Here is a 230,686-nt window from a genome sequence, read left to right as displayed (position 1 = left end):
GGTGACGGTCGAAGGCCTTGGAGGTACTCCAGAGCTTACCGCGATCCAGTCGGCAATGGTCGACGGACATGGCAGCCAGTGCGGTTTCTGCACACCAGGTTTTGTCATGGCACTACACGGCGTCGCCGAGGAGCATGCCGCCGAAGGAGCTACGGGCTGCTTCCACAGCGAGCAGCTCCGTAGCGGGCTCTCGGGTAATCTGTGCCGTTGCACAGGCTACCAGCAGATTCTCGACGCTGCCCAGTCGATCGCGCCGGAAGCCATCGAGCGGCTTGGCAGTCGGTACGGCAGCAAGGCATTGATTGACGCCTTGAAAGCGTTAGCGAGCGATGCAGTGGAGATTGCCCCGAACCACGTCGCGAATGGTTCGCCCGCACCGGTGGTCGCGATACCGAAGTCGATAGACGACCTGCTCGCCGGGCGAAGCAAGTTTCCCGAGGCACGCTTGGTCGCTGGTGCGACGGACCTGGGCGTCCACTACAACCACGGAAAGTTCACGCCGCAACAAGTGATCTACACCGGCGCGATCGACGAACTACGTGAAGTACGAGTTGAGGACAATCAACTTGTCATCGGAGCCACCGCCCGTTGGAGCGACATCCTACCCGTGGTTCGCGAACACGCGCCGCAGTACGCGGAGGTTCTCGAGCGTTTCGGCAGCCCTCAGATTCGCCACGCGGGGACCCTCGCCGGGAACTTAATGAATGCTTCGCCGATTGCCGATTCGATTCCGTTTCATCTGGTCTGCGAATCTACATTGAAGCTGAGTTCGGCCCGTCGCGAGCGAGTGGTGGCGATCAGCGACTTCTATCTCGGCTACAAAGAGCTCGATCTTAAGTCAGGCGAAGTGCTCGTTTCTATCGACACACCGCTACCGCCCGCCGATGTCGAATTGCGGCTGTACAAGGTCTCAAAACGTCGCGACATGGACATCAGCACGGTGACCGCGGCGTTTTGGGTGCGAGAATCGAACGGCAAAGTCGTCGAGGCTCGGATTGCGGCCGGCGGTGTGGGGCCGGTCGTGGTCCGTTTAGGCGACGCTGAGCAATCGCTAGTCGGCAGGGCGTTAACGCTTGAATCCATGCGAGAAGCGGGTCGTATCGCGCGAACCGAAATCAAGCCAATCTCCGATGTCCGCGGAGCCGCTGACTACCGTTTGCAACTGGTTGAGAACCTGTTTTCGAAGTGCTTCCACGACTTGCAGGTCGAACTCCAGGGATCGGGGGCCTGACATGACGGAAGTTGGGAAACCTCTGCCTCACGATTCGGCCATCGGTCACGTTACCGGCACGGCGGCCTACATCGACGACCTTCCGCGGCGTGAACGCGAGTTGTACGTAACCTTCGTGGGCTCACCAGTCGCCGCGGGCCGACTCAAATCGATTGATCTAACCGAAGCGGCCAAGGTCCCCGGCGTGCGGTGCCTGCTGACGCATAACGACCTCGCCGGACCGAATCACTTCGGTCCCATCATCGTTGACGAGCCCTTCTTAGTTGAAGACGAAATCTCGTACATCGGCCAACCGGTGGTGGCCATCGGTGCCGATTCGAAATCCGCGGCCGATGCCGCGCGTAAGCTCGTGAAGCTCGAAGTCGAAGAGCAATCGCCGATACTCACTATCGACCAAGCCATTGCGTGCAATTCGTACATTGGTCCTCGACGACAGATGGCGAGCCTCGGTGCAGAAGATCCTGAGGTCGTGCGTGACGCGTTCAAGGCGGCGCCGCATGTGATCGAAGGTCGCTTTCATTCCAATGGGCAGGAACAGTTTTACTTTGAGACGCAGGCCGCGCTGGCCGAGCCTGCCGATGGCGGCGGGATCCGCGTTCTGTCGTCCACACAGAATCCCACAGAGACGCAGGCCGTCGTGGCCGAGGCGCTTGGGCTTGGCATGCACCAGGTGGTGTGCGAGTGCCCGCGGATGGGTGGCGGATTCGGCGGCAAGGAAACGCAGTCGGCGCTCACCGCCGTGATGGCGGCGATGGTCGCCCGTACCACGAATCGTCCTGCTCGCATGGTATTGTCGCGGCTCGACGACATGTGCATCACGGGCAAACGCCATCAGTACCAGACCGACTATCGCGTGGCGTTCGACGCCACGGGGCGACTGATCGCGGCGGAGTTCGACTTTCATTCCAATGGCGGGGCCTTCGCCGACCTATCCACAGCCGTGCTCGAACGGACGATGCTGCACGCGGACAACGCGTACCACATTCCACTGATGAGAGTGTCCGGCCAGGTCTGCCGCACCAACCTGCCACCCAATACCGCGTTTCGCGGGTTCGGCGGACCTCAGGGACTTGCGGTGATTGAGCACTGCCTGGACGAGATCGCTCGGAAGCTTGACTTGGACGCGGCGGACGTGCGACTTCGAAACGTCTACCGCGACGGCGACCCCGAGCGGAGCGTCACGCACTACGGGCAGATCGTCCGCGATCATTTACTGGGGGAAACTCTCGAACAACTTATCGACTCGTCGGATTATCGCGCACGGCGTGCGGCTATCGAAGAGTTCAGCACCAAGAGCGCGACGCACCTTAAGGGCATTTCGGTTTCGATGGTGAAATTCGGCATTTCGTTCACCACCAAATTCCTGAACCAAGCGAACGCGCTGGTCAACGTCTACACCGATGGCACCGTGCAGGTGTCGACCGGTGGCACTGAGATGGGGCAAGGGCTCAACACCAAGCTCCGGCAGATGGTCGCCGACGAGTTTGGCTTGCCGGTGTCGATGGTGCGTATGATGACTACCTCGACCGAGAAGAACAACAATACGTCCCCCACCGCCGCGAGCGCCGGCACGGATCTTAATGGTGCAGCGGCCCTCGATGCGTGTCGCCAGATTAAGGAGCGGATGCGGGCGTACGGGGCCGCGCTGCTGGCCAATGCCGAGCGTGGACTCGTCGCCTCGCCGGACAACATTCAGATTGCCGGCGGATACGTCTACGACGATCGCGATCCGGAAACCACTCGACGAATCGAGTTCGCCGATTTCTGCGCCAACGCTCGCCGCGAACGCTTCGACCTGGGGGCCCGCGGTTTCTTTGCCACCCCTGGTGTCGACTACAACCGCGAAACGGGGCGAGGCAATCCGTTCTTCTATTTCACTACGGGTGCCGCGGTGGCTGAGGTGACCATCGACCGGTTCACTGGAGAGCTCGTATTCGACCGAGCCGATCTGTTGATGGACATTGGTCGGATGATCAATCCCGGGATCGATCGGGGGCAAGTCATTGGTGGGTTCATCCAGGGAGTTGGCTGGGTGACGAATGAGGAGCTTTGTTACAACGATCGCGGGGCTTTGCTTTCAACCGGACCCACTACCTACAAGATTCCCAACATCACGGACTTGCCTCGCACTCTGAACGTCGATTTCATCGACAATCCCAAGCACCAGAAGAATGTCCGTTTGAGTAAAGCGGTAGGCGAGCCACCGCTAATGCTGGGGCTAGCCGTGTGGCTCGCGGCGCGGCATGCGTTGTCGTTCGTGGCCCACGGCCAACCACTTCCGCTGTCGATACCCGCGACGAGCGAAGAGCTGCTAATGACGCTCACAAAGCTCACGGCATCGAGCGAAGTCACGCGGTTGCCGGAACCAAGTCGCAATGGTGCCTCGACAGCGGGTTCGCGTTCTCCTAAAGCGAACAAGCCGCAATGAGCGAACCAAGTGTCCTACGGCGAAGTGCGGAATTGGCGGAAACGCAGACGCCATTCGTGATGGTGACGCTCGTTGAGGCCATTGGCTCGACGCCTCAGGATGTGGGGGCGAAGATGCTGGTGAGCGGCGAAGGGCTCGTCGAAGGAACCGTTGGTGGTGGGCGCGTGGAGGCCAAGGCCATCGAGCACGCTCAAGCGATGCTGCTTGTCGCGGAGCGCACCTGCGCGATCGTCGATTGGAGCCTGAAAGCCGATGTGGGAATGACATGCGGCGGACGCGTAAAACTGTTGTTCGAGAGCTTCGGCGTCGTCCCGTGGCGGATCGTCGTGTTTGGCGCGGGACACGTTGCTCAGGCGCTGGTGCGAATTCTAGTCACTTTGCCGTGCCAAGTGACCTGCATCGATTCTCGCCAGGAGTGGCTCGCTCGGCTCCCGGCCGGTGTGGGTTTGGTCGAATCCTCGCATCCGGAAGAGCACGTTGATGCAGTTGATGAGAACACGTTTGTGGTCTGCATGACACAAGGTCACAGGACCGACTTGCCCGTGCTCCAGCGAATCTATTCGAGCGGTCGAGCGTTTCCGTTCGTTGGCGTTATCGGCAGCCGCGCTAAGGCCGCCGTGCTCCGCAAGGAACTGGCTGAAGCGGGAATCGATCCCGCCAAGCTAGACTTTCACTGCCCCGTAGGGCTGGACCTGGGCACCAACCACTCCGCCGAAATCGCGGTGAGCATCGCGGCTCAGTTGCTCGCAGTGCGCGATGCGAAATCGGCGAAGTGATGACGTGATTGTTTCCTTAGCCACGGATGAACACAGATGAAACACGGATAAGGAAACCAGCTGAGGAATATCAGCTATCGCGTCTGAGGACGTAATTCTGGTTTGTCGGGCGGAATTGAAGAGAACGAAGAAGTCGCCAATATCCTACCTTCGTTCTCTACATATCCTTTTATTCGTTCCAGCCACGTTCGCGGCTAGCGTCTCCTTGATGACGGCTATCCGTGTGTGATCGGTGTTTATCCGTGGCTAAGCTTTTGAAGCCTTAACTCACCGGCACCACATCGTCGAGTGCCGCCACGATCTTCTCGACATTCTCTTCGTGAGCGCCGTGGCCCATCAAGCCAATCCGCCAGCACTTTCCAGCGAGTGCACCGAGCCCTCCGCCGATTTCTAGTCCGTGTTCCTTTAGCAGCTTGGCACGCGCACCAGCCTCGTCCGTGACGCGTGCGGGGATGCGAATTAAGTTGAGTTGCGGCAGTGAGTTCTTCGGGTCCGAGGCGTACTCGAATCCGCGCTCGGCGAGTTCGCCTTTGAGCTTCTCGTGCACTCGCCGGTGGCGGCTGATGCGATTCTCCAGTCCTTCTTCGAGCACAAGCCGGAGAGCTTCGTGCAGCGCAAAGTTCATGTTCACGGGGGCCGTGTGGTGGTAGGCTCGATTGCCGCTCCAGTAGTTGCCTACGAGCGTTAGGTCGAGGTACCACGAGTTAACCTTCGACTTGCGGTTCTGCACTTTGTGCATGGCCCTTTCGGACAGCGTCACCGGCGCTAGGCCAGGTGGGCAAGAGAGGCACTTTTGCGTGCCGCTGTACGCCGCGTCGACGCCACGCTCGTCAATCTTCACCGGCAGTCCGCCGAGCGAGGTGACGCAGTCGAGAATTAACAAACCGCCATGCTTATGGACTGCCTCGGCGAGGCGATCCACGGGTTGATGCACGCCGGTCGAAGTCTCGGCGTGGACGATCATCATGATCTTCGGCTTGACCTCGTCGATCCTGGCGATCAGCTCGTCTTGATCGAATGCCTGGCCCCACTCGGCTTCGATGGTCTCGACTTCGCCGCCAGCGCGCCGGCACTTCTCGGCGAAGCGGCCACCGAAGACGCCATTGATCGCCACCAAGCACTTATCGCCCGGTTCGACCAGATTGTCCGCCAGCATCTCGGCGCCCGCGGATCCGGTGCCAGAGCAAGCGAGCGTCATCTCATTCTCGGTTTCAAACACCGCTTGCAGCATCTGGCGCACCTCGTTCATCACCCGCATGAACTCAGGGTCCATGTGGCCGATGCAGGGCTTCGAGAGGGCTTCGAGCACGGAAGGAGCCACCGGTGACGGGCCGGGCCCATGCAGCAAACGGGTGGGGAGATCGAGTGGCTTGGGGATTGTGGTCACGTTTATCGGTCCCAAAATAGGATTGAGTTGTCTGATTATTGGCCCAGTCGGCCATTGTAGATCGCACCGCCACGGGTGGCATAGTCGCGAAGTACTTGGGACGCATCCTCTCGCAAGATGCCCTCGATCACTTCGATGCCCCGCTCCTCGAGTGCTTGCACCCAATTCGCGGGCTTGGGGCCTTCGTCGAAGCCAATGGCCCGAGCGTCCACTTCTGTTGCACCGCATACAAGGCGTTTGATGCCCGCCCAAGGTGTTGCGCCGAAGCACATGCTGCACGGCTCGCAACTCGTTACAAGCTCGTGCCGGGCGAGGCCTTCGCCCCCGAGGTCATGAGACCCAAGGATCCGCTGAGCAATGGCGTAGGCGACCATCTCGCCATGCGCGCCCGACCATCCGGAGCTTACCACCACGTTCACGCCAGGAGCGACCAATCGGCCCGTGTCGAGATCGAACACCGCGGCACCAAACGGCCCGCCAGTCCCTTGCTCAATGTTCTGACGCGACAAGTCGATGGCTAGCCGCATTCGCTCTTGGGCCGTGGCGTAGACGTGGTCCGCGGGAGGAACGAACGACTCAACCCATTCAGGAAGTGCCAACTCAAACGTGGGGAATCGCGCCACGCGCGGCTCGATGCGGGATTCAGATTGCGGCATCCGACTCTCGTTGTCGCCTGACAGGTAGTGCATGCACGATTTTGCACCTGTGAGGATACCCCCGCGGCATGCGTACTGCTAGCGGCAAAACCTGCCGGTCGCTACTGCGCGTGTTCGGCGGAACTCGCCGCTAGCCCCCTTTCTCGCCGATAGCATGCGGCTGTGTGTGCTTGTAGCGGGCGAAGTCGTTTAAGTGCGGCGGCGACGAGACTTACGGGCTGCTGGCAAAAATCTTTGCCGCGTTTGGCACGCGCTCTGCTTAGAAGGTTGCCGTGTCCAATGGGGGGCGTGACGCTAGCAGTGATTGTGCAGTCATGCCATATGGGGTTTACATGTCGGCCGAAGGCGCCCAGGTGCAGCAACAGCGCCTGGAGGTGATCGCCAATAATTTGGCCAACGTTAACACCGTCGGGTTCAAGCCCGATGAAGCCTGCTTCCAGGCTAGGCTGTCCGAAGCGATTCAGCGCGGACAGGCCCTGTTCGGCGACCGCTCGGAGAATAACGTCGGCGGTGGCGTCAGCATGTTCGACACCACCACCGACTACAGCGCCGGGTCGCTTGCAACCACAGGCAATCCACTCGACCTGGCCATCGTCGGCGATGGGTTCTTCACCGTCCAGAACGAAGCCGGAGAAGTGCTGCTTACCCGTGCGGGCAACTTCACGCTGGATAGCGAAGATCGCCTGGTAACGACCGAGGGCATGCCGGTGCTCGACAGCGCCGGTGGCGAAATTACGCTCGACCCCACGCTCCCCTACGAGATTTCTCCCTCGGGGGAACTCTGGCAGGATGGTTCGAGCACCGAGCTTGGACTCGCCACGCCGAACTCGCTGGGCGACCTGGTGAAGATTGGCCAGAACCTATTCCGCCCGCTCGCCCCCATCTCCGAACTGGACCCCGACTACCGCGAAGTTCGCACCGGAGTGCTCGAAATGTCGGGCACCAATTCGACGCGACAGATGATGACCATGATCGAAACCACCCGGGCGTTCGAAGCCAACGTCCGCGTGATCCAGAATCACGACACCATGTCGACCAATTTGATTTCCAGAGTGTTGCAAGGGTAGTTCACACCGTTCTCGTAACCACTGAGTCCCTCAGCCCCCAGCTTCTACCATGAGTGTTCAAACCCTTTACACCGCGGCCACCGGCATGCAGGCGCTCGAGACCAAGCTCGACGTCATCGCCAATAATATGGCCAACATCAACACCACGGCGTTCAAGCGCGATCGGGCGAACTTCGAAGACCTGTTCTACCGCCAAATTCGCTTGCCAGGTGCATTGAACACCGATGGTACTCGCACTCCGACCGGCATTGAAGTTGGTCTCGGTGTTCGGGTGGGTGGTACTCAAAGCGACTTCGAGCAAGGTGCTTTCCAAACCACCGAAAACCCGCTCGATATTGCCATCGAAGGCCAGGGATTTTTCCAGGTACAAGGCCCCAACAGCCAGATTCTGTATAGCCGGGCTGGCAACTTTGGCATCAACGCCGACAACGAGATGGTGATTGGCTCCGCTACCACCGGTTATCGCATCGAGCCCTCGATCAGCATTCCGCAGGAAGCCACGGGCATCGTCATCAGCCCCGATGGCAACGTGCAGTACAGTACCAACGACTCGCCGGACTTGCAGTCCGCGGGCTTCATCCAAATCGCGACGTTCGTGAATCCCGACGGCTTGGTCAAGCTCGGCGACAATCTCTACCGGCAGACCGAAGCCTCGGGCCAGCCGCAGCAGGGCAATCCAGGCGACCCTGGTTTTGGTCAGCTTCGCCAGGGCTTCCTCGAAGCGTCGAACGTCGAGCCGGTGAACGAGCTGATTGACCTGATCACTACTCAGCGGGCCTTCGAACTCAACAGCCAAGTGGTCCAAGCCGGCGACCAGATCATGCAGATCGTCGCCAACATTCGGCGGTAGCCACGAGTAAGCTTCTAAGTCTGTTACTTTTCTTCTACTGATTCACGCATGACCAAGCACTTCCCCATCCTCGCGACGCTCTCCTTAGCAGTGCTGCTCTGCAGCACCGCTGTGGCTGCCGACATCGTGCTTCGCGAGAAGGTAACGCCGGTCAAGTCGGTGATCGTCCTGGGCGACATCGCCGACGTTCAAGGTGTGTCCGAAGCCGAGGCCCAGCGCCTGTCGCTAACGCCGCTATGGGTAGCACCGCCGGTTGGTGAGAAGCGTTTCGTCTCGCGGCAGCAGGTTCGCGACGTACTGGTGAGCCGCGGCTATTCGGCGAGCGATTTGAGCGTCCAGGGTTCCCCACGCGTGACCATTGGCTGGGATCCGACGCCGAAGACAGCTATCCAATCTGTCGAGGCTACCGAGGCGCCGAGCGCTATCGCCAGCAACTCGATGGGCTTTCGCGTCCCGAGCACTGCCATGACGACGGGAACCAAGAGCACGGGGGTTCGTAAGGCCGGCCTGACCGAGGCCGAGCGGCAGCGGCAAACCGAAGCGGCTCGCGACGCCATCCTGCGCCATCTCGAAAACGAATCGCGTAAGTTCGGCCTGATCGAAATCGACTTCACCCTGATCGGCCGATTTGCCGACTTGGTGGCCGAACGCACCAGCGATATCACGGCATTTGGTGGCAAGTCACCGTGGACTGGCCGCCAGACCGTTACGCTTGCCTTCGAGACCGAGAAGGGCCCCGTCGAAGTGCCGCTGAGCGTTGAGGTCTTCGACCGCACGCCGGTGCTCGTGGCCAAGCGTTCGCTCATCCGCGGTCAACTGATCACGGCCGCCGACGTGGCCATCGAAACCCCTTCGCGTGACGCCCGCCCGTCGACCAATCAAGTTCGCATTCACTCGCTCGAAGACGCCCTAGGACGCGAAGCGGCTCGCAATGTACGTGAGGGCGAGATTGTCACCAACGACATGTGCGTCGCGCCGCAGGTGATCTCGCGGAACGAAATCGTCGAGGTCGTCTCGGCCAGCGGCGGCATCGTGATTCGCCGCCAGTGCAAGTCGACTGGCGACGCCCGGCTGGGTGATGTGGTGGAGGTCGAGCTTCTCGATTCGAAACAACGCCTGGTGGCTCGTGTGATGGGCCCCGGCAAACTCGCTACGCTCGGAAGTTCGCTGCAAAACGCCACCGCGCCCAATCCTGCTCCGGCCGGTTATCGCTAATCGCTTCAACTTTTCACGCCATCCGAATCGCATGAATCTTTACTCTTCAATCTGGTCCCTCGCTCTCCTGGCTGGGCTCGCCACGCTGGCGGCTGAGGTTCGCGCGCAGAGTGGCAGCCTACTTAACCAATCGATGGTGGATCAGAATGGCCAAGTGGTAGCGGGAACGCCGCTGACGCTCGAGCGAACTTCGTTCCTCTATCAGCCTGTCCCTCCCGAGGCGCAGCGTGAGGTTCGTCCTAATGACATTATCACCGTGCTAGTTGACTATCGCACCGTGATGAACAGCGATGGCATGGCGCAAGTTCGCAAGACCGGCAACTTCAATGCGGCGCTCGTCGAGTGGCTCGGCTTCGATGGCAAGGACATCTTCGCTGCCCCGCAGACACGTGGCGATCCCACCATTGGTGGCCAGCTCAACAGCAACATGCGGGCACAGACGCAGCTCGATACGGCCGACGCCTTGATCTTCCGTATCGCCGCCACGGTGGTCGACATTCGCCCCAACGGCAACCTAGTGATCGAAGCCCATCGTCGCGTTACGAACAACGAAGAAGTGTGGCTCCAGTCGCTCACGGGCGTTGTGGCCCGCCAGTTTGTGATGCCCGACCGCACGGTTCGGAGCGATCACATCGCCGAGCTGACCATCGACAAACGGGAGATGGGCCAGGTCCGCGACTCGATGAGCCGTGGCTGGATCGGCAAGTGGTACGGCAAGTACAAGCCGTTCTGATTCCTGCCGACGACACCGCCCACGCAAACTAACCCACGCTACTGGATCGAATCGATGCTTTTTCAATCTTCCACTCTCCGAATCTTCGCCACGCTGCTAATCGGCGTGGTCGTGGCATCGCTGGCTAGCAACGGTGTGGCTGAAACTCGGCTGCGGAACATCTGCCGCCTCAAGGGCCAGGAAGAGAACACGCTGCAAGGCCTTGGGCTGGTGGTCGGCCTCAACGGCACGGGCGAAGCCAACGACCGTACCACCATGGACGCCATTGCTCGCGTGCTCGAGCTGCTTGGTAGCCCCGTCGGTGCTCGTGCTCATATGGATCCGGCAGCCATCGACGAACTGAAGAAGATCAAGAACGCCGCCCTGGTGATCGTGACGGCGAGGGTTCCCGGCACCGGCGCTCGGAGCGGCGAGCAGCTCGACTGCATGGTTTCCGCCCTCAACGGCAAGAGCATCTACGGTGGCCAGCTGGTGTTCGCCGCGCTCCGTGGACCCAACCCACAGGACCTCCAGATCTACGCATTGGCTTCGGGTTCGATCAACGTCGAAGACTCGGATGTCCCCACGGTCGGCCGAGTTCACAATGGCTGCCAGATGCAGGCCGATGTTCGCACGCCTTTCTACCTGGAACGCGACGGGGCCAAGTACATCACTCTGGTGCTCGATCGCAACCACGCAAGCTTCCACACCGCGGCCAACGTCGCCTCGAGCATTCGCGAAGATTACAGCGGCTACTACGGCGATGGCATGCGGCTGACTCAGAACGGCCAAACGATGGAGAATCAGTTCGTTCGCGCCGTCGACGCGACCAACATCGAAGTTCGCATCCCAGCCGCCTACTCCGACGAGCCCGTTCAGTTCGCTTACGAAGTCCTCGAAAAGGTGATCAGCGAAGAAGATGCCGAAGCTCGCGTGGTGATCAACAAGCGGACTGGCACCGTGGTAATTAGTGGCGATGCACGCATCGGCGACGTGGTTGTGGTTCACAACAATATCGTGGTCGAGGCCGGCATCGCGGTGGAGTTCACCGCCCTGGCCGACAGCGAATCGGCGAACCCCAGCCTCGAACGCCTGGTGCAGCAACTCTCGGCCCTCAAAGTGACCGACGCCGAAATCATCGAGATCATCCAGCGAATTAACGTGGCGGGCAAACTGCACGCCAAGCTGATCGTCGAGTAAGCCAACCACTTCGTTCCCCCCAACGAAAACCAACACCATGAACATCGCCTCGACGCTTGCCTCGAACACCGCTACGCAAGATCACAACTTCCCCAAGGTCAAATCCTCGGCGGATCGCTTTCGCGATGCCTCGAAAGAGACCCCTAAGTCCGTGGCCGATGCGCAAAAGGTCCACGATAAGTTCTCGGAGTTCGTCGGCGAGGCGTTCTATGGCCAGATGATGAAGTCGATGCGATCGACGGTTGGTAAGCCGGCTTACTTCAACGGTGGTCGCGGCGAGGAAGTGTTTCAGGGTCAGCTCGACCAGCAGATGGCTCAAGAGTTTGCTCGCCAGTCGGGCGATCGATTTGCCGAGCCGATGTTCGAACAACAGTTCCCCCACCACGCCAAGATCCTTCGCGAAGCCAAGCAGCAGACCGGTGCAAACTCGCTCGACAACCTGAACAGCCTCCGCCGCTTCTAATTCGCCAACACGACACCATCGCCGACACCGCGACCTCCTTAACAGCGAATCCGACATGACGACGCAACTCGAACACGAACCCACCGCCACCGAAGACTGGGAACCCCGCATCAGCGGGCTGCTATCCACCCTGTCGGCGGTGCAGGGCGACCTGCTCGCGCTGCTTGGCGAGAAACGCCAGGCACTGGCGGCGGGGGAGTTTCAACTGATGCCGTCGTTCACGGCCCGCGAGGCCGAACTCGTCGCACGGCTCGAAGCATGTCATGCACAGCGGCAGGATCTACTCGTTGCCGCGGCTCGCGAAGGGTTGCCTTCCACTAGCGTGGCGTCGCTTGCCGAGTCGCTGCCATCGGAGCAACGCGGAACGCTGAGCACGAGTGTCGAACAGGCTCGCCGCCAAAGTCGACTGCTGCAGCATCACAGCCTTACGAACTGGGTGGTAGTGCAACGCACGCTCATTCACCTGTCGCAAATGATTGAAATCATCGCCACCGGCGGCCGCATGCGAAACACTTACGGCCGCGGTGCCCAAGCCACGAGCAGCGGTGCCCTGGTCGACCAGCGTGCCTAATCCGCTCCAGCCCCCAGCCCCGAACCCTAGCCCCTTCTTTTAACCATGTCTCTCTTCAGCTCCATCCAACTGGCGAGCAACACGCTGCAGGCGATGCAAATCGGCTTGCACGTGGTGGGCAATAACATTGCCAACGCCAACACGCCGGGGTACGTCCGCGAGGACGTGATCTACTCCCCCGCGCCGGTGCAGAAGAAAGGCGACTTGGTGCTCGGCCTAGGCGTAACGGTCGACGGCATCGTCCAGAAGGTCGATCGGTTCCTGCAAGAGCGCTTGCGAAACGCCAGCAGCGATCGCGCCAACGCCACCGTGCAGGAGCAAGCGTACGTCGATCTCGAGCAAATCCTTGGCGAGCTCTCCGATACCGACCTCAGCACGTCGTTCACCAATTTCTTCGGAGCCGTCGAGCAGGTGCTCAACGTCCCTGATGATCTTTCGAACCGCAATCTAGCCGTGCTCGCGGGGCAGACGCTGGCTCGCGATTTCAATCGGATGTCGACGCGCACGGCCGACCTGCACGATCGGCTCGATATCCGTGTCAATCAGATCAGTGGCGAAATCAACAGCCTTTCGGAAGAGATCCGCAAGTTGAATTTGCAGATCACTGCCATCGAGGGGGGCGGGCTGTCGAAAAGCGATGCGGGTGGTCTTCGCGTGCAGCGCGACACGGCAGTGGCTAAGCTAGCCAACTTGGCGGACGTCAAGGTGGTAGAGCAGACTACCGGCGCGCTCACCGTCACCATCGGCGGCGAATTCGTCGTCACCGATGGCATCCGCCGCGAAGTCGAAGCGGTGAACAACAAAGACAACGGCCGTAACGCGACTACCATCCATTTTGTGGACACGGGCGTGAAGCTCGCGGTTACCGGTGGTGAGTTGCGTGGTTTGTTTGCGGCCCGCGATGAGATCGTCGGCGGAGCCTTGAAGCAGTACGACGACATCGCCAGGACGCTGGCTTTTGAGTTCAACAAGCTGTACTCACAGGGACAGGGCCTGGTCGGGTTCAATCAAGTCACTAGCGCCGACACGGTGCTTGACATCAGTGTGCCGCTCGACGAAGCGGGCCTAGCGTACACGCCGGTGAACGGCTCGTTCAACATCGTGGTCCGCAACACGGCGACCAACAACGAAGTCACCCACACCATACAAATCGATCTCAACGGCCTCGACGACGATACGTCGCTCGAAGACCTCGCCGCGCAGATTTCCGCGATCACCGGCATCACAGCGACAGTTACGCCAGCCCGCGGGCTCTCGATTGCCAGCAGTGCTGCCAATACCGAGTTCGCGTTCGCCGGTGATACCAGCGGGGTGCTCGCGGCGCTCGGCATCAACTCGTTCTTCACGGGCTCGACCGCAGCGACACTCAGCGTCAATCAGAACCTGCACGGCATCGACAACGCTAGGCGTTTCGCTGCAAGCCTTGGTGGCGTCTCAGCCGACGCGCGAAATGCCGAGCGGCTCGTGGAGTTCTATACCCGGCCGCTTGAGGCGATCGGCGGGGCATCGATCTCCGATAAGTACAATCAGCTCGCCAACGGCATCGCGCAAGGCTCCGCCGCCGCGAAAGCCGTTGCCGGAGGGTTCCGCACCTTTGAAGCAACGCTCGATGGCGAAGTGCAAGCACTCAGCGCCGTGAACATCGATGAGGAAGCGGTGAAGATGATCCAACTCCAACGCACCTATCAAGCCTCGGCCCGATACATACAGACGATCTCCGAGATGCTCGACATGCTGGTGAACTTGTAGAGGCGATTAGCGGGCAGTGGGTAATGGGCAGTGGGCAGTGGGTAGTGTGAACTTCGGTGTTTGGAGTTGACTCCGTACTTCTTGATTCGTCATTCGTCATTCTGATTTTTAGCCATGGCCATTCTTCCGATACCAACGACGCGGGTAAGCGACCTGCTGGCGAGCAATCGCCTAACGCAGCAGCTCCAGTCGGATCAATTGGCGTTGCTGCGCGTGCAGACGCAAATCAGTACCGGCCGGCGAGTGATCTCGCCCAGCGACGACGCCCCCGCCTCGCTCAGGGCGATGAATCTTCAACGCATCCTTGAGCGCAAGCTTCAAACCCAGACGAGCCTTCGCGACAGCGTCCTCTTCCTGGGGCAAGCGGAGAAGTCGGTCAACGAAGTGACCAACATTCTCAACAGCATCAAGTCCGAAGCCCTCGGCGTCGACTCGACGCTCGCCACAAGCCAGCAACGCCAAGCCGTGGTCGACCAGATCGACCGGGCGATCGAGCAACTCGTCAACATCGGCAATAGCAAGTTCCGCGAACGCTATCTGTTCGCCGGGTCGAAGTCGGAGTCGCAGCCCTACGACTACGCCGGTGGCATGGTCGCCTACAACGGCAACGAGAGCCACCTGCGAAGCTACGTCGACATCGGCTTCCTGTACGAGACCAATATCCCTGGTGGCGAAGTCTTTGGTGGCATCAGCCAACAAGTGCTCGGTACCGCTGATCTCAATCCGCACCTCACGCGGGGGACGTCCGTCGATCAGATCAACGGCGGCGCGGGCATGGCACGCGGGGCGGTCGAGATCACCTACGTCAATTCGCTCAACCAAACCACTTCGAAAGTGGTCGACCTTTCGAATGCCGCGACGATGGACGATGTCGCCCGGTACCTGCAGGCCGGCGTGCCGGAAGGGTCGGGAATTACAGTCGAACTCACCGGCACAGGGCTAACGCTGTCGACCGCGTCGCCGGGCGATCGCGTGTGGGTCCGCGAAGTGGGCGAAGGCCGCGTGGCCCGCGACTTGGGCATCTATACCACCGCGCCGCAAACCACGCTCGTCGGCACCGACATTACGCCGACCCTGCAAAAAACCACCAAACTCGCCGATCTTCTAGGCACCAAGGCTCAAGCAACCTTCACCAATGGCGGAGCGAACAACGACTTCTTCGTTACCGCTACGCAGAATGGTACTCGCGTCGATCCCAGCGATCCGCTTTCCGATCCGCTTAACGGCGTGACCGTCCAATTCGCAAGCGGCGGAACGGCGGGAAGCGAGACCGCGGTGTACGACGGGTCGGCGGGAACGCTTACCGTGACCATCCAGCCCGGCGAAACCACCGCCGCGCAAGTTGTAGCAGCGATCAACAACGAAGCCTCGGGGTTGTTCAAGGCCCAGGTCGACTTCCGCGACTCCACTGCCGCTGACGCGGCAGGGCAGGGGCTCGTGGGACTCACCAACACGGCCGTGACGGCGGGCGGCAGCGGCGAGTCGCTGGACCAAACCTCGGGGCTGCTCGTAAGCAACGGTGGCCAAACCGTAGCGGTCGACATCAGCCAAGCCCAGACGGTCGAGGAGCTGCTGAACATCCTGAACCAAGAAGAGCTCGGCCTTCAGGTCGAAATCAATGAAGCAGGTACCGGCATCAACATCCGCTCACGATTGAGCGGCGCCGACCTGACGATCGGCGAGGTCTCCGGTGGACGCACCGCAAGCCAACTCGGCGTCCGAACGCTGAACGCCGAGACGTCGCTGTCGGGCTTCAACCGCGGACTCGGTGTGATGCCCGATGGAGTGACGAAGTTCACCATCGAACTCACCACGGCCAGTGTGCCGACGGCGTACGAGATCGATATTGAAGGTGCGACGACGGTCCAGGACGTAATCGACGCGATCGCCACGCAGACGGGCGGAGCGGTTACCGCCGGCATGGTAGCGAGCGGCAATGGCCTACAGCTTACCGACACGACGACCGCCGACTCGATGCGCGTGACCGGACAGGTCGCCGAGCTCTTGGGCTTTTTCGAAACTGGCGAGGGCGAAGCCACCAGCACCACCGGCTCGCTCAGTTCGGGCGACCGCCACACGCTCGAAACGAGCAGTGTGTTCAACACGTTGATCCGGCTGCGCGAGGCCTTGCTCTCGGAGGATTACCCCGCGATCGGCCGCGAAATCGAGGCCATCGACGCCGACCTCGACCGAGTGAACTTTGCCCGATCCGAACTGGGCGCCCGGCTGCAAAGCTTGCAGACGGTCGAGTACCGGCACCAGGACGACGAAGTCGCCATTCGTAGTGCGCTGTCGAACGAGATCGAGGTCGACCTTACCGCGGCGATCACTGAGTTCACCCAGCGGCAGTACGCAATGCAAGCATCGCTCAAGGTAGCCGGCAACATGCTACAGATGACGCTGCTGGACTTCATTTAGTGAGGGGAAGTGGGCGGTGGGCAGTCAGCAGTGGGCGGTAAGCGGTAGGTGCTGTGAATTCGGCATAACGTACAGGGCACGTAGTAGTGAGCAGAACTTCGGCTATTAGAAGCGACCGCCCACTGCTGACTGCCCACCGCCTACAACTTCCCACTGCTCACCGCGTACTTTACCCAGGTCCACCTGGGCCGGTTTTTGTGATTTGTCTTGCTGTGCCGGCCGATGGAGTTATGCAAGCGCCGTACGTGGCGCGGTGTTCTTGATTGCTGCTATCCGCAACTCGTTGGGAGTAGGCGATGTACGTGATGACTACCCGCTTTGGAAATGTACCCATCGAGCCGACCGACGTGTTGCGTTTCGACCAAGGCCTGATTGGCATGGAGATGTGCCGCGAGTGGGTGCTGCTGGCCGACAACACCAACGGCGCGCTCGCTTGGCTACAGTCGCTCGATCGGGCGGAGGTGGCGCTCGCGGTGGTGAGCCCCCGCCGTTTCGTGAAGGACTACCAGGTCCGAATCAGCACTCGCGACGTTGCCCCCTTGGGCGTGTCGACTACCCGCGACCTACAAGTGCTGGCGATCCTCAATCGCCACGAGGACACGCTGACGCTGAATCTCAAGGCACCGATTGTCATCAATCTGGCAACGAGCCGCGGACGCCAAGTCGTCGCGAAGAACGACCACGAGGTGCAGTACGTCCTCGGCGCGACCATCCCCATGCGGCGTTCGGCATAATCGAGGCCTTCCGCCTTGCGTCGGTTTGCCGTGCGCCAGTGGTAGGAAAGTCACAATCCGTACCTCTACGGGGTGATTGCAGATCTCAGTGCGTGGCATCCGAAGAAGCAGGACAGGCAAATAGTCGCGCCAGCACTCGGACGTGCTGCTAGGGAGCAGTCACGGCGGAGGTTGGTTGTTGGCCCTGCCAACTCGTATTCTTCAACCACTGCCCGCCACCCTTTAGAGAATGCCTGCACGCCAGGCGGCGCGGACCCACCCGCGAAGGAGCTCCCCATGTTGGTCCTATCACGACAGCGCGACGAAAGCATCATCATCGGCGACAATGTCGTTGTGACCATCGTCGACGTGCGGGGCGATAAGGTTCGGCTGGGCATCGAAGCCCCGATCGAGATCTCGGTGCATCGCCAGGAGGTCTACGAGGCCATTCAGCGCGAAAATCGCAAGGCCGCCGAGATCAAGACCGAAGACGCCCAGCGTCTGCCCAAGCAATCGTAACGATTGCCTTAGGGAGTAGTTTTCGATTCCGCGGCGGATATTCCATTCGTGGGATGTTTTGAAGCTTACGCCTGCGGTTTAGGCTCTTCTGTCAGCTATTCAGCACTCGCTCGGTTCGCGGCGACATCTTCGCTGCATGAACGGCTTCACCGGGTTGCGGATCGAGGGGTTGCGGTTCAAGTCCGCAAGCCAGCACTGCAAGCCCCTCGCTACAAGTTTTAGCGTTTGTAGCGGTTAGGAGATGCCTGGTTCGCGAGTTGGCTCAATTTCGACCAACTCCCATAAAGCACCCAAATTGTCAGGTCGATAGCTGTGGGTAGATCGTACGGACACTTCCGTGCCATCGCTGGCCGTCGCACCCACCGTAGCGCGAGGCAGCCCACCAAGCCAAGTGGCAGAAAAGTCAAATTTCTCCACACGCGCACAAAACGCAACCTAGTGTTGCTCAGCATGTAGGCACCGCGCCTAGGTGCGAAGTGACCAATACAAGAGACAGGCCGGGGTCGTTCGCTCCCCATCCATCCAACCGTCCAAGTCCGGTCCAACGTCAAAACAATTTTTGTTTGTTTAAGGGGTGTCTGCAATGACTCGTATTAACACCAATGTGAGCTCGCTCGTCGGCCGCAACAACCTGAATCGGGCCAATGCCAGCTTGCAGCAGTCCCTAACGCGGTTGAGCACCGGTCTTCGCATCAACACGGGTAAGGACGACCCGGCTGGTTTGATCGCCAGCGAAAACCTGCGTAGCGACATCACCTCGATTAGCCGCGCCATCAGCAATACCGACCGTGCCAACCAGGTGATTGCCACCTCGGACAGCGCCCTTGGTCAGGTGTCCTCGCTGCTCAACGATATTCGCGGTCTGGTGACCGAGTCGGCGAACGCCGGTGCCCTGTCGGACGAGCAGATTGCTGCTAACCAGCTTCAGCTCGACTCGTCGCTCGAAGCCCTGAACCGCATTTCCCAAACCACCACGTTCCAGGGACGCCGTCTGCTTGATGGCAGCCTCGACTTCCTGACCTCAGCCGGTTCGAACTTCGGTAGCATCTCGGACCTGAAGATCGATCAGGCTAACCTCGGTGCAACAGGCTCCGTGTCGGTCAATGTCAATGTCACCGCTGCCGCGACTCAGGCTCAGGTCGATGTCACGTCGATTCCCGCCGCCGTGACTGGCGTCGCCGCCAGCACGACGGCCACGTTCACGAACGCAGCCACGGAGGCCTCTGGTGCCGTTGCCCTCGACACTGCTGGTCCGTCCGGCTTCACTCTGACTGCCGCCGCAGCTGGTCCTGCCGCCGGCGCTGAGGGCAATGGCGCGGTGAACATCGTCATCGCCGATGGCGCGGTTGAAGGCACTGTCTACGACGACACCACGAACACGCTGACAGCCACCGTCGACATCACCGGTGGTAACAACACCACGGCCGACTTGTATGCGGTGATCAACGCCGGCACCGATTTCGTAGCCTCGGCCATCACCGGCGGTACGGAAACGATTTCCACCTCGGAGACCGGCACGGGTACGCTCGCTGGCGGTCGCGACGCCGGCACTCGAGTGATCACCATCACCGCCGCCGAGACTGGCGCCTCATTCAACGGCAAGACAGTAACGATTGCCGAATCGGCTTCCGTGACTGCCGGTGCCCCCACGGCTACTGTCGATGGTTCGGGCAACATCACGGTGACGGTCAACGACACCGCGGACACCGATCTCGATGATATTTCGACGGCTATCAATGCCCTTGAAGACTACAACGCGTCGATCGACGTTGGCACGGGCGACGGTCTGTATAACCCGACGACGCAGACGCCTCCCGTTGTCGCCAACACGGCAAGCGGCGTTACCGCCTCGGGTGGTATCTCGGCCGACGTGGTTCTTGAACTCTCCGGTTCCGGCGGTGCAGAAATCCTCACCTTCGGTGCTGGCACCACTATCCAAGGCTTGGCCGACGGTATCAATCTAGTAAAAGATGCCACCGGCGTGGAAGCTGTTGTCAACGGCACGACCCTCGAATTGGTCTCTACAACCTACGGCACCGATTCGGTCGTCGACCTCCGCGTCATTAGCGAAGGTTCGGGTGCGACCCCAGCTGGCACGTTCACCACGGCCATCGCCGACGGTGAACGGCAGAACGGTTCCGATGTTGCCGCCACCGTCAATGGTGTCGTCGTCACGGGAAAGGGCAATGCCTTCTCAATCAACACAGCTAGCCTCGACATCAGCGGTTCGCTCACCGCGGGTTTCACGGGCACGGCTTCGTTCACGATTGACGGTGGCGGTGCCCTGTTCCAACTCGGTCCCGACGTCGTTTCCAATCAACAGGCCCGTCTGGGTATCAGCAGCGTCAACACGGCCGCCCTCGGTGGCGTAAGTGGAAAGATGTACCAGCTCGGAACTGGCAACGATGCTTCGCTGTTGGAAGACGCGACCAAGGCTGCCTCGATCGTTCGCGAAGCCATCGATCAGGTGACGTTGCTTCGCGGTCGATTGGGTGCTTTCCAGCGGACCACTCTGGAAACCAACAAGAACGCCCTGAACGACACGCTGACCAACCTAACCGAAGCTGAAAGCGCGATCCGCGACGCCGACTTCGCCGCTGAAACGGCCGAACTCACTCGCTCGCAGATTCTGGTTCAGTCCGGTACACGAGTTCTCGCGATCTCGAACCAGAACCCGCAGAACGCCTTGGCTCTCTTGGGTTAAGCGACTAGCGGAAATTGAAAACAATATGACCGATCCGGTTCGCAAGAACCGGATCGGTTTTTTTGTAGCTACGCATTTCCAGGGTGAGCCGGGGCGTCCCCGCCCCCGGAAACTTCGCCCCTCGACGGCCTCTCAAAACTCAAACCAATCCGGGGCCGGGGTCGGCCCGGTTCACACAGCGGTAGCCGGCATCTCACCAACTGCCACTCACGAGCTACACCTTGCCTGGTCGATACATTCGATAGGGGTTTTCTCTGCAATGTGCTAGCACTACGCGCACGCCGCGTGAGGTAACCTTCCAAAGCCACGGCGGTCGTGGGGCAGCGTTTGCAATTCGAGCGTGTGGTCGATGTCGCAGATTCAATCCAACGTTGGTCTGATTACCGGTATCCCGATTCAGGAGACCGTCGATCAACTTATGGCGCTGGCCGCCAGGCCACGCGACACGCTGTCCAATCGCACCAAGGCCCTCGGCGCCGAGCGAACCGCCCTCGATCAACTCGGCGGGCTGCTGCTCGGCTTTCGGTTCTCGGCCACCAGCATGAGCTCGGCGTCGCTCTACTCGGCGACCAAGGCCACGTCGAACAACACCAGCCTGCTGACCGTTACGGCGAAGACCTCGCCGCCGCCGCAGGCAGGCACCTACTCGTTCACGCCGCTGCAAAAGGCGACGACGCACCAAGCCGTAAGCAGCAGCTTCAGCGATGTGGCGAGCCAACTGAGTACCGGCACCTTCCGCATCGGTGTTGGCGGTCAGGTCGATCGCGGTGTGAAGCTCACTGAACTCAACTCCGGCCAAGGCGTACCTCCGGGTAAGATTCGCATCACGGATCGCAGCGGGGCATCGGCCGAGATCGACTTGCGGACGGCGCTTTCCATCGACGATGTGCTCGACGCCATCAACTCCAGCGTCGACGTCGATGTCACCGCGACCGTCGAGGGGGATTCGATCAAGCTGACCGACAATTCGGGCGGCACTGGAAATTTGCGCGTTAAAGAGGTCGGACTTGGCACCACCGCGGCCGCGCTTGGACTTGCCAGCGTCAACGTCGCTGGCAACGTAGCCACCGGCACCGATATCTACTCGCTGCACTCGGGGACGCTGCTAAAGTCGCTCAACGATGGCGCTGGCGTGCAGATTCACAGCGTGGGCGACGTGCTTTCCATCACCACGGCCGATGCAACCGAACTCACCGTCAACGTCAGCGGCAAGAAGACGTTAGGTGAGGTAGTCGCTCTGATCAACGCGGCGGACAACACCCGCCTCACGGCGGCGATCTCCGCAGACGGTCGACGGTTGGAACTCAGAGACCTGACCACCGGTAGCGGGACCTTCGAAGTCACGAGCACCGGCACGATCGCCGACGACCTCGGCATCAGCGGTGACGCTGTCGGGGGCGTCATCACCGGTCGTCGGCTTGCCTCAGGCCTTCGCGACACGCTATTGAGCTCGCTGAACGGCGGTGCGGGCGTCGGCGAGCTCACCTCGCTCAACATCACCGACCGCGCGGGTGGTGCGCCCGTGAACGTCGACCTGTCCTCTGCCGAGACGCTGAGCGACGTGGTCGACCTGATCAACGACTCGGCGGCGAACGTCACCGCGGCGATCAATAGCTCGCGCAACGGCATTGTGATCGAGGATACCTCCGGAGGCACCGGCAACCTGATTATTGCCAGCAGCGACAACACGGCCGCGAGCCTCGGCATCGAAATCGACGACCAAGTGGCTTCCATCAACTCAGGCAGCCTCAACCGCCAGGTGATCAGCCACTCGACCCTGCTTGCCGACTTCAATGGCGGCAAAGGGGTGAAGCTGGGCGACTTCCGCATCACCGACTCCAGCGGTGCCCAAAGCGCCGTGAGCCTCAACGACGTCGGCAGCGAAGCCGAGACCATCGGCGACGTGCTCGATAAGATCAACTCGCTGTCCATCGGCGTCGAAGCCCGAATCAACGACTCGGGCGACGGCATCCTGATCACCGACACCGCCGGTGGCACCGGCAAGCTCACCATCGCCGAAATCGGCGGCGGCCGTGCGGCCAAGGACCTCCGGATCCTTGCTGAATCGTCTGCCACGAACGAAGGTGGCCAGCAAGTCATCGATGGCCGCACCAGTTTCGAAGTCGATCTGAGCACGCTCGAACTACCTGACAGTGTCGCCCTGAGCACGCTGAACAACGGCAACGGCATCTCACTCGGCACGTTCAGGGTCACCGCCGCGAATGGCGAGTCGTTTGCGGTCGTGCTCAACAAGCCCGGCCAGGAAGCGTTTAGCGTCGACGATGTGATCGACAAGATCAACGCCGCTGCCACCGAGAAGGGCATTAACGTCACCGCCAGCCTCAACACGGCGGGAACCGGCATTCGCATTCTCGACACCACGGTCGGCAATGGCACGCTGAAGGTCGAAGACCTAGGCAGTGGCACCGCCGCTGCGCAGTTGCTGCTGACCACCGCCTCGACCAAATCCCTCGTCGGCACCCAGTCCATCGACGGCCGAGGGCTGTTCGCCGCCCAGGATCAAAACCAAGATGCCCTAGGCGTCCTGGTGCAAGCGATCAACGACTTCGGCGGCGGATTCACCGCCAGCACGTTCTTCGATGGCAGCGGCTACCGCCTGTCGATCACGTCGAAGGAAACCGGCGCGGCGCAGGAACTCACCATCGACACGTCGGACGCTAACTTCAGCATCGCCGAAGCCACCCGGCCTCGCGATGCGGTGCTGCAATTCGGCAACTCATCGGCCGGCGGCATTGTCGTCAGCGCGGCGAAGAACCAGTTCGACAACGTGGTGCCGGGCTTGACGATCAACGTCGCCAAGGCCTCGAACGACTCCGTGACGGTGGACGTGACGCAGGACACCTCGAAGCTCACCACCGCGGCTACCAGTTTTGTCGACTCGTTCAACTCGCTGCGAACGACCATTCAACAGCTGACGTCGTTCGACGCCGAGGCGCAAACGACCGGTCTGTTGTTCGGTCGCAATGAAGTGCTCCGCATCGAAACAGACCTAGCCCGCATACTGTCGGGTCGGTTCACGAGCAGCCCCAGCGTTCGGTCGCTGGAAGGGCTCGGCATCAGCCTGAACGACGAAGGCAAGCTCGAGCTCGACACGGCGCAGTTCAACGAAGCAATCACCAACAGCCCTGGCGAGGTCGAGCGATTCTTCAACGTCGATGGCGTTGGCGTTGTCGATCAATTGACGAAGGCCATCGACCAACTCGCCGGCGAAGAGACGTCGCTCATCGCCCGTCGTTACGATGCGCTGACCTCGACCATCGACGCTAACAACGCCCGCATCGAGACGATGAATAAGTCCCTCGAACGCGAACGCGAGCGGACGCTGCTCGAGTTCTACCGCCTAGAAGAGACGATCGCCAAACTCCAAGGCAACACCGGTTCGCTAGAAGCCATCCAGTACATCCCACCTATCGGCCGTAGCAACTAACCTGACTGCGGACCTCGCCACCATCATCCACGGAAGGATTCATCATGGCCACGACCAATCCGAGCAAGCACCTCGAAGCCAAGATCAAGACCGCGTCGAGCGCTCAGTTGCACCTGATGCTCATCGAAGGCGCCCTGCGGTTCACGATGAAGGCGCAGCAGGACCTCGAAAAGAACAACGAGGGTCACGCCAACGAGGCGATGGTCCGTGCGATCGACATCGTCGGCGAGCTGCTAGCCGGCGTGAAGGGTGGCCAGACCGAAATCAACGCCAAGCTCGCCGATCTCTACCTCTACCTGTTCCACACGCTGACCTCGGCCTACGTCAATACCGACGCCACGAAGCTGGCCGATGTGGTGCGGGTGCTTGAATTCGAACGCGAAACCTGGCGCCTCGCCTGCGAGCGCGTCCACGCCCCGCAGTCGACCGCCGTCCCCTCGCCGGTCATTGCCCAGCACGTGGCGATGCCCGCGCCGGCCCAGGGGTTCTCGTTCGAGGCTTGAGCCCGTAAGGAATAGAGCGTGATTTGAGGCTATGTGAGCCGGGCCGTCCCCGGCCCCGGACCTGCTGCGCTAACGGCACGCTTTCTACCGCCACTCGAAAAATCCCGCTCCGCCGGGTAGGCTGGACGCTTTCCAACCTCCCGCACGCGGTCACCGAGAGAACGAGAGAGCGATGCCGGCCACCAAGCAGCAAATTCGCGTGGGCCACAGCCCCGATCCCGACGACGCCTTCATGTTCTATGCCCTGGCAAAGGACAAAATCGATACTGGCGACCTCGAGTTCACCCACGAACTGGTCGACATCGAGACCCTCAACCAGCGGGCTTTCAGCGGTGAGCTCGAACTCACTGCGGTGAGCATTCACGCCTACGCGTTCCTGATGGACAAGTACATGCTCTGCACCTGCGGCGCGAGCATGGGCGATGGCTACGGGCCGATGGTGGTGGCCAAGACCGAGATGCCGCTCAGCGAAGTCGCCAACAAGACCATTGCGGTCCCCGGCAAGCTCACCAGCGCGTTTCTCGCCCTGCGGCTTTGCCTGGGGCAGGATTTTGATTTCGTGCTGGTGCCGTTCGACGAGATCATCCCCGCCGTCGTGGCCGGCGAGTACCAGGGCCAGCCGATCGACGCGGGGCTGATCATTCACGAAGGCCAGCTCACCTACGGCGACCAGGACCTCAAGCTGATTGTCGACCTTGGCGTCTGGTGGCAGGAAGAAACCGGCCTGCCGCTCCCGCTCGGCGCGAATGCGGTCCGTAAGGACCTGGGCGACCAGACCATCCGCGAAGTGCAGCGGCTGCTCAAGGCCAGCATCGAGTACGGCCTCGATCATCGCCAGCCCGCGCTCGAATACGCGCTGCAATACGGGCGGGATCTCGACAACGCCAAGGCCGACAAATTCGTCGGCATGTACGTCAACGACTGGACGCGTGACTTCGGAGATCGCGGTCGCGCTGCAGTCGCCGAGTTCCTTCGCCGCGGATACGAGGCGGGAGTGCTCCCCCAAGCGGTAGAACCGGAATTTGTGGACGGTTAGGTCCAGAATTCCCTCGCTAGGGGGATTCCCGTATTTGCCAGCCGTTGGACGCGCTATCAAAACCGACCTAAGTTTTGGGTAGGAGAGATTCACTTCTCTTCTACCCCTTTTCGTTTCGGTCCCACTTCTTTTCCACCGCGTTGGGGCACCTAGGTCGTGCCCTCCGAAAAAGGCAAACCTGTCGCGAGGCAGGGACGCAAAGCCGTGGGTCTCTCTATGCACCAGAGAGACTGCCTGGTTACCGGACAAAAATGCAGAACCGTCCGAGTCCGGACAGCAGGCATGCCATGCATACGCTTCCAGGCAGAGTACGTCGCTACGCGACCAACTCCGACGTCCCGTTCCGCCTTTTGCCTTGCGGAGACACGACAGCCGTTATGGCTACCGATGTCCGTTCGCACTGGCAGCACCTGGTTCAGGTGCTCGAAGATCCGCAGGACGAGCTGCCGGAGTACCAACCCGCCATTCCTCCCACCCACGGCGGGTGATCGCACCGGCGGTTCGTCCAACCAAGTGAGAGATAGACCCGGCCGACGAAGGCAAGCAGTCCCCCCCAATACGCTTGCACACTCGCCGGGTCTATCTCCTATTTCATCTGGCTTGTGAGCCGGGTCGTCCTCGACCCCGGACCGCGCTGCGAGCGGGTGACTATCTCAAAATCCGTTTGCCCCTTTCCGGCAAACTATGTTAGGCTCCCAGGGTCGACGCCGACCCCGACGCACCAGGAGCCTAGCGAAATGCCCCGCCAGCGAACCCTAGCCGCCATGTTGGTCTGCGCCTTCGCTTGCATTTCCGCCGCGAGCGCCCAAGCCGACACCTGCGCCGGCCACCGCAGTTTCTACATGGGGTACAGCTACGGAATGCCCCACAGGGCGTCGATTCCGTTCGCCGGCCAGATGAACCCCCGCTACGCGAATAGCGCGCACGCCACCGGACCGGTCTTCCGTTCGGGGCCCACGGATTACTTAGCGCGACAGAACGCGATGGCGGCACAGCAAGCATTAATCGCTCAGGCGTCGGCACGCACCGAGCGAGTCACGTACGCCTCGGACATCGAATTGCTCGACGAGCCCCCGACCGACGATGTCGACGGAGTCGATAGCCAGAACCAAGCCGAGCAGCCAGAGGGCGTCTCGCCCGACTACCCCGGCCAGTTCGCCGCCGCAGAGACCGACACCGCACCCGCTCGCCGGCCGCAGCCCCTGCGTACGGCGTCGCGACCCCGCCCTGCACGCCCAGTGGGCCAGGGTGCCTTCCACGCCGCGGCGTCGCCCGAACTCGCTCGGGCCCTTGGCCACGCGTTCTAGCGCAACGGCGCGAGCCGTCCGGCAACTCTGGGCGCAAGCCGTCCAGCCGAGCTCTCGGTGCGCCTCAAATCGCTAGCGCCAACTCGCCGATACTTGCTCTTCCGCCCCAAATATCACCCCTAGCCCACTTCGCCGGGGGCCAGTATACTGCCGGGCTAGCAAAATTTTTGCAGATCGTAATCAAGGATCGTGGCCATGGCCAAAAAGAGCGGCAAGCGTAAAAAGAAAGTTGAAGTCGTATTCCTCGTGTGCGAGGAAACGGGTGATTACAACTACACCATTCGTCGTAAGACGGGAGGCGAGAAGCTGAAACTCAAGAAGTTCTGCCCTCGCTTGCAGCGCCACACCATCCACAACGAAAAGAAGAAGTAAACCGGTGCGACGGCTTCCGCCCCGCCGCGCAACGTGCGCCGCGGGGAATTGGTTCCTCCCCCGCGTTTACTCCTTCTCTCATGCCCAAAGAATGGCGCATCGCGACGTACGACCTGGCGGTGGTCGATCGGCTTGCGCGGGCTGCCCAGGTGCCTGAGATCGTCGCGCAATTGCTCATCGGCCGCGGCATCGACTGCCCGGACGCGGCGCGAAAATTCATCGACGCCAAGCTCAACGATCTTCGCGATCCCCACCTGCTCCCCGGCGTGACCGGGGCGGCCGAGCTGCTGTTCAAGGCGGCCAAGGATGGCCGGCGAATTATCGTCTACGGCGACTACGACGCCGACGGCATGACCGCTACCGCCATTCTGCTTCGTTGCTTCCGGCTGCTGCACGCCAACGTCGACTACTACGTCCCGCACCGACTCGAAGAAGGCTACGGGCTGAGCAACGAATCGCTCGACGAACTCGCCGCCCAAGGTGCCGAGTTCGTGGTGACCGTCGACAATGGCATCGCCAGCCTCGCCGAGGCCGACCACGCCCGCGAGCTTGGCATCCAGCTGGTCGTTACCGATCACCATCAAATGGCCGAACGGCTACCGGCTGCCGCGGCGATCGTTCATCCAGGGCTCCCGGGTAGCGACTATCCGTTCCTCGGTCTCTGCGGCGCGGCGGTCGCGTTCAAGCTCGCATGGGCCATTTGCCAACTCGCGTCGGGTGGTAACCGCGTCCAGCCCGCCATGCGGCAGTTCCTGCTCGAAGCCACCGGCCTCGCCGCGATTGGAACCGTCGCCGACGTGGTGCCACTGATCGACGAGAATCGCGCGATTGTCTGCAACGGCCTCCGCAGCCTCTCGGCAACGACTCTGCCTGGCATCATCGCACTCAAGCAAATCGCCTCGCTCGACAAGAAGCCGTACCTGGCCAGCGACGACATTGGGTTCGCGATCGGACCACGACTCAACGCGGCCGGGAGATTGGGCCAAGCGAATCTCGCCGTCGAACTGCTCTCGACCGACAGCGCCGAACGCGCCGTCGAACTCGCCAACTTCATCGAAGAGCTGAATCTCGAGCGTCAATCGGTTGAACGCAGCGTGCTGCTCGCCGCGCGCAAGCAAGCCAAAAAGTTCGACCCCCACAATTCACCGGCACTCGTCCTCGCCGATCACGGTTGGCACGCGGGCGTGATTGGCATCGTTGCCGGCAAGCTCGCCGAGCAGTACCATCGCCCGGTGGTGCTGATCTCGCAGGACAAACTTGGCGTGAAGCACGCGATGGGTTCGGGACGTAGCGTGCCGGGCTTCGACCTGCACCGCGCGTTCATCGACTGCGACGAGCACCTCGTCACGCATGGTGGCCACGCCGCGGCGGCTGGGCTTCGAATCGAAGATCGCTCGATCGCCGCGTTCCGCCAAAAGTTCTGCGAGGTGGCCGCCCAGCAACTCGCCGCCGCCGAGCAAAAGCCTCAGATCGACATCGATGCCGAAGCCCCGTTCGCCGTTCTCACTCGGCAAATCGTCGAAGGCATTGATCGCCTCGCCCCGTTTGGTTGTGGCAACCGCCGACCAATGATGTGCGCGTCCGACGTCCGCATCGCTGCCGAACCTCGCGTCATCGGCGCCACGGGGCGTCACCTTTCGCTCGAACTCGAGCAGCACGGCGTTCGTTTGCGTGCCGTAGCCTTCGGCGGCGGCGACTGGCTCGACGATTTTAAGCGAGTGAAAGGCGCCCCTATCTCCATCGCCTTCCACCCGGTCATCAACCAATTCCGCGGCCGAGTCAGCGTCGAGATGCACTTGGCGGATTGGCGAGAGGATTGACCAGCTGCATTGCCTCTGGACTTGGATTCCATTAGGCCTGGGATTTATCCCGGGTATGGGTGGTTCCCCGCGATGCGCTCCCGTTACTCCGCCCGGCGGCCACGCCGGGCGGAGTAACGGGGCCGAACCATCGCTGTGCCAGCCTTAACCCGGGATAAATCCCGGGTCTAACATGCCAGGCTGGGTGAAATCTACTAATTTGCAGCGGTTGCCCTATTAGGCCCGGCGTTTACGCCGGGTTACCCGGTGCGCAGTATAAAGCCAAGTAGGCCCGTTTACGGGCCTTAATCTCCTGCTGCACTTACGGGGGCAACCATTGTGTCGCGCAACTACTACAGTGAGATCAACCTCCACATCACTTGGCATAGCAAGGCAAGTGTTCCCCTGATAACTCCACGGCTCGAAGCTCGCGCTCATCATGTCCTCGTCGAGCGCGTCCGCGCGACGCCTGGTGTTTTTCTCCACGCCATCGGAGGCATCGAAACGCACGTGCATCTGGCAGTAACCGTCCCCCCAACGCTCGCTCCGAGCGAATGGATTGGTCAGCTCAAGGGCGGCTCGGCGCACGATGTGAATCAGCAATCTGAGACTCGTGATAAGGAGTTGGAGTGGCAAACTGGTTACGGCGTGGTGAGTTTCGGGACGAAGGATCTCCCGTGGGTGATTGAGTACATCCGTAAGCAGCGTGAGCATCACACGCGGGGAACGACGACGAAACGATTGGAATCGATCGAACACTTCGATGCGTGAGCACATGCCCCTAAAGGGGCAGCAGAGGCTTTTTATGGATCGCCAACCCGGCGTAAACGCCGGGCCTAAGAAAACGCCGCCAATTGTTACACCAACACTTGGTTTGCGTGTGATCACCGGGATTTATTTCGCGGAATACCACCTGCTACAATCCCCAACTCTCCCTCCCCCCAGGTGCAATCAAGGTCTCGATCATGTCCAGCCGTCCCACCCCGTTCATTCCCACCATCGGCGGCGACACCAGCTTTCATAACAACGTCCCCGATCCGCTACTCGCGGGCAAGGAACTCCCCACGTTCAAGTTCGCGCTCGAGAAGTCCGCGGGCAAAGTCAGTGGCAATAGCTACGGGAAAGAGGCCACGGTCGAAGAGCTTCCCATATCCAAGGGCATCGCTGGAGTTTCGATGCAGCTTGAGCCCGGCGTGATGCGCGAGATGCACTGGCACGCCACCGCCGCTGAATGGGCGTTCGTGCTCAAGGGTCGCGTCCGCACTACGGTAATCGATCCCTTGGGTAACAGCGAGATCAACGACTTCGAGCCGGGCGACATCTGGTACTTCCCTCGCGGGCATGGCCACATGCTTCAATGCCTCGGCAACGAGCCATGCCATTTCATCTTGATCTTCGACAACGGCTACTTCTCCGAGTTCGGCACCTTCAGCGTCTCGGACTGGATGAGCCGCGTGCCGAAGGAGTTGCTCGCTAAGAACTTGGGCGTCGATGTTGCGCAGCTCGCGACGTACCCGACTAGCGAAGTCTACTTCGGCCGCGGCGCGGTCCCGCCCGAACCCGCGGCGCTACCGCTGCACGGCGCAACGACGCCCCCGCTCACGCACAAGTACCGCATGCTCTCCGACCCTCCGCACCGCGTGTTCGATGGGGGGCAGGAATGGCGCGTCGACTCGACGAAGTTCCCCATCTCGCGAACCGTCACCGGCGTGGTGCTCGATCTCGACCCCGGTGCGCTCCGCGAACTCCACTGGCACCCCACCGCCGACGAATGGCATTACGTCATCGACGGCAACGTCAGCGTCACGATGTTCGGTTCGCACGGACGTTACCGCGCCGAGACCCTCGAAGCGGGCGACGTCGGCTACATTCCCCAAGGCTACGGTCACTCGATTGAGAACATCGGCGACAAAACCGCCCGGCTGCTGATCGCCTTCAACACGGGCGTCTACGCCTCGATCGGACTCACGCAATGGCTCGCCGGCCAGCCCAAAGACGTCCTGGCAACGAACCTCAGCCAACCCGCCGTGTCGTTCGACGATTTTCCGAAGGGCGAAGTCTTCATCGCACCGGCGAAGAAGTCGTAGCAAGTCGTACATCGCAATTCATTCCGTTGCCGTGGTGAGCCGGGCCGTCCCCGGCCCCGGAAACGCCGCCCCTACGTGGTGCTCTCGACCTTCCAACTCTCCGGGTTCGAGGACGACCCGGCTCACCCGGAAGGATTGCCGACCCTTTCCGCGGCATTCATCCCGGGTCTAATGCCGCTCCCGGCGAGCGAGCTATGACCCAGTTTTTTCGACTTTCTTTGAGAAACCCACTAGAAAGCGCGCTTCGGGTGTGCTCTCATGTACACGTTCCACCTGCGTGGGTGGAGCGGGTGGCGATTTGCCGCCGGAGCACTTCTCCGGTTCGCCACTCCAGACGAGCGGCAGATGGAGTAAAGTCGCACCTGCGGTTTACCCCTGCGACTTTACTCGCTGACAAGTTCTGGGAGGCTGTAACACAAACCATTTCAAGTTAATGGTTTACGCCAAAACACCCAGTGGGAGGAAAACGAGTTTTGTCGCACCCATTGAGATATCGCAAGAATCGCGACACAACTCGGCGCTTAACGAGACAGTGATTCGGCAAGCAATCCCGTTGGCGGGGGGCGTCAAACAATCGCTCCAGACAGCCGGGGGAGCCCAATTTGCCAGTGCCAAAGGAGGCTGCCAGCAAAATTCCCTCGTAGGACACCTTGAACTGTGCGCGAAAAATCGCAGAATGAGGGATTCTGCCAATTCATTTCGGGCGGACACTCTAGGCCGTAGGGGCTACTGGGGGTGGTTCGCTCGCTCGAAGAGATTTACGAACATGTCCGAAAAGCTGACCGTTAAGAAACGTGACGAAGTGGGTTCGCTGGCAGCACGCCGTTTGCGACGCGAGGGCCGTCTGCCTGCCGTGCTCTACGGACACAAGCAACCCTCGATTGGCTTTTCCGTCTGTGCGGACGAGCTCGCCGCCACCCTGCGACATGGTGCAAAGGTCGTGCAACTCGCTGGTGACGAGAACGGTCAGGCCCTGCTGCAAGCTCTGCAGTGGGACACGTTCGGCCGCGAAGTGCTGCACGTCGACCTGCTTCGCGTCGACGCCAGCGAGCGAGTCGACGTCGAGCTAGTCGTCGAAGGCAAGGGCGAAGCCCCTGGCGAGAACGAAGGTGGCGTGATGACTTGGGTGAACCACATGGTTCACATCGAGTGCACCCCCGATTCGATCCCCGAAAAGCTGCACATCGACCTGGCGAAGGTCCACCTGGGCGACACCGTGACCGCCGAAGCGATCATCGACCTCCCGAAGGGTGGCAAGCTGCTGAGCGATCCGCATTTGGTGCTGCTGAACTGCGTCCGTCCGCTGGGCGATGACGACGAAGCCGCCGATGCCGCTGCTCGCACGGGCGCAGAACCGGAACTCGTTGGCCGCAAGAAGGCCGGTGACGAAGAATCGGACGATTAGAAATAGAAACAGAGTTTGCCGCTGTTGCTCCTCGTGAGCATCGGCGGGGTCGAGGTGCCAGGCAACCATGAAGATGATCGTGGGGCTCGGTAACCCCGGCAAGAAATACGACGACACAAGGCATAATGTGGGTTTCGAGCTCATCGGCGAGCTAGCCAGACGCTGGCACGCCGACGGATTTCGGGACAAACACCAGGCTCAAGTGGCCGAGGTAGTGCGAGCAGGCGAAAAAGTGCTGCTCGTGGCTCCTCAGACTTACATGAACCTGTCGGGTGTCTCGGTGCGACTGGCCGCCGACTTTTACAAGTTGACGGCCGCGGACCTGCTGGTGGTGTGCGACGACTTCAACCTTCCGTTGGGGACGAACCGCATGCGACCCAAGGGTTCGGCTGGTGGCCAAAACGGCCTGGATAATATTATCCAGCAGATGGGCACCAGCGAGTTCGCCCGGTTGCGGATCGGGATTGGTCCTGTTCCGCCGCAGTGGAGCACGGTGGATTTCGTGTTGGGTAAGTTTTCCCGCGACGAGCAGGAAAACGCCGACCAGGCCATCCGCCGAGCGGCCGATGCGGTAGAATGCTGGATTGCCGAAGGCACGACCGCCGCGATGAACGAATACAACTGAAACAATTCACGACCAAACAACCTCACACCCTCCCCACACGGAGACGCGACATTGCAAACGCAAGTTTACGAAGGCCTGTTCATTTTTGACTCGAACAAGTTCGCCCGCGAACAGGATGCGCTGCCGGCGGAAGTCGAGCAGATGATCGTCGCCGGCGGTGGCGAAGTGCTCGTTAGCCGTTTGTGGGAAGAGCGTCGTCTGGCGTATCCCATTCAGGGTCACCGCAAGGGTACCTACTGGCTGATCTACTTCCGTTCGCCGACGGGTGAGATCACCGCGCTCAATCGCAAGTGCGAGATCCACGACAGCGTGCTGCGTCAGTTGATCCTGAAGATCCACCCCAGCCTGGTCGAGCCGATTCTCGCCCATGCCTCGGGCACGCACGTTGCCGAAGGCGACGAAGCTGGCGAAGCGGCCGAAGAGCCGGTTGCTGCAGCTGCCGAATAGTTTCGTCCGTTTCCGATTTCGCTCCTTGCGGGGCGGATCGGGATCGAATAGATTGCGGTGGAAGATACAGGCGTACACTTTTACCGCTCCCCCCAGCGAGGCCCTGCCATGGCAAGCTTCAACCGAGTCATCCTAATCGGCAACCTGACCCGCGATCCCGAGCTCCGCTACATTCCTAGCGGCACGGCGGTCTCGGAGTTGGGCTTGGCGGTGAACGAGCGGGTGAAGAAGGGCGACCAATGGGTCGACGAAGCCAACTTTTTCGACGTCACGCTCTGGGGTCGCACCGCCGAGATCGCCAACGAGTACCTGAGCAAGGGCTCGTCCGTGCTGATCGAAGGTCGCCTGAAGTACGAGACTTGGGAAAAAGACGGCCAGAAGCGGAACAAGGTCAAGATCATCGGCGAGAAGATGCAGATGCTCGGCGGCGGCGGAGGCGGGGGCGGCGGTGGTCGCGCCAGTGCGCCGCAGCGACAGCACGCCTCGAGCAGCAGTTCAAGCGGTTACGACGACGATTACTCGTCAGGCCCGAGCATGCCGCCAGACGACGAAATCCCGTTCTGATCTGGCTTGTACCGATCGGGCTCGACTGACATAAGCGAGTGCGATCGAGTAGACTAGCTGCTCGGACACCACGGCCCTGACAGGCCCCGCTCGCAAACCATACATCAACCAACAGCATAACTAACCCTCGATCCTGCTATGCAAACCAAAGTCAAGCGAAACACCAAGGGCTTCAAGCGTCTTCCTCTGGGCCCGCACGGAGGGGTGCAGTTGCTGCTGATCCAGTCGGTTGCCGACTTGGGCAAGCAGGGCCAAGTGGTTGAGGTGAAGCGTGGTTACGCGCTCAACTACCTGATCCCTCAGGGCCTGGCGACCATCGCCACCGAGCATCACCAGCGGATGGTCGAGAAGCACAAGGCCAAGCTGCAGCAGATCGAAATGGCTCGCCAAGCCGAACTGCGTACCTACGCCACCGAGATCGCCAAGCAGAGCATCACCATCGAGGCCAACGCCACTGAAGATGGTCACCTCTACGGCAGCGTGGGGGCCACGGAGATTGTCGCCGCTCTGAAGAAGAACGACATCCATCTCCACGCCGATCAGATTCGCCTCGAAGGCGTGCTCAAGGAACTGGGCCTCTACACCGTCAAGATTCGCCTGTCGTCGGAAGTCGATGGCGAGGTGAAGGTGTGGGTGGTTCCGACCGTCGCCGCCGATTGATCGGCTAAGCTGATTGATCGGATGAAAGATCAAGAGTTATGCTGACAAGCTCCACTTCCATCGCCCCACGGCGATCGACGTGCGAGCTTGTTGCATGTTGCCAGTTGGACGGACGCAAGAAAGGGAGTGTGCGCTGTGGCCGACGAACGCGCTTTCAAGAAGAAGGAAGGTCGAGCCGGCGGCGGCAAGGGCAAGTTCAAGGAGGGGGGCGGGTTTGAACGTCCGCAGGAAGAAGGTGTTCAGCGACTGCTCGAACGCCAGATGCCTCAGTCCATCGAGGCCGAGCGGGGCGTGCTCGGAAGCCTGCTGCTCCTGCCCGAGAAGTTCGACGAAGTCGCGCTGATCCTCAGGCCCGACGACTTCTACGACGACGCACACGCTCGCATCTATGGTCAGCTCATTCGGATGCACGACGAGGGTCGGCAGATCGACCCGATGTTGCTCGTCCAGCAACTTCGCGACGGGGGTGAGTACGACCTCGTGGGCGGAGCAGCTTACATCGCCGAGCTAGGCGAGGCGGTGCCGACCGCGGCTCACGCCGAGCACTACGCGAAGATCGTGCAGCAGAAGGCCACGCTGCGGTCGCTGATCCACGCGAGCACGGACATCATTCGCGATTCGTACGATCCCACGATCGACTCGCGCGAAATGCTGAGCCGGGCTGAAGAGAAGGTGTTCGGCATTCTCGAAGAGAAGGGCAACACGCAGGTCGCGTCGATTCGCGAAGTGCTGCACGAAGCGCTCGCTCGTATCGACGCCCGGATGAAGAACGACCACGCCTCGGGTGGCGTGGAGACAGGCTTTGACGATTTCGACGAGATGACCGGTGGGCTTCATCCGAACGAGCTTTTGATTCTCGCCGCTCGTCCTAGTATGGGAAAGACAGCGCTCGCGCTGAACATGGTGGAGCACGTCGCCGTGAACACCAAAAAGCCAACGCTGTTCGTGAGTCTCGAAATGTCGAAGCTCGAACTGGGAGATCGCTTGCTCTGCTCGCGGGCGAAGGTGAATGGTCACCGCTTGCGTAACGGACATATCAGCAAAGAAGAGAGCCAACTGCTGATTCGCACGGCGAACGAAGTGAGCACCGCGCCGCTGTTCATCGACGACACCCCCGGCCGAACGATGACGGAAATTTCCGCTGCGGCACGGCGACTCAAGCGGCGGCATGGGTTGTCGCTGATTGTGATCGACTACTTGCAGCTCATTGAGCCGGATAACTCGAAGGACCCGCGTCAGGAACAAGTGTCGAAGATCGCCCGGCGACTCAAGGGCTTGGCTCGCGAGATCGCGGTGCCGGTGCTCTGCCTGGCGCAGCTCAATCGTCAGGTCGAGTCAACTCGCGACAACAAACCCGCGCTAAGTCACTTGCGTGAGTCGGGAGCCATCGAGCAGGACGCTGACGTGGTGATGTTCGTGCATCGCGAGGAGTACTACCAGACCAATGAAGAAGACCGCGAGCGATGCCGTGGCGAAGCGGACCTGTTGATTCGCAAGCAGCGTAATGGTCCAACGGGGGACGTGAAGCTGACATGGCTGCACGACTTCACGCGGTTCACCAACGCCGCTCCAGCTCCGCACGAGGAGTTTGCAAGCTACGGATCGGGCGACAGCGAGTACTAACAAACGCTCGGAGCCAGTCCTTTATCGCAGGTGGGCGACCTTGGCGAGCGCTTCGTCGGTACCAGCGACCAGCAGCGTGTCGGAGTCGTTAAGCTTGTGGTCGGGATTCGGCGAGGCCTGGGTGGTGCCGGTGAGGCAGTCGTGCAGGGCAACGATCGTGAGCCCCATGTTCTGCCGCAAGTCAAGCTCGCGGATGGTCTTGCCGTACCATTTATCGGGGACGCCCATCTCTTGGATGCTGAAGTCGGGGCCGAGCTTCACGTAGTTCAGCAATCCCGAGCCGCCAAGTTGCGTGGCGAGTTCCACCGCAGTGTCGTGCTCAGGAAAGATCGTCTCTCGCACGCCAAGACGCTGCATGACACGGGCATGCTCTTTAGAGACGACTTTGACGTAGATATCGGGCACCTTGAGGTCGAGAATCGCCATGGAGGCGAGCACGCTAGAAGTCACGTTGTCGCCGGTGGAGACCACCGCGGCGTCGGCTTGATGAGCGCCGAGACGTCTAAGCGTGTCGATGTCCGTAGCGTCGCCGACCACTGCGCGAGCCACGACTTCGCCAACGCGATCAACGAGCGTTCCATCCTGGTCGATGGCGATCACTTCGTGCCCGTCGTTAGCGAGTGCTAGGGCGACGGAGCTTCCGAAGTTTCCAAGGCCGACGACAAGAAACCGTTTCATCTATATTCTCCAGTCAGTTGGTCGGTCGTGTGTTGAGTGCGAGGGGGACGCGTCAAGCAAAGGTTAGCCGACCACGACATCTTCGTGAGCATATCGAAAATCGCCGCGCTGTGCGAACTGCGTCCGCAGCACCGCGGCGAACGACAACGGGCCGACGCGACCAATAAACATTAGCAAAATGAGCACCCAGCATGCTTGTTGCGAAAGGTGCGGGGTGACGTTCATCGAAAGTCCGACGGTGTTGAAGGCACTTGTCACTTCAAAGAGTTCGGAGAGGAAGGGGTCGTCCTGGCTGAAGAAGTCACCAAATCCAGCCAGTAAAAAGATGCCGACGATGATGATGGCACCGCAGCCGACGAGTAGGCCCACCGCCCGCTGGACGGTTTCTTCCGGGATCGAGCGATTAGCAAAGGTCACGGCGCGGCGGCCGCGAAGACGCGACCATGCCAAGAGTCCGAGGATGGCGAAGGAGGTGGTTTTGATGCCGCCAGCTGTCGAGCCAGGGGACCCTCCGATCATCATCAGTAAGATCGTCAAGAAGTTCGTGCTATCGGTCATTGTGGTGTAGTCGACGGTATTAAACCCTGCCGTGCGCGGAGTGATGCTCAGAAACAGTGCGTTGGTAACGCGATCGACGTACGACAGCCCGTAGAGCCCCTCGTTCCATTCGAAAACAAGAAAGAGCGCAGTGCTACCAACGGTTATGACGAGCGTCGTGGCTACAACTAGCTTCGTGTGCAGCGAAACGGCTTGGCGTTTCTTCTTTGGTCGGCGGGCATAGAGCATTAGCTCTTCGACGACGATGAAGCCAAGACCTCCGATAATGACCAGGCCGCTAATGATTAAGAGTGTGGCCGGAGAGTCAGCAAACTGGACCAGCGAATCCGAGTTGGTGGAGAACCCTGCGTTGCAGAATGCGCAAACGGAGTGAAAGATCGCCGGCCAGACGGCTTCCTGCCAGCCGAGCCGAGGTCCCCAAACCAGGTACAATGCCAAGGCACCGACGGTCTCAAAAAAAAGGGTCAGCTTCACGACCGATCCCACGAGTTGTCGGGGCGTGATTTCGCCGAGCGAGGGGTGGACCACTACGGCCGCTGCTTCGGATCTTAGCGAAGGCCGGCCGCCGAGCGCCGCGATCAGCATCGTTGCTAGCGACAGCATACCGATCCCACCGACCTGCACTAGCACCAACAGGAAGAGTTGTCCTTCGAAGGTGAAGTAAGTTGCCGTATCGACGACTCCGAGGCCGGTGACGCATACCGCACTCGTTGCGGTGAAGATGGCGTCGGTCCAAGTGAGGGGCTCACCGGTGCAGAGTCCTGGGATGGCTTTAAAGCCAATGGCTCCCAGGAGAATCATCAACGCGAACGAGCCGACGAAGATCTCGGTGGTCCGCGCCGTTTGCCATCGTCGGCGTATTGCTTGGAGGAGCCGGAGATAGGGCGGCTGGTTGCGACGATCGAAGCTGGACGGCACGAAGCTTGGCCCTGGCGGGAATGGACGTGACGTGCGATTCGGCGCTAGCTGGCCGTCTGCAAGCACTGACTAAGTTATGACTTTCGCATGCCAAGGCGATCTGGGCAAGGTAGAGTGCCGCTCGGCGCGGTCGAAATCGCCCCAAGTGGCGGTGTGCTAGCAGCTTACGGCGTGGTTGCAATCCGTCAAATACGGCGTTTGCCGGGCCCGAGTGGCGGAGCGGCCTTGCCGGCCGTCGGCGATTCAGGTATCCCTTCCCGGCCCTGTAGGGCGGCAGCGATTGCCTGGCTGTGCCTAGCCGACGATTTCTGCCCCGCACAGAAGCGTAACTCCTCCGGACGAGTCTTTTCGAATGCTAGATCACCACCAACCAAATCTCCTGCCTGGGCGCTCGCGAATGAATCGCATTGCGAAGAAGTTTGCGCTGGTGGCGATGACCTTGCTCGGTTTGCAGTCCGCCGCGAATGCCCAGAGCATGAGTGCCCGCGATCTCGCAGGCAGTCTGTTTGGCAAAGACAACAAGCCCAGCAACCCTACGACCGGCCCCTCGAACTCTGCCACGGAAGACATCGTCGCAGATATTCGTGTCGAGGGAGCACGGACGGTGCCCCAAAGCAAGGTGCTATCGCAGTTGCAGACTCGCATCGGTCGGCCGTACGACCCGCAGCTTGTGCAGCGCGATGTGAAGAAGCTTTTTGCGTTGCCGTGGTTTGTGAACGTCGAAACGTACACCGATCGCACTGACCAAGGGTTGGTGGTGATCTTCAAAGTGGTCGAACGGCCCACGATTCGTTACATCGAATACCTTGGCAACAAGTCGATCAAGGACAAGAAGCTTGCTAAAGAAACGGGCCTAGTCGAGGGTGCCGCGCTGAGTCCCTACCAGGTGGAAGAGGGTCGTAGTCGTGTCGTGCAGTTGTACAAGGACAACGGTTTCGGCCGCGTCCAGGTGCAAGTAGTGGAAGGTTCGAAGGCCGACGATCGTGGCGTGGTGTTTGCGATCAATGAAGGGCCGCAGCAGAAAGTGTGGGCTGTGGAGTTCGAAGGCAACTCGTTCGCAACCGATGGCCAGCTCAAGACCAAGATCAAAACGAAGCCGGGTTTTGCGTATGTTTTTAAAGGTTATCACGACGAGCAGGGTATCGAGGGGGACAAGATGGCCCTCACCGATTACTACCGCCGTTTCGGATTCTTTCAAGCCAGTGTGAGCCCCATCGTCGAGTGGAATGATGACGACAGTTGGGCGACGATTCGCTGGATTGTCAGCGAAGGCCCGCAGTCGAGCGTTCGCAACATCTCGCTGATGGGCAACGAACTGTTTGCAACCGAGGACCTGCAAGCTGGTCTCAAGCTGCAAGCGGCTCAGACGTTCGAACGCGACAAACTGAGTGGCGATGTCGAATGGCTCAAGGAACTTTACGGTAGCCGCGGGTACGTGTTTGCCGACATCAAGGCCGACGTTCGCTATCTCGACGAGCCGGGTAAAGTCGACTTGGTTTACACCGTCGATGAAGGAAAGCAGTTTCGCGTCGGTCGCATTTTCGTGAACATTGGCGGCGAGAGTCCGCACACAAAGATCACTACCGCGCTCAATCGCTTGTCGATCAAGCCGGGCCAGATCATGGACATTCGCGAAGTTCGGGCCAGCGAGCGTCGGCTCCAAGCAAGTAGCTTGTTCCACGCCGATGCAACACGGAACGTCTATCCCAAGATCACGTTCAAGATTCCCGAAGTGGAAGAGGACATCCTCACCGCCAGCACGCAGCCAGTGTCGCGCGGACAAAGTCCCGAAGAGCCGGCCAATCTGGTGCCAGTCGCCGGCCAGCCGGGCATCTACGAGGTGGAACGTCCGAACGCGCCCGCAGTGAGCGACTCGGACATGGACGTGATGTTGGAGTTCGATCCGAACATGCAGCCTGTGGCACCACCAGTGCAACCTGCGCCGGTAACGACTCAAGCAGCACCCCCGATGCCCACGACTCCGTCGGCGTACTCGGTTCGCAAGCCTCCGATTGATGACTACGTCGCGGAGGAGCCCGCAAACAATTCGGCTTATCAGAACCTTCGAATCAATTCAACGAATCCCTATCAGCCGAAGCCCGAGCTCCAGTTCAATGGCGGCGGCGAGAACGAGTCGGTAGTTCGTGGTCAGGATCCTTCCATAGGTTGGACTTCTGGTAGTACGCCGACCCCCCGCGATGCGGTGGCAGTGGCGCCAAACATGTCGGGCCAAGTGGCGAAGGCCGCTTCCGCGCCCTACGGGCAGCCGGCACCGATCAACGATCCGAACGTTCGCCCCGCGCAGTTCGGGGCGTACACCAACGAAATTCCTCCGCCTCCCATGCCCACCACCACGCTACCTCCCGGCACGCAGTTGCCGCCGGGGACGCAGGTAGCGCCGGGTGCGCAACTGGCACCCTCGCCGGCGATCTTACCCTATCCCGTGCAAGAACAAATCGTCCCCGGCGTGAATGGTATGCCCGGTGGTGTGCAGCCAGCCGTGGACGTGTTCGTCGATCTTGAGGAAACCCAAACGGGCCGCTTCCTGGTGGGCGTCGGCGTGAACTCCAACGCCGGTGTGGTCGGTCAGATCTTGCTCGACGAGCGAAACTTCGACTGGCGCCGCCTGCCGACGAGTTGGCAAGACGTGGTTGATGGCACCGCCTGGCGTGGTGCAGGCCAGCGTATGCGACTTGAAGCCGCGCCTGGTTCGGAAGTCCAGCGCTACTTGGCCAGCTTCCAGGAACCGTTCTTGATGGGAACACCGATCAGCTTGACGCTGTCAGGTTCGTACTTTGATCGCCGTTACATCGACTGGGACGAACAACGCGTTGGTGGGCGTATCGGTCTGGGTTATCAGTGGGTGCAGAGCGACGTATCGACCAACCTCACCTACCGCGGTGAGAACGTGAAGGTCACCAACCCCTCGAATCCCTCGGAACCGCAGCTTGCCGAAGTGCTCGGCAACAACGTGCTCCATGGTTTCCGCCTGGCGGTGATCAACGACACGCGTGACAATGCGTTCCTCGCGACTCAGGGTCACTACTTCGAAGTGTACGGCGAGCAGGTCATTGGCACGTTCGATTATCCCCGCGTTGGTGTCGACTTCAAGAAGTACTTCCTGGTTCGCGAGCGTGCCGACCACTCGGGTCGCCACGTCGTGAGCATGACCACAGCCGTCGACTACACCGGCAGCAATACGCCTATCTACGACCACTTCTTTGCCGGTGGTTTCTCTAGCTTGCGTGGCTTCGACTTCCGCGGTGCGTCGCCCGTGTCGCAAGGCGTGCAGGTCGGTGGTGAGTTCAGCTGGATTAACTCCGTGGAGTACATGTTCCCGCTCACGGCGGACGACATGCTACACGGCGTCGCGTTCTGCGACTTTGGTACCGTCGAGCCCGGCGTGCAGATCGACACGTTCCGCGTGTCGCCCGGTATGGGTCTGCGAATCACCGTGCCCGCGATGGGCCCGGCGCCAATCGCGCTCGACTTTGCTTACCCAGTGGTCAAGGCCGACACCGACGACACGCAGGTCTTCAGCTTCAGCATCGGCTTCCTGCGATAAACGAGAAGGGGGAATGCTTGGTAGCGAGCCGGGTCGTCCTCGACCCCGGATGTGCAAAGTGTTCGCTAGTGGAATGCGTCTACGACGGTTGAGTTTCCGGGGTCGGGGACGACCCGGCTCACACACAGTCTTCCGGCGTATTGGTACGCCCGAACTCTTGCGAGTCCGGCTACGAGTTGCATAAACGCTTAGCGGCGGTACTGGAATTCGCGGTGGCCGTAGGCGAAGTCGCGGTACATCACAGCGGCTGGTGGTTGGTACTCGGCGCCGAAGTAGCCCCAGCGGAAGGGACTCGGACCGTGATAGACGGGATACGTCGGGCTATCGGCGTATGAGAACGGCTCGGTGCACACAACCTGCCGAACGGGCGCGGGTCTCTTAGGTTCTGGCTTTCTGGGCTGCGCTGCGTCGGTGCTCGCGCAAGTTACCGCGATGATCGCGGCGGTGAGAAGTAGATGTTTCATTCGAAGCTTCCTTGCTTGATGAGTTGTTCGCTTTAGGGAACCGGTTCGACCATGGGAACTTCGACCGGCGCGGGTCCGATGCCCATCGGACTTTCCCATGGCGGTCCCCACTGTTGATTGCCCCATTGATTGACCCAGCCTGGTCCGCCATAAACGCCCGGCCAGCCGAGTACCACGTTGGGTGGTCCGTATAGGTTTCCGAAGTAGGGCTCGTAACTGCCGCCCCACTTCATGCGGTAGTAGTCCAGGTGATAAGGATAAGGTCGTTGGAATTGTCCGCCCGACATTTGAGCGGAGTATTCCGGTTGCTTGTAACGTCCGTGCTGTTGGTACGGCGGATACTGTGGCCGGCCGTGTCCGTTCGACCAACCGCCCCCACCACCTCCTCCATTCCAACCACCACCGCTACCAGGTCCGCCGCCACCGTGCATGGGCGCGGTGCTGCCGCGATAACGCTGGTAGCCTTGGGCAAGTGCGTCGGTCGATGCACCCAGCGATAGCAGTGCGAGCGTAACGATGGCGATAAGTCGAGGCATGGTTGCCTATCTCTCAGGTCGGACTCGGAAGTTCTCTTCCTCCATGCTAGGCAGCAAAATTCTTGACCGTCAAGGAAAATAGGCTAATTGGCGGCCTTAGTGAGCTATGCAATTGAGCTGTAGGTCGCACCCAAGGCCGATGTCGAAGTACCGCTGCGAGCTCCAGACGCAAAAAGACGCGTTTTTGGTCAACGATTGCATCCCAGGGGTTTCGGTGGTCGGCTAGAGTCGAACCCATCGTGTGGGGGAGTTTTACCCTTAATTTCCCCCGTTTTGCGTGCCCGGGCGCACTTGCTTAGGAATCGATTGGCAGTTCTTGCGCGGGGGGGAGATCACGCCCACTTGCATACAGATGTTTCGTTTGGAGTCGATTTAATGAATATGCGGATTGTGTCTATCTGTCTGGTACCACTGGCGCTGGCTGCGGGAGTGTTGGCCGACACCGGCAAGCGGCATGCCCCGGCAAAGGACGAACTTGTCCTCGAGCTCCCAGATGAAGTCGCGGACCTGCCCAAGCTTCCCTCGACACGCCACGTCATACATCGCCCCGTCGGCGATGGAGATAATACGTATCATCACAATGCGTTGATTGAATTCTGGAAAGGCCGCTTCTACGTCGCGTGGAATACGTCGCCGCAAAGTGAGGCCACGTCACCGCAGGGAGGCTTGCTGTCGACTTCCGTCGACGGAGAAAATTGGACGCCGGCCGTGCAGCCCGCCGGCTGGGAAGACATGATTCCCCGCGCTTGGAATAAGACAGAGGACGCTCTCTACTTGTGGGGAGGGGGCCTCGTATTCAAGACCGTGGACGGCGATAAGTGGGAACGAATTCCTGCCGAGTCGCTCGAAAGTATTGACGAGTCGATCCTGGTGACGTCCAGCAATAAGCGATTTGATCGCCTAACCGATGGTCGGCGGATGGCGTGGGGCATTGGGCAGGGACAACCACAATTTCCCATCACCTCCGACCCCACCGGTCTGTCAGGGTGGTCACTCAATCGTGTGGACGCGGGAGGGTGCCCTGACGTCGGTGAACCTGGCGGTTATGAAGGTCCGGATGGAGTGCTGCACGGCACCATTCGATGCGGCCCCCGCATCTGGCACACCTACAGCCTCGACGACGGTAAATCCTGGGACGCGCTTCGCCAACAGCCTCAGTTTCCCGATAGCCCAGGCAATAAGGAATTTGGTCGATTCCCCGATGGCTCCGTGTGGTGCGTGCTAAACCCAGTGCCCGGTAGCCGCATGGAACTCGTCTTGGCTCGAAGCCGCGATGGCTGGGCCTTCAACGACAACTACCTCGTGAGGTGGGAGCATATTGAACCGGTCTGGTGGTCCGAGTTCAAAAGCGAGGACCGGCCAGGGTGGGAATACCCGGGAGCTCTCTTTCGCGACGGAGTCTTGTATGTCGTCTATAGTCGAACGCGCGACTGGATCGAAGTGTCGAAGGTCGATGTGTCCGGGGTTCTCAACGCCAGTACGACGCCACAGTAAACCCACATGCCCCGGAGTGCACCGGGCTTCGAACTGCTTGCGTCGATTGTACGCGCCTTATCGGATACTACGTGGGGAGTTACCTAGGCGAGCGGCGAACCCAAGCGATTACTCATTATCATCGGGCGAGATGACACCGAATAGGATTCGTCGCTCGTGGGAATCTTCGAGACCGGCGGCCATTTTCTTCAGGGCTTCGGTTTCGATCTGCCGCACGCGCTCGCGGGTGAGGTTCAGCAGCTCGCCGATTTCCTTGAGGGTCTTCGGCTCATGACCCTCGAGGCCGAACCGCATTTTGAGTACGGTCGCTTCGCGGGGGTCCATGGTCTTGAGCATCTGCATCACGTGAAACAGGCTGTCTGTTTCAATGAGCGTGTCGTCCGGTGTCCGCTGACGCTCGTCCATCACCAAGTCGCCCAGGCTCCAACCGGCTTCTGCCTGGTCGGTCTGCGGCGTGGCGTTGTAGATCTTGATCGCCTTCTTGATGATCGGCAGCTTCTTCTTTGGCAGGCCAAGGACTCGGGCAATCTCTTCAGGAGTGGGAGTGCGGTCGAGTTCCTCGGTGAGCCGCGCGGTGGCGCGACGCCATTTGCTTAACAGCTCGACCATGTACGCCGGGATGCGGATGGTCTTGCCGGTGTTGATCAAGGCACGCTTGATCGATTGCTTGATCCAGTAGCTGGCGTAGGTGCTGAAGCGGGTGCCCATCGCGGGGTCGAACCCTTCTACAGCACGCAGCAAGCCGAGGTTGCCCTCTTCGATCAAGTCTTGCAAGCTCAGGCCTTTGCCCGAGTAGCCGCGGGCGATATTCACCACGAGGCGGAGGTTAGCACGCACCATGCGATCGCGGGCGGAGACGTCGCCCTCGCCAATGCGTACGGCCAGTTCCTTCTCCTCCTTGGCGCTCAGGAGGGCGGTTTCGTTGATTTCGCGCAGGTAGGTTTCCAGCGGTGTCTGAACCGACGAGCTGGCTTTGCGCTTCTTGGTCGTTGGCATGGCGGTACGGATCGATAGGTGTCTAAATGCACGCGCTGCCGCTCAGGTTGGGGAGGGCGGCGGCAGGCGTGCACATGTACGGGAGGGCGAGGATAGAAAGAGTATCGACCCCTCCTGCTTGCGATCTGCAAAGCGATACCAACCACGTAGGGTGCGCGGGATGTTCCAGTTGTAACATCGAGCCAGTTTGCTAATCACGCTGCCCAAAAAGAAAGCAGCGGTGCGAATCGATGATTCGCACCGCTGCTTGAGGTTGCAGTTGTAGTAGCTGTGACTACTCTTCGGTCTTTGCCGCAGGTTCGGCTTCGGCGTCGGCTTCAGCCGCTTCGTCGCTGGCGGACTTGAACAGCGGACCGGAGCCACCTCCGATACCACCCTTCAGTTCCTTGCCATCCGACGAACGGTTCTCGGCGGCCTCGGCTTCGATCTCGTCCTGCTCGGCCCATTCGACACGCTTGCGCGAGAGGCCGATCTTGCGATCGTCGATGTCGACACGCAGAACCTTGACTTCGATCTCGTCGCCAACGTTGACCAGGTCCGAGGGGTTCTCGACCTTGTGGTCCGCGAGTTCCGAGATGTGCAGCAAGCCCTCGAGGCCATCTTCCAATCCGACGAACACGCCGAAGTTGGTGATCTTGGTGACCTTGCCGGTGACGAGCTGACCAGGTTGGTAGCGGTCCGGAATGTCGGTGGCCCAAGGATCTTCGTCCAGTTGCTTGAGGCCCAGGGCGATGCGGCGACGCTCTTGGTCGACCGACAGCACCTTGCACTCGACCTCTTGGCCCTTCTCGACCACTTCGCTCGGATGACCAATCTTACGGGTCCACGACATGTCGCTGACGTGCAGCAGGCCGTCGATGCCCTCTTCGATTTCGATGAAGGCACCGTAGTTGGTGAGGTTGCGAACCTTGCCCTTGACCATCGCACCGGTCGGGTAGCGTTCGATGACCTTGTCCCAGGGGTTGGACTGGGTTTGCTTCATGCCGAGGGAGATTTCTTGCTTTTCCTCGTTGATGCCCAGCACCACCACTTCGACTTCGTCGTCGATCTGTACCAGCTCGCTGGGGTGGTTGATACGCTTGGTCCACGACATCTCGCTGATGTGCACCAAACCTTCGATACCATCTTCGAGCTTGACGAACGCACCGTAGCTCATGACGTTGACCACGTGACCCTTGACCTTCGAGCCAACAGGGTACTTGGTGGCGACGTTGTCCCACGGGCTGGCCTGCTTTTGCTTGAGGCCCAGGGCGATCTTCTCTTTCTCGTAATCGATATTGAGAATCATCACCTCGATTTCGTCGTCGATCTTCACCATCTCCGACGGGTGGTTGATACGACCCCAGCTCATGTCGGTGATGTGCAGCAGACCGTCGATGCCGCCCAGGTCGACGAAAGCGCCGAAGTCGGCCAGGTTCTTGACGATACCCTTGCGGACTTGCTTGACTTCCAGCTCCTTGAGCAGTTCGGTCTTCTTCTTGGCACGCTCGGCCTCGATCAGGCTGCGGCGGCTCACCACGATGTTGCGGCGGGTTTCGTCGATCTTCAGCACCATGCAGTCGATGGTCTGACCGATGTACTCGCCAATGTCGTGCGGACGGCGAATGTCGACTTGGCTGGCTGGCAGGAACACGTTGACGCCGATGTTCACCAGCAAACCACCCTTGATCTTCCGCTCCACAAGGCCCGACACGACGTCGCCCTCGTGGACCTTCTCCATCACGGCGATCCACTTTTCGATCTTCTCGGCCTTGCGCTTGGACAGCACAATCATGCCGCGATCGTCCTGGCGACCGACGACATCCTCGATGTCTTCGACCAGCACGCGGACGGTCTGACCGATCTCTGGGGGGGGATCAGCTGCGTCGCCTGTTTCTTCGTCCTCTTCCCACTCGCTGCGGGGAACCATGCCCTCGCTCTTGTAACCGACGTCGACGATCACGTACTCGTCGTCGACGCGGACAATCCTGCCCTCGACGATTTGTTCGGGCGAGATGTCGACATCATCTTCGAGCATCTCTGGCGGCAACTCTTCCATCAGCCCAATGCCGATGTCTTCGTTCCACTCTTCTTCCGAAACATCAAACTCACGAATTAAATTACGGTTGACCATGAATTACCCACTTGGCGGAACTGGCGAGGGGGAGCGGGGCAGAGGGCCCACGCTAGGGGCAAGGAAACAGTTGCCGCCAACTTAAGAAAAAGGGGTTCCATCCAAACGCCGGGCCAGTGACACTCACGGACCAAGTCTGCGGCATTTCGATAAGCCCGCAATCCTACCAAAATCGGCGGGGCTGAGCAACTTGGGCTCGGGGGGATTTCGGCAAGCTAGGGGGGCGAATCCCTCCGCAGCGTGACATGCCACCCCCGGCCAGTTACAATCCACTTTCTGCCCGCGGATACCCCATTTTCTCAGATTTAGGAGTCGATTGCGATGCGTAACGTCAACTGGAAACCTTGGGCTGGCGCGGCTGTGGCGCTGGTGGCTGCCGTCCTGCTGGGCGGCCAGTTGCTGGCTGAGGATGCCCCCGAAGGCGAAGAAGAAGGCTGGATCAGCCTTTTCAATGGCAAGGACCTCGAAGGTTGGAAGGTGGGCGAGAACGCCGACACGTTCAGCGTTAAGGACGGCGCCATCGTGGTGAAGGGCCCCGTGGCTCACCTGTTCTACGTGGGCGATGTCGAAGACCACGACTTTAAGAACTTCCAATGGAAGTGCGACGTCATGACCAAGCCCAAGGCCAACTCGGGCATGTACTTCCACACCAAGTACCAAGAGGGCGGCTGGCCCGAGAAGGGTTACGAAGTCCAGGTGAACGCCACCCAGAGCGATAACAAGAAGACCGGCGGTCTGTACGCCGTGGACGACGTGTTGGACACCGCTCCTCACAAGGACAACGAGTGGTTCACCCAAGAAGTGATCGTCAAGGGCAAGCACGTCATCATCAAGGTCAACGGCGAAGTCACCACCGACTACACCGAGCCGGACGACGTCGAGCGTCCCGATGGCTTCAAGGGTCGCCTGATCAGCTCGGGCACGTTCGCCCTGCAGGGCCACGATCCTGGTAGCGAAGTTCACTACAAGAACATCATGGTCAAGCCGCTTGAGGACTGATTGTTCTTAGGTTGTTAACAACACGCCTCAGAGCCGGAGCCTTGATGTGCTTCCGGCTCTGAGGTTTTTTTACGATCCATTCTTTCAGGCCACCGTTTCGGCCCATTGCTTCAGGGGTACTCTCCATGAAACTCGCTCGACTGGCGGTAGTTGGTTGTCTGTTCGTTGCCCTCGCGGGTGTCGCTTCGGCGGAGAGCGATTGGCAGGTGCTGTTCGATGGCACTTCGCTCGACGCATGGAAGGGTTACGGAGCGAAAGACAGCTCGGTGCCCGATGGCTGGGCGATCGAAGACGGCACACTCGCCCGGACCAAGAAGACAACCGACCTGGCGACCAAAGAGCAGTTCGACGACTTTGAGCTGGAGTTCGAATGGAAGATCGCCGACGGTGGCAATAGCGGCGTAATCTACCGCGTCCAGGAAACCGCCGAGCCCCCGTACACAACCGGCCCCGAGTACCAAGTGCTCGATAATCCGGGCTGGAATCTCAAACCCACCGATCAAACGGCCGCGGGTTCGCTGTATGCCCTTTATCCCGCTACGAAAGACGCGACCAAGCCCGCCGGCGAGTGGAACAAGGGCCGCATCATTCTCAATGGCGGACACCTTGAGCATTGGCTCAACGGCGAGAAGGTGGTCGAGGCCGAAATTGGTAGCGACGACTGGAACAAACGCGTTGCTGGTTCGAAGTTCAACGCCTGGAAAGGTTTCGCCAAGAGCCCCAAAGGTCACATTGTCCTACAGGAACACGATCACCCCGTCTGGTATCGCAACATTCGCATTCGACCCATCGCCAGCGATGCATCAGCCAAGGCCGATCGTCCGCTGCGGATTCTGCTAGTGACGCAGAGCGGGGGTTTTCAGCATTCAACCATTCAGCGCAAGACGAGCGATCTGTCGCATACCGAAAAGATCATGACCGAACTGGGCATCAAGAGCGGGTTGTTCCGCGTCGATTGCACCAAGGACGTCGAGAAGGAGTTCAAGCCCGAGCTGATTAAGAACTACGACATCGTCATGTTCTTCACCACCGGCAAGATGTACGACAAGAACCAGAAGCTGCCGATCTCGGAAGAAACGATGGACTGGTTCCTCAACACCTGGCTCAAGGAAGAAGGTCACGCGTTCCTTGGCGTCCACTCGGCCACCGACACCTTCATGGACTACGAGCCGTACTGGGACATGATCGGCGGCAGCTTCGATGGGCATCCGTGGGGCGCCGACTCGACGGTCACCGTGAAGGTCCAGGATTCCAACCACCCGGCATCCGCGCCGTTTGGCGAAGAGATCACGCTAAAGGACGAGATTTACCAGTTCAATCATTGGCAGCCCGAGAAAGTCCGCGTGCTGATGAGCCTCGACATGGAAAAGACCGACCTCAAGAAGCCGTACCACGTGCCGGTGCTGTGGGTCAAAGAGTACGGCAACGCCCGCGTGATGCACATGAGCATGGGCCACCGCGAAGACGTGTGGGAAAACCCGCTTTACCAAGAGTCGCTGCTCGGCGGCATCCGCTGGCTCAGCAAGCAAGTCGACGCCGACGCCACGCCGAATCCGGAGCTGGATGCGAAGGAGAATGAAATCGCGAAGCGAGCGGCGAGGTGAGGAATTAATGCCCGGTCATTTTGCGATGGTCTCAGCCCAATGATGCGAGGTGCCGGAATACCTCGTCCGTTGTGCGCCAAGGGCCGGCGGATTGACTTCGCTGCAGAGCGAGGGTGATTATTTCCGGAGATGGCGGCTTCAAAACGCTGGCAAGTTCGTTTCCCGCCGCGTCAACGATTTGGATATAGCCATTGGCGTCATGCCATTGTTGGAGCTGCTCGTTGCTTAACACAATTCGTGATGACATAGGTATATTCCGAGCGGGCGTTCGGCTGGCTTAGCGTCGTGCGACAAAACGAACTACCGGCTGCTCACTACCTTCGCCATATCGATCCGGTCAAACCTCGCCCCCAGATAATCCGCGAACTCGAAAGCAGTGTTCACGATTTGCCCCTTCGGGCCGATCGAGCCAAAGTACACAAGCCGTCCGTCGCGCATGACGAATAGCGTTTCGTAGTGACCATTGTCATCGCGGTCGACCTTCGCCCACACACCGTTGGACCAGAACGACTTGGCACGCGTCATTGGACGTGGGTCGGTGTAGAAGCCATCGGCAAACTTGCCTGCGAAGTCCTTACCCACGAACATTCGCTCGCCATCGAGCGCCACTTCGGCGACTGCCATCGTCAGTTCGTAGTCGTCGCGAACATCGGCAGCCCTCGCGATACAGGGGACGATCGTCGAGAGAGTCACAAGGGCAATCCAACGAATAGCGAAGCGTTGCATGATCGAATCTCCGTTTGCAGGACAGTTGCCGATAGCTGGTCGCCCGACACCTCTTACAAGTTAGCGATCGCCGAGGTCGGCGTCACGCGAGATTTGCGGTAATCGCGAGGCGCATAGCCTGTCTTTTTGCGAAACTGGCGATTGAAATGCGACAAGTTGCCAAACCCCACGGCGAGCGCGATCGTGCCGATTGGCTCCTCAGATTCCAGCAGCATGCGGCGGGCTTGGTCGATGCGTACTTCGTTGAGGAATTCGATGAGGCTTCGCCCCGTGTACCGGCGAAAGTAGCGGCTGAGCGTGACCGACGGCAATTCCACGGCGTCCGCAATGTCGTCAACGGACAGTTCGTGGGCAAAGTCGGCGAGCAGGATCTCGATGGCGTGCGATACTTTCTCCTGGTGCCGGCCGCGGGGGCTCAAAGCGTAAACTTGATCGCACAACAGCGTGGCGTCGCCGCTCTCATTGACAAGTTCGCCGAAGATATCCAGCAGTATTGCAAGCCGCTTCAGCGGCGGTGCGTGAAGCATCGCGTCGAGTTGTTCGCCAGCACGCAAAGCCGTGCTTCGCGGAAACAATAGCCCGCGGCAACTTTGTTCCCACAACGTTGCGAGTTCCTTCGCTTCGCTCAGTTGCGTAAGCGTGCTACTTGGAGACAAGCTCAACTGCACGGCGATGCCGGACGAGGGCCGGAGCCCACTCCAGTAGTGGGGCAAGTTCGCGCCGAGCAACACCAGTTCCGGAGGCGAGATGCTGCCAATGTGATCGCCGATGAAGCGTGTGCCACTCCCCGATCGAATGAACGTCAGCTCCACGGGCCCATGGGCGTGCCAGTGATCGCCCCGGCCAACCATGGGCACCTCGGTGTTGGCTCCCTCGCACAGTAGCACTTCGGCGAGCGATTCTCGCCAGTGCAGCAGCCGGAACGACTGATCGCCGGGTGTTTCGATGACTTCTCGGTAGACGGCCATTATCGCGATTCTACCAGATCCTGCGGTTTGCGGCTCCCGAAAGTGATCGAAAAGTATCGGTTGTTGACCGCTTTGGCGGAGAGGCGACTTCTAGACCAGGATATCTTGAGGAGGCACAGGCGGGGGCGTCCCGCTGTTTTGACTTAGGAAGCGAGGAGTTTCGAAGTGGCTTTGCAAACCGCAGCAGGCGTGGGCCGTCAGGGCGATCAGTACATTCTTACTCCCGATCAGATCGAGGCCTTCCACACCGATGGCTACGTCGTGCTCGACGACGTCATTACCGAGGAAGAACTCGCGCCGATCGAAGTGATCTACGACCAGTTCATGCGAGGGGAAGTGCTCGGCATGAATCGCGACTTCTGCGACATGAGTGGTCCCTACACGCGGGCGTTCGAAGATTTTCAGATCGTCAATGCTGTGGTGCCGCGCGTGTACCGGCCAGAGTTGGTTGACAATATCTACGAACGCCGTGCCCGGTCGATCTCACAGCAGTTGCTCGGCGAAGCGATTGAGCTCGACTACGATCAGTTCCTCGCCAAACGTCCGCGAAAGGGCGGGGCACAATTCGCCTGGCATCAAGACCTGGGCTACTGGCCGTCGACGCCACAGTTCGACACGCTGACCGCCACGTGCAGCTTGGCGCTCGACGATGCACGTGACGATAACGGCTGCCTGCAAGTCGTGCCAGGCTCGCATTTGGAGCCGCAACTTCGCCCGCACCGACCAATGCTGCGTAGCAGCAGCGTCACGGGCGAACGTGAAGAGTCGCACACGCTCGCGATTCAGCTAGACCCGGAAGACGTGCGCGTGTCGATTCCCGTGCCTCGCGGCAGCGTGAGTGTGCACAACGAGCGGATCGTCCACGGTTCGCCCGGCAACGATTCGGACCGCTGGCGTCGGACGTATATTGTTGCTTTTCGCGGCCGTGATCTGGTGGAGTACGAGCGAAGCATTGGCTTCACGCACTCGCACAACGACAAGATTCAATGGACCACGCACCTCGAGGCGCTGAAGGTGCAGTAGCTTATCGCAGCTTGTGAGATTGAGTGTCTTCTCATTAATCAGGTGGAGCTTTCATGTCACAGATTCGTAATTCGACAGCGGCCATCGATCGCCGCGAGTTTGCTCGGCGGAGTTCGCTGGCGGCTGGTGGTTGGTTGCTGCTTTCCAGCACCGGCCGAGCCCAAGGCAACGCGGCGAATGACAAGCTGAACCTCGGCTTTGTCGGCACAGGAGGCATGGGCTCGATGCATCTCGACTGGTTCCGCCAGCGGCCCGACGTGGCCGTGGTCGCGGTCTGTGACGTCGACAGTTCGCACCTGGAGAAGGCCAAGCAGATGGTCCCTAGCGCCGCGGCGACGGGGGACTTCCGCGAAGTGATTGGCCGTGACGATATCGACGCGGTAGTGGTCGCTACGCCCGACCACTGGCACGCGCTGGTGTCTGTAGCAGCGGCAAACGCGGGCAAACATGTTTACTGCGAGAAGCCTCTAGCGAACTCCATCGGCGAGAGCCGCGCGATCGCCGATGCCGTGGCCAAGGCCGGTGTGGTATTGCAAACGGGCAGCCACGAGCGGTCGAACCGCGGCGCGAGCATCGCCCGGCAGGCGTTTCTTGAAGGCCGACTGGGTGAAGTGAAAACGGTGGTGATTCGCTTACCGAATTCCGACCCTCATTTACAGCAGGTCGAGAACTTCACGAGCCCCCCTCCCAACAGCGAGCCACCGAAGTCGCTCGACTACGACTTCTGGCTCGGCCACACGCCGGTGGTGCCGTACAACACGGCCCGTTCGCACTTCTGGTGGCGGTTCGATAGCCACTACGGCGGCGGCGAAATCACCGACCGCGGTGCCCACGTGATCGACATGGCCCACTACGTTCTGGGACTCGATGATACCGGCCCCACGAAGGTGAAGGCAAACGGCAAGCCACCCGCCGGCAATTTTTACGACGCCTTCATCACGTTCGAATTCGAGAACGAGTACCCCAACGGGATGATCATGCGGGGCAACAACGAAGGCCCACGCGGCGTCGTGCTGCAAGGAACCGAGGGGCAACTGGAGATCGCCATCCATGGCTGTGCCCTCACGCCCAATCGACCAGAGTTGCTGGCTGGCCTCGACGCACCGCAAGTCGATCCCAACGCCACGCATCGCGAGACGTGGCTCCGGGCGATCCGAGGCGACGGAAAAGTGGTCGCCCCCGCCAATGCGGGCCATCACACGGCCACCGCTTGCCAGTTGACCAACATCGCAATGCGACTTGGCAAGCCATTCGAGTGGGACCCAGCGACCGAAACCTCCCCCGATGCCGACGTAATGGCGCAACTCGTGCCGGAGATGCGGAGTCCGTGGACGCTTTCATAACGGGGGCGTGAGGCGAACTACGGTTTCTCCTCGACCCACTTTAGCTTGGCAATTCGCAGACCCTTGAGGTCGAGATTCGTGGCGACGATGTAGTCTTCCCCGTCATGAGTCACGATCTCCGGTGCCCCCACCGGTAGAGAGGTCACCAGATGCCGATGGTCTTGGTTGATACCAAACATCTGTGGATCGTCGGATACATAAACGCGGGTGATGCTTTCAGGGCCGTACTTCTGCGTGCGAAACAAATAGTAGCGACCATCTCGCTCTGCGACGACAGGGCACTCAGCCGTGTACGGCCCCGTGCCGGCTTCGCCACCAAAGGCGATGTTCGTTGAATCGCTCCAGTCCTTGAAATCCCTGGTAGTGCGGACGTAGACGCTGCCTTGCTCGTTCGGATGCGCCGTGTAGTAACCGTGCCAAACGCCATCGACATCTAACATCATGATGTCGCGGGTGTTGGATTCGCGGGTTTGTTCGCTGAACATCCCCGTCTTGCCGTTGGGCTGAACTACTCGTTCGAAGGTCACTCCGTCGTCGCTCACGGCATGGCAGATATTGTTCCAGTCGCCGTAGAACATGTGGTACTTGCCGTTGTGCTTCACAACATGCGGCGCCTGAAGTCCGCCCTGCTTCTCACCGAGCTTGGGGTCGGCTTCCATCGCGATGCCCATCGGCTTCCAGTCGGGGGCAGTCAGCTCATCCGACTCCCAGCGATAGAACAAACGTGTCCGGCCACCGCAATTGGTTCTACGAATGCACGACCACAGTTGCCACTTGCCATTCGCAGCTTGCCATACCGCGAAATCAACGGGCTGCTGTTCCTCGGTGGTGTACTTGCCTAGGTCCGGATCGCCGGTGATTTGAGTCCATTCGCCATCGATCACCGGCATCAACACCCTCCCGGCAGGCGCTGCCCCGGCATCTACGGCCATAGCAGTTGAAATAAGCAGGGCCGTTCTCAATAGTTTACGGAACGACTGATTCATCGGTGGGAATTTCACGGCAGGACCTCTCAAGCAGTCGGGGCGGGTGAGAGGCAGGGGTGGACTGTCGCCGACGTGGAAGTCGAGTAACCCCTGCACCCACGTATTAGGGGGGATTTGTCAGCCAACGTGGAGCCAAAAGCGGCCAGAAAGCCGGAAAACGCGCAAAAGTTCCGTGTGAGCGGTATTTTGCTGTGCGTTTTTCAGAACTGACCCGCGCCCAGGCGCTACCGCTCGCGCCGGGGCAGCCAAGGCCTCAGTGCGGTATGTACGCGAAGTAGAGGACGAACGAGCTTAGAAGTTGTCCGCGGCGCGATAGGCGTCGATCACCGCCTGATCGCCCTCTTTGCCACCGCGGCTGTTGCCGTGCTCCATGCCCATGACGCCTTCGAAGCCTTTGTCGTGAATATGCTTGAAGACGTTGCGATAGTTGATTTCGCCCGTGCCGGGTTCGTTGCGGCCTGGATTGTCGCCGCACTGGAAGTAACCGATTTCGCTCCAGGCCATGTCGATGTTGGGAATGAGATTCCCTTCCTGGATCTGCTGATGGTAGATGTCGAACAGGATCTTGCAACTTGGGCTGTCGACAGCTCGGCAGATTTCGTACGCCTGGGGGATCTTGTGCAAGAACAACCCTGGATGATCGCGCCACCAGTTTAGGGGTTCGAGTACCATCACCATGTTATGCGGCTCGAGCACTTCGGCGCATTCGCGGAGCAGGTCGATGCAATTGGCCGTCTGGTAGCCCCACTCCATGTCGTTAACGTAGGCGTCGGGGACCACGGTCATCCATTTGGCGTTCACTCGTTTGGCTACTTCGACACTGTCCTTGATGTCCTGCACCACCTTCGCGCGGGCGTCCTTATCTTGAGTCACAAACGCCTTGGAGCCGAATTCGCCGTGCGCGACGAACACGCCCATGGTCATGCCGCGATCCTCCATGGTCTTGGCAATCTTGTTTTGCGTGTCGACCGACTCGCCCTTCATGCCGTTGTGTTCCCAGGCCGTGAAGCCCTGGTCGGCTGCGAAGTTCAGTTGGTCGATCTTGTCGCCACCGGCAAGGTTACGGAACATGCCGAAGTGCGGGGCGTACTTCAGATGGAACTTCTTCACCTCGTCGCTCGAGGGGGCAGCATCTTGAGCGAGTGCGGGTTGGCCGGCGATGGCTCCGACAGTGAGGGTGGCTGCCGTGGTGGTGAGAAAATCGCGTCGTTTCATCGCCTGCGTCCTGGGTGTGAGTTCGTGGAGGCCGAACGCACATTCTAACCAAAATCCGCGCGATTTGCGATGTAATGTCTTGTAAAAGTGGAGTCGACGTGTCCGTTATACCGACCGCGGCCACGGACCGGTGATCGCCAGTGTCATTCCCTTGTGCATCAGATTGACGAACAACGTCGAACCGTCGGGCGAGAAGGTTGCCCCGGAGAATTCCGTGTGGGCGTGGTTGTACGCAAACACGTGGCACTCGCCGGCGGGGGTCACCGACACCAGTCGCACCTCCTGGCCATCGCGATCCTCGCACACCATCAAGTCGCCCCATGGCGCGGCAGTAAGGTTGTCGGCGTTCGTGAGCAGCGTTGAGTTGCTCGACTCGACGAACAGTTCTAGCTTACCGGCGTCATTCGACTCCTCTGCCTTACCTTCCACAGGACTAGGCGTGTACTTCCACAACTGACCAAGTTCGGCTGGTCCACCGTTGGTGCAAGCAAAGTAGATATCGCCACCCGAGTACCACATTCCCTCGCCTCGAGCGAACCTTGCAGCACCCGCAGCGAACCCGCGAAAGCGAAGATCGTTCTCGGGCGATTCGACGTTGTCGAGATCGATCCAGCGGACGTTATAAGGACGGCCCGCCTCGAACTTGACATTGCCGGCCCAGTTGCGGGTATCGGCGCTCTCGATATCCACCACTGCCAGCGCCTGGAGCTTGCCACCCTTTGCAAGTTCGCCCGGCACGTTCGGTAGAAAGCGGTAGATCAACCCGTCGTCGACATCCTCAGTCTGGTAGACGATGCCCGTTCGTGGGTCTTCGGCTACCGCTTCGTGGCGGAAACGTCCCATCGCCGTAAGCGGAACGGCTGGCGTCAATCGGATGTCGGCGGTTGCCGGCACCTCGAAGTTGTAGCCGTGCATTTTTTGGCAGACGACGCGGGGTCCATCGTCAACCACGTTCTCGCCAACCACGTCGGTCGCTTCTTCGCAGGTGATCCAAGTGCCACGCGGCGTAGGTCCGCCGGCGCAGTTGCGGATGGTGCCCACTAGGCTCAAGTACTGCCTCACGACTTGCTGCTTCTGCGTGTCGTACACCAGCGTCGTGGTGCCACCGATGCAAGGCTTCCCCGGCTCGCCCAGGTCGTAGAGTGAGCGGGTGTCGATCTTCGACAGCAACTCGGCGTCTTTTCCGAAAGGGCCTTGTTGGCGAGGTTCGACTTCATGGTTCCGCACCAGAATGGTCAAGCCATCGGGGCCGGCAAACGTGGCCATGCCATCGGGCTTGTCTGGCACGAATAGCCCATCGTCCATCAAATCGCCGGCGTGGGAAATCACGCGATACGTGAATCCTTCCGGCAAACTTAAAATGTTGTGAGGATCACGCACCATCTCGCCAAAGCTTTGCGCAGAGCTGGTCGTGCTCGACTGCTCGCTCGCTGACACGAAGCGCTGCAGTCCGGCGGCACCTAGTGCGAAAGCTGTAGAGGCCTTAAAGAAGCTGCGACGATTAGATGGCATAGCGGTGTGTTGTAGAGAGTGGCGGATAGATTGGAGAGTCGATTTCGGTGGTAAAGCTCAAAGTTACTCTCACACACCGCCCTCGCAATGGTTGTTCGCGGAAAATTCACATGAGTGTGATTGCGCCAAGTCAGGCGTCCAATCTTCGCAGTTTATCTATTTTGTAGCGGTGATACGCACGCAAAACATTTTCTAACACTTTTTTTCCACGCCGCGTGGTGGCGATAGTTGCGGCGAGGCGAATATCGACAACTCGTTGTGTGGTAGGGACTTTTGCTCTTGCCTCGACATCGAAGTGCCCTCTGCGAAGTGGTGCAACAACGTGCAAAAACGTGACGATTCGGTAAACCCTGCGGGGTTAACCCCTTGAACCATGCTGCACAAGCGGCCATAGTTTTTGCACCGATGCGAAGTGCATCGAGCGACGGTTCGCTCGACAGAAACGTACTTCGCCAGATCCCGCCTCACTTTCCCCTGCCGGAACAGCCTCGCCGAGAAGGACCTCCTAACCGCTCACCTCCGAGCCGAACGGAATCTCGCGCCAGGCATCAGTCTTACGAATCGTTGTAGACGTTTTTCCCTCTCGCGACTCGCATTGCCGCTTCAGGATCTCGTGGAACCTGCGCACCATGCCCTGCGGGCCGCTCGATGGACCGGTACAGCCAAGGAGTAACTTTGATGCTGCACTATTTCGCTCTGTTTGCCGCAACTGTCGCAGTGACCACCGCCAGCGCCGCCGCCCCCCAGTGGGAATCGGATTACGCGACCGCGCTCGCCGAGACTCGCGCCAATGACCGTCCTCTGTTGATGGTGATTGACGAGCCCCAGGTCGCCGACAAGGCCGTGTCGGCCGACGTGCTCGCGAATGAAGCCGATGGAGCCCTAGCCGATTACGACCTGTGCCACGTCGATGCTTCGACCAGCTACGGTGCGAAGGTCGCCAAGGCCTTTGGTGCCAAGTCGTTCCCGTTCGTTGCTTTCGTTGACAAGGACGGCAAGGTCATCCTGCACCAGCAAGCGGGCAAGATCAGCGCCGATACTTGGACCAACCTGGTGACCAAGTACCGCACTGGCGAGCGTCCCGTTCGTCACATCGTGTCGAAGCCCGTCATCAAGGCCACGCCCGTTAGCTCGGCCTCGCCTTACATGCCGCAGGCCAAGCCCTACTGTGCCAAGTGCCAACGTGGTTATTGAGCCCAGCGCGGCTACTAAGTTTGATTTGAAGAGTTGAAACGCGAAACGGCTCGGGCAGCAATGTCCGAGCCGTTTTCGTTGTTTAGCGAAGCCACGTTGCCACGAGTGCGATAAGGAACCCGGTGCTTACGAGGATAAACGCGCCTCCAAAGACTTTGTAGAAGATGCCCGCACTGCGGATCGCTTCTTCGTCGGAGTAGCCAGCCTGTAATCGGTTACGATATATCCAGTGGCCCGTGCGACGATCAAATCGCAGCAGTGTCTTGGCTGGCGTAAATGCAATGAGCAGTCCACACACCAGGAAGCAAAGAAAAACAAACAGAGCGATATACTCTTCCATCTGGATTCCCCAACAAAGTTAGGAACGTATCCGCTCTAAGCCCGGGTAAATATCTAAACTCAGGTCTTCGAACTTGCCGGCTTTCCAGCGTTCGATGGCGATCGCCCCCATTACGGCGTTGTCGGTGCAGAGGCTCATCGGTGGGATGTGCAGTTCGTACCCACGCTTGGCGGCCGACTCTTCGAGCCGTTCGCGAAGCCGTCCGTTCGCCGCCACCCCGCCACCGACGCACAGAGTGTTATAGCCCGTCTTACCAAGCGCTAGCTCGGCCTTAGCGACCAGGCAGTCGACCACGGCGTCTTGGAACGACGCCGCGACGTCGGCGATGGTTTGCGGGTCGAGGTTCACTTCGCCGGTGAGCTTCCCCGTGCCATGCACTTCGTACCGCACGGCTGTCTTCAGACCACTGAAACTGAAGTCGAGCCGCGCTTTGTCGTCGACCATAGGCCTTGGGAAGCGATACCGTTTCGGATCGCCATCTAACGCAGCCTTGCTAATCGAAGGGCCGCCTGGATAGGGAAGGCCGAGCAGGCTGGCGACTTTATCGAACGCTTCACCCGCCGCGTCGTCGATCGTTCCGCCGAGTAGCGTAAAGTCGGTGGGGCCTTCGCAGCGGTAGAGGTTCGAATGCCCGCCGCTGACGATCAGCCCGATGCACGGGAATACGTCCTTGCCGCTCGCCATGCGGCACGCATAGACGTGCGCCTGCAAGTGATTGATAGCGAGCAGCGGGATGTCGAGCGCCAGCGCAAGCGCCTTGGCGGCCGTGAGACCTACGAGCAGCGAGCCAGCGAGCCCGGGTGTGTTCGCCACCGCCACGGCGTCGAGGTCGGCGAGCGTTAGATTCGCTAGGCGAACCGTCTGATCGATCACCGGAAGGATGCTCTCGACGTGCGCCCGCGACGCAATCTCCGGCACCACGCCACCGAACTGCTGGTGCAGATCTTCTTGCGAAGCGACTACCGATGCTAGTACCTCTAGCTCCTCGGTAAGAATGGCCGCGGCCGTCTCGTCGCAAGTAGATTCGATGGTCAGCAAGTACATGGCAAACAACGTGGAAGCAGGGCGAGGCGACGCGCGAACGTGGCGAGAATCCTCCATGCTACCATCGAAACGCCCCCGATCACACCTTCCGCCGCTCGATGACTCGGGCCACCCAGTCGGCGAGGTCGGCGAAGAAGGGCAGGGGGTCGGGCTCGAACTCCAGCGTATGCGCCGCCGAGTGGTATTCGAGCAGCGTCTTGTCTTCCGCCGCGATTCGTGACAGGTAACGCAGGGTGCGTCGATTGCGGACCATTCGATCACGGCCAGCGAGCATCAACAGCGACGGCGTGTAGATGTAGGGCGGCGACTGGCGCGCGTAGCGCGTGAGCTTGTGGTCTTCACGGGCAAATCGCATCGTCACTTGGCGAAGTGTCAGTGGGTCGTGGCGAATGTACTCCTGCCACTTGGGCGACTCCGTGAAGAGCGCGGGATTCTGAAGTGGCACGGTGACACGTCGTTCGTGAATGCCCAGGCGGCCACTGGCGACCAACGCCAATCGCTTGGCGAGCCCTGGCTGTTGTCGCGCGTAGATGCCGGGGCAGATCATCCCAAACCCCGCGAGCAAGTCGGGCCGGTAACGTGCCACGGCCGGCGCGAGCTTCCCACCCCAGCTAATGCCGAGCAATACTACCGGCCCGCGCTGGCGATGCGTTTCGCACACGGCGACCACGTCGTCGATCCAAGTCTGCCAGCGATCAACATCGCCGCGTCCCTCCATGTTGAGTCCCGAGCCACGCCGATCGAGCGCGTAAACATCGTAGCCACGTTCTGCTAAGTACTCGCCGCTCACGTGGTACCAGCCCGAGTGACTGACGATGCCGTGCAGCAGAACGACCGTTGCGCGTGGCGTCTCTTGCGGGGCGAAATAGCGCAGCGCCAGTCGCCGACCATCGGGGGCCGTGCAGGTCGTGATTTGCGGGGGGAGTGTCGACATCGTGGGCAAGTTCGTCTGCAATGGGAAGGACTACTCGTCCACGGTAATCACGCGCTCGTCGCGAAGCGAGCCACGAGCAACGTCGAGATCGAGCTCTACACCAAGCCCAGGCTGCGTAAGCGCGGGGGCACGACCACCGTAACCGAATGTCAAGTCGGGCATGGTCGGCACGGTGGCGAGCACGTGATGGTCGTACGAGCCTTCGAGGTAACGAATGTCACGCACGACGCTCGCGAAGTGACGCCCCGCGGCCGACAGGATGCCGGTCTCGCCAGGGTGGCAACCAAGCTGGTAGCCGAGGCCATGCTCTTTCGCAAGCATCGCAAGACGCAAGGAGTTCAGGACTCCGCCGCACTTCGAAATGCGAATGTTGAATAGGTCGCACGCGCTAAGCCGAATCGCTTCGTGGGCATCGTGGAGACTGGTGAGGGACTCATCAAGCATGACCGGCACATCGAGCTCTCGGCGAAGCTCGGTGAGCGAGGCGAGTTCTTCGTGCGCAACAGGCTGCTCGATGCAAGTGATATCGAACGGCGCAAGGGCCTTGGCGTGTTGCAAGACCTTCTCGGGAAGCCAAGCTTCGTTGGCGTCGACGCGGAGGTCCATGCGCGGACCGATCCAACGCCGAATCACCCCCATCCGCGCCGCGTCTGCATCGCAGTCGGCACCGACTTTCACCTTACACTGGCGAAACCCGTACGCCCGCATCTTCAGCGACGACCGCCAGAGCTTGCGCTTCGACTCGGCATCGATGGTGGTGCTGTAGCGAACCGAGTCGCTGCGCGCGAGCAGCGATTCGGCGACTCCCGGATACGCTTCGATCGCCTTGCTCACCGGTTCGCCGAACAGCTTGCCATAGGCGTCGAGTAAGCTGAGTTCGACCGCCGCGCGAAGGGAGTTGCCATAACTTCCGCGGGGATCATCGACGAGTGCTGCCGGCTGGAATCGGTCACAGATCGCAATGACTTCCAGCCAGCTCGCTGGCTCGCCCGCGAGTTGTTCGGAGACCGGCGTCGCGAGCAGTTGCTCAATGGCCCCTTCAGCGGTTTCGCCAGTGACGTAATCGCGCGGCACGCCCTCGCCCCAACCTGTGGTGCCGTCGGCGAGTTCGGCGCGGATGAGGATGTTGTCGCTGTAGTTCCGCACCGCCGAGGCGTGGCGGAACGGTTTGCGGAGCTGCACGCGAAGGACGTACGCGGTGAGTTGGCGAACTCGCATCGCTCAGGCCACCTGACGTTTGCCGGTCAGGTCGTCGAGGGCCTCGATAATGCCCTGACGAAAATCGACTTGCGGGGCGTAACCTAGCACTCGCTTTGCCTTGGCAATGGAGTAGTCAAGGTTGAGCGTCATGAACTTGATGCGAGCCCCGGTGAGCAACGGCGCTTCGGTAGCACCGCGGCGCTTCGCCATCCGTTCGATAGGTCCCACCAAAAGTCGCGCAAGCCACTCGGGTACGCGTTTCGGATGGGGCTTCCCCAGGTAGTCGGCAATTGTGTTGATGTACTCTTCGCGAGTTACCAAACGCTCGTCGCGGATGTTGAATGTCTCGCCAATCGCCGCTTCGTTCTCGATGGCGAGAAGCACCGCGTCGGCGAAGTTACCCACGTACGTGTTGTTAAGCAGCTTGTCGCCCCGGCCGATGAACTTCATCGAACCATCGTTCAGCTTTTCAATCACTCGCGGGATGGCATGCCGCTCGCCGGGACCGTAGATAAACCCTGGTCGTAGAATCACGGCTCGTAGCCCGTGCTCGTCGATGTGCTGCTGAACCAGCACCTCGGCCTCGGCCTTGGTTCGCGTGTAGCCATCGAGACCCGTGAGGCTCGGGGGCACCGTCTCGTCGGTGCCGTAATGGTGGCGAGCCGGATAAACGCCGAGCGAGCTGACCTGGATCCATCGTTCCAGCTTACCGGTCCGCATTGCGGCGTTGAGCAGGTGCTCGAGCGCGACAACGTTGATAGCCCGGTACTTCTCGGCGGGTCCCCAGTCGCCTATGTGAGCGGCAGAATGAACCACCACCTCGGCGTCCTTCACGGCGTTGGGCAACGAGTCGACATCGGCGAGGTCGCCTTCGACGAACTCGATATCAAGCGCGTCGAGGTTGCCGCGATTTGAGTTAGCACGCACCATCGCCTGCACGCGATAACCCGCGGCGTGCAGTTTGTGGACCACGCAATTACCAACGAGGCCCGTGGCTCCGGTGACCAAGACAGTTTTGCCCGACACGCATCCACTCCTTCGCACGACGAATCGCGCGATGTGCTAGAGAAGGTTAGGAGGCCGCGCGACCAGGCATAGCGCCCGCGAGCGGCGTGGGGAGTTTGTCGACGAACTCCATGTCGCTCACCAAGCAGGGTTGCTTAAACTCTTCGAAGTTGCCCCGTGCACGGCTGCGATTCGCCCGCAGCGCTGCCCAGGTACCTGCCGGGATTTCGTGAACCGCAATCGGCTCAATCCGTTTGCTCAAGCATTTGTCAGCGTACTCTTCGTTGATGGCCGACAAATGCTGCTGCACACGCTGCGCGAGCTGCGACGCGTGACGCGTGGCCTCACCGGGCTCCAGCAGTAGTTCGTACTGGGGCTTCTCGCCCATCGTTGGTGCAAGCGTGAACGTGACGGGCGCGAGACCTAGTTCGTTGAAGCTCTTGCTTACCGCCAGCACCACTTGGTGCTCGCTGAGCTTCTCGCCCGTGATGCTTGAGAAGTGCCGGCCCTTGTTCAGGAACCGCAGCGTCGGCATTTCGCCAACAAAGCCCGTGCAACGCACCATGTCGAAGATGTCGTAGCGATAGAGCCCCGCCGAGGTGGTCAGCAGAATGAAGTAGTCCAGGCCCTCTTCGAGCTCGTGCGCTTCGAGGACCGTTGGATCAGGATCGCCATGCTCGTCGGCCGGAATGAACTCGAAGTAATGGTGAGCGTAGTCCAACAGGCCATCGGGCGTGTTGTCGGCCAATGGAATGGTCATTCGGCCTTCGCTCGCCGAGATGCCATGATCGCGGATCGCCACGTTGCCGTAGTACTCTTCGAGCTGCGGCAAGTAAACGCCTACCGAACCCCCGGTCCAGTTGGCGATCATCCCGAGGTGAGGCCAAAAATGCTTGGGCAACAGCTCGCCATGTTCGTCGAGTAGCGCCTCGAGCTGCGCGGCACGTTTGCGATTGGGCCGCAGTTTACTTCGCAGCGCGTGACGCACCTCGGCGGGGACGTTCCATTGCTCGTTGATGCCGCCGTTGTGGATGTCGCGGATCAGCGACTCGGCCTCGTCATTGGCTCGACGGGCGAACTCCACCAGCGTACTGGGATTCGCCGTGATGAGCATCCCAACGTTGTCGCTCGCCATGCTCAGCCGCAGCGACGTGTAGTGCTTGGCGGCGAAGTCGCGAATCTTGATCACGCACGCCGGCAGCGCGAACACGCGCTTCATGTAGAACGGCCGGCTCGTGGCGGCGAGGCCACTGATGTTGCCGCACGGCGCACCGCTGGGCGTCGATTCAATTTGCCAATCGCTGGTGAGTTGCAGCGTTTGCCGCTTGAGTAGCTCTTGGTGGTCGCGATAAACGCCGGTGCCCCACAGTTGCCAGCTCTCGCGATACTCCTTGTAGAACAGCTCGGTGACGGGCAACCGCTTGGGCTCGTTCGTCGTGCCCGAGGTCATGGCGAACATCAGCAGCTTGGTCCGCGGCGCGAACATCGCCTCGACGTTGCCTTGCATCACTTGCTGAATGAAGGGACGAAAATCTTCGTAGGTCGTCACCGGCATCTGCCGGCGGAAGCTCGCCACGTCGTGAACGCTATCGAAACCATACCGGCGACCGAAGTCGCTATTGGCCGCGCGGCCCACCTTCTCCAGCAACAACCTCCGCTGCGTCGCGCGGCCTTGCGACGCTCCGGCAACGAAGCGGTTGAGTTGACTGCACTTATAGCGCAGGATTACCTCGCGGAGGGGGTATTGCATCGCCAACAGGCTCATGGTGAATGGTGGCGGACGTTAGCGCCATGATCGCGGGGTGTCAGGAAGATGTCAATTTCGTAATGTTTATGATGCGATCGATAACGTCCTCGCGGGTCGTTAGCCTCTCGCCAGAGCGATGCTCGAGCTCGTGAGTAATCTTCACGATCTCGGCATTCACTGGTGCCTCGGTGCCCGCCATCGCCGCCACGCGAACAATCTGGCCATTGATGTGATCGACTTCGGTAGGTTTGCCTCTTCGTAAGTCTTGCAGCAGGGAGAAAACGATGGGCGACCGTTCAAACTTTCCCCGAATCGCCATCTGTACTAGCTTGCCTAGTATCGGCGTTCCGAGCACGCGCATCAAGTTTTCAACCTTGGTAAGGTCCGATCTTCCCTGAATTCGCGGGATCTCGACACCCCCGGCCGCGAGCACCCTTCGGCATTCCGCGACAATCGGTCGGCCAACCCCCTCCCGCCAGGGGGTATAGCACAGCGCCTCGGTGATGAAATTCGACCCGGAAAGGCACGAGGCGTACCCCAGGGCGTTGATCACCAGCTTGTTGTAGCGAACCCCCAGGATGTTGGGATGGACGCTAAAGTCCAGCCCAGGGACCTGGATTCGGCCCATCAGGTCGACCACTTTCTGGGCCGCGACGGTCGAAGTAGAGCCAATCGGCGGTCCGAACATCGTATGCCCGTCGAGCTGCATGCTCACTTGCCCCGGTTCGAGCACCGCCATGTTCGTTGCGGTCATCCCCATCACCAACCGCTCCAGCGGCACGAAGCCGGTGTACTGGCCGTCGTTGATGCCGTTCTGGATCGAGACCACCACCGCATCGCCGAGCGCACTGCCGGCCTGCTGGAGCGCTTCGCGAGTCGCTTGTGACTTGACCGTCACAAACACAAAGTCCGAGCCCGCGACGTCCGCGGGGTCGAAGGACCACGCAATGGGAACCGGGCGATTGCCCCAGGGGCCAACGATCTCTATCTCGCCCGAGTGCGAAATGGCTTCGCCGTGTGCGCCGCGAACGACCACCAACACATCAAGATCCGGCGCATGCTGCTTGAGCAGCGCGGCGAACATCGAGCCGATGGCACCGGCACCCAGGAAGCTGACTTTCATGGCGGACTGTTCCTGTGGAGTACATCATCGGGGGACACGTCCCACGAATCGACCGAATCAGGACTCGCCCGCCAGTAATTTGCCAATGCTGTCCTGAGTGGTACCAATCTCCGTAGCGGTCGAGCGGCGAATGTCGGCCGAGGTTTCCTTCTCTCCTTGGTGGCGGAGGTAGGCGTGCGAGGGATGCGTCAGGATGTCGAGCACCGTCGGGTACTCGGGTCCCATCGAACCTTTGAACATAAACCCGTCGCAGATCACCACGTTATCACGATAGGGCGGGTAACGCAGCATCAGATTGTGGGCCTGCCGCATTTTGTGCCACGGAATGGTGGGAAACATGTGGTGCAGCACGTGGTTCCACTCGCCGAACGGGAAGAAAATTTCCCGCTCCAGCCAACGCCCTTCGTACACCCGGCTGTTGGTGAAGTCGCCATTGTCAGGGAAGTTACCGTGATGGGCGATCTCGCGAAGGAACAGCGATGCCGGATAAACCGTCACCAGGGGCAGCACCCAGTAGAGCAAGTAATACGGCCACCAACCCATCGTAGCCATGGTACCGATCATCACGACGTAATAACCCAGCCGTAGTGCCATTAGCGCTCGCGGGCTTAGCGGGCTTTGGTCTTTGATGTTGTCTTCTTCTTTCATGAAGGCCACGTACTCGGCGCGTCCCTTCAAATAGCTAAACGCCTTGTGCGGCGAGAACTGCAGCAGCACGTACTCCCAGAAGAATCGCCACTTGGTGAGCGGGAACTCGCGCGAGTGGTGTTTCTTGAGCCGCAACAGATCGGGGTCGAGCTCGTGATCGTTCACGTTACGATGATGTCCCCAATGCCCGATACGGTAGTTGCCCACCTTGCCGTAGAACGGGAACACCACGAACAGATTGGCCGCCACGTCGTTCAAGAGTCGATTCTTGAACAACAGGTAGTGGCTCGACTCGTGAACCAGCGTTGCCAAACGGGTTTGCGACCAGAAGCCAATGACGAAGATCGTCACCGCATAGATGGGCAGTTGCCACCAAATGGACACACCGCGGGCGGTGAGCTCGCTGGTGCTCCACATGCAGCCCGCGACAATCGCGGCGTACACGGCGTATTCGCGGATCAGCACGAACCAATTAGTATAGTTGTCGGGCGCACAGAGCTTTCGAATCTCGGCGTACATCTCGCGACGCGTCAATTCGGGAGCGGAAGTGGTCATGGGTGGGGCTCGCAGGACCAAGGAAGGATCACGATAAAATAAAGAACCTAGAATCCCTGGGCAAGCCTTAATACCAGCGAGGGGGGTCGCCCTATCACGTCCCCGTAGGTCCATTTTCGGGGCTTTACGACCTTTCGGCCGTGGTTTGCGGCTATCCAGTATGTATCGGTAAGCGCCTCGGCGATTCCAAGATTTCCTCCTATTACACGTTTGTAACCATGCCGTCGGAACCCGTGCCCCGCCGAAAACCCCTGAAAATACTGATGACCGAAGGGACCAGCCTTTCGGCTCGGCAGTCGCTGTACGCCCTTGGCGGGCAACACGTGATCGATGTCATCGACCCCAATCCGCTCTGCCAGTGCCGGTTTTCGAAGTTCGTCCGGCGTTGGCAGAAGTCGCCTCACTTCGCCAAACAGCCCACCGAGTTCCTCCACTTTCTCGCGGGTCGGCTCCGCGAAGAGCAGTACGACGTCGTCCTCCCCACGCATGAGCAGGTGTACCTACTGAGTAAGTTTCGCGACGTGGTGGGGCAGGTGTCGGGCATCGCGCTCCCTTCGTTCGACGCCATGCAGATGATGCAGAACAAGGCCGACTTCACGCGAACGCTGGAGTCGCTCGAACTGCCGTACCCAGAAACAATCTTTGCCCGCACGGAGGGCGACTTGCGGGGCGACTGGAAGTATCCGTTGTATCTGAAGCTTTCGCACAGCACGGCGGGGCTTGGGGTTTTTCATATTACGAGTGAGCAGGAACTCGCCAAACGCATCGACCTACTCAAGTCCGAAGGGAAGCTCGACGGCGATACCGAAATGCTCGTGCAGCAACCCGCCCGCGGCATTCAGGCAACCGTGCAAGCGGTGTTCGACCGGGGCCAAGTGATTGGCATTCATATGTTCGATGCACGGCAGCTTGGCGTCGGCGGTATGTCGGCCGCTCGCACCGGGGCCGATCATCCGGTGGTTCGCGAACACATCGCGAAGCTCGGAGCCCATCTCGACTGGCACGGAGCGATGTTCGTTGACTATTTCTACGACTACGAAACCGCACGGCCGGAGTACATTGAGTGCAACCCACGCGTCGGCGAGACCGTCAACGCGTGGCTCTCGGGCACCAATGTGTGCGAGCAACTGGTGCGACTCTCGGCCGGCGAACCGGTGAGCGTCCTGCCGCTCGCCGCGCCAGGCGTGCGGACGCAGAGCTTCTACATGATCCTGCTGACGATGGCGTACGATGGCGCGTCTCGCAGCCAGTTACTTCGCGAGATCGTGAAGTTCCGCCTCCGCCGCGGCATGTACGCCGATAGCCAGGACGAGCTGACCCGTGTCCGCGACGACTATTTGAGCGGCATTCCGCTCTGGTTCATCGCCGCACAATTACTGGTGTCGCCACGCATCTCGCACAAGATCGTTGCGAGCACGGTCGACAACTACTCGATGCCCAAGAGCTCCCTCGAAGCGATGGATAATCTCGACATCGAAGCATTTCGCGAGGCGTTCACGAAGTAAAGCTTACACCTCGAATTCGCGTTTCCACTTTTCCGAGCGGTAGGCACGCCGAACGAGCTGCTGGGCTTGCTCGGACTCGACTTGCTTCACTTGCCCTGTCTTCGGATCGACTTCAATCGAACCGGCCGGCGCAGGTGGATTGTAAACGCCGACGCCGGTTACTTGTTCTTCATAACCATCCTGCAGCCGCTGCCACGCTTCGTTGCTCGTCGGCGTGTGGGTCTTGCCGACCACTTCGCCTTCGAGAGCCGCGATGCTTGCCAGGTGGCACCAGGCGGTCGAGATGTGACCCGTCTCAACTTCGGCGTTGAGCGTCGAGCGATCGCGGCTGAGCACGGCGTCGAGGAAGTTGCGCTGGTGGATGCCATCGCCCGCCGAGCCTCCCTTTTCCGCAATCACTTTGCCGTCGTTGTCGATGGCACGCCAACGGCCTCGGCTGCCACAGAACTTGCCACCCTCGCCAAACACGGTGTAGCCCGTGTCGAAGCCAATGAAGTCAGTAGCCTGCTTGAGGGCGCCGGCGGGGACGACGTTGCTCATGATCATCTGCACGGGCAGCGTGTTGTTCTCGTACCACGCGACTTGGATGTTTGGCGTGTTGCCGGCGTCTCGCCAGCCAGCACGGACCGCTGCCGAGTGAACCGCAGACGGGTAGCCGGCCTTGTCGGCGAGTGCGACGTTCAGCACGTCGTCGAGCACATGGACGCCCCAGTTGCCCATTTCGCCATTGCCGGTGTTCCAATCCCAATGCCAGTCGTAGTGAAACTCGTTGCGGTACAACGGTTGGTCGAGCGCGGGGCCGACCCACAAGTCGTAGTCGACCGTCGAAGGTGCCACGAGCGGGCGATTGCGCTGTCCGATGGGCTTGCGTTCGCCAATGCGACTCACCACGACGTGCGACAGCTTTCCGATCGCTTGGTCGTCATGCAGCAACTTGCGTGCTTGGGCTTGCAGCGGGCTCGAGCGTTGCTGCGTGCCGACCTGCACGATGCGCTCGCCAGCGCGGGCGGCCTTGATCAGTTGCTCTTGTTCCCACAGGTTATGGCCAAGCGGCTTCTCGCAGTAGACATCTTTGCCCGCCTGGCACGCGCGAATCGCGGCGAGGCAGTGCCAGTGGTTTGGCGTAGCGACGATCACGGCATCGACATCAGGACGATCGATCACCTTCCGCATGTCGACTTCGCGGATCGCCTTGGGAAACTTCTCGCCCACCTTGCCGAGTCGCTCTTCGTCGGCGTCGCTAAGTGCAACCACCTCGACGTCTTTGAACTTCGAAAACGCATCGAGTAACTGCCCGCCGCGCCAACCGAGACCCACGAACGCGAGGCCCATCTTGTCGTTGGGTTTGGTGGCCTTGTCGGCAGCCCAGGCGGGAGTGAGCAACATGCCAGCAGCGGCACCGGACGCGGCGAGGAATTGACGACGACTTTGCATGCCTGAAACTCTACAAGGACGGGGAGGGTTGCGGGAGAAGGGAGCAGCGCGGTCGTTCGCCTGCCACCCGAAGTCTTTATCATAACCGCCTGCGGGCTCGGGATCACGGAGTTTGGGAGACTCGCGAAGATTTTGGAGATGTTCTGGTCAAAATCGGTAGTCGCGTTTGTGAGAGTCGGTAAGTTGCAGGCGATTTTCGAAACCCACGAATCGCCAAGGCACGCGGCTTGCTTGTCCCCATCGCACCGCGATTGACGTTAGAATTAGAACCCAAACGACTACAGCCCCGTGCCCACAAAGGATTCCAATGCACGACGAAATGCCGCACGAACTTGCCCCGCCCCCCGCGGAAATGCCGATCAAGACACCCGACTGGGTGAAGCACGCGGTGTTTTATCAGGTATTCCCCGACCGCTTCGCCCGCAGTTCGCGGACATCGCATTTGCCCGGTCTGCGGTTCCAGCAGTGGGGCACGCCGCCGGTGAACGATGGCTACATGGGAGGCGATCTTCGCGGCATCGTCGATAAGCTGCCGTACCTCGAAGAACTCGGCGTCAACGCGCTGTACCTCACGCCGATCTTCACGTCGGCCTCGAACCATCGCTATCACACGTACGACTACTTCTCGGTCGATCCGCTGCTCGGCGGCGACGAGGCGCTTCGCGAGTTGCTTGACGCGGCGCACGAACGCGAAATGCGCGTGGTGCTCGATGGCGTGTTCAATCACACGGGGCGAGGGTTCTGGCCATTCCATCACATTCTGGAGAACGGTGGCAACTCGCCTTACATCGATTGGTTCACGATTCAGGACTGGCCCCTGAACCCGTATCCCACCAAACCGAACCAGAAGACGAACTACTCGGCGTGGTGGGGACTCGCCGCGCTGCCGAAGCTGAACACCGACAACCCGGCGGTTCGGGAGTACTTGTACGACGTGGCTCGGCATTGGATTCAGTTTGGTATCGACGGGTGGCGACTCGACGTACCGCATGAGATCGACGACGACGATTTCTGGCGAACGTTCCGGCAAGTAGTGAAGGGAGAGAATCCTGAGGCCTACATCTGCGGCGAAATCTGGCACGAAGCGCGGCGGTGGCTGCAGGGCGATCAGTTCGATGCCGTGATGAATTACTTGTTCACGGGGCCGGCGATCAGCTTCTTCGCTGCCGAGACGTTTCGAAACGACTACAAGCATCATCACCTTCCGTTCAAGTCCATCCCGGCCGAGGAGCTCGCTCGGCTGATCGATCGGATGTACGGCTATTACGACTGGGAAATCAACTTCGCCCAGCTCAACATGCTCGACAGCCACGATATGGCCCGAGCAGCGTGGATTGTGCAGGACGAATCGGCATTGCGTTTGTGCGTGTTGTTTCAAATGACCATGCCCGGGGCGCCATGCATCTACTATGGCGACGAAGTGGGAGTGACTGGTGGGCCGGATCCGGAATGTCGCCGAGCGTTTCCTTGGCACGACGAAGCATCCTGGAACTACGATCTGTTGAAGTTCTATCGGCGTGCCGTGGCGTTGCGGACGACGCACGTGGCCCTTCGCGTCGGCGAACTGAAGACGTTACACGCCGAAGGCTCGATCTACGCCTTCCGCCGCCAGCACGAATCGGAAGAAGCCGTCGTGGCGTTCAATGTGTCGAAGAAGGCCGTCGACGTCGAATTGCCTCTGCCCGCTGGATCTTCGAACGCCCGCTACCGCCAAGTCTGGCCGCTCGAGTCCCATCAGAGTCACGAACGCACCGACCGCGGCATCCAATGCAAAGTGCCACCTCGTGATGCATTGGTGTTAGTGCGCGAGCTGGAGTGATCCAAGTAGGCCGTATCAAGCCTGCGCCGCGTGCGGCGCTTCGTGTGTTGATTATTTGCGACCTCCCCAAGGTGTGATGGGTTGGCAAAGCGGTTTTCATTTCTCACGCCAAGGCGCAAAGACGCGAAGCGGTTAGCTCCGAAGTAGCGCGCTTGGATAGGCCAGGGCGCAGCCCTGGTTAGGAGTGAGTAGTTTCAGCCGTTAGCTCTGAAAGAGCGCGCTAACTCACCTGTGTGCGGACGCGTAGCGCGTCCCTTCGGGACTAAGGTCGTTATTGGCCACGAGTTCCCAGGACTTCGGCCTGGGCTGTCGAAGCGCGCCACTTCGTGGCTAGGGGCTAAGAGGTGCGAGTGGTTGGGTATTCGCGATTGGGCCGAGCGTGAAGCGCCGTATCGGCGCAGGCTTGATACGGCCTACGGCCGAATAAAAAAGTGACGGGATCCCGTCGGGCGGGGTGGAACTTGGATGGGGTAACCGGTGTGCGTGTTTGCCGGCAGGCATCTTCTATTTCACCTCGCCCTACGGGCGCGCAGTTCGAGACAGCCTGTCGTAAACCTACAACGCAGGTCCAAGGTGCTGATCGGCCAAACCACCCGTCTCGATACGTATCGCGTCCGGTTGGGTCCCCTCGACTAAGGTGGTCCGCTATCTCGAAGCACAACTGTCACTCACCGCACGCTTTCGCGTACGACGAACGGGGTGCATTGTATCATATGTACACGTGTTTGTCAAGTGCGAATGTGTACGCGTGGACATTTTATCGAAAATAGTTGGGGCCGCTGTAAATGCCGATAAAGAAGGCGAGCCGGTGAGCGTCAGCGACCGGAGACTTTAAAGCGAGCGCCCACTCGGAAACAATGTCTCTCGCAAAGGCGCAAAGACGCGGAGGGAAGAATTAGGAACCGCTGATGGACGCTGATGTTCGCTGATCTTCATTAGTGTTGATCAGCGTTAATCAGCGGTTCAACAATTCCTTGGCGCCTTCGCGGCTTTGCGCGAGATGAATAGAACCACCTTGCTATTCGTCCTAGCTGGGGGCTCGTGGAACTCGTCCCCAGGCACCCTCGGGCGATAGAACACGCCGAGACCTCTTGTGCTGCGCACACGGACAATCGGCCGTGGTGAATCTGCGAAATGGCGGGGCGTGAATCGGCCGGAAGTCCGTGCCGCACAGTTTGGTGCCTACACCGCGGCCAAATGTTGGACCACTGAATCGACCACGGCTTTGAGCTTCGCCGGTTCAATGGGTTTCATCAGGGTGCCGTTCATGCCGGCTTCGGTGCATTCGCGGAAGAACTCTTCTTCGACATGGGCCGATAGGGCGTAGATGGGGACCGCATGGCGCGCGGTGGCATCTTCGAGTTCGCGGATCGAGCGTGTGGCGGCGAGGCCGTCGAGTTCGGGCATCTCGATGTCCATGAGCACGAGGTCGTAGTCGCCCGCTTCGTACTTCGCCACGGCATCGGCACCATCGTCCGCGGTGGTGACCAAGTGGCCGAGGAAGCCCAACAGGCCCGCGGCCACTTCTTGATTCACGGGACTATCGTCGGCCACCAGAATGCGGAGCGCGGGGCCCACCGCGACTGGTTCCGCCGTTTTATCGGGGGTGATGATCTCTGGTTCGGTTCCGGTCGCCGCGGCGATGGCTGCAGCCAGTTCGTTCGTTTTCACCGGCTTAATGACCGTGTGGGTGATGCCAAGGTCGCGGCAGAGTTCGGCCACTTCGACGTTGCCGGCGGGCAGCGTGGCAACGAGCGGCGTCTGGGTGTCGAGGTAACGCTTAAGTCGCTCAGCTAGATTGTCGAGACGGTCGAGATCGCCCGCCGGTACGTCGACTAGCATTACGTCGGCGTCGCAGTCTGCGGTGGCTTCGCGGGCGCCGCATTCCAGCAGCAACGCACGGTACGACTGCTTGGCGATTTCATTGGCGACGGCGAGGCGAACTGTGGTATCGGCGAGTTCGTTGGGGACCGATCGCGATTCCGCAGCGACTTCGAACGGCATCAGTAGATGGAAATCGCTTCCCACGCCGACTTCGCTTTCGAGCCAGATTTCGCCCCCCATTAGCTGCGTAAGTTGCAACGAGATGGAGAGGCCGAGACCTGTGCCGCCGTATTTACGCGTGGTGGAGCTGTCTTCCTGCTTGAACGCCTGGAAGATGTCGAGGATCTTGTCTTTCGCGATACCCACGCCGGTGTCTTTCACCAGGCACTTGAGCGTCACGCGGTCCCCTTCAACTGAGTTTACGTCGCGCGAGTCGACCCCGATGTCCACCAGGACGTGGCCGGACGGCGTAAACTTGATCGCATTGCTGATCAGGTTGACGAACACCTGCCGCACGCGGTTGGGGTCGCCGACGAGTTCTCGCGGCACTTCGGGGGCTATGCGGCAGAGCAGCTCCAGGCCCTTTCCAAATGCGGGGACGGCGAGCAACCTCGCGGCATCGACAATTACCTCGCGGACATCGAACGGAATGTGCTCGAGCTCCATGCGGCCCGCTTCGATCTTCGACAGATCGAGAATGTCGTTGAGCAGCGATAGCAGCGCGCCACCTGACTGTTTGATGGTGGTCAAGTAGTTGCGTTGCTGCGGATCGAGCGGCGTGGTGAGAACAAGTTCGGTCATGCCGAGCACGCCATTCATCGGAGTGCGAATCTCGTGGCTCATGGTGGCCAGGAAGCGGCTTTTGGCTTCGTTCGCCTGATCGGCCGCGTGCTTGGCGGCGCGAAGTTGCTCTTCGGTGGCGCGAAGTTCTGCGGCGGTCCGCTCCAGCTCGGCGTTCGAGACGGCGAGTTCCGTGGCACGCGATTCGGCTGCGGCGGTGCGTTCGGCGACGCGCTCTTCCAGCGTGATGTTCAGTTCTTGCAGCTCGGTGAAGCCCTCGGAGTTTTCGAGCGCGGCACCGGTGATCGTCGCGATGAAGTCGGCGAGGCGGGCCTCGTCGTCGGCGAACAGACCTTGGATGCCCGAGTGCATGACAAACAGCAAGCTGGCGACCCGGCCGCGTACGAACACCGGAACGCAGAGTGCCGAGGCGATCGATTCGCCGGTGCTGGACCGGAGGGACGACGTGGGGTCGGAGGCGTCGCTCACCACTGCCTTCCCGGCGTCGAGCGCGCGGCGAGCGAGGTCGACGACATCCGCGGTGTACGAGTTATCGGGCCATGCCGACCAATCAATGGAGCCATTCTCCGCGACGGGGAGCACGAAGCTCTGCTCGCCACGAAGAAGTCGGCGGGCGGCGACTTTAGCCTGCTCGTGGATGACGTGTGGCTCCAGTGCCGACGCGATCGAACGCCCCGCATCGAGTACGGTGTCGAAGCGGTCGATGAGCGAAAGGTTCAGTTCCGGTTCGTTGTCGGCCACGAGGCTCGGCACTTCGTTGGCAAGTTCGAGCGACAGCCGTATCGCCGCGGCTTGCTTCTTCTGCATCTCCGCATCACGCCAACCGAGCTCGTGACCGATGCGGGAGGCTTCACTGAGCGTTTCGGCCTTTTGAAGTTGCTGCCCGAGTCGCTCGGCATGACGGAGGCTTTGGGCGAACAACTTGCGGGCCTTGGTGGTCCGACCTTGCATAGCCGATACGATGGCTAACTCGCGATACGCGTGGGGCAAGTCGTTGCGACAAAGGATGGAGATCTGAATGCCCAACTTCGCGAGCCGTTTGGCTTTGCGAAGGCATCGCTCGCGTTCGAACGGAGTTGACGCGGTGCCGTGCTCGGCCATCAGACGGTAGGCGGTTGCGCCCCATGCGAGGGGGGGGAGTGTGTACGCATTGCGGACCCCGACCTTCGCAGCGACGTTGAGCGCTTGCTCGAACACCTGCGCTGCTTCGGCGAAGTCATTGTCGGCTAGGAGGCAGATGCCCTTGGCCAGCGTCACCTGACAGGCACCTTGGGCGTCGCTCCGAGGGCGATCGGATTCGAGATCCATGATGTCTTTGGGTATGCGCCCGAGCGATGCGCGGGCCCAGACGTCGAGGATGATGCCCGAGGCTTGCTCGTCGCCGGTATCGATGCCGGACCGGCGGTTGGCTTTGGACTCTTCGATCGCCCCGCGAATGTCGCCCAGGTAGTAGAGCGAACCGGCGATTTGATAGCGGGCCATATGAATCTGCCAGTAATCGCCCATGCGCTCGAGAATGCGGATCGCCTTGCGGCAACTGTCGATGCACTCGTCGTAACGCGAAGCGGCGAATAGCGTGATGCCGAGGAACACCATCGACTGGCCTGTGCCCCAGGTGTCGCCGAGTTGTTCGCGCATCTTGATCCCTCGCTGGGCGTAGCGAACGCCGCGACTGAAGTAGCCGACGACGGTCATCGCGGGACCATGTTCGGAGTAGGCCTGGGCGAGTTCGGAGCTGGGCTGAAAGCGTTCGCCCATGTTGATGTTGCGGAAGTGGGCCCACAGCATCTGCATCTGCCGCCGCGAGTACCAACAGCCATGAGCCATGTAGCTCAACAGCCGCATGGTGAGTCGCTCGGCAGTGTTCGGTTGCCGATGAATGCGATGTAGCAGCAGTTTCGGGAGGGCCGTATGCAACAACTGCACCCAACCTTCCCACATCGTCGCTATCAGGAACATGGCGAGCGATCGCGGTACGAACTGCCCTTGAAGGCGCAGAGCTTCTTCAAAGTTATGAATGGCGGTCGCCATGTCGCCGCGCTTAAAGTACAGCTCGCCAATCTTGCTACGAATCTCGGCCTGAGGATAACCCGCTTCGGCGAGCGGCGCCGCGGCTTCGAGCCACTGGTCGGCCTCTTCGTACCGGCCACGGAGCATGAGCACGTCGCCCAGACCCTCCATGATCTGCAGTCGCTCGAGGTCGGACGTCGCTCCACGCAGGGCGATTTGGTACTGCTGCTCCGCCACTTCGAGGGCATGCTGTGCCCGAGCAGCCTCGGCCGCGCGGTGCGCGAACGGGAAGGCCGCTACGGGATCGTTGCCGGCGTCGAAGTGGTAGGCGATGTCCGAAACGCGGTCGGGCGACTGGTCGAGGAAGTACCGCGCGGCGAGCAGGTGGTGGCGGTAACGTTGTTCACGGGGAATGCCTTCGAGCAATGTCGCGCGAATCTTGTCGTGGAAGAACACGCAGTCGGAGCCGTTGGGCCGGACCCAAATCAGCTGGCGGTTCTTCGCCTCTTCGAGCGACTCCATCACCTGGGCCGGAGATAAGTGCGCGAGTAGTTGAGCGGTGTGCAAATCGAACTGCTTGCCGAGGATCGCACCCACCGACAGAAGGTCGATGGTTTGTTGCGGCAACAGTTGCAAACGGCGGGCGAGGAAGGAGGCAGCTTGGTCCGACGAGCCTGCGTCGGCCAAGGCGTCGCGGTCAACTTTCCACCCACTGTCGGTAGCGCGAAGCGCGCCACACTCCACGAGGCCACGCAGCACAGCCGAGGCCATGAAAGGACTGCCAAGTGCGAGCCGAACGACCGTACGAACCACATCGTCGGGGAGACCACCCGCCATCGATACCACGAGCTGGCGGACTTCGTCGTCGCCAAGCGGTTCGAGCCGTACGGACGACGTGACTTCGACTTCGCGGAGCAGATGGTTGGCGGGAATCTCTTCGGAGCGAAACGACAGCACAAGCACGAGCGCACACGAGCCGGCTCCATGGAGGTTGTCGCTAGCGGCGAAACGCTTGAGGAACTTAATTGTTAGCTCATCTGCCCACTGGCAGTCGTCCAGCAGGATCATCGTCGGACGATCGAGTCGGCCGAGCGCCTCGAAGAACGCGATCAGGGCCTCTACGGTACGAGCCTCGCCCGTCTCGTCGGGAGCGGCATCGCCCGCCGCCGTGGCGGCGAGCACACCGGCGAGCGCGGGGAGTGCCGCGACCACGGTGCTCACGCGATCGCCGAGCTGGTCGGTGATTTGGTCACGAAGATCGGGGCTTGCGCCGATCTCGGCGACGAGGCCTTCGACCACGCCGTCGAGTAGTCGGAACGGTCGGGAAGACACGTCGTTGGCACCAAGGCCGCGAAACACGCGGAACTGTTTCTTGCACGCAACCCGAAGCACTTCGGCGAGCAACCGCGACTTACCTGAACCCGAGGCACCTTCGACGCGCGTTACCACGCGCTGGCCGTCGCGGGCTTGGAGCATGGCCTCTTCGAACAGGGCCATTTGATTCTCGCGACCGACGAACGCCGGATCGATAAGCGTCGCGCGGCGGTCCTGGGTGCCGAGCGCCACGTTGGCGTGCAGATCTCCTGAGAGCACACGCCAAGCGATTTCGGCTAGGTCGGCGAGTGCGGCTTCGACGGTCTGGTAGCGATCGCGCGGGTCTTTGCGAAGCAGTCGTTGGACGAAGTTGTCGAGCGCGAGTGGAACGACCGCTTCCTGCGTGGTCAGATCCGGCACCGGCTCGGTGAGATGCTTGAACAGCACGGTGCCGACCGTGTTGCCCTCGAACGGGGGCCGCCCGGCGAGGCTGGTAAACAGCAGTACGCCGAGGCTATAGAGGTCCGACGAGGCGGTCATGCCGTAGTCGATCGAACCCGCTTGCTCGGGGGAAGCGTACGTAGCAATTTCGAGGGGCTGCAGCGCGAGTGGCGTGTCCGGCTCGATGGCGAGCGAGAGGCCGTAGTCAACCAGCACGACGGGGGGCAAATCCTTGTCGTCGGGGAGGATGACGCTGGAGGGACACAGGTTGCGGTGCAAGATGCGGGCTTCGTGCAGATCGCGAAGGCCCACCAAGATACCTCGGGCGACTTCGATCGCCTCTTCGAGTTCAAGCGGGCCCTGCTCTAGCCGCGTGGCGAGTGAAGTGCCTGGGACATGGACGCTGGCGATGTAGAACTGCTCACCCTCGTGCCCGCAGGCGATGCGGGGCGCGACCGAGGGGCTGGTGATCTTCGCCGCGGCATTGGTTTCGTACTCCAGCCGCATCTCGATGGAAGTCGAGAGCAGCTTTTGGGACAGCAGTTTCACCATTACGCGCCCGCCCGTCTGCGAGTCGGTCGCCAGATGGTAGGTAGCGCCTTGCCTCGTGTCGACGCACGCGCCCATGGCGAATCGCTCGCCGACGAAGCGCGGCGTAGTGGTGTCGCTCGTTAGCGAAGGGATGACCGTATTGGATGAATTGGTGGGCATGGCGATCGCGGTAGTCGGCGTAGGGCTGGCGAGCCGAAGGGTGGAAGTCGCGAGCGGTCTTAACAATTTCTCCGAAAATCTACGTCACGGGACTGAGGAGACGTGGTGTTTCTTCATGAGAAGCCCGTGGACTCCATTCATGAAGAATGGCGGTAAAACGTAGATGGGGAAGTAACGATTGTGCGTTTAGAATCACCTGCATCGCGATTGCGGCGCGAAGGGCTGGGAATTTATATCGCCTTTATGGATATTGACTCTGCGGGTAAGTGAATTACCTTAGGAAGCTGCTCTTAGTTGCTTGGAACCAGGGCACAAATCGTTACGATAGACGCCACGAGTTTGCCACTGGGAAATGTGCGACGGGGGGGACCGACGCATCGCCGGGGCAACGGCAATATTCCAGGCAAATCTTCATCCCCTTGTATCGTGCTGGAGCGTTTCTCATGAAGGAAACCGTCCATGGCGCCGACTTGAAGTCGCCTCTGTTCGAAATCTCATGGCAGGAAGATCTTGCCATGCGAACCAACCCACCCATGTTCACCGAGTTCCTGCGCGAGCAGGTGCCGGTGCTCGATTTTGTGAACTGGCAAATAACGGATATCGCTCCTGGCGAAGTCACCACGGTACTGCCACTCAATCCCCCCTCCACCAACCAACACTTCACGCACCAAGCTGCCTTGATCGTGCTCACCGCGGATTACTCGGGCGGTGCGGCGCTCGCCTCATTGCTCTGGGGCTGGCCCGTGATCGGGGTGCATCCGGTCGATTCGCCCAAGTCGGTGTCGATGTGGCTGCTAAAAGTCGAGATGAAGTACGTCCGCCCGAGCACGGCCGATCTGACCGTCCGCGCGTCGGTCGATCCCGAGCGTCGCGAGCGCATTCAGCGTCGTTTTCTGGATGGAAAGCCGGTGATTGAAGCGATCACCATGCAGTTCATGAATGGCAACGAGCTTGTGGCCGAGGGCACGTGCACTTACTTCGCCCGGCAGTCGACTGCGCTGCGTTCCAATGGCATCGATTCGGGGAAGGTCAACACGCTGTACGCCCTCAAGCTCACCTCGTCCGCCGAAATGATCGCCGGCGTGCGGGCTCGTGAGACTGGTAAGTTGTTTGTCGATCCGTACGCCGAAGCAATGGCTGGGCAGCACGGTATGGCCGTCGCCACGCGGTTCTGTCAGCGGACGCCGCAACTCGGCCCCATGGTCGCCGCGCGGACCAAGCACTTGGACGACGTGGTAATGGCGTTCACCGCCGCTGGCGGCCGCGACATCATCAACGTGGGCGTCGGCTGGGACATGCGTCCGTTCCGACTTGATCTGCCCGAGGGAGTGACGTTCTACGAACTCGATTTCCCGACGACGCTCGCCGAACGCCAGTTGCGTCTCGACACGCATGGAATAACAGATCAGCCTGGCATCGCCCGGCAACAGTTCCCGATTGACCTGCGGTCGATGACACTTCAGCAGGCGCTCGGCGATAAGGTGCCTACGGATCGCCCCGTGCTCATTATCTGGGAAGGGATGAGCATGTACTTCCAAGAAGAAGACGTGACCGCCATCCTGAAGCAAATCGAATCGCTGATGGTCCACCCCGACAGCCTGCTGTGGGTCGACATGGTCGACCGCGAGCCGGTGGTCAACACCGCGGCATTCCCCGAGTCGATTCAAAATTTCATGCGTGGCATGCAGGTGCTGGGCGAGCCGTTCACCTTCGGCAGCGACACCCCGGGCGAGTTCATCGACCAGAGCGGTCTGCGTACGCTCGACGTCGTGACTTCAGACGTGTTCTTCCCTGAGGAGACCGACCCGGTGTACTCGATCTACCAGTTCTGTGTCGTGACGGGCGGAGCGGCGGGTGCCGACTACGTGCCAACGACGTTCGCCAAGCCGGCCCATCGCGTGCCGCGAGTGCCGGTTCCGATGCCGCACTTCAATGGTGCCGTTTCGGAAATGAAACCGGTTCGCTAAATCGCCAGCGGCCAATACGACGACGCCGGGTGACACCGCACTTCGGTAGCCGGACCGATCGTACCCACTAGCGGTACGGTTTGAGTCCGGCGCCGAAGGTCCTCGTGAAGCCGAGGGCCACGCAGTGCGACCGATTGCGGTGCGTGCTGTCGTCGAAGTCGCCACCAACGAACTCGCTGGTGTCGACATCCACCGTCGGGCCGAACGAGTACATGTACGCTAGATTGATGTCCCAGCATCGCCAGTTGACTCCGTAGCCAACGGACACCGCGTGCTCAAGTGCTCCCGGAATCCATGGTGTGATGGTGTCCGACGGAATGGGGCTCTTGTGGTGGACGTAGCCCGTGCGGACGATGTGGCCCGGACGCCATTCGTGCTCAAGACCAATGCGCGTCGAAACGGTGTCACGCCAATTGAGCGGGAAGCGTTCGACGGCATTCGGGGGATAGCCGCCGTTCGAAGGTTCGCTCAGGTAGATATCGAGGTGATCGAACGCGTCCGACCAATTGGTCCAAATCACGTCCACCGCGACAACCGTACGGCACGAAACTTCGTGACGCGCACCGATGCCAACGGTGCGGGGCCATTTGATCTCAGTCTCCGCTTCGTACAGGGTGCGACCTAGTGGCGAGTTCAAGCCAACTTCGCCGTCGGCTTGCACCTTCACGTCTGCCAAGTACGACATGCCAATCGAGGTGCTCTCGGTAACTTGCAGGTAAGCACCGGCCGACCAAGTAAGGGCTGCACCTTGAACGCCTAGATCTAGCAAACCGGGTAGCCCCGGTGCGGTTGGCCCTTGCAGCGTGTAAGGTCCTTCGAGATTCACGAACGAAATGCCCGGCCCGATGGTACCACCCACCGAGAAGTACTCGTGTCCCACCGGTGTGTAGGAGGCACCGAACAGCACTTTGCTCAGCGAGCCGAACGACTCGTAGCGCTGGGGGCCGGTGGCGAAGGGAGCGGGGCCATCGAGGTTGTAAATGGAGCCGAATCCTGTCGGCGTATAAATACCAAAGCCGGCGGTCCACTCCTGGTTCATGCGGCGGATGAACGACACTTCGGGGAGCGAGTACATCTGGTTCTGCGAACGCTGCTGGGTATTGTCCGCGTCGCCGTAGTCGAACTGCGTGAACAACGTGTTGACCCCCAGCTGCAGCATCACGTCGCCATCCATCTGCGACATGGCACCCGGGTTGTCGTGGATCATCGAACCGTTGTCGGCGAAGCCGAGGTTCGTGCCACCACGGCCTATGCTCATGGCCGTGACGCCATCGAGCGTGATGCCATCCGCCAGCGCGGATGATGTGGCGATGAAACTGACAGCAAGGTAGGCAAACGGAAGTGCCCGATGGAAAGTTGCTCGCATGGCGGGTGGGTTCGACGAAGAGCGTGAAGGTGGGATTGCCAGCGGGCGCGGGGGCGTCCGGTCGCTTCACCCATCGACTACGTCGAAGCTACTGCTTTACCATCATTCGCCTGCCGATCGTCCGAATTGAGGCGGTTGGTCGCGTGGTGCGGGTCGGGCAAACTAGAGAATTCGCCATCGATCGCATTGCATGCAATCGACGCAGCGTTGTGCTAGCATTGCGATCGCCTAAACGGGAGCCGTTTCCATCGGCGGGGGTGCCAGCGCCGCGTCGAGGCTGCGCGAGACTTCGAGGAAGCGATCTTCGTTGGCCAGGAACGCCTCGACGATCCGCGGATCGAAGTGCTTCCCCGAACCCTCGAGGATGATTTCTTTCGCTTTGTCGTTGCTAAAGCGGTCTTTGTAAACGCGCTTCGATGTCAATGCATCGTACACATCAGCGAGTGCGGCGATCCTTCCGCAGAGGGGGATATCGTTGCCCTTAAGCCCGAAGGGATAGCCGCTGCCGTCCCACTTTTCGTGATGGAAGTAGGCGATATCGCGAGCCATCTGCAAGTACTTGGCGTTGGGGTTCACGTCGACCGCCGCGGCGAGCGTGTCGCCCCCGATGGCCGAGTGACGCTTCATGATTTCGAACTCTTCCGGCGTCAGCTTACCGGGTTTCAGCAGCACGGCATCGGGGATACCGACCTTGCCAATGTCGTGCAGCGGGAGTGTCAGATACATCATCTGCACGAAGTCGCCATCGACTTCGTTCTTAAACTCATCCCACGTCGAGAGCTCTTCGGCCAGGATGCGACCGTATTCACGCATGCGTTCGAGGTGCAGTCCCGTCTCGTTGTCGCGAGATTCAGTGAGCTTGGCGAGCGTGAACAGCAGCACGTCGCGGCTTTCAAGCGCCAGCACTCGCTCGCCGGTACGCAAGCGAACGCGAAGCTCCTCGGGGTGGAATGGCTTTACCAGGAAGTCGTCGGCACCCGCTCGAAGGCCTTCGACCAAATGCGTCATGTCGCCATGCGAGGTGAGCAGGATAAAAAAGATGTAGCCGCTCCACGACCGCTCGCGAACCATCCGGCAGAGCTGGTCGCCGCGAAGACCAGGCATGTCCCAGTCGGAGATGACAATGCTGAACTCGCCGGTTCGAATTTGATTGAATCCAGCGAGCCCGTCGTGTTCGCAATGCACGTCGTAGCCAAAGTACTGCAGGGTGCCACGCAGCATCTCGGCCGAAACGGCGTCGTCGTCAACTACTAGAACTTTCATGATGCCCGGCTCGTGTACGCGTTTAAAGGAAGCTAATAAGGCCGGCGCTGCGCCCTTCGTCGGCGTGTGGTGAACACTCAGTGAGTCTTAGAAGTGGGGAAAGTCCTTGGTATGCACCATCGTGACGAACGATTCCCATTCCTCACGTAGTGCCTGGGTCTTTTCCAGCGACTCGTAACCATTTCGCGACTGCGACGCTGCACACACCTCGTCCGCAAGCTGACTCATGTGTTTAGCGGAGGCGTTGGCAAAAGCACCCTTGAGGCGATGCGAGATGTGATAAATCTGATCGAAATTGCTACTCGCCGCGGCTTGCTCGAGTCCGTCAATGTCTGCGGCGCAGCGTTCGCTGAGGATCTGCAGCACTCGGCATGCAAAGTCGATGTTACCCATGCAGCGATTCATCAGGTCGTCGACATCCAGCACGTCGCTATAGCGTTCCAAGGATGAAGTGGACATGAAAACCTCGATACAAACAGGTCAGTTGCAGATCGTTTAACTTGCAGACTGGTCGCTCCCAGTCCTACAAAAGCATAGTTCCAGAGCGGTCACTACCCTCCCAATTCATTAAATCTGTGGAAGGTACGGTCCTGATGGATCGATTGCACGACCTTCGCGGCCGCGCAGAACGACCATTCGATAGGACGACTACAACTGACGTGTCGCCTGCGGATAACACTACTAGCGCATTCCCCACTACGGGGGGATCGCGTTGCGCGTTTTACTCGTGCCGTAGCGCTTCGATGGGGTCGAGCCGCGCCGCTTTCATGGCCGGATAGACGCCGAACACCACCCCCACGACCACGGCGATGATCAGCGACAAAGGAATCGACCACGTTACCAGTAGTGGTTCGACGTTGCGAATCTCGTCGGGCAGCGCGGCCATCTGCGTGGGGAAGAAGTACATCAGCCCGCTACGGAGCGGACCGGCAAGCAGTGGGCAGGTAAGTCCCGCCGCGATGCCGAGCAGGCCACCGATGGTCGAAAGGACGATGGCCTCGATCAAGAATTGCCGCGTGATGTCGCGGCGTTTGGCACCGAGGGCACGGCGGATGCCGATCTCGCGGGTCCGCTCGGTCACCGTGGCGAGCATGATGTTCATGATGCCGATACCACCGACGACCAGCGAAATGGCCGCGATCATGCCGAGAAACACGATGAACAACAGCCGCGTGGTGCGTGCTTGCTCCAGTAGTTCGAACGGTACCGTCATCGAGTAATCGGGGAACGTATGGTTGGCCGTCAGCGTGGCGTCAACCACGCGGGCCATTTCGAGCACTTGCTCCTGCTCGCGGACTTCGAGCACCACTTGCGTGATCTCGACGATGTCGCGCTGGAAAAGGCCGCTACCCGTAGTGATGATCACATCGCCAATTCGTCGCCAGAAGGTTTCGATGGGAATGTAAATGTCCTTGGAAAAATCGTCGGCCTTCAGCGCTTTGTCGTCCGAATCGTTCGACCGCTTCTCCTTCATCACGCCGATCACTTCGTAGAACTCGTCACCAATCCGCACCGTGGCTCCCACGGCGTTGCCGAAAGGCACCAGCTTTTCTTTCGCCTCGGGGCCTAGCACGCAATAGTTGCGTTCGTCGGCGCCATCGGTATCCGTGAAGAAACGCCCGCCCGGTTCGAGCTCCATCCGCATTACTTCGAGAAACCCGTCGGTGGTACCAACGAGCCGCCCTTCCATCTCGCGAGCACCGCGGCCAAACCCTTTGGGGAGCGCGCGAATGGGCACCGCACGTTCGAGGTTTGCCCCCAGCGTATTCTGTAGTCGCGTGAAGTCGTCGCGAGTAATGCCGTACAAACCATCGCCCGCTTGTTCGCCCGCCGGCTTCACGGTTCGAAGGATGATATTGCGTGCCCCCAGGTCGACGATCTGTTCCTCGGCCTTCCGACCGATACCTTCGCCGATGGCCAGCAGCCAGATGACGCTCGCCACGCCAATGAAGATACCGAGCACCGTCAGCGACGATCGGAGCGGATGGAGCAGCAGCTCCTTGATGCTCAACCGAATTGTCCGCCACCAGGCTAGCACGGGCGGAGCCTTTCGTCGATTTGCACTTCGCCGTCGCGGAGGACGATGTTGCGCTTCGTCCGCTCGGCGACTTCGGGCTCGTGCGTCACCAGCAAAATGGTGCGGCCCTCGTTGTTCAGCCCCTCCAGCAGGTCGAGAATCTCGGCCGTCGTGTGGCTGTCGAGATTACCGGTGGGTTCGTCCGCCAGCAGGAACCGCGGGTCGTTCACCAGGCTGCGGGCAATCGCGACACGTTGTTGCTGACCGCCGGAAAGCTGCGTGGGGCGGTGACTTAGCCGTTTGCCGAGGCCCACTTGCTCAGCAAGAGCAATCGCCCGCTGACGTGACTCGCGGTTGAGCCGCCCGCTGTAAAGCAGCGGGACTTCGATGTTCTCGACCACCGTAAGGGCGGGGAGCAAGTAGAACGACTGGAACACAAAACCGATGAGCGTCGAACGGACTTCGGCACGCTCGTCGTCGTCCATCTTCGCGACATCGAGCTCGCCGAGAAAAAAGTTGCCACTGGTTGGCGTGTCGAGGCACCCCAGCAGGTTGAGCAGCGTACTCTTCCCCGAACCCGAAGGGCCCATGATCGAAATGTAGTCCCCTCGCGGCACGTCGAACGACACGCCGCGTAGGGCGTGGACTGTTTCACCACCCAGCACGTACTGCTTGTGCAGATTGTGAATGCTGGCGGCCAACTGGCCTGTGGCGGTGGTGGCGGAAGACATTCACGAACTCGCTGCGGAGCAGCGTTATACCGAGGAGAAGGAACGAAGAGCGACCCGACATCACGCTTGTCCGCTTAACTCGCCGTGCGGCCCTTCGCGGCGGCGGTCGCGGTCGGCTTTACGGGTTCCGTCGTCTCGGCCACGGCTTCTTCAGTGGCTTCGATTTCGGGTACCATCCGCTGGCGCTGCTTCGCCGGAGGCAATTCGGGCAGCTCGACCGAGGCCACGTACTGCCGAGGATTCATGGCGACCATATCGCCCTCGTTGACACCCTCTTCAATCACGAAGAACTCGGTGTTCGTTGGGCCAACCTTCAGCTTGCGAGGCTCCCAGTCGTTGCCGTTACGCACCAGGCAGTAGAAGTCCTCGCCGTGTGGATGAACCGCTTGGACGGGCAGTTGCAGCGTGTTGGGGATGAAGTCGCACTTCACCGTCACCGAAACGGTCATGCCCGTGCGCAAGCCGGGCACTTCCTCATCGATCAGCACGTAAGCCCGATACTCCTTCACGTCAGCCTTGCGCCAGTTGCCAGGCTCGGCGTAGCGATTGATCGAGGTGACTTGCCCATGCAGGTCGGCGCTCTCCATACCAATGGGATGAACCGTCGCCGGAAGACCCTTCTTGACGTATTGCACCAGGGCTTCGTTGACCAGCAGTTTGACTCGCATTGCCGCCGATTCGGGCAGGCGAATGATCACCTGCCGCTCGCGGACCACGGCACCCTCTTCCACCACCCAGTCTTCCTGGCCGTGACGGCCCAGGTCGTTGGCGTAGATCACCAACCCATCCTTGGGGGCGTAGATCGTGCACTTCGCGATGCGGTCTTCGATCTCCTGAAGCTTGGTCATCTCCAGATCGTAGGTCTTCTTGGCCGAGCCCCACTTCGCCTCGGTAATGACAATGTCGCTCTCGAGCGTCTTAATCATCTTCGGCTTCGTGTAGTTGTCGAGCACCCGAAGCTTCGTATTCGCGGCTTCCAGTTGCTTCTCTGCATTTTCCACCGCGAACTTGTCCGCTTCGAGCTGCAGTTCGTTGATGTGCCCCTTAGCTGCCAGCTTCTGGCTGAACTGATAGTACTCTTGCGCGCGATTCAGGTTCTCTTCGGCAACGAAGATCTCCCCTTCGATGATGGTCCGCTCTTGGACGTACGTGCCATCGGCGTATTCTTCACGCGCGATCAGGGCGGTCTCGTACAGATTGCGGGTCTCGACGACGGTCGCTTCGGCCAAGTTCACCACGCCTTGCTGGGTGGTTCGTTCGGCTTCCAGCGCCGACGCGTCGAGCTGCACCAGGAAGTCGCCCGACTTGACTTGAGTTCCTTCGTCCACCACTCGGAGGATGGCGAGGCCTGGTTGGTTCTCGGTCTTCACTTCCGAGCGAATTTCCGTCACGCCCGCGGCTTCCAGTTCACCACGCTCGGTGATGGACAGCTCGAAGTCGCTACGGCCGATCTTGTGCAGCACCAGGTGAGCCTGGCTGTCGATGCTCGTATACGAACGGTACCAGTACGCACCACCCGCGATGGCTGCGATCGCTAGCACGGCTATCAAAAGGATCTGCACGACTCCACGCCGAGGACGCGGGCGAGTGAGGGACAGCATAGCAGCACGCCTGACTGGAAGGAGGGATCGAAGGGGGGAATTTTATTATAGAGATTCGCCCGCGTATCGCCACTCACGATTTCGCGGACTTTCTCTATCCATGGAACCCCGAAAGCACCTGATCGGGCCGGGTCTCGGCATCGTTTTCTGCCGGTTCCTTGAGTTGTTCGTCCGCGGGTGGGGATGGCACCTCTTCCACTGGCATCGGTGCGGCATCCAGCAGCGGGCCGAGTTCTTTCAGCACTTCCTTAGCGTCCAGAGTGTCGGCCGAAGGATTGCAGCCCTGGCCCGGGAACAAGTCGCTCGGATACACCGGCAAATTGGTCAGGTAGTCGGTATACGGCACCTGCGATTCGATGCGGATGCCTCGATTATCGATCTCCATGATGCCCAGGTCGAACTCCAGGGCCATCTGCTGTACCGCGTAGTCTACCCACACGCTCAGGAAGTCGTTTTGGACATTCAAAAGGTCCGACAGCGACTGCACCAAGTCGCGGGCGGCCGTATCGCCGAACTCCAGCACGGCTCCCGGCTGCGGAGGTTCGCTCAGGCGAAGCTGCGTAAGGTCGACCTGCGAAATGGCCAACTGCACGGCTGCGCGGCGGAGCTCGATGTTGATTTCATCGAGACGAAGTTGCCTTAATGTGTTTCGCAGCCCCAAGTAAACTTGGTCGCGATACTCGTAGTAGCTGCGGCGAGCTTGCTGGTATTCGATGAGCGACTGCCGATACACGTTCCGCTCGGCGAGCCGCGTCAGCGGCGCGTCGAATCGCAGACCCAATCGAATGGCGCTGTTCTTCATGTTCAGGTCGAACGGATTCTGACCAATGTTGCCTACGTCGCCATTGATCACCATGTCGACGCCACTTTGCAGCTCGTTGGCGTTGAAGTAAATCAGACGCCACGAGTCGACCAGGTTGGAGCGGGCATTCTTCCAGTCCTGGCGGTACGCGCTAGCAATGGCCAGGGCTTGCGGTGGTTGCAGTTCCACGGGCTTGATAGTCACGGTCTCCAGGCGAACACTCGCTTGCAGCAAAGATAGCTCTAGTAGCTCGCCCGACGTTCTTGCCAATAGATCGGTCGTCCCGCGTAAATCGGCTTCGAGCGTCCCTTGCGCATTACTCCCCAGCGCGGCGAGGTCGGCCTTGGTTTTCTCGAACACCTGCGTCAGACGGACAAACTCTTGCTTCCGGCCCGCGATGTACTCATCGAGCCGCTGGGTGCTGAGTAGGCGCGTGTCAATGTCGGCCTCCACCACTTCGGGCCGGCTAACAAGCTGTTCGAGCGATGCCCGCCGTTGGGGCAGGGCGGCATCGAGCAGTACAAAGTCTTGCTCGACTCCAGCTACCCGCTGACTGATGGCGGCAACCAGTTCCTCAATGGCGGTGTGCGTGGCACGAAGCTCCATGGCAATTTGAGCGCGGAGCGCTTCGTTATTGTCGCCGGCTTCGATAAGCTGCTGTCGACGATCGCGCAAGGCATCGAGCACCGTTGCGACGTCGAACTTCAAACCTTCGAGATCAGGATCCAATAGGTTGAACCGGTCGAGGTAAGGGTCCTTAACCACCATCTCGAGTTCAGGTGGTAAACCGATTCGTGTCTGGAAGGCCTCGCGCGTGGCGCGGTAGGAGTTCTCTTGTTGGAGCAACAAGCTCTGTGCGTTGAACAACGCTTGGCGAGCAAGGTCAACTTGGAATCGGTCGATTCGGCCCGCTTCGAACGTGGCTTCGAGCTGCGAGACACTGGTCTTCAGTGCCGCGACGTTGGCCCGCTGATTGCGAATTTGCTGCTGTACTTGCAACAGGCCAATGAAGCCGCCCGCCTGTGCAGCACCAGCGCCGCCGGTGAAGCCGTTGCCGCCGTTGCCGAAGAATCCACCAAAACCACCGACGCGGCCGAAGCCGCCGCCACCCACGCCGGTAAAGCCTTCGAGGCCTGCGCCACCGAAGAAGCCACCACGCCGCGAAGGTCCTGCACCAGCATCGCGGCCGGTCATCACCTGGACGTAAAACCCTCGGCGATAGCGATCCATTTGCCGAACGTTGGCGAGCAACGACCGCTCCGCGATTGTTAGACGTTCGAGCACCACCGTTCGCCCACCCGCGCGAAGCAGCGGTTGTATCATGCTAAAGTCGAGCAGCGAGGTGCCCGTGTAGTTGTCGGTGCCGGAGAATTGCCACACCAGCGAGTTCGCAAAGCCGACGACGAACTCGCCACCGGTTGCTGTGAGAGTTTCCGCACGATAGCGATTGTTGTCGATGCTCGGGCCGGCCGCGGCACTCGAAGGGGCCACGTGCAGCGTGCTTTCGCCGCCGCGGAAGGAGCCCTCGTTCTGGTAGACAATCTGCGATCCGCCAAAGAACTGCGTATCGAACCGGAATCGCTCGAACGACACGTCGAGCGCCGACAGGTATAGCTCTTCGAGTTGCTCTTGATAGTTGGGCGAATGCAGCAGCGCGAGTTCCATCGCCGACTGCTGATCAAGTTTGACCTCGCCCTCCGGATCGACGGGCAGGTATTGGTGCCAAGAGGGATTGTCCACAAAGCTGGTCTTCGGCAACTTCTGCCACTCGGCCGAGCCACGTTTCCCATCAATGCATTCAAGGTACTTTGCCGCCGCGGGATCGTCCGGGGGCATTGGTTCGAGATCGGGATCGAAAGGGTCGAACATGCGCGACCGCGGATCGATGTTGATGCCGTAACTTCCGGGGATACCTTCCGCGGGGATCGCCTTCTGGTTTACCAAGCACTCCGCCTGCCGGTCCGCCTGCCGACGGTAAAACGTTGGGCTGCAACCCAGCGTTGCTAGCAGCAGGCTGCCGAGGCAAACGATCGTGGCGAGTCGGAACGACATGCGGCGAATTCGTCGAGTGAAAAGCGAAACGGGAGGAAACGACCTCGGCGCGCACTGATGCGCATGCTTCGTTCTTCGTCGCGTACGTTTGGTAGACTTTAACGGTTGTGCCGATTGTGCGGTCTGACGTTGCGGAGTGCTTGCCGTTGTGTTACAAGCTCGCCCGCGAACTTTTCTTCACTCTTTTCACAACTTTTCTCAAGAAGTCATTGGCTACCTGCCGAGCGGCGGGGCCAGTGATAGCTGGGAGTCACTTCATGGTGAACCTGCCCGTGCGCATGGCGCTTGGTCGGCAATGGCAGTCGCTGCCCTCATTTTCCGTTGCGCTGTTCGTTGGCTTGTCGCTGACGTTAGTCTCCACAGCAAATGGACAAGGGATGGCGTGGTCGCCCCAACGTGGCGGACAACCCCGTTCGCTGGCGCAGCTAGCGGCCGACCCCAATGCCGCAGGGCCTGCGATCGCTGCGCAGCCACAGATGCAGCAAGCACTCCTGATTCGCAATCCCGACCCGAGTGATGGCACCAGCGAATACGCGCTCGCCGATCAGTTCGGCCGCGTGCAGCGCTACGTCGAGGAGTCGCCGGGCATCGATCTGGCATCCCACGTTGGTGAGCGCGTCACCGTGCGGAGCGATACGGGGACGACCCTGCTGGCCTCGCAGCTTAACTTGGTCGGCACTACAAGCCCATCGCAACAGTTCCCCGTGATGCAAGCCGCGCACCATTACCCCACAATGCAGGCGGCGCATCAGCAGCCTATTGCGCAGCGTATGCAAGCCGGCGCCCCCGCGCATCGCGTCGCACAAGTCGCCCCAGTTGTGGTCGACGACTTCGGAATGGTCCAGGGTGGCATGGCGGGTGGCGGTTCGATGTGCAACTGCCCTAACTGCATGGCGAGCCAGCAGATGATGCCCTCGGCCACAGGATTCGTGAATGCTTATGATCCGTGCAGCAGTTGCTCCAGCTGCCAGAACTACTCGCCCTACTACATGAGCCAGGACAACGGCTTCAACCCAAGCTGCAACCGTGGATCGCGAGGTCGGTTCTACGGCAGTGCCGAGTACCTGCTCTGGTGGATCGATGGCATGCACACGCCGCCACTTGTCACTGGCAGTCCGCAAGGCACGCCGCAAGCACAAGCGGGTGTGCTGGGCCAACCGAACACCACCGTGCTATTCGGCGACTCGTATATTCTCGATGGCAGCCGCGACGGGCTTCGCTTCCAGGCCGGCAGTTGGTTCAACGACTATCAGGACTTGGCCATCGAAGGCGATGTGTTTTTCTTTGAGACTTCGTCCACCGCTTTCAGTGCTACCGGCGACAATGGCTTTCCGATTCTCGCGCGGCCATTCTTCAACATGGTACCCGTCGACGCGTTCGGCGATTTCCTTCCGCCGGCCGAAGATGCGGAGTTGGTGTCGTACCCAAATGTGGTCGAAGGCAACGTAACCGTAAACGCCCGCAGTGAGTTCGGCGGTGCCGGCTTGCGACTCCGCGCCGCGATCTGCTGCAAAGAAATTGGCGCTACGTGCACGCCATGCGGTCCCCCCACGCCACCCAGCGCCGTCTCCCGCATCGACGTGCTTGGCGGATATCGTTACCTGAGCCTACAGGAACGCCTGATGATCACCGAGGATCTGACGTCACTCTCGACCATCAATCCCGGCAGCTTCGACATCAACGATCGCTTCGAAACCTCCAACGAGTTCCACGGCGGCGACGTCGGTTTCATCTGGGAATGGGAGTCGACGCGTTTCACCCTCGAGTTCCTCAGCAAGCTGGCCATTGGTAGCACGCGTCAGAAGGTGACCATCGATGGTTCGACCACCGTTAGCGATGGCAACAACAGCTTCACCGAGCAAGGCGGTCTGTTGGCGCTCCGCAGCAACATCGGCGACTACGATCGCAACCAATTCAGCGTCATCCCCGAGATTGGTCTCAAGGCGGGATATAAAGTCACGCCACGTCTGCGAGCCACTATTGGCTACACGCTGATCTACTGGACCAACGTCGCGCGGCCGGGCGACCAGATTGACCTCGACATCAATCCCAACCTCCTACCACCGATCGTCGAGCCCGTCGATGGCCCCGAGCGCCCCCGATTTATCTGGGACGACTCCAATTTGCTGGCGCACGGATTCAACGCAGGACTCGATTTCCGTTTCTAGGAACGAGCGTAGCCTAAGCCGGCCGGATTACGCCGTACCGCTGACATTTGTTGCGGAAATAGTAGCGGAAGATCGCAAGCCCCTCCGGCCAAGCGCATTGAGAAGTTACACCGCGATGCTATCACTGCAATCATCGACTTTACCGATTCTGTAAAGTTTAAGGGTTCCCCTCCATAGTCGGGGGCTCATCCAGTCGATAGAAGTAACGCTGTGCGCGCGAGTCCGTGCTTGCAGCCTTGCTTATCCAGTGCAAAGCCGCCGCGATGGTACGCGGGCTTTGTTCTCCTCCGACACCATGAGCACTCTGATGAATTGCCGCTTCGAGCGTTTGGAAGACCGTCGCGTGATGGCGACCGACTTGGGACAGATCTCGGGCGTCGTGCTCAACGACCTTCAGAACGATGGTAACACCGCGAACGACATCGCCGTCGTCGGTCTTCCCGTCACGCTCTACCGCGATGGCAACGCCAACGGAACGTTCGACGGGGCCGGCACCGATACCATCTACGGATCTGCGACCGTCACCGACAGTGCCGGCGAATACACTTTTACGGGTATCGAAGCGGGCACGTACTTCGTGCGCATCACCCCCACCTCGGGCCAGCAAACGCTCGCGGGTGGCGACATCGCCACCATCACGTTCGACGCGACCGAAGCCATGGGCGTGACCGCGATTGTGGTCGACGACTTCAGCACACCGCAAACCGTAACCGCCAGCCGCTCGGTCTCGGACACGGGGATCACCGATGCTTCGGACGCCGATGGGGCCAACAGCAATGCCGGCGGTGTCCGCGATCTCTACGTCAACGCGACGACCGATGGCAACGTCACACTCACGTCGTTCTTCAGCGGTAGCAATCGACTGAGCCTCGAATCGAGTACTGGCACCGAGGGTGTCGCGCGAGTGACTTGGGACGGCGTCGATGGCAACGGCGACACCGTCGACCCGGACAACCTGAGCCTCGACTTCTCGAACAATGGCAGCAACACCGGCGTGCTGGTTCGCATGTCCGCGGACCGCGTCGGCGCGGAAGTCGTGCTGCGACTTACAAGTGGCTCTGGCAACTCAGCCCAGGCAACTGTTCCGATCACCGACCTCGACGGCCTCGATGGCGACGCCGACGAGGAACTAGTCATCCCCTTTAGCGCTTTCACCGAGAGCGTAACAGGGACCGGCGTCGACTTCAGCAACATTACCGCGATCGAGATGATCATCGATTTCCAAGACCCGTCGCTTGCGGGTCTTGATGCGCTCGTCGAAGTGGTCGGTGTAGTCGGTGCCACGGTGAAAACCGCCGATTTTTCAGTGCTGAATCGCATGAGCATTGGCGATCGCGTCTTCGCCGACATCGATAACGACGGAGTCCTCGACGCCGGCGAGTCGGGTATCGCTGGGGTCGTTGTCTCCCTTTACGAAGACACCAACGCCGACGGAACCTACACCGATGGCGTCGATGCCTTCCTCGCTGACGACACGACCGACTCTTCGGGCTTCTATCTGTTCGAAGACCTGCTGCCCGGCGACTACGTGCTTCGTATCGCCGCCTCCGAGTTCGGTGCAAGCGAACCGCTCAATGGCCTTGCCTCATCCACCGGCAACGAAACCGCCGGCCTCGCACCCGATCCCGACAACAACGTCAACAACGACGACAATGGTTACGCCCTCGCTAGTTTCGGCGTGGTCACGCAGGCGATCGCGCTCACTGGCAACGCCGAGCCTACGAACGACGGTGACTCCGACAACAACACCAACCTCACCGTCGATTTCGGCTTCTACGGTTTTGACCTCGTGATCGACAAGAGCGCGAACCTGTCCGCAGTGCCTGCCGGTGGTTCGCTCGTTTACACGATCGACGTGACGAACAACGGCCCTTCGACCGCTTCGGGGGTCACGTTCAGCGATACCCTGCCGACGGGCGTTACGTTCGACTCGGGAAGCACCAGCGTGGGTGGCTTGTCCCACGCAAGCGGTGTCGTCACCGCGAACCTCGGCAACATTGCCCCGGGTGCGACCGTCACGGTCACCATCAACGTCGACGTGAATGGCAACGCGACGGGGACGCTCACCAATACCGCGACGGTTGCCGCGCCCAACGAATCGAATACCAGCAACAATACTTCCTCCGTTGGCACCAGCGTGCAGCAGGTAATCGATCTGGCGGTCACCAAGGTCGACAACGACGGCGGCGCAAACGTCACGCCGGGCGAGACGATCGTCTACACAGTGACCGTCGTCAACAACGGCCCGTCGACCGCCACGAACGTAGTCCTCACGGACATACTGCCGAGCAACGTGACGTTCAACGCGGGAAGCTCTTCGGTACCAACTTCGAATGTTGGGGGTGTGCTGACTTACAACATAGGGTCGCTTGCTCCCTCGGTGAGCAGCATCATCACCATTGCAGTGGTAGTCGACGACGACTTCGTCGGCACCGTCACCAACACCGCGAGCGCCACCGCCAACGAGTTCGAAACCAACCCGGCAAACAACTCGGCGAGTTCTTCGTCGGTCGTGGCGGTCGAACCAGGCTCGATCTCGGGTACCGTGTTCGTCGACCGCAACAACAATGGCGTCCAGGAGTCCAACGACCCTGGCATCGCAGGGGTAGTCATCACGCTCACGGGCATCGACTTCACTTCGGCGAACGTCAGCCGCACCACGGTGACCGGCACCAACGGCACCTACACCTTCGCGAACCTCTTGCCCGGCACCTACCAAGTAGTCGAGTCGCACCCCACGTTCTACCCGGACGGCCAGGACAGCCTCGGATCCATCGGAGGCTCACTCGCCAACGATCAGATTTCGAATATCGAGCTCGAAGGCGGCGTCGACGCCGTGGCGTACAACTTCGCCGAACTCCCCCCCACCCTCAGCAAACGCCGCTTCCTGGCGTCGAGCGTATAATGGCGATTTCACGAAGAGCTCCTACAATCCACCAAACAGAAAAAGCCCTCGCAAGTCTTGCGAGGGCTTTTTCTATGTCGGAGCGGAGAGGACAGGATTCGAACCTGCGGACCGGTTCCCCGGTCACCGATTTAGCAAACCGGCGCTTTCGGCCACTCAGCCACCTCTCCAGGTGGGCACAGGAAACGACGTTCGTTCCTGCCCGAAGTTGTCTATTCTACGTCGCCCAGGGGGGGATGAAAAGTCCAGCCTATTTCCAGCGATTTTCTGCCGACTCGGCGTGCTTGCGAGATCTCGCAATTAGCATCGGCACTTTCCGAAGACACGCGGGCAGCTTTACGGGTTCGCACTTCTTCAGCTCCTCGCCAAGTCGTCCGCCCACGATTGAATGACCGTCTGCAGGTGGACGTTGCGGTCGACTTGGTACTCGGCGTCCAGGCAACGATCGATGCGGGCGAGGATGCGGGGAATTTCGGGCGATGCGGGGTCGGCTCGCAGGCTTCGGCGGTAATGCCGAGCGACCAAGCTCAGCACGGCGATCAGGGCGTCGCGCTTCGCCGATGCTTCCTTGCCGGCGGACTCGGCGAACTGGTGGACGATCTTACCGAGGTGCACGCTATCGATCACCGGTTTGTTCAGCACGCTTACGGCTTCGGTGTGAACTTCCCACAACTCGTCGGTCGCCATCGCCTGCGCCTGGTCGAGACTTCCATCAGCGAGCTCCGCCACGCGAGTGGCAATGGACGAGTTGCCCACCATGCCTTTCTCCACCAGCAGACTCGCCATTTCGCTCGCGCCAAGTGGTGCGAATCGCATGATCTGCGCCCGACTGCGGATCGTCGGCAACTGTCGCGACTCGCTCGTACCGATCAAAATAATCAGCGAGCGAGGCGGTGGCTCTTCGAGCGTCTTCAAGAGCGCGTTGGCCGTGTTTACGTTGAACGTGTCGGCGTGGTCGATCACCGCGACGCGGCGGTTCGAGAGTGCCGGACGCATCGAAATGTCGTGGCACAGTCCTTCGCGATTGCGGTGCTCGCCATCGCCGACGAACTGGTCGATCTGTAGCGCTCGCTTGTCCTTCTTCAGCGTCACCTCCAACAGGTCGGGGTGGTTGCCTGCCGCCATCAGTTGACATGACGCACACTGCCCGCAGGCGGCGAGCTCCTCGTCCGCCGTGTTCGGGCAGAACAAGCACTCCGCCAGACGCCGGGCGAATTGCCGCTTCCCCACGCCCCCGGGCCCGACGAACAGGTACGTGCTCGCCAGCCGCCCTTCGGCGAGGATATGCCGGAATCGATCGGCCACGGCGTCGTGGCCCACCAGGTCCATCCACATGGTCGTTTTCTGCGGGCGAAAGGAATTGAAGGAGCGATTTCTAACGCACCTCGTTATACTCCATGCTGCGGCGAAGTTCTTTCCCCCTCCCTCCGCGGACGGCGCGAGATGACCACCGAATCGACCATCACCACCCAGTGCCCGCACTGCCGCGCGAAGTTCCACGTCGAGATCGACTACATAGGTCGCCGGACGCGGTGTCCACGCTGCAAAGACCCGTTCGAGATTCGGCCCTCGAAGGATTCGCCCGAGCCACCCGAACCACCCGACCCCGAACCTGTCACGCTCGTCGGCGTGAACTGCCGGTTGTGTGGAACTCGCATGTATGGCCACATCGATCAAGTGGGCCAGCCGATGCGTTGTCCCGATTGCAACACCGAGACAAAGCTCCCTCCGCCGAAGGTCGAGCAAGGACCAATGATCCCTGCCGCGATGCTTGGCGACCAGTACGAACTCTACGAGGAAGAGGAGCAACCTTGGGGCGCGACGCTCGCCGCCGCGCAGGCCGAGATGGTTCCTGTGCACTGCCAAGTCTGCGATACCCTTCAGTACGTGGCGCCGGTGCTCGTGGGGACGATGGTCGAGTGCCCCGACTGTGGACATTCGACACGGGTTCGTCCTTCGCAAGCGAAGCCACGTGCTCGTGCCCCGCGCGAGCGAGAACTCGAAGTCGAACCCCCTTCGGAGTCGGTCGTTCATTCGACGGCCTCCGTCCACACCAAGCTGCACGACTTCGAACGACTGAGCGAAGCGGATAAGGAAGCCGCCATCGCGCGGGTTGCTACGAATCGCAAGGCTCGCCCGCAGATGACTCGATTCCCACTCCTGTCGGGGTGGGCGGCGTTTCTCGGATCGCCGGGCGTGGTGCCTCGCTGGATCGTGCTTTCCGCGATCATGAGCTGTTTTGCGGCCCTCGCCGTGTTTGCGTTTTCGATGATCTTCCAAGGCTACGGAGCGATCGCCGGCCTGTTTCTCTTGTGCGGAGCAGCGTTCATTGGCGGATTGTGGTTCGCCAATCTTTCGGCGGCCTTTGTTTCCATCGTCACCGAGAGTTCCGAGGGCAACAACCAAGTCATGGCGTGGCCTTCGGTCAATCCGGTTGACTGGATGGGCGAAACCGTCTTCGTGGTGATTGCTGGACTCGTGGCGGGCGCTCCTGGGTACGTAGCGGTGCAACTCGCGGGAGCCGATCTTCCGCTGCAACTTCTTGCCATCGCCGTTAGCACCTGGTTGTTCTTCCCGCTCATGCACCTCTCGACGCTCGAAGGCTCGTCGCCGTTCGCGCTGTTGATGCCGGGCGTTGCAGGGAGTATTCGCGAGTGGTTTGGCACGTGGGTTGTGTTCTACTTCCTTTCTGGGATGTTGCTCGGGGCGACCATTGCGAGTCTCTTGCTGCTCGATTGGGCGAGCGACTTAGGCTGGCTCCTCGGAAGCGTACCCATCGTGGGCGGTCTCCTTGCTTACGCTCGGCTCGTTGGTCGGCTCGCCTGGCGGATTCGGTACGAAGCGTGAGCACCAGCTAGCGTGCGACCCCTTGCTAGCAGACGAACAGCACGATCTTGTTGGATCAGCACCCGCCCGTTGGTCGATCTAACTTGAAGTTGATCTCTTCTCTCGCAAGTGTGAAACGCCATGGCCCTGTTTTTCGGATCGAGTCGTCAGGACAACGAACTGGGCAAGTTCCCTGCGCGTCGTCGTACCATGGCGTCGGGCGGGGTTCATCATCAGTGCGGCGAGTATCGCTTGGAGTTACTCACCACCGAGACCACCACCCCCACACGCCGCGTTCGCTACCACGTCCGCATCCTCGGCAAGCGAAACGTCCGCGTTGCCTATCTTCGCGATTACCTTTCTGCGAACACCGCCCTCGCTGCCGCCCGCAAATGGGTGGAAGATCGGGAGCAAACCATCCGGCAGAATCGCGAAGCTCTGTAAGTTGGGCGAGCTTCGAATGGCGTGGATGGAGTCGCAGTTCGTGAATATTTCACTCACTGCGACTTTACTCGTTTTTGGCCCGCCCGCGGTTTTGTCGCAAGTCCCTGCCCATCAACACTTTGCGGAGCGAGCCTCAAGTCCACTCCGTGGAGTAATGTCGCAGGGGTAAACCGCAGGTGCGACTTTACGAATTCGGAAGGGGGAATTCGGAACGGGAAAGACCCTTTAGGGTGCCTGGGGTCGAGTTCCACGAGCCCCCAGCATTTCACCCCAGGGGGGGCTCGCAGGACTCGTCCCCAGCCACCCAGCGCGTGAGCCAGGGCTCGCACCATTTGTCCATTCTTTCCGTGTTGTCAAAGAACGCATGTTCACTTTCTAGGTGAACGTGGTCATTTGAGCATACCCGAAGCGCGCTTTCTAGTCGCTTTCTCCAAAAAAGTGGAAAAAGTTGGGCGAGAAGTCGGGGGACAAAAGAGAGCCCTCGTCCCGATTTGACCGACTCATTTGTCCTGCAGGACCTCGGCCGCGCTCTTGGTGGACTTCTCCACTTCGACATCGAAGTGCTGCTTGATCGCGAAGGGGACCTTGCTCCCGTCGGGCTTGGTGAAGTGACCCTCCATCTCTAGTGTGAATGGCTGATCGCGTGTAATGACGCCAGGGATCTTGCTCGAGAGGATCGAGACGGTTCCCTTCACCACACGACCACCGCTGACGCTGTTGACTGTCTCGTACAGCCTGGCCGCGATACGCAGGGGGAGTTTCAGCTTGGAGGTGGCTGGCTCGATGGTGCCATCGTCGTAGGTGATCATTACGCTGGTGAACTCGATGTTCTGAAAACTGCCTTCGTTGTCCGTGTAGTCGAACGCCAACTGATAAGGGAGCTCGCTCTTCACCGTCCCGCCGGTCAAGGAGCTCACCTCTAAATTCGTATCGATCCAGACCCCCGGCGCCGGACCCGCGGCAGCCTGCGGGTTGGTGGGCTTGAAGGTTACCGTGTCGATCTTGTAGCTACCCGTCGGCGGGCCCACTGGACCATTGCAAGACTTTACCGCCGCAAGAAGTGCGACAAGCGACAACCCGGCGATCCCCAGAACCGAAACCTTGGCGACGCTCATCGGAAGCTCCTTATGGAAAGCAGGCGAAGTCCTCGGATGGATATCGCCTTACTGCGTAAGCCGCCCCGAGATTGTAGGCGGCCGGTTCCAAATTGCCAAAAAAGGGATCGGGGATCGAAAACAGGGAAGGAAGTAGGTGAGAAGTGCCCTACAGATCCGGACACTCTACTTTTGCGACGTGGGCTCAGAAAAACAAGTAGAATGTCCGCTTTGCGACTGTTGGAACTACCGGTGATGTTTAAGCTTCGCTGCTCTACGGAATCCGATACCGATCGCGTCCTGGAGATATGGCGTAGTGCCGTCGACGCCACGCACGACTTTCTTGCACCGCTCGATCGAGTTGCGATTGATGCCGAGGTTTCCGCTTTCTTGCCACAGGTAAGCCTGATTCTCGCCGTCGATGCCTCGGACACCCCGCAGGGATTCATGCTTCTCGGCGGTGGTCATATGGAAGCTCTGTTTGTCGACCCCGATCAATTCGGGCGCGGCATCGGAAAGGCGCTCGTCGAAGCAGCACTTGCTGATCACCCCCGGTTAACTACGGATGTGAACGAGCAGAACCCCCAGGCGCTCGGGTTCTACGAACACATGGGGTTTGAGATCGTCGGTCGCTCGACGCATGACGGGCAGGGTAGGGCTTACCCGCTGATTCACCTTCGGTATGCGAGGTGAATCGAGAAAGGAGAACGACGTCTCCGAATGGGGCTTGCCTGTTAGACCCGGGATTTATCCCGGGGGCTAGAGTGCTTACCTAACCCGGCGTAAACGCCGGGCGTAAGTTGCCTGAGTCGTGCGGGGTGAAGAGAAGGAGGCACGCTACTATTACGACGCCCATACAAATTGGTAGAATTTCCCTTTATCCTCGCTGTCCGCCGCAGCGTCGAGCGCGGCACACCGTACGGCGATGGAGATTGGCAGCAGAAGACCGCGAAGCGGTTAGGATTGGAGTCGTCGCTGAGGCCGCCGGGGCGACTGCGGAAGGTGGAAAAGTAAAATGTCCCCTTTGTCTCTCCGCCCCGCACGCACTCAGCGCAGCCGTGTTCGCCAGTACAGTCCGCGGCCAATTAGGAAAAGTCCGGCGGATAGGGCGACGTACGTGAAGATAGAACTACTATGGCGCGCCCATAGCAAACCAATTACGGAAATGGTCACCCCACCGGCAATGCTGATCAAAGTACTATCATCTTCGTGTGGTCGCATGATAGGTAGTTCTCCGAACATCAGCTTTCATTGCGCATAGTAGCTATTGTCGTATTACAGCATACGAAGCCTCTCTAGCAGATCTTCAGTGCCATCGCGCCATCTTCCATATGTGTTTAGAAGATAAAAGGGGGGCAATCTACTTTTCTGCTCCCTCCTCAGCTCCACTAGTCCTTACGCCCCAGCCCGGCGATGCGTCCGATCGCGTAGACCACCGCCCCGACTACCGTGATGGCCGAGCCGGCGAACAGCGACACCCACGCCATGCGGCCCGAGGCGGTTAGAATCTTGTCCTCGTACATGACGGTCGCGGTCGACAGCAGGCCGAAGAGCCCAATGAGTCCGCAGCCGACGCACGTGAGCACCAGACCTACCAACCGAACATTGGCCCACAGCGCTTGTGGCGAGGGGCTCACGGGGTTGGGTGGAATATTGGTGCTGTCGAAGGGGTTCATCGATTCGGCCTTTCGGAGGGAAGCTGCGTAGCGATCTGGCTGATTTTACGTAGGGTAGGTGGTTCCGCTGGCAACGAGTAGGGCGGGAGAACGCGGGAGGCTGTGACGCCAGCGGGTTCACCTACCTTAACCTCAGCCATGGTCAAAGGTGGGTGAACCTGTCGGCGGCAAGGTGGCTATGGACCCACAGTTCGATTCGCCGGCAGAACCACCCACCCTACGAAACTGCAATGGCGATCTTGCCTTGAACTCCGTTATTGGGACTCTCCAGCCGGGCGTGGGCGAGGGGGATTTCGGCCAGCGAGTAGACGGCTCCAACGTGTGGCCGCAGTTGCCCTCGCTCGACTAATGAGCTCAACTCATCCAGCTTGCCGCGGTTTTGTCGGGTGAAGACGAAGTGATAACTCGCGTTCTTGCCCCAAGCCTGAATCAGGTTCTGTGGCTGTGCAATGTCCACGATCGAAACCACCCGGCCGAGTTGCGCGAGTGCGTCGGGGCTACGCGACAAGGTGTCGCCGCCGATGGTGTCGAACACGACATCAACCCCACGCCCACTCGTTTCTCGCAGGATGGCGTCGACGTAATCCTCCTGTTGGTAGTCAATCACCACGTCGGCCCCCACGCTCCGTGCGAACTCAAAGTTCGGTTCTCGCGCGGTGGTAAATACTTGGGCGCCCGTGGCTTTTGCGAGCTGGATCGCCACATGACCGACTCCTCCCGCGCCGCCGTGCACCAGGATGCTTTCGCCGACTCTCAGCGACGCACGCACGATCAATGCTTCCCACGCCGTCCCGCCAACCAAGGTCAGGCTTGCCGCTTCAAGATGGCTCAACGCGGCAGGCTTCTTGCCGACAATGCTCTCGGCAGCCACGTGGTACTCGGCATAACTTCCGGGCCCGTCAAAGATTTGCGGGGTGTACCAGACTTCGTCTCCTGGAGAGAAGCTCGTCACGCCCGGCCCGACTTCTTCGACAACACCCGATACGTCGTGTCCGGTAATGGCCGGCAGCGGCACCAAGTCGGCGTAGTCGCCACGTCGGACCTGAAAGTCCAACGGATTGATGGAGGTTGCATGTACCCGGACCAGGACTTGCCCCGCGTGCGGCACGGGCTTGGGAAGGTCACAAAGTTGGAACGACTCGGGGCCGCCGAATGATTTAAGAACCATCGCTTTCATTGGAAGCCTCACCTATTGTCTCAATGCGTCAGCTGACAGGCTCCGTAGAATGTCTCCTATTGTCAGCCCTTTGTGTCAGCCGCTAGTCAGACTAGTTGTCTATAGATCAACTGTATCAAATAGTTGTACATCCCATCCTGATGAAGTTAATTCACAGTGGAGATCCTTGGCATACGCAAGGCATTCCTCAGGCGAGTCAAACTGACCGACAAGTTTTCCGTCCAGTTCCCTGGCAGTCGCTAAGAAAAGGGAAAAATCAATTGCTGCAATTGCGTACTGTGGATTCTGTACGTATACGCCATTCGATTCCATTTCCTGAATTGGACGGAATTTTCTTGACTCATCACATCCTGATTCTTCCGGAATTTCATGATCAAGACGCCACAGTTCATATCTAGCTTTGCCGCCTCTCGCTGCAGCAGCGACCTTTGCCGCGAACACCAAGCTAACAACCGACATTTGGACACCGTTTCATACAACCTAAATAAAACTAGAAGTAGAAAGGGGATACTCGGTTTTACTGTGTCTTTGCCCACAAGTAGAGTGTCCGCTTTTGTCAGCCTCCTTTGGCCAGCCCTTCCGTCACTTCGCCTCCGCCAGCACACCAATCGCATCGAAGTCCTGCAAACTCTCTCGCGTGAACGGAAAATATCGCGGGTCGGCGGTTCGGGTGGGGAGCGATTCGATCTGTTCGCTCGGCACGCGGGTGCCGGCGTGGGTAGGGACGAAGCGCGAATTGCCATCGCCGGCGAGCAGGGCTTCGAGGGTGCCGGGTTCGGGCGCGGCGAGTCCATACGCGGCGAGGGTGCCGGCGCCGATGCCGACGACTTGGTACGCCGTGCCCATAATAGCGCGGACGTGATGGCCGGCGGGGAGCCAGGCGAGGCTCTGATCGCCCCAACGCCACTCGGCTTCACGGAGTTTGAGGTGGCTGTTGTGGGCGAACGCGAACACCTTGCCGCCGCGGCGCTTCTCGCTTCGCGCGATATACAGCAAGTTGTCCGCCATCATCCGATCACGCTGGCCCAGGAGTTCGGCGAGGCGATTGTCCGATGGCGTGGCGACCGCGGCGTGGTAGGTGAGCAACTGGCCGGCGAGATGCAGGTCGTGGGTCGCGGCTTCGTAAAGCTCCTCTGTAGTCTTCGAGATGAGAAGCTCGGATTGTTCTCGTAATGCTTCGCTCAAGTTGCGGACTTCGACGGCGAGTTGCTGGGCCTGGGGCGAAAGGCCAATCGATTTGGTGGGGTCGAAGTTCGCCTGCTGGTTCTCCCACGCCGAGTCGTCGCCTAGGAGTTCGTTGTACCGAGATCGAAGCTCTGCGGCGCTTGGATACGAAGCGTGGTCGAGATAGTCGAGCACCGCTTCGACAAGTTGCCGGGGACTGTCGGAGTACGTCATCTCGGTGGGGGCGTCGAAGCCTTCGAACCGCAAAGGCCGCTCGCGATGGTCGGCCGTGTAAGCTCGCATCCACTCGACGAGTTCGCGATTCGCTTGGCGCTCGCCGAAGCCGTGGCTGACTCCGCTGGTCATGGCCTCTTCGAGCGTGATGTCGCCGCGGCCTTGCACGTAGTCGTTCGCCAGTCGTCCGCGCGGGTAGCTACTTTCGATGGCGATGGCCGTGTAGCCATGATGCTCGACCAGATGCTGGAACACGCGATTGCGGAGTTGCAAAAACCCTTCGACCTGATGCGTCGGCTCACCCCAGCCGAGCACCTGGACTGAGTCGCCAAGCGTTGCGAGGAGCGCGTCGACCGCACGGCCAATCGAAGCGGAATCGTCGAGGGACCACTCGAAAGACTCAGCGGCGATCCAGGTTTCGATGGTCGGATAGGTATTGGATTGGCTGCTCATGTAGTTATGGTAGCGACGGGAACGGGCTATGCAGAGGGGTGCGCAGGAGAGGGGACAAGAAGAGATTGTTTCAATTTTTGAATAGAATCTTGCGAACCAATCGAACCAGTTTACGTAAGTCTCCTCATCGCACTTCTCGTGCTAGCGGTCCATCGACACCGGGGGCATTTCCATGCAGCGGCTGCTCGCGTATTGGCTAGAGCGTTTCCGGGAACTCGATCGGCTGCTGCGGGGCGATAGTACGCGGCCCGACGCCATCGAGGGACAGACGCTCGACCTGTCGGCCCGTGGACTGGCGATTCTGTGCGTCGTACTCGCCATGTTCTACGGGGCGTGCATGGGGTCGTTCTCGCTATTGAAACCGGTGCCGGACACGCTTGCCGATCCCTACGGCCCCGTAATGCAGTTCTTCGCGTCGATGGTGAAGACGCCGGCGCTGTTTTTTCTGACGCTCCTCGTCACGTTACCCTCGCTCTACGTTGCCAACGCGCTGATTGGTTCGCGGCTCACGCTGCTGGGCATCACGCGACTGCTCGTGGGGGCGCTGGGCGTGAACATCGCGGTGCTCGCCTCGCTGGGGACGATCGTGCTGTTCTTCTCGCTCACCACGGCAAGCTATCCGTTCATTGTGCTCCTCAACGTGGTGGTGTTCGGCGTGGCGGGGGTGTTGGGTCTCATGTTTCTGCTCCAGACGCTGCACCGCGTGACTTACGACCCAGCGGAACGTGTGGTGCAGCCCACGAAGCGCCCGGTAGTGACGGAACCGTTGCCGGTGGAAGCGGTAGAAAGCCAGCCCGAGCCACTCGAGCAAACGCTCGAAGCCGTACCTGCTTATCGATCGACGCCCGAAGTCGAAGACTTGCCGTTTCGCACCCCTAGCCCGCTCGACATGCCGGCTGGGCAGTCGCTTGCGCGGCACACGCGAGTGGTGTTTCGCGTATGGATTGTGTTGTTCTCGCTCGTCGGAGCGCAGATGGGCTGGGTGCTAAGGCCCTTCATTGGCAACCCCGAGGCGGCGTTCACGTTCTTCCGCGATCGGCAATCGAACTTCTTCTCGTCGGTGTTTGGTACGCTGTTCGAAATCCTGTTCGGGGCGAGCTAACCACCTTGCCAGCGATCTTCGCCACTGCCGACGATGTACTCCGCCGTGCGGCGTGGACCGTGCGTCCCGATCGGCCGTGGCAGTCGCTCGTAAGGTTGACTCTGTGCCTGGCAGTGTTCGCTTTGCTATACGGCGCGGCGATGGGGCTGTTTCGCGGTGTGAACGGGCAGAGCGAGTGGCTCCTGCAAATGACGTACTCGGCCATCAAGGCCCCGCTGCTGTTGCTCGGATCATTCGTGGTGAGCCTGCCGAGTTTCTTTGTGATTAGCACGCTGTTCGGATTGCGGCAGGACTTCGAGCGAGCACTCCGGGCGCTGGTTGCCGCACAGGCGGGGCTCGCCGTGGCGCTGGCGTCGCTCGCGCCGCTGACGGTGCTATTTTATCTGTCCAACGACGACTACCAGCAGGCGCTGTTATTCAACGCGGCGATGTTCGCTATCGCCAGCGGGGCAGGGCAGTACTTGCTGCGGATTCATTACCGCCCCCTGATCGCGGCGAACGCAAGGCACAAGACGATGCTGATCGTGTGGGGCGTGGTCTACGCGTTCGTCGCCGTGCAACTCGCGTGGTTACTGCGACCCTTCATCGGGTCGTACGCCGAAGACGTCACCTTCCTGCGCCCCGACGCTTGGGATAATGCGTACGTGGTGGTGCTGAGGCTCGTGTGGCGAGCGATGGTGGGGAGCTGATTGCGGCGCTCTAAGTAAGCCATTGACTAACGGTCCACACTGCGATGGCAATCGCACCCGTCGCAAGACTTCCTTTAAATATCCACTTGAGCTGTGGATCGGCCGTGGGCCAACCCTCGCGGAAGCGGGCTAGGAGTGTCAGGATGCCGCCGGTGGTGTAGCCATCGATCAGTCGGTCGCGTTCGGAGACTTTTGTTTTGTGTCCGAGCGCAATGCCGAGTCCAGTGGCGAGCAGCATCGAGCCCGCGAGGGCGAAGGTGATTAGGGCGAGGATGTCGATGAGGGGCATGGAGTATTTGCGCGACTCATTTCAGTTCACCGCGACATGAACGAGAAACAGCACAACGATATGGCGATGGTTCCCATCAGTACAATGAACACAAGAAGGATTAAAACTATCTCATAAGTCATCGTGTGATTCAGAGAGCTTCGCCGAATCGAGTAGCGCAACGACAGTAGCCGAATGGCGAAGGTCGCGCCGAGGAAAAACCAAGGGACTGCCATCCATCGGAAGTCGAACGTCAGGAGGGGTAGAAGGATGGAGCCAAACGACAGTGCGAGGCTGATTGCGAACCATCGTTCCCAGGGATTTGTGTAGTTCGCCATTGCGTCTCGACGCGATACCTCTGGGGACGGAGTGGCAGTTCTAGTCTAACCGCCATGCGCCGGATCGGCGCTCCGCTTGATCCGGCCTACGGGAGCTACTTCACTGCTTGGCGGCTTAGCACCGACTGGATCGCTTGGCGGACTTCGCGTTGTTTCACGGGCATCGTGAGCACGGCGCGGTGTTCGGCGGTGTGGGCTTCGGGGGCCCACGCGGCGTGGGCTTCGTCCAAGAGCAAGACGGCGGGGATTTCGCGCGTGGCGGTTTCCTGGCCGAAGCGGTTGAAGCCTTCGAGAGCCGCGCGGCCAATGTCGCCGGAGCTGAACAGCAGCACTTCGGCGGCCTGGGCGTCGGTGTAGAAGCGGTCGATCGCGCGGTCGGGATCGCTCGCCACCAAAACGCGGTAGCCATTCTGCTTGAACAGTTCGCGAAGCAGGTCCTGCATCTTCACGTTCGACTCGACCACCATCAGCCGGCGTGGTTCGCCCTGGTCGTCGTGGCCCTCGCTGCTGGCGAGTTCGTTCCGCGTTTGCTGACCACTGCCGCGCTCGTTGAGTCGTTTGGCGGCAATCTTCAGCTCAGCCAGCATCTCGGCGGGCGTTTGGTAACGCTTCGAGGCTTCGAACTCGATGGCGCGGTTGATTACCTTGGCGAACGTCGGTGGCACGTTGGGCGCAACGCTCGCGATCGGCGGGATGTTTTGGAACGTCGCCTTGCTGAGCTGCTTGCCGCGGTCCCGGCCTTCGGGCATTGGCGACCGGCCGCTGAGCATGTGGTAGAAGATGCAGCCGGCGAAAAAGATATCGCTACGGGTATCGTCCTTGCGGACACCGGTCGCGCGTTCGAGTGCGGCGTACTCGACGGTGCGTTTGACGCCCGCCTCGCCCGCGGCTTCGTTCTCGAGGGCCGCGAGGCCGAAATCGAGCAGCTTCGCTTCGCCATCGCTCGACACCAGGACATTCGACATCTTGAGGTCGCGGTGCGTGACGCCCTGTTGGAAAGCGTAGTTCAGACCAGAGAGCATGCCTTCGAGGATGCGCGCGGCCTCCATCGGCTCGAACACACGCCGGACGCGCGTGAACTCGCGAAGGTTACGACCCTCGATGAAGTCCATAACGATGTAATGGACATCACGCTTAGAGAACACCTCGTGAATCGCCACGATGTTGGGGTGCTTAAGCGACGCGCCGAGTTCGCCTTCGCGCCGGAACGCCTCGGCAAACTCGTTGATGAAGCGGTTGCGGAGCACCTTGACCGCGAACACCTCGCCCGTGGTGGTGTGCACGGCGCGGAACACGCGGGCGAACGTACCAGCGCCAACGCAGTACAGCACCTTGTAATCGCCATAGAAGTAGCCCCCTTTGAGGCCCTTCATGACGCGTTCGAGCTGGTACTGAGTCAGCAGGTTGCGGCGGAGCAGTTCCTGCGACAGCGTGTGCAGGTCGACGGTGCGGGTGCCTAGCTCGCCGCGCACGGTTTGTAGGTCGCGATGGTCGAGTACTCCGACCTCCATCGCGCTTTGCGCTAGTTCGTCCGCGGTGGTAATAGTCGACATCGGGGGTGGGCTCATCCCTGGCCGCGGCGGACGAATCGTTTCCTACCGCTGGCGCTTAAGCTTTATTCGCACAAGTCCGTGCCTGGGGCGCGAATAGGGCGCTGCTTGCCGTCCTACCTTCTAGAAGGTCATGTCACCTTTGGAAGGGGATGACCTCTTTAGCAGGGTAGTCGCGTGGGCAGACGCGAACTATTCGCCAAACGTTGACGGTTCTTGGCGAAAATGGGTTCCGGTGGCTTACTCGTTTTCGAACTTCGCCTTGTACTCGTCGCGCTCGCGGCGGGTCGCCTCGAGGTCGAACATCAAGTACTTCATGTCGAGCCGCAGTTGACCGAGGGCGTCTTGAACCAAGGTGAGAATCCGCCGGCGACGCTTGGTGCTCTCTAGCACGCGGTCCAGCACGGGCAGGATTTGCTCGGAATAGTTCTCGGGCAGGCTGTGGATGAACTCGGCAAGTTGACGAACGTCGGCGGGCACTTCTTCGCTAGCAGTGACGGACTGTGGCTGCAATTCGGGCATCGACAAACTCCTGGGTGGGTGGATGCTTGATACCAATGCACGCCGCGCGCCACACCGCGCACCACGGCCGCTAGAACCGCCCGCAACCGATTATACACAAACAACTTACGAACAATCAACCACTTGGCATCACGATTCGCCGGCCCCGTAAGGCCGTTGCCGAAACACCACAAACCGATCTGGGAATGTGGCGGAAACCTTGCTAGAAGCTCAACTTACGTCTCCCTGCGCTTCTAGCGGGGCGTGGGGACTTTTCGCCACCCCGAGGGGTGGTTTGGCCACGACCAGCCGCCGTAAGTCACTTGATCCATGACCCCGAAGACCGCCATCCACTGGCCCGCGACCCGCTGGCCCGTCATGCGCGGGGTAGTGGGGCTGGTGTGGGTATGGGCGCTCTTGGCTACGCGAGTCGTGGCCGCGGACGTGGTAATCGACGAAGGGTTTGATGACCCCGAACCCTCTTGGTACGTGCGACCGGCAACCGGTGTTCGTGCGATTGCCCAACTGAGGACTCGTTCGCCCGATCCCACCAACCCCACGACCACCGAGCGAATCGTTTTGGCGTGCCCGGCTGGGTACGCGGCGCACGTAGCCCACGAAGTTGGCCAGCTCCCGGTGATCGACGAGCAAGTGATCGAAGTCGTCGTGCGTGGCAACCGACAGGCCATCCAGCTCGCCGCCGAAGTGGTCTACCCCCGCAGCATCGACCCCAAGACCGGCAAGCCCGTCCGGACGCTGGTCGAGGGGCATCGCTACTCGAATCCTGGGGGGTGGCAGAAGCTGAGCCTCGAGAAGCTGCCGCTGCTCGCCGGGCGTCACGCGCGGCTCATGAGCACCGACCCCAAAGAGAAGATCGACCCCCATGAGGCGTATGTCGAAAACGTGGTGCTGGTGGTGCCGGGCGGTACCGACCAGTCGATGATCGAGATCGACCAAATGACCATTACAGGAGTCGCAACGGCAAAGCCTGCTTTCGAAGGTCCTGCGCTCTCCTTTGGCGGCGATTCCGAGGGACCGCTGCTGCAGGCGCCTGGATCGACCGCCGTGAAAAAGGGAGAGTCGTTCCAGCCGATCACCGTCCGCCGACATGGCAACACGCTGACCGTCGAGAACCAGCCACTGGTGCCGCGGATGATCGAGTACCGCGGCGAGCCGATGGAGCTACTCGCTGACTTGGGATTCAACGCCATTTGGTTTACCGAGCCCGTCACCGAGGCCCAACTGCAAGCGGCCCGCGCGGCGAAGCTGTGGGTGGTCTGCCCACCGCCGCCGATGGACGCGCTGGCGAAACTCGAAGTCGACTCGGTGTGGCAGACGGTGCTCGCCTGGTCGTTGGGCTCGGAGCGAGACGGCCTGTCGCTCGACAGCATCGCCTCGCAAACCGAGCAGCTTCGCCGGATCGATCCGCTGAATCGGCCGCTACTCGTAGGTGCCCGTGATCAGCATCGGCGTTACGGGCAGCTTGCGGACCTACTGGTGCGCAGCGCGGCCCTCGATCTCGATGCCCAGCAAGCCCGCATGCCGCTGCCGGTGATGGGGTGTTCGCCGTGGACCCAGTTGTCGCTCGGCTGGACGCCCGAAGCTCGCAAGCAAGCACAGCTCATCGCGCCGCGTGCGAGCCACTTGGGTTGGTACGAGCCGTTGGAAATCCGCCGCGCGGTGCTCAACGCCCTCGCCACGGGGACGCGAGGACTCGCGATCCGCACCCCCGAGCGATTAGGCTCGGCGGCGCCCGAAGCGCGGCAGCTTGCCGATCAGTTGCGACTTCTCAATGACGAACTGCGACTCGTGGAACCTTGGCTGGTCTCTGGAAAGCGAACCGCGTCGACGCCAGTCGAGGGGACGGGCGTCGAGACCATGGCTTGGCAACTCGGGCGGTCGCGGCTGGTCTACATTCCCGAGCAACCCGTTTCCGTCGCGACGCTGCCACCCACGTCGAGCATCGTCGTCACTGGCTTGCCGGAAACGACGCGGGCTCATTTGCTGACGCCCGCCGGACTGCTTCCCCTCGCAGGGCAACGTGCGGCGGGAGGATACTTGGTGCAATTGCCTAGCATCGCGGCGGGTGGTTGGCTATTGCTGACCGACGACACCCGGACGCTCGCCCAGGTGCAGCAGCGCATCGGCCGTAACGCGATGCGAGCCGCGCAGTCCGAGCGAGGTCTGGCGCTCGCCGAAGTGCTGGAGCTTGAAACCGTCGAGAATCAGCTGGCCAGCCCGCGAGACAACATCGGGGCATCGCGAGTCGCGCCGCTCAAACAAGCGATTCAGCAGTGCGATCAGATGCTCGCCTCGCAGCAGGCGACGCGTACGCTCCAGTACGCGGCAGAAATCCGTCACGCCGCGGCGATCGAACGCCGCCGGGTCGAGACGCAGCAGATGTTCTCGGGCTTTGTGAGTTTGCCAACCGATCGCGAGTTACGTCTGCTCCCCACGCAGCGGGCGCTGGAGCAGTCGCTCGCCGTGCTGCCGCGAGGCGACAACATGTTGCAAGGGGGCGATTTCGAGGATCTCGCGAGTACGAAGAACGCCGGTTGGCTGCACGCCAACTACGCCCAGGCCCGACTCGACACGGGCGTGCAGTTCACCAATACCCAACCTTACCATGGCGGAGCGTCGCTGCGATTGGTGGCGCGTGACCTAGGCGACGCCGTGGAACTCGACGAGGACCCCAAACCGGTGGTGTGGATTACGTCGCCGCCAGTTGAAGTGCGCGAAGGAGGCGTGATCGAAGTCACCGGTTGGGTTCGCGTGGCCACCACCGACGCCGCATTGGGTCAGTTGATGGTCGTCGATAGCCTTGGAGGCGAGCAGTTCGCGCTACGAATCCCAACGACCACCGGCTGGCAGCCGTTCCGCATGGTTCGAACGGTGGACGAGACGAGGTCGCTGCAGATCAACTTCGCACTCACCGGCCCCGCCGTGGCGGAAGTCGACGCCGTGATGATCCGCGAAGTGCTCGGCCCTAACCGCACGGCGCGGCAAGCAGGCGAACCGCCGAAGTAACCACGCTACTTAAAGTACGCCACGGCGTTCTCGAACAGTTTCGCCCCCGCACCGGCACCCGTTAAACCGCGGCGAGTCCACTGCGGATGCTGATGGGCGAACAGGAATCGCTCGGGATGCGGCATCAACCCCAGCACGCGCCCCGTGGTGTCGCAGATGCCGGCGATGTCGGCCGAGGCACCATTGGGATTGGCAGGGAAGGGGACCTGCGGTTCGAGTGTCAAAGGCCGGTTGGTCTTCACGCCTTCGTCGGACAGCGAGTTGTATCGCAGCACCAGACGATTCGCCGCCGCGAGTGAGTCGAGTGTCGCCTGATCGCGCACCGTGAACTTGCCCTCGGCGTGGGCGATGGGGACTTCGAGATCGTCCATTCCTTGGAGGAAAACGCAATTGCCCGGCTCGACCTGAAGCCTCACCCAACGTGCCTCGTAGCGGCCGTGATCATTCCACGCGAGTGTGGCCTGGGGACCTTCGGCGTCGTCGATATCGAGCAGGCCAGTCTTCATCAGCACCTGAAAGCCGTTGCAGATTCCCAGTACCAGCTTGTCGGCTTGGCGGAATTCCTGCAGGACGTCGGCGAGTTGCTCGCGGAGCTGGTTGCCCAGGATGCGGCCCGAGGCGATGTCGTCGCCGTAGCTGAAACCGCCCGCAATCGACAACACTTGATGCTCGGCAAGCAACTGAGGATTCGCCAGTAGCTCGCGAACATGCACCGGCCGCGCGGTCGCACCGGCCTGCTCGAAGGCGAACGCGGTTTCCTTATCGCAGTTGGTGCCAGGGGCTCGAAGAACCAAAACGCGGGGGGAAGGCATGACGGTATGTAAGTGGTGTGAAGTTGATTTGTGTGTTTCGGTGCGGAGCGTGACGTTACCAGGCGAGTGGTTTCTGCCACGCGGCTTTGAGCTCAAGGATGTCGGCGTCGACCACCACGCTGCCGGCGGACTGAATGGTAAGCCGGGGACCGAACTCAACGGTACCGAGCTTCGCGACCTTAACCCCCGACATGGCTTTCTCAAACGCGACGGACTGCTCTTTCTTCACTTCCACTAGGAAGCGGGTGTTCGACTCGCTGAACAGCTTGGCGGCGACGCCACCTTCCGACACTTCGACGCCATCGAGCGACAACTGCATCCCCATCCCGCCGGCGAAAGCCATCTCAGCTGCCGCGACCGCAAGGCCACCTTCGCTCAGGTCGTGACACGCGGCCACTGCACCCGAATGGATCGCCGTGTGCATCGCAGCGAACGTTTTATTGCTGATCGCGGTATCGACCGTGGGAACTTGACCGCCGCTAAGTTCGTTGACCAGCCCGAAGTGCGAACCGCCGAGCTCGTTCTTCGTCTCGCCGACAAGGTAAATCAGGTTGCCCGGAGTTTTCACGTCCATCGTCACCGCGCGGCTGCAATCGTCCATTTGGCCCATCGCGCTAATGAGCAGCGATGGCGGGATCGCAATCGTTTGCTTTACGCCGTCGGAGCCAATGTAGCTGAACTCGTTGTTCAAACTGTCCTTGCCACTGATGAAGGGCGTGCCCATCGCCACTGACATGTCGTGACAGGCGAGTGCCGCGCGGACCAGCGAGCCAAGCGTCTCGGGCTTTTCGCAATCGCCCCAGCAGAAGTTATCGAGGATCGCGATCTTCTTCGGATCGGCACCCACGGCGACGCAGTTGCGAATCGCTTCGTCGATGGCGCTGGCGGCCATGTGGTAGGTGTCGAAGTCGCCGTAGTGCGGATTCATGCCGCACGCGATGACAATCGCGCGGTCGTGCGCGAGCACGGGGCGAACCACCGCGGCGTCGCTCGGGCCGTCGGAGTGCTGGCCGACAAGGGGTTTCACCACGCTCCCCGACTTCACCTCGTGATCGTACTGGCGGATGATCCATTCCTTGCTCGCCACGTTCAGCGAACCAAGGATCTTGGTGAGATCGCCGGTGTAGTTGTCACGCTCGGGCGGAGTAAGTGGCTGCAGGGCAGGGGGCGTGTAGCTCGCTTCGCGAATCACCGGCGGGCGGCCGTCGTGCAGCACGCTCATCGCCAGGTCGCATACTGTGTTGCCGTGGTACTTGAGCACCAGTCGCTCGGTCGGCTCGAATCGGCCGATGATCGTTGCTTCGACTCCTTCGGAGGCACAAAGGGCGTGGAGTTCGTCCCACGAAGCCTCAGGCACCGAGACGACCATCCGCTCCTGGGCTTCGGAAATCCAAATCTCGACGTACGATAAACCTTCGTACTTCAGCGGGGCCTTCTCGAGCCACACCTCGGCACCAATCTTCTCGCCCATTTCTCCGACGGCGCTACTAAAGCCACCAGCACCGCAGTCGGTCACCGCGGTGAACAGCTCGCGGTCGCGGGCTTGGAGCAGGACGTCCTGGACCTTCTTCTCTTCGATCGCATTGCCAATCTGCACCGCACCGCCGGAGAGGTCTTCGCTCTCGCTAGTGAGTTCGGCACTGGAGAACGTCGCGCCGTGAATGCCATCGCGACCCGTGCGGCCACCAATCGCGACGATGTAGTCGCCGGCTTGTGGTTTGCCAAACGCTTTGTCGTGCGGAATGATGCCGACGTTGCCGCAGTACACCAGCGGATTGCCTAGGTACCGGCGATCGAAGTACACCGCGCCGTTGACGGTCGGAATGCCCATGCGGTTGCCATAATCGCGAACGCCCGACACCACCCCCTTCATCACCCGGCGGGGATGCAGCACGCCCGGCGGAAGCGAATCGGCCGGCGTGTCGGGCGGGGCGAAGCAGAACACGTCGGTGCTGCACACCGGCTCGGCACCAAGACCCGTGCCAAGGATGTCGCGAATCACGCCACCTAGCCCTGTGTTGGCTCCACCGTACGGTTCGAGCGCCGAGGGATGGTTGTGCGTCTCGACTTTGAAGGCGATGTGGAACTCGTCGTCGAACGTGACGATGCCCGCGTTGTCGGCGAACACGCTGACGCACCAATCGTCGTCGCCCCACTGCTTGCGCAGTTGCTGCGTCGCGGCGAAGATGGTTTCCTTCAGCATGTTGTCGAACTGCCGCTCGCCATCGGGGCCCGTGTACTTGATGCGGCCGGCGAGCGTCTTGTGGCTACAGTGTTCGCTCCAAGTCTGGGCGAGCGTCTCGAGTTCGATATCGGTCGGCGCGCGGCCCAGGTCGCGGAAGTACTTCTGAATGGTCTGCATCTCGGCGAGTTGCAGATAAAGCTGCCCCTCGCGGCTAAGACGCATCAGCCCCGCATCGTCCAGCGAGTCGAGCTCGACGTGCTCCAGCTTGAAGGTGTAGGGGCGGCCAACGTCCAGGTGATCGACCGCGAGCGGGCCCACTACCACTTGCTCGATGGCATCGTTCGCCAAGAGGCGACTGCCGAGCTCCTCGACTTGCTGGTCGTTGAGTCCTGCGATCCAGTATTTATGGCACGTGCGGACCAGCGGTGGCTCGATTCCCAGGTCGGCGATCGCCGACTGGGCGCTCAGGGCCACGGGGTCCATCACGCCGGGCTTCGGCAGCACATGAACCACGCGAACGTCGCCCGACATCCACGCCGGCGGCGTGGCAAGCACGGCGTCGCCCACCTTCGCGACCACGGCCTGTTCGACCACGCGATCCGTCAGCAGTTCGTCGGCAACGCGCTGGGCGTCGGCAGCCGACAGGTGGGCTCCCTCGACCAGGAACGCGCGGGCGCTGGCGGCCGTGAAGTTGCGAGCCACGCCATAGTCGGCGGCTTCCTGCACCAAACGCTGGGCGGGGCGGTCGAGGTCGGCAGAACGAGCAAGTACGTCAATTTCCCACAGCATCGCGGATTCGCTTCCCTTCGGCGAGCAATTGTTCGAGCTTCGCTCCGTCGCCGGCTTCAATCGCCGCGCGGAGCAATGCCAAGTGTTGGTTAAACTGGTCGAGTGCCGCAAGTACCTGCGGGCGATTGGCGAGGAAGATCTGACGCCACAGTGCCGCGTCGCCTGCGGCTACGCGGGTTGTATCGCTCCAGCCGGTGGCGACGAGTTGGCGAACTTCTGCGGGGGTCGCGGAGGCCAGAGCCGACGCCACGGCGTGCGGCAGGTGGCTAGTAAGGGCAACCGCTTGATCGTGCTCGGCGGGCGACATTTCGACCACTCGTGCCCCAAGAGCCTTCCAGAACTCGCAAATCTGGGAGACAGCTTCGGCGTCCGACGACGCATCAGGGGTCACCACCACGGTGCGACCCACGAATAGGTTCGCTCGCGAAAACTCGGCCCCCGAACGATGATCGCCGGCCAGAGGGTGACTGCCTACGAACTGCCCGTGGCTGCCCATGGAGCTCGCCACCACTTGAGCCACGATGTCGTGTTTCGTGCTGCCGACGTCGGTAATCAGACAACTGGCGGGTGCGCTCTTTCGCACGTCGGCCACGGTTTCCGCCACCAAGTCGACTGGCGTTGCGACGATCACTAGGTCCGCCGTTGCCACGCCGTCGGCCAGGCTGGTCGCCACGCGGTCGAGCATTCCCTGGCTTACGAGGTTTGCCAGCTTTGCCGGCGATCGGCCAATGCCGACAATCGTTCCGGCCACCCGCCGCTCGCGTGCGGCGAGGGCAATGGAGCCCCCCAATAGGCCCACGCCGACGATCGAAAGCTGTTCGAATTGCGGCATGGGAGGGGAAAACTCGGCAGGCGAGGGGGCGTTTGGCAAACGATTTGCTATCCGTCTGCTATCACTCCCGCCGATGATACCAAACTTGCCGCCCGCTGCCCGGGGGTGGTCCCCGCGGGAGTGCCGTGCGACGCGAAGAATCGTTGCGTGGAGGCGTAAGCTCCGTGCGTGCGTTAGGGTCGGGTCATTCCGCCTACTTCGCCCAGAACGGTTTTATGAACCATAACGTAGACCAGGTGGAAGAATTCGAGGAAAAATAGGCTTCGCCGTCCTGCTCCGGTTACTCCACTGAGCTATATAATGCCGGACGTGGAACTGGTGCAGCTTGGGTCCCCCAAAGCCCGCCTCACATTTCTGCCCTAGGCCGTCCCCCCGCCCACTAGACAGATTTGCAGTGACCGCCACCATAGGTGTTGCTAACGCTGCCCGCAAAACCTCTCCGAAGAGTCGAGTTACTATGAACCGCCGCATTTGTGTTTCGTTGCTCAGCAGTGCCCTGTGTGCCTGTCTGGTGTCGATGTCGGCTTCGGCCCAAGAATGGCCCAAGAAGATGTTCGAGACGCTCGACCACGACTTTGGCACCGTCGCCCGCGGCTCGGACACCGTCTATAAGTTCGAAGTGACCAACAAGTTCATCGAGGACATTCACATCTCGGGCGTCCGCTCGAGCTGTGGTTGCACCACGCCATCGATTGAGAACGACACGATCAAGACCTACGAGAAGGCCTACATCGTGGCGAAGTTCAACACTCGCACCTTCACTGGCCAGCATGGTGCCACGCTTACCGTGACCATCGACAAGCCGTACCCCGCCCAGATTCAACTTCGCGTTCATGGCTACATCCGTGGCGACGTGGTATTCGAGCCAGGTGGAATCAACTTCGGCACCGTCGACCAAGGTGGAACGAAAGAGCAGAAGGTCTCGGTTCGCTACGCCGGCCACAGCGGTTGGGAAATCAAGGACGTTGTCACGTCGAACGAGAGCAGCGACAACTACGAGGTGGAGCTTCAAGAATCGTTCCGCCAAGGCGGCACCGCTCGTTACGACCTGACGGTTCGCCTGAAAGACACCGCTCCGGCTGGTTACCTGAAGGACCAACTCACTCTGGTGACCAACGACGGCAGCAACCCCCGCATCCCCATCGATATCGAAGGCCGCGTCACGCCTGAGATTTCTGTGACCCCTGAGAACTGGGTGCTGGGCGATGTCCCCTCGGGTAGCGAAGAGTCGAAGAAGCTGATTGTCCGCGGCAAGACTGCTTTCAGCATCACTGGCATCGACTGCGATGAGGAGTGCTTCACGTGCGACTATAAAGAAGGCCCCGGCACCACGCACGTCGTGACCGTGAAGTTCAAGGCGGCCAATGGCGATGGCCGGCTCAAGAAGCCGATCACCATCCACACCGACCGCGGCGACACGTTTAGCGCCATCTGCACGGCGTACGCCAACATCCTGCCCCCGGCCGCGGCCGAGGAGCCCGCCGGCACCGTGTCCGAGCCCTCGGAAGAGGCTTCGTCCACCGCCGCCCGCGAGAACGAAACCAACTTGGCCGAGAACCGCTAGCATCGCTAGTTGGTCTGCCCATCAAAAACTGTGGGAGGGGTGTCCGACCCCGATTACGGGTGGTAAACAACCCCGCCCACGACGAGCTCATCGAAGCCGCTAGCCAACGCTAGCGGCTTCGTTCGTTTTCCGTTGACGCGCGGCGGGCGTCGCGTCATACTCCCGCCGCTTTCTCTGGCGGCGCGTGGTGCCGCGCGGGAATACCTTTTCGCGTCGACTTTTCCAATCGAACTTCATGCAGTCCTGGGCTCACAAAGCGCTCGTGCTATTGGTGTGTGGTCTCGGCTGCGCGCTCGAGCCGCGATTTGCGCAGGCTCAAGAAGAGATGACGTTCGAATACTCTGAGGAGGTTTATGCCGAAGAGTCGACTTCGCAAGAGTCGGAGCACGCCCCGCAAGAGAGCTATGAGTCCGATACCTACGATCCCGACGACTGTGGCTCCGAAGTTACCTATGGCGATGCTCTTCGAAGTGGCATAGGTCGTCACGGCGAGTTCTGGGACCGCATGTACGAGAAATACCGCTTCCGCCATTCGTCCATCGATGGCCGGGCGACGGGACGTGGCTTCCCGCTTCGCGGTACCAGTTGGCTCAACCGGCCCTACTCGATTGGTTTCGACGTCGGTGCGTTCGTGATGACCAGCGAAGTGAGTTCGAACGGCAATCGCAACAACGACGTGCTCGGCGCGATGACGGTGGGGTACGACTGGGACCACTTCTGGGGCGCCCAGGCGCGCTTCGTCTGGACCTCGCCCGAATTGTCCACTGACATTGTCAGCACCGACGATCCGAGCAACGACCTATTCATCTACGACCTATCGCTCATGTATTACCCATGGGGCGATTCGCGCGTGAGGCCCTACTACCGTATGGGTCTGGGCCTGTCGGACGTGGAATTCATCAACCCGCTGGGTAACATCGAAGACGACATGCTCTTCACCATGCCGATTGGTTTCGGCGTGAAGTACCAGACCAAACGCTGGTTCGCCCTGCGTGCCGAGGCCGTGGACAACATCACGATTGGGCAGAACTCGGCCAACTCGATGCACAATTTCACGCTCTCGTTCGGCATGGAGTGGCGGCTGGGTGGCCGGCCTACCACTTCGGAGAACGGCTGGTCGTCCCCGTCGCGAGTCGGGACCTGGTAGGCTTGAGTTGCCGAGCGGTTGTGACGATAACCGAGGCATGTCGCCCGCTTCGCTAATCGCCGGATCCAAACCCCCCATCGCCATCGTCGGCGGCGGAATCAGCGGCTTGGCCGCCGCACATCGGCTCACTGAGCTTCTGCCCGACTGGCCGATCAAGCTTTTCGAGGCATCGTCACGCCTTGGCGGTGTCCTCCACACCGAGCACGCGGAGGGCTACTTAATAGAACACAGCGCCGACAATTTTTTGACGCGATTGCCATGGGCGAAGGAGTTGTGCGAGCGTGTCGGTATTGCGAAAGAGCTGTTGCCCACCGAGCCCTCGCTCCGTCGAGCCTTGGTGGTGAATCGCGGCCAAGTCGTCCCTGTGCCCGAGGCGTTCGTGCTGATGTCGGCGCGAAAGCTTTGGCCCGTGCTGACATCGCCCGTGCTGAGCGCGGCCGGCAAGCTTCGGCTCGCCATGGAGGCGTTCGTTGCCAAGCGAACGGACTCAACCGACGAGAGCGTCGCCAGCTTCGCCCGCCGGCGATTGGGCCGCGAAGCCTTCGAGCAACTTGTGCAGCCGCTGGTCGCCGGCATCTACACGGCCGACCCCGAGCTGTTGAGCATGCAGGCGACCTTGCCGCAGTTCGTCGAAATGGAACAAAAGTTTGGCAGCTTGTGGCGGGGCACTCGCGGCCAAGCTTCTGGCACCGACAGCGGCGCGCAGTACAGCGCGTTCGTCGCTCCGCGCGGTGGCATGGGGCAACTGGTCGACGCCATCGCCGAGAGATTGCCTCCGGGATCTGTGGAGCTCAACACAGCGATCGAGCGCGTCCAGCAGACTGACTCCGGTGCGTGGCAGCTGCAAACCACGAGCGGCCAACGGATCGAAGCCGCGGCAGTTGTCATCGCCACGCCGGCTCCGCGTGCCGCTAAACTGCTTTCGCTAGTCGACGAGCCACTTTCGAAGTTGCTCGGAAGTATCAGACTCGCCAGCACGGCGATCGTCGTGCTGGGGGTCGAGCGAGCGCAAGTCGCAAAACCAATTCCCGGCTTTGGCTTCGTCGTGCCTCAGGTGGAAGGCCGGCAGATCATTGCGGCGAGCTTCAGCAGCGTGAAGTTCCCCGACCGCGCCCCTGATGGGCGACTGCTGATTCGCGTGTTCATCGGCGGCGCGCTACAGCCCGAATTGCTCGAGCGAAGCGATGCCGAGCTGGTATCCCTCGCACGGCAAGAGCTACGTGAGCTCGTTGGTCTCACCGGCGAACCCGATCTCACAAACGTCGTCCGCTGGCCCGCGAGCATGCCCCAGTACCACGTGGGGCACCTCGATCGCGTCATGCAGATCGAACAACTCACCGCCCAACACCCGGGCCTCGCAATCGCGGGCAACGCCTATCGCGGGGTGGGTATACCCCAATGCATCCGCAGCGGCGAACAAGCGGCACAGCAGATTGCCGATCATCTGCTCGGCGCATAAAAAAGCTGAGCCACCGGCCGCGAGGGGCCAATGGCTCAGCTGGGTTCTTAGTGGCTACTCTGGTTTCCGATTACCGCTGGGCGGTACGTGAAATGTCCTGAGCTGCACGGGCCGAGGCTTGGGCGTTAACGAATTCCAAGTCCTCGTTGCTCAAGCGAGTGAACGGCACGGTGGTTGTACGACCGTTGGCCTTCAGCAACTTCACGCTGCCATCGGTCACGGCGACAAGGCGGGCGTCGACGGTGTAGGTGCCGGTGCTGTCGACCCAGTGACGAAGCGCCAGGCTGTCGAAACCACCTGGCTGTTCGAGCACCGAGCTGGGACCGAATAAGTCGTCCGCGTCGTCGGTCTCGGGCGTGCCCGTATCTTCGGTCGGACTGAACAGACCTTCTTCGGCTTCTTCGGTCACGGGCGCCTCGGCAGCCGGAGCTTCCGCAGCCGGCTCACCCCCGAACAGGTCGTCGGGATTGGGTGCCCCCTCCTCGGCGTCGGCCGCGGGGCCGAACAGGTCGTTGACGTTTTCTTCTTCCTCGGCGAGGCTCTCGTCGAGATTGCCGGCCGCGGCGTCTTCCATCGGTGCTTCTTCTACCGATTCGCCACCGAACAGGTCATCGGCTGCCGGGGCTTCGCTGTCCACGGCGTTTTCCATCGGCGCGTCCTCAGCCGGCTCGCCGCCGAACAGGTCGTCAGCGGGCTCTTCGGTGGCCGGAGTCTCCGTTGCTGGAGTATCGGTCGCGGGAGCTTCGGTGCCAGGACCGAAAAGATCGTCTTCAGTAGCGGGCGCATCGGTTGCCGGAGTTTCGGTTGCCGGGGCGGTTTCAGCGGGCTCGCCTCCGAACAAGTCATCGGCGGCGGGCTCTTCGGTCGGCGGTGCTTCTTCCATCGGAGCTTCGGTAGCGGGCTCACCGCCGAACAGGTCATCCGCAGCAGGCTCTTCAGTAGCAGGTGCGTCTTCCATCGGGGCTTCGGTCGCTGGCTCACCGCCGAACAAATCGTCTGCAGCGGGCTCTTCCGTCGCGGGAACATCCGTTGCGGGAGCTTCGGTGCCGGGGCCAAACAAATCGTCGCTCGCCGGGGTCTCGGTCGCGGGAGCTTCTTCCATAGGTGCTTCGGTCGCTGGCTCGCCACCGAACAGATCGTCCGACGCCGGCTCTTCCGTCACCGGAGCTTCGGTCGCGGGGACTTCTTCGGCGGGGGCAAACAAATCGTCCGTTGTCGGATCCGTTGCCGGCTGCTCCATCGGAGGCTCCACCACGGCGGGGGCTTCTTCCACAGGAGTAACCACTGCCGGCTCTTCGACTGGAGGGGCGACTACAGCGGGTTCTTCAACGGGCGGCGCGACAACTGCCGGCTCTTCCATCGGCGGGGCAACCACCGCCGGCTCTTCAACGACCGGCGGGGTGACTGGTTCTTCTTCGGCCAGTGCGGGAGCTTCTTCCACCGGCGTGATATCTTCCGCCGGCTTATTCACTTCGCGATCGGTGGCTGGCGAACTCGACGACCAAGTCGACTCGGGAGCCGCTTCGCTCGGTGCGGCTTCGGTGACGGTCCCTTCCGACTCCACCACTTCGCCCGACACGCAATCGCAGGGGTCTACATCGCAGGGGCTTTCGATCACCACGCTGCTGCCACAAGGATTGCAGGGCTGATACACCGGCTGGTACATCGGCACGCAAACCGGGGCAGGGCGGTAGTACTGGTAGCTCGGCCCCCCCCAGCAACGCGACACCCAGTGGCAGGCTTGAGCCGGGTCGACGGTCAGGCATAAGCACAAGGCGAACACCAGCGACACGCGGAATAGACGACGCAGCGAACGCGAACGCATGAGTAGTTCTCTCTAACAATTGGTTGTTCGATGGAGGGGCCCAACTTCCTGTCGGGCGAATACCATGCAACTTCCGTGCGCCAAGGATCCATCGTACCTACGCCCAAACGGCGATGCAATCAACCAATTCCCAACCGCCGGCGACGTTTCTAGCCGTTTCCGCGGGGATTTCGCCGATTGGCAGTCGAACGGCCCGGTCCGCTGGGCACGGCAAAATCGTCAGAAACCAACCTTTCCAAGGTTCCAAGTTCTCTAATTTGCGGGCTCGCGCCTGCCGACTAGTTCGCCCCTGACCCAGGCTCGTTGATTACGGGAAACGCGACCTGGTAGCGTCGGAACAACACCTCGCACAGCCGGCCGCTCTTTTGGAACAGCAACAAGGCCTCGTTGTCGTGTTGCTTTTGAATCCGGTCCAGCAGTTGATCGCTCGACAAACCCTCGGACGGAACGTGCTGCGCCTGCCACACGTTGAGCGCCTCGCCATACAAGTCGGCACCGTGCTGGTACCAGCCGCGTAGCTGCTCGGCAAAGTGGAGGGCCTGCGGGTCAACCTTGTCGCTCATCGCCACCTTCACGGCCTTCGCCCCATAAAGATAAGCCCGACGACGAATCTCGAGCACCTTGTAAACGTTGTTTTGATTCAGCGCTTCGTCGGCCGAGAGCTGCAGGCGATCGACCTCCTCGCGAATGCCACCGAGCTGCGACCAGAACGCCAGCGTGTGCTGACGACGAGCGATCAAGTCGGGATGCAGCTTGCCCGCGGGGTCGACAGTAAACGCCGCTTGCTCCGCCGCACTTTCACTATTCAACTGCGCCACTTCGTGACGAATCTCTTCCAACTCTGCCGTAAGCGCCACGGCTTGCTGCTGCGGCGTCTGAGGCTCCATGCCCACAGGTGGTGCGAGCCGCCATCCCTCGGGCAATCGCTCGTTGATCTCCGTGTCATTCAGCGCGGTGTACGCGGCCGCGTGCAAGTCGAGACCCAAATACCGAGCACCCAGCCACACCCCCGCCACCACGGCCACAATGGCACCGGTGATCTCCCACAGGCTAACACCCCGGCGACTAGTCACGATGGCGATGCGTTGGCGGTCCATGGCTCGTTGCCTTCTCGAAAGCCGAGAAGTCCCAGTTGAGTAGTTCTTAAGATGCAGTGGCTGTCTTGCGACCTTGCGCACGAGCGCAACGTCCTTGGCACACGGAGTACCACTGAAAGCCTAGCTCACACCCGCCCGGGACTACGGCGAGCGATTCCTGAACGGGCGCTCCGAAAGATGGCGTGAGAAGGGTTGTAGCGATTGTGACGATGGCGAGCCGGAAGCGTCAGCGCCCGGAGCAAGACTTCCTCCTAGCGCGTGTCGGTTCCCGTCGCATCAAGGACCAAACAAGTCGTCTGCCTGCTCTTGATCCAGCTTTTCGGCAGGATGGCCCCGCAGCGATTCCAGCTTCTTCCGCCGCTCTTCGATCTGCGTTTCCTGCTGATCGAGTTTCTCGATGTATCGATTGTAGAGAGCGCTTCCACGTTCAAGCTGCTGTAGGGCCTTGCCGATTCGATTCTGATCGTCCACCAGCGTGCGAAGCTCGGCTTCGAGCAGGTTGATCGTCATGCGGGCTTCGAGGGCCTGCTGCCGCCGCGCAAGTTCTTTTTCCAGGGATTGCTTCGTGGCCTCGTCGGTCATGGGCGACTGGATATATAGCGTCAAGTCGTCATCCGCCAACAGTTCCAGGGCAGTAACCGCCTCGCGCTCCTGCTGCTCGACCACCATCGCCGTGAGCGTTTCACCTGCCGGCACTTCCAACTCGAAGCGGGCGGCATTGTCTTTGGTTTCGGTCACGTCGGGGTGCGTCACCTTCCATTCCTGTTGCAATACACGCTGGATGACCACCTTCCGCGGCTCGTCGCTTTCATTGCGAAGCCGATACTCGATCGTACGTTCGGTGCGGTACGTGGTGACTACCGAGCCATTCTCTAGTCCAACGTTGACAAGTTTCTCTTCGCCCGGCTTGGTGGTCATCGTCACATCGACTTCCGAGTCCATCGCATAGGTAACAAGCCGCTCGGCGTCCGGCGGCGTGTCGGCAAGCCGCGCGTCGCCAGCGTAACCGCCGTCGGCGAGCACGGTAATAGGGCCCCGCATCAAGTGCAAGTCGGTGGTATTCGTCAACCGCACCGCGTGCATCGAATGCGACTCGTTCACCAGCGGATCGAACAGCGAAAGTTTCTCACCCTTCACGTTCGCATTGACGATGGGCAGCATCGCGGAAGTATCGCTAGCGAGCGACACGGGGCGATCGATCGTGTAGTGAAACAGTTCGCCAACGTCCGCCGTCTGCGCTACGGTTGCCTGGCTGTTCGCCAATTGCCGCGATAGATCCTGCGACTGCCTCTCGCCCTGCCCTCCGAATTCGCCCCCAAAGTATCCGCCACCCAATCCTCCGCCCCCACCCATCGCGCCACCCATGCCTCCCCCAAGCATACCGCCACCAATGCCACCCGGTTGTGGCCGAGGGGCCTGGATGGGGCCTGCGTACACTCGAGGCATCACGCCCGCAGCGACGCTCACGGGTGCTTCTGGACGCGCGACGTACAGCGGCTCGTAGAGATTCATCCGAAACGCAAACGGCTGTCCACTTACCAGACTCAGCTCGACAGCGTCCCAGTCGTCCCGCGTAGTGTTCTCGATAAGTCCCCAACCTTGCAGCAGCATCTTGTCGCCGTCTTCGTTATCGTTGTCATCGTCCATCACCAATCGATAGCTCACCTTCCACATCGGAAACTCTTGCAGATAGCCAATCCGCACCCGGCGCTTACCCTCGCCACGAAACTGAAGCTTCACTTGCTTCGTGGGTACAGCGCTCGAGGTCGCGAGCTGGGCAACTGCCTTGTCAAACTGCGCTTGCACCTTCGAGTCTTCCAGCTTGATCGGTGGCAACGTCGACAAGGGCAGCCGCATCAGGCCCTCTTCGCTTTGCACCACGATGTACTGCTCGATGGTCGAGCTAGTGCTGTCGCTGAATCGCTGTTCGTTTTCGATGCTGACGATCCGCCCCTGCCATTCGCCAATCATCACCCGCTGCCCACTCAACTGTTGCAGAATATCCGCCAGGGTGTTGTAAGACAGCTCGAGCGGCAACGCTCCTTCGGCTCGCGTAAGCTTGCGACGATTCTCGTAGGTCACCGTGGCCGTCTTGCCCCCATCGAGGTCGAGCAGCACCAGGCTCTTCAGCAGGTCGTTCATCGAGTCGTCGGGAAATCGCAGCACGAGATCTACATCCCCTTCGACTTCCCCGGCCCGCTCGAAGAACGCCACGCCCGAGGTGTAGGCAACCACCTGTTTGAGCCGCACGTTCGAGTCGTCAATCTCTTCGCCCGCAACTGGACGGCACGCCCCGAACGACGCAATAATCAGCATCGCCAAAGCGAATTGCACAGAAGCGAAAGACACCAAAGCGAATGGGCGTATCATCGAGCGTATCCTGTGATTTATCGAGAGAAGTGGACCCATCGTCCCGACCATTCTAGCGAACGGGCGACAATTATTCCCCCGGACGAGCCGGAACCGCTCCTACGAAAGCAGCAGTGCCCAGGGCAACAGCATTCCCCCCACGGACCACCACCATGCATTCCTACCGGTTTCCTGGCATTGTCCTAGTGGTGCTGCTGCTCCAGTCGCCGGTTCGCGCCGACGAGATTGCCGCTGATTCGTTCCAACAAATCGAACACCAACTCGCGGTTGTCACGTCACTCCACCTGACCGACGTGCCACTCAACGAGGCTCTAGAAACACTTGGCGAGCAGGTGGGCATGAAGTTTGTGATCGAGTCAAAAGCCCTGGGCGATCTCGGCCTCAAGCCCGACGAGCTCGTCTCCATTTCGGTCGACAACGTCGCGCTCGAATTGCTTCTCGAATTGCTGCTCGGCCAACTGGACCTGACCTACTTACCGCGGGGCGAGGTAGTCATGGTCACTTCCGACGAAGAAGCGCTGACGCAGTTATGCATCCGCGTTTACCCCGTCCCCGATCTGCTCGGCACCGCGAAAGAGGTGGCGCAGCAAGGTCATGACTACGACACCGTGATCGACACCATCATCAGCGTCGTCGACTCCGACACCTGGGTCGAAAATGGCGGCCCCGAAGCCGAGATCCGCCCGTTCCCCGCCGCCAATGCGATTGTCATATCGCAAACGTTCCAGTCGCATAGAAAGATCGAGCGACTCCTGGCCGACCTCAGGCGACTGCGCGTTCAGCAGGGGCTACCGGTGGCAACGGAGCGTAGTTTCAACAGTCGCAGGACCAACACACTCGCACTACCGAAGACCTACGTCCCGGGTGCCAATGCGACGACTCTGCCCCGAGTGTATGCAGAATAGATTTCGCGATAAGCGCTAACGTCGTTATTAGCCCCGACCAAGCTTGGTCGGGATCCCAAGTCCGCGGACCGAAGTTCATTCCGGTTTTACGCGGAGCACTACGTCAGGACCTGACGGCGCAAGGGCTCCGTCTGGATTTGCTTCGATCACTTCCTCTCCCCCGTCGTCGGCCAAGTTCTTGCCGACGCTGTAGACCCTCAGTTCATCCGCTCGCACCAGCATCTTTAGCGGCTTGCCCGTGAATGGATCGGCGGGGACTTCGGCCAGATAGCCGGGGATGAGCTCTTCAAGTGTGGGACCACCATCCAGCGGCGCCGCTAGCACCAGATAGCCGCGAATATCTTTTTTCACGGCATTTAGTGCGTTCATGCACGGGGATAGGCCAGCCCTTGCGGCCCAACGCAAAATCCCTCCTGACGCAATTCAACTTGCAGGCAATAATAATTGCGTGCCACCAAAATTGCCATTTAGCTAAGGAATTGATGCGATGTCCAAACACGGCGAACTTCCCCATGAATCCGACCCCGACAACTCAGCATTCGCCCGTCTAGTGGAGCAGCTAGCCGGTTACGGTGTAACACAACAAGATATCGCCCAACACCTAGGCATCACGCCGGGCCACCTAGCAAGGGTCAAAAAAGGCGAGAGGCACGCAAAAGCAAGTCACGTTGAAGCTCTCCGGGAGTTCCTGGGCCAGCGTGCTAGCGAGACGAGGGCAAGAGCCAAGGCTGCCCGTTCTGGTACGTTGACTTCCCCCGTTCTCTCCATGAATCACTCGACGCTAGGCCGTTTGTCGAGCGTTGAGGCCGTTGAAGCATTTCGAGATCTACTATGGTCCCGCGCAGCAATGCGAGGGATTCCGAATACGCTCGTCAGAATCTCCAGCAATGTGACCGAAGCTGACGGTGGCGTTGACGCCTCGATCCGTGCATCCGGCAATCTTGAATTTGATAGGGATGACCTACTCACAAGCGGTACGCGATTTCAAATCAAGACGGGAGAGGCAACCCCGTGGCAGAAGTCATACATCAAGACCGAGCTATTTGGAACCAAGGATATTGGGTTCGAGAACCTGGGCTCGGAGGTACAGAAGGCTCTCCGCGAGAAGAGCAGATATGTACTTGTATGTTTCGGCACTGACGCAGCCGGTGGTAAGTTGGAAACAGCCGCGGATCACCTTCGGTGGGCATTCGCCCAGTGCGGATATAAAGGCGTTGACGTAGAGGTATGGGGGCAGACGGACTTGGTTGGATTATTCTCTGACTACCCGTCGCTGTGCCTACGACTCAGAGGCTTCAGTTTTGATGGATTTTGTTCCCATGCATCATGGTCTGGTCTCGCTGACATGCAGCCGCCCGTCCGCTACTCGCCCGAGACATTTCAACTGATCAAAGAACTGCGATCAGATTTAATTAGCGGAACTTTTCCGCATCTTCGGCTGCTTGGGGAACCGGGCATTGGCAAGACTCGATTAGCTCTCGAAATAACATCAGACGAACAGCTTGCACCCGTAACTCTATACATACCGGATGGGCGTCACTTCCTCAAAGGCTCATTCATAAACGAACTAGTAAGCGCCGACAACACTCGGCAAGCCATCCTTGTGATAGATGATTGCGGCGAACGTGACCGCGCAAGCATTTGGAATGCGCTCAAAGGACATCGCGATAAAATTCGACTCATCTCGATCGACCATGCACCCGATGCGGGCACAGATGAGCAGATGAAAAAATTAATAGTGCCCCCCACACAAAAGACTCAGATTGTCCAAATCCTCCGAGGCTACGGGATTGGCGAAAACGATGCCCAGAGGTGGGCTGACTACTGTGAAGGCTGCCCCCGGGTAGCTCATATGCTTGGTGAAAACCTACGGGAGAACCGGACGGACCTATTGCAGCCACCAGCGATTAACGATGTCTGGGATAGATTCATCGTAGGAAATGATAACCGAGACACCGAGGATGTAACCCTAAGACGTATCATCCTCATGTTCGCTTCTCTCTTCGAGCGTTTCGGATTCGAGGCACCGGTGGATAGCGAAGCCAAGTTTATTGCATCTTTGGCCCAGCAGATGGACCCAAGAATAACCTGGGGGCGATTTCAAGCCATCGTAGAACAACTGCGGAAACGCCGTATTCTGCAAGGTGCTAAAACGCTCTACATCACTCCCAGAATACTGCATGTCTATCTGTTCCGTGAATTTTGGAACAGTTACGGGAACGGATTCGACGTATCGTCGGCGATGACACAAATGCCGCCTCAGTTGTGGAACTGGTTCGTCAAGATGTTGAAGTATGCACACGACACACGCTACGGAGAGGAGGCGGCTGAACGAGTTCTCGATAGCACTGGCATGTTTTCATCAGGGAGATTTCCCAATGACCCTCAATTCGGAACGATCATAGATGTAATCGCCGAGACGAACCCAAAGGCAACACTGCGGTTCCTTGAACGTACACTTGGAGCGATGGATAAAGATGCCTTGGTCGCACTTGATGCTCCCCGCCAACGCATAGTCTGGGCTCTGGAGAAAATTGCTGTATACGAGGAATTCTTTGAGGAAGCTGCCTTATTGCTTCTCGCACTGGCGGAAGCAGAGAACGCGAAGAACTCCAACAATGCGACGGGCACATTTCTTCAGTTATTCAGCTTGATACCTCAGCTTGCAGTTACACAAGCCAAACCTTCGGTGCGATTGCGTACCCTGGAGACGCTGCTGTCGTCGGCAGAGCCCACTCGGCGACGCCTCGGATTGCAAGGGTGTGCAAGGGCATTAGATACTTCGCCCACTTCCAGGGTCGTTGGACCGGAACATCAAGGATTGCGGCGAACGATTGAGTTCTGGATGCCTAAGACTTATGGAGACTTGTGGGCCGCTCACGAAGATGTGTGGAACCTGTTACTTAGCAAGCTAGACGAGTGGCAAGGCGGCCAACGCCTTCAAGTTATCGATACTTTGATACAAGCCGCGTGGTCAAGTATCTATATACCACCTCTTACCACTAAAGTACTTGACCTACTTGATCGAGTGGCAAAGGAGGATGGCGTAAATGTCGGTGCTATAGTCTCATTCTGCAAACGGCAACTTAATAATAAAGACAGCAAGCTTCCAGCAGAAGTACAGGAGCGACTGCGAACACTCTGCGAGTCATTGGCAGAGGGCGATTTGAGGTCCAGGTTACTTCGATGGGTGAAGTTTGTAACGCACGAAGACACATGGAGTCGCGGTGCCTCATCCACCAAGTATTCTCAGATCATTGAAGAGTTAGCAAATGAGGCTTCTAATGACCTGGGCGTGCTAGTCAAAGAACTGCCGTGGCTGGTTGAGGTAAATTCTGGTGCGGCATACGGATTTGCCTACCAAATCGGACAACGCGACCTCGACCTTAACCTGTATGACGCGATTCTTACGGCCCAGTCGGAGAGTGCAACCCCCGACGCGATAATGTTTCTAAGTGGCTATCTTGGCGCGATTTTCCACCGCGATTCGAAGCAGTGGGAAGAGCTTATTATCCCACTAACGTCCAATCCCGCGGTCGCATCTCGTTTTTCGGACATTGTCATTTCCTCTGGAATTTCAAATAAGGTTGCGAGACAAGTAATTGAACACTGCCGAGCCGGGCATCAAGACATTGCCCTATTAGAAAGATGGTGGTTTGCCGATCAGCTCAAAGCCCTTGATGAACGAGTGATTGAAGAGTTTGTAGCGATCCTAACTGAACCTCAGACGAATTCCTCTTACTGGGGCATCGCGGTCCAGATGCTACACACCTACTATCTACAGAATGAGGCGGCACCTGAGTTTTCAGTTGACATGCTGTGGCAAGTTCTTATTCATCCTGCATTGTCGCAGCGTGGCCATATGCACCGAATCGGATACCATTGGGGAAAGCTTGCTAACGCTTTACTTGCCAAGGCGCCGGACCGGAAATGGGAGTTCTTTCGGGAAGTGCTCAACGTAGGCGTACAAGAATGGTCCGCTATCTCAGATATAAATGAGCATGCTGACGATATTCTCACGGATATTCTCAGGAGTGCCCCAGAGACTGCTTTTGATCTGATAGCCGAAGTGCTGAGTGAAGCTGACCACAACGGCAGCTATGCAATACGGAACTGGCTCGGAGGTAGTCCTCACTTCTTCGGGGATTTACACTCTGGTCCCATCCAGTACATCCCTTCCGTTAAGCTGTTTGGCTGGGTAGACCGTAATGTTGACACGAACAGTGACATGCTTATCTCGATGCTACCGAAAACGCTGGATGAATCGGTCGCTGGTAGGCTCACCCGGGACTTCATTTCCAAGTTTGGAAGCGACGCGAGGACCAGAGGGCGCGTGACCTCACATTTCTGGGAGGGCGGGCATTTCGGCGAGGCTAGCGTTCATTATCGCAACAAGAGTGACGAAGCACGAAGTTGGTTAATCAGTGAGAAAGACCCAGTGGTAGTAAAATGGGTCCGTGAGTACATTGACGTACTGAATAAGGAAATTGAGCGTGCTGAGTTGGAGGAAGAACGCGAGGGGTAAAGGGGAGAGCTTAATTTGCATGCACGGGAACTGCTCATCACCCCGATTCTCACCTGGAACAACAGTGAAGAAGAAGGGGGACATTCTACTTTAGCAATCACGGGATCTAATCAGCGTTTCCTTCTCACCAGAGTGCTCAGAAAAATCGACTGCCGCGACCCTTAACAATCCACACACACTCCCCTAAAACGACAACAGGCCTTGCTACCCGTAAGTAGCAAGGCCTGTTGCATTTATATCGAGCCACCCTTGAGCAAGCGCGGGTGGATAGTACGCGTCAGCAAATTCCCTCGCAGATCTCTCGCGGTCGGACCCAGTCGCTTGCGCGATCGTGAGTTTAGACCAACTCTTTCTTGCTGCCGATCAAGGTCCGCAGACGTTCGGCCAAGAGCGCCGAGTCAAACGGCTTCTTGAACGTCTCGTTGATGCTCGAGCGATCGAAGCTCATCGAGCTGCCGTCGTCCGGCAGAAGGGCAATCAAGATCGTCTCGGCGAAGTCGGGGTTGCGGCGCAGGTTTTGGCAAATCTGCAGCGCTTCGACCTGACCAATCGAGAAGTCGACGATAATGCAGTCGGGGTGGAAGCTCTCGGACTGAATGCCGGCTTCGAAACCGCTGGCTGCGGTGGAAGTTTTGAACGACCGTTCGACGGGTAGTTCGCGCTTGAGGTTTTCGATTAGCACCTGGTCCTGTGCAACAATCAGAACCTTGGCCATCGCTTCGTCTTCGAGATCTCCAAGGGGCATACCATGCTCCTTGAGGAACCGAATCAAGTATTCACGCGGGATACGGCGGTCTTGGGAACCGGGAATACGGTATCCCTTCAGACGTCCCGAGTCGAACCACTTGCTGACCGTCCGCGGGGCCACTTTACAGATCTTTGCGACCTGACCAGTAGTAAAGACCTTCATCGGGCTCTCCAATTTCAACATGCTGTTTACTGCGAAGCTCGCGGCAGGTTGCGGCCTGCATCGAGCGGCATTGGCGCCTAACGAAAACTCTCACTCCGGCTTGTGCTCCCTGGTGCCGGAATGCTGGGTCGAGCTCTCGTTTCTGGGTCGGTGCCGTTGCGCTTGGGAATTATGGTTTGGGTTGGGTCAGGTCCTTCTGAACCACTCCTGCGTTATGTTCGCATCGGTTCGGCGAGTGCGGGAAGATTGGTGAAAGTGCTTGCGGAAGCTGTTCCGGTTCGAGGCCCGGCGTTACAACCGCTACATTCCAATCCACCCGCACTCGTCCAATCCCTGGGCGAGTGCATGCACGCTCAACTCTGCGAATGGTTTCGCAGGCAAATGGGGCGTACCTCGGCGTGGCTCGGTAGGAGATGCGTGGCGCACCGTGAGCCAGTTTTCAATCGGTAAATACCGACGGTCTAGGCAGGGCCCCCCCTGCTGGCACCCTCTCCCGTTCTTTGATCCCGCGTGGTGCGGGAGGCAGCTCGGGACAGAGCAAACCATCCGGTCTTTTATTTCGCCCTTTCCTGGGGCATGACTTGAGGAACTTTCGTCAGTCGCACCGCAAGATCCGGGTTTGGCGGTCAAAAGCTCCCTGCCAGTCGCACGCGATCGTCTGCCAACTCCGACTGGGCAAACTCTACGTTCCTCATAGAAACAGCATGGAATCTTCATCTCCCTCGAACCACCGTCGAGCACGCGGGGCTCGGCGCGGCGGGAGGGTTCCGCGATACTTGGGGGTTCGATGGCGGTGCAATCCACAGGCGCGACAAATCCACCGCCGTCCTCCGTCCACCCACTCTCCCTTGCCTGCCCTATTCTCTTCTCTATGAGTGCCACGCGACAACCCGAACTGCGCCGCGAAGTCGACCAACTCGGTCGCCTGTTCGGCGAAGTTATTAAGCACCACGCCGGCCAGCAGGGTTTCGACCTGGTGGAAGAAGTCCGCACGATGGCCCGCAAGCTGAGTGATGGCGACGATAGCATCGCTGAAGCGCTGCGGAAACGACTCGCCGAGCTGTCGACTTCGGAACTGAGTGTCATCATTCGGAGTTTCACGATCTTCTTGGAACTCGCGAACCTGGCCGAAGACCGCCAGCGGATTCGCGTGATCCGCCAGCGCGACCACGACGCCTACCCCGAACCCCGCAGCGAGTCGATTGGTGCGGCGTTTGCCTCTCTCCACGAGGCGGGGCTATCGACCGACGAGATCAAGAAGCTGCTCGCCCGCGTGAAGGTCGAGCTGGTCTTCACCGCTCACCCGACCGAAGCCAAACGCCGTAGCGTCCGCCGCATCCTCATTCGCATCCGCCAGCTGCTGAAGGCGGGCGACGATCCCGATCAGGTGCCGCGCGAACGCGACAAGAACCATGCACTCATCCGCGGCGAGCTGCATAAGCTTTGGCAGACCGACTTCGTAAGGCCCTGGCGGCCCACGGTGCTGCAAGAAGTCGAACGCGGCCTGGCGATCATGCCGGGACTGTGGAGCGAAGCGCCGGTGCTGCTGGACGACGTGGAGAACGCCCTGGCACGCTACTACCCCAAAGTCCCTGCGCCGCAAACTCCCATCGTCAGTTTTGGTTCGTGGATCGGTGGAGATCGCGATGGCAATCCGTTCGTCACGCCAACCGTCACCGCGCAAACTCTGACACTCTTGCGCCAGCACGCCGTGCAAGAGCATCGCGGCAAGGCCCGCCAGCTTGGCCGGTCGCTGAGCATGTCGGACCGCCTGAGCGAACGCCCCGCGAAGCTCGAAGCTGCAATTGAAGCCGCTAGCAAGCGTTGGCCCTCGCTCGCCAAGCAACTCGCCGACTTGCCGCCGCTCGAAACCTATCGCCGATGGATGCACGTGGTTCGCTGGCGTTTGTCGAAGACGCTCGACACGCCGATCGATCAGGCTCCCGATCCCAAAGCGGGCGGCTATTTTTCGCGAGGCGATCTAGCGACCGACGTCGAACTGGTCGCCGAGTGCCTGAAAGCCGCCGGCGATGAACTGATCGTCGAGAACGAAATCAAACCGTGGCTCGCGCAAATTCGAGTGTTCGGCCTGCACACCGCGCGGCTCGACCTGCGCCAGCACTCGGCCGTGTATCGCGAATCGATCGACGAGCTGTGGAAGCTCGCCGGCCTGTGCGACGACGGTGCGAAGCTCGACGAACCCGCACGCGTCGAACTGCTCGTAAAAACGCTCGCCTCGCCCAAACTCCCCACGCTCGACGTCGAAGTGAGCGACACGACTCGCGAAACGCTGGAGCTGTTCGCGTTGGTGCGCCGTATGGCTCGCCAGCGAGGCATGGGGCCATTTGGCGCGCACATCCTGAGCATGACGCAGTACGCGAGCGATATCCTGGCCATGCTCTGGCTGTGGCGTTGGAGCGAGTGCGTCGACGGCGGCCACGAGCGCGACGCGACGCTCACCCTACCAGTCAGCCCGCTGTTCGAGACGATCGACGACCTGGAGCGCGCCCCCGAAACGCTTCGCGCCGTGTTCGGCGTGAAAACGTATCGCGACTACGTTGCCGCGCAGGGCAACGATCAGATGGTGATGGTGGGTTATTCCGACAGCACCAAGGACGGCGGCTACCTTTCGGCGCAGTGGGCACTGCAGCAGTCGCAGAGCGCTATGCAGCGAGTCGCGACGGACTTCGGAATCGAACTCACGTTTTTCCATGGGCGTGGTGGTTCGCTGGGACGCGGTGGTGGGCCGGCGGCGCGGAGTATTCTGTCGCTGCCGAGCGATGCGTTCAACGGATCGCTGCGACTCACGGAGCAAGGCGAGGTGCTTGCCGAGCGGTATGGCACTCCGGAAATTGCGTATCGGCATTTGGAACAAGTTTGCTGGTCGTCCATCACCGCGGCGGCACGGGATCCGGAGTCTCCCCCGAAAGAGTGGGTGGAAATGATGGACCGGCTTGCCGCAACGTCGCTCAAGTCGTACCGCAAGCTCGTCGACTCGCCGACGTTCGCCGACTTCTATCGCGAAGTCACCCCGATCGACGAAATCGAACGCCTGCCAATTGGCTCGCGTCCTTCAAAACGCAAGGCGGGGAACCGCATCGAGGATTTGCGTGCCATCCCGTGGGTGTTCAGTTGGACCCAGTGCCGCGCGATCCTGCCGGCGTGGTACGGAATTGGTTCGGCGGTCGAGTCGATCATCGACGACGCGGAAGGAATGGAGATGCTGCGGACGATGCTCCGCGAGTGGCCGTTCTTCGAAGCAACGATCAGCAACGCCGAGCTTGCGCTCGCCAAAGCGAACATGCCGGTGTTCGAGCTCTACGGCAAGCTGGGCAATTCGATTGAGGGGGGCACCGAACTCGCGCAGATGATTGTCGACGAGTACCAGCGCTCGCGTCGCGCGGTGTGTGCGATCAACGGCACTGAGAATCTGCTCGATCAAATTGCGTGGCTGCAGCGGAGCATTCAGGTCCGCAACGGTTACGTCGATCCGCTGAACGTCGTGCAGGTCGTGCTGCTCGAACGACTGGCGAATGACCCCAACGCTTACAAGGACGCCACACCCGACGACCTCGAGCACCTGATGAACCTCGACATCAATGGCGTATCGGCCGGCATGCGAACGACGGGCTAGCAAACTTGAAAAATTGTTTCACGTGAAACAATTTGCGAAGAGTGGGCGGTGGGCAGTCAGCGGTGGGCGGGGCAAAGGCGAGCGGGGCCCGTCAGGGCCGTGGTTAGACAAGTGCTCAAAATGTTTCACGTGAAACATTTCGCGCACGGCGGAGGGGCAAACTTGAGAAATTGTTTCACGTGAAACAATTTCGTCACGCAGTGCAGCTTTCGGCGGTGTGAACAGACGTTCCCGCACCCCGATTAGAGCGTGGTTGTGAGTACTTTCAAGTGGAATTTTTTCGAGATTTCGCGGCGTGCGGAAAGTTTTCGCCGATTGCCTTTTCCGAGCCGTAGCGCCGTGCGACAATAGAAGTGAGGTCATTTTCACTACGGTTCTTCCAGTCGGCCCACTCTCATGACGAACTTAGACTTCGCCTCCCTTCAGTCGTTGCCAATTGGAGAAAAGCTCCATCTGGTAACGCGCCTTTGGGACGATATTGCGGCGTCCAGCCCCTCTATTGCGTTGCCGCCGGAAGTGATCTCCGAAGCGATGCGGCGCTCGGCGGAAATTCATGCCGATCCGTCGATGGCCCTTAGTGACGAGGAACTTTGGCGACGCGTCGATGGCTAGAAGTCGTCGGTACCACCCGCTCGTGGTAGAAGACCTGTCCAAGGCAACCGTCTACTACGACGCAATCTCGTCGGACTTGGGGAATCGTTTTCGTAGTTGCGTTCGAGCTTGCTTACTGGAAGTCACCTCCCGGCCCGCAAGTTTTGGAGTTGTGGACGGTCCGGTGCGAGCTGCCTTAATCGAGCATTTTCCGTACGTGGTTCTCTTTGAGGATTGGGGATCGAACGTCCTGATCTTGGGTATTCACCACGCGGCGTCAGACCCAACGTCCTGGCGGCGCTAGCCCGACACGTTCGCTGGCGGCGATTTTGACCGGCAATTATACTAGCGGGGCATTGGCCTCCGGCCAGAATCCGCCCTCAAATCCCGCCTTATTGGAGATGCTCTCGTGATTAGACCTCTGCGGCGTCCGGTGTCGTCGTTGTGTTTTGGGGTATTGGCAGTGGCTGTTGTCACTCTGACGGTGGCGGGGGGGATTTCGCCCGCGCGTGGAGCGCTGCTCAATCCGCTGGCCCACACCTCGCTGGGGGACTTCGAAGTCGGTATTGGCAACGCGGTGACGATCGACACCAACACCGCTGAGCTTCGCGTGAATGGCATTCTGGCCTTCACCGGCGTGATCAATAACCAAGCGGGTGCCGCCGATCCGCTCAGCGGCGCTCCGGAACTAGCGGTATTCAGTTTCGACAACATTCTCATCGGTCCCGGCGTGGCGGTGACGGTCACCGGCGATCGTGGTCTGTCGCTCTTGTCGCGGGGAGACGTGACGATTCGCAGTCCGCTGTCGGTGAGTGGTGGCAACTACGCGGCACCCGGCCAGGCGGGTGGTTACGCGGGCGCAGCGATCGGAAATGGCACGGGGCCAGGTGCCGGCAAGGCGACGACGATCGGCAACTACGCCGGTGCGGGTGGCGGCGGCTATGGCGGAGCGGGTGGTAATGGCGAAGGCTACAACCCAACCGATAGCGCCGGCGGCGCGGCGTACCCGGTGACGAATACGCTTTCGGGCACACTCTTCGGCGGAAGTGGTGGTGCTGCCGGCATCAATGGCGGCACGTACGGCGCTGGTGGTTCGGGTGGCGGTGTGCTGGAGATTAGCGCGCTGGGCAATGTCGACTTGAGATCCGCAATCTCGTCCAATGGCGGACTGGCTGGCGTCGGGGCGAACAACTTCGGTGGTGGCGGTGGCGGTAGCGGTGGTTCGATTCGCATCGCCGGAGCTACCGTGAACCTGGGCCCCTCGGGCGCTGTGGCCGCCAACGGTGGGGCGGGTGGCGGAACAGGTTCGCTCGCGGGTGGTGGCGGTAGTGGTGGCCGCATTTTAGTCCAACAGAGCGGCGGCCCGCTTGCCAGCGGTGTAACGGCTAACGGCGGTGTGGCGTATGGCGTGGCTGCCGCGGGCAGCAGTGGAACCGTCGAACAACTCGGCACGCAACTGGACGCGACTGCGGTCGAACTCAACGTGCGACTCGGTACCGGTTCGGCAAGCGGACAAGCAGCGTTATCGCGAGATGGAGATATGAATGGCAGCCTCTTCGGCTACTTCGACCACGTCGGCACTGGTTTCACTGGCGCGAGCGAAGGGCAGACGTTCGCTTTCACGGGCCCGCTGGGTGGTGGCTTGGTAGAACTCTTGCCGTTGACCTACAGCACTTCGACGCGTGGAACGGAAAACATCACCGTTCGCAGCAACGGTGGCGATGCGGTGCTGGCCGTTGGGCGTGGCGTCGGGCCGACGTTTGCGACGAACATGGGAACGCACCCTAACACGACCATCAACCTTGGCACGACCGACGTGGGGCATAGCGCGGCGTTTCATTTGATCGTGAATAACGCGAGCACCGATCTGGGCTACGACTCGTCGCTCACGGCGCTCGGTGTGCTCGACATCAGCATCTCGGGCCCCGGCGCGGATGCGTTTGCGGTCGACAATTTGATCCCCAGCGTGCTGTTCGAACAGCAGTACGCGAACCTGCCGATTCACTTTAATCCCACCGAAGCCCGCGAGTACTCGGCGCTGCTGACGATCACCACAGATCAGGGTGCTGGAAATGGGATGTTTGGGCAGACGTTCTCTTACCAGCTTTACGGCGGAGGATTGAGCACGAGCACGGTGCCGGAGCCATCGTCGATGGTAGTACTGACCATTGCTTGTATCGTCGGGATGCTTGCTGTTAGCAATCGCAAGTCGAGGATCGGTTAGCGCGCTAATTTCCTCGGAACTTGGTCGGGGACTGCTCGCCGTTTTCTCAGATGCTCGAAAAACGGCATCCGATTCCTGTTTTTCGGTTTGTGGGCAGGGGGACTCGCAGGCCTAATGGGGCGGACAGATTTGCGCTCTCAGAAGGAGAGTTCGAGTAGCGGATTGGCTCGGTAGGCTTTCTGGTAGTCCAGACGGTTCTATTTCGCGCGCTCCGCAGTAGAGTCCCCCCGTTCTGCCAGTCCTCACCTAGCGTCCCGCCCCGAGGCAGAGCAATCGACTAAAGTTTCGCACGGTTCCCTTGCGCCTCCATCACTGCCTCGGCAGGGGGTTGGGGGAGCCAGCCCGTAGGCCGTGTTTTTTCCATGATGGATAAAGGCGATCGAATGCATGCCAGTACGGACTCAACGGGTGCCCAAAAGGGCAAATGGATGGCCCTGCTGGCCGCGCTGTTGGGGTGGATGTTCGACGGGTTCGAGATCGGCATGTTCCCCTTGGTGGGACCCACGGCACTCGACGAGCTATTGGCCGACCAGCTGCTGGTCGACCCCACGCTCAAAGACAGCTGGTTTGGCGTCATCATGTCGGTGTTCCTGATTGGTGCGGCGACCGGTGGTGTGCTGTTTGGTTGGCTGGGCGATCGCATCGGACGGGTGCGGGCCATGGCGCTGTCAATTGCGACCTACGCCGTGTTTACAGGCCTGTGTGGCTTCGCAAGCGAAGCATGGCACATTGCCGTGCTTCGGTTCATCGCGTCGCTCGGCATGGGTGGCGAGTGGGCGCTGGGCGTGGCACTGGTAAACGAAATTTGGTCGGACAAATCGCGGGCATTCTTGGCGGGCCTGATCGGCGCGGCCGCGAACGTCGGAATGCTGCTCGTCGGGCTTCTCAGCTTGGTGCTCGTGAGCTTTGTCGATGGCGTGGAACAAATCTTCGATGCTATTGGAGTGTCCGAAGCGACGCAAAACTACTTGGTCGCCGGCGAAGGTTGGCGACTGCTGATGATCGCCGGCGCACTACCAGCGGTACTGGTGTTCTTCATCCGCATGTTCGTTCCCGAGTCGGAGAAGTGGGAAGCGGAGCGCGAAAAAGGGAGCACCAACCTGTGGGCGACGCGCGATTTGCTCGGGGTACTCCTCGGTGGAGCGGCGGCGGCTTGCGTGATCTTCTTGTGGTCACCGGCATTCATGACCGTGGCTTCGCCCGATGTGAAGGATCCCACCGCCACCATTACCACGATTCGCATCCTCGGCACCGTCATCGGCCTCGGTATTGCCCTGGTCGGTTACATGTTCCCTGTCGTTCGCTACCTCCATCGGGCCGAGGCCGCGGGGACGCTGCCGGCGGTGGAACGTAAGCGTTACTTGGGTCGCATGTTGCTGGGTGCGGGGCTCGCGGGTGTGGCGCTGCTGGGTACATGGGGTTCGCTCCAATGGGCACCGAAGTGGGCGATCGCGTTGGCCGCCGAACTTCCTGCCGACGGGGGGCCGTACTTCGCCAAGGAATACACGCAGATCACGCTAGCCGCAGGGGCGATTGTCGGCACCATCCTCGCGGCGCTGGTTGCGGGGCGAATCGGTCGGCGAATCACCTACGCGCTACTTTGTGTGGCGTCGTTCGTATCGCTGGTCTACATGTACCAAGGCAACACGACGTACAACGCCATGATGTTGGTGTCGGTGTTCGTGGCGGGCGGGGCTACCGCGGCGTTTTATGGCTGGTTCCCGCTTTACCTGCCCGAACTGTTCCCCACGAGCATTCGTGCGACCTGCCAGGGATTCTCGTTCAACTTTGGCCGCGTGCTATCCGCGATCGGATCGCTCCAAACGGCGACTCTCACGGCGTGGTTTGCCAGCGGCGTGGAACCGGGACGCATCGGTGTCGAGGCCTTCCCCAATGCTGGTGCAACGCTCGCGGGTATCTATATCGTTGGAATCTTCCTGGTGTGGCTGGGTCCGGAGACCAAGGGGAAGCCGCTGCCGAGTTAGGTTGGCGCTAACGCGCGAGTTGGACCCCGACCAGGCTTGGTCGGGGCTCTTTGAGGTCGCGGATTTCGCGCGGGCATCGTTGGTGCGCCGTGGGTAGGCTTGCGACTCGTACCTCGCCGCAGCGACTCTTCGCTCTATTGCAGATCTACTTCGTGGAACGATCTACACGCGGCGTTCTCTCGTATTGCGTGTGCATGCGAGCATCTGGTTACGCTTAAATACTCGCGAAACCGGCGAGTTCGTCATCGACCTGCGGTTCACCATCTCGCCCGCATGCGCTACAATCGCACGGACGGCGAGACAGGCTACCACTTCGAGACGGACATCGTGCTGCGCGTATGGAAGATCATCCCTCACTGATTGCAACGATCGCAGCCGGTTTCACCGCGGCGTGGGTTTTGGGTTTACTGACGCAAAAGATGCGGCTGTCGCCGATTGTGGGGTACTTGCTAGCTGGTGTGGTAATCGGGCCGTATTCACCGGGTTTCGTCGGCGATCCAGAGATTGCCCATCAACTCGCCGAGCTCGGCGTGATCTTGATGATGTTCGGCGTCGGCATGCACTTTCATGTCGATGATCTGTTACGGGTTAGAGGGGTGGCCATTCCAGGGGCCATTGGCCAAAGCCTGGTAGCGACCATCGCGGGCATTGTCATCTTTACGGCGCTCGGGATGCCGCTGAAAACCGGTGCGGTGCTCGGTATGGCGATGGCCGTCGCCAGCACGGTGGTGCTGATGCGGGTGTTGATGGACGCCAACGTGCTGAACTCGCCGCAGGGGCATATCGCGGTGGGATGGCTGATTGTCGAGGACATTCTGACCGTCGTGCTGTTGGTGCTGATTCCGGCGCTCGGGACCGATCCGAACGTCGACCCGGAGCATGCCGTAGCCGCCACGCCGCTGTGGATTGCGCTCGGGATGGCGTTCATCAAACTCGGGGCGCTGGTGGCGGTGGTGATGATCGGCGGCGCGCGGTTTGTGCCGTGGGTGCTGGTGCGCGTCGCTCGACTAAGGTCGAGCGAATTGTTCACGCTCACCGTGCTGGTGCTGTCGATCGCGATCGCGGCGGGTTCGTACTATATCTTTGGCGTGTCGATGGCTTTAGGGGCGTTTCTTGCCGGCATGGTCGTAGCGCAGTCGCCGGTGGCTCATCAAGCGGGTGCCGACGTGCTGCCACTTCGCGATGCGTTCTCGGTGTTGTTCTTCGTCGCGGTAGGCATGCTGTTCAATCCGCACTTTGTGCTGGAGCAGCCCCTGCTGATTGTGGCGGCGCTTGGCATCATTTTGATCGCGAAACCGCTCGCGGCGCTAGCCATCGTGGCATTTCTCGGGCATCCCTCGCGGACGGCCATCACCGTGGCATTGGGCCTCGCGCAGATCGGCGAATTCTCGTTCATTCTGGCGGACTTGGGCAAGAAATATGGCATGGTGACCGCCGATGGTTACAACGTGCTAGTGGCGTCGGCCATTTTTTCGATCACGGTGAATCCGCTCATCTTCCGGTACATTCCGCAGATTGAGCACTGGTTGATTCGCCATCCGCGGTTGTGGAATCTGCTGAACGCTCGCGCGGAGCGGAAGGGACTGCTCGCTAACTTCGAGTCGGTCACACGCCTCAAGGCCTACTCAGACGACAAGCCGAACATGGCGGTGGTGATTGGTTACGGACCGGTGGGCCGGACCGTGGACCGGACGCTGCAAGAGTCGGGCATTATGACGGTGGTGGTCGACCTGAACATGGAGACGATTCAAACGCTTGTCGGCTCGGGCCGTGTCGCCGTGTTTGGCAACGCCTCGAACAAGGCAATCCTCGAGCAAGCCGGTGCCAAGCGGGCGACGCATATCATCGTCACGCTCCCCGAAGCGGGCGCACGAGCGGCCGTGGTCACAGCGGCTCGCGATCTGAATCCCGACGCGCGGATTCTCGTTCGTGCGCGCTACTTGCAGGAGCGAACCATCTTGGAGCAAAGCGGCGCGAGCGCCGCGGTGTTCGAAGAGGGGGAAGCGGCGCTCGCGCTCGCGAGGTTGGTGCTCGCCGACACGGGCGTGCATCGTCAGGCGGCCGAGCACAAGCTGAACGATTTGCGGATGCAACTGATCATGGAGAACGTAGCTAGCATCCACACGCAGAAGGTGCGAAGCGTGATGGTGCCGTGGTCGAATGTCCGCTGGCTGTCGCGGTCAATGTCGCACACGGCGGTTATGAAGCAAGTGGCCGAGGAGCGTTTCTCGCGTTGGCCCGTGATCGACCCTCGCACTGGCCAAGCCATTGGGTACCTGTTGACGCGCGACCTGATCTCGCGGGCGGAAGAAGCCGACTGGTTGTCGTTGGTTCGCCCGCTGACGGCGGTTTCGGCCGACGAGACGGTGAACGACGTGTTGTCGCGGATGCAGGCCGATGGCGTGTCCATCTACGCGGTCGAGAGCAACGGGCAACTCGTGGGGCTAATCACGCGTGAGGACATTCTCGAGCAAGTGGTGGGACAGATCGAAGACGAGTACCCGCGCGAAGCCGAGATCCGCGTGGCCGACGCGCTGGAGCGAGGTGGCGTGCAACTGGAACTTGCCGCACACACGGTTGACGTGGCGATTCAAGAACTGGTGAGCACGGTGCCCGCCTACTCGCTGCCTTCGGGCACGAGCGCCGAGGACGTTGTGCAGTTGGTCCTGGAACGCGAGTCGGAGCACTCGACCAACTTGGGCGATGGCGTGGGGGTGCCTCACGCGCGGGTGTCGGGACTTCAGCACCCGATCGTGGTGTTCGGTAGATCGCATGAAGGGGTGTTGTTCGGCGACGATACGGACGTCGAAGTGCATTTGATCTTCTTGCTGCTGACGCCATTGGATAAACCCGAGCTGCAGCTCGCCCTCTTAAGCCAAATCTCCCGGGCGTGCGGCACGCCGACGCAACGGGACACCCTGATGCGGGCAAACTCGGCGATGGAAGTCCTCGAGAACTTGGACTTGCACGTCACCACCCTGTAGAACGCCGTGCAAGATGTCGTCGCGGGGGTAGCGGGTAGTCGCACTACCGGTTTTCTAGTAGTCGCGAATTCTCCGTATGTCACGCGGGTTTCCGAAGCCGTTCGGGGATTTCTGCCGCATTTTCGGGAGCCGGCATTTTTGCACGTGACGAAATGCGATCCTGCGGAGTAATACCGGTGCAGGCGAAAAGTTTATTGTTGCGTGTCGCGCGGAGGGTGCGTCACGTCCCGCCTTTCTTCTTTCCTCGAAGTCTGCACCATTCGATTCTTGCAGCAGGAGATGTTTGCCTCATGAGAGCTATGAGTGTTCTAGTTGTATGCGCCTGCGCGCTCTTCGCAGGAAACCAAGCCCGCGCGGTATTCACCGACGTCACGAACGCGGGCGACGATGTCGCCGCCACGCAGTTGAATCTGGCGGATGGCTCGCTCGACCCCTTCACCAACTTCCCCGGTGCCGAAGGCCCGGACAAAGCGATCGACGACAGCGCGAGCTCGGGTAGCAAGTACCTGAGCTTCACGGGTGCTGGCCTCAACGACAATGGCGAGCAGGCCTTCAACCCGACTGGTTTTGTTGTCGTTCTTGACGCGCCGGCCGCGATTGGTGGTGTGCAGTTCATGACGGCGAACGACTTCGCGAGCCGTGACCCGGGCGTTGTGCAGATCTTCGGCACGAACCTGGCCGGCACCGCAAGCGATATTGCCTCGCTGGCCACCGCGGGTGATCTTACGGAAGTGTACAACGGCGCGACCGGTGTTCCGTCCTTCGCGACGGTGAATGATGGTCGCGGTGTGGTGACTCCGGCGCAGTTGTTTCCCGAGAGCGATCCGTTCGCCGCGTACGTGGTGATCATTCGCGATCTGGTTCGCTACGATGGCAACGCACCGACGAACTTCCAGTTTGCCGAGATCTCGCTGCTGCAAGTTCCGGAGCCGAGCACCGTGGTAATGGTGGGTCTCGCCGGACTCGCGATGGTTGGCATGGTCCGCCGCCGCGGCCGCTAGCGGCGAGTGAGAATTCGAACAAGAGGCACGCCCCATCACCGGCCCCGCGCGGCTGGTGGTGGGGTTTTTTGGTAGATTTGCGGTGCGACTGGCGACCCGCGACGGTTTCGCCTACCATGAACGGTTTTTGCGGGCCAGTGGATCGCGTGCCGTATGAATGCCAAGCAGCCGATCGTGGTTCGGGGAGCGCGAACGCATAACCTGCGCGAGGTGGACCTCGACCTTGCGCGGGGCGAGCTCACCGTTTTCTGCGGCGTGTCGGGCAGCGGCAAGACCAGCATGGCCATCGATACGCTGCACGCCGAAGGGCAGCGGCGGTACATCGAAAGCTTTTCGGCCTACACTCGGCAGTTTCTGGAGCAGCTCGACAAACCCGACGCCGATCGCATCGATGGCGTACCGCCGACCATCGCGGTGACGCAGCAAAACGGCAGTCGGTCGAACCGCACCACCGTCGCCACGTCGACCGAGGTCGCCGACTACCTACGGCTGCTCTACGCCCGCGCGGGGACTGTCTATTGCGTGAACTGCGGCAGCGTGGTCGACGAGCATTCGGCCGAGTCGATCGCCGGCGAGATTGCCACGCTCGAAGCCGGTACGCGCGTGATGGTGTGCTACACCCGCGAAGACCTAGTCGGAGACGAGTCGGGGGCAGCGCTCGCCGACTTGCGCGAGGCGGGCTTTCTACGGCTCGTCGCCGGCGATCGGACGACGAGTGTTGACGAAGTCGGCCCTGAGGAACTAGGCGGTGACAAGATGGTGCTCGTCGTGGTGGATCGCATCGCCGCCGGCACGACCGAATCGAGCCGCGTGCAGGAAGCAGTCGAGACCGCGCTCGGCGAAGGGCGCGGCGAGTGCGTGGTGTTGCTGGCCGATGATAAAGGACCGCTGAGCATCGATGGTCGACCTTGGACCCGCCGCGACTATCGCACGGATCTGCACTGCGCCAAATGCGACCTCGCCGCGGTGAGACCCGAGCCGCGCCTGCTCGACTTCAACAGTCCGCTAGGTGCGTGCTCGCTTTGCGAGGGATTTGGCAGCGTGTCGGAGATCGACATGGCCAAGGTGGTGCCCGACACGACCAAGTGCTTGAAGGAAGGTGCCGTTGCGCCATGGAACACGCCGGCCTACGCTCACGAGCTCGACGAACTGTTGGCACTCGCCGATGCTTGTAACCTTCGCGTGGACGTGCCTTGGAAAGAACTGACCGACACGGAGCGGGCGATTGTCGAGCACGGCGTTCGCGAGCACAACTTCGGCGGGCTCGACGGGTTCTTTCAGTGGCTCGAAAAACGCAAGTACAAGATGCACCTGCGGGTGTTTCTCAGCAGGTGGCGATCTTACAGCGACTGCCCGGCGTGCGGCGGGGCGAGGCTTCGTCCCGAGGCCCTTGCCGTGAAGCTCGCGGGCAAAAGCCTGGCCGATGTTTACGCGATGGAGATTCGCGACGCGCTGGCGTGGCTCAACGGGCTGTCGCTCGATGAAGCGAAAAATAAGATTGCCGGGCGAATGCTCGCCGACGTGCTGCCGCGGTTGGGCTATCTGGCGGAAGTGGGCGTTGATTACCTGACGCTCGGCCGACCACTGCGGACGCTCAGCACGGGCGAAGCGCAGCGCGTGGCAATGACCACCACGCTCGGCTCGGCGCTCGTCGACATGCTGTACGTGCTCGACGAACCAACCAGCGGACTTCATCGCACCGACTCGCTACGGCTGCTCGACTCGATTCGCAAACTTCGAGATCGAGGCAACACCGTGCTGGTGGTCGAGCACGACGAAACGCTGATCACGGGTGCCGACCAAGTGGTGGAGTTTGGCCCGCTCGCGGGGACCGAAGGGGGAACCATCGTTTTTCAGGGCCCTCCATCGGCGCTCACCACGACCGAGGGGACGCTCACCGGCGATTGGCTCGCGGGACGGCGACTGCTGGGCGATGCATCGAACCGCCGGCCCGCGACGAGTGGCATGCTGAAGCTGGTCGGCGCGCGGGGCAATAACCTCAAGAAAATCAACGTCGAGTTTCCACTCGGCATCTTCGTGGCGGTCACCGGCGTCAGTGGCGCGGGGAAGAGCACGCTGGTTGAACAAACGCTGTACCCAGCCCTCGCCGAACGACTTTACAAAGCGAACGGAAAAGTCGACCAACCACCCGCCGCGTACGATGATTTGTTGGGTGCGGGGCAGCTCGAAGACGTTGTGCTGGTCGATCAATCGCCGGTGGCGCGATCACCTCGGTCGAACCCGGTGACCTACGTTAAAGCGTTCGATCCCATCCGCGCCGTGTTCGCCGAACAGCCCGAGGCCTCGCTCAAGGGTCTCACAGCGAGCCACTTCAGCTTCAACGTCGAAGGTGGACGGTGCGAGCGATGTGGCGGCGCGGGGCAGATTGAAGTCGACATGCAGTTCCTCGCCGATGTTTACATGACGTGTGGCGACTGTCAGGGTCGGCGTTATCGGCCCGAGGTGCTCGACGTGCTGTACCGTGGCGTGCCGATCGACGAAGTGCTCGACATGACGGTGTACGACGCGTTTCGTTTCTTCCGCGGCCATCCCAAACTGCAGGCGAAGCTCAAGTGCCTGCTCGACGTGGGGCTGCATTACGTCACGCTCGGCCAACCTGCCAACACGCTGTCGGGTGGCGAAGCCCAGCGGCTGAAACTCGCTGGCTACTTGTCGACGAAACGGCAAGGCCGGACGCTGTTCATCCTCGACGAGCCTTCCACCGGTTTGCACTTTTCGGACGTGGTGCAACTGGTCGATTGCTTCGACGCGCTGATCGACGTGGGGCACTCAGTGCTGGTGATTGAGCACAATGTTCCGCTGCTGCAGGCCGCCGACTATATCATTGATATTGGTCCCGGTGCCGCGGGCGATGGTGGCCGCGTGGTGGCTACGGGGACTCCCGAGCAAGTGGCCAAAGTCGCGGCGTCGGCAACGGGTCGAGTGCTGAAAATAGCGCTCGACCGCCAAGCCCGAGCGGTGGCCGAGGCCCGCCGGCAGGAGAGCGAACTTGATTAGCGGCGCTACCATAGTATGCACGTCGGCCGACGAAACCCTGGCGGTGCTGGTTGTCACGCCGGAGCTGAATGGACCACTCGGCGAAGAGGCAAGCATTGGGGGAGTTATGCGAGGTCCCTATTGCGAACGAGCGCGGACGCTGCCGGCGGAGTTTGTGCTCAAGCTTCACGACAACGGGACGCTGGTCGCCATGGTTGTTGACCCGTGCTACTCGACGGCTGAGTTGAAGATGGATTATGAGCTGGAGTTGTGGTCCGAACAGCAAGGCCTACGCTCAATAGACTTTGAAACTAGAGTAGAGCTGAAGAAGAAGTGAAGAAGGAGAGAACTCCAATCCACTTAGCTTCACGAATCTCGCAGGACTGAAAACCCAAGCCAACCACTATAGCCACGAAAAGGCACGAGAACTCACAAAAAGAATTCAGTCAGGTTGATAGTCGCTCTCACAGCTTGGCAGCGTGTCCATAGTTGTCTCTTTGTGTGTTGTTGTGCATTCTTGTGGCAATTGATCAATACTCTTGAGATAGGGATGATCCCTAGAATCGCAGTCTAGCGACGACTAGTTAACTCCAAAGAAATTGACCTGCCATGTCCCACGACCCCATGCCCGACGACGCTCTCGACCGCTACTCGCGGCAGGTGCGGTACGCGCCGCTGGGGGTCGAAGGGCAGCGGCGTTTGGTCGGCGGGCGGGCGCTCGTGTGTGGGTGCGGGGCGCTCGGGTCGGCGATTGCTGGCACGCTCGTTCGCGCTGGCGTTGGGCACGTGCGGGTGGTCGATCGCGATTTCTTGGAACTCTCGAATCTCCAGCGGCAGGCGCTGTTTGACGAAGCGGACGTGAAGGCCGGACTCCCCAAAGCGATCGCGGCGGCGAACAAACTTCGGGCGATCAACTCCCAGGTTGAAGTCGAGCCGGTCGTGGCCGATGTGACGTTCAAGAACATCGCCGACCTGGCCGACGACTGCGACGTGCTGGTCGATGGTACCGACAACTTCGAGATTCGGTTCCTGCTCAACGACTTCGCACTCGCGAGTGGCAAGCCGTGGGTGTATGGCGGTGTGATTGGTGCCGAGGGGCAGTCGATGACCATCCTGCCGGGCGAGACGGCGTGCCTGGCGTGCCTGCTCGCCGAACCCCCACCGCCGGGGACGACGCCCACCTGCGATACGGCCGGCGTGCTTGGCCCCGCGGTGAACGTTGTCGCCGCGATTCAGGCCGCCGAAGCGATGAAAATCCTCAGCGGCAATACGAGTGATTGCAGTCGCAAGCTGTCGATCTTCGACCTTTGGCGGAACACATTCCGGCAAGTCGACTTAGCAAAGCTCAAGGAAGCCGGAACCTGCCGAGCATGCGCCAAGCTCGACTTCGAGTGGCTCGAAGGCCGGCGCGGCAGCCAAGCCGCGGTGCTCTGCGGCCGCAACGCCGTGCAGCTCCGCCCCGATTCGCCGCGAACGCTCGACCTTGCGGCGATGGCCAGGACGCTTGAACCCGTGGCCGACGTGTTCGCGAACGAGTACCTGCTTCGTGCCGAGACCGACAAGTACACGGTCACGCTCTTCCCCGATGGTCGAGCGATTGTGGCGGGGACGGATGATATTGGGGTGGCTCGGAGCGTGCTATCGGCGCTCGTGGGGCAGTAAACTCTCGCCCTCTTACCCACCTTCTGCTAGCACGCGGTCGATTCGCCGCAAGGGTTAACGTCCGCAGGCGATACAACCGATTTTGTCGTAAGACCCAGACTCATTTGGCGGCGCGAATCCCGTCTCTTCCTGCGCGCCGCGATGCCTTGATGGACTCGACATGACGACTTCGGTTTCGGAAACGACCCGCCTCGTGAAGATCGCCGCTGCGCCCGAAGCTCCACTCCGACGAAAACTCGTCGGACGTGCGGGGCCGTGGCAGTTGGTGCGGCAGGTGGCGGAGACTACCTTTGCGCGGCTTTACACCGCTCGGCCTGCCGATGCGTGCGAATCGCAGCCGGTCGCCTACATGGTGAAGATGCTTCGCAAGGAGTGGTGGCGCGACACGTCGGCCATCGAGATGTTCCGCCGCGAAGTGATGGTGGGGACCAAAGTTTCGCACCCGCACGTGGTGCCCATCCTGTCGGCGAACGTCCGCCAGCCGCCGTTCTATGCCGCGATGCCGCTACTCGAAGGAATGACGCTGCGTGATCGTCTCGACTCGGGCTGGGTGCCGGGACTCAGCGAGGTGCTGTGGATCGTTCGCCAGATTGCCGAGGGGCTCGCCGCCATTGATGACTCGGTTCGCATGGTGCATGGGGACGTAAAGCCCGAGAACGTGATGATCTCGTCCACCGGGCACGTGACGCTTATCGACCTTGGATTCGCGCGGGGTGAAGGGGACGATCACGGCGCGATGATTCGTCCCGTAGTTGGCAGCCTGACCTACATCGCCCCCGAAGTGGTGACCAGCGCCTACGCCGCTGGTCCCGCGAGCGATCAATACAGTCTGGGCGTCGTGATGTACGAGATGCTCTCGGGCCGGCCACCGTTTACGAGCCAAGACCCGGCGGAACTCGTCGCCCAGCATCGTGGACAAAAGCCTCCTTGCATTCGCAGCCTCTGCCCACACATGCCGAAAGCCGTGGCGTCGCTCGTTCACACGCTGCTGGGCAAAGACCCAATGCGGCGCGGGATGAGTTATCGCGAACTGGTTGAGCAGCTCGTAAGGCTCGAGATCGACACGTTCGTGTTGCCAAAGAGTGCGTAAACATCCTCTGTAAACACACTAACCCTCGACTTTCGTCGAGGGCTAGCGCTGAGGGAGGATGAATGCACGGGGTGGGACAATTTACTCCACAGTTTACTCCACTACGGGTTCTTCGACGCCGTCGAGGAAGCTGTGGAGCGAGCGGGCGCGGAAGGGTTGCTGCAGCTTGCGGACGGCCTTCGACTCGATCTGACGGACGCGTTCGCGGGTGACGCTGAAGATCTTGCCGACTTCTTCGAGCGTGTAGCTGTAGCCATCGGCCAGGCCATAGCGAAGGCGGATGATTTCGCGTTCGCGGTACGATAGCTCGCTCATCACGTCGTGCAGGCGATTCTTCAAGGCTTCGAGGTGAGTGTCGTACAGTGGATCGTCGTCGCGGCCTTCTTCCAGGAACTCGCCGAAGTAGTTGTCTTCATGATCGCCCACGGGTTGATCGAGCGACAATGGCTGACGGGTCATCTTCAGAATGCAGCGGGCATCGTCGACCGACATGCTGAGCTTCTCGGCTACTTCCTCAGGGTTGGGCTCGCGGCCGTGGATTTGGAAGAAGTCGAGCGATGCCGCACGAATCTTGCTCATCGTGTCGATCATGTGAACCGGCAGGCGAATCGTCCGGCTTTGATCGGCGATAGCCCGGGTGATCGCTTGGCGAATCCACCACGTGGCGTAGGTCGAGAACTTGTAGCCGCGGGCGTACTCAAACTTATCGACCGCACGCATCAGACCGGTGTTGCCTTCCTGAATCAGGTCGAGGAAGCTCAGCCCACGGTTGCGATAACGCTTGGCAATCGAAACCACCAGACGCAGGTTGGCGGCGGATAGCTTACGCTTGGCCGCGTCGTAGGTGGCGCGGCGTTCGACGGTGCGGGCCACTAGGTGAGCGAGCGTTGCGGGGCTCTCGTGGGTGATCCGCATCAGGTAGCGGAGTTCGTGTAGCAGCTCGACGTGGTAGCTCTGGCCATGAACGCCATCGGGCTCGGTGAGCTGCTGCTTGATGGTCGCCATGCGGTGACCAATCTGATGCAGCTCGTCCATCGCGGGGAGCAGCTTCTGTAGGCGAAGGTTCATCTCCTCCACCAGGCGAATCACCTTGTTGCGACGGACGATCAGGCTCCGCCACGCCAGACGGCGTTCGCTGATGGGTCGTTGACGATCGATGGCAATCACGTAGTCTTCGCTATTCTTGGCGAGCAACTGGCGGATGGTCGCCAAGTTCGGACCGATTCGCTTGAGGATTCGCTTCTTCTCCGTGGTGTTGGTCACCGAGATCTCGATGGTGCGGTCCAGTCGCAGCTCGCCCCGCTCGACCTTCTCCAACAACGCCGCCGCGGCGTGCAACACGTAGTCGTTGCACAGCATCGTGCGGCGGAACTTGAGGCGTGCCCCTTCGATGTTCTTGGCGGCGGTGATTTCCTGCTGACGATTGAGCATCGGGATCTCGCCCATCTGCATCAGGTACATCCGCACCGGATCGTCGATGTGCGAGCCGTCATCGACGTCGGTTTCTTCCGAGTAGGTGACCTCGTCTTCGAAGTCTACTTCGTCGTCCAGCTGCGGGCGGCTCGGCTTCGCGGGACGGCCGGGCTTACGCGAGCCAGGTTGGGGGCGTCCGGTGCGGGGGGCGGCTGTCTTAGCGGCAGTGCGTGAGCGTGGCACGGCGAAATCCTTGGGCTCGGGGCGACGAGAGAGAAGAAAAGCTCTGCTGCCCACCTAATGCACGCCCCGCGCCAGTGCCCTGCCACGAAGTTCAGCACTTGACCCAAGTGCTTGTGGCTGCGAGACTTACAGCACGAGGCGAAACCGCATCCGCGTCCATTCGCTGCGACCGGCGTCGTCCTTTCACCACAATGGGTGCCGACTGGCGTTGCCAAAACACGACATCGGCTTGTTGACCGCGTCCACGAATCTCCAGCCCAGCCCAGCCATGCACATCGCCTGCCTGCCGCACGGTTCCCCGAGCTCATCGCTCCGCCAAGTGCTGGCGGGGGCGTCCGACACGCGGGCGATTGTCCTCCCCAGTTCTCCCCGCCATCGCGACGGCGGTGAGTGGCTGCTCGACGCGATGCGCGAGCTCCGGCGCGAGCTGTTCCTCGAGCCAGAACTTCAAGTGATTGCGTCGGTCGACCCCGCGGCCGTGCGAAAAGTCACCCGCGAAGTCGCCCGCTTGCTCGCCGAGTCGCGGCTCGACGAAGTGACCATCGGCCGTGTCCAGTCGACCGCCACGGCGACGACGATCGTCGAGTGGCTCGCGGGTGGCGAGACGTTCGCCCACGCCGAGACAGGTGACGAGCTCGACGACGATGTGCTGCTGGAAACGGCGTACATCGAACTCGGTGCCGCGCCACTGGTGGACGCGAGCGAATCGTCAGCCCGTATTGTTATTTCCACCGAGATGGCACCGGGCTCTCTGGCCTTGGCTGCGGCTTACGAGCGACTCGAACTCGATGCCCACGACTGGAACCGCCTCGCAACGCTGGTCACGCTCGCCCGCGTGGTGGAAGAACCCCGGCAAGCCGCGCCGCTGTGGATGGAAGTAAGTGAGGGTGGCGAAGTAGTAGTGGCTGCGCTTCCCACGATTGGCATCGAGCAACTGAACGATGCCCTAGCGCATCAACGCAGTGAACTCGGTTGTGGCAAAGTGAACCCTGATGTGGGGGTCGATCTCGACGGCGCGCGATGGGAAATGGTCGCAGCGAACAAGTACACGCTCCTTGGCGTCTTAGGTCATCCACCGACGGGTCGTTATGCCGTGGAGCTTCGCTATTGCGAGACCGACTCCGACACGCTCCACGACTGGCCCACCACCATCAGCAAGACCTTGGTAGACTGGGACGCTTCGGTCCGGCCGGCGCGACGGTGGCTTGGCAGAAAACGGTAGAAGATTTGATGAGGGTGCGGGGATAGCCACGAAGAGGTGGGAAAAGGCACGAAAATGAAATGCGACTGCGTTGAGCCGAGAGCGAGTGATAGGATCAACTTGGCGAACGTAAGGTCTGTTTCGCTGTGATTCCCAACCAATACCTTTTTGTGTCTTTTCGTTCCTTTTCGTGGCCAACTTTTGTTTGAGAAGCAACATGTCCGGTTTTGTCGAAGTCAAAGTCACGCCTCCCGTTGGCACGATCATTCTGAATCGCCCCGAAGCGGGCAACGCGATCAGCCGCGCGATGCTGGAGGAGCTGCAGCAGGCGATTGGCGATCTGTACCAGGAGAAACGCGTGCGAGCCGCGATTCTCACCGGTGCCGGCGATGTGTTCTCGGTGGGGCAAGACCTCGCGGAACTCGCGAGAGCTCACGTCGACAGCGGGTTGAGCGATGCGGAGCGGCACGAGCAGTTTGGCGACGAGGCCGACGCCATTGCCGACTTGGTGGCCGAACTGCTTCGATTCCCCAAGCCGGTGATCGCCACGGTGAACGGCCCCGCCGCAGGGCTTGGCGTAGCGCTCGTGATGGCCGCCGATGTGGTCTTGGCCTGCGACACGGCGGAGCTGAGCGTGCCTGACGCACGCCACGGTTTGGTAGCCGGGCTTGTGGCTCCGCTGGTCGCGTATCGCGTCGGTGCCGCGGCGGCGACCAGGCTTGCAGTCGCCGGTCAATCGTTCGATGCGGCCGAGGCCCATCGCCTCGGCATTTACCATGAGCTGGTGAAACACGACCTGCTATGGGCCCGCGGCATGGAGATCGGCCAACACTGCGCCACCTCCGCCCCGCAAGCGGTGAGCCTGACCAAGCGGCTTCTGTTGGAGACGGTCGGCGAAAAACTCTTTACCGACCTCGCCAGCGGTGCCATCGCCACAGCCACGGCACGCACGACAGATGCGGCGAGGGAAGGAATGGCGGCGCATCGCGAGGGGCGCGAGGCGCGGTGGGAATAGGAGGCGGAAGAACAATTCTACTTGATTAGCCAAGTGGGTCAGGTATTCTTAGCCACACTAGGTGCTTCCTATGGTTAGAGATTGGTCGTGCGACCGCTGGGCACTTGAGAAGTCCTACTAGCAAGGAGAGTCCAACGTGGACATGACGGAACATGGCGCCAGACTCGCCTTGCTCGTTTGCCTATCAAGTACAGGCTTTTGCATCTGGGGAATCATTCGCGTCTGGCAGGGTCAGGTGAATATTCCTTACCGCCAGAGGGAGCAGGCTCCGTGGGGTTTTCTCATGGGATTGCTACCGTCCATTGCAATTGCCACACTTCCGTGGGGTTTCAAGTGGTTCATTCAGGAGTACTTTCTGCAGAAGCCGGTCGCGTCAAGGCATCTTAGTATGGGTGCACCAAGAAAGCCTTCAGCGATGGCGACGAACGACTTGATGGCATTATTATCGGCTGAAGCGACCATTATGTTGCTGATTGCGGTCATCATGGTCCTTCTCATTCGCTTTAGGGTGCGTTCATTGCCGACCGCTCTAGGCCTGCCTCGTTCGATTAGTGCCTTGATGGATGACCTAAAGCTCGGAGGCTTTACCGCCCTAGCCGCGGTCGCCCCCGCGATTGGTGCCCAGTTACTGATCTACGTGGTTAGCGATGGCAAACAGCAGCCCGTCATGGAGGCGATCAAGGAGTTTTTGAATAACAGATCGATGCTGCTGCTTATATTTGCTTCGATTATGGCCGCCGCTGTTGTGGAGGAGATCAGCTTTCGGGTCCTTCTGCAGGGCTGGTTGGAGCGAATGGCCAGCTTGTGGCAGAGGCAAACGCGACTGCTCCTTGTCACACCTGGAGGCAACTCCAATCGGCGGAAGATCGTTGACGTGGCTCCATGGGTTCGCGGTGCCGTAGCGGTATTTCTAACCAGCATCGCCTTCGCTGCGGCACACCTGAGCCAAAGTTTCATCCCTGCCGGAATATTTGTATTCTCGCTGTTCTTGGGTTATCTCTACTGCCGAACCCACAGCCTCGTCGCCGCCATCTTTGCACACGCCTTATTCAACGCAATCAATTTTGGCTTCGCCATCGCGGCGTTCTCGTAGCTGCGAGCATGGCAAGTGAAGCAATAATTCGTCTTATTCGGGGCGAATGAACGAATGAGATAACACGCGAGCACGACCATGACCGAAAACCCCTACGAAAGCACCGATCAGCCTCATGGACCTCTACCAGTCAGCGGTCCGCTGGCGCTGTTGGGTAAAGTCGCTCTCGTGCTGGTGATACTGGGCGGGCTGTCGCTACTCGTGATACCAGCGCGACGGGGCGCCCGCGAAGCGGCGCGTCATAATTCGTGCCTAAACAACGTCAAGCAGATCCTGCTGGCTCTGCACAACTACCAGGAGGTACACGGTGAGTTGCCGCCGGCTTATAGTGTCGACGCAAAGGGCAATCAATTACATAGTTGGCGGGCACTGATTCTGCCGTTTATAGAGGGAAACACCGTCCACAAGCTGATCGACTACTCGAAACCCTGGGATGCCCCCGAAAACGAGGCGGCACGCAACATACCCTCGCCTTTCCCCATCTGCCCTAGCTCGTGGCAGGAGGACGAGCAGCTGACGACGTACCTCGCTGTCGTCGGGCCAGAGTTTCTGTTCGATGGTCGCACTCCTCGCAAATTATCGGATGTGAAAGACGGACTTTCGAATACCCTGGCGATTGTCGAAGTATCTCCCGACAAGGCGGTTCACTGGATGTCGCCTGAAGACGTGGATGAGAACTTTGTGTTTGAGAACACCGACGAGAATCTGCGCACGGGACATCCGGAAGTGTTCATCGCCGGTTTCTTGGACGGCCGTGTCGAAGGGATTCAAATGGATGTTGACCCCGAGGACCTCCGCGCGATGCTCACCATTGCGGGACGCGAAGTGATTGAATAGCAAAGCAGGACCACCATGACCGAGCATTCCTACGAACACACCGACCATCCTTCTGGCGCGATGGTAAGCGTCTGGGCAAAAATATTCTGGCGTGTGGCGATCTACGGAGGGATCATCGCCCTTGTCGTTGCACTTCTGCTCCCCAATGTCAGATCTGCTCGCGGAGCGGCGGAGCGAAATCAGTGCCACAACTACGTGCAGCAAACGCTGCTCGCCTTGCAAAACTATCACGACACGCGGGGGGAGTTGCCACCGGCGTATACCGTTGACGAGCATGGTAATCGGCTGCATAGCTGGCGGGCCCTGATTCTGCCATTCACGGAAGGTACCGACGGAGTATACAAGCTGATTGACTTCTCAAAGCCTTGGGATGCACCGGAGAATGAAGCGGCACGTAACTCGCCCTCGCCTTTTCATGTCTGCCCGAGCGCCCGACTGGACGATGAGCAGCTAACCACGTACCTCGCGGTTGTCGGTCCGAAGTTTGTGTTCAATGGCCCCTCACCTCGCAAGTTCTCGGACGTGAAAGACGGACTTTCGAATACCATCGCGATTGTCGAAGTCTCACCCGATAAGGCGGTTCACTGGATGTCGCCTCACGACGCCGATGAAACTTTCCTCTTTGAGAATCCCGAAGAGAGTCTTAAGACGAACCATCCTGGCTTGTTCATTGCTGGCTACTTGGATGGCCATGCCACGGGGATTCCACTCGACATCGACCCCAAAGACCTCCGCGCGATGCTCACCATTGCGGGAGGCGAGAAGCTAGGCGAGTAGTGCGATAGAGTTCTACGCCCACCAGCGGCACGATCCAGCTAACCCACGCCGCGACCGGATAGGTCCAGTACGCTCCGGTGATTTCTGATAGGCCGCCGATTAAACGCAATACGACTGCCGAGCAGAGGAGTGCGTAGCAGCGGAGCATCCACCAGCGGTGCAGCTGAAACTGGCGAGCGACGGCGGTACGCCAGCCCATGGCGGCGCAAAGAGCGGTTGCTAGCGATAGCATCGCGAAACCGGCTCCGGCAGTGGCGCTCGGTGCGTAGAACGCCATCCAAAGTCCGCTCGGTGTTAGCACGGCGAGGATCAATAGCACTTGCATTCTGCCAAGCCAGCGGTGCCACTGTGGGTAGCGGCTTCGCAGTCCGTCACTCAGCAGGAATAGACCCGCGATGAGCGTCACGGGTCCCGAAAAGATGTGAGCGTAGAACGCCCATTGATAGGTGCCGAAGAAGTAGCCGCTGCGGCCCAGCAAGAAATCGGCATCGAAGTTCGGGGGCAGGTAGTCGCGGTAGGCCAGCACGATGGTCACCGTCGTTTGACACACCAAATAAATGGCGAGCCACTGGATGAGACGGACGGCGGTGAAGGGGCGGGGCATGCGTGGTGTCGTCGAGTGGGGTGAAGTGATCACCCTAAACGATTCGCGAGTGCGGGGCCACCTATTGCTTGTAGTGAGCCGGGTCGTCCCCGACCCCGGAAAGTTAATCAACGAGCACGTTATCCACGCGACAAAGTTTGCATGTCCGGGGCCGGGGACGGCCCGGCTCACTCGGACGTTTCGCGGTGGAGTCCGGTACTACGCTCGTCGCAGTGTGATCAGATTCAGCTCCGGGGGGCAGCCCCAGCGGATGGGGGAGTAGCTGCTGGTGCCGGGGCTGACGTGCATGACGGTTCCGCCGTGCGAGAAGACGCCTTGCGTGTAACGCGTGCCGTAGATGCTGGGGGTAAGCAGCGCGCCGAGGATCGGGAATCGCACCTGCCCGCCATGATTGTGACCGGCGAGGGCGACGTGGAAACCATGCCGCTGCGTCCACGCGAAGTGATCGGGCGTGTGGAGGAGGGCGAGGCGGAGTTCGTCAGGTTTCGCCGTGCGCGGTCCGAGCAGCGAGACGTTGGGCTCCGGTAAAAACCAGGGGGCTTCGTTCCCCGCGACGATGCACATGCCGCCGGCGAGAGAGAGTTCGACGACATGCCCACCAACATCAATGAACCCGGCCTCGACCAATCGCCACCGCGTTTCGCCCGAGTCGCAGCGAACATCGTGGTTGCCAAGAACGAACAGCTTGGCGGAACGAGCTTCGAGCCTTGCGAGCGTGGTGTCGACCCAGTCGTGGCACGCATCGCACTCGACGATGTCGCCCGTGATCGCCACCAAGTCCGGAAGCCAGGCGTTGGCGAGGTCGACCATCTGGTCGTAATAGTCACGCGTGATGCGGCCCGACATGTGGAGGTCGGTGAGGTGGGCGATTTTCAGGCCTTCGAATCGTGCGGGGAGATCAGGCACGCGCAAGTCGAGTTCGACGCGTATTGGCGAGACGACTTGATTGCCGGGAAGTCCGCCGAGCCAGCGCGGAAGACCTGGCGCGAGCAACGCACCTGGCTCGCTGCTTACTAATTTGATCGGCGAGACGACGCGCTTCGCGATGCCGCCGCGGCGTTCGGGGTGGTAGTAGCAATAGGCGCTATGGAGTAGCGCTAAAACGGCTAACGCGAGCGAAGCGTAACCCCAGGTGTTGGCGAGTAGCTCGGGCAGACGCGGCCAAGTGCTGGGGTAGTGCGCGCCCGCGGCGAACTGCGCGAGTGGCCATACGCCGAATCCACATAGCAGCATGCACGCAAGCATCAGCACATCGACGAGCTTGCGATTCCAGCCATAGGCGTGGGTGCGATTGACGATGGCCACCCAGAACACGGTATGCCCCGCCGCGGCTACGAGAAACAACAGCACGCGGGCGAGCAACATGGTAGGCAACGTCCACCGAGGAACTGGGACCCAAAATTAGGCGACCGGTGCAACGGTTTGTTCGACGGCTTCGAGCAACTGATCCAGCCGAAACGGCTTGTAGAGCACGTGCTTGAGCCCCGCTTGGCGGGCTTTGACGATCGAGTGGCCCGGGTCGTAACCGAAGCCGGTCATCAAGATCAGTGGTACGCGCTCGCTCAGTTCCCGCAGCCGTAGCATCAACTGATGTCCCGACATGTCGGGTAGGCGGATGTCGGAAATGATGGCGTCGTAGTGGTGGCCTTGGCCCAGGTTGCGAACCATTAGAACGGCCTCGTTGCCATCGTGGGCGGTCTCGACCACGCAGCTATAGCGGTCGAGCAGGGCGTGGGCGGCGCTGCGGACACTCTCGTCCTCGTCCACCACCAGCACGCGTTTGCCGACCAGGCCAGGACGCTGGTCGACACGTGACGAAGCAGGGCGGGCTTCGACGGGGGCCATCGCCTGGCCCACTTTCTGAATCACCTGCTTGATGTCGCGGGCATTCATCAGGATGTGCTGCAACCGCTGGACGACTTCGGGTTCGTGGCCGATGTAACGCTCCATCACGTTCACGGCGTCGTTCAGGATGTCGTCCACCGGGCGGGCTACCGCGCTGTGAATCGCCTCGACGCTCGCGGCGGCGGTGGTGGCTTGCTCGGCGGCGAGCAGGTCGAGCGTGTTCAGCGCGACGGCCAGGTCGCGGCAGAAGATCTCGACGAACTGCAAGTCGCCCTTGCTGAACGCGTTGACCTCGGGGCTCTCGACGTTGAACGTGCCAATAACTTCGTCGTGCAGCATTAGTGGCACGGTCATCGAGCTCTTGGCGTCTTGGCTTCCTTCGAGGTAGAGGCTGTCTTTGCTGGTGTCCTCGCACAGATAACTCTTGCCAGTGGCGGCGACCCAACCGGTGACGCCATTGCCTTCGGTTTGAGCCCAGAGCACGCGTTCTTCGGCCTCGGGCTTCATGCCCACGGCGAGCAGCGGCTTGAGTTCGCCGGTGGCTTGGTCGAGCATGCGGATTTCGACCACGTCGTAGTGCAGCACGTCCTCGGTGCAGTGGAGGATGTTGTCCTTCAGCAGCTCGATGCGGCCCTGGAAGTCCATGTCGGCGACGTCGTCGGTCGTCAGGTCCGCCAGCTCGACGCCCGCTTGATGAATGTTGGCGAGCTTCTGTTGTTCGTGGTACTCGTCGGTCACGTCGCGGAGCGTCACGATCAGGTGGCGCTGTGCGTCGGGGCCGTCGAAAACAGGGGCGGCGTGGATGCGGAAGCAACGCGTCTCGCCCGCGCGAAGCGTGCTAACGCTGGGGCGATTGGTCGAGAAGGCGCGGCCGAAGGGACAAAAGTCGGAGCCGAGCACCTCGGGATCGCCGAGCACCTGGTAAATGTTTTGCCCTACGGTATCCTGCACGCCGACCCACTCGCCGAGTCGCCCATTGCTCCAGACGATGGTGTTGTCGCCGTTCAGCAGCACCACGCCATCGGGCATGCTTTGCAGGATGTGCTGGTTCTGCATGATCCGGCCGGCGTCGAACGCGGCCGAGAAGTGCTCGGCGTCGGCATAGACGCCGATGTACTCGCCCCGAGCCAGCTCGGCCATGGCACGGACGGGGGAGCCTACGCGGACCACGGTTACCTGGTCGCCGAACCGTTCCTGGATGGCGACAACTTGGTCGTTGCTCCCCCCCAAACAGAGTACCTGCGGTTTCTCTACGGCAACGGCCATATCCTGGTCGCCGGGCGTGTCGTCGGTGTCGTGCGCAGTATCGGGCACAATCGCTTCCCGCTGGGGTGGGCGTGACGGGGAAACGGCACAGGGACCGGAGTCGCCCAGAGCGACCGACGGCCAAAGTGTCAAAGGCAAGCTGTAGCAGCCCCCTCCGCCGTGAATTATACGGAGTTCTTCACTAACCAACAACCTTTAACGTGGTTGAGGCTCAAGAGTTGGTATCGGCCACCTCACAGGTAACCTAATCGCCAAGTCTCCACATTTTCACCGTTTTCCGTGTAACCCAGATGGGCGCATTCCGTTTGGGCTATACAACCCGTTCCTCCGGCGAGTACAACAGTCGATTCGCCTACAGTCGCTGGCGACCGCTGGGTACAGGCGGACCGGCGGCAGACGCCCCCCGCGCCCTTCCCACCCATTGGCCCACCCTTGGGCTCCGCCACCATGACGCCCAGTTCATTTCACCTGCGTAACGTCGCCATCATCGCCCACGTCGACCACGGCAAAACCAGCCTCGTCGATAAGTTGCTCTACCAGTCGGGCCAGTACCGATCGGAGGATCTCGACAAACGTGCCGGCGGCCAGCATGGACTCGTGATGGACGTCGGCGATCTGGAGCGCGAGCGTGGCATCACCATTCTCAGCAAGAACTGCGCGGTGACCTACGAAGCGGCGGATGGCGAAACGTACCGCATCAACCTGATCGACACCCCGGGCCACGCCGACTTCGGTGGCGAGGTCGAGCGCGTGCTCACCATGGCCGACGGCGCGCTGCTGGTGGTCGACGCGTTCGAAGGTCCGATGCCCCAGACCCGGTTCGTGCTGCAAAAGGCCCTGGCATGTGGACTGCGGCCGCTGGTGGTCGTGAACAAAGTCGACCGCCCCGACTCGCGCCCCGACGAAGTGGTGAGCGAGGTGTTCGACCTGCTTTCAGACCTCGGTGCCGACGACGAAGCTCTCGACTTCCAAACCGTTTACGCGTCCGCCAAACAAGGTTGGGCGGCGACGGACCTCGATGGCGAGCGGACGGATATGCGGGCACTATTCGAAGCGATCGTCGAATGGGTTCCGCCCCCACGGTTCGCGGACGCCGAAGCGCCATCTCAGCTGCTGGTGACTAGCATCGACTACTCCGACTACGTGGGCCGTATCGCCATTGGCCGCGTGTTTGGCGGTGTGCTCGAGGCGAAGCAGCGCGTCGCGGTCATCGATCGTCACGGCGCCAAGACCCAACAACAGATTGCCCAGTTGCTGACGTTCGAGGGTCTGGAGCGCAAAGAGACCAAGCGCGTCGAGGCGGGCGACCTGTGTGCCGTGGTGGGACTCGACCCGATCAACATTGGCGACACCATCGCCGACGCCATGCGTCCCGAGGCCCTACCCACGGTGACCATCGACGAGCCCACGCTGCACATGACGTTCCGCGTCAACGACGGACCCTTCAGCGGTCGCGATGGCAAGTTCCTCACCAGCCGGCAGATCGGTGATCGTCTGGAGCGCGAACTCCGGTCGAACGTGGCCCTCCGCGTGGAGCCCGGCGACACCATGGAACAATACCGGGTCAGCGGACGTGGTTTGATGCACCTTGGCATTTTGATTGAGAACATGCGCCGGGAAGGTTTCGAGCTGTGCGTCGGCAAGCCCCACGTGGTAATTCGCCACGTCGATGGGGTAAAGGAAGAGCCAATCGAGCTCTTGGTGATCGACGTGCCCGAAGACCATCAAAGCGCCGCGATGGCGCTGCTGGGCGACCGCCGCGCCGAGCTCCTAAAAATGGGCTACAAGACCGGCAACAGCGGCTTCGTCCACATGGAGTTCTCGATCCCCGCGCGAGCCATGATCGGTCTGCGTAGTCGATTGCTGACCGCTACACAGGGTCACGCGGTGATTCACCACACGTTGCTGGGCTACGAGCCGATGCGTGGCGCGGTGCCCCATCGCAATGCCGGCGTGCTGATTGCCAACGAACCGGGCTCGGTGACGGCCTACGCCCTCGACGCCTTGTACGATCGCGGTTCGTTCTTCGTTAAACCAGGCGACGACGTTTACGAAGGCCAGGTGGTTGGCGAAAACTGCAAGGCGGGCGACCTTGTAGTGAATGTCGTGAAGGGCAAGAAGCTCACCAACATGCGAGCCGCCGGCAAGGACGACAACAGCCAAGTCCGGCCCGCACGCGAGATGTCGCTCGAAGGTTGCCTGGAATACATCGACGACGACGAACTGGTCGAAATCACCCCCAAGACCATCCGCCTGCGAAAGACGATGCTCAAGGAAACCGACCGCAAGCGCGAATCCCGGCGCACAGCGAGCGTGTAGGAAGAGAGTAAAGAACTTTCGCCCACACTCCACCAGTAGCCTCGACCAAGCCGGGTAGGGTGCTGAAGAGGCCTCTACGCAGCTTCCGCCTGCGTCAAATTGCCACGCCTACTACGGCGGGCCACACCAGATTGCTACAATTCGGTGTCTAGGTCTGGGTACGGGAAGGTGGATTTGGCGTGGCAGAATTGACGCATTTCGACGAGTCGGGCGCTAGCCGCATGGTGGACGTGGGGCACAAACCCACCACCCGCCGGCGGGCCGTGGCGTCGGCTCTGGTGCGGATGCAACCAGCGACGCTCGCCCTTATCCAGTCTCGCGGGCACGCGAAGGGGGACGTGCTCGAAGTGGCCCGGCTCGCTGGAATTATGGGCGCGAAGCGGACGGGCGAGCTGATTCCGCTGTGCCACCCGCTGCCGATCGATAGCGTGTCGATCCTGTTCGAAGCGGTAAGCGACACTACACTTTCCCTAGTGGCGGAAGTCGCCACCACCGGAAAAACGGGGGTGGAAATGGAGGCACTCACGGCCGCGACCACCGCTGCCCTCACCGTGTACGACATGGTAAAATCGGTCGACCGCGGTGTGGTGATTGAGCGTGTGCAGCTTGAGCACAAGTCGGGCGGTAAGAGCGGCGATTGGAATCGCTCGGCGGCGGGAGTCGCGACGTAGCAGCATTAACGAGCACGAAGGATCACGCATGACACGGGTCGAATCTTCCAACCCGGCCGGCCGGTTGGCGATCGGCGACTTGTTTGCTGAGGTGCGCGCTGGCCTCGAAGGGGTCGAAGCACGTCTGCAAGCGGAGCTCCGCAGTCGGTACGACAACGTCGATCGCGTCGTGCGACATGGATATCGGCTCGGCGGAAAGCGGTTGCGGCCCGCGCTTTTGCTTCTCGCTGGCCAGGCAACTGGTGAGCTTTCGGGTTCGCACGAGACGCTGGCCGTGGTGGTGGAGATGATCCACACTGCCACGTTGGTCCACGACGACGTGCTGGACGAAGCCGATCTGCGTCGCCACGTCGATACGATCAACGCTCGCTGGGGGAACGAGACCAGCGTGCTGCTGGGCGATTTTCTGTTCTCGCACGCTTTCTACCTGGCGAGCACGGTGGGCACGGCCGAGGCTTGCATGCTGATCGGCCGCAGTACCAATCGTGTGTGCGAAGGCGAAATGCGGCAGACACTCTCGGGTGGGAATCTAACGCTCAGCGAAGACGATTACTACGCCATCATCGATGCGAAGACCGCCGAGCTGTGTGCTTGCTGCTGTGAGTTGGGAGCGATGTTCTCGGGAGCCGATGCCGACACCGTGGCAGCGCTCGCGAGCTATGGCCGGCACTTGGGCATGGCGTTTCAGATCGTCGACGACCTCTTGGACCTTGAAGGGGACGAGTCGACCACCGGCAAATCGCTAGGCCGCGATCTCGCGAAGCGAAAGATGACGCTGCCTTTGATTCACGCTCGCGACACGCTGGTCGACGGTCCGCAGACGATGTTCAAGTCCCAACTTGAAGCGGCCGCGAACCCTGCAGCAATTCTCGCCACGCTGCGAGAGCTGGGCTCGCTCGACTACGCCCGCGGCGTGGCGGAACGGTACGCCGAGAAGGCGGCCGCCGACCTCTCGTGCGTTGCCGATTCGCCGGCGAAGGGAACGCTGGAAATGCTGGCGGAGTTCGTGGTGAGCCGGCGTGGGTAGAGGATAGAATTCTTGCAGGGAGTCCGCTAACTCCCCATCTCCACCACTCGGCGCGCCAACTCCTCCGCGGATTCGTCCCCCACTTCCACCCACCGGCACTCACCTAAACTGCGAAACCACGTCCCTTGCCGCTTCGCGAACCGGCGGGTGCGGGTTTTGATCTTTTCGGTCATCGTGTGTTCGTCCGATTCGCCGGCGAGGTACTCGAGCACTTCCTGATAACCCACGGCTTGGCTGGCGGTGCGGCCGAGTTGTTTGCCATCCTCGGTGAGCGCGCGGACTTCCTCGACCAGTCCGTCGGCGAGCATCTTGTCGACGCGCTCTTCGATTCGCTGATGCTGTACCTCGCGCGGTCGATTCAACACGAACACGCGACAGTCCTCGGCGGCACGCGACTCGTCGAACTCCAGTTGCTGGTGACTGATTGGTTCGCCCGTGGAGCGAAACACTTCGAGCGCGCGAATCAGTCGGCGAGTGTCGTTCGGGTGAATCTGCGTCGCGGCGAGCGGATCGACCATCTCGAGCCGTTTGTGCAACTCACCCGGCGCAAGGATGGCGGCTTCGCGTTCGATCTCACCGCGAAGTTCCCAATTGGCGGCGGGGCCGTCGAACAAACCTCGCAGCAGGCACTTCAGCCACATCGGCGTTCCGCCGACGAACAGCACCTGGCGATCGCGCGCTCGAATGTCTCGCACCACACGCTCGGCATCGGCGAGGTACTGGGCAACGCTGTATTCTTCGTCGGGATCGCGAATGTCGATCAGGTGGTGCGGCACGGCGGCCTGCTGCTCGGCGGTTGGCTTGGCAGTGCCGATGTCCATGCCGCGATAGATGGCCATGGAGTCGAGTGAAATGATCTCGGCCCCCAGCTGTTGGGCGAGGGCGACGCCCACGGCCGACTTGCCCACGGCGGTGGCCCCGGTGAGGAACCAGCATTCGTCGAGAAAAAGAGAGGGATTCACGCGGTTCCGCCGGTTCATTGTCAGGGGTGGGTGGGCTGAGTAGACTGGTTCTTTATAGGTTTTTTCGAGCCGAACCGCCACGCGGCCCCCAATACGAGCAATGGCTCGAAGTTCTCGGACGGCGTGGCGGTCCGGCTATTGGTGTTTGATAACTCCATCGATCCACACATGTCCCGTCCTCTCGACCAACTCGAAGCCACGATCGCCGCCCGCAAGTCGGCGGGCGATGCCGATTCGTCGTACACGGCGAAGCTGCTAGCGGGCGGCGTCGAGAAGATCGGCAAGAAGATTGTCGAGGAAGCCGCCGAGGTGGTCGAGGCCGCCGGCGAGCCGGGCGAAGCCGGTCGCGAGCATACCATCGCAGAAGCGGGGGACGTGCTCTACCACCTCATGGTGCTGCTCGCCCACCGCGATATCCAGCTCGAAGAAGTCGAGCGCGAACTCGCCCGCCGCTTCGGGATGTCAGGGATAGAAGAGAAAGCGTCGCGCGGGGAGTAGCCCGCGAATTACGCGGATAGACGCGAATGGCTGGTTTAGGGCGAGGAGTTACATGAGCTTCATCATGGTAGACGTCGAGGCGGACGGTCCGATACCGGGCGACTATTCGCTAGTGTCGTTTGGTGCGGTGCTAGTTGACGAGACGCTCGACAAGACATTTTACGGACGGTGCAAACCGATCTCTGATCGCTTCATCCCAGAGGCCCTCGCTGTTAGTGGGCATACGCGTGAAGACATGATGACTTTCGATGATCCTGAGGCCGTGTTTCAGCAATTTGGTGATTGGCTGGCAGAGGTCAGTTCCGGGCAACCGATGTTTGTGTCGGACAACAACGGCTTCGATTGGCAGTTTATCAATTGGTACTTTCATCATTTCCTTGGCAAGAATCCATTCGGACATAGCTCGACGAACCTGGGCTCGCTCTACAAGGGTTTAGTGAAAGACTTTTTCGTCAACTTCAAGCATCTTCGAAAAACCAAACATACGCATCATCCCGTGGAGGATGCAAAAGGGAATGCGGAAGCACTACTACATTTAAAGAAAGAAATGGGACTGAAGATTAGCCTCAAATAAGCGAATGCATTTGCGACTATTCGCGTGATTCGCGGGCTTCAATTCACTCCCAACAGATCGTCATGTCCAATCTACGTATCGGAATTCCCAGCAAAGGTCGACTCGCGGACGCGGCGGCCGAGCTTTTGAAAGAAGCGGGGCTGAACTTTCGTCGGCAGGAGCGAAGTTTGTTCGCCAAGGTCAAGGAGATGGACATCGACATCTGCTTCCTGCGAACCGACGACATCCCCGTGATGTGTGCCGAGGGAGCGATTGGTCTTGGCATCACTGGCGGCGACTTGATCGAAGAAGCCGGAGTCGAACTCAAGCAGCGATTGTCGCTCGGGCTGGGCGGTTGCCGGCTTGCGATCTGCGTTCCCGAGGACTCGACCTACAAGACGGCGGCCGATTTGAAGGATGTCCGCATCGCAACCAGCTTTCCGAACATCACCGAGAAGTATCTCGCCGCGCACGGTGCGACGGGCCGAGCGGTGAAGCTTTCGGGTTCGGTCGAAGCCACGATTACGCTCGGCGTGGCCGATGCGATTGTTGACCTAGTTGAGACCGGCAGCACGCTCGCCGCCAATCGACTTCGCATCCTCGACACCATCGGCTACTACGAAACGGTGCTGGTCGAAAGCGACAAGGTCGTGAATCCCGAGCTAGCAACACGCGTCGTGCGTCGACTCGAGGGCGTGGTGATCGCGCGCAGCTACTCGCTGCTTGAGTACAACGTGGCCGAGGAAAACCTGGCCGCGGTCGAGAAGATCACGCCGGGGTACAGCTCGCCGACCATCAACAAACTCGAACGCGCAGGCTGGTACGCCGTCCGTGCGATGGTGCCTCGCAAGGAAGTCATCTCGATTATGGAGCAGCTCGAAGTCGCCGGTGCCGAAGCGGTGCTAGAGACGACTATCCAAAACTGCCGGCTGTAGCGGAGTTGTTCCCTCTCCCCGACGCGGGTGAGGGTCGGGGAGAGGGAGCAAAGTTCTCCAATACCCCACGACGCTAGCAGCTAGCAACCCAGCGCACCGCTGCCATTGCCCCCGTGCTGGCAACGCCGTATTCTCCCTGTCGATTTTCTCCGAGGGGGTCTCGTCCGCGCACTCATCGCCATCGTCATGTTCGTGCCGCAGCATCCATCTGCCACACGCATTATGCCAAGGTTGGTGCGCGCGCTGACTCTTCTATTGCTTACCACCTGTGTCGGTTGTCAGACGGCGCAGAAGATGATTGCCCCGTCGCAGGATCGCGATTGGGAACCCCTGTACTCGGTGCTTCCCACTGCCGAGTTTCGCGGCACAGAAACAACCATTCGTAACGTCCGCTACTGCAAGTACATGGACGCCGACACCTACGTCACCGACTGGTACGACAAATCGTTCGACGTGCGGAACATCCGAGCGGTCGACTTTGTGGTGATGCCCTTCCCCGGAAATCCCGCGCTCGCGCACACGCAGCTCAGCTTCGAAATCGACCCACCGGGCGAGAAGCCCGACTACGTGGTGGTGAGTGCCGAGGTCCGCCGCGAGAAGGGCGAGACGTATGGGCCCATCAAGGGGCAGACGCGGCAGTTCGAGATCACCTACGTCGTGGCCGACGAACGGGACAGCATTGCCTCGCAAACCAACTTCAAGAACCGCGACGTGTATCTGTATCGCTCGACCGCGACGCCCGAGCAAGCGCAGCGGTTGTTCATGGACGTGATGTCGCGGGTGAATGGACTCGCTGAAAAGCCCGAGTTCTACGACACGCTCACTAACAATTGCACGACCAACATCATCGATCACATCAACCGCATTCAGCCCCGCCGGGTGACGTACGACTACCGCGTGCTGCTGCCCGGCCTGTCCGACAAGCTGGCGTACGACCAAGGACTGATCCTACACCGCGGCAACTTCGAACAAACCAAAACGCAGGCCTACCTGAATCCCAAGGTGGCCGCCGCGACGAGTAGCGAGAACTTCTCGGAGCTGATTCGGCGGTAATCCGTCATTGTCCAACGACGCCTCAATAGCCCCGACGAAGCGTGGCCGGGGTTCGTTGGCGGCTCTCCAGCTCACTTCGCAACATTGCAATTCCTCCCGCGATTTGGGACACTCGTTGTTTCACCACCCACGCACTCTGCCCCGTGATCTGCCATGTCTGCCACCGATCTTCAAGCTCCCCTGGGCCGCGTCCCTAGTGGCATTTTCATCCTCACCATCGGCACCGGCGAGCGGGCGACGGGCATGCTGGCGAGCTGGGTGATGCAGGCCGGGTTCGAGCCGCCCATGGTGAGCGTCGCGGTGAAGCAAGGCCGGTACGTCAGCGAGTGGCTCACCGAAGGCGAGCCGTTTGTGCTCAATATGGTTGGCGAGGGCCAGAAGCAATTCCTCAAGCACTTCGCAAAAGGCTTTGAGCCCAACACGCCGGCGTTCGAGGGCATGGCGACCAAGACCTGCCGCACAGGCGTGCCGATGCTCACCGAGGCACTCGGCTATTTAGAGTGCGAACCGGCCGGACACGTTGACTCAGGCGATCATCGCGTGTTCCTCGCTCGTGTTGTCCGAGGCAATCTCGTGGGCGACATGCAGCCGATGGTACACGTCCGCAAAAGCGGCGCTAACTACTAGGCCACGCATGACCCAAACCAGCGTTGTGATTGTCGGCGGAGGCATCGTCGGCCTCGCCACCGCGTATCGTCTGATGGAGCGCTACCCGGACGTCCGCGTGACGGTGCTCGAAAAAGAGACCCAAATCGCCCAGCATCAGACCGGCCACAACTCGGGCGTGCTGCACTCCGGCATTTACTATAAGCCTGGCTCGCTGAAGGCGATTAACTGCCGCGCGGGAAAGCTGGCGATGGAGGAGTTCTGCCAGCGCGAAGGGGTCCCCTTCGATGTCTGTGGCAAAGTGATCGTTGCCACCAGCGAAGCGGAACTGCCGGCGCTCGATACCATCTTTGAGCGAGGCAAAGCGAATGGCGTAGCGTGCGAGATGATCGACCGCGACCGCCTCGCCGAACTCGAACCCCACACGCGTGGCGTCCGCGCGCTGCATGTCCCCGAGACCGGCATCGTCAACTACGTCGATGTCTGTCATCGCATGGCGGAGCGCGTGATCGCGGCGGGAGGACGCGTGGTGACGGGCGCGAAGGTCTACGCCGTGCGCCGCGTCGGGGGCGATTTAGTGTTCACCACCACGATTGGCGAATACACCGCGAACCTGGCCGTCAACTGCGCGGGACTCTACTGCGACCGCGTGGCGGCGATCGCCGGTGCGGTGCCCGAGGTCAAAATCGTCCCGTTCCGCGGCGAGTACTTCGAGCTCAAGGCCGATGCCGAGCACTTGGTGAAGAACCTGATTTACCCCGTGCCCGATCCCGCGTTCCCGTTCCTCGGCGTGCACTTCACGCGCATGATCGGCGGCGGCGTCGAATGCGGCCCCAACGCCGTGCTCGCCTTCGGCCGCGAAGCGTACACCCGCTGGCAACTGAGCCCCCGCGAGCTGAGCGAAACGCTCGCCTTCCCCGGCTTTCGCACGATGGCCAGCAAGTACTGGCGAACCGGCATGGGCGAGATGTGGCGCAGCTTCTCCAAAGGAGCCTTCGTCCGCGCGCTGCAGAAACTCATCCCTGAAATCCGAGCAAGCCACTTAGTCGCCGCCCCCGCCGGCATCCGCGCCCAAGCCATCCGCAAAGATGGTCAGCTGGTAGATGATTTTCTGGTCGAAGAAACCGAGCACTTCATTCACGTGCTCAACGCCCCATCTCCCGCCGCCACCGCATCGCTGAACATCGGAAACCTGGTGGTCGATCGCTTGGCGGGGAAGCTGTAGACGTACCGGGATTGGCGACCGAATTCCGCTCTGACCGCGTGATTGCCGTGGGCATCATCGAGTAGCTACAATCATCGCATGATGCTTGTCATAGGTGAGCTGTGGGTAGGAAAGCTAGATGTCTGCAAAACCGATACGTCCGCCGATCGAGACCAGCACCAAGTTCATCGTAGGCTCCTTGATTTTTATCGCCATCGTCCTGCTTTGGTTGTTCTTTGGGGTGCTATTGCACGCGTTCTTCCCAACTTACACGGCTGCAGGGACATACGGCGACTCATTTGGAATGGTCAATTCACTGTTCTCTGGGTTAGCACTGTTCGCTGTGATAATGACGCTGTGGATTCAGAGTGATGAGCTTCGGCACGCCATCAAGGAATTTTCGGCAGTGGTTGACGCGCAGGAGCAAACGGCCCAGCAGCAGTATGTCGCGGCTCTAGTTTCAGCAGTGCAAGGCGTCCATCAGCTAGAGGAGAGTCGAAACAACAAGAATCTCGGTCGCTATCGAAAAGATCCACGGCAGCTATACGCTCTGATTAATGAGTTTAAGTGCCGCAGAACTCTTATGATGGTGGTTGACGGGATGCTGTTGCGTCCGGAAAGTCGCAATACCCAGGAGCTGTTCGGCGAAAAGTGGCTTGAGACAACTCGAACTAAGATGGATATTGCAGCTAGGATGGCGGAAATTGCCATTCTGACGGAAAAGGCAGCGATCGCACTTCGCTCGATTGCTAGTAAGGATACAGGCGAAATCCTTGTATCTAAATTTACCACGGAGGCCTACCCTCACCTGGATAAGCTATTTGATTACACGGATGCGTTTGTAGAAGACTTTCGTGATGTCGACCACTTATTCGTGCTCAACTGCGAGCAGTTGCGGTGCCGTGTTCCGCAAGCGACCGAGTTATTCGAGCGAGGTAGGACTGAAGCCTCTTGGAATCGGTATGCTCCCTTCACGGAATTGATAGCCACGCTCGACGGTTTTCGTGAAGAACTCTTGCAGGTTCTTCTACAAGATCTCGGATTCACCAGGCCAAGTGAAGAATAATCACGGTTCCCGCTGAATTCTTAACCCATGAAAACTCTCACGCGTGAACTCTGGTTGAACATCCCCGAACGGCGCGGGATTGTGTCGCTGCACCGCGAGGTCGAACGACTGGTGGCGGAGAGCGGAGTGCAAGAGGGATTAGTGCTTGTCAACGCAATGCACATCACGGCGAGCGTGTTCATCAACGATAACGAATCAGGCCTGCACGCCGACTACGAGCGGTGGCTCGAAGAGCTCGCGCCGTTCGACGCGGGGAGCGATCCGGCGAAGGGCGGGTACCTTCACAACCGTACGGGCGAAGACAATGCCGACGCCCACCACAAACGCCAGATCATGGGCCGCGAGGTGGTGGTCGCCATCACCGAGGGCAAGTTGCACCTCGGCCCGTGGGAGCACATTTTCTACTACGAGTTCGACGGGCGGCGGAAGAAGCGGGTGTTGGTGAAGATTCTTGGGGAGTGAAGATCTCCCGCAGTTCGACATTCCAGGTAGCCGGATTCGCAAGAATTCGGGCCGCTACAGATGGCACCCGAACTCTTGCGAGTCCGGCTACGATGACGGTTCACCCAGCCGCGGCGATTGGTTCGAGCGCATGCCACTCCGGCAGATCGCAGAAATCCTTCGCTATCCAACTTGGCTCCAACTCCACGAGCGTCTCGCGCGGGAATGTGGTCGCTAGTGCCAGCACTTGCGCGCCAGAGGCTTTGCCGGCTCGGATGCCCATCAGCGAGTCTTCGATCACCAGGCAGTTCTCTGGCTTTACGTTGAGTCGTTTGGCCGCTTCGAGGTAGCAGTCGGGGTGGGGTTTGCCTCGCTGGACGTCCATCGCCGTGACGACCACTTCGAACATGTCAGCCAGGCCGATTCGCTCGAGCGAGAGCCTTGCGTTTTCGGGGACCGCGCTCGTGGCGACGGCGATGGGGTGGCCTGCATGTTGGAGCGACCGCACGAATTCGCGTGCGCCTCGCACTGCCGAAAATGCTTCGGTCTCCAGGGCGCGGCTGGCGTGCCATTCGCGTTCGATGATGAGTTCTTCCACCACTTCGGCCGGCAGATCGTGGCCCAGCCAGTTGCGAATCGTCTCCTCCGCCCGGCAGCCATTCGTGGCAACAAGCTCTTTCGCGCTTGGCGTGTAACCGTGGCGTGTGGCGAACTCACTCCACAGCCGATAGTGGAGGTCGGTCGTGTCAATGAGTACGCCGTCGAGATCGAACAGCACAGCCTCAAAGGGCGGGGGGAACGGAAGCATGTGGTAGGTCGTTGGTTTAAGAAGCGGGGGAGGGGGCGACGGTCGCGGCGAACGAAGGATCCTCTTCGGCCAGAAGTTCTTGCTCTTCGCTCGGTGCAGCAACGTTGCGCGACAAGCCAAAGATCGTGAGCGCGGCCAGCAGCACCAGCAGCATCGCCCAGCGAAGTGACGTGAGGTCCGCGGCGAAGCCAATGATGGGCGGGCCGCAGAGGAAACCAAAGTAGCCAATGGTCGAAACGGTAGCGATGGCCACGGGCGGAGCAACACCAGGTATCCTCGCGGCGGCACTGAACACCATGGGAACGACGCACGAGAGACCAGCCCCGACGAATGCGAAACCGATCGTCGCGGGCAGGGTGCTGGGAAACGCCACCGAAAGCAGCACACCGAGCATCACCAGCACGCCACCCAGTCGCACCGCGCGATCGGCACCAATGCGCATCGTGATTCGATCTCCCAGTAGCCGGCCCACCGTCATCATCAACGAGAACGCGGCAAAGCCCAGCGCCGCGCTGGCCGGCGTCGCCAGCGCGATCTGGCGGAGGTAGGCGGCGCTCCAGTCGGCCATCGCCCCTTCGCCCAGCATGGAACAGAACGCAATGATGCCGAGCAGCAGGCATTGGCGGAGTCGCACTCCTTCGCCAGTGGTTTCTGCGAGTACGGGCGAGTCGGCCACGAGAAATCTTGGTACCACTAATGCCAGAACCCCTGCGACAACACTGGCAATCGCAAAGTGAACTAGTGGCGTTACTTCAGTTGCGGCGGCAAGGCCTCCCAAAACGGCGCCGAGGATTCCGCCGAGACTGAACATCGCATGAAACGACGACATAATCGGCCGGCCGTAAAATCGTTCGACCGACACCGCCTGAGCGTTGGCCGCGACGTTCATCGCGCCGAAGCCTGCACCAAAAACCAGGAGACCCAGTGACAGCGATGTCACTCCCTGGGTAAGTGCGAGCAAAGGTAGCGTCCCCGCGAAGAGCAGCATTGCCACTAAGCTCCCGAGTCGGCTGCCAAAGCGGGCGACCCACCAGCCCATCACGGGCATGGTGATCAGCCCTCCCAAGCTCATCAGCAACAGCGCGAGCCCGAGCGAAGCGTTCGACAGTTCAAGTCGCTCTTGAATCTCAGGGATTCGCGTCACCCAGGTGGCGAAGACGAAGCCATCGACGAGAAAGACCAGCTGTGTAGCCAATCGGGAAATTTGAAGGGATCGGGGTGGCGAATTCGTCATCATGCTGTGTATAGTATGCATGATTCGGCATCTTGGGAAGACGGAAAGCGGGCGAACTCATGACCATCGACGAGCGGAAATCCGAAATACTCCGGGTTCTGAACGAGGACAGCACGGTCCGAGCCGGCGAATTGGCTGCACGATTCGGCGTCTCGGAGGACACCGTTCGCCGCGATCTACGTTCGCTGGCCGACGCCGGGTTGATCCGCCGGGTGTATGGCGGCGCGGTGGCACCGGCTCAAACGTCGCAGATTTTCGCCGATCGCCTGCAGGAATCCGTGGCGGCGAAATCAGGGATCGCCAAGGCAGCGGCATCGCTCATTCGCCCGGGGCAGACGATTTCGCTCGACTCCGGAACCACGGTGGCCAGCCTCGCGGCTTGCTTGCCGTCGGACGTTCCGCTCACCGTGTTTACGCACAGTTTGCCAGCGGCGATGGCCCTGGTGGAGAAACCGCTGATCGATGTCGTGGTGCTTGGGGGAAAGTTGCTCGCGAAGTCGGCCGCGATGGTCGGCCCCGAAGTGGTGGCGGGTTATGCTCGTTGCCGCGCGGACTTGTGCTTCTTGGGCGTGACAAGCGTCGACCCCGAGGCGGGCATCACCGTGTACGACTATGAGAACGCCGAAGTGAAACGGGCGATGATGGCGTCGGCGCAGAAACTCGTCGTGCTAGCAGCTGCCGACAAATTGGGAACCAGTGCCCCGTTCGTCGTCGGACCGACCACGTCGATCGATTGGTTGGTGACCGATGCGGGGCGGGACTCGCTGCACGTCGAAGAGCTAGAGGCCCGCGGCGTCGAAGTGATTACTGTTTGAGTAGCTCAGCTCACACGCCCGGCTTTCTTGCCAAGCTTCTCCTCGACGCTGGCGACCTTCGATCTTAACCGGCCGCTAGCGCCTTCGCGGTAGTCGAGCTTCGCGGTGCAGGTCACGCGATCGCTCGCCTTGGCGACGGTCTCGATGCATTGCTGCATGAGCGCCAGCACTTGGTCGAGTTCGCCTTCGACGATGGTCCCCATCGAGTGCAGTTCGTAGTCGAGGCCGCTTTGATCGATCAATTCCACGCACTGGGCGACGTACGCACTAACGCTTTCCCCTTTTCCCATGGGGACGATGCTCATTTCCAATAGGACCATTGTCGCCTCGTCTGATAGCACTGGTGGCAATCGCGGGCTTCGCCAGTTTGCCCGCTTGCTAAAGTTCATGCAGCTTAAATCAGCCGGACCTTCCTGTCGAGCATGTAAGGAAATCGCAAGTCGTTGCGAAACAACACGTTGCGTTTGCGGTGAATCTCTATTCTGCAACTTTTCGCCATCAAGTACTCTCCCACGTCCATGCTATGGCCCGGAATAGTCGATACATACCTTGTGATGCGATTTACCCGCGCCATCGTACCCCCGTCGAGTCCTCCACCGTGTTGACGCTTCGCCCCCTTCGCACTCAGTTCGCAAGCTTCCGAATGTTCGGTTGGCTGGTGGGTTGCTGCGCTTGGTTAGTAGCTGGGACGCTCGCCGCGCAAACGATGGTGCCCGCGGAACAGTTCGCTCCCGTCCAGCAGTTCGAAGGCGAGATGATCGCCCCGCCGGCCGGCGATTGGATTTCGTCTGAGCCCATGGCAACGGGTTTCAGCGAGCCGGAACTAGTGCTTTCGGAATACTACGACGATCCCTGCTACACGCCAAGCGGTCCGTGGGTGAACCAGTTGCTGCCCGATGGTTTGATCTATCGCAGCTACATGGCCGGCCCGCGTGAGCCGAAGATGCAGCTCGTGCATTTGGAAGAGCAACAGAATGGCGAGACCCTGTGGGACGTGATCCTCGGTGGTCGCCGTGCACTGTGGCGTTATGGCACCGTCGATCCGATGCATCCCGAGGGTTGGGAAATCGACATCGAAGGTGCCGCGATCATTCGCCTCAACCTCGACAACGAACGGGACGTCGACGCCAGCGACTTCCGCTTTGGCATCCCGGTGACCTATGGCTTTGGGAAGTGGCAGTACAAAACCGGCTACTACCACTTGAGCTCGCACCTGGGCGACGAGTGGATCGTTCGCACGCCGGGTTGGGAGCGTAAGAACTATGTTCGCGATGCGATCCTGTTTGGCATCTCGTTCAACCCGACGCCCGCTTGGCGACTCTACGGCGAGACGGCCTACGCCTTTTTCACCGCCGGTGGTGCCGAGCCGTGGGAGTTCCAGTTTGGTCTTGAGTACTCCGAGCCAGGCGTGACCGGTTGGCATGGGACGCCGTTCCTCGCGACCAATGGCCATCTGCGTGAAGAGCTCGACTTCGGCGGCGACTACGCCCTGCAGTTCGGTTGGCTCTGGCGTGGCGACTCGGGCAGCCAGTTCCGTGCCGGCTTCCAATTCCTCGCAGGTCACAGCAACTACTACCAGTGGTACAACGAGTCCGAAAAGCAATACGGCCTCGGCATTTGGTACGACTTCTAAGCGGCTCTGCGCCTCAGCGGGCCCGTTTCTCAGAATCCGCGAACTTTTCGCGCCCGGCGTTTCCTTCTACCGGCACTAGTGGGGCAGATGGTCCCACAAACCGCTAGAATGGCCGCATGGCAGAAACTCCCCAAGTTGAGTTGGCGTCGCTGTCCGATCGGGCGCTCGTGCGAAAGTTCGCCCAAGCGTCCGACGCCGAGGCGTTTCGCGAGCTCGTCACCCGGCACGGTCCGCTGGTGCTCTCGACCTGCCGGCGAGGGCTGAACTCGCACGCCGACGCCGACGATGCTTTTCAGGCCACGTTCCTGGTGCTCGCGCGATCGGCAAGCAAGATCCGCCAGCGCGAGTCGATCGCCGCTTGGCTGTACGGAGTCGCCACTCGCATCACCGCCCGCATGCGTCGCGACGGCGCACGAAGGTCGACCCAAATGCTAATCGACACACCCGCCCATGACATCGACCCGCTCGACGAACTACTCGCCCGGCACGATGGCACCGTCGCGGACGAAGAACTGAACACCCTGCCCGACAAGCTGCGGCTACCGCTCGTGCTCCGTTACCTGGCCGGCAAGTCGAACACCGAGACCGCCGAGGAACTGGGCATCTCGGTCGCGACGCTCGAAGGGCGACTGAAGCGTGGCAAGCAGCGGCTACGTGTGCAGTTGTTGCGGCGCGGGGTGTCGCTGGTCGCGATCGTCGCCGTGCTCAAGTCGTCTCGCGTCGTGGCGGGCGAAGTGCCCGGCGAACTGCTCTCGTCCACGGTCGAGCTCGCCCTCACCGGAGGCAGTGCAACAACTCTCGCCCTCGCCAGCGAACCAACCTCATCCACCCACATTGCTCTTCAGGAGTTAACTACCATGAACGCCATCGTCGTCTCCAAACCGCTGATTGCCACGTTCGCGCTGGCGGGTGTGCTTGCGACCATTGTCACTACGCAGGTTGCGTTCTCCCAAGCCGGCGGCAGTGATACGGTAGGCAATCCGTTCCAGCTCGAAGCGGTAGCTACAACGGCGTTGGAGGAAGCGGCAGGCGAGGCGACTATCGAACGCGCGCCGGCAAGTACCGCTGAAAACAGCGCCGCAACCACCACGGTAGCCGCTGAAGAATCACAATCGAATCCGTTTGCAGGCGGACTAGGCGGTGGCATTCCTACGGGCGGGGGCGGGGCGATCGGTGGCAGCGGCGGATTCGGCGTCGCATCCGCCACTCAAGAGAACCTTCCGGCTGAAGAACGGAACACTTCCGAGAAGATTCCCGGCATCGTCGACTTGAAGCCGCGGACGGAGTCTGAGATCGCCATCGAACGCGCGCTCACGCAGCCGCTAAATAGCGCTGGTCTGGAGTTTCAAGACACCCCACTGGCGGAAGTCGTCGAATTCCTGAAGAGTGATTACAACATCGAGATGCAGATTGACCTAACCTCGCTCCAAGATGCAGGCGTCTCGCCCGATGACCCAGTGAGCACTAACCTTCACAATATTCACTTTGAGTCGGCTCTCAATCTACTGCTCGCCCCCCTGCACTTGACGTACGTCGTCCAAGACGAGGTGCTCTTAATCGTCAGCGAAGAAGAGCAAGCAGAACGGATGGAGGTGCGCGTCTACCCACGAGTCGCTGGCTCGGACGCGAGTTTAGAGCTCATAACCAAGGTAGTGTCGCCCAACTCCTGGGAGGAGCACGGTGGTGCGGGGCTTATCGTCTCCACGCCCGATCGACTCATCGTTCGAAACACCTACCGGGTTCATCGTGAGATCAACGAACTGCTTTCGCAGTTAATGCTTGAGGCATCGGCCACCGGCGCTTCGGGCGGCGCGACGAATTTGCGAACCCATTAGACTCCACGCCGCGCGATCACCTCGCGCACGTCCGTGTAGCTCATCCCTGCCGCCTTCGCCGCGACGATACCCGGCTCGCCATCTTCGAACACGTGGCACTTCGTCGGTTCGACTCCCAGGCGACGCGCGGCTTCGACGAACACGTCGGGCGAGGGTTTGGGTTTAACGGGGTCGCTCGCCGTGACGAGCACTGGGAACAGCTCGAAGGCTTCGATCGCCACGAGCGTCGCCGACACCACGTCGTACGGACCGCCCGAAACCACGGCCATCGGCAGCTTGCCGTAGTAGGCGTGGGCGGTGGCGAGGACCTCTTCGATTGGCTCGGTGCGGTGCATCCGCTCGCGGAAACGATTCTCCTTTTCTTCGGACACGGTCACCGGATCGAGCGCCACGCCCCACCGCACGTTCAGGTCCTCGACAATCAAATCGGTCGGCACGCCGGCGTGCTCGTCGATGAACGAACGCGGAAGGTCGATGCCGTACGTCAGCAGCGTCTCGTGCCACGCCTCGTAGTGCAGCGTCATCGTGTCGGCGAGCGTGCCATCGCAGTCGAACAACAGGGCGACGGTGTCAGCGGGGATGGGGAGCATTCGTTCTCTTTCGCGTTGTGCGCTTGTGTCAGTCGGCTAATTGTCGTTTACCAGCGCCTCGAACTCGTCTTCCGAAATCACCGGCACTCCGAGCGCCTGTGCTTTGTCGAGTTTGCTGCCGGCTTTCTCGCCCGCCACGAGGTAGTCGGTCGACTTCGACACGCTGCCCGACGCTTTGCCGCCGTGTTTGACGATCAGCTCTTCGATTTCACTTCGCGAGTACTTCGTCAGCGTGCCGGTGACCACTAATGTTTTACCAGCGAGGGAGGTTCCTGCCGAGCCGCTAGTTTCCGCGGCTGGCATGTCGAGCACCACACCCGCCTCGCGGAGTTCCGCGATTACACTGCGCCCCGTGTCGGAATGCAGAAAGGTGTACAGCGATTTTGCAATCTCCGGCCCAATGCCCGACTCCTTACCGTTGATCTGAAACGTCTCGATGTCGTCTTCCGTCGCCTCGAACATGGCGTCGATCGTGCGATAGTGCTCGGCGAGAATTCGGGAGGCCGTAGAACCGACGTGGCGGATGCCGAGTGCCGTGAGCGCGCGAGCGAGTCCCCGCTCTTTCGCCGCTTCGATGCCGGCGAACAAGTTGTCGGCCTTCTTCGCTCCCATCCGTTCGAGCTCGAGCACCGCATCGCGCCGCTCGTGCAGCCGAAACACATCGCCAATGGTTTTCACCAGTCCCGCTTCGGTGAGCTGCTCGATGACCTTCTCCCCCATGCCATCAATGTCCATCTGACCCCGGCCGGCGAAGTGTTGCAGCCGCTCGCGAAATTGGGCGGGGCACTCGGGGTTCATGCAGTACCGGCCCGTCTCGTCCTCGGGACCGAGCGGCGGAGGCTCGGGAATCTCGCGCGGCTCTTCGCCATTTTTATCGGCCCGTGCTTTTTCACGCTCGACGCGTTTCTCCCACGACTCGATGTCGTGCAAACGCTTCTGATCGTATTCGATCTCGACGTCACCTTGGCACTCGGGGCAGTGCAGGGGAGCTTTCGGGTGTTTGGCACCCGCGGGGCGTTCGCTGGCCACCGCGTGAACCACCTGCGGAATGATCTCACCGGCCTTCTCGATCACCACGGTGTCGCCAACGCGAAGATCCTTGCGGAGCACTTCGCCCATGTTGTGCAGCGTGGCGTGCTGGACTGTTGTGCCGGCAACGAACACCGGTTCGAGCCGCGCTCGCGGCGTGAGCTTTCCGGTCTTGCCCACTTGCCACTGGATTTCGAGTAGCTTGGTCGTAGCTTGCTCGGCGGCGTACTTGTAGGCGATGCACCACCGCGGGAACCGGCTCGTAAATCCAAGCTCGTCCTGCAGGTCGAAGCGATCGACTTTCACCACCATGCCGTCGACAGCGTAAGGAAGTTCGTGCCGCGAGGTTTCAAACGCCGCAATGATCTGCCATATGCCGTCGAAATCGGTGGCCGTCTTCGTGTGCGGACTCGTAGTCACACCCCACCGGCCGATCTGTTCGTAGAACTCCGTAACTGACTCGGCCGCGACCCCTTCGAATTCACCTCGCCCGTGCGCGACAAACTCCAATCGCCGCTTGGCGACGAGTCGCGAGTCGTGCCGCTTTAATAGTCCCGCGGTTGCGTTACGTGGATTGGCGAGCAACGGCTGCCCGGCCGCTTCGAGTTCCTCGTTCCACTTGGTGAAGACCTTCCAGGGGCAGTAGACTTCGCCACGCACCTCAAGCACCGCGGGTGGAGCTTCCCCTTGGGTGTCGAGCGACAGCGGAATCGAGCGAATGGTGCGGACGTTCTGCGTGACGTCGTCCCCCTGCAATCCATCGCCGCGAGTAAGGGCCTGGACGAGCTGCCCTTGTTCGTAACGCAGGCTAATCGCCACGCCATCCACCTTCGGGTCAATGACGAATCGCTCGACGCTCGACGGCAACCGCTCGACCCACTTCCGCAGATCGTCGGGATCGTAGCTATTGTCGATCGAGTACATCGGCCGGGCATGGGCGATGGTCTCGAACCCCTCGATTGGCTCTCCACCCACGCGCTGCGTCGGACTGTCGGGCGTAACAAGCTCCGGGTTCGCAGCTTCGAGTGCCTTGAGCTCGTCCATTAAACGATCGTAATCGCGGTCGCTAATCGTCGGCGCCGCGTCGACGTAATACCGCCGATCGTGCTCCCGAATTTCCTGGCGAAGCTGTTCGATACGCTGCATAAGGTAAGTGATTAAATGACTAAGTGAATAGAACCCGGCGAGCGGGGTCCGTCAGGGCCGTGGTGATTCCGACGTCCACTATGTGCTCAGTAAGAATCGCACTGAGTTCCGCGCGGCACGCAGTAGAGGTTAGTGGCGTAAGAGCCAACTAGCATGAAGGAATGGCCATGCTTATTGAGCGACGCTAGCACCCGTTTGACGATCAGTTCCGACTTGAGCACTTCGAGACTCCCACTGGTGAATGCGCTGTAACCGCTCCCGTCGCATGGCCGAGAGTTCCGTCTCTGTCAGGTTGGGATTCTGCATCCTCAATCCTTGAGTCATCAAATAAATCGACCGTTCGAAGAGCTCGTGGCCGATACGAACCCGCTCCTGCGAAGTCATCCGCCGCGCTCGCTCTACGTCGCGCCAGAAATCGGCGTCCATCTGGGTGTTTTCGGGTATCTTCATGGCACCCCAATTGTACCACGAAACGCTAAGGCATCGACAGACGTACCGAAGGCCCTGGTACGTCGGGAATCGGCTACCAGCGCGCGAAAAAACCGCTGCCGAACGGATGTCCGACAGCGGTTGAGAAGGCTAGTTTATTGCTGCGTGGCGTAGGGCCTAGCGACGCAAGCGGGCAACACCAAGCAGGGCGACGGCGGACAGGCACAGCAGCACGCTGCCGGGCTCCGGAATCGCCACGCTTTCGGTGACGAACTGGGTGATGAGTCCGGTCTGGCCGGCGGCACCTACGGCGGTTCCGCCGGTGCCACGCACCGAGGCCACGCCATCGCCACTCGCGACGCTGGCGTCAAAGCTCTCCACGGCTCCAAAACCTGCACCGAAGCTCAACGTGGCCCCCGCCGGCACGACAACATCCAGCAGCAGGTTGCCCATCGATGGATCGTAGACGAACGGCGTCTCGAGGGCGAATCCATACACGAAGGGTTGAGCGCCCGTAGCGTTTGAACCACCACGATCGAGCGTGAGAGCACCGCTATGGACCACCTGGACATCACTGCCGATGTTGTCGGCGAAGCTCGCCGAGAAGGCACCCGCGGAAGTGGCTCCGGGATCCGACGTTACGCTGGTGGTCGAAAGCGAAATGGTGGAGTCGGTGGTAGAGATGGAGTTCGGCCGGAACTGGTTCTCGGGGCTCGCAGCGCGGAACTGTATTTCTGTGATCAGCCGCGGACCTCCGAAGCTAGCGAACAAACTGGCTTCGAAGATCTGCTGAAGTCGCCGGCCGCCACTATTGGCGGTGCTGGACCCAAACGGACTATCGGCGAGGAAACCGCCATTCGCCGATTCGAAACCGGCGGGGGCGACCGTGGTTAGCGTGGCGGCAGACGCAGGGGGAGTGAATAGGCAGGCAAGCGATAGGGCAAGACAAACAGAAGCTGTGCGAATCATGAGGCTCTTTCTTGGACTTTCAGCGGCGGGAGGGAGGCAAGGGGCGGCGTAAGGATGACCACCTTTGGTTTACGAGTCGCACCGCGAGATGTACGAGCCTGGGCGTCCCGCGGATGTGGGATTCGAGAGGAATGGGCCGAATACTCCGCCAGTGATCGTCGAGCCGCACCCGGGCCTTGTTCGTATCGCCCATGCTGGTAAGACTTTACATGACATCTTCTACCCGCCTTGCTGGCATCATTTGCGACGATTGCGTTTATGGCACTTGCTGAACTTCGTGGTGTTTCGATTGGTTTCCGTGGCCCCGTGCTGCTGGACGATGTTTCGTGCCAAATCGAAGCGGGCCAGCGGATTGGCCTTCTGGGTCGCAACGGGGCGGGGAAGACAACCCTGATGCGGCTGCTGGCTGGCCAGGTCCGACCCGACCACGGGGACGTGGTGTTTGCGTCGGGAGCGCGAGTCGCCCTGCTGCAGCAGGACGTACCGCACCATTTGCAGGGCACCATCAGCGACGTAGTCGCGGCAAGCCTCACGCAGCATTCGCCAGAACTGGACGACTGGGAAATCCCACCGCGGGTCGAAATCCTGCTCGGGCGGATGGGCCTCGATGGCGACGTATTGGTGGAGAACCAATCGTCGGGCATGAAACGCAGGGTGCTGCTCGCACAGACGCTCATCACGGAGCCCGACCTGCTGCTGCTCGACGAACCGACCAACCATTTGGACATCGACGCGATCACTTGGATTGAAGAGCTGCTGCTCGGCTGGCCGACGACATTGCTGTTCGTGACCCACGACCGGGCGTTCTTGCGGCGTCTGGCGACGCGAATCTTGGAAATCGACCGGGGGCGAATCTTCGACTGGTCGTGCGACTACGACACTTTCCTGGTTCGCAAGGAGCAAGCCCTCGCCGCCGAAGAGAAGCAAAACGCCCTGTTCGACAAGAAGCTGGCCGAAGAGGAACGCTGGATCCGCCAAGGCATCAAGGCCCGCCGCACCCGCAACGAGGGCCGCGTCCGGGCGCTCAAGGCAATGCGCGAAGAGCGATCGCAACGCCGCGAGCGACTGGGCAAGTCGAACCTCGAAATCCAATCGACGCAAAAGAGCGGTGCCCTTGTCGCCAAGGTCGAGGGCGTCTCGTTCGCCTACGACGAGCGTCCCATTGTTCGCGACTTCACCACCAACATCATGCGGGGCGATAAGATCGGCATCGTCGGCCCCAACGGTGCCGGCAAGACGACGCTGCTCAAGCTGCTGCTGGGCCAACTCGCACCGCAGTCCGGCAGCGTCCGGCTGGGAACCAACGTCGACGTGGCCTACTTCGATCAGCTCCGAAACACGCTCGACGCCGATAAAACCGTGCAGGAAAACGTCGGCGAGGGCTCCGACACCGTCGAAATCAACGGCCGAGCCCGCCACGTACTCGGCTACTTGCAAGAGTTCCTGTTCACTCCCGAGCGAGCGCGGACGCAGGTCCGCTTCCTCTCGGGTGGCGAACAAAACCGTATTCTACTGGCCAAATTATTCTCCAAGCCCGCGAACGTCGTGGTGATGGACGAACCGACCAACGACCTCGACGCCGAGACGCTCGAGATGCTCGAAGAGCGGCTCATCGAGTTCGAGGGAACGCTCTTGGTGGTGAGCCACGACCGGGCGTTTCTCAACAACGTGGTGACCAGCGTTATCGCCTTCGAGCCCGACGGCGCGCGTGAGTACGTCGGCGGGTACGACGACTGGGTGCGCCAGCGGAAGTTCGAGACGTCCGTGAGGGCGGGAGAAACCAAGATAGAACCCGCGAAAGCAACAGTACCTTCGGCGGCTAAGCCACAAGAGCCAGCCAAGCCGCCCGCGAAAAAGATGTCGTACAAGGACCAGCGCGAGCTGGAACTACTTCCCGCGCGCATTGAGAAGCTCGACGCCGAAATCGTCGAAATGACCGCGGCGATGAGCGACCCCGAATACTTCAAGCAACCTGCCGACAAGATTGCGGCCGCTGGCGAGCGTCTGAAGCAGCTCAACGACGAGCTAGCCGCGGCGTACGCGAAGTGGGAATCGCTTGAAGCGTGATCCGACGGATGCAGTCTATGTCATCCTGATGGAGCCCCGGCGACAGAAGGATCTCGCGTATTAGTAACCAGGGCCACTTCGCTCCGCTTGCGTCGCTCACTCCTCCGCGAGATTCTTCGGGTCGCATTACTCCCCTCAGAATGACAAGTGCGCGGAGCTTCCTCTGGAGGTCCGCTACGCTCCAAAAAAAAACGAGCCCGGTGATTGCTCACCGGGCTCGTTTTGTTTTTTACAATCGCTGCGAACGTTAGGCAGGTTGCAGTTCGCGCTTCCGCTCTTCGACGATTTCCATCTGGATGTTCGACGGGACCGGGGCGTACTTGTGCAGTTCCATGCTGAAGGTGCCTTGGCCCTGCGTCAGGCTGCGGAGGTCGGTCGAGTAACCAAACGTCTCGGCGAGCGGCAACTCGGCGATGATCTTCGTCATACCGCCGTTGGTGTCGGTCGACACGATCATGCCACGCTTGCTCGAAACCTGTCCGACCACCGAACCTTGGAACGGCTCGGGGCATTCGATTTCGGTCAGCATGATGGGCTCCAGCAATACCGGCTTCATGCGATTGAAGTGCTCGCGGAAGCACTCCTGCGCGGTCAGCATGAACGCCATGTCGCTCGAGTCGACGTCGTGGTAGGTGCCGTCCAGCAGCGTGATCTTCACGCCTACCACCGGGTAACCAGCAACCGGGCCCTTGGCCAGCATGTTGCGGAAACCCTTTTCGATGGCTGGAATGAAGTTCTTCGGAATGCGACCACCGGTCACCTTGTCCACGAACAACAGCTCGTCGGCCTTTTCCATCGCGGCACGGTCTTCGTCGGTCATCGGAGCCATGGTGCCCACGATGTGACCGTACTGACCCGAACCACCGGTCTGCTTCTTGCGCTTGTGATCGAAGTCGAACGACGTAGTGCCACTCTCGCGGTACGAAACCTTGGGAGCACCCACCTCGACCTCGACGCCGTACTCGCGCTTGATGCGTTCGACGTAGATTTCGAGGTGCAACTCGCCCATACCGGCGATGACGGTTTCACCCGTCTCGTCGTCGGTGAAGACGTGGAACGTGGGGTCTTCCTTACGGAATCGCTGCAGAGCCTTGCTCAGCTTGTCGCTGTTATCTCGTGACAACGGCGTGACCGACATCTTGATCACCGGTTCGGCGACGTAGATGTTTTCGAGCGTGCAGTAGTTCGGCTCCGAGCAGTAGGTATCGCCCGACGCACAGTCGATGCCCATGATCGCGACGATATCGCCGGCGCTGGCCGAGTCGATTTCCTCACGCTTGTTGGAGTGCATCCGAACAATGCGGCTGAAACGTTCCTTGCGGCCCGTACGCTGGTTGTAGTACTGCTCGCCCTTGGACACGGTGCCTTGGTAGACACGGGTATAAGTGAGCTGCCCGTACTCGTCGTCGACGATCTTGAACGCCATGCCAACGAACGGCTTCTTGGGATCCGGGTCGAGCTTCATCTTCTCGCCCGGCTCCTTGGGATTGTTGCCGGTGTTGGTGACTTCGGTCGGCGAAGGCAGGTAGCGAGTAATCGCATCCAGCAGCAACTGCACGCCCTTGTTCTTAAAGGCCGAGCCCAAGAACACGGGGCAGAACTCTTGCTCGATCACCGCGTGGCGGGTGACTTCGTGGATTGTTTGCTCGCTGATTTCTTCCTCGCCCAGCAGCGCTTCCATCAGCTCGTCGCTGTACATCGACAGTGCTTCGAGCATCTCCTGGCGTGCTTCAGCCGCTTCTTCTTTCAGGGCAGCTGGGATCTCCTCGGCACGGACGTTCTCGCCGTTCGAGCCATCGAAGTAGTAGGCCTTCATCGTCACGAGGTCGATCACGCCCTCGAACTTGTCTTCCTTGCCAATCGGCAATTGCATCAGTACCGCGTTCGGTACCAGCTTCTCGCGAACCTGCTTCACCACCGAGTCCGGATTGGCACCGGTGCGGTCCATCTTGTTAATGAACGCCAGGCGGGGAACGTGGTAACGCTTCATCTGGCGGTCGACGGTCATCGACTGCGACTGCACGCCACCCACCGAGCAAAGCACCAAAATAGCACCGTCGAGCACGCGGAGGCTGCGCTCCACCTCGACGGTGAAGTCGACGTGGCCGGGGGTGTCGATCAGGTTGATCTTGTACTTGTTCCACTCCAGCGAGGTTGCCGCGCTGGTGATGGTAATACCACGCTCTTTTTCGAGCTCCATGTGGTCCATGGTCGCGCCGTCGCCACCACCACGAACGTCTTCGATCTTGTGGATACGACCGGCGTAGAACAGAATCCGCTCGCTCAAGGTCGTCTTACCCGAGTCGATGTGGGCGGAAATACCAATGTTACGAACTTTGCGAAGGTCCATTTTTCTCTCTAACCTTTGACCAATCGTGCTTGCCGACGCCGGGTTCGCGAAGCGAAAATGGTTTGGTGGCCGGAACGTGGGGGGTGACTTGCTTTCCCCTGGCCATCGAGGCCACGCTGGTGGAAAGCGACAATAACAGTAGGTGGTGCTTTTATGCCCGACGGTTCGCGTCGGACGCCCAGGAATCCCATCGGCGGGCACACTTCGCACGTCGGTGCAAAGCGATAGGGGACCCCAGGGTGGGCAATCGAAGCCTGTATCTTATCCGAAAACGCGGCTCTCGCTAGCCCAACTCGCAAGCAATGCCGTTAAAATCGCATGAACTACGCACGCAGCCACCGACTGCCCAAACGGACACTTGGGCGAAACTCGCTCGACCTTCGCGGCAGGCGTAAAGCTTGAGCCGATAACAGCTTAAACCGAAATCATCCTTTCCAAAGAATCGTATCGAGACCCGTAATGCCGGACAATGCGAATCCAAACGCCAATACCCCCAGTTCCGGCCCTTCCGATAACGCCCAGCGGAGCGACAAACAGCGGGCTCTGCTGGCGTTCGCTCTGCCGCTGGTCGTTTACATGCTCGTGGGCAGTTTCGAGCCCGAACCGCTTCGTGGCCCCGCGGCAACCCCGCCCGCGGGTATCGCCCAGCCCGAGGAAGCTCTCGACGGGAGCCTAGTGGTCGACGACATCCTGCCCGATGCGGGGGCGGAGGACCTGACCACGACCACCAAGCGGATGGGAATCGAGATCCCCCGACGGCTTTACCCGACGATTTACACCGTGAAGATCGTCGGCACCCTTGCCGTACTCGCGTGGGCGTTTCCCGTCTACCTCCAGTGGCCCCTGCGCGTCTCGCCGCTGGCGATTGGCGTGGGCGTGGTCGGCGTGGTGCTGTGGATCCTCTGCGCCAAGATCGACCCCACCAGCGCGTGGCTGCAATCGCTGGGACCCGATCATTGGCTTACCGGTGTGCTGGGTAGTGGCGAACGCCCTTCGTACGATCCACTCTCGGTGCTCGGCCCCACCGCCGCCGGTTATGGCTTCCTGGCGATTCGCTTCTTCGGACTCGCTCTCCTCGTGCCGGTGATCGAAGAAGCTTTCCTGCGAGCGTTCCTCATGCGTTTTGTCATGCACGACAACTGGACCGAGATTCCCTTCGGCGTGGTGAATCGCACCGCGGTCGCCGTCGGCATCCTGGTCCCCGTCGTCTATCACCCCGAACATCTAGCCGCCCTGGTGTGGTTTAGCTTGGTCACTTGGTTGATGGTCCGCACCAAGAACTTCTGGGACTGCGTCGCCGCCCACGCGGTGACGAACCTGCTGCTGGGGATCTACGTTGTCACGCAAGGCGAATGGTGGTTGTGGTAGCACCTGCGCCATCCGTTGGCCCCTTAGCCGGAGGCACACCTGCCACTGCGAACCGAAGCTCTTAGAGGTGTTGCGTTTTCGCGGAACTTGTGAAGGTCCGGCTATGGAGGAGTCGAGCTGCCTTGTTAATCGAAGGTGGAAGCGGAGATGCCTGACCTCAAATCCCCCCGTCTGATGTACTTAAAAGCCGCGCTCTTTGTGGCGATTGGCGTGGTGAGCAGCGTGCTCCTGTTGCTCCTTGCCCCCGACTGGCGGGTGGCGGTCTTGTTGGCCTTGGCGATTTGGGGATTCTGCCGAACCTACTACTTTGTGTTCTACGTCATCGAGCACTACATCGACGGCGAGTATAAGTTTGCCGGCATTACCGACTTCGTTCGTTGGTGGTCGAGGCGGCGATAAAGCCAGGCGCCCGGTCGTGCCTGGGGGCACTATTGGAGGTTAGGTGTTTTACGGGAGTAGGGCGATCGACTCGGCCAACTATTTCCCGCTTTCTACTTCGCTCGCTAAAGATTTTGTGTTACCTGCCCTTGGGTGGTGGTATGCCGCCACAAATTCGTGGCCGCTCGAACTTTTCGCTGCGACGAATCGCTTCAACTTTAGTATCATCGGTCTGACGCCGCGGGATGCGCGCGGCAATGCTTTGTGTGGGCAAGAATGGCAACCGATGAAGAAGCGACTTCTCTTTGAGCGGCTGGAATCGCGCGAACTCCTGGCGGCCGATCTCCGGATCACCGAGTTCATGGCTTCGAACGATGGCGTGTTCCGCGACGGGAACGGCGACGCTTCGGATTGGATCGAGCTCCACAACGCGGGGGACGAGAGCGTCGACCTGCTTGGCTACCGCCTGACCGACAATGCCAACCAGCTTGCCAAGTGGACCTTCACCACCTCCACGATCGTTGCACCTGGCGAGTACCTCGTGGTATTCGCGAGTGGCAACGACGAGGTCGACCCCGCGGGTTACGTGCACACCAGCTTCTCCCTCGCGGCCGAAGGCGAGTACATCGCCCTGGTCGATCCAAGCGGCGTGGTGCTCTCGGAGTTCGGCGCTGGAGGCACCGACTATCCGCCGCAAGTCACCGATGTCTCTTATGGCATTGGTTCCGAGCGAACACCGGTTTCGTTGGTCACGCCCCAATCGAGCGTGCGATACAATAACTCGAGGAACATTACCCACAATCTGTGGATCGATCCGAGCTATAACGACAGCGGGTGGTCGGCAGGGGTTGCCAGTCTCGGCTACGAGCAGAATTCCACGGTGCTTGCCGATGCGGGCCTTCTTGGAACGACACTGCCCACCAATAGTAACTCGGCCTTTGTTCGAATTCCGTTCGAAGTAGACGACCCTAGCACGCTTCTCGAAGCACTTCGGCTGAAATACGACAACGGATTTGTCGCCTACATCAATGGTACTCGGGTGGCGAGCGACAATGCTCCGGCGAATCTTACCGCCTCGTCGGAAGCCGCGATCGCCCAGGAATATCCTATCGAACGCGTTTTGTCGTACGTCGATTTCGACCTTCGCCATTACTCGCATCTGCTGCACGAAGGAACCAACGTTCTCGCCATCCACATGCTGAATGGTTACCGGACTCCGAAGTTCCTGACGTCTGTCAACTTGGTGGCAACGGTCCCCAGCGCATCTCCCACCACGGGCACGGGACTGCTGCAAGCTCCCACACCGGGGCATCAGAATCACGGCCTGCGGGCCGGCGATGTCAATTTCTCGCGTAACGGTGGTGCGTTTGCTGGCACGCTTAACGTCTCGCTCTCCACCGCCAACAGTTCGGAGCAAATCCGGTACACGCTCGATGGCGCACTCCCGACGGCCAGCTCGCCGCTCTACACGGGACCGATTTCCGTTGGCGGCACCACCAAGATTCGGGCCCGCGCCTTCGGATCCGCGGGGCAGGTCGGTAGCGTGCGAACCGAAGTGTATACGCTCGCCAGCGGCACCATCGGTACCTTCACGTCCGACCTCCCCATCATCGTGCTGGAGAATTTCAATCGCGGCACGCCCGGCACTGGCGACTTCGAAGACGCTTTTATGTCTCTGTACGAAGTCGACGAATCCACCGGGCAGGCGTCTCTCGCGAACAATGCCGAATTGAGTACCAACATCGGTCAGCATCGTCGGGGCCGAAGCACGGCGAACAATCCGAAGACCAACCTCCGCATCGAGATCCGCGACGAGACCGGCGAGGATAAAAACGTCGAGCCGCTCGGCATGCCTTCGGAGTCCGATTGGATCTTGTACGCGCCGTACGATTACGACCGCTCGCTGATCCGCGATGCGATGTTCTACGATCTGAGTCGCCAGATGGGGAATTGGGCCCCGCGAACTCGTTTCGTCGAAGTGTACGCCAACTACGATGGCAACCCGCTCGACCCCAACGACTACATGGGCGTCTACGTATTGATGGAGAACATCAAAGTCGATTCCAATCGTGTCGACATCGACGGACTTCACACCAGCGACAACGCCGCCCCCGACATCACGGGGGGGTACATCGTTTCGTTCGATGGTATCGACAGCTCGACACCCTCTGGATCGTACTGGGAGACCGAACGCGACATTCCGACGCTCGGCGACTCGTGGTTGGTGCACGAGGATCCTGAGTTCGCGGACATGACACCCGAGCAGATCGCCTACATCCGCGGGTACATTCAAGACTTTGAAAACGCGTTGTATGGTCCGGACTCCACGTCTCCGCTGCTCGGTTACCAAGCCTACTTCGACGTCGACGCGTCGATCGACCATCATCTGATTCGCGTCCTGTCGAAGGAACCCGACTCGCTGCGACTCAGCACTTTCCTGACCAAGGATCGTGATGGCAAGCTGGCGTTTGGGCCGGTGTGGGACTTCGATCGTTCCGCGGGTGGCGATTCCGACACGCGCTCGGCGAATCCCGAAGGCTGGCACATGCCAGACGTCGACTTCTTCGAGTCCGACTGGTGGGGGCCACTGTTCGACGATCCCAATTTCGCCCAGCAGTGGGCCGATCGCTGGCAAGAGCTTCGCCTCGGAGTGCTGAGCGACGACAACCTGCTGGCTACGGTAGATGGTCTCGCCTCGCAGCTCACGGAGGCTCACGTCCGCAACCAAAATCGTTGGTTCGAAGTCGCCCCCAACGGTGGCGAGTACGCCGATGCTGGACTCACCGGCTGGGCTGCCGAGATTAGCCACTTGGCCAACTGGCTTCTGCATCGTCTTCACTGGATGGACGACCAACTGATCCACATGCCCTCGCTTTCCCCACAACCTGGCAACACCGAGTCGGGGCAACTCGTCGAACTCACCGCCGATCCCAACACCACCATCTACTACACGGTGGACGGCTCCGACCCCCGTGCACCGGGCGGTGGAATCTCCCCTTCGGCCATCGAGTACACCGGGCCCATTACGATCACGGCAACCACGCAGATCAACGCCCGAGCCTTCGGCGATCCTCCCACTGGCCCCTTCTCCAACAGCACCAGTCCTTCGGGCGAAGGGACCAGGAACGCCGTCGATGGAAACGCCAACACAAAGTACTTGAATCGTGGTGGAGCCAACTCGGGCATCATCATCACGCCGACGTTCGGCTCGTCGGTGGTGCAGAGCTTCATGCTCACCACCGCCAATGACTTCGAAGACCGTGATCCGGGCTCGTGGGTGCTCTATGGCACCAACGATCCGATCGAAAGCCTCAACAACAGTACGGGCCTTGCCGAGAACTGGACACTCATCGATTCCGGCGAGCTGTCGCTCCCCTCGGATCGACGCACGAATGGCCCCGTTGTCGAGGTCGACAACGTCGCGGCCTACACTTCGTACAAACTGATGTTCCCGACGCTCAAGGGAAACACCGATCGCGTGCAAGTGGCGGACATTCGATTCTTCGAGTCGACCGATGGGACCGGGACGCAGATCCTGTCGTGGACCGATGCCACCCTCGCTGTTCACGTCGACCTCAACAGCGATTTCGAAGGCATCTCGCCCTGGAGCAGCATGGTAGGGGGGCTGTACTCGATCGACGTGCCAGCGACAGCGTCGAATCTTCGCATCACCGAGTTCAGTTATCATCCCGCCAATCCCACGTCGCAGGAACTCGCCCTCGCGCCCGGTAGCGTCGACAACGACTACGAGTTTATCGAACTCACGAACACGAGCAATCAATCGATCAGTCTCGTTGGAGTGGAGATTGGTGGTGGCGTGCAGTTTGACTTCAGCACGGGGGCTATCACGAGTCTCGCGCCCGGCGCGAGCGTTGTGGTGGTCAATAACCTGCAGGCGTTCACCGCTCGCTACGGGTCCAACGTCCCCGTCGCTGGGGAGTTCGATGGAAACCTCAGCAACAGTGGCGAGAGCTTCTCGATCGCCGATGCCAGTGGCAACTCGATTGCCGATATCGCTTACCAAGAGGATTCTCCGTGGCCCGCGAGTGCGGATGGGGATGGACCTACGCTTCAAATCATCAATCCTTTCGGCAACTACAGTTCTGGCAGCAACTGGCAGGCGAGCTTCCACAGCGGCGGTTCGCCAGGCCTGCATCTCATGCAGCCGGGCGACTACGACTTTAGCGGCGTCGTCGACTCCGCGGATTACGCGGTGTGGAAATCGGCTTATGGATCGACCACGCAGTTCGCCGCCGATGGCAACCGCGATGGTCGCGTGAATCTCGCCGACTACACGGTTTGGCGTGATCATCTTGGTGCAGTCCTCGCCCCGCCCGCAGCATTCGCCACGCTTGAAACTTCCGGATCGGTACCCGACGCACCTGCGAGTGTTCTGTCAACTCCTTCGGTGGGTAGTTCCCAAGACGAGACGCCTGCTTCGAAAACGAAAGCACTCTCTGCGATGGTCGATTCCTCAGCATCTGCGTCGGGCACTGGTTCCTCCTTCGTCAGTAGTTCTAACAATTCAATCACGGGCACTGACGCTCTCACGCATCAGCAACACCTACTGCTGCTCGACTTCGCCCTCAGCGAGTTGAATGACGAAGAGTGGTTTCATCTTTCGTCGTTCCTAGATAGCGACGATGCTGAAGAAGCAGAGTCGCTTGGCCTCGAACTTGCTTTCGATCAACTCGCTAACTTGCTCTAGCCCCAATTCCTTCTAACGGTTGATTTCAATCACGACACCGAGGTCCACTTGGCCTTGGCGACGTGCGTGGTTTGCCATTGGTGGCTGGGCGGCGAGGGACTTACAATGGCCCTTTTCGCTGAGCCTTCCCCAACGACCCGCAAACCACCATGGATCGCCCCGCCAACTGGCTGCCCAAAAGCATTCTCTGTCTCCACGGCTACAACTGGCAGCAGTTCTCGGGCGATTTGGTCGCGGGCATCACCGTGGGGCTCGTTGCTTTGCCGCTGGCGATGGCGTTCGCCATTTCGTCGGGCGTGGCGCCCGAGGCTGGAATCTACACGGCGGTGGTCGCTGGTTTTCTGATCTCGGCCCTCGGCGGATCGAAGACGCAGATCGGCGGGCCGACGGGGGCGTTTGTCGTCATCGTGTTTGGCATCGTGGCTGAGCATGGGGTGGATGGTTTGGCGGTTTGTACGGTGATGGCAGGGGGAATGCTCTTGCTGCTGGGCCTTACAGGCCTGGGCTCAACGGTTCGTTACATGCCAAGGCCCGTGATCGTGGGCTTTACGAACGGCATCGCGGTACTGATTGCGAGCACCCAGCTCAAGGACTTTTTCGGCCTTACGATCGACCAGGTTCCGGGCGAGTTCGTCGGTCGAATGGAAGCTGTCTTCACGCATCTCTCCACGATCTCCTGGCCGGCGACGCTGCTCGCGATCGCGGCTATCGTCACCATTCTCTTGATTAGGCGATTTGCTCCGCGGATTCCGTCGTACATCGTCGCGATGGTGGGCGGGACGCTGGTCGTGGCGTTCGCGGGTTTATCAGTCGAGACGATTGGCTCTCGCTTCGGCGGAATTCCTACGGGGCTCCCGCCGCTTACCGTTCCTCGCTTCGACCCACAGTTGATGTCCGCCCTGCTCCCTGCGGCGATGACGGTCGCGATGCTGGGGGCGATCGAGTCGCTGCTCTCCGCCGTGGTGTCGGACCGGATGAGTCGTGACAAGCACAATTCGAACGTCGAGCTTGTGGCTCAGGGCATCGCCAATGTCGTAGTTCCTTTCTTCGGTGGAATACCTGCTACGGGGGCGATTGCTCGGACGGCGACCAATGTTCGTGCGGGGGCGAAGTCTCCCATCGCCGGGATGATTCATGCGATCACCTTACTCGGCATTCTGCTGTTCGCCGCGCCGCTGGCGAAGTTCATTCCTCTCTCGGTGCTCGCGGCGATCCTGCTGGTGGTCTCTTATTACATGGGGGAGTGGCACGAGATTCCCAAGCTGCTGAAGCTCACCTGGGCGGACATCAGCGTATGGGCGATCACGTTCGCACTCACGGTCTTCACCGATCTTACGGTGGCCGTGGGGACTGGCGTGGTGCTCGCGGCGCTGTTGTTCATTCGCAAGGTCACCAGCACGACCTCCGTCTCCCAAGTGACTTCGCAGTACATCGAGGAAGGCTGGCTCCACATTTTGCAGGGGAAGCCGATTCCCGAGTACGCCGCGGTGTTTCGTATTCATGGACCGCTCCTCTTTGGTGGTAATGAAAAGGTCTCGCTCATCGCCGACCTGCTCGGCGACTTGCCTCCGATCGTCATCGTGCGACTTCGCAACATGACAGCGATCGACGCCACGGGTCTTCAAGCTCTCGAAGACCTCGCCGAAAAGTGCCGTGCCGCGGGTCGCACACTGATCCTATGCGGCGCGCCCGCTCAACCTGCCAAGCTCATGCACCAAGCGGAGTTCGAGCAGCACGTGGGGAAGGAAAACATTTGCCCCAACTTCCACGCTGCACTGGAACGCGCCATCGTCGTCCAGTTCAACCGAGGCCACGGCGACCGCGTGGCATAAGAGTGTTCGGCTTGAACGTGGGTTGGTAGGTGAGGCACTTCTTGCCATCGGCGGATAAAGTCGCAAATCGCGACTATTTCATTGGGTGCGACTTTACTCGTTTTCAGCCCTCCGGGAGTATTGGTGTAAGTCTCATCGTTTAAACACCTTAGAGCGACTGCGGAGTGATTGGCCCGAAGAGTAAAGTCGCAGGGGTAAACCGCAGGTGCGACATTACTTGGTTGTAGGTGTCCAAGGGCTTGTCATGCTGACGGGAGTGGAGCTCCCGGAAGAATCTCGCCTTGGTGCGACCTGCATAGCTGGCAAACGAGATCCTTCGGTCGCCGAGGCTCCCTCAGGATGACTCAGTGTCGGTTTCACTCTCCTCCTTAGTTGCGTAAGAACGCATGTCCACCACCGCGGTGGGACGTGTGCATTGGATCACATGTCACGCGCGCTTTCTAGTCACTTTCTGGAAAAAAGTGGAAATAGTTTCGGGGCTCGAGAGCGTCGACAATTTAGCTAAATTGCCGTGCCCGTAGCGCGAAGGCCAAATCCGTTCGATAGCCATTCTCGGAACCATCAATGCTGGTGCTCGTGCTGGTGGCCATGATGCATTGACTTGTCTTCGGTAGTCACGTGCTCGTGATGAGGGCTTGGTTCCGCGTGGTCGCCATCGAGGTCACCATCTACGTGGAGAGTGTGTGGGTGTTTCTCCACCAAGCCGTTGACGTCTTCGGCGCTTGCGGTGAGCACCAGGGCTTCGTTCGGGTATCGCGGGAGCACGATCGCCCATTGGGCAAAGCTTCCTTGAACCGATTGGGCGGGCTGGCCGTTGACGAGCACCTGCCGAATGTCGCTGGCATCTGCCACCGAGCCTTCGACGCGGACCAAGTTGTCCTCGCAAACGGCGCGGGTGATCAGCGTGGTGGGAGGTAGGTCGTCGCGGAAGCTTGAGACGCCGCCGTACGTTCGGCGGTCCGTGGGCTCCTCGCCGTCGTAGTTGGGGGGGCCCATGCTCATAGGGTTGTGGATGTCGTTCACCCGCATCTGGGCGGTAGTAAGCCCACGGTAGCCCGAGCCGTCCATGATCGAACGCCAGATGGCCACGTCGGAGTCGTACACATCCAGGCCATCGACGAACACGCCGGTTGTACCGAGATGAACAGCCCAGTTGGCTTCCCAGCAGCGAAAATTGCGAATCCAGAACGGCTTCCCCTGTTCGGGGCGAGCTTGAGATGCTTCGTCGGCCAGGGTGAGATTCTGGTTGTAGAAGTCGAAACCGGGGCCATCGCCGCGCGTGATACCACGCAGGTTGAGACAGAAGAACGGCATCGTGTGGGCTTCGTTATCTTGGAAGCGGATGAAGGGCATCGTCCGCGTGTCCTGCTTGGCCACCGAACCATCGCCGGCGCGAATCGGACGCATGGCGTCGTAATTGTCGGTCGTTTTACAATCAAAGCGGTACCCGTACTCGGCGCATTCCACCGCACAGTTGCGGGTGAAGACGTTCGCGCAGTTAGCGAACCAAAAACCGGCGCCGCGGTTGGGGTCGAACGGAATGACTTGCTCCGGCAGAGGGCGGCCTGGCCCCACGGTGCACGCAAGGTTGTGATCGAGAATGTTGTTGGTCTCGGTACCGTCTTCGAGGAAGAATCCGTGGCCGATGGACTTGTAGCCCACGCAATCGCGGACCACGATTCCATCGGTGCCATGGATGGTCAGAAAGCGGTTGTGGCTATCCCAGATCGAAGCACCGATGACCGAGCTGCCACGCATGGTTCCTTCGCATAGGTGGAAATGGAGACTGTAGCGACCAAGTAAGCCCTCTTTGCCCAGATGTCGGAACTCGGCGTAGCTGATCGAGCCTTTGGAGTGCATGTGGATCATCGTGTGGCCCCGGGCGATGTCGGGGTTGGCGGACTCGATCACCACGTTGCGTGTGAGGTTCGCAACCTCTGCACAGAAGTTGCCTTCGGCGAAGTGGTCGAACGTCAGGGGCTTATCGAGCGTCACCGAGTAGCCGCCAGTGAAGTCCTTGCTGCCAATCTTTTCGATGCGGCGAACTTCCGTCTGAGCATTGTCGAGGAACTCGCCACTTCGGCCGTGGCGGTTGCCTCGATTGCGCTCGCGCTGCGTACTGGTCACGATCACGCGATCGCCGACCTGCCAGTCGGCCACCGGTTCCTGAAGCGCGACCTGCGTGTCGCCGACTTCGCTGCTGCGGTGCATCTTGACCCACGTGTTCTGCATGGGGCGTCCATGAATCTCCATTCGTCCGCCGCAGTTGAGTAGCGCGGGACACGACTCCTTATCCATGCCCTCGACGTAGTGCAGGCGGATCGTCGCGGTGTGCTCTTGGGGGATGGGGTGGCCTGGAGTGCCAATGAGCAGGGCAGCTTGATGGCCCCCGGGATGGACGTGCTCGGGAACCTCGTGGCAATCGAAACCTTGCTCGGAGGGTTCTTCGCTCGCCGTGAGTTGCACGAGTCCCGCTTCGAGCAGCGTGTTGCGATCGGTGGCAAACTCGAGCGTGCCAACGATCTGCACCAGTCGAAGTACCTCCTGCGACTCCACGTCGTAAGCGACGTGGTGCGGGCGGCGGATGACGACGCGGTCGCCTGTCACCGGAACGCGATTCCCCTCCCAAGTGTCGGGCGATGACCAAGGGCCCGACTGTTTCGATAGCACTAGGGGAGCGGTCGAGGCATCGTGAGCCCGCGCTCCTTCGAGCGTGAAAACGAGGGCACAGGTAGCAGCGAGAACCGTACGAAGGCAGGAATTAAGCACTTGGGAGCACTCCATTCGAAAAAGGCAGAATCTGCCGAGGGCTATTTGAGTTTCAAGGGTTCGAGGACGTTGTCACCTTCAACGATGTCGATGGTGGTGACAGGCTTTTCGCGGTTGCGATAGCGACCGGCAAACTGATCGGGACCTTCCACTACCGCACCTTCATCCAACTCCGTGGCCGGGTAAAACGCGGTCACGGAGTACGTACCAGTACGCGGCACTTTGATCGAGTAAGTTCCGTCACCGCTCGTGCGAGCGGAGCCGGCGCTCATCGATGTATCACCGTCAGCGGGAAACAACACGATGTAAACCCCTTCGGTGGGTTTGCCTTTCACGTGTACCTCGCCGGTGACAGTGCAAGGTGCAGAGGGTTGTTCGCAGCCGGCGATGGTCAGCGATGCAACGATGACCATTGGTAGGCGAAGCGGGGACAGCCAGCTACTCATTCGGCAGTACCTCTTCTCCATCGCGAGTAACGAGGTACATCAGCAGTTGGGCGCTGGTATCCTCGGCGAGGAATCGAACGCTGCCGTCCCCCATTCCGACGTGCGCGCCAGCCGGATGGAATCCAAAGACGCCCTGCGAGTTGTTGCAGTTGACGGCGCAATCGGTACCTGCGGGAATGTTGGAAAGCGTGGTGGGGTAGGTTTCGGGGGTGTAGTTGGGGTAGGTCTGAATCATGAAGGCACACCAGCCAAGCCAAGTGCCCCACGCGCCGGGCTGGTCGAGCGTGACATCTGTTTCCGGCATGGGCATGCCCACGCCACGTACGTAGTGCTGGTCGTAACCGGCGTGCTCGATCAGCATGGTGGTGTTCGACAAGCCATCGGTGGCCTTCGGCATCTTGGGTTCGTTGCCCGCGAAAATGGGAACGGGAGGCTTGCCGGACGAATTCACCAGGGCGTAAGCCGACTTGTTGATGCCGTGGTTGACCCAGTAGTCGAGTGCCATGCCGGTGAGCGGTCCGCCGGTATCGGGATTGGTGAGCACCGCTCCGTAGCTGCTGCCTGTTTTGCTGGAGGCCCGCATCTTGATCGGTTCGCTCACCGGATTCGAGGGGCAACGATTCATCGGCAATTGCATGTTTGCCAATGGCTGGTGCTTTGGTTCGGCGAATCCGCCAGGTGCCTCGCGGTCGAACATTGCTTCGACGTTGCCTTGCTCTAAGAAAGGTAACAAGCCGACCATGTGCCCGAAGTTGGGGTTCTTGGAAAGGCGAGCGGCAGGAAACGCACCGTACGTGTCGTGGTAGTTGTGCAGCGACAGTGCCATTTGCTTCAAATTGTTTTGACACTGCGTCCGCCGCGCGGCCTCGCGAGCGGCCTGCACCGCGGGCAGCAATAGCGCCACGAGAATGCCGATGATGGCGATCACTACCAGAAGTTCGACTAGCGTAAAAGCGGTTCGGTGCCGCATGAATGCGCTCCCTCGTTGCGGTGCAAGACAGGCCGGATGTATCCGGCGGCAAAGCATTTCACGTGCCAGGATAGAAACGTGAGCTCGCCCTCGCGTGAGATCGCACGGCCGCGCTTTAGAATGTAGAGCGATCCTACAGAAGAAGTGCTCGGCACCAACTGGCTAGGCACTCTTCGAAAACTCTAAGATTGCTGGCGGCTCAAGTACAATTGCGAGCAGCGATGTGTCGAACCTGACAGCGCTGGTGTCGATGGCTTCGACACGCAGTGGCTCAAACCTGTGTCCATTGATCCCGCGAGTATCGCTACCGGATGGTCTGCAATGGACGCTGCGACGTGCTATCCCCGGTCGAAGCCAACTACTTCGCCGGATTCTTGATGAGCGTTAGGAGCATCGTCACCGGGGTCACCGCTTGGATGCTGTGCGGCAGGTGCGGGGGCATGTGGATCCAGGTGCCCGCCACCGCTTTTACTTTGTCGGGGCCCAGCGTGACGTTGGCTTCGCCGGAGAGGAAGTGCAAGATCGCCGGGGTCGCGGCGGTGTGCTCCGAGAGTTCTTGTCCCTCGCTGAATCCGAACAGGACGACCTTCGTGCGATCGTCGACGTGCACCGTCTGGCTGAGCGTGCCATCGGCTGGCGGTTCGATGCGTCCTGCGATGTCTTCGACGAGTGTGTATTTGGCGTCCATGAATTGGTTTCCGCTGAGAGATCGCTAGGGAGTTATTCATCCTCGCCGCAAGGCCACGCGTCGAGCGCCACACCGACTAGCGCTCGTAACTGCGCGGCGGTCGCGCCGCTGCGGGCGTGGACCGTCATGCCGTAGGAGATGGCAGTCAGGTACTCGGCGAGGGGGCGGGTTTTGCTGCCTTTGGGGAGGTCGCCTTCCTTGACCGCGCGGTCGAAGCGGTCTTTCCAGCACTGGATGTGGCGCTGGCGGGCGGCGTTCAATAGTTCCTGCGGGCCTTTGGTTTCTTCGCCTCCGGCGAGGCAGGCGGTGACCAGCATGCAGCCCTGATGGTTGGGGTCGGTCGACAGGTTGGCGATGCGCGTCAGGTAGGCCTCGACCGCCTCGCGAGCGGTGGGTTTGTCCCACGCGGCGCGCAGGTGCTCGTCGCACGAGGTGTAACGCTCGACGACGCGCTGGAACAGTTGCTGCTTGTCGCCGAACGTGGCGTAGCAGCTCGAGCGATTGATGCCCATCGCTTCGAGCAGCATCGCGAGCGACGAACCCTCGTAGCCGTGCCGCCAGAAGACATGCATCGCGGCGTCGAGCGCGGCACCGGTATCGAAACCGCGGGGGCGGCCAAGGCTCGCCTCGTGCGCAGCACGGCATGTCTCGCTGGTTTTCGCCTTCGAGCCACTCGGTTTCGGGTTCTTGTTGGTGGGTGCCGCCATAGTTCTTAAGGTATCGCGACTTGACCCTCAAGTCACGCCTACGTATATTTTGAACCGGTCGTTCCAGAAGTCAACTTTCAAGGAGTTGGAGATGAGTGCTGCACTAGAGGGTAAAGTGGCGGTGGTCACGGGGGCTTCGAAGGGCATTGGCGCCGGCATCGCCAAATCGCTCGCCCGCGAGGGGGCGACGGTCGTGGTGAACTACGCCAGCGACCGTGCGGGGGCCGAGTCCGCCGTGGCGGAAATCGAGAAGGCCGGCGGCAAAGCGGTCGCCATCGGTGCCAGCCTCGCGACCGAAGAGGGAGTGGACAGTTTGTTCGCCGAGGTGGCGGAAAAGTTCGACCGCGTCGACGTGCTGGTGAACAACGCGGGAATCTACGCGTTCTACCCGCTCGCCGAAATCACGGCTGAGAACATTCGCCATCAGTTCGATCTGAACGTGACGGGGCTACTGCTCGCCTCGAAGCACGCCGCGCGGCTGATGGGCGCCGCCGGCGGCAGCATCGTTAACATCAGCTCCGGCATCGTTTACGCGCCGTCGGCGGGGGCGTCGATCTACGGCGGCACCAAAGGTGCGGTGGACGCGATCACACGCAGCCTCGCCGCGGAGCTTGGTCCGCAGGGCATTCGCGTGAACACAGTAAGCCCCGGTCCCGTGGACACCGAAGGCTTCCGCACGCTCGGTGTCGGCGACTCGCCCCAAGGCCAAGCGATGCTTGGGGCCACACCGCTCGGCCGCTTCGGCAAGCCCGACGACATCGGCGACGTGGTGGCGTTCCTCGCCTCGGACGATTCGCGCTGGATCACGGGGCAGATTATCCAGGCATCGGGCGGGTTGGTGAATGCTTGAGGGAGGTGAATAGACTCTGACGTTCCGCGGCTTGGTGGTTGGCTAAGCCGCGGAGCGGGGGGGGGAATAATCGCTTTAACGATAACAAACGCGCCGAATCGCGGCTGGCGAATAAGGGCTAAGTCCGTCTTGGGCTGAAGCCAACTGGGTTCGTCGTGCTACACTGGTTGGCGCATCAAGACCATCCGTTGTTCGCTCAATAGTAAAGTCTCCTCCTCACGGACTGTATGTCGAAGTTACGTTCTATCGTGCTTTTCGTAATATTGGCGGCTCTCGTTGGCTGCGGCGTGAAGTTCGGTTTATGGTGGTGGACGAGACGGGAGTGGTTGGACCTTCAATCGCGGCAAATGGCCGCCATCTCCAGCCTCGCGGATGTGCCACCAGAAGGTTGGTTCCGCTTTGATTGGAAGGAAGAGGTGATAACCCCCTACAATGTGTGGGGCAATATAACCTACACGCCGGAGTACTCTGGACTTAGCAACGACGAGATGCGTTTGCTTGCGATAGAGCTCGATGGGATCGTATCGAAGGCTACGTCCGCTAACTGTTTCGAGAAGGTGGACCAGATTTTTATGCTGATGTTGCGGTTTAGTAAGAATCCTGAGTTCGTATCCAGACACCGTGAGGAATTTCAAGACATGGAACGTAGGACTTTGGAAAGAATTCGGGCCGAAGGTCCTTGAGGTCAGAAACCTAGCTCCGAGGAAGTATCACACTTCATGGGTCGTCGACAATGCAGTTGCTGCTAGTTCTGACTGCGACCGGATTAGGCTGCATATTGGCGGCTGCGCTCGGGTTGCCGGCCTCGATCCTGTTGGACTCCGCGATACCAGCGGGACTCGCAATTACATTCTTGCCGGCGCTGGGAACGTACGTCGGAGGAATTCGGGTCCCGCAGCAACTGGCGAAGATCGCTCTGTATGCACTCACGGTTTGGGTTCTCTGCTCCCTGCTTGAGCCCGTAGTTGCTCGCGCGACCACGGATGGCGAGCGTGTCCCTGACTTCACGTGGTGGTATGGAGCCATGGCCTTCGTGCCTGCATCGCTGCTAGCGCTGATTGGCGCGGGATTCGCGAGTCGGCAAGGAATGGCGAAAGAGGAGCAGGTCGCAGATTAGCGGAGACCTAGGCATTCGTCGCTTAAGCAACGGTCACGCACCAACACAAAGAGCCCAGCAACCCCCCAGTTGCTGAGCTCTTCGGTTCCCCCCGGAATTTTTGGTCGCCCGCTGGGCGATGGCTTCGCTATTCGGCGTAGCTCGCTTGCTGGATGTCGCTGGCGGGTTCGGTGATGTAGGCCTGGCCCTTCGAGTAGAGCTCTTTCCGCCATTGGTAGTTGGCTTGGTCTTTTTCCTTCGCCAGTTCCAGGCACTTGTCCATCGACGCTTGGGCCGAGGTGAAGTCGCCTGAGGCGGCTTGGGCGGCGGCGAGCGTGTCGTACTCAAGGTCGCACGGTTCGCTGCACAGGGCCATCGCACGGTTGGCGGAGGCTAGAGCGGCTTCGCCACTGCGGATGTCGCGGTCGGGGCAAGTGGCTAGCAGCCATGCCATGCTGCGGTGAGCGACGGCCAGGCTGCCATCGATTTGGATGGCTTGCTGGTAGTCGGCCAGGGCGTTGCGATAGCGTCCCATGTCGAGCAGCAGGTCGCCACGGCTGCAGATGATGCGAGCGTCACCCTCGGACAAGCGAGCGGCGGCGTCGAGGTGTTGCAGGGCGAGATCGAACTGACCCAGCATATGACACACACGTCCGCGTCCTTTGTGAGCAACGGCGAGATCGGGATCGAGGGCAATCGCTTGGCGATAGTCGCTCGAAGCTTTCTCCATCTCACCGGCTTGGACCCACAGGGCGGCACGGTTCGAGTAGGCCTTCGCGAAGTCGGGGCTCAGCTCGATGGTGCGATTGAAGTCGTCGAACGCATCGGCAAAGCGACCCGCTTGGGCGGCGAGCACACCACGGTTGTGGATAGCGCGGTAACGGTTAGGATCGAGACGCAGGGCGTCGTTGAAGTCGAGCAGGGCCTCTTCGACGCGACCGTCGTCGGTGCGAATCTCGCCACGACGGTTGAGGGCCCAGCTTGCGAGGTTGTTGCTGTAGTCGATCGCGACCTTCGAGTTGTCGATGGCCAGCACGTGACGGCAGAGCTGCACAACGTCGGTCAGCTCGGCTTCGCTTTGAGCAGCGGACGACATGCGATTGGCTTCGGTCAAGAGCTCGACCGCACGGGGCGAGGGCTCGGCAGCTTCGGACTGCGGCGGCGCGACCGGGTTGGCGGGTTGCGTCGGAGCTGTGAATTTCACTGGAGCATTGGCGGCCACTTGTGGCTTAGCCGCAGGAGCGGCTGCAACGGCGAGCGGCTTCGGTAGTGGCTTGGGCTGCGAGACGGGAGCGGCGTCCATGCGGCGATCGACCATCGCGGCGGCATGGGGATTGATGATTTCTTGCGAGCCATCATTCGACGGTTGGCTGGCGGTGGGACGCATCGCAGCGCCACGGTTGGCCATCGCGGCGGCACCGGCTTGGAACATTGGGTTGGTGTCTGCTTGCCGCATCGGCATGGGCAGCTGGCGATTGGGCATCTGCGACTGTGATGCCGGCGTCGTGGCCACGCTCATGGGGCGGGGCAGGGGACGCTGTGGCATGTCGGTGCTGGCTGCCGGCGAAGTGACCTCAGGCAGGTCCGACGCGAACACGGCAGGGCTCGAGGGCATATCGCTGGCGAAGGCCGCAGGGCTCGATGGAAGCGCGGGCAGTTGCTGGCCACGAGGGGCAGGGCGGCCCTCTTCGCGATCGGTCACCATGGCGACCATGCCGGCTTCCGAATCATTGGACTCGGGCATTTCAGGGCGAGCCATTGGGGCGGCGTTCCATTTGGGAGCCGGCGCCAGAGGCTGCTGACCCGCGACTTGGGCGATGTTGCCTTGGCGGGGCTGCGTCGTTGGCTGCTGTCCGCGTTGTGGTTGTTCGTCGTCGCCGCTCCAGAAGGCGAGCAAGCCAGCGGGCTTGTTCGCAGGACGCGAGGCGGCACCTTCAATACCACCTTGGCGCTGCCCGCGCTCTTGCTGCTGCTGAGCCGCGGCGTACTTGGCGGCCGAACCGCTACGCGACATGGTTTGCGAGCGAGCTTGTTGCTGCTGCGGTTGTGCTTGCTGAGATTGTTGCGCTTCGCCGCCCATGCTGCCAAACAGCGTGGGGCGTGGAGCCTGCGCTACCGAACCCTGGCGACCCATCGGGCCACCGGTGGTCGGCATGTTGATGGTCCGCTCGGGCTGCTGCTGTTCGCGATTGCCGCCGAACAGACCGCCGATCGATTTGGTGAGCGACCAACCTTGCTTCTCGGGCTGTTGCTGTGGGCGCTGGCCTTGGATGCCACCGGAGACCGTCGCTTGTGGGAAGCGTGATTGCTGCGAGGGCGCCGGCACCTGCTGCTGCATCCGCTGCGCGGCTTGCGAACGCATGGCCTGACGCTCGATGTCGTCGACGAACACCACGCCCTGGGCACTGGCCGTCGATGCGGCGAGGGCGACCACCAGGCCGGTGGTGCGAGCCAAGCGGGCGGTCAGCACAGGGAATTGGTAAACCAGTTTAAGCATGGTGCTTCACCATTCTGAGAAGGTCGACGAGCGGTGTTTTGCGGGGTTTCCGACGGGTGTGCGAGGTAGCACGCACCATCGAGAACGTTCCCTTGCCTTCTGATATCGGCAAACAGTAGAGGCAACCTGACCCAAACAACCCGGAAATTCGGAATAATCCTCCCAGGCCGCAAAGTCTGCCAAGCTCCGCTGTCAGTAGGGGACTTTCCCGCGTATGCTCTGGGGCTGTGGATATCTGAAGGGCGCTGAACCTGCCAAGCTGCTTGGCGGTCCTGGCGGCGTTGGTTTCCACCTGTTTTGCCCAGCGTTTTTCTATGTCTTCCCTCGCGTCTCGAATGACCACGACCCGACCGCCATCGCCCACTGCGGACAGCTATCGCCTGGGCGTGGTGTATGCAGTGCTGGCATTTGGCTGGTGGGCGGTGCTGTTCCCCGTGATGTTCGTGGTGCTCAACCACGTGGTGTTTCGCTCGGGATACATGGAAGCCAGCGGGGCGTCGCGGATTGACTGGAGCCTCGAGATCACAGCCCACCGAGGCATTTGGGCGTTCGTGACCTGCGTGGTCCTGGTGTGGTGGGTGGGGCAGAAGGACGAAGCGGCGGCGCTCCTGCGTTCGCCTCGAGCGCGATTCTTGCTGGCACTGACGGCACTGCTGAGCATCACCAATTGGGCCGGCTTTGTTTACGGCACGGCGACCGATCAGCTTCGCTACGCCAGCCTGGGCTACTACATCAATCCGCTGGTGAGCGTCGCGCTGGGCGTTGCCGTTCTCGGCGAACGCTTGCGGCGAGCGCAAACCATCGCACTCGTGCTAGCGGGAGTGGGCGTGGTGTGGGAGACGGTCCGCATGGGGCAGCTTCCGTGGCTGTCGCTGCTGGTGGCATTTTCGTTCGGCTTCTATGGATTGTTTCGCAAACAAATAAAGGCCTCGGCCATTTCGGGGCTGATGATCGAGTGCGGCATGCTGCTACCGATCACCGTGGGTTACGTGGTGTGCCGCGAGCTGTGGGGACCCACGCCGGCGTTCGGCCGCGAGCTGCTCGTGTCGTCGATGCTGGTGGTTACCGGCATCGCGACGGCCATGCCCCTGATCTGGTTTGCCCATGCGACGAACCGCCTGCCGCTGAGCAGCATGGCGTTCTTGCAGTTCATCGTGCCAACGGGGCAGTTGCTGGTCGCCGTGACCATGAATGGCGAGAGCGTGGGGTGGGAAGGCCTGGTATCGTTCGCCTTCATCTGGCTCGGCGTCGGGGCGTTCCTGCTCGACATCCGCGCGGCAACGCGTGCGATGCCCGTGGAGCCATCCGGTGGAACGATCGTCGAACTACCGTAGAGGGGGCCAACGGCGTTTAGCGTTCGACCCAACCTAGCCGCTCGACGGCGCGGCGGGTGTTGGGGTGCTGGTGGAATAAGTTCCAGATAAGCCCCGTGCGAGCGTTCTCGATCAATAGCAGCATCGGGCCGACGTCGATGCCGACGTACTCGTCAGGGGCGTGCATGTGCTCGAGGTTGAAGCTGTCGAGAAAGCCATAGCCACCCTCGGAGGGCGAACGCCACACCAGCGGATAGCCGGTCGCGTTCTTCAGTTCCTTCATCTCACGGAGCGCGGCAAGCGTCTCGGCGGGCATGAAGGGCAGGGCACTTGCGGTGACGTAGGGAGCCACGGTGCCACCTTGCCACTGATCCATGCCACTATGGTTGGGGAGCAATTCCTGAACGAGATAGCCAACTTGCTGCAATTCGTTGAGCCCGATACAAGGACCCACGCCCCAGCGATTCTGGCCAAGCGAAATGAGCTCGGGCGACTTTTCGATGCACCGCTGGCGATGCGCGGCGAACGCGCGGCGGGTATTCTCGAACCAATTCACGCGGGGACCTTCGCCGCCGAACTCCGCGGGGTCGTCGGCCTCGAACCGGCGATAGTCGATCCAGCACTGGTCGAAGAAGTAAGTGAACATCGCGCCGTTCCAGGTCACGATGTAAGGCAACATGTTGCTGTGCTGGCCCAGCTTGCGCTTCATCTTGTACGCCACGGTCGGATCGAGCTTGTGATCGTCCTTGGGCGACGCGACCGCGTGCATGTAGCAAAGCGTTTCCTCGGCACCGGTCACGTGCCACACCCAGGGGCGGAGTTCGCCCTCGGCATCGAGGGTGTCGAGTTTCGACGATCGCCAGCCGAAGGACAAAAGTTGGTCGTCGGGGCGGGCGTAGGCTTTCCAGTTGGCGTCGGCGATCAGCTTGTCGACCAGCTCGCGGACTTCGCCACCGAAGTAGATTCCCGCCGGAATGGCACCCGACTGGAGGATGGCATGATCGACGGTGCTGGTTTGCACCTCGGGGGCATCGGTGATCAGCTTGGCGTTGTGGCGGTCGACGAAGTGCAGGTAGATGCCAAACTTCTTGTTGTCCTTCTCTTTGACTAGGGCCCGCAGGATGGCGAGGGCCCGCTGCTCGGCTTCTTCGCGCGACACCCAACCTCGCTCGACGCCGATCGGCAGCGCGGACAGTTGGAAGCCAACCGCCGCGACGCTGGACACCTCGGTGTTCGTACGGTCTCGCACCAGCTTCGCCGGGTCGCCCGCTTCATTCCAAAGGTAGTTGAAACAACCCCGCTGGATCTCGTCCAGAAGCAGGTTGTCCTCCTCCGTGAACGGATAGCGGCGCGCCGCGTCCGCTTCGGGCGAAAGCAGAATGTCCTGGCCGTGGGCCAGCAACGAGCAGCCGGCGACGAGTAGCGCCGCCAGCGCGCATAGGTTCGAGCGATAGGCCATGCTTAATTTCCCGCCTAAGCAATGGATGTGTACAAGCTGTCCATCTCGCACTTGCCTCCCTAGTTGCAAGTGGGCGTATAAATCTACGCAATCGAGGTGACAGCAGCAATAAAGAAAAGTGCGCACGCTTCGCCCAGTGGGCTGCGTTTTGAACACGCAGTGCGAGTTGCACGAACCCGCTGATTGGTTCGACGCGCGAACTACTTGGGTCGATAGACCGTGCAGCCACAGTGCGTTTGCGGCGTAAATTCAGGGCCCAAATCGCTGAGTCGTTCGGCCGAGCCGACGAATAGCCAGCTGCCCTGGGTCATCGTATCGACCATGCGACGGAACATGTCGGCCCGCTCTTTGGCCTTGAAATAAATTGCCACGTTGCGGCAAAACACCACGTCAAACTGGTCGCGCTCAGGGAATGGCTTGAGTAGGTTGCGGACTTCGAACTTGGTGAGTCGCTGCAGTTCGGGGGCTACCTGCCAGCCAGCTCCCTCTTGGCTGAAGTGTTGCGACTTGCTCATCGCGTCGAGGCCCCGACCGACTTCGAGGTTCGAGTACCAGCCCCGCTTGGCCGCCACGATGGACGAAGGCGATACGTCGGTGCCAAGGATTTGAAGATCCCAACCTGGTAGATCTTTCGACAGTTCGTTGAGCACCATTGCAATGCTGTAGGTCTCCTGTCCCGTGCTTGAGGCAGCCGACCAGATGCGAATACGTCGCATCATCCGCGTCGATTCGATGTGCTGAATCAGGTCGGGAAGGACCTTGTAGCGAAGCGCGTTGAAGGGCGATTCGTCGCGGAAGAACAGCGTCTCGTGCGTGGTGATCGCGTCGACGATCTCGCCTCGAAGCGGAGCACCAGTCAGGCTCTTCGCTCGTTGAACCAAGTCGCCATAGTCTCGACACTCGAGCCGTTTGGCAATCGGCGCGAGGCGTGACTCGATTAGGTAACCCTTCGAGTTGTCGAGGTACACGCCGCACAGCTCATCGACGAGGTCGATCAGCGCGGTCATTCCGTTGTCGCTGGGCGTGGTGGTCGTGTTCGGTACACGACTCGCTGCCAGCGTGTTCTCCACTTGAGTGGCTAGTGACATACCCCGATTTCCTGCCCTGTGAGTCGAACCATCTGCTCGGCCAGCTTTTCAAGCGGCAGGATGCAGTCGGCCAAGTTGTTTTCGACGATCTGTCGTGGCATGCCGTAAACCACGCAGCTCGCTTCGTTCTGTGCCATGATGGTGGCGCCGCGCCGCTTGAGCAGCTTGCAGCCCAACAGACCGTCGTCACCCATCCCCGTTAGAATCGCCGCCAACACGTCGCCGCCGTAGATTTCGGCGACCGAGCGGAATAGGTAATCGACCGAAGGTTTGCAGTTGCGCTCGGGCGCGTCGTCGTTGATCACCACGTTGGTCGTTAGGCCATGCCGCAGCAACTTCATCTGCTTGCCACCCGGCGCGATGTAAACCGAACCTGGACGGAGCGTATCGCCGTGCGTGGCTTCGACCACGTTGAGTTTCGAGTGGCGATTGAGTTCTTCGGCCAGCGTCTTGGTAAACACCGGCGGCATGTGCTGTACGAGCACGATCGGCACCGGGAAGTTCGCCGGCAAGCTGGGAATCAACTGCATCAGCGCCTTGGGCCCACCGGTCGAGATGCCAATCGCCATGATGCGGGGCAGACGGTGAGGTTTATCAAAATCGGTCGGCGTGACTTCGTGGTCCGCCGGCACCGTGTGAACGTGTGTGGAGTTGCGCAGTCGCGAGGCGCGACGCGTTTTGGTGTCAGCGAATGCGTGCACTTTGGGAATCAAGTGCCGTCGAAGCTCGTCCAGGCTTTCCTCGGGCGACGCTCCCGTCGGCTTGAGGTTGAAGTCGAAAGCACCCGCTTCGAGCGCCTTGGTCGTGGCCGTGGCACCTTCAGTGGACAGAGCGCTGAGCACGATAGCACCTACCGGGGAATGGCGTTGCTGCAATTGACGAAGGACTCCCAGTCCGTCCAGCTCGGGCATCTCCAGGTCCAACGTAATGAGGTCGGGCCGAAGCTGGTCAATTTTCTCGAGCGCCACTCGCCCATTACAGGCGGTGCCAACAACTTCGACGTTGTCCGCTTCGGCGAGTACTTGCGATACCAGCTTGCGATACAAAGCCGAGTCGTCCACCACCAGGAGGCGAAGCGGATCGGAGATGGGGGAAGGACTGTTCACAGGAGGGGCGATCCGACAAAGGTGTGCTTCAAAGGTGCGGGGGACAGCCGCAAAACTCGTTACTTCTCATCTTGGCGTACGTACCGCCCCGCGAACTCTTTGGTCCGCGGGGCGGCAGCGTCGCCTCTTCTCTTTACTACTAAGGGGCCGACTTCGACTTACGAAGCCAGCACGGGCTCGCCGTAGGCGGTCGAACGCTCGCTGGTGCGGCCATTGCTAACCGAATCCACCTTGAACTGGCCGACAATCGACTGGAGTTCGTGAGCGAGCTCCGAAAGCTGAGCACCCACGGTCTGGGTCTGCGAAGCACCTTGCGAGGTTTGCTTGGCGGCTTCGTCGACACCCACGATGTTTCGCGAGATCTCACTGCAAGCCGAGGCACACTCTGCAACACCGGTCGAAACCATGGTGGTTGCCGAAGCTGTCTGGTTGACGTTCGCGGCAATTTCCTTGGTGGTGATGCTTTGCTCTTCCACGGCCGAGGCAATGGTGGCCGAGGTGCTATTCACTTGCTGAATCGCTTCGCCGACGTTGGCGATCGAGCGAACGGCTTCCTTCGTCGAGCTTTGAATGCCTTCGATACGGACGCGGATGTCCTGCGTGGCATCGGCCGTTTGCCGGGCTAGTTCCTTCACTTCGGTCGCCACCACCGCGAAGCCCTTGCCCGCCTCACCGGCACGTGCGGCTTCGATCGTGGCATTGAGGGCCAGCAGGTTGGTCTGTTCGGCAATGTCCTGAATCACTTCAATCACCTTACCAATCTCTTCGGCAGCCTGGCCGAGTTGGCCAATCGTCTGGTTGCTGCTCTCGGTGAGTTCGGTGGCGGAACGGGCTATCGTCGAAGCTTGCTCGGCGGTCCGGGCAATCTCGGTGATGCTGGCGGTCAGTTCGTCAACGGCCTTGGCGACCGACTGCACGTTTGCCGTCATCTCTTCGGTCGAAGCCGCCATGTTGGTCATGTTGGTCGACATTTCCTCGGCAGCCGCGGCGACCGTGGCACTCTGGCCAGTGGTCTCTTCGGCACCGCTGGCAAGGTCGTTCGCGGTGCTCGAAAGCTGCGTCGAAGTGCTCGACAACTGACTGGCGTTCGAGGTTAGGTTGCGAATCAAACCGCGGAGCTTGTCGCCCATCGAGTTGACGGCCGTGGCAATGTTGCTGAACACAGCACGCACGTCCGTGGTGTCCTCGTCGCCGGGGGCAACTTGGTAATCCTGGGTCAAATCGCCGTTAGCGATCGACTGCAGGACACCGGACAGCTCCGAAACTTCGCGTTGCTGGTACTCGGCGTTCTTGCGGTCAACGATTTCACGCTTGCGAACGTCGGTCACGTCTTTCCACTCAAGGTTCGTGCCAACGTAGTTGCCTTCGAGGTCCAACTGAGCGGTGACAGTGAGGGCCATGGTCAGCGGACCAACCTTGATGTCGGTCTTGATTGGCAAGTTCTTCGGGTCGGCCAGCAGTTCGCGCTGGTGCTTGGGATTCACATGGAACTGATCGATGTTGGCACCCATCAGTTTATCAACGTCCAGCTTGGGCCACACCGTACGGAATGTCGTGAGGTGGGTGTTCAGAAGCTGGCGAGTGGCATCGTTGAAGTAAGTGATGTTGAAGTCGCGGTCGATCATCATGTAGGCCGACTCGCTGTTGTCCACCACGCCACGCAGGGTGAAGGCCTCTTGGCGAGCCTTGACCTGGGCCGTAATGTCGCTGGCGAACTTAACGACCTTATAGACCGTGCCCTCCTTATTGAACATTGGGTTGTAGGACGCCTGAATCCACAAGTCACTGCCATCCTTGCGAATACGCTTGTACTCGGCCGCGTCGAACTCCCCGCCCTTCAATTTATCCCAAAGCGCTGAGTACGCTGAGCTGTTGACGTACTCCGGATCGCAGAAGATGCGATGGTGCTTGCCCCGGATCTCGTCCAGCGTATAGCCTGTCGCCGCCAAGAAATTCTCGTTCGCGTCGAGGATCGTTCCATCGGGTGTAAACTCGATGATTGCAAGTGAGCGGCCCGCTGCAGTTACTTTGGCTGTGAAGTCGAACGCATTTTGCTCGGCCACGGTTAGCGCTTCGAGCATGGTGTTCGTCGCGGCACCCATTGCTCCGATTTCATCCGCGCGACTGGCGTCCAAGCGTGAGGTGTAATCGCCCGAGGCGGCCAACTCCAATGCCGAGACGGTGGCTGTAATCGGCCGAACAAATGCGGCCGCAAAATACCAAGCAAATGCAAGGATACCAGCGCCGCAGACAGCAGAGATGCCGAGGGACCACCAGAACACACGAGACGCGGCCGCATTGGCGGCATCGCTCATATCACTGACGGCGCGGAAGGCTTCATCCGTGTCCATCTTCGCAAGTAGCGCCCAGCGGTGCCCAAGGAGGTCGACGGGGCCATAGGTCTGGATTACCTCATTGCCGAGGTAATCCGTGGTGATTGCTTCACCGCTTTCGCCTTGGAGAGCTTGGGTGACGAACTCGTTATCGATCTTGCCCTCCTCCGGATTGCGGAAGGAGGTGACGAGGCCATGGGTCGCGGGCTTGCGGAAAGAATTACTCCGCATCAACTTGTCAGGGCCAACCAGCACGGTTTCGCCGGACTCGCCCAAGCCATCGCGTTGGGCCATCACTTCACAGATCCGATCGACGGGCATCTGGAATATGACAACGCCCAGCTTCCTAGCACCATCGAAAATGGGCGTGGCGATAAAGCTTGCGGGGGCTTCGTAAGAGGGGAGATACGGATCGAAATCGACTAGCACAAATTCGCCGGCGTTATTCATCGCATTTGCTTTGCGGAATGCCTCACCAAAATTCGTGCTTGCGTACGACCCATCCTTAAGCGAGGTCGTGAAATCCAACTCCTTAAACACCGAGTAGACAATGTCACCCGTCTCGCTGTCCACGAGGAAGATGTCATAGTAGCCGAACTTGTCGAGGTAGTTTCGAATAACCGGATGTACCTCGGCATGAATCTTGCCATAATCCGTATTTAGATCCGCGGTGTCCAACAAGTGCTTTGAACCAAGTGGATTTCTATTCTCGCGAATATAGGCGTACTGCAAGGCTATTGAGTCGTCGTCCAATTGATTCAGCAATGCTTGCGAGTCAATTCCCTTGCCCGCATTCTGAGTTCGATACTGTTCCGCGAATTCGCCGCTGTAGTAAGAGCCCAACTTGTTTCGAAGGGTGGCGATGCTTTCGTCATCGATGTCTAATTGCTTGCGGTAGTCGGCAAAGGCGTTTTTGAAGTCCTCCATTGCATGGACCGTCATCCGGTCTTCTGAGAACGTGAGCACTTGGTCGCGGATGCTTTCGAAGTACTTCTCAACCTGGCTCCGCTTCAGCGCGTGCTGTGCCCTCAGCGAGGCGGTAACCTTTTCTTCCATGTCGTGGGCCGCTTGGTCTTGCAGCCCAGTCATTCCGCTCCGAAGGGATGCGAAACTCAGTAAGCTTGCCACCGCCAACGGCACCAAGCCGCACACCAAGAACCCGACAATTAGCTTTGTACGAATCTTCATTTTAGCCCTTTTGAATCAAAGGTAGTTGAGGAAACTGCGGTTTAGTTGAGGCCGATGGTTAGCTTGCCGGCTCTAGCGATTCTTGCAAATCGAGCACTGCTACGATGGCGTCTTCGCCCGTAATCACACCACTGAAGAAGTGCTGGTCCAACTCACCCAAGTTGGGTGGCGGAGGAGTCACCTCGTCGCGCGACACATTGATGATGTCGGCGATGCGATCCACGCACAGTCCGACCAACTCGCCCGACAGATTGACGATCAGATTGCGGCTGTCCTTCGTCACGGTACCCCGTTCGAGGCCCAGAACGCTCCGCAAGTCGATGACGGTTACCACGTCACCACGTAGGTTGATGACGCCCCGCACCCAATCGGGGGCGTGAGGCACCGTGGTAACATCTAAACAGCGATTGATCTCCTGCACCTGGTCGATTTCCAAGCCCAGCAGCATTTCGCCAACGTAGAACGTGGCGAGCTGCAGGTCGTCGGAGCCAATCTGGTTGCGATCTAGCGTAGCAGTGGACATGTTTAGCTCCGTACCGTGGCGAGTTTGCGACGCGGCTTCGAACGCTTGGTTCCCGAAGCCTCGGCGAGTAGTTTGCGAACCGAACGAATCAGGTTCTCGCGGTGCATCTTCACTTGATAGTCGTTAAAGCCCACTTCCTTGCCGTGCGCCACATCGGCGTCGCTTGACAAAGATGTCAGCGCGATGCAAGGGAGGCTTTCGAGGGCTGGGTTGCTGCGAATCTGCTGGCACAGCTGGAAGCCATTCATGTTCGGCATTTCGATGTCGGACACGACGATGTCGACTTCAACGCCTTCGACGGACAGTGCGTTCCAAGCCTCGGCCCCATCTTCGTATTCGTAAACTTCGAACCCTTCGTTATGGAAGAAGCCCGCGACCTGTCGGCGGAAGAACGACGAGTCTTCAGCGAGCAGGATCCGCTTGGCGGGCTCGTTTTCGTCAAGGGTATGCTCGTCTCGTGACTCGGCGAACCACTGCGGGTGCGTGATTTCGGCGAGCTCGAACACATCGAGCAAGCGAGTGGTCTTTTCGTTGATCACCAGGCTTCCTGCCACGCCCGGCTCGCGGAACGTCTCGGAGTCGATAATGCACGGTACTTCGCGAATGTCGTCGAGATGCGGAGCGATCAATCCAACTTCACGGTCGCCAATGGTGAACACGATGACAAACGCACGATCGACTGGTGGACGCGGCTTGACCTTCAGTTGATCCTCGACCGCAATCAGCGGCAGCGAGACATCGCGGTACTGGAGCAGTTGCTGGCCACCCACGGTGTCGATCTGGTCGATGCGTACCCGCTCGATGCGAGCCACGACACCCATCGGCACCGCAAACAGGTCGGTGGGGTCGGACGAGAACAGCAGCAGCGACTGTGTGCTGGAATTGTCGTGTGCTCCGCGTTCGCGTTGCTCCTGTTCATTGGCTTCGTGCATCAGCTGCACGCCGGCCTTCGCGGCTATGCCCGCGGCGTCGAGAATCAGCGCGACGCGTCCGTTGCCAAGAATCGTGGCACCAGCCAGGCAGTTGGCACTCTTCAGGTGCATGCCCAACGGCTTGACGACGATTTCTTCGGAGTCGTGAATGCCGTCGACGATCAGGCCATATCGGACCTGTCCAGTCTCGACAACGATGATATTCATCGGGGCGTTGGCGTGCTCGGCCTTGCTCGAAGGCATACCGAGCGACAGGTCGAGGCGAATCAGCGGGAGCAAGGCCCCACGCAGGCGAAGTACCTCGGCGGTCTTCACTCGGTCGATCCGCGATCCGACTTCACCAGGACGGAGCCGAACGAGTTCGGCGATGTTGGCCTGCGGCAGCGCAAAGCGATCGTCGCCACATTGAACAATCATCGAAGGGATGATCGCCAGCGTCAGCGGCAGCGTAATGCGAATGTTGGAGCCGACACCGACTTCGGAGTCGACATCCACCGTGCCGCCCAGCTTTTCAATATTGGTGCGAACCACGTCCATGCCGACGCCACGGCCGCTCACGTCCGACACCTTCTCGGCAGTCGAGAAGCCCGGGTGGAAGATCAGCCGCACCGCTTCGCGGTCGCTCATCTGCTCGGCACGCTCGGCGGTGAGGAGGCCCTTCTCAATCGCCTTGGCACGTAGCTTGACGGGATTGATACCGGCACCGTCGTCTTGGATCTCGATGCAGACCTTGCCCGCTTTGTGGAACGCCCGCAGCCACACGGTGCCTTCGGGGTTCTTCTTGTTAGCCGTGCGGACCGAGGGGGACTCGACGCCATGGTCCACCGAGTTGCGAATCAAGTGCGTCAGCGGGTCGCCGATGGCTTCGACAATCGTCTTGTCGACTTCGACTTCTTTGCCTTCGATCTCGATTTTGCACTGCTTGCCGAGCTGCGAGCTCAGGTCGCGGACAATGCGGGGGAACTTGCCGAACACGCTGCCAATGGGCTGCATGCGGGTTTGCATGATGGCTTCTTGCAGGGCGCTGGTGACCTGGTCGAGGTCGCTGGCGGCCGTCTCGAGCCCGGTGCGTTCCTGCGAGGTGACCGCCTGCATCAGTTGGTTGCGGCTTAGCACCAACTCGCCGGCCAGGTTCATCAGTTGGTCGAGCACGCTGACCGCCACGCGAATGCTCGTTTCGACGGGGGCGGTGGTCTTGTTGGTATTGCCTTCTGTCGGTCCCTGCGTGGCGACAATCGGAGCGAGGGTCGGCTCGATCACGACTCGCGGCTCGCTCGAGCCATTCATTTCGTGCACCGTAGTGATCGTCTCGACCACGGTGATTTCTTCGGTGACGCTGATGGTTTCAGTGACCGTCTCGACAGCGAGCTCACCCTCGTCCGCGATTCGGTTGAGGTCGGCGATCTGGTCGGCGACGTCAACGCCGTTGGAGTTCGTTGAGTCGTTGATCAGCACACGCAGCGTGTCGGCCGCGCGGAGCATGACGTTCATGTTGTGGGCGTTGGGTACCAGCTCGGCGCTACGCACCTTGTTGAGCAGGTTTTCGAGGCTGTGGGCCAGTTCTTTGATGGTCGTCAGGCCCAAGAAGCCCGCGGCTCCTTTGATCGAGTGAACGCCGCGGAAGACTTTGTTCACCAGATCGACATCGATATTCGCGCCGCCCTCTTCGATGGCGAGCAGTTCGTTCTCGATGTCGGCGAGATGCTCGTTCGACTCGACAATGAACTCACCCAGCAGTTCTTCGTCTTCAATGGCCATACGTTTGCCTGGGATAGGAGAGCCGTCACACCGTGGTGTGGACGCTGTGTTTTGTAGAGCTGTCTAGCCGCCTGCCTCGGAGACACAACACCTCAGATCGTGGATGTGCAAACATAGACCGTTTTTTAAGATGCAAATTCCGTTGGCGGAAAATTTTCCGTAAAGGCAAACCCTAAGCCGGCACAATCCCTCCGTGCGAACGATTTGTAACATCCAGCTACGGGCCGGCATTTTTTCTAAAGTCGTGTGTTTGCTTGCGTCGCCTCGGTTTGCAACCTATTTGATTAGCAAGGAACCACGGGGTGGACCGCCAGGAAGGCACGTTCTAGGGTCTGGTTTAACAAAGGTGATCTCGATGGGCATCAAGGCCTTAATTGCGGACGACTCGGGTGTCATGCGGAAGATTATTGTGCGCGCTGCAAACGCCGCGGGCATTCAGGAGATCACAGAAGCGGTGGATGGTGCCGACGCCATCAAAAAGTTCGGTGCCGAGCACTTCGATTTGGTGCTGACCGACTGGAACATGCCAAACAAGACTGGTCTCGAGGTCATTCAAGAGATTCGCGCTACGGGAAGCACCGTACCGATCATCATGGTGACGACCGAAGGCGAGAAGGCGAGCGTGCTGCAAGCCATTCAAGCCGGCGTGTCCGATTACCTCACTAAACCGTTCGAAGCCGACGCGCTGCTCGCAAAAATCGAGAAGCTGGCGATTGCCTAAGCACCCATAACCGGCATCCAATTCTGGAGCACAGCGATGCGCGCGGAGTACATCAATCCCTTTATCGAATCGACCGTCGACGTCTTTCGCACCATGCTGGGTTGCGACGTCGAGCGGACCGGTCTGTCGGTGCACGACAAGTTCTGCCCCGAGTACGATATCACCGGCATCATCGGCTTGTCCGGCAAAGCCCACGGCGACGTCGTGATCAGCTTTGAAGAGAAAGTCGCTTTGTCGGCTACGCATGCCTTGATTGGCATGAAGTACAACGAGATTAACGACGACGTGATCGACACCGTCGGCGAGCTCACCAACATGATCGCCGGCAACGCCAAGACCCAGCTCGAGAGCCTGGCAATGAGCCTCGCCCTACCGACCGTGATCGTTGGCAAGAACCACTCGATCCGCTTCCCGTCGAAGGTCAAGCCACTTTCGCTTCCCTTCCAGTCGAAGTGGGGCCGGTTCAATATCGAAGTCGGCTTGGTCGAGTCGCCGGAAGGCGCGCACTGCGTCATGGCGTAAGAACTGTAGCCGGACTCGCAAGAGTTCGGGCCGCCTGCGAACGGACTCGGCAATTCCGCAAGACACCGGTTGGCAAACCGGTTAGAATTTCACTAGGGCCCCAGCGGCGCTCGCATTGGCGAGCGATGCCTGGGGCCGCTTGTGTTTTTCTATCCTTAAGCCTTCTACCCGAGGTGTCGAGCATCATGTCGATCCACTCAGGCGTGATTCTGTTTGCGTGTGTCGCCGTCGTCACCTGGTCGAGCTCTTCGCGGGCTATGGCCGGCGAGCCCCTGAAGGTGATGACGTACAACATTCGCTATGACGGTGGTAGCCGGCAGTTGCCCGAGAACGAAAAGCCTTGGTCTGCCGAGTCGGGTCCGAGTCGCCGTGACATGGTGCTATCGGTGATTGATAGCATGAAGCCGGATTTACTTGGTTTGCAAGAAGCGTTGCCCCAACAGGTGGACGACGTGGCCGCAGACCTCGAAGGCTATGAGTCTTACTCGGTTGGTCGCGATGATGGCAAAAGGCGCGGCGAGCACTGCTCCATCTATTACCGGAAGGACCGCTTCGAGCGACTCGGCGAAGGAACTTTCTGGCTCTGCGACACGCCCGACAAACCCGGCAGCAAGCACCCCGACGCCGCGTGCCCGCGGATCGCGTCGTGGATTCTCCTGGCAGACCGTGAGAACGATGGCAAGCAATTGGTGTTCCTCAACATGCACTGGGACCACGTCGGCCGCGAGGCCCGCGAATTCGCTGCCAAGACGGTGATTGACCAGCTCGCAATCATCGAGAGCGCCGACCACGCCATCGTCGTTGGCGACTTGAATTCCAACGAAGGCTCTCAAGAAATCGAGCGACTACTCGGCGACAAGCGAGTCCCGCTGGTCGACGCCTTCCGCCAAGTCCACCCCGACCAGCAAGTCGACGAGCTAACCTTCAACGGCTTTCGCGACCGCTCGCGTGGCAAGCGTATCGACTTCGTGATGACATCTCCCGCCTGGAAACCCATCGGTGCTGAGATCATCCGCACGCAGTTCGATGGCATTCTTCCTTCGGACCACTATCCTGTGGTGGTGGAGTTGGATCTGCAAAAGTAGCGGAATTCGCCACAATTCAGGAGTACTAGGAACAGGAGGAAACGGAGGGCACAGAGAGAGGTGGGGAAGGATTTGAACAGAAGGCAACGAAGAGAACGAAGAGAAAAAGTGACAGACCTTGGACCCAAGTTTTCTCTCTGTTTCCTCCTGTTCAATGATTTTGCCATGCGTCTTCACATTGCCTGAAGCGCACTACCTTCTTAGTTCTCTTCGTTACCTTCTGTTCATCCACTTCTGTACCAGAGCCTTCATCCCATCCAAGTGCAGCCCGAGCTCTTGCGAGCTCGGCTACCGACATCCCTACGCTTCGTAGCGTTGCGCGCCGGCTAGCATCACCGCTGCGAAGTCTTGCTGCACGAACTGGTTCACCCAACTCGATGTTGCCGTGCGGTCGGCGAAGTGGGCGAATAGCGCGCGGAAGAAGCGATCGGGGACGTGCGACCGCCTCTGAAAATCGAGCAGCTCCCGCCTCCACATGCGGTCGTAGCACTTGCGGGCGAATTCCTCATTAAGTGGGAACCATAGCTTTTTGTCCAGCCAAGGCTTGGCAAACCATGCGGCGACACCACTGAGAATCAAAATGATCAGCCCACCAAATCCGAAATAGACGTCCCAGGGTTGGCGGGACTCAATCGCCTCAAGTCCAGCGATGAATAACCACGAGAGCACCACAAAAGTGATGATCGCCGAAAGGCAAATTGTTACGACTCTCCCCGCCAGCGCGGTCGACCACATCACCCCCACCAACGAATTGTTACACTCCTTCTCCATCCGCGCTAGCAGTGCCAGGGCGCGCGTCGCCCAGACGTTCTCGTTGACCTCTTCGTCTTGCTTGAACGCTTGCCGCTCGGCGACGTCGTGGGAGGCCCATGCCCAGATGGGGTAGAACGCGTGGAACACCTCGTTCATGTCGAGAGGGAATTCGTGCATCAGCGTATCGCCCGCGGCGAGCACTTCCATCTGCGCGGCGACCACCGCGCGGTCGCCCAGTTCCTGCGATTCGCTGAAGTACTCCTTCAGGGCGGCGTCGATCTTGGTTCGCAGCGGCGAGCCACTGACGAACTTGTCGCGAATCGCCAGATACTCGCGTGCCAATCCGAGCACTTCGACGTCCCACTCTAACCAGGGTGGGATATTGCTGAAGTTCTCTTCGACGAACCGAAACTGCCGAGCCGACCAGCCGTCGGTCTCGGGGTCGCGCCACATGGCGCTCTTTAGCATATGGATCAGGAATGCCATACGGCCCACGATGTGCGAATCGCGAAGCTCTGCCTCGCAGGCGTCGTACGCCGCGGCGAACTTCCGGAAGTCACACTCCCGTAGCACGACGCGCCACGCCGGCTCGGTCAGCGGGTAGAACTCGTCGGTTCGCACCGCCTTGGCGACGGCGGGAAGCAGCTTCACCAGCAGTTCGCCCGTCTGCGGACCCCGGAAATAATCGTGCAGCAACTGTTTGAGCGCCCCATCGCGGCGATGCGCCGCGATGCCCTCGATCAACCACTTCGCAAACCCGGTAGGCGATCTCTCGACAATATCCGACAATAGCGCGAGGGCGTAGTAATCGTACGGCTGCTTGTTTTGACGAGCTTTCAGCTCTTCGAAAATCGCCGCCGGCGACTCGGTTTTCAGTCGTTCGACGAGCGTTGGCTCGCTCGGCTTCGGCGCGGCGGTCGTCGGCGTGGCGGGTTGCGGAGCCTCGGCGTCCGTCTGCCAGTCTTCCGGCACAGCGACACGCCGGCTGGTCGCGGAACCATGATAGCGAAGCTGCTCGTCGAGCTCTTCGTACGCTTGGCGAATTTGCTGGAACTCTGACGGGTACTTCTCGGGTTTATAGATCCGCAGCAGCCGGTTGTACGCCCGCTTCAGGTCCTTGCGATCGAACCCCTCGGAGAGTTCAAAGAAGCCCACCGGGTCGCGCGGCAACAGCTCCCAACGTGGTGTATCCGCCGATTCGGCCATAGCGAGTCTGCAGCGGAAGTGGTTAGGGCCGAGGGGCCGATGGCATGGTGGGCATAGGCACCACACGCGGAGTGGCGAACGGTGCTCCCCGGAAATCGGGTGTTGGAGTTTGTGCACCGTGGCGCTCGAGCGGATCTGGCCGATCATTGATGGACGGCGTTTCCATATTCCGTCGATTTCGCTCGATCGCCTCCTTTGCTTCACGGCGAGATCTCTCGATCTCGCGTTTGGTCTCCTCAAAGAAGTTCTGCACCCTCTGGTTCCGAGCGTCAGGCCGTTGCTCCACGTCCTGGCGACGCTGCTCCCGCTCTATCGTAGGGCGTCTACTGCGATCCTGAGCCGACTCGTTGGGCAGTGACTCGGACTCCTGCAATTCCCTAGAAAGGTTGGGGAGGCCTTTTTGTAAGTCGATGGACTGCTGAGTGGTGGGCGGAGTGTAGGGCGTGTACTTGTTCTTCGAGGCGTCGCGACTATCGCTATTCGAAATGCCACGCAGCACACCGAGCACTACCATCGCACCAAGCCATAGCCACCAGCCGTAGTGCGTGCCTCCCGACGACTTTGCTACGTAGGTGTCGGCGGGGTGTTCTGCCGTACCAAAGAGTGCGTTACCCCCACGATATCGTGCGAGCGAATCGAGCCAGTCCGCTTCTAAGGCGTAGAGTTCTGGTGTCTCCGACTTGAGTAGGCGGATCATTCCCTGCCCGCGTTTGCGGTTGCGCTTGTGGCGGAAGCTTGCCAGAACCTGCTCGCGAAGCACCGCCACGTCGCGCGCGGGCGAGACCAGCACTTGCTTCAAGACGCTGAAGAAATCGCCATCGAACTGTGGGTTCTGGGAGAGTGTCGGCAGTTTAATACGACTTCCTAAGATCACTCGCAAGCGTTTAGCGAGGACCGCCAAGTCGGGATAGTCAGCCAGCGGCAAGGCGACTAGCGACTGCAATAACGGTTCGACGGGACCACTGAAGCACTGCTCGCGGATCTTCTCCAATTCGTCGCGAACCTTCTGCCGCTGGCCCGAGGGCGAGGCTGACTTGGCAGGCGTTGCGGTCTTCTGTTCGAGCTTGAACGCCTTGGCCCGCGCACGGACGATCTCGCCACTCTCGTGGATCGGATTACGGCCGAGCTGCCGAGTGAGGTAATCGATCACTTGGGGGGATGCACTACTCAAAGCTTGCCCCTCCCGAAGCTTGGTCGGGATCGATGCCGAGCATCGCCAGAATCTGTTCCAGAGTGCTGCGGGCATTCTCGACGGTCTCGCGATCGCCGGTCCCCATGGCCTGTTCGAACATGTCGATGGCGTCTTCGAACTGCTCGCGCTGATAGGGACTCACTTCGCCCACCATCCGCTCGGCGAATCGCAGGAGCTTTTGATTCGCTTGGTCCTCGCGCGGGTAGTATTTGAGCGTCTGCAAATTGGCCACGGCCGCTTCGAGTTCGGCGTCGGTCAGATCAGCAGCGTGCTGCGTCAGCACCGCGCGGAACTTCTTCTCCGACTTGGCTACGTACGCCTCGACCTCGAGAATCCCGTTGAGATCGTAAGTGAAGCGAATGTAGATCTCCTGCCCAGCAGGTCCGGGCGGTACACCGGTCACGCGAAGCTCGCCAATCTTCAGGTTGTTTTCGACCTTGCGATTCTCCCCCTGGTAGACGTCGACCAGCACTTCCTGTTGGTTGGGAACCATGGTGCTGAAAACATGTTCTTTGGAGACGGGAATAGTCGTGTTGCGGTGGATGATGGGGACGAAGTAGCCCGTCTTCACCTGCCCGCCCATCTCTTTCGCCGTGTTGACGCCCAGCGTGAAGGGGCAGACATCGGTCATCACCATGTCGTCCACCGCTCGGTTGTCGGCGATCAGCGCGGCCTGCACCGCCGCGCCCAGACAGACCACTTCGTCCGGGTTGAACGTCGCTTCCGGTTCGCGGCCGAAATAGTCGCGGACGAAATCCACGAGCGGCAACATCCGCGTGGCTCCCCCCACCAAAATGACGTCGTCGACCTCCTGGGCCTCGCTCCGTCCATCGCGTAGCGCCTTGCCAATCGGACCAGCAATGCGGTCGAGCAGCGGTTTTACCGCGGCCGCGAACGTCTCGCGGTTGATCTTCACCGTTCGAGCTTTTTCGGGAAGCGTCCCATCTTTTTCGGGCACTTTGACTTCGACATCGGTTTGCTCGCTCAGCCTGCGCTTCGCGTCTTCGCACTGCTGACGCAGCCGAGCGACGCGCAGGGGCTCCTGCAATTCGGCGAGCTCGAGCTGCATGCCGAGCTGCTTGAGAATCACCGACACCAATCGGTTGGTGAAGTCCTCGCCGCCCAGGAAGCTCTCGCCTGAAGTCGAAACGATCTCGAGCGTTCCCTCGAACACTTCCATCAGCGTCACATCGAACGTCCCGCCACCCAGGTCGACCACGATCAGCTTCTTCTCGGCATTGCGATCGTGGAAGCCATAGGTGAGCGCGGCGGCCGTGGGCTCGTTGATGATCCGGCGGACCTTGAGGCCGGCGAGCTCGCCCGCCACTTTGGTCGCCTTACGCTGGTTGTCGTTGAAATACGCCGGCACCGTGATCACGGCGTCGGTCACTTCTTCGGCCAGGAACTTCTCGGCGTCGGCTTTCAGAGACTTGAGCACCATGCTGGAGAGCTCGGGAGCCGTGAAGGCACGTCCGGCCATCTCGACGCGGGCGTCGCTTCCCATCAGACGTTTGAACGTCGAGGCACAGCGGTCGGGCTGCGTGACGCGAAGCTCGCGCGCCGCCTCGCCCACCAGGATCTGTCCGTCCTCGAGCACCGCCACCACGGATGGCGTCAGCATCTTGCCGAGAGCATTGGGGATGAGCCGCGGTTTGTCGCCGAGAAACACCCCGCACAACGAGTTGGTGGTTCCCAGATCGATGCCGATGATGTGAGACATGACGCGCCCGAATCCTCTTCGCGTTTCCGAAAGCCTGCGTGGCGACTGCCGTGATGCCCCTACTTACTCGCCCGCATTTGCGCGTCGATCCAGGCCTCGAGCTCGGCTAGGTCCACCGGCGGCACGTCGCACAAGTCGGGACGTAGTCGTTCCGCCTTGCGATGGTACACATGGTGGATCTCCGCTTGCGACTTGCTCGTGTTCCAGTGCAGCATCACGCGGATGCACTTTTCCAGTGACCCCGGCACGTGAATCTCGTGGCCACACAGGAGCGGCACGTCGGACCAGCCAAGCTGCCGGGCCGCTAGTGCGGGAAACTCGGCATCCAGGTCGACCGTGGTCGTGAAGATGGCACTCGCCACGTCCAGCTTGTCGATGCCGTTATGACGGACCATCAGGGCAAGCAGTTCGCGCGTCGCCCCGAGAATCTCCTCGCGGTCGTTTAGGTCAACGGTCGTCGCTCCTCGAACACCTCGGCAAAGCATGGGGGGCATTATAGCGGGCTCGCTGGTTCAGGCATATACGCCAGGGTGTGGAACGATCGGGGCTCAAGCAAGCATCCGGGGAAGCGACTCCGAACAGCTTTGGCTAAGCCGATGACGCTAAGTAAGCCCGGCTGCACTCGACTAGCGTGGGTCCAAGCTCGTCGTCGGTTGCGCGGAGAACTCTCCAAGCATCTTGCTTCGCGGCTCTGATACCGGTCAGCCGCGAATGGTCTTTCTTCATGCGGGAAGCCAGCAACTCCAGCAGGCTAATCTTGGCGTACCAGTAACGGAAATGAGCCTGAACCCGCCGGCTGGCTCCGAAGTTCTTTCGTAGGAGGTAGGCCATATCCAGGACAAACGCGTAGCCGAACCGATGGCCCCGCCGCGATAGGCCATCCGCTAGCGGCGCCACCGCATGATGAATCAACGGTTCCTCTACTTCGACCAACTGCCCTCGCCGACGAAGCCTTAAGCACATGTCGCCGTCTTCGTGGACGTTCAAAACGAGGTTCTCATCAAAGCGCAGTTCCTTCGCCAATGTGCGCCGCACGGTAATCGTGGCCCCCAGCATGAAATCGACCTCGCTGGCGGTCACCGGGTCAATCGGCAGCGGGCCGTGCATGAATCCTGGATCGTAGGGCCATCGCCAAAAGGAATTAATGCTATCCATCACCCGTGGAATTGCCTTCCGGCGTTTGATATGGTCGAACCGCGAAGGGGTAAGTGCCGACGTGGTCTCTAAGCTTGGCACATCGGGGGGGAGGCTGGCCAGCTTTGCGTTCACACCCACCACGCGTTGGTCGTGGTCGCGGTCGTAAATGTCCATGATCGATGCCGCCGCCGTCGGATAGAGTAGCGAGTCGTCGTCGATCATAAACAGCACGTCTGCGGTCGAGTGATCGATCGCATGGTTACGCTGCACGGTTTGTTGAGGGCGCGGGGCGTCGAGGTAGACGAAGCGAACGGGCAATCCGCTCCGCTCGATGCTTCGCTGAATGGCGATTTTGGTAGACGCAACCGCGCCCTCATTCGGCGTTGAGTCGCAGATGACCACTTCCGACGGAGGGCGAGTCTGCCCCAGCGCACAATCGACACAACGCACCAGCAAGTCGTGCCGGCGGTAGGTGGCTATGGCCAGCCCCCAGCTTAGCGGCGCATGTTGTAGGCTACCGACGCTCATGGGCCTCGATCGGCTCGCAGTTCGGAACTACTTGTCAGGAGTGATGGTGAGCCTAACGCAGTGGATGATGTCCAGCGGCACGATTCGCGTGGCGTACTGAAGCATCCACATTGGCATCCATTTCAGAAATGGGTAGGTAATCAGCGAGCGGGATACGAGCCTCCAGTGCTTGTCGGTGTAAAACGAGTAGGCGTTCTCGCGGCGCGAGGTGGACCCGGGGACGAGAAAGTACTCGATCATGAATTCGTTGAAGAATCGCACGTGAGTCGGATCGCCGTAAGCACCTTTGGAGCGGAAATAGGGGTAGAGAAGCTCCACCTTTCCCCCCTTGGCCGTGATGCGATGAAGCTCGTTCATCGTTGCCACGGTGTCTGGCAAATGCTCGATCACGTTGTCGAGGATAATTTCGCTCGCCGTGTCCGACTCGATGGGCCAGGGAAACTGCTTCAGGTCGTGGCAGATATCGACGCCGGGCAAATCGACCACGTCCAATCCCACCCAACCTGGGCGCTTGGTCTGCCCGCACCCCACGTCGATCTTCACAAGTTCTTTCGCAGGGGCTGTTTCGGACATCGCGTTTCCTGAGCGGCAAGTGGGTGTTCGGCAACTCGCTGAAGTGCCACTAGTTTAGCCTAATTCGTCCCTCAGGGGAGCGTCGAACGGTGGGGTCCCGGGGTAAGGGCCGGCGGGTTGGGCCGCTTATGCGCGTCGTGACGGTGGCGATAAGTAGGCTTGCGAACGCCCCTCCAAGTTACGAGCATTGCGAGCCGTCTCAGCAGCTACAATTTGGCACCGTAGCGTTGGGCAGAGGACGCCCTTGAGTAGCCGAGGCATGGAACGAGCGACGCTGATTCCGCTTGGGACCGCCTGCCCTTAGATTGAACGCTATCGACTCGAAGATCAAAACCGCGAATACCCTGTTCACGAACAAGATTCGGTTCAACTATGCACAATTGGTGGTTCTGGGGCACTTGGGCCGTAGTGTTGCACTACACCTTGGTGATGATCGCCCTGGTATGCATGCTGCGCGGCCGGCGTAGCCCGGGGGCGACCATCGCCTGGCTCATGTCGTTTTTCATGATTCCGTACTTCGGAGTCATCGCCTACTTCCTGTTTGGGGGCACGAAGCTCCGCCATCACCAAAACTTGCCCAACTCGCTACGTGCACGAGCTAGCCAGCGGACCTCCCCCGCTGCGATCGCCAAGCTGCATCCCGAAGGGGCCTCGCTTCGGTCTCTGGTCGAAAACTACGGCCTGCCCCCCGTGACCGTGGGAAACCGATTGCATCTGTGCCTCGACGGCGCCGAGATGTACGAGCACATGATCGAACTCATCGACTCGGCTGAAGAGTCGTTGTGGGTGCTGACGTTCATTTTTTCGAGCGATCCAGTGGCCACGACCATCCGCGACCACATCGTTCGCCGCGCCGAAGCCGGGGTGAAAGTCCGCGTGTTGATCGATGGCGTTGGCTCGTTCAAGACGTCGAGTAGCTTTTTCGACCCCATCCGCAAGGCGGGTGGCGAGGTTGCTGTGTTCCACCCGCTGTTTGCGCTCCCCTTCGCCCGAGCCCTCAACCTGCGGAACCATCGCAAAATGATCGTTGCCGACGGTCGTCGCGCCTACGCGGGTGGTCTCAACATCAACGCCGAAGGGCTCGGTCCCAAGCTCGTGCCCGGCATGTGGCGGGACCTGGGCGGGGTGGTCGAGGGGCCGATTGTGGCGGAGCTCTCCCGCGTTTTCCTGTCCGATTGGTTCTCGGTCACCGGCCAGCCGCCCGACGCTCCGCCGACGCCGTATCCATGCGCAGAGGGCCCCGGCAAATCGGTCCTCCAGCTCCTGCCGTCGGGCCCCGATGTCAAGGACGAGGTGTTCTACCAGTTCGTCCTCAGTGCCCTCTACATGGCCCAGAATCACATCTGGGTCGCGACGCCCTACTTCGTGCCGAACGAGTCGGTGCAGGAGGCCCTGCTGATCGCTGTACGCCGTGGGGTCGAGGTGAAGCTACTGGTGCCCGAACACTCGAACCATCCTCTGTCCGACGTTGCGGCGGCCGCGTTTCTCCGCGAACTCCATGAGGCTGGCGGGGAGATCCTGGGCTACCCCGACGGGATGATGCACGCCAAGGCTTTCGTGGTCGACGACGTGGTCGGCGCGTTCGGGTCGGCCAACCTCGACATGCGGAGCCTGTTCCTCAACTACGAGCTAATGCTGGTCGCCTATTCGGCCGCCGACATTGCCGACATTGCCTCGTGGTTCGATAATTTGGCCGCCAAGTGCAAGAACACGCTGCCCCCGCATTCGTTCTGGCGAGACGTCGCGGAGGGGACCGTGCGAATGGTCTCGCCGTTGTTCTAAACCCTAGGTTGCGACATTCGGGCGTTTCACCACAGGCGCCAACACGACGAGCGGTGTTTGCGATGCTGATGAAGTTCCTCACCTACAACATCCACAAAGGGATCGGGGGCGTCGATCGTCGCTACCGGCTCGACCGGATCGTCGAGGTGATTCGCCACTACGATCCCGACGTGGCGTTCCTGCAGGAGGTCGACGATGGCGTCCCACGCTCGCGTGGCGACTGCCAGGTGGCCATGCTTGCCGAGGCCCTGGGCTACCACTGGAGTGCGTTCCAGGCCAACGTACGCCTGCGTCACGGCCATTACGGCAACGCCATCCTCAGCCGGTATCCGATGAGCAATGCGTGCGACGTCGAACTCACCGTGCGGCCGAAAAAACGCCGCCAAGCGCTGGTAGGCCACGTCCGCCTCAGCGATGGCCACGCGACGCGCACGGTTGTTGTAGCGAGCCTGCACCTCGGGCTTGCCGATTTCGAGCGTCGCATGCAGCTCCGGCGCCTTCTGAAGCACGACACCCTCGCCTCGCATCATGCCCACACACCCGTCGTCGTTGGCGGCGACTTCAACGACGTCTGGGGGCGGCTTGGCGTGAAGCTCATGCACCCCGGTGGATTTAACTCGGCAACCGGCCACGTCCGGACGTTCCCCGCCCGCCTCCCTTTGCGGGCGCTCGACGCGATCTACTACCGCGGCGATGTCACGCTGCACCGAGCCTTCGCGGGGCATACCGACCTCTGCCGCGTGGCGTCAGACCATCTGCCGCTGGTGGCTCATCTCGAAGTGCAAGTCGGATAGTCTCGGGATTTTACGGGCCGAACATCGAAGTTCGGGTGCTAGCACCACAAAAGTTTGACGCCACACGGTCGCGGCCGGACAATATCCGCTTGGGGTAACTCAGCGCGGAGAACGTGGCGATGCACTGTCCGTTGGAAGTTTTGCGGAGCTTTTTCCTCTCGCTCTTGGCCTGCCTGATCGCAGCGAGTTCGTCGCTGGCAACCACGTGGCAAGTGACGCCCGAGGCCGGTACACCCGCCACAAGC

175 protein-coding genes, 1 tRNA gene and 1 riboswitch (2 of these 177 only partly in view) are annotated in these 230,686 nt (G+C 60.4%); of the genes, 97 read left to right on the top strand and 79 right to left on the bottom strand.

Annotated elements, in window-relative coordinates; translation table 11 throughout:
- The 3 genes in view from SH292x_RS16475 to xdhC are tightly spaced (at most 1 nt apart) and all read left to right on the top strand, a layout consistent with a single transcriptional unit that may run on beyond the window.
- Positions 1-1,231 carry the 3' portion of a xanthine dehydrogenase small subunit gene (locus SH292x_RS16475; RefSeq protein WP_442482104.1) on the top strand. The gene continues 269 nt to the left of window position 1, outside the view, so only the last 1,231 of its 1,500 coding nucleotides appear in the window; the start codon falls outside the window, past its left edge; it ends in the stop codon at positions 1,229-1,231.
- A gap of 1 nt (position 1,232) precedes the next feature.
- Positions 1,233-3,659, top strand: coding sequence for a xanthine dehydrogenase molybdopterin binding subunit (gene xdhB, locus SH292x_RS16470; protein ID WP_442482103.1), 2,427 nt, complete (start codon positions 1,233-1,235; stop codon positions 3,657-3,659).
- Entirely contained in the window at positions 3,656-4,435 is a 780-nt protein-coding gene (xdhC, locus tag SH292x_RS16465; RefSeq protein ID WP_442482102.1) for a xanthine dehydrogenase accessory protein XdhC, read from the top strand. Before xdhB ends, xdhC begins: the two co-directional genes overlap by 4 nt.
- A gap of 262 nt (positions 4,436-4,697) precedes the next feature.
- On the opposite strand, the gene SH292x_RS16460 is transcribed toward xdhC, so the two are convergent.
- Both SH292x_RS16460 and SH292x_RS16455 read right to left on the bottom strand, forming a co-directional pair.
- On the bottom strand, positions 4,698-5,822 hold the full coding sequence (locus SH292x_RS16460; RefSeq protein ID WP_442482101.1) for a pyridoxal-phosphate-dependent aminotransferase family protein: 1,125 nt from the start codon (positions 5,820-5,822) through the stop codon (positions 4,698-4,700).
- 35 nt (positions 5,823-5,857) lie between these two features.
- Positions 5,858-6,478 (bottom strand): nucleoside deaminase, encoded by a 621-nt coding sequence (locus SH292x_RS16455; protein WP_442482100.1) that lies wholly within the window; start codon positions 6,476-6,478, stop codon positions 5,858-5,860.
- A gap of 332 nt (positions 6,479-6,810) precedes the next feature.
- On the opposite strand from SH292x_RS16455, the gene SH292x_RS16450 reads away from it, so the two are divergent.
- From SH292x_RS16450 to dnaB, 27 genes are all read left to right on the top strand, one after another.
- Complete coding sequence (locus SH292x_RS16450) at positions 6,811-7,545, top strand: flagellar hook-basal body protein (RefSeq protein ID WP_442482099.1); 735 nt, start codon at positions 6,811-6,813, stop codon at positions 7,543-7,545.
- A 49-nt stretch (positions 7,546-7,594) separates the two neighbouring features.
- Entirely contained in the window at positions 7,595-8,395 is an 801-nt protein-coding gene (gene flgG, locus SH292x_RS16445; protein ID WP_442482098.1) for a flagellar basal-body rod protein FlgG, read from the top strand.
- Positions 8,396-8,443: 48 nt separating this feature from the next.
- Positions 8,444-9,610 (top strand): flagellar basal body P-ring formation chaperone FlgA, encoded by a 1,167-nt coding sequence (gene flgA / locus SH292x_RS16440; protein WP_442482097.1) that lies wholly within the window; start codon positions 8,444-8,446, stop codon positions 9,608-9,610.
- 31 nt (positions 9,611-9,641) lie between these two features.
- A complete protein-coding gene (locus SH292x_RS16435; protein WP_442482096.1) occupies positions 9,642-10,343 on the top strand; it encodes a flagellar basal body L-ring protein FlgH in 702 nt (233 codons plus the stop codon).
- A 54-nt stretch (positions 10,344-10,397) separates the two neighbouring features.
- Positions 10,398-11,522 carry a flagellar basal body P-ring protein FlgI gene (locus SH292x_RS16430; protein ID WP_442482095.1) on the top strand — a complete coding sequence of 375 codons (1,125 nt, stop codon included), beginning with the start codon at positions 10,398-10,400 and terminating at the stop codon, positions 11,520-11,522.
- 37 nt (positions 11,523-11,559) lie between these two features.
- Positions 11,560-11,985, top strand: a complete 426-nt coding sequence (locus SH292x_RS16425) for a rod-binding protein (protein ID WP_442482094.1) — start codon at positions 11,560-11,562, stop codon at positions 11,983-11,985.
- Positions 11,986-12,040: 55 nt separating this feature from the next.
- Complete coding sequence (gene flgN, locus SH292x_RS16420; RefSeq protein ID WP_442482093.1) at positions 12,041-12,556, top strand: flagellar export chaperone FlgN; 516 nt, start codon at positions 12,041-12,043, stop codon at positions 12,554-12,556.
- A 45-nt stretch (positions 12,557-12,601) separates the two neighbouring features.
- On the top strand, positions 12,602-14,305 hold the full coding sequence (gene flgK / locus SH292x_RS16415; protein ID WP_442482092.1) for a flagellar hook-associated protein FlgK: 1,704 nt from the start codon (positions 12,602-12,604) through the stop codon (positions 14,303-14,305).
- 114 nt (positions 14,306-14,419) lie between these two features.
- A complete protein-coding gene (locus SH292x_RS16410; RefSeq protein ID WP_442482091.1) occupies positions 14,420-16,723 on the top strand; it encodes a flagellin N-terminal helical domain-containing protein in 2,304 nt (767 codons plus the stop codon).
- Positions 16,724-17,028: 305 nt separating this feature from the next.
- On the top strand, positions 17,029-17,457 hold the full coding sequence (gene fliW, locus SH292x_RS16405) for a flagellar assembly protein FliW (protein WP_442482090.1): 429 nt from the start codon (positions 17,029-17,031) through the stop codon (positions 17,455-17,457).
- A 276-nt stretch (positions 17,458-17,733) separates the two neighbouring features.
- Positions 17,734-17,955, top strand: coding sequence for a carbon storage regulator CsrA (gene csrA / locus SH292x_RS16400; protein WP_442482089.1), 222 nt, complete (start codon positions 17,734-17,736; stop codon positions 17,953-17,955).
- Between the two features lie 583 nt (positions 17,956-18,538).
- Positions 18,539-20,659, top strand: a complete 2,121-nt coding sequence (locus SH292x_RS16395; protein ID WP_442482088.1) for a flagellin N-terminal helical domain-containing protein — start codon at positions 18,539-18,541, stop codon at positions 20,657-20,659.
- 349 nt (positions 20,660-21,008) lie between these two features.
- Entirely contained in the window at positions 21,009-24,107 is a 3,099-nt protein-coding gene (gene fliD / locus SH292x_RS16390) for a flagellar filament capping protein FliD (protein ID WP_442482087.1), read from the top strand.
- Between the two features lie 44 nt (positions 24,108-24,151).
- A complete protein-coding gene (gene fliS, locus SH292x_RS16385; RefSeq protein WP_442482086.1) occupies positions 24,152-24,610 on the top strand; it encodes a flagellar export chaperone FliS in 459 nt (152 codons plus the stop codon).
- Between the two features lie 172 nt (positions 24,611-24,782).
- Entirely contained in the window at positions 24,783-25,646 is an 864-nt protein-coding gene (locus SH292x_RS16380; RefSeq protein ID WP_442482085.1) for a menaquinone biosynthesis family protein, read from the top strand.
- A 161-nt stretch (positions 25,647-25,807) separates the two neighbouring features.
- Positions 25,808-25,892, top strand: a riboswitch (cyclic di-GMP riboswitch).
- Positions 25,893-25,933: 41 nt separating this feature from the next.
- The gene (locus tag SH292x_RS16375; RefSeq protein WP_442482084.1) at positions 25,934-26,134 is read left to right on the top strand and encodes a hypothetical protein; all 201 of its coding nucleotides are present in this window, start codon (positions 25,934-25,936) and stop codon (positions 26,132-26,134) included.
- Positions 26,135-26,383: 249 nt separating this feature from the next.
- Positions 26,384-26,953 carry a hypothetical protein gene (locus tag SH292x_RS16370; RefSeq protein ID WP_442482083.1) on the top strand — a complete coding sequence of 190 codons (570 nt, stop codon included), beginning with the start codon at positions 26,384-26,386 and terminating at the stop codon, positions 26,951-26,953.
- A 195-nt stretch (positions 26,954-27,148) separates the two neighbouring features.
- On the top strand, positions 27,149-27,325 hold the full coding sequence (gene rpmG, locus SH292x_RS16365) for a 50S ribosomal protein L33 (RefSeq protein ID WP_442482082.1): 177 nt from the start codon (positions 27,149-27,151) through the stop codon (positions 27,323-27,325).
- Between the two features lie 80 nt (positions 27,326-27,405).
- Entirely contained in the window at positions 27,406-29,145 is a 1,740-nt protein-coding gene (gene recJ, locus SH292x_RS16360) for a single-stranded-DNA-specific exonuclease RecJ (RefSeq protein WP_442482081.1), read from the top strand.
- A gap of 318 nt (positions 29,146-29,463) precedes the next feature.
- Positions 29,464-29,895 carry an IS200/IS605 family transposase gene (gene tnpA, locus SH292x_RS16355; protein ID WP_442482080.1) on the top strand — a complete coding sequence of 144 codons (432 nt, stop codon included), beginning with the start codon at positions 29,464-29,466 and terminating at the stop codon, positions 29,893-29,895.
- Positions 29,896-30,089: 194 nt separating this feature from the next.
- A complete protein-coding gene (locus tag SH292x_RS16350) occupies positions 30,090-31,211 on the top strand; it encodes a cupin domain-containing protein (RefSeq protein WP_442482079.1) in 1,122 nt (373 codons plus the stop codon).
- 766 nt (positions 31,212-31,977) lie between these two features.
- The gene (locus SH292x_RS16345; protein ID WP_442482078.1) at positions 31,978-32,616 is read left to right on the top strand and encodes a 50S ribosomal protein L25; all 639 of its coding nucleotides are present in this window, start codon (positions 31,978-31,980) and stop codon (positions 32,614-32,616) included.
- Positions 32,617-32,683: 67 nt separating this feature from the next.
- On the top strand, positions 32,684-33,241 hold the full coding sequence (gene pth, locus SH292x_RS16340) for an aminoacyl-tRNA hydrolase (RefSeq protein ID WP_442482077.1): 558 nt from the start codon (positions 32,684-32,686) through the stop codon (positions 33,239-33,241).
- A 51-nt stretch (positions 33,242-33,292) separates the two neighbouring features.
- Positions 33,293-33,688, top strand: coding sequence for a 30S ribosomal protein S6 (gene rpsF, locus SH292x_RS16335; RefSeq protein ID WP_442482076.1), 396 nt, complete (start codon positions 33,293-33,295; stop codon positions 33,686-33,688).
- A 108-nt stretch (positions 33,689-33,796) separates the two neighbouring features.
- A complete protein-coding gene (locus SH292x_RS16330; protein WP_442482075.1) occupies positions 33,797-34,252 on the top strand; it encodes a single-stranded DNA-binding protein in 456 nt (151 codons plus the stop codon).
- A gap of 138 nt (positions 34,253-34,390) precedes the next feature.
- On the top strand, positions 34,391-34,912 hold the full coding sequence (gene rplI / locus SH292x_RS16325) for a 50S ribosomal protein L9 (protein ID WP_442482074.1): 522 nt from the start codon (positions 34,391-34,393) through the stop codon (positions 34,910-34,912).
- A gap of 135 nt (positions 34,913-35,047) precedes the next feature.
- Positions 35,048-36,535 carry a replicative DNA helicase gene (gene dnaB / locus SH292x_RS16320; RefSeq protein WP_442482073.1) on the top strand — a complete coding sequence of 496 codons (1,488 nt, stop codon included), beginning with the start codon at positions 35,048-35,050 and terminating at the stop codon, positions 36,533-36,535.
- A gap of 21 nt (positions 36,536-36,556) precedes the next feature.
- Here dnaB and SH292x_RS16315 read toward each other — a convergent pair whose 3' ends face one another.
- Together SH292x_RS16315 and SH292x_RS16310 are read right to left on the bottom strand one after the other, a co-directional pair.
- Positions 36,557-37,213 (bottom strand): potassium channel family protein, encoded by a 657-nt coding sequence (locus SH292x_RS16315; RefSeq protein ID WP_442482072.1) that lies wholly within the window; start codon positions 37,211-37,213, stop codon positions 36,557-36,559.
- Positions 37,214-37,276: 63 nt separating this feature from the next.
- The gene (locus SH292x_RS16310) at positions 37,277-38,689 is read right to left on the bottom strand and encodes a TrkH family potassium uptake protein (RefSeq protein WP_442482071.1); all 1,413 of its coding nucleotides are present in this window, start codon (positions 38,687-38,689) and stop codon (positions 37,277-37,279) included.
- 397 nt (positions 38,690-39,086) lie between these two features.
- Here SH292x_RS16310 and SH292x_RS16305 point away from each other — a divergent pair, with 397 nt between their 5' ends.
- Positions 39,087-42,254: a POTRA domain-containing protein gene (locus SH292x_RS16305; protein WP_442482070.1), complete on the top strand. Its 3,168-nt coding sequence runs from the start codon at positions 39,087-39,089 to the stop codon at positions 42,252-42,254.
- A gap of 188 nt (positions 42,255-42,442) precedes the next feature.
- Here SH292x_RS16305 and SH292x_RS16300 read toward each other — a convergent pair whose 3' ends face one another.
- Positions 42,443-42,718 (bottom strand): hypothetical protein, encoded by a 276-nt coding sequence (locus SH292x_RS16300; RefSeq protein WP_442482069.1) that lies wholly within the window; start codon positions 42,716-42,718, stop codon positions 42,443-42,445.
- A 32-nt stretch (positions 42,719-42,750) separates the two neighbouring features.
- Positions 42,751-43,254, bottom strand: coding sequence for a hypothetical protein (locus tag SH292x_RS16295; protein ID WP_442482068.1), 504 nt, complete (start codon positions 43,252-43,254; stop codon positions 42,751-42,753).
- Positions 43,255-43,629: 375 nt separating this feature from the next.
- Here SH292x_RS16295 and SH292x_RS16290 point away from each other — a divergent pair, with 375 nt between their 5' ends.
- A complete protein-coding gene (locus SH292x_RS16290; protein ID WP_442482067.1) occupies positions 43,630-44,748 on the top strand; it encodes an exo-alpha-sialidase in 1,119 nt (372 codons plus the stop codon).
- A 108-nt stretch (positions 44,749-44,856) separates the two neighbouring features.
- Here SH292x_RS16290 and SH292x_RS16285 read toward each other — a convergent pair whose 3' ends face one another.
- Positions 44,857-45,744 carry a sigma-70 family RNA polymerase sigma factor gene (locus SH292x_RS16285; protein WP_442482066.1) on the bottom strand — a complete coding sequence of 296 codons (888 nt, stop codon included), beginning with the start codon at positions 45,742-45,744 and terminating at the stop codon, positions 44,857-44,859.
- A 274-nt stretch (positions 45,745-46,018) separates the two neighbouring features.
- Complete coding sequence (locus tag SH292x_RS16280; protein WP_442482065.1) at positions 46,019-47,857, bottom strand: 30S ribosomal protein S1; 1,839 nt, start codon at positions 47,855-47,857, stop codon at positions 46,019-46,021.
- Between the two features lie 321 nt (positions 47,858-48,178).
- Here SH292x_RS16280 and SH292x_RS16275 point away from each other — a divergent pair, with 321 nt between their 5' ends.
- Both SH292x_RS16275 and SH292x_RS16270 read left to right on the top strand, forming a co-directional pair.
- The gene (locus tag SH292x_RS16275; RefSeq protein WP_442482064.1) at positions 48,179-48,856 is read left to right on the top strand and encodes a 3-keto-disaccharide hydrolase; all 678 of its coding nucleotides are present in this window, start codon (positions 48,179-48,181) and stop codon (positions 48,854-48,856) included.
- Positions 48,857-48,981: 125 nt separating this feature from the next.
- A complete protein-coding gene (locus tag SH292x_RS16270; RefSeq protein WP_442482063.1) occupies positions 48,982-50,460 on the top strand; it encodes a family 16 glycoside hydrolase in 1,479 nt (492 codons plus the stop codon).
- A 300-nt stretch (positions 50,461-50,760) separates the two neighbouring features.
- Here the strand turns inward: SH292x_RS16270 and SH292x_RS16265 are convergent, their stop codons facing one another.
- A complete protein-coding gene (locus SH292x_RS16265; RefSeq protein ID WP_442482062.1) occupies positions 50,761-51,186 on the bottom strand; it encodes a hypothetical protein in 426 nt (141 codons plus the stop codon).
- 53 nt (positions 51,187-51,239) lie between these two features.
- Positions 51,240-52,154 (bottom strand): helix-turn-helix domain-containing protein, encoded by a 915-nt coding sequence (locus SH292x_RS16260; RefSeq protein ID WP_442482061.1) that lies wholly within the window; start codon positions 52,152-52,154, stop codon positions 51,240-51,242.
- A 165-nt stretch (positions 52,155-52,319) separates the two neighbouring features.
- Here SH292x_RS16260 and SH292x_RS16255 point away from each other — a divergent pair, with 165 nt between their 5' ends.
- Together SH292x_RS16255 and SH292x_RS16250 are read left to right on the top strand one after the other, a co-directional pair.
- A complete protein-coding gene (locus tag SH292x_RS16255; protein ID WP_442482060.1) occupies positions 52,320-53,177 on the top strand; it encodes a phytanoyl-CoA dioxygenase family protein in 858 nt (285 codons plus the stop codon).
- A 53-nt stretch (positions 53,178-53,230) separates the two neighbouring features.
- A complete protein-coding gene (locus SH292x_RS16250) occupies positions 53,231-54,520 on the top strand; it encodes a Gfo/Idh/MocA family protein (RefSeq protein ID WP_442482059.1) in 1,290 nt (429 codons plus the stop codon).
- Between the two features lie 17 nt (positions 54,521-54,537).
- Here SH292x_RS16250 and SH292x_RS16245 read toward each other — a convergent pair whose 3' ends face one another.
- From SH292x_RS16245 to SH292x_RS16235, 3 genes are all read right to left on the bottom strand, one after another.
- The gene (locus tag SH292x_RS16245) at positions 54,538-55,452 is read right to left on the bottom strand and encodes a family 43 glycosylhydrolase (RefSeq protein ID WP_442482058.1); all 915 of its coding nucleotides are present in this window, start codon (positions 55,450-55,452) and stop codon (positions 54,538-54,540) included.
- Positions 55,453-55,797: 345 nt separating this feature from the next.
- Positions 55,798-56,721, bottom strand: a complete 924-nt coding sequence (locus tag SH292x_RS16240) for a hydroxypyruvate isomerase family protein (protein ID WP_442482057.1) — start codon at positions 56,719-56,721, stop codon at positions 55,798-55,800.
- Positions 56,722-56,826: 105 nt separating this feature from the next.
- The gene (locus SH292x_RS16235; RefSeq protein ID WP_442482056.1) at positions 56,827-58,233 is read right to left on the bottom strand and encodes an alkaline phosphatase PhoX; all 1,407 of its coding nucleotides are present in this window, start codon (positions 58,231-58,233) and stop codon (positions 56,827-56,829) included.
- A 678-nt stretch (positions 58,234-58,911) separates the two neighbouring features.
- On the opposite strand from SH292x_RS16235, the gene SH292x_RS16230 reads away from it, so the two are divergent.
- Complete coding sequence (locus SH292x_RS16230) at positions 58,912-59,427, top strand: hypothetical protein (RefSeq protein WP_442482055.1); 516 nt, start codon at positions 58,912-58,914, stop codon at positions 59,425-59,427.
- 82 nt (positions 59,428-59,509) lie between these two features.
- On the opposite strand, the gene SH292x_RS16225 is transcribed toward SH292x_RS16230, so the two are convergent.
- The 8 genes from SH292x_RS16225 to SH292x_RS16190 form a co-directional block, all read right to left on the bottom strand.
- Positions 59,510-59,767, bottom strand: a complete 258-nt coding sequence (locus tag SH292x_RS16225) for a hypothetical protein (protein ID WP_442482054.1) — start codon at positions 59,765-59,767, stop codon at positions 59,510-59,512.
- 18 nt (positions 59,768-59,785) lie between these two features.
- Complete coding sequence (tsaD, locus tag SH292x_RS16220) at positions 59,786-60,811, bottom strand: tRNA (adenosine(37)-N6)-threonylcarbamoyltransferase complex transferase subunit TsaD (protein ID WP_442485867.1); 1,026 nt, start codon at positions 60,809-60,811, stop codon at positions 59,786-59,788.
- Between the two features lie 79 nt (positions 60,812-60,890).
- Positions 60,891-61,745, bottom strand: a complete 855-nt coding sequence (locus tag SH292x_RS16215) for an alpha/beta fold hydrolase (RefSeq protein ID WP_442482053.1) — start codon at positions 61,743-61,745, stop codon at positions 60,891-60,893.
- Between the two features lie 30 nt (positions 61,746-61,775).
- Entirely contained in the window at positions 61,776-62,963 is a 1,188-nt protein-coding gene (locus tag SH292x_RS16210) for a dipeptide epimerase (protein WP_442482052.1), read from the bottom strand.
- Between the two features lie 3 nt (positions 62,964-62,966).
- On the bottom strand, positions 62,967-63,971 hold the full coding sequence (locus SH292x_RS16205; RefSeq protein ID WP_442482051.1) for an NAD-dependent epimerase/dehydratase family protein: 1,005 nt from the start codon (positions 63,969-63,971) through the stop codon (positions 62,967-62,969).
- A gap of 46 nt (positions 63,972-64,017) precedes the next feature.
- The gene (locus SH292x_RS16200) at positions 64,018-65,700 is read right to left on the bottom strand and encodes a GH3 auxin-responsive promoter family protein (RefSeq protein WP_442482050.1); all 1,683 of its coding nucleotides are present in this window, start codon (positions 65,698-65,700) and stop codon (positions 64,018-64,020) included.
- A gap of 55 nt (positions 65,701-65,755) precedes the next feature.
- Positions 65,756-66,820 carry a ketopantoate reductase family protein gene (locus SH292x_RS16195; protein WP_442482049.1) on the bottom strand — a complete coding sequence of 355 codons (1,065 nt, stop codon included), beginning with the start codon at positions 66,818-66,820 and terminating at the stop codon, positions 65,756-65,758.
- A 57-nt stretch (positions 66,821-66,877) separates the two neighbouring features.
- Positions 66,878-68,023, bottom strand: a complete 1,146-nt coding sequence (locus SH292x_RS16190) for a fatty acid desaturase family protein (RefSeq protein WP_442482048.1) — start codon at positions 68,021-68,023, stop codon at positions 66,878-66,880.
- A gap of 218 nt (positions 68,024-68,241) precedes the next feature.
- On the opposite strand from SH292x_RS16190, the gene SH292x_RS16185 reads away from it, so the two are divergent.
- Complete coding sequence (locus tag SH292x_RS16185) at positions 68,242-69,528, top strand: hypothetical protein (RefSeq protein WP_442482047.1); 1,287 nt, start codon at positions 68,242-68,244, stop codon at positions 69,526-69,528.
- Between the two features lie 3 nt (positions 69,529-69,531).
- Here the strand turns inward: SH292x_RS16185 and SH292x_RS16180 are convergent, their stop codons facing one another.
- Positions 69,532-70,962, bottom strand: a complete 1,431-nt coding sequence (locus SH292x_RS16180; RefSeq protein WP_442482046.1) for a Gfo/Idh/MocA family oxidoreductase — start codon at positions 70,960-70,962, stop codon at positions 69,532-69,534.
- A 307-nt stretch (positions 70,963-71,269) separates the two neighbouring features.
- Here SH292x_RS16180 and SH292x_RS16175 point away from each other — a divergent pair, with 307 nt between their 5' ends.
- Positions 71,270-72,781 carry a glycoside hydrolase family 13 protein gene (locus SH292x_RS16175; RefSeq protein WP_442482045.1) on the top strand — a complete coding sequence of 504 codons (1,512 nt, stop codon included), beginning with the start codon at positions 71,270-71,272 and terminating at the stop codon, positions 72,779-72,781.
- Between the two features lie 1,182 nt (positions 72,782-73,963).
- Here SH292x_RS16175 and SH292x_RS16170 read toward each other — a convergent pair.
- Complete coding sequence (locus tag SH292x_RS16170) at positions 73,964-79,882, bottom strand: response regulator (RefSeq protein WP_442482044.1); 5,919 nt, start codon at positions 79,880-79,882, stop codon at positions 73,964-73,966.
- A gap of 443 nt (positions 79,883-80,325) precedes the next feature.
- Between SH292x_RS16170 and SH292x_RS16165 the strand changes: the two genes are divergently transcribed.
- Complete coding sequence (locus SH292x_RS16165; protein WP_442482043.1) at positions 80,326-81,849, top strand: SAM-dependent methyltransferase; 1,524 nt, start codon at positions 80,326-80,328, stop codon at positions 81,847-81,849.
- Positions 81,850-81,916: 67 nt separating this feature from the next.
- On the opposite strand, the gene SH292x_RS16160 is transcribed toward SH292x_RS16165, so the two are convergent.
- From SH292x_RS16160 to SH292x_RS16130, 7 genes are all read right to left on the bottom strand, one after another.
- Positions 81,917-83,215: an OmpP1/FadL family transporter gene (locus tag SH292x_RS16160; RefSeq protein ID WP_442482042.1), complete on the bottom strand. Its 1,299-nt coding sequence runs from the start codon at positions 83,213-83,215 to the stop codon at positions 81,917-81,919.
- A gap of 228 nt (positions 83,216-83,443) precedes the next feature.
- Positions 83,444-84,478 (bottom strand): HD-GYP domain-containing protein, encoded by a 1,035-nt coding sequence (locus SH292x_RS16155; RefSeq protein WP_442482041.1) that lies wholly within the window; start codon positions 84,476-84,478, stop codon positions 83,444-83,446.
- Between the two features lie 87 nt (positions 84,479-84,565).
- Positions 84,566-84,937, bottom strand: a complete 372-nt coding sequence (locus SH292x_RS16150) for an Hpt domain-containing protein (RefSeq protein ID WP_442482040.1) — start codon at positions 84,935-84,937, stop codon at positions 84,566-84,568.
- Positions 84,938-85,199: 262 nt separating this feature from the next.
- On the bottom strand, positions 85,200-86,516 hold the full coding sequence (locus SH292x_RS16145) for an ABC transporter permease (protein WP_442482039.1): 1,317 nt from the start codon (positions 86,514-86,516) through the stop codon (positions 85,200-85,202).
- Positions 86,510-87,226 carry an ABC transporter ATP-binding protein gene (locus SH292x_RS16140; RefSeq protein ID WP_442482038.1) on the bottom strand — a complete coding sequence of 239 codons (717 nt, stop codon included), beginning with the start codon at positions 87,224-87,226 and terminating at the stop codon, positions 86,510-86,512. Before SH292x_RS16140 ends, SH292x_RS16145 begins: the two co-directional genes overlap by 7 nt.
- A gap of 74 nt (positions 87,227-87,300) precedes the next feature.
- Positions 87,301-88,827 carry an efflux RND transporter periplasmic adaptor subunit gene (locus SH292x_RS16135; RefSeq protein ID WP_442482037.1) on the bottom strand — a complete coding sequence of 509 codons (1,527 nt, stop codon included), beginning with the start codon at positions 88,825-88,827 and terminating at the stop codon, positions 87,301-87,303.
- 94 nt (positions 88,828-88,921) lie between these two features.
- The gene (locus SH292x_RS16130) at positions 88,922-91,681 is read right to left on the bottom strand and encodes a TolC family protein (RefSeq protein ID WP_442482036.1); all 2,760 of its coding nucleotides are present in this window, start codon (positions 91,679-91,681) and stop codon (positions 88,922-88,924) included.
- A gap of 257 nt (positions 91,682-91,938) precedes the next feature.
- On the opposite strand from SH292x_RS16130, the gene SH292x_RS16125 reads away from it, so the two are divergent.
- Positions 91,939-93,849, top strand: coding sequence for a BBP7 family outer membrane beta-barrel protein (locus tag SH292x_RS16125; RefSeq protein WP_442482035.1), 1,911 nt, complete (start codon positions 91,939-91,941; stop codon positions 93,847-93,849).
- A 307-nt stretch (positions 93,850-94,156) separates the two neighbouring features.
- The gene (locus tag SH292x_RS16120) at positions 94,157-96,754 is read left to right on the top strand and encodes an SdrD B-like domain-containing protein (RefSeq protein ID WP_442482034.1); all 2,598 of its coding nucleotides are present in this window, start codon (positions 94,157-94,159) and stop codon (positions 96,752-96,754) included.
- Positions 96,755-96,837: 83 nt separating this feature from the next.
- Here SH292x_RS16120 and SH292x_RS16115 read toward each other — a convergent pair.
- Both SH292x_RS16115 and SH292x_RS16110 read right to left on the bottom strand, forming a co-directional pair.
- Positions 96,838-96,924: transfer RNA gene (locus SH292x_RS16115), tRNA-Ser, on the bottom strand.
- 184 nt (positions 96,925-97,108) lie between these two features.
- Positions 97,109-98,089: a DNA polymerase III subunit gene (locus SH292x_RS16110; protein ID WP_442482033.1), complete on the bottom strand. Its 981-nt coding sequence runs from the start codon at positions 98,087-98,089 to the stop codon at positions 97,109-97,111.
- A gap of 108 nt (positions 98,090-98,197) precedes the next feature.
- On the opposite strand from SH292x_RS16110, the gene SH292x_RS16105 reads away from it, so the two are divergent.
- Both SH292x_RS16105 and SH292x_RS16100 read left to right on the top strand, forming a co-directional pair.
- Positions 98,198-99,601 carry an MJ0042-type zinc finger domain-containing protein gene (locus SH292x_RS16105; protein ID WP_442482032.1) on the top strand — a complete coding sequence of 468 codons (1,404 nt, stop codon included), beginning with the start codon at positions 98,198-98,200 and terminating at the stop codon, positions 99,599-99,601.
- Between the two features lie 120 nt (positions 99,602-99,721).
- A complete protein-coding gene (locus SH292x_RS16100; RefSeq protein ID WP_442482031.1) occupies positions 99,722-100,024 on the top strand; it encodes a hypothetical protein in 303 nt (100 codons plus the stop codon).
- 500 nt (positions 100,025-100,524) lie between these two features.
- Here SH292x_RS16100 and SH292x_RS16095 read toward each other — a convergent pair whose 3' ends face one another.
- Positions 100,525-101,139, bottom strand: coding sequence for a hypothetical protein (locus SH292x_RS16095; protein WP_442482030.1), 615 nt, complete (start codon positions 101,137-101,139; stop codon positions 100,525-100,527).
- 201 nt (positions 101,140-101,340) lie between these two features.
- On the opposite strand from SH292x_RS16095, the gene SH292x_RS16090 reads away from it, so the two are divergent.
- A complete protein-coding gene (locus SH292x_RS16090) occupies positions 101,341-101,811 on the top strand; it encodes an acetyltransferase (RefSeq protein ID WP_442482029.1) in 471 nt (156 codons plus the stop codon).
- 695 nt (positions 101,812-102,506) lie between these two features.
- Here the strand turns inward: SH292x_RS16090 and SH292x_RS16085 are convergent.
- From SH292x_RS16085 to SH292x_RS16070, 4 genes are all read right to left on the bottom strand, one after another.
- A complete protein-coding gene (locus SH292x_RS16085; RefSeq protein ID WP_442482028.1) occupies positions 102,507-102,794 on the bottom strand; it encodes a hypothetical protein in 288 nt (95 codons plus the stop codon).
- 217 nt (positions 102,795-103,011) lie between these two features.
- On the bottom strand, positions 103,012-103,971 hold the full coding sequence (locus SH292x_RS16080) for a zinc-dependent alcohol dehydrogenase family protein (protein ID WP_442482027.1): 960 nt from the start codon (positions 103,969-103,971) through the stop codon (positions 103,012-103,014).
- Between the two features lie 99 nt (positions 103,972-104,070).
- On the bottom strand, positions 104,071-104,430 hold the full coding sequence (locus SH292x_RS16075) for a hypothetical protein (RefSeq protein WP_442482026.1): 360 nt from the start codon (positions 104,428-104,430) through the stop codon (positions 104,071-104,073).
- 123 nt (positions 104,431-104,553) lie between these two features.
- The gene (locus SH292x_RS16070) at positions 104,554-105,822 is read right to left on the bottom strand and encodes an erythromycin esterase family protein (RefSeq protein WP_442482025.1); all 1,269 of its coding nucleotides are present in this window, start codon (positions 105,820-105,822) and stop codon (positions 104,554-104,556) included.
- A gap of 172 nt (positions 105,823-105,994) precedes the next feature.
- On the opposite strand from SH292x_RS16070, the gene SH292x_RS16065 reads away from it, so the two are divergent.
- Together SH292x_RS16065 and SH292x_RS16060 are read left to right on the top strand one after the other, a co-directional pair.
- Entirely contained in the window at positions 105,995-106,924 is a 930-nt protein-coding gene (locus SH292x_RS16065) for a hypothetical protein (protein ID WP_442482024.1), read from the top strand.
- A gap of 5 nt (positions 106,925-106,929) precedes the next feature.
- Positions 106,930-107,613, top strand: coding sequence for a hypothetical protein (locus SH292x_RS16060; protein ID WP_442482023.1), 684 nt, complete (start codon positions 106,930-106,932; stop codon positions 107,611-107,613).
- 10 nt (positions 107,614-107,623) lie between these two features.
- On the opposite strand, the gene SH292x_RS16055 is transcribed toward SH292x_RS16060, so the two are convergent.
- From SH292x_RS16055 to SH292x_RS16045, 3 genes are all read right to left on the bottom strand, one after another.
- Positions 107,624-107,902: a hypothetical protein gene (locus SH292x_RS16055; RefSeq protein ID WP_442482022.1), complete on the bottom strand. Its 279-nt coding sequence runs from the start codon at positions 107,900-107,902 to the stop codon at positions 107,624-107,626.
- A 412-nt stretch (positions 107,903-108,314) separates the two neighbouring features.
- Positions 108,315-109,772: a serine/threonine protein kinase gene (locus SH292x_RS16050; protein ID WP_442482021.1), complete on the bottom strand. Its 1,458-nt coding sequence runs from the start codon at positions 109,770-109,772 to the stop codon at positions 108,315-108,317.
- 237 nt (positions 109,773-110,009) lie between these two features.
- Entirely contained in the window at positions 110,010-110,291 is a 282-nt protein-coding gene (locus SH292x_RS16045; RefSeq protein ID WP_442482020.1) for a transcriptional regulator, read from the bottom strand.
- Positions 110,292-110,600: 309 nt separating this feature from the next.
- On the opposite strand from SH292x_RS16045, the gene SH292x_RS16040 reads away from it, so the two are divergent.
- Positions 110,601-113,297, top strand: a complete 2,697-nt coding sequence (locus SH292x_RS16040; protein ID WP_442482019.1) for a hypothetical protein — start codon at positions 110,601-110,603, stop codon at positions 113,295-113,297.
- 5 nt (positions 113,298-113,302) lie between these two features.
- On the opposite strand, the gene SH292x_RS16035 is transcribed toward SH292x_RS16040, so the two are convergent.
- From SH292x_RS16035 to SH292x_RS16025, 3 genes are read right to left on the bottom strand one after another with little or no spacing between them, the layout of a single operon-like run.
- The gene (locus SH292x_RS16035; protein ID WP_442482018.1) at positions 113,303-114,109 is read right to left on the bottom strand and encodes a phosphoribosylformylglycinamidine synthase subunit PurQ; all 807 of its coding nucleotides are present in this window, start codon (positions 114,107-114,109) and stop codon (positions 113,303-113,305) included.
- A gap of 55 nt (positions 114,110-114,164) precedes the next feature.
- Positions 114,165-117,083: a phosphoribosylformylglycinamidine synthase subunit PurL gene (gene purL / locus SH292x_RS16030; RefSeq protein ID WP_442482017.1), complete on the bottom strand. Its 2,919-nt coding sequence runs from the start codon at positions 117,081-117,083 to the stop codon at positions 114,165-114,167.
- Positions 117,067-117,915: a prephenate dehydrogenase gene (locus tag SH292x_RS16025; RefSeq protein ID WP_442482016.1), complete on the bottom strand. Its 849-nt coding sequence runs from the start codon at positions 117,913-117,915 to the stop codon at positions 117,067-117,069. The genes purL and SH292x_RS16025 overlap by 17 nt, the downstream gene beginning before the upstream one ends.
- A 457-nt stretch (positions 117,916-118,372) precedes the next feature.
- Here SH292x_RS16025 and SH292x_RS16020 point away from each other — a divergent pair, with 457 nt between their 5' ends.
- From SH292x_RS16020 to hemG, 3 genes are all read left to right on the top strand, one after another.
- The gene (locus SH292x_RS16020) at positions 118,373-119,479 is read left to right on the top strand and encodes a DUF1573 domain-containing protein (RefSeq protein ID WP_442482015.1); all 1,107 of its coding nucleotides are present in this window, start codon (positions 118,373-118,375) and stop codon (positions 119,477-119,479) included.
- A 235-nt stretch (positions 119,480-119,714) separates the two neighbouring features.
- Positions 119,715-120,626, top strand: a complete 912-nt coding sequence (locus tag SH292x_RS16015; protein ID WP_442482014.1) for an outer membrane beta-barrel protein — start codon at positions 119,715-119,717, stop codon at positions 120,624-120,626.
- A gap of 37 nt (positions 120,627-120,663) precedes the next feature.
- A complete protein-coding gene (gene hemG, locus SH292x_RS16010; protein ID WP_442482013.1) occupies positions 120,664-122,085 on the top strand; it encodes a protoporphyrinogen oxidase in 1,422 nt (473 codons plus the stop codon).
- A 70-nt stretch (positions 122,086-122,155) separates the two neighbouring features.
- On the opposite strand, the gene SH292x_RS16005 is transcribed toward hemG, so the two are convergent.
- The 3 genes from SH292x_RS16005 to SH292x_RS15995 all read right to left on the bottom strand — a co-directional run bounded on the left by SH292x_RS16005 (position 122,156) and on the right by SH292x_RS15995 (position 127,377).
- On the bottom strand, positions 122,156-123,910 hold the full coding sequence (locus tag SH292x_RS16005; protein WP_442482012.1) for an SHD1 domain-containing protein: 1,755 nt from the start codon (positions 123,908-123,910) through the stop codon (positions 122,156-122,158).
- A gap of 278 nt (positions 123,911-124,188) precedes the next feature.
- Complete coding sequence (locus SH292x_RS16000; protein WP_442482011.1) at positions 124,189-125,007, bottom strand: hypothetical protein; 819 nt, start codon at positions 125,005-125,007, stop codon at positions 124,189-124,191.
- A 276-nt stretch (positions 125,008-125,283) separates the two neighbouring features.
- Entirely contained in the window at positions 125,284-127,377 is a 2,094-nt protein-coding gene (locus tag SH292x_RS15995) for a hypothetical protein (protein WP_442482010.1), read from the bottom strand.
- A gap of 152 nt (positions 127,378-127,529) precedes the next feature.
- Here SH292x_RS15995 and SH292x_RS15990 point away from each other — a divergent pair, with 152 nt between their 5' ends.
- Complete coding sequence (locus SH292x_RS15990; RefSeq protein ID WP_442482009.1) at positions 127,530-128,282, top strand: hypothetical protein; 753 nt, start codon at positions 127,530-127,532, stop codon at positions 128,280-128,282.
- Positions 128,283-128,357: 75 nt separating this feature from the next.
- Here SH292x_RS15990 and SH292x_RS15985 read toward each other — a convergent pair whose 3' ends face one another.
- On the bottom strand, positions 128,358-128,633 hold the full coding sequence (locus SH292x_RS15985) for a hypothetical protein (RefSeq protein WP_442482008.1): 276 nt from the start codon (positions 128,631-128,633) through the stop codon (positions 128,358-128,360).
- A gap of 136 nt (positions 128,634-128,769) precedes the next feature.
- Here SH292x_RS15985 and SH292x_RS15980 point away from each other — a divergent pair, with 136 nt between their 5' ends.
- Positions 128,770-132,807 (top strand): hypothetical protein, encoded by a 4,038-nt coding sequence (locus tag SH292x_RS15980; RefSeq protein WP_442482007.1) that lies wholly within the window; start codon positions 128,770-128,772, stop codon positions 132,805-132,807.
- 337 nt (positions 132,808-133,144) lie between these two features.
- Here the strand turns inward: SH292x_RS15980 and SH292x_RS15975 are convergent, their stop codons facing one another.
- Positions 133,145-133,717, bottom strand: coding sequence for a helix-turn-helix domain-containing protein (locus SH292x_RS15975; protein ID WP_442482006.1), 573 nt, complete (start codon positions 133,715-133,717; stop codon positions 133,145-133,147).
- 871 nt (positions 133,718-134,588) lie between these two features.
- Here SH292x_RS15975 and ppc point away from each other — a divergent pair.
- From ppc to SH292x_RS15925, 10 genes are all read left to right on the top strand, one after another.
- A complete protein-coding gene (gene ppc / locus SH292x_RS15970; RefSeq protein WP_442482005.1) occupies positions 134,589-137,351 on the top strand; it encodes a phosphoenolpyruvate carboxylase in 2,763 nt (920 codons plus the stop codon).
- A gap of 396 nt (positions 137,352-137,747) precedes the next feature.
- Entirely contained in the window at positions 137,748-137,963 is a 216-nt protein-coding gene (locus tag SH292x_RS15965) for an addiction module protein (protein WP_442482004.1), read from the top strand.
- A gap of 388 nt (positions 137,964-138,351) precedes the next feature.
- The gene (locus SH292x_RS15960; RefSeq protein WP_442482003.1) at positions 138,352-140,166 is read left to right on the top strand and encodes a hypothetical protein; all 1,815 of its coding nucleotides are present in this window, start codon (positions 138,352-138,354) and stop codon (positions 140,164-140,166) included.
- Positions 140,167-140,474: 308 nt separating this feature from the next.
- Complete coding sequence (locus tag SH292x_RS15955) at positions 140,475-142,151, top strand: MFS transporter (protein WP_442485866.1); 1,677 nt, start codon at positions 140,475-140,477, stop codon at positions 142,149-142,151.
- A 338-nt stretch (positions 142,152-142,489) separates the two neighbouring features.
- Positions 142,490-145,135: a cation:proton antiporter domain-containing protein gene (locus SH292x_RS15950; RefSeq protein ID WP_442482002.1), complete on the top strand. Its 2,646-nt coding sequence runs from the start codon at positions 142,490-142,492 to the stop codon at positions 145,133-145,135.
- Between the two features lie 299 nt (positions 145,136-145,434).
- Positions 145,435-146,136: a PEP-CTERM sorting domain-containing protein gene (locus SH292x_RS15945; protein ID WP_442482001.1), complete on the top strand. Its 702-nt coding sequence runs from the start codon at positions 145,435-145,437 to the stop codon at positions 146,134-146,136.
- A 153-nt stretch (positions 146,137-146,289) separates the two neighbouring features.
- Entirely contained in the window at positions 146,290-149,154 is a 2,865-nt protein-coding gene (gene uvrA / locus SH292x_RS15940; protein ID WP_442482000.1) for an excinuclease ABC subunit UvrA, read from the top strand.
- Positions 149,147-149,470, top strand: a complete 324-nt coding sequence (locus SH292x_RS15935; RefSeq protein ID WP_442481999.1) for a hypothetical protein — start codon at positions 149,147-149,149, stop codon at positions 149,468-149,470. The genes uvrA and SH292x_RS15935 overlap by 8 nt, the downstream gene beginning before the upstream one ends.
- 272 nt (positions 149,471-149,742) lie before the next feature.
- The gene (locus SH292x_RS15930) at positions 149,743-150,795 is read left to right on the top strand and encodes a ThiF family adenylyltransferase (protein ID WP_442481998.1); all 1,053 of its coding nucleotides are present in this window, start codon (positions 149,743-149,745) and stop codon (positions 150,793-150,795) included.
- 160 nt (positions 150,796-150,955) lie between these two features.
- The gene (locus tag SH292x_RS15925) at positions 150,956-151,885 is read left to right on the top strand and encodes a serine/threonine protein kinase (protein ID WP_442481997.1); all 930 of its coding nucleotides are present in this window, start codon (positions 150,956-150,958) and stop codon (positions 151,883-151,885) included.
- A 93-nt stretch (positions 151,886-151,978) separates the two neighbouring features.
- On the opposite strand, the gene SH292x_RS15920 is transcribed toward SH292x_RS15925, so the two are convergent.
- Positions 151,979-153,436 (bottom strand): sigma-70 family RNA polymerase sigma factor, encoded by a 1,458-nt coding sequence (locus SH292x_RS15920; RefSeq protein WP_442485865.1) that lies wholly within the window; start codon positions 153,434-153,436, stop codon positions 151,979-151,981.
- Positions 153,437-153,809: 373 nt separating this feature from the next.
- Here SH292x_RS15920 and SH292x_RS15915 point away from each other — a divergent pair, with 373 nt between their 5' ends.
- The 5 genes from SH292x_RS15915 (at position 153,810) to SH292x_RS15895 (ending at position 158,464) form a co-directional block, all read left to right on the top strand.
- On the top strand, positions 153,810-154,763 hold the full coding sequence (locus SH292x_RS15915; protein ID WP_442481996.1) for an acyclic terpene utilization AtuA family protein: 954 nt from the start codon (positions 153,810-153,812) through the stop codon (positions 154,761-154,763).
- Between the two features lie 196 nt (positions 154,764-154,959).
- Entirely contained in the window at positions 154,960-155,757 is a 798-nt protein-coding gene (locus SH292x_RS15910) for an enoyl-CoA hydratase/isomerase family protein (protein WP_442481995.1), read from the top strand.
- 142 nt (positions 155,758-155,899) lie between these two features.
- A complete protein-coding gene (locus SH292x_RS15905) occupies positions 155,900-156,850 on the top strand; it encodes a CPBP family intramembrane glutamic endopeptidase (protein WP_442485864.1) in 951 nt (316 codons plus the stop codon).
- Positions 156,851-156,928: 78 nt separating this feature from the next.
- The gene (locus SH292x_RS15900; protein ID WP_442481994.1) at positions 156,929-157,687 is read left to right on the top strand and encodes a DUF1559 family PulG-like putative transporter; all 759 of its coding nucleotides are present in this window, start codon (positions 156,929-156,931) and stop codon (positions 157,685-157,687) included.
- 15 nt (positions 157,688-157,702) lie between these two features.
- Positions 157,703-158,464 carry a DUF1559 family PulG-like putative transporter gene (locus tag SH292x_RS15895; protein WP_442481993.1) on the top strand — a complete coding sequence of 254 codons (762 nt, stop codon included), beginning with the start codon at positions 157,703-157,705 and terminating at the stop codon, positions 158,462-158,464.
- Here the strand turns inward: SH292x_RS15895 and SH292x_RS15890 are convergent.
- The 3 genes from SH292x_RS15890 to SH292x_RS15880 all read right to left on the bottom strand — a co-directional run bounded on the left by SH292x_RS15890 (position 158,430) and on the right by SH292x_RS15880 (position 162,227).
- Positions 158,430-159,068: a DUF2306 domain-containing protein gene (locus SH292x_RS15890; protein WP_442481992.1), complete on the bottom strand. Its 639-nt coding sequence runs from the start codon at positions 159,066-159,068 to the stop codon at positions 158,430-158,432. The genes SH292x_RS15895 and SH292x_RS15890 overlap by 35 nt on opposite strands.
- Before the next feature lie 198 nt (positions 159,069-159,266).
- A complete protein-coding gene (locus tag SH292x_RS15885; RefSeq protein ID WP_442481991.1) occupies positions 159,267-160,433 on the bottom strand; it encodes a metallophosphoesterase in 1,167 nt (388 codons plus the stop codon).
- A gap of 36 nt (positions 160,434-160,469) precedes the next feature.
- On the bottom strand, positions 160,470-162,227 hold the full coding sequence (locus SH292x_RS15880) for a response regulator (protein ID WP_442481990.1): 1,758 nt from the start codon (positions 162,225-162,227) through the stop codon (positions 160,470-160,472).
- Positions 162,228-162,626: 399 nt separating this feature from the next.
- Here SH292x_RS15880 and typA point away from each other — a divergent pair, with 399 nt between their 5' ends.
- From typA to SH292x_RS15865, 3 genes are all read left to right on the top strand, one after another.
- Entirely contained in the window at positions 162,627-164,498 is a 1,872-nt protein-coding gene (gene typA, locus SH292x_RS15875) for a translational GTPase TypA (protein ID WP_442481989.1), read from the top strand.
- 179 nt (positions 164,499-164,677) lie between these two features.
- Positions 164,678-165,169, top strand: coding sequence for a cyclic pyranopterin monophosphate synthase MoaC (moaC, locus tag SH292x_RS15870; RefSeq protein ID WP_442481988.1), 492 nt, complete (start codon positions 164,678-164,680; stop codon positions 165,167-165,169).
- A 28-nt stretch (positions 165,170-165,197) separates the two neighbouring features.
- On the top strand, positions 165,198-166,196 hold the full coding sequence (locus SH292x_RS15865) for a polyprenyl synthetase family protein (protein ID WP_442481987.1): 999 nt from the start codon (positions 165,198-165,200) through the stop codon (positions 166,194-166,196).
- 26 nt (positions 166,197-166,222) lie between these two features.
- Here SH292x_RS15865 and miaA read toward each other — a convergent pair whose 3' ends face one another.
- Positions 166,223-167,176, bottom strand: coding sequence for a tRNA (adenosine(37)-N6)-dimethylallyltransferase MiaA (miaA, locus tag SH292x_RS15860; RefSeq protein WP_442481986.1), 954 nt, complete (start codon positions 167,174-167,176; stop codon positions 166,223-166,225).
- Between the two features lie 150 nt (positions 167,177-167,326).
- On the opposite strand from miaA, the gene SH292x_RS15855 reads away from it, so the two are divergent.
- The 8 genes from SH292x_RS15855 (at position 167,327) to SH292x_RS15820 (ending at position 173,535) form a co-directional block, all read left to right on the top strand.
- Positions 167,327-167,656 carry a phosphoribosyl-ATP diphosphatase gene (locus tag SH292x_RS15855; RefSeq protein WP_442481985.1) on the top strand — a complete coding sequence of 110 codons (330 nt, stop codon included), beginning with the start codon at positions 167,327-167,329 and terminating at the stop codon, positions 167,654-167,656.
- Positions 167,657-167,708: 52 nt separating this feature from the next.
- Positions 167,709-168,230: a 3'-5' exonuclease gene (locus tag SH292x_RS15850; protein ID WP_442481984.1), complete on the top strand. Its 522-nt coding sequence runs from the start codon at positions 167,709-167,711 to the stop codon at positions 168,228-168,230.
- 62 nt (positions 168,231-168,292) lie between these two features.
- Positions 168,293-169,144, top strand: a complete 852-nt coding sequence (gene hisG, locus SH292x_RS15845; RefSeq protein WP_442481983.1) for an ATP phosphoribosyltransferase — start codon at positions 168,293-168,295, stop codon at positions 169,142-169,144.
- A gap of 255 nt (positions 169,145-169,399) precedes the next feature.
- Positions 169,400-170,197, top strand: coding sequence for an Lnb N-terminal periplasmic domain-containing protein (locus tag SH292x_RS15840; protein WP_442481982.1), 798 nt, complete (start codon positions 169,400-169,402; stop codon positions 170,195-170,197).
- 153 nt (positions 170,198-170,350) lie between these two features.
- Positions 170,351-170,824 (top strand): flavin reductase family protein, encoded by a 474-nt coding sequence (locus tag SH292x_RS15835; protein ID WP_442481981.1) that lies wholly within the window; start codon positions 170,351-170,353, stop codon positions 170,822-170,824.
- Positions 170,825-170,831: 7 nt separating this feature from the next.
- Positions 170,832-172,028 (top strand): L-2-hydroxyglutarate oxidase, encoded by a 1,197-nt coding sequence (lhgO, locus tag SH292x_RS15830; protein WP_442481980.1) that lies wholly within the window; start codon positions 170,832-170,834, stop codon positions 172,026-172,028.
- A gap of 118 nt (positions 172,029-172,146) precedes the next feature.
- Positions 172,147-173,073 carry a hypothetical protein gene (locus SH292x_RS15825; protein ID WP_442481979.1) on the top strand — a complete coding sequence of 309 codons (927 nt, stop codon included), beginning with the start codon at positions 172,147-172,149 and terminating at the stop codon, positions 173,071-173,073.
- Between the two features lie 27 nt (positions 173,074-173,100).
- Positions 173,101-173,535 (top strand): secondary thiamine-phosphate synthase enzyme YjbQ, encoded by a 435-nt coding sequence (locus SH292x_RS15820; RefSeq protein ID WP_442481978.1) that lies wholly within the window; start codon positions 173,101-173,103, stop codon positions 173,533-173,535.
- Positions 173,536-173,635: 100 nt separating this feature from the next.
- Here the strand turns inward: SH292x_RS15820 and SH292x_RS15815 are convergent, their stop codons facing one another.
- Together SH292x_RS15815 and SH292x_RS15810 are read right to left on the bottom strand one after the other, a co-directional pair.
- Positions 173,636-174,322 carry an HAD family hydrolase gene (locus SH292x_RS15815; RefSeq protein WP_442481977.1) on the bottom strand — a complete coding sequence of 229 codons (687 nt, stop codon included), beginning with the start codon at positions 174,320-174,322 and terminating at the stop codon, positions 173,636-173,638.
- A gap of 16 nt (positions 174,323-174,338) precedes the next feature.
- On the bottom strand, positions 174,339-175,517 hold the full coding sequence (locus SH292x_RS15810; protein WP_442481976.1) for an MFS transporter: 1,179 nt from the start codon (positions 175,515-175,517) through the stop codon (positions 174,339-174,341).
- A 71-nt stretch (positions 175,518-175,588) separates the two neighbouring features.
- On the opposite strand from SH292x_RS15810, the gene SH292x_RS15805 reads away from it, so the two are divergent.
- Positions 175,589-176,371, top strand: a complete 783-nt coding sequence (locus SH292x_RS15805; RefSeq protein ID WP_442481975.1) for a DeoR/GlpR family DNA-binding transcription regulator — start codon at positions 175,589-175,591, stop codon at positions 176,369-176,371.
- 5 nt (positions 176,372-176,376) lie between these two features.
- On the opposite strand, the gene SH292x_RS15800 is transcribed toward SH292x_RS15805, so the two are convergent.
- On the bottom strand, positions 176,377-176,691 hold the full coding sequence (locus tag SH292x_RS15800) for an MTH1187 family thiamine-binding protein (protein WP_442481974.1): 315 nt from the start codon (positions 176,689-176,691) through the stop codon (positions 176,377-176,379).
- Between the two features lie 278 nt (positions 176,692-176,969).
- On the opposite strand from SH292x_RS15800, the gene SH292x_RS15795 reads away from it, so the two are divergent.
- Both SH292x_RS15795 and SH292x_RS15790 read left to right on the top strand, forming a co-directional pair.
- Entirely contained in the window at positions 176,970-178,004 is a 1,035-nt protein-coding gene (locus SH292x_RS15795) for a DUF1207 domain-containing protein (RefSeq protein WP_442481973.1), read from the top strand.
- A 116-nt stretch (positions 178,005-178,120) separates the two neighbouring features.
- On the top strand, positions 178,121-179,839 hold the full coding sequence (locus tag SH292x_RS15790) for an RNA polymerase sigma factor (protein WP_442481972.1): 1,719 nt from the start codon (positions 178,121-178,123) through the stop codon (positions 179,837-179,839).
- Here SH292x_RS15790 and SH292x_RS15785 read toward each other — a convergent pair.
- The 4 genes from SH292x_RS15785 to SH292x_RS15770 form a co-directional block, all read right to left on the bottom strand.
- A complete protein-coding gene (locus SH292x_RS15785; RefSeq protein ID WP_442481971.1) occupies positions 179,836-180,429 on the bottom strand; it encodes an HAD family hydrolase in 594 nt (197 codons plus the stop codon). The genes SH292x_RS15790 and SH292x_RS15785 overlap by 4 nt on opposite strands.
- Positions 180,430-180,465: 36 nt before the next feature.
- On the bottom strand, positions 180,466-182,604 hold the full coding sequence (ligA, locus tag SH292x_RS15780) for an NAD-dependent DNA ligase LigA (protein ID WP_442481970.1): 2,139 nt from the start codon (positions 182,602-182,604) through the stop codon (positions 180,466-180,468).
- A gap of 171 nt (positions 182,605-182,775) precedes the next feature.
- Positions 182,776-183,054 (bottom strand): hypothetical protein, encoded by a 279-nt coding sequence (locus SH292x_RS15775; protein ID WP_442481969.1) that lies wholly within the window; start codon positions 183,052-183,054, stop codon positions 182,776-182,778.
- A gap of 156 nt (positions 183,055-183,210) precedes the next feature.
- Positions 183,211-184,002, bottom strand: coding sequence for a hypothetical protein (locus SH292x_RS15770; protein ID WP_442481968.1), 792 nt, complete (start codon positions 184,000-184,002; stop codon positions 183,211-183,213).
- Between the two features lie 258 nt (positions 184,003-184,260).
- Between SH292x_RS15770 and SH292x_RS15765 the strand changes: the two genes are divergently transcribed.
- A complete protein-coding gene (locus SH292x_RS15765; RefSeq protein ID WP_442481967.1) occupies positions 184,261-186,069 on the top strand; it encodes an ATP-binding cassette domain-containing protein in 1,809 nt (602 codons plus the stop codon).
- A 247-nt stretch (positions 186,070-186,316) separates the two neighbouring features.
- Here the strand turns inward: SH292x_RS15765 and fusA are convergent, their stop codons facing one another.
- Complete coding sequence (fusA, locus tag SH292x_RS15760; RefSeq protein WP_442481966.1) at positions 186,317-188,419, bottom strand: elongation factor G; 2,103 nt, start codon at positions 188,417-188,419, stop codon at positions 186,317-186,319.
- Positions 188,420-188,878: 459 nt separating this feature from the next.
- On the opposite strand from fusA, the gene SH292x_RS15755 reads away from it, so the two are divergent.
- From SH292x_RS15755 to SH292x_RS15740, 4 genes are all read left to right on the top strand, one after another.
- Positions 188,879-189,787: a CAAX prenyl protease-related protein gene (locus SH292x_RS15755; RefSeq protein ID WP_442481965.1), complete on the top strand. Its 909-nt coding sequence runs from the start codon at positions 188,879-188,881 to the stop codon at positions 189,785-189,787.
- Positions 189,788-189,934: 147 nt separating this feature from the next.
- The gene (locus tag SH292x_RS15750; protein ID WP_442481964.1) at positions 189,935-190,186 is read left to right on the top strand and encodes a hypothetical protein; all 252 of its coding nucleotides are present in this window, start codon (positions 189,935-189,937) and stop codon (positions 190,184-190,186) included.
- A 265-nt stretch (positions 190,187-190,451) separates the two neighbouring features.
- Complete coding sequence (locus SH292x_RS15745) at positions 190,452-194,873, top strand: CotH kinase family protein (protein WP_442481963.1); 4,422 nt, start codon at positions 190,452-190,454, stop codon at positions 194,871-194,873.
- A 149-nt stretch (positions 194,874-195,022) separates the two neighbouring features.
- A complete protein-coding gene (locus tag SH292x_RS15740) occupies positions 195,023-196,705 on the top strand; it encodes a SulP family inorganic anion transporter (protein ID WP_442481962.1) in 1,683 nt (560 codons plus the stop codon).
- 561 nt (positions 196,706-197,266) lie between these two features.
- Here the strand turns inward: SH292x_RS15740 and SH292x_RS15735 are convergent.
- The 5 genes from SH292x_RS15735 to SH292x_RS15715 form a co-directional block, all read right to left on the bottom strand.
- Positions 197,267-199,474 (bottom strand): G8 domain-containing protein, encoded by a 2,208-nt coding sequence (locus SH292x_RS15735; protein WP_442481961.1) that lies wholly within the window; start codon positions 199,472-199,474, stop codon positions 197,267-197,269.
- 41 nt (positions 199,475-199,515) lie between these two features.
- Entirely contained in the window at positions 199,516-199,920 is a 405-nt protein-coding gene (locus SH292x_RS15730) for a hypothetical protein (protein ID WP_442481960.1), read from the bottom strand.
- A complete protein-coding gene (locus tag SH292x_RS15725) occupies positions 199,913-200,890 on the bottom strand; it encodes a DUF1559 family PulG-like putative transporter (protein ID WP_442481959.1) in 978 nt (325 codons plus the stop codon). The genes SH292x_RS15730 and SH292x_RS15725 overlap by 8 nt, the downstream gene beginning before the upstream one ends.
- Positions 200,891-201,248: 358 nt before the next feature.
- A complete protein-coding gene (locus tag SH292x_RS15720) occupies positions 201,249-201,578 on the bottom strand; it encodes a cupin domain-containing protein (RefSeq protein WP_442481958.1) in 330 nt (109 codons plus the stop codon).
- Positions 201,579-201,610: 32 nt separating this feature from the next.
- Positions 201,611-202,285: a TetR/AcrR family transcriptional regulator gene (locus tag SH292x_RS15715; protein ID WP_442481957.1), complete on the bottom strand. Its 675-nt coding sequence runs from the start codon at positions 202,283-202,285 to the stop codon at positions 201,611-201,613.
- Positions 202,286-202,376: 91 nt separating this feature from the next.
- Here SH292x_RS15715 and SH292x_RS15710 point away from each other — a divergent pair, with 91 nt between their 5' ends.
- The 3 genes from SH292x_RS15710 (at position 202,377) to SH292x_RS15700 (ending at position 204,252) form a co-directional block, all read left to right on the top strand.
- Complete coding sequence (locus tag SH292x_RS15710; protein WP_442481956.1) at positions 202,377-203,135, top strand: SDR family NAD(P)-dependent oxidoreductase; 759 nt, start codon at positions 202,377-202,379, stop codon at positions 203,133-203,135.
- A 347-nt stretch (positions 203,136-203,482) separates the two neighbouring features.
- Positions 203,483-203,818 carry a hypothetical protein gene (locus SH292x_RS15705; RefSeq protein WP_442481955.1) on the top strand — a complete coding sequence of 112 codons (336 nt, stop codon included), beginning with the start codon at positions 203,483-203,485 and terminating at the stop codon, positions 203,816-203,818.
- 50 nt (positions 203,819-203,868) lie between these two features.
- The gene (locus SH292x_RS15700) at positions 203,869-204,252 is read left to right on the top strand and encodes a hypothetical protein (protein ID WP_442481954.1); all 384 of its coding nucleotides are present in this window, start codon (positions 203,869-203,871) and stop codon (positions 204,250-204,252) included.
- Positions 204,253-204,379: 127 nt separating this feature from the next.
- Here the strand turns inward: SH292x_RS15700 and SH292x_RS15695 are convergent, their stop codons facing one another.
- Complete coding sequence (locus SH292x_RS15695; RefSeq protein WP_442481953.1) at positions 204,380-206,728, bottom strand: tetratricopeptide repeat protein; 2,349 nt, start codon at positions 206,726-206,728, stop codon at positions 204,380-204,382.
- Between the two features lie 335 nt (positions 206,729-207,063).
- On the opposite strand from SH292x_RS15695, the gene rarD reads away from it, so the two are divergent.
- The gene (rarD, locus tag SH292x_RS15690; RefSeq protein ID WP_442481952.1) at positions 207,064-208,062 is read left to right on the top strand and encodes an EamA family transporter RarD; all 999 of its coding nucleotides are present in this window, start codon (positions 207,064-207,066) and stop codon (positions 208,060-208,062) included.
- Between the two features lie 16 nt (positions 208,063-208,078).
- Here rarD and SH292x_RS15685 read toward each other — a convergent pair whose 3' ends face one another.
- The 6 genes from SH292x_RS15685 to SH292x_RS15660 form a co-directional block, all read right to left on the bottom strand.
- Entirely contained in the window at positions 208,079-209,500 is a 1,422-nt protein-coding gene (locus SH292x_RS15685; RefSeq protein ID WP_442481951.1) for a glucoamylase family protein, read from the bottom strand.
- A gap of 200 nt (positions 209,501-209,700) precedes the next feature.
- A complete protein-coding gene (locus tag SH292x_RS15680; protein WP_442481950.1) occupies positions 209,701-210,588 on the bottom strand; it encodes a CheR family methyltransferase in 888 nt (295 codons plus the stop codon).
- On the bottom strand, positions 210,579-211,694 hold the full coding sequence (locus tag SH292x_RS15675) for a protein-glutamate methylesterase/protein-glutamine glutaminase (RefSeq protein WP_442481949.1): 1,116 nt from the start codon (positions 211,692-211,694) through the stop codon (positions 210,579-210,581). Before SH292x_RS15675 ends, SH292x_RS15680 begins: the two co-directional genes overlap by 10 nt.
- 158 nt (positions 211,695-211,852) lie before the next feature.
- Entirely contained in the window at positions 211,853-215,116 is a 3,264-nt protein-coding gene (locus SH292x_RS15670) for a methyl-accepting chemotaxis protein (RefSeq protein ID WP_442481948.1), read from the bottom strand.
- 157 nt (positions 215,117-215,273) lie between these two features.
- On the bottom strand, positions 215,274-215,738 hold the full coding sequence (locus tag SH292x_RS15665; protein WP_442481947.1) for a chemotaxis protein CheW: 465 nt from the start codon (positions 215,736-215,738) through the stop codon (positions 215,274-215,276).
- 2 nt (positions 215,739-215,740) lie between these two features.
- Positions 215,741-218,428, bottom strand: a complete 2,688-nt coding sequence (locus SH292x_RS15660) for a hybrid sensor histidine kinase/response regulator (RefSeq protein WP_442481946.1) — start codon at positions 218,426-218,428, stop codon at positions 215,741-215,743.
- Between the two features lie 355 nt (positions 218,429-218,783).
- Here SH292x_RS15660 and SH292x_RS15655 point away from each other — a divergent pair, with 355 nt between their 5' ends.
- The 3 genes from SH292x_RS15655 (at position 218,784) to SH292x_RS15645 (ending at position 220,756) form a co-directional block, all read left to right on the top strand.
- Entirely contained in the window at positions 218,784-219,149 is a 366-nt protein-coding gene (locus SH292x_RS15655; RefSeq protein WP_442481945.1) for a response regulator, read from the top strand.
- Positions 219,150-219,185: 36 nt separating this feature from the next.
- Positions 219,186-219,671 (top strand): chemotaxis protein CheX, encoded by a 486-nt coding sequence (locus SH292x_RS15650; protein WP_442481944.1) that lies wholly within the window; start codon positions 219,186-219,188, stop codon positions 219,669-219,671.
- 185 nt (positions 219,672-219,856) lie between these two features.
- Positions 219,857-220,756, top strand: coding sequence for an endonuclease/exonuclease/phosphatase family protein (locus SH292x_RS15645; protein WP_442481943.1), 900 nt, complete (start codon positions 219,857-219,859; stop codon positions 220,754-220,756).
- Between the two features lie 300 nt (positions 220,757-221,056).
- Here the strand turns inward: SH292x_RS15645 and SH292x_RS15640 are convergent, their stop codons facing one another.
- The 6 genes from SH292x_RS15640 to SH292x_RS15615 form a co-directional block, all read right to left on the bottom strand.
- A complete protein-coding gene (locus tag SH292x_RS15640; protein ID WP_442481942.1) occupies positions 221,057-222,715 on the bottom strand; it encodes a hypothetical protein in 1,659 nt (552 codons plus the stop codon).
- A 22-nt stretch (positions 222,716-222,737) separates the two neighbouring features.
- Positions 222,738-223,886, bottom strand: coding sequence for a hypothetical protein (locus SH292x_RS15635; protein ID WP_442481941.1), 1,149 nt, complete (start codon positions 223,884-223,886; stop codon positions 222,738-222,740).
- Positions 223,879-225,627 carry an Hsp70 family protein gene (locus tag SH292x_RS15630; protein WP_442481940.1) on the bottom strand — a complete coding sequence of 583 codons (1,749 nt, stop codon included), beginning with the start codon at positions 225,625-225,627 and terminating at the stop codon, positions 223,879-223,881. Before SH292x_RS15630 ends, SH292x_RS15635 begins: the two co-directional genes overlap by 8 nt.
- A 59-nt stretch (positions 225,628-225,686) precedes the next feature.
- Positions 225,687-226,112 carry a chorismate mutase gene (gene aroH / locus SH292x_RS15625; protein WP_442481939.1) on the bottom strand — a complete coding sequence of 142 codons (426 nt, stop codon included), beginning with the start codon at positions 226,110-226,112 and terminating at the stop codon, positions 225,687-225,689.
- A 103-nt stretch (positions 226,113-226,215) separates the two neighbouring features.
- The gene (locus tag SH292x_RS15620) at positions 226,216-227,292 is read right to left on the bottom strand and encodes a glycosyltransferase family 2 protein (RefSeq protein WP_442481938.1); all 1,077 of its coding nucleotides are present in this window, start codon (positions 227,290-227,292) and stop codon (positions 226,216-226,218) included.
- A 27-nt stretch (positions 227,293-227,319) separates the two neighbouring features.
- Complete coding sequence (locus tag SH292x_RS15615; RefSeq protein ID WP_442481937.1) at positions 227,320-227,865, bottom strand: class I SAM-dependent methyltransferase; 546 nt, start codon at positions 227,863-227,865, stop codon at positions 227,320-227,322.
- A gap of 372 nt (positions 227,866-228,237) precedes the next feature.
- Between SH292x_RS15615 and cls the strand changes: the two genes are divergently transcribed.
- The 3 genes from cls to SH292x_RS15600 all read left to right on the top strand — a co-directional run.
- Positions 228,238-229,647 (top strand): cardiolipin synthase, encoded by a 1,410-nt coding sequence (gene cls / locus SH292x_RS15610; protein ID WP_442481936.1) that lies wholly within the window; start codon positions 228,238-228,240, stop codon positions 229,645-229,647.
- A 62-nt stretch (positions 229,648-229,709) separates the two neighbouring features.
- Complete coding sequence (locus tag SH292x_RS15605) at positions 229,710-230,441, top strand: endonuclease/exonuclease/phosphatase family protein (protein WP_442481935.1); 732 nt, start codon at positions 229,710-229,712, stop codon at positions 230,439-230,441.
- A 119-nt stretch (positions 230,442-230,560) separates the two neighbouring features.
- Positions 230,561-230,686, top strand: partial view of a right-handed parallel beta-helix repeat-containing protein gene (locus SH292x_RS15600; protein ID WP_442481934.1) — the beginning only. The gene runs 1,524 nt beyond the window's last position; 126 of the gene's 1,650 nt are visible here — the first part of the coding sequence; it begins with the start codon at positions 230,561-230,563; its stop codon lies off the right edge, out of view.

This window comes from Aeoliella fuhlenseeensis, from assembly GCF_052161615.1.
Lineage (GTDB): Bacteria > Planctomycetota > Planctomycetia > Pirellulales > Lacipirellulaceae > Aeoliella.
This window is presented reverse-complemented; position numbering and strand designations above follow the sequence as displayed.

Excerpts from the sequence above, each read along its gene's own strand:
- xdhB (WP_442482103.1), top strand. The coding sequence starts at position 1,233 with ATGACGGAAGTTGGGAAACCTCTGCCTCACGATTCGGCCATCGGTCAC.
- xdhC (WP_442482102.1), top strand. The coding sequence starts at position 3,656 with ATGAGCGAACCAAGTGTCCTACGGCGAAGTGCGGAATTGGCGGAAACG.
- SH292x_RS16455 (WP_442482100.1), bottom strand. The coding sequence starts at position 6,478 with ATGCCGCAATCTGAATCCCGCATCGAGCCGCGCGTGGCGCGATTCCCC.
- SH292x_RS16450 (WP_442482099.1), top strand. The coding sequence starts at position 6,811 with ATGTCGGCCGAAGGCGCCCAGGTGCAGCAACAGCGCCTGGAGGTGATC.
- flgG (WP_442482098.1), top strand. The coding sequence starts at position 7,595 with ATGAGTGTTCAAACCCTTTACACCGCGGCCACCGGCATGCAGGCGCTC.
- flgA (WP_442482097.1), top strand. The coding sequence starts at position 8,444 with ATGACCAAGCACTTCCCCATCCTCGCGACGCTCTCCTTAGCAGTGCTG.
- SH292x_RS16435 (WP_442482096.1), top strand. The coding sequence starts at position 9,642 with ATGAATCTTTACTCTTCAATCTGGTCCCTCGCTCTCCTGGCTGGGCTC.
- SH292x_RS16430 (WP_442482095.1), top strand. The coding sequence starts at position 10,398 with ATGCTTTTTCAATCTTCCACTCTCCGAATCTTCGCCACGCTGCTAATC.
- SH292x_RS16425 (WP_442482094.1), top strand. The coding sequence starts at position 11,560 with ATGAACATCGCCTCGACGCTTGCCTCGAACACCGCTACGCAAGATCAC.
- flgN (WP_442482093.1), top strand. The coding sequence starts at position 12,041 with ATGACGACGCAACTCGAACACGAACCCACCGCCACCGAAGACTGGGAA.
- flgK (WP_442482092.1), top strand. The coding sequence starts at position 12,602 with ATGTCTCTCTTCAGCTCCATCCAACTGGCGAGCAACACGCTGCAGGCG.
- SH292x_RS16410 (WP_442482091.1), top strand. The coding sequence starts at position 14,420 with ATGGCCATTCTTCCGATACCAACGACGCGGGTAAGCGACCTGCTGGCG.
- fliW (WP_442482090.1), top strand. The coding sequence starts at position 17,029 with ATGACTACCCGCTTTGGAAATGTACCCATCGAGCCGACCGACGTGTTG.
- csrA (WP_442482089.1), top strand. The coding sequence starts at position 17,734 with ATGTTGGTCCTATCACGACAGCGCGACGAAAGCATCATCATCGGCGAC.
- SH292x_RS16395 (WP_442482088.1), top strand. The coding sequence starts at position 18,539 with ATGACTCGTATTAACACCAATGTGAGCTCGCTCGTCGGCCGCAACAAC.
- fliD (WP_442482087.1), top strand. The coding sequence starts at position 21,009 with ATGTCGCAGATTCAATCCAACGTTGGTCTGATTACCGGTATCCCGATT.
- fliS (WP_442482086.1), top strand. The coding sequence starts at position 24,152 with ATGGCCACGACCAATCCGAGCAAGCACCTCGAAGCCAAGATCAAGACC.
- SH292x_RS16380 (WP_442482085.1), top strand. The coding sequence starts at position 24,783 with ATGCCGGCCACCAAGCAGCAAATTCGCGTGGGCCACAGCCCCGATCCC.
- SH292x_RS16375 (WP_442482084.1), top strand. The coding sequence starts at position 25,934 with ATGCATACGCTTCCAGGCAGAGTACGTCGCTACGCGACCAACTCCGAC.
- SH292x_RS16370 (WP_442482083.1), top strand. The coding sequence starts at position 26,384 with ATGCCCCGCCAGCGAACCCTAGCCGCCATGTTGGTCTGCGCCTTCGCT.
- rpmG (WP_442482082.1), top strand. The coding sequence starts at position 27,149 with ATGGCCAAAAAGAGCGGCAAGCGTAAAAAGAAAGTTGAAGTCGTATTC.
- recJ (WP_442482081.1), top strand. The coding sequence starts at position 27,406 with ATGCCCAAAGAATGGCGCATCGCGACGTACGACCTGGCGGTGGTCGAT.
- SH292x_RS16350 (WP_442482079.1), top strand. The coding sequence starts at position 30,090 with ATGTCCAGCCGTCCCACCCCGTTCATTCCCACCATCGGCGGCGACACC.
- SH292x_RS16345 (WP_442482078.1), top strand. The coding sequence starts at position 31,978 with ATGTCCGAAAAGCTGACCGTTAAGAAACGTGACGAAGTGGGTTCGCTG.
- pth (WP_442482077.1), top strand. The coding sequence starts at position 32,684 with ATGAAGATGATCGTGGGGCTCGGTAACCCCGGCAAGAAATACGACGAC.
- SH292x_RS16330 (WP_442482075.1), top strand. The coding sequence starts at position 33,797 with ATGGCAAGCTTCAACCGAGTCATCCTAATCGGCAACCTGACCCGCGAT.
- rplI (WP_442482074.1), top strand. The coding sequence starts at position 34,391 with ATGCAAACCAAAGTCAAGCGAAACACCAAGGGCTTCAAGCGTCTTCCT.
- SH292x_RS16315 (WP_442482072.1), bottom strand. The coding sequence starts at position 37,213 with ATGAAACGGTTTCTTGTCGTCGGCCTTGGAAACTTCGGAAGCTCCGTC.
- SH292x_RS16305 (WP_442482070.1), top strand. The coding sequence starts at position 39,087 with ATGAATCGCATTGCGAAGAAGTTTGCGCTGGTGGCGATGACCTTGCTC.
- SH292x_RS16300 (WP_442482069.1), bottom strand. The coding sequence starts at position 42,718 with ATGAAACATCTACTTCTCACCGCCGCGATCATCGCGGTAACTTGCGCG.
- SH292x_RS16295 (WP_442482068.1), bottom strand. The coding sequence starts at position 43,254 with ATGCCTCGACTTATCGCCATCGTTACGCTCGCACTGCTATCGCTGGGT.
- SH292x_RS16290 (WP_442482067.1), top strand. The coding sequence starts at position 43,630 with ATGAATATGCGGATTGTGTCTATCTGTCTGGTACCACTGGCGCTGGCT.
- SH292x_RS16285 (WP_442482066.1), bottom strand. The coding sequence starts at position 45,744 with ATGCCAACGACCAAGAAGCGCAAAGCCAGCTCGTCGGTTCAGACACCG.
- SH292x_RS16280 (WP_442482065.1), bottom strand. The coding sequence starts at position 47,857 with ATGGTCAACCGTAATTTAATTCGTGAGTTTGATGTTTCGGAAGAAGAG.
- SH292x_RS16275 (WP_442482064.1), top strand. The coding sequence starts at position 48,179 with ATGCGTAACGTCAACTGGAAACCTTGGGCTGGCGCGGCTGTGGCGCTG.
- SH292x_RS16270 (WP_442482063.1), top strand. The coding sequence starts at position 48,982 with ATGAAACTCGCTCGACTGGCGGTAGTTGGTTGTCTGTTCGTTGCCCTC.
- SH292x_RS16265 (WP_442482062.1), bottom strand. The coding sequence starts at position 51,186 with ATGCAACGCTTCGCTATTCGTTGGATTGCCCTTGTGACTCTCTCGACG.
- SH292x_RS16260 (WP_442482061.1), bottom strand. The coding sequence starts at position 52,154 with ATGGCCGTCTACCGAGAAGTCATCGAAACACCCGGCGATCAGTCGTTC.
- SH292x_RS16250 (WP_442482059.1), top strand. The coding sequence starts at position 53,231 with ATGTCACAGATTCGTAATTCGACAGCGGCCATCGATCGCCGCGAGTTT.
- SH292x_RS16245 (WP_442482058.1), bottom strand. The coding sequence starts at position 55,452 with ATGGCCGTAGATGCCGGGGCAGCGCCTGCCGGGAGGGTGTTGATGCCG.
- SH292x_RS16240 (WP_442482057.1), bottom strand. The coding sequence starts at position 56,721 with ATGAAACGACGCGATTTTCTCACCACCACGGCAGCCACCCTCACTGTC.
- SH292x_RS16235 (WP_442482056.1), bottom strand. The coding sequence starts at position 58,233 with ATGCCATCTAATCGTCGCAGCTTCTTTAAGGCCTCTACAGCTTTCGCA.
- SH292x_RS16230 (WP_442482055.1), top strand. The coding sequence starts at position 58,912 with ATGCTGCACTATTTCGCTCTGTTTGCCGCAACTGTCGCAGTGACCACC.
- SH292x_RS16225 (WP_442482054.1), bottom strand. The coding sequence starts at position 59,767 with ATGGAAGAGTATATCGCTCTGTTTGTTTTTCTTTGCTTCCTGGTGTGT.
- tsaD (WP_442485867.1), bottom strand. The coding sequence starts at position 60,811 with ATGTACTTGCTGACCATCGAATCTACTTGCGACGAGACGGCCGCGGCC.
- SH292x_RS16215 (WP_442482053.1), bottom strand. The coding sequence starts at position 61,745 with ATGTCGACACTCCCCCCGCAAATCACGACCTGCACGGCCCCCGATGGT.
- SH292x_RS16210 (WP_442482052.1), bottom strand. The coding sequence starts at position 62,963 with ATGCGAGTTCGCCAACTCACCGCGTACGTCCTTCGCGTGCAGCTCCGC.
- SH292x_RS16200 (WP_442482050.1), bottom strand. The coding sequence starts at position 65,700 with ATGCAATACCCCCTCCGCGAGGTAATCCTGCGCTATAAGTGCAGTCAA.
- SH292x_RS16195 (WP_442482049.1), bottom strand. The coding sequence starts at position 66,820 with ATGAAAGTCAGCTTCCTGGGTGCCGGTGCCATCGGCTCGATGTTCGCC.
- SH292x_RS16190 (WP_442482048.1), bottom strand. The coding sequence starts at position 68,023 with ATGACCACTTCCGCTCCCGAATTGACGCGTCGCGAGATGTACGCCGAG.
- SH292x_RS16185 (WP_442482047.1), top strand. The coding sequence starts at position 68,242 with ATGCCGTCGGAACCCGTGCCCCGCCGAAAACCCCTGAAAATACTGATG.
- SH292x_RS16180 (WP_442482046.1), bottom strand. The coding sequence starts at position 70,962 with ATGCAAAGTCGTCGTCAATTCCTCGCCGCGTCCGGTGCCGCTGCTGGC.
- SH292x_RS16175 (WP_442482045.1), top strand. The coding sequence starts at position 71,270 with ATGCACGACGAAATGCCGCACGAACTTGCCCCGCCCCCCGCGGAAATG.
- SH292x_RS16170 (WP_442482044.1), bottom strand. The coding sequence starts at position 79,882 with ATGCCCACCAATTCATCCAATACGGTCATCCCTTCGCTAACGAGCGAC.
- SH292x_RS16165 (WP_442482043.1), top strand. The coding sequence starts at position 80,326 with ATGAAGGAAACCGTCCATGGCGCCGACTTGAAGTCGCCTCTGTTCGAA.
- SH292x_RS16160 (WP_442482042.1), bottom strand. The coding sequence starts at position 83,215 with ATGCGAGCAACTTTCCATCGGGCACTTCCGTTTGCCTACCTTGCTGTC.
- SH292x_RS16155 (WP_442482041.1), bottom strand. The coding sequence starts at position 84,478 with ATGAAAGTTCTAGTAGTTGACGACGACGCCGTTTCGGCCGAGATGCTG.
- SH292x_RS16150 (WP_442482040.1), bottom strand. The coding sequence starts at position 84,937 with ATGTCCACTTCATCCTTGGAACGCTATAGCGACGTGCTGGATGTCGAC.
- SH292x_RS16140 (WP_442482038.1), bottom strand. The coding sequence starts at position 87,226 with ATGTCTTCCGCCACCACCGCCACAGGCCAGTTGGCCGCCAGCATTCAC.
- SH292x_RS16135 (WP_442482037.1), bottom strand. The coding sequence starts at position 88,827 with ATGCTGTCCCTCACTCGCCCGCGTCCTCGGCGTGGAGTCGTGCAGATC.
- SH292x_RS16130 (WP_442482036.1), bottom strand. The coding sequence starts at position 91,681 with ATGTCGTTCCGACTCGCCACGATCGTTTGCCTCGGCAGCCTGCTGCTA.
- SH292x_RS16125 (WP_442482035.1), top strand. The coding sequence starts at position 91,939 with ATGGTGAACCTGCCCGTGCGCATGGCGCTTGGTCGGCAATGGCAGTCG.
- SH292x_RS16120 (WP_442482034.1), top strand. The coding sequence starts at position 94,157 with ATGAATTGCCGCTTCGAGCGTTTGGAAGACCGTCGCGTGATGGCGACC.
- SH292x_RS16110 (WP_442482033.1), bottom strand. The coding sequence starts at position 98,089 with ATGTGGATGGACCTGGTGGGCCACGACGCCGTGGCCGATCGATTCCGG.
- SH292x_RS16105 (WP_442482032.1), top strand. The coding sequence starts at position 98,198 with ATGACCACCGAATCGACCATCACCACCCAGTGCCCGCACTGCCGCGCG.
- SH292x_RS16100 (WP_442482031.1), top strand. The coding sequence starts at position 99,722 with ATGGCCCTGTTTTTCGGATCGAGTCGTCAGGACAACGAACTGGGCAAG.
- SH292x_RS16095 (WP_442482030.1), bottom strand. The coding sequence starts at position 101,139 with ATGAGCGTCGCCAAGGTTTCGGTTCTGGGGATCGCCGGGTTGTCGCTT.
- SH292x_RS16090 (WP_442482029.1), top strand. The coding sequence starts at position 101,341 with ATGTCCGCTTTGCGACTGTTGGAACTACCGGTGATGTTTAAGCTTCGC.
- SH292x_RS16085 (WP_442482028.1), bottom strand. The coding sequence starts at position 102,794 with ATGAACCCCTTCGACAGCACCAATATTCCACCCAACCCCGTGAGCCCC.
- SH292x_RS16080 (WP_442482027.1), bottom strand. The coding sequence starts at position 103,971 with ATGAAAGCGATGGTTCTTAAATCATTCGGCGGCCCCGAGTCGTTCCAA.
- SH292x_RS16075 (WP_442482026.1), bottom strand. The coding sequence starts at position 104,430 with ATGTCGGTTGTTAGCTTGGTGTTCGCGGCAAAGGTCGCTGCTGCAGCG.
- SH292x_RS16070 (WP_442482025.1), bottom strand. The coding sequence starts at position 105,822 with ATGAGCAGCCAATCCAATACCTATCCGACCATCGAAACCTGGATCGCC.
- SH292x_RS16065 (WP_442482024.1), top strand. The coding sequence starts at position 105,995 with ATGCAGCGGCTGCTCGCGTATTGGCTAGAGCGTTTCCGGGAACTCGAT.
- SH292x_RS16055 (WP_442482022.1), bottom strand. The coding sequence starts at position 107,902 with ATGCCCCTCATCGACATCCTCGCCCTAATCACCTTCGCCCTCGCGGGC.
- SH292x_RS16050 (WP_442482021.1), bottom strand. The coding sequence starts at position 109,772 with ATGTCGACTATTACCACCGCGGACGAACTAGCGCAAAGCGCGATGGAG.
- SH292x_RS16045 (WP_442482020.1), bottom strand. The coding sequence starts at position 110,291 with ATGCCCGAATTGCAGCCACAGTCCGTCACTGCTAGCGAAGAAGTGCCC.
- SH292x_RS16040 (WP_442482019.1), top strand. The coding sequence starts at position 110,601 with ATGACCCCGAAGACCGCCATCCACTGGCCCGCGACCCGCTGGCCCGTC.
- SH292x_RS16035 (WP_442482018.1), bottom strand. The coding sequence starts at position 114,109 with ATGCCTTCCCCCCGCGTTTTGGTTCTTCGAGCCCCTGGCACCAACTGC.
- purL (WP_442482017.1), bottom strand. The coding sequence starts at position 117,083 with ATGCTGTGGGAAATTGACGTACTTGCTCGTTCTGCCGACCTCGACCGC.
- SH292x_RS16025 (WP_442482016.1), bottom strand. The coding sequence starts at position 117,915 with ATGCCGCAATTCGAACAGCTTTCGATCGTCGGCGTGGGCCTATTGGGG.
- SH292x_RS16020 (WP_442482015.1), top strand. The coding sequence starts at position 118,373 with ATGAACCGCCGCATTTGTGTTTCGTTGCTCAGCAGTGCCCTGTGTGCC.
- SH292x_RS16015 (WP_442482014.1), top strand. The coding sequence starts at position 119,715 with ATGCAGTCCTGGGCTCACAAAGCGCTCGTGCTATTGGTGTGTGGTCTC.
- hemG (WP_442482013.1), top strand. The coding sequence starts at position 120,664 with ATGTCGCCCGCTTCGCTAATCGCCGGATCCAAACCCCCCATCGCCATC.
- SH292x_RS16005 (WP_442482012.1), bottom strand. The coding sequence starts at position 123,910 with ATGCGTTCGCGTTCGCTGCGTCGTCTATTCCGCGTGTCGCTGGTGTTC.
- SH292x_RS16000 (WP_442482011.1), bottom strand. The coding sequence starts at position 125,007 with ATGGACCGCCAACGCATCGCCATCGTGACTAGTCGCCGGGGTGTTAGC.
- SH292x_RS15995 (WP_442482010.1), bottom strand. The coding sequence starts at position 127,377 with ATGATACGCCCATTCGCTTTGGTGTCTTTCGCTTCTGTGCAATTCGCT.
- SH292x_RS15990 (WP_442482009.1), top strand. The coding sequence starts at position 127,530 with ATGCATTCCTACCGGTTTCCTGGCATTGTCCTAGTGGTGCTGCTGCTC.
- SH292x_RS15980 (WP_442482007.1), top strand. The coding sequence starts at position 128,770 with ATGTCCAAACACGGCGAACTTCCCCATGAATCCGACCCCGACAACTCA.
- SH292x_RS15975 (WP_442482006.1), bottom strand. The coding sequence starts at position 133,717 with ATGAAGGTCTTTACTACTGGTCAGGTCGCAAAGATCTGTAAAGTGGCC.
- ppc (WP_442482005.1), top strand. The coding sequence starts at position 134,589 with ATGAGTGCCACGCGACAACCCGAACTGCGCCGCGAAGTCGACCAACTC.
- SH292x_RS15965 (WP_442482004.1), top strand. The coding sequence starts at position 137,748 with ATGACGAACTTAGACTTCGCCTCCCTTCAGTCGTTGCCAATTGGAGAA.
- SH292x_RS15950 (WP_442482002.1), top strand. The coding sequence starts at position 142,490 with ATGGAAGATCATCCCTCACTGATTGCAACGATCGCAGCCGGTTTCACC.
- SH292x_RS15945 (WP_442482001.1), top strand. The coding sequence starts at position 145,435 with ATGAGTGTTCTAGTTGTATGCGCCTGCGCGCTCTTCGCAGGAAACCAA.
- uvrA (WP_442482000.1), top strand. The coding sequence starts at position 146,290 with ATGAATGCCAAGCAGCCGATCGTGGTTCGGGGAGCGCGAACGCATAAC.
- SH292x_RS15930 (WP_442481998.1), top strand. The coding sequence starts at position 149,743 with ATGTCCCACGACCCCATGCCCGACGACGCTCTCGACCGCTACTCGCGG.
- SH292x_RS15925 (WP_442481997.1), top strand. The coding sequence starts at position 150,956 with ATGACGACTTCGGTTTCGGAAACGACCCGCCTCGTGAAGATCGCCGCT.
- SH292x_RS15915 (WP_442481996.1), top strand. The coding sequence starts at position 153,810 with ATGCACATCGCCTGCCTGCCGCACGGTTCCCCGAGCTCATCGCTCCGC.
- SH292x_RS15910 (WP_442481995.1), top strand. The coding sequence starts at position 154,960 with ATGTCCGGTTTTGTCGAAGTCAAAGTCACGCCTCCCGTTGGCACGATC.
- SH292x_RS15905 (WP_442485864.1), top strand. The coding sequence starts at position 155,900 with ATGACGGAACATGGCGCCAGACTCGCCTTGCTCGTTTGCCTATCAAGT.
- SH292x_RS15900 (WP_442481994.1), top strand. The coding sequence starts at position 156,929 with ATGACCGAAAACCCCTACGAAAGCACCGATCAGCCTCATGGACCTCTA.
- SH292x_RS15895 (WP_442481993.1), top strand. The coding sequence starts at position 157,703 with ATGACCGAGCATTCCTACGAACACACCGACCATCCTTCTGGCGCGATG.
- SH292x_RS15890 (WP_442481992.1), bottom strand. The coding sequence starts at position 159,068 with ATGCCCCGCCCCTTCACCGCCGTCCGTCTCATCCAGTGGCTCGCCATT.
- SH292x_RS15885 (WP_442481991.1), bottom strand. The coding sequence starts at position 160,433 with ATGTTGCTCGCCCGCGTGCTGTTGTTTCTCGTAGCCGCGGCGGGGCAT.
- typA (WP_442481989.1), top strand. The coding sequence starts at position 162,627 with ATGACGCCCAGTTCATTTCACCTGCGTAACGTCGCCATCATCGCCCAC.
- SH292x_RS15865 (WP_442481987.1), top strand. The coding sequence starts at position 165,198 with ATGACACGGGTCGAATCTTCCAACCCGGCCGGCCGGTTGGCGATCGGC.
- miaA (WP_442481986.1), bottom strand. The coding sequence starts at position 167,176 with ATGAACCGGCGGAACCGCGTGAATCCCTCTCTTTTTCTCGACGAATGC.
- SH292x_RS15855 (WP_442481985.1), top strand. The coding sequence starts at position 167,327 with ATGTCCCGTCCTCTCGACCAACTCGAAGCCACGATCGCCGCCCGCAAG.
- SH292x_RS15850 (WP_442481984.1), top strand. The coding sequence starts at position 167,709 with ATGAGCTTCATCATGGTAGACGTCGAGGCGGACGGTCCGATACCGGGC.
- hisG (WP_442481983.1), top strand. The coding sequence starts at position 168,293 with ATGTCCAATCTACGTATCGGAATTCCCAGCAAAGGTCGACTCGCGGAC.
- SH292x_RS15835 (WP_442481981.1), top strand. The coding sequence starts at position 170,351 with ATGTCTGCCACCGATCTTCAAGCTCCCCTGGGCCGCGTCCCTAGTGGC.
- lhgO (WP_442481980.1), top strand. The coding sequence starts at position 170,832 with ATGACCCAAACCAGCGTTGTGATTGTCGGCGGAGGCATCGTCGGCCTC.
- SH292x_RS15825 (WP_442481979.1), top strand. The coding sequence starts at position 172,147 with ATGTCTGCAAAACCGATACGTCCGCCGATCGAGACCAGCACCAAGTTC.
- SH292x_RS15820 (WP_442481978.1), top strand. The coding sequence starts at position 173,101 with ATGAAAACTCTCACGCGTGAACTCTGGTTGAACATCCCCGAACGGCGC.
- SH292x_RS15815 (WP_442481977.1), bottom strand. The coding sequence starts at position 174,322 with ATGCTTCCGTTCCCCCCGCCCTTTGAGGCTGTGCTGTTCGATCTCGAC.
- SH292x_RS15800 (WP_442481974.1), bottom strand. The coding sequence starts at position 176,691 with ATGGTCCTATTGGAAATGAGCATCGTCCCCATGGGAAAAGGGGAAAGC.
- SH292x_RS15790 (WP_442481972.1), top strand. The coding sequence starts at position 178,121 with ATGGCAGAAACTCCCCAAGTTGAGTTGGCGTCGCTGTCCGATCGGGCG.
- SH292x_RS15785 (WP_442481971.1), bottom strand. The coding sequence starts at position 180,429 with ATGCTCCCCATCCCCGCTGACACCGTCGCCCTGTTGTTCGACTGCGAT.
- ligA (WP_442481970.1), bottom strand. The coding sequence starts at position 182,604 with ATGCAGCGTATCGAACAGCTTCGCCAGGAAATTCGGGAGCACGATCGG.
- SH292x_RS15775 (WP_442481969.1), bottom strand. The coding sequence starts at position 183,054 with ATGAAGATACCCGAAAACACCCAGATGGACGCCGATTTCTGGCGCGAC.
- SH292x_RS15770 (WP_442481968.1), bottom strand. The coding sequence starts at position 184,002 with ATGATTCGCACAGCTTCTGTTTGTCTTGCCCTATCGCTTGCCTGCCTA.
- SH292x_RS15765 (WP_442481967.1), top strand. The coding sequence starts at position 184,261 with ATGGCACTTGCTGAACTTCGTGGTGTTTCGATTGGTTTCCGTGGCCCC.
- fusA (WP_442481966.1), bottom strand. The coding sequence starts at position 188,419 with ATGGACCTTCGCAAAGTTCGTAACATTGGTATTTCCGCCCACATCGAC.
- SH292x_RS15755 (WP_442481965.1), top strand. The coding sequence starts at position 188,879 with ATGCCGGACAATGCGAATCCAAACGCCAATACCCCCAGTTCCGGCCCT.
- SH292x_RS15750 (WP_442481964.1), top strand. The coding sequence starts at position 189,935 with ATGCCTGACCTCAAATCCCCCCGTCTGATGTACTTAAAAGCCGCGCTC.
- SH292x_RS15745 (WP_442481963.1), top strand. The coding sequence starts at position 190,452 with ATGAAGAAGCGACTTCTCTTTGAGCGGCTGGAATCGCGCGAACTCCTG.
- SH292x_RS15740 (WP_442481962.1), top strand. The coding sequence starts at position 195,023 with ATGGATCGCCCCGCCAACTGGCTGCCCAAAAGCATTCTCTGTCTCCAC.
- SH292x_RS15730 (WP_442481960.1), bottom strand. The coding sequence starts at position 199,920 with ATGAGTAGCTGGCTGTCCCCGCTTCGCCTACCAATGGTCATCGTTGCA.
- SH292x_RS15725 (WP_442481959.1), bottom strand. The coding sequence starts at position 200,890 with ATGCGGCACCGAACCGCTTTTACGCTAGTCGAACTTCTGGTAGTGATC.
- SH292x_RS15720 (WP_442481958.1), bottom strand. The coding sequence starts at position 201,578 with ATGGACGCCAAATACACACTCGTCGAAGACATCGCAGGACGCATCGAA.
- SH292x_RS15715 (WP_442481957.1), bottom strand. The coding sequence starts at position 202,285 with ATGGCGGCACCCACCAACAAGAACCCGAAACCGAGTGGCTCGAAGGCG.
- SH292x_RS15710 (WP_442481956.1), top strand. The coding sequence starts at position 202,377 with ATGAGTGCTGCACTAGAGGGTAAAGTGGCGGTGGTCACGGGGGCTTCG.
- SH292x_RS15705 (WP_442481955.1), top strand. The coding sequence starts at position 203,483 with ATGGCCGCCATCTCCAGCCTCGCGGATGTGCCACCAGAAGGTTGGTTC.
- SH292x_RS15700 (WP_442481954.1), top strand. The coding sequence starts at position 203,869 with ATGCAGTTGCTGCTAGTTCTGACTGCGACCGGATTAGGCTGCATATTG.
- SH292x_RS15695 (WP_442481953.1), bottom strand. The coding sequence starts at position 206,728 with ATGCTTAAACTGGTTTACCAATTCCCTGTGCTGACCGCCCGCTTGGCT.
- rarD (WP_442481952.1), top strand. The coding sequence starts at position 207,064 with ATGACCACGACCCGACCGCCATCGCCCACTGCGGACAGCTATCGCCTG.
- SH292x_RS15685 (WP_442481951.1), bottom strand. The coding sequence starts at position 209,500 with ATGGCCTATCGCTCGAACCTATGCGCGCTGGCGGCGCTACTCGTCGCC.
- SH292x_RS15680 (WP_442481950.1), bottom strand. The coding sequence starts at position 210,588 with ATGTCACTAGCCACTCAAGTGGAGAACACGCTGGCAGCGAGTCGTGTA.
- SH292x_RS15670 (WP_442481948.1), bottom strand. The coding sequence starts at position 215,116 with ATGACTGGGCTGCAAGACCAAGCGGCCCACGACATGGAAGAAAAGGTT.
- SH292x_RS15665 (WP_442481947.1), bottom strand. The coding sequence starts at position 215,738 with ATGTCCACTGCTACGCTAGATCGCAACCAGATTGGCTCCGACGACCTG.
- SH292x_RS15660 (WP_442481946.1), bottom strand. The coding sequence starts at position 218,428 with ATGGCCATTGAAGACGAAGAACTGCTGGGTGAGTTCATTGTCGAGTCG.
- SH292x_RS15655 (WP_442481945.1), top strand. The coding sequence starts at position 218,784 with ATGGGCATCAAGGCCTTAATTGCGGACGACTCGGGTGTCATGCGGAAG.
- SH292x_RS15650 (WP_442481944.1), top strand. The coding sequence starts at position 219,186 with ATGCGCGCGGAGTACATCAATCCCTTTATCGAATCGACCGTCGACGTC.
- SH292x_RS15645 (WP_442481943.1), top strand. The coding sequence starts at position 219,857 with ATGTCGATCCACTCAGGCGTGATTCTGTTTGCGTGTGTCGCCGTCGTC.
- SH292x_RS15640 (WP_442481942.1), bottom strand. The coding sequence starts at position 222,715 with ATGGCCGAATCGGCGGATACACCACGTTGGGAGCTGTTGCCGCGCGAC.
- SH292x_RS15630 (WP_442481940.1), bottom strand. The coding sequence starts at position 225,627 with ATGTCTCACATCATCGGCATCGATCTGGGAACCACCAACTCGTTGTGC.
- aroH (WP_442481939.1), bottom strand. The coding sequence starts at position 226,112 with ATGCTTTGCCGAGGTGTTCGAGGAGCGACGACCGTTGACCTAAACGAC.
- SH292x_RS15620 (WP_442481938.1), bottom strand. The coding sequence starts at position 227,292 with ATGAGCGTCGGTAGCCTACAACATGCGCCGCTAAGCTGGGGGCTGGCC.
- SH292x_RS15615 (WP_442481937.1), bottom strand. The coding sequence starts at position 227,865 with ATGTCCGAAACAGCCCCTGCGAAAGAACTTGTGAAGATCGACGTGGGG.
- cls (WP_442481936.1), top strand. The coding sequence starts at position 228,238 with ATGCACAATTGGTGGTTCTGGGGCACTTGGGCCGTAGTGTTGCACTAC.
- SH292x_RS15605 (WP_442481935.1), top strand. The coding sequence starts at position 229,710 with ATGCTGATGAAGTTCCTCACCTACAACATCCACAAAGGGATCGGGGGC.